This is a genomic window from Silanimonas lenta DSM 16282, from assembly GCF_000429065.1.
GTDB classification, from domain to species: domain Bacteria; phylum Pseudomonadota; class Gammaproteobacteria; order Xanthomonadales; family Xanthomonadaceae; genus Silanimonas; species Silanimonas lenta.
On record NZ_KE386844.1, the window covers coordinates 55,695 to 284,493 of the forward strand.

Consider the following 228,799-nt stretch of genomic DNA (forward strand, 5'->3'; position numbering starts at 1 on the left):
TGCGCTCGGCCAGCTGGCGCACGATGCCCATGCCGAGCCCGGTGCCGCCGTAGCGCCGGGCGGTGCCGGCATCGGCCTGCACGAAGGGATCGAAGATGGCCTGCTGGCGGTCCTTCGGGATCCCGATGCCGCTGTCCTCCACCTCGAGCCACAGCCCCCCGTCCTCGCGCCGGGCACGCAGGGTGACGTGGCCGCGCTCGGTGAACTTGATGGCATTGCCGAGCAGGTTGGTGAGGATCTGCCGTACCCGGTCACCATCGCCCTGCCAGCAGCGCGGACAGTCCTCCGCAAGCTCCAGCCTCAGGTCGATGCCCTTGGCCGAGGCCAGGGCGCCGAACTGCGAGACGAGGCCGTTGAGCAGGCGGTCGAGGCGGAACGGCGCCTCGACCAGGCTGAACTCGCCGCGCTCCAGCTTGGCGGCATCGAGCAGGTCGTTGAGGATGCGCAGCAGGGCGCGCGCGGCCTCGAGGATGGACTGCGCCTGGGCCCGCTTGTGCGGGTCGTTGAGGTCGTCACGCAGCAGCTCGGCAAAGCCCACCACCGCGTTCATCGGCGTGCGGATCTCGTGGCTCACATTGGCGAAGAAGGCGCTGCGGCTGGCCAGCGCCGCGCGCAGCTCGGCCTGGGTCTTGAGCAGGTCCTCCACCATCCGCGCCCGCTCGGTGACATCCACCACCAGCTTCAGCACGGCATAGATCTGGCCCTCGGTGTTGCGCAGCGGCTGGTACCAGCCCTGCAGCACGCGCTGGCTGCCGTCCTTCGCCACCCGCAGGAACTCGCCATGCTGGGCCTCGCCGGCGCGCAGGCCGCTCCAGAAGCGCTCCACCTCGCCGGCGGCGGCCTCCGGCCAGACCAGGCGGTGCGGCAGGCCCGGCATTTCCTCCGGCGCATAGCCCAGGGTCTGCGCGAGGCGGGCATTGACCTCCTGGAACACCCCCTGCGGCGTGAGCACGGCACGGCCGATCACCTGGTCGATCGACCACAGGAGCTGGCGCTCGCGGGCGCGGATCTCGTACTCCTCGGTCACGTCGCTGAGGTAGAGGTCGACCAGCGGCTCCTCGCCCGGCTCCACCGTCACCGCCTGCACGCGGACGTTGACCCAGCGCTGGGCACCATCGCCGCGCAGCAGGCGCACCGTGGCCTGCTCGCGGTCGCCGTCGGCCAGCGCCAGCTCGATGGCCCGCTGCAGGGCCGGGCGGTCCGATTCCAGCACCCGCTCGCCGAGCCGGCACTCCTGCCCCGGGTCGCCGAGCGCCTCGTCGCAGCCCACGAGTTCGGCGAGGGTGGGCGAGGCCAGCACCCGGCGGCGCGTCTGCCCCACCCCGATGCGCACCACGGCGCCGGGCAGGTTGCTCAGGATGTCGCTCAGCAGGCGCTCGCGCTCGCGCAGGCGGTTCGCGGTGCTGCGGTAGGCGGTGAGGGCCACCGTACCCCAGGCCACGCCGAACACGACGCAGGTCACCACTGCCACGGCCAGCGCCAGCTCCACCTGCCGGCTCGACCAGGGCACGTAGTCGGCGGAGATCTGGCCGACGAACAGCGCGGCCTGCATCGCCGTGTAGTGCATGCCCGAGACCGCAAGGCCGAGGATGGCCCCGGAGACCAGCGAGACCTGCGCCGGCGCCAGGCCCCAGCGCTGGCGCAGCAGCTCGCGGGCGCCAAGACCGGCGATCGCCAGCGAGATCGCCACCACCAGCGAGGCGGCGAACCACAGCGGGTCGTAGCGGATCAGGCTCTCCAGCTGCATCGCCGCCATGCCGCTGTAATGCATCACCCCGATGCCGGCGCCGAGCCAGACGCCGGCATGCACCACCTGCAGGGCACTCGCCTGCGGGCGCAGGAACAGGCGCAGACCCACCGCCGAGGCGGCGAGGCTGGGCAGGATCGAGAGCGCGGTGATGGTGGGGTCGTAGGTCACCGGCTGGCAGAGATCCACCGCCAGCATGCCGATGAAATGCATGCTCCAGACGCTGGCCCCCATCGCCAGCACGGCCGCCAGGTAGGCGGCGGTGGCTAGGCCACGGCCGAAGCGCGGAGCGTGGCGGGCCACGGCGACGAGCTGCATGGCCGCCACCCCGCCGAACATGGCGATGGCCACCGAGAGCAGCACCAGCCAGCCGCTGTACTCCACCGGGGCCAGCGGCACCGCCTCGCTGCGCCAGGCGAAGACATCACTCCACTGCATCGGGGCCTCCCGCGAAGGGCTGGCACCAGCCTAGCCGCTCCCGCAGCGCCCCGCAGCGCCCGGGAAGCCGGGCTTCACCGGCTTTCACCGCCGTGAAGGCCGGGTCTGGGGTTCGCGTGGCCCGGGATGAAGGTGGCGTGGAGTGGTAGGCCCAGCAGGACTCGAACCTGCAACCAAGGGATTATGAGTCCCGTGCTCTGACCATTGAGCTATGGGCCCGCACCGGGCTTACTCGAGGTCGAGGAAGCTGCGCAGCTGCTCGCTGCGGGTGGGGTGGCGCAGCTTGCGCAGGGCCTTGGCCTCGATCTGGCGGATGCGCTCGCGGGTCACGTCGAACTGCTTGCCCACTTCCTCGAGGGTGTGGTCGGTGTTCATGTCGATGCCGAAGCGCATCCGCAGCACCTTCGCCTCGCGCGGGGTGAGCCCGGCCAGCACGTTGCGCACCGTCTCCTGCAGGCCGGTGGTGGTGGCGTTCTCCAGCGGCGATTCGGCGTTGGTGTCCTCGATGAAGTCGCCGAGGTGGGAGTCCTCGTCGTCGCCGATCGGCGTCTCCATCGAGATCGGTTCCTTGGCGATCTTCAGGACCTTGCGGATCTTGTCCTCCGGCATGTCCATCTCCTTCGCCAGTTCCTCCGGCGTCGGCTCGCGGCCGAACTGCTGCAGCATCTGCCGGCTGATGCGGTTCAGCTTGTTGATCGTCTCGATCATGTGCACCGGGATGCGGATGGTGCGGGCCTGGTCGGCGATCGAGCGGGTGATGGCCTGGCGGATCCACCAGGTGGCGTAGGTCGAGAACTTGTAGCCGCGGCGGTACTCGAACTTGTCCACCGCCTTCATCAGGCCGATGTTGCCTTCCTGGATGAGGTCGAGGAACTGCAGGCCGCGGTTGGTGTACTTCTTGGCGATGGAGATCACGAGGCGCAGGTTGGCCTCCACCATCTCGCGCTTGGCCTTGCGTGCCTTGGCCTCGCCATAGGCCATGGCGCGGGCGGTCTCCTTGATCTCCGGAAGCGGCAGGCACAGCGCCTTCTCGAGCGCGATCAGCGCCTGCTGCTGGGCGAGGATGGCCTCGCGGTGCTCGCGCATGCCGGAGGACCACTTCTGCTTGCGGCGGATGATCTCGTCCACCCACTCGAGGTTGGTCTCGTTGCCCGGCCAGGCCTTGATGAAGTCCTTGCGCGGCATCTTGGCGAGCCGGGTGGCGATGTCGAGCACCTTGCGCTCGTGCTCCTTGGTCTCGGCCACCACGTCGCGCACCTTGCGCACCAGGGCGTCGATCAGGGAGAGCGGCAGCTTGAGCTTCATGAACTCGCCGGCCATCTCCTCGCGGGCCTTGACCGTCTTCTTGTCGGTCGGGCCGTACTTGGCGTGGGTCTTCTCGAACTTGGCGTAATGGGCCTTGAGAAGCTCCATGCGCCGGGCCACTTCCACCGGATCGGGGCCGCTGCTCGCCTCGGCGTCCTCGCCGGCGCCCTCCACCTCGTCCTCGTCCTCGTCCACCTCGTCGGCCGCGGCCTCGATCGGCACGCCGCCGAACAGCTCCGGGGTCTCGAGGTCGGCGAAGCCGGTGACGATCTCGTTGAGGCGCTTCTTGCCCTCCTGGTGCTGGGCGTAGTCGTCGAGGATGAGCTGGATGGTCCAGGGGAAGGCGGCGAGCGAGCTCTGCACCTGGTGCAGGCCCTCCTCGATGCGCTTGGCGATCGCGATCTCGCCCTCGCGGGTGAGCAGTTCCACCGTGCCCATCTCGCGCATGTACATGCGCACCGGGTCGGTGGTGCGCCCGCCCTCGGCGTCCAGCGCCGAGAGCGCCGCGGCGGCTTCCTCGGCCGCGGTATCGTCGGCGTCGCGGGTGCTGGTGGCGTCGGTCAGCAGCAGGGTCTCGGCATCCGGCGCCACTTCGTGCACCTCGATGCCCATGCTGTTGATCATGCCGATGATGTCCTCGATCTGCTCCGGATCGACGACGTCGTCGGGGAGGTGGTCGTTGACTTCGGCGTAGGTCAGATAGCCCTGTTCCAGACCCTTGCTGATCAGCTTCTTGATTTCGGACTGCTGCTCCGGACGCGGAGTTGCCATGGAGGGGGTACCGAGGAGGAGAGAGCGGGAACCGCGTATTATACCCACGCCCCGGAATGGGCCGCCAAGTGATTGAAAGAAAACGGGTTTCCGTTCAGGTCTCGAGCCAGAAGGTGACCGGGCCGTCGTTGATGAGGGCCACCTGCATGTCGGCGCCGAAGCGACCCGTCTCGACCACCGGCAGCCGCGCCCGGCAGGCCGCCAGCAGGGCCTCGAAGCCGGCCCGGGCCTCGTCGGGCGGCGCGGCGCGGGAGAAGCTCGGGCGCAGCCCGGAGCGGGTATCGGCGCCGAGGGTGAACTGGCTAACCAGCAGCAGGCCGCCGCCGGCCTCGCGCAGGCCGAGGTTCATGCGCCCCGCGGCATCGGGGAACACCCGGTAGGCGGCGAGCCGCTCGGCCATGCGCTCGATGCGCGCCGGCGTATCGCCCGGCTGCACGCAGGCGAAGGCGAGCAGGCCAGGACCGATGGCACCGAGGACTTCCTGGCCGACCTCGACCGAGGCCGAGCGCACGCGCTGGATGAGGGCGATCATGGCGGCGATGCTCCGGGCCGGGCATACCGGCGTCAATGCGCGCATTCGCTAGACTGCCGGCATGTCGATGCCTTTCCCGGCCCCCCTGCTGCGCGGCCTCGCCTGGCTGCTCGGCCTGCCCGGCCGCGGCCTGCGGCGGCGCCTGGCGCGCCGTTTCGCCGCCCGCGAGCTGCGCCGGAACAGCAAGCGCGCGCGCATCGTCGCCACCAACCTGGCCCTGATCGGCGCCGACCCGGCGCTGCGCGCCGAGGTGCTGGAACACACCGCCCTCACCGTGCTGGAAAGCCTGCGGCTGTGGACGCGGCCGCCTGCACGCAACCTGCGCGAGGTGGTGGCCGTGGAGGGCGAGGCCGTGCTGCGCGAGGCCGAGGCCGCCGGCCGCGGCGTGCTGCTGGTGGCCCCGCACCATGGCAACTGGGAACTCCTGGTGCAGTGGATGGCCGCCCGCGGCCCCTTCTCGCTGCTCTACACCCGCGGCGCCTCGCCGGCCCTCGACGCCTTCCTGCGCCGCTCGCGCGAGCGCGGCGGCGTCACTGCGGTGGCCGCCGACGCCCATGGCATGAAGCCGCTGCTGCGCGCCCTGCAGCGCGGCGAGACGGTGGGCATCACGCCCGACCAGGTGCCGGAAGGCCCCGGAGCCCTGTGGTCCACCTTCTTCGGCCAGCCGGCGCTCACCATGACCCTGATCCACCGCCTGGCCGGGCACAGCGGCGCCCGGCTGGTGCTCGGCGCCGCCGAACGCCGCGCGGACGGCCGCTTCACCGTCCGCCTGCAGGCACTGCCGGAGGCGGTCACCGCGCCGCCCCTCGAGGCCGGGGTCGATGCCCTCAACCGCGCGGTGGAAGCCTTCGTGCGCCCGGCCCTGGCCCAGTACCAGTGGACCTACAAGCGCTTCATGGCACGCCGCCCCGGCGAGCCTGCCGTCAACCCTTACTGGCCGCACTGCTACTGAACCCGCATGAGCCCGGACACGCCCCCGCCCCTGCCCGATTTCGGCGCCGACTGGCCCGGCGGCCCGCCCTGGCGCCCCCTGCCCCCGGAGGCCCTGTCGAGCTTCCGCCTGGCCTCGCTGCTGGGCGCCGGGCTGCTCGGCCTCGCGGCAGGCACCGGCGCGGCCCTGCTCGCCGCCACCACGCTGTCCTGGGCCGCGGCGGCGATCGCCGGGCCCGGCACCCTGCTGCTGGCCCTGGGCCTCGGCTGGTGGCGGGCGGGCCTGGCCTGGCGCCATACCCGCTGGTGGCTGGACGGCGATGGCCTGCGGGTGCGCCGCGGCCGGTTCTGGCGCCGCGAAGTGCTGGTGCCGCGGGCGCGGGTGCAGCACCTCGACATCGAACGCGGCCCGATCGAGCGCCACCTCGGCCTCGCCACCCTGGTGGTGCACACCGCCGGCACCCGCCTGAACGCCCTGCGCCAGCCTGGGCTTGCCGAAGCCGATGCCGAGGCCCTGCGCGATGCCCTGGTGCCCGGCGAGCGCGAGCACGACGATGAGCCTGCCCGCTGAGCCGCCCTCGCGCGCCGCCCTGCAGGCCGCGGCCAGCCAGCGCCTGCATCCGCTGTCCTGGCTGTTCTTGCTGCTGGCGCAGCTGCGGGCCTTTGCCCTGCCGCTCCTGGTGCTGCTGTTCGGCGGCGGGCGGCGCGAGGACGGGATCGCCGATCTCATCGGCCTGCTGGCCGCCGGCCTGCTGGCCCTCACGGCGGTGTGGCGCTACTTCACCTACCACTACGGCTTCCTTGGCCAGGCCCTGGTGATCCGCAGCGGCCTTTTGCAGCGCAACCTGCGGCTCGTGCCCTTCGACCGGGTGCAGAACGTCACCGTGCACCAGAACCTGCTGCACCGCCTGTTCGGCGTGGCCTCGGTGCGGCTGGAATCGGCCGGCGGCCTCGGCCAGGCCGAGGCGCAGATGGACGTGCTCCGGCTCGATCAGGCCCGGGCCCTCGAGGCCCTGGTGCGGCAGGGCGCGCAGCGCGCGCGGGCTGCCGCCGCGGCCAGTGGCGAGGGGCCCGAGGCAGCCACGCCCGCCGAGCCCGCGCCCGTGCTCTGGCTGCACCTGCCCATGCGCGAGCTCGTGCGCCTCGGCCTGATCTCCAACCGCGGCATGCTGGTGGTGGCGGCCCTCTTCGCCGCGCTCTCGCAGGCCGGCGATGCGGTGATGAAGCCGCTCGGCAACCAGCTCTACGCCGGCCTCAAGGAAGGCGAGAGCTGGGCCGCCAGCCTGCACCTGGGGCCGCTGGCCTATGGCCTTGCCAGCCTGCTGTTGCTGCTCGGCCTGCTGGCCCTGGTGCGGGCGCTCTCGGTGGCGCTCGCCATCGTGCAGTTCCACGATTTCCGCCTGCTGGCCGGAGAACGCGAGCTGAGCGTGGAGCGCGGCCTGCTGAGCCGGGTGCGCGCCCACCTGCCGAAGCGCCGCGTCCAGGCCTACACCCTGCACGAGAGCCTGCTGCACCGCTGGTTCGGACGCCGCAGCCTGAGCGTGGACCGCGCCGCCCTGGAGACCGGCAACGAGGCCGCCGCCCTGCGCGAGCTGGTGCCGCTCGCCACGCCCGAGGCCATGGACGGCATGCTGCAACGGCTGCTGCCCGAGGGCAGCTGGCCGCCCCGGCACTGGCAGCCGCTGCATCCGCGGGCCTGGCGCCGGGTGGCCTTTCCCGGGCTGCTGGCCACGCTCGCCGCCAGCGGGCTGCTGGTGGCCTGGAAGGGCCTTCCCGGACTCTGGCTGCTGCTGCTCCTGCCGCTCGTGGTGCTGCGGGCCCGGATCTGGGCCCGCTACTCGGCCTGGTCGCTCGAGGGCGGCGTCATCAGCGTCCGCCAGGGCTGGCTCGACCGCCACTGGCGCTTCGCCGAGGTGCGCAAGCTGCATGCCCTGGAGCTGCGGCAGTCACCCTTCGACCGCCGCCACGGCATGGCCAGCCTGCACCTGGACAGCCTGGGGGCGCACCCGATGGCCCCGCCGCTGCGCATTCCCTACCTGCCGGTGGCAGAGGCGGTGCGCCTCGCCGCCGCCCTGCGCGCCGGCATGCCGCGCGATGCCGGCGTCAGTCGCGCCAGAACTGCGGCGTGAGCAGCACCAGCAGGGTGAAGACCTCGAGGCGGCCCGCCACCATGGCGAAGCTGGCCAGCCAGAGCTGCAGCCCATCGAAGGCCTGGAAGGTGGTCGCCACCTCGCCGAGGCCGGGGCCGAGGTTGTTGAGGGTGGCAGTGGTGGCGCCGAAGGCGGTGAGGATGTCCACGCCGGTGGCGGTGAGCGCCAGCATGATGGCCACGAAGACCAGCACGTAGAGCGTGCAGAAGCCCGCCACGGTGATCACCACGCTCTCCGAGACCCGCTTGCCGCCCACCTTCACCAGGAACTGGCCCTTGGGGTGCACCAGCTGCTTTAGCTCGCGCAGGCCCTGGCGGACGATCATCTGTACCCGCGCCAGCTTCATGCCGCCGGTGGTGGAGCCAGCGCAGCCGCCGATGAAGGACAGCACCATGAGCCCCAGCGGCGCCAGGCCCGGCCAGTCGGCGAAACCGGTGGTGCCAAAGCCGGTGGTGGTGAGGTTCGAGACCACGTGGAAGGCGGAATGCCGCAGCGCCTCGCCGCCATGCTCGAAGCGCCCGCCCCACCAGGCGGAGAGCGCCACCACCAGGCTGGCCGCCACCACGATGCGCAGGAACTGCCGCACCTCGGAATCGGCGAGGTAGTGCCCGAGGGTGGCGCGGCGCCAGGCGTACCAGTGCAGGCCGAAGTTGAGGCCGCCCAGGATCATGAAGACGATGGCGATGGCCTCGAGCAGGGCGCTGTCGAAATGGCCGAAGCTGGCGTCGTAGTTGGAAAAGCCGCCGGTGGCCACGGTGGCCATGGCATGGCAGGCGGCATCGAAGAAATCCATGCCGCCCACCCAGTAGGCAAGGGCACAGAGCACCACGAGGCCGGTGTAGACCAGCCACAGGGCCTTGGCGGTATCGGCGATGCGCGGGGTGAGCTTGCTGTCCTTCTGCGGGCCGGTGGCCTCGGCGCGGAACAGCTGCATGCCGCCGATGCGCAGCATCGGCAGGATGGCCACGGCGAGGATCACGATGCCCATGCCGCCGAAGTAGTGCAGCACCATGCGGTAGAGCTGCACGCTGCGCGGCAGCTGCTCGATGCCGGTGATCACCGTGGCCCCGGTGGTGGTGAGCCCGGAGGCCGATTCGAACACCGCGTCGGCGAGGCCGAGCCGCGGCTCGGCGAGCATGAAGGGCAGGGCCGCCACCAGCACCGCGATCACCCAGACGCCGGAGACGATCAGGAAGCCGTCGCGCAGGCGCAGCTCGTAGCGGGCATGGCGCACCGGGTACCAGAGCACGAAACCCACCGCGCCGGAGAGCAGCATGGCCTCGAGGAAGGCCACCGCCGTGGCCTCGCCATTGGCGAGAGCGTAGAGCAGGGAGGGCAGCGACATCAGGGCCGAGAGCCCGACGATGGCGCCGAAGATCCGCAGCAGGGTGCGGCCACGCTCGCCGAGCAGCACGCCCTCGCTCACAGCCAGGTGGCTCCGGCCTGGAACAGCGCCGTCACCTGCGGCATCTCGCGCTTGTCCATCACGAAGACGATCAGGTGGTCCTCGGGCTCGACCACCACGTCGTGGTGGGCGATCAGGAGCTTGTCGCCGCGCACGATGCCGCCGATGGTGGCCGAGGGCGGCAGCTCCAGTTCCTCCAGCCCGCGGCCGATCACCTGCGAGCTGCGGCGGTCGCCGCGCGCCACCACCTCCACCGCCTCGGCCACGCCGCGGCGCAGGGAATAGACCTTGGCCGGCGCGCCTTCGCGGATGTGCGCCAGGAGGGCGCCAAGGGTGATCTGCTGCGGACTGACCGCGATGTCGATGCTGCCGCCCTCCACCAGCTCGGCATAGGAGGGGCGGTTGATCAGGGCCAGTACCCGCGGGCAGCCGAGGCGCTTGGCCAGCATGGCCGAGAGGATGTTGGCCTCGTCGTCGTTGGTGAGCGCGCAGTAGATGTCGGTCTGGTCGATGTTCTCCTCGCGCAGCAGCTCCTCGTCGGCGCAGTCGCCCACCAGCACGATGGAGTTCAGCAGATCCTCGGCGATGCGCCGGGCGCGCTCGCGCGAGCGTTCCATCACCTTCACCGAGTAGCGGTTCTCGAGGCTGCGGGCGAGCGTGCGGCCGATGTTGCCGCCGCCGGCGATCAGCACCCGGCGCGTCGGCTTCTTCTCCACCCGCCGCAGCTCGGCCATCACCACCGGGATGTGCCGGCGCTCGGCGAGGAAGAACACCTCGTCGTCGATCTCGATCACCGTGCCGGCCTCCGGCTTCACCGGCCGGCCGCGGCGGAAGATCGCCGCCACCCGCGCATCCACCCCCGGCGGCAGATGGCCGCGCAGCTCGCGGATCTGGTGTCCCACCAGGGCGCCGCCCTCGACGGCGCGCACCGCCACCAGCTGGGCATGGCCCTCGGCGAAGTCCAGCACCTGCAGGGCGCCGGGATAGGCGATCAGCCGCTCGACGTGCTGCACGACGAGGTGTTCGGGGCTGATGGCGGTGGTGACCGGCGAGCTGCGGGCGTCCTTCAGCACCGCAAGATCGAGGTATTCCGATTCGCGCAGGCGCGCCACCCGGGTCGGGGTGCGGAAACGGTGCTGGGCGATCTGGCAGGCCAGCAGGTTCACCTCGTCGCTCGAGGTCACCGCCACCAGCAGCTCGGCGTCCTCGGCGCCGGCCTGGGCCAGCACCGAGGGCAGCGAGGCATGCCCCACCACGGTGCGGATGTCGAGGCGCTCGGCCAGATCGCGCAGGCGCTGGTGGTCGGTATCGACGACGGTGATGTCGTTGTTCTCGGAGGCCAGCGCCGCCGCCACCGAGGACCCCACTTGGCCCGCACCGAGGATCAGGATGTTCACGCGCACTCCGCTGCCCGACGACGCGGGCGGATCATACGCCGGCCAGGGCCCGGCAGAGTGCGGCGTAGTCGCGGCACATGCGCTCGCGGCTGAACTCGGCCAGCGCCCGGGCGCGGCCGGCGGCGGCCAGCCGGGCGGCCGCGGCCGGCTCGCGCAGCAGGGTTTCCAGCACTCCGGCCAGGGCCTCGGGGTCGCCGGGCGGCACCAGGCGGCCATCGATGCCGTCCTGCAGCACCTCCCGCACCCCGGGCACGGCGCTGGCCACGGCCGCGCAGCCCGCCGCCATGCCCTCGATCAGGGCCAGCGGCATGCCCTCGTAATGGGTGGACAGGCAGGCGATGCGGTGGCCCATCAGCAGCTCGGGCACATTGCGCACCACCCCGAGGAAACGTACCTGCGACGCGATGCCGAGCGCCTGCGCCAGCCGCTCCAGGCGCGCCCGGTAACGGGCCTTGCCGCCGCCGGCGAACAGCACCGGCGGATGCAGGCCGCGCGCCGCCAGCCGGGCCACGGCGTGCAGCAGGGTGGCATGGTCTTTCTGCGCCGAAAACCGCGCCACCATCACGATGCCGGGCACGCGGGCGGCGAAGTCGCGGGTATCGGCAGCGGCAAAGGGCGCGAGGCGGATGCCGTTGGGAATGGCCAGGGTGCGCTCGGGCGGCATGCCCTGCGCCAGCAGCACCTGCCGCACCCCTTCCGAGCAGCCGACGATGCGCGCGGTGCGCCGGGCCAGCCAGCGCGACTGCGCCAGCCGCCAGCGGGTGTAGCGCTCTTTCGTGTTGTGCTCCACGTGCACGAGGTGCGGCACCCCGGCCAGCAGTCCGGCATAGCGGCCCCAGAGGTGCTCGCTGAAGCCGTGGGCGATCAGCACGTCGGGCCGGAATTCGCGGCACAGCCGCACCAGGGCCCAGATGGTGGCGGCATGCGACCAGCCCGGCACCACCCGCAGCGGCAGGCCGGCAGCCTCGAGCTCGCGCAGGCGCTGCGCCGGCGTGCGGCGCTTGCGCCGCAGCACCAGCAGGGGCTCGAGGTCGGGCTCGGCGCGCATCGCCTCGGTGAGGGCGATGGCCACCTGGGTGGCCCCGCCGGAAAAGCCGCCGGTGACGAAATGCAGCACCCGCAGACGCCGTCCGCCCGCCGCGGCCGGGCCCGGGGGGATGGGAAGCGGAGCGGCGGACGGCGGTTCGGCGGGCATCGGGCACCTGCGGCGAAATCAAGGGCGTCCGACGATGATCGCCGGACGCCGCCCGCTCCGGCCAGCAGCCCCTCAGTCGTCCCAGCGCTCGGCCTGGATCTCGCCGCTCAGCGGGTGGATGCGCAGATCGCGCTCGAAACCGCCGGCTACCCGCACCTCGGCCTTCCAGAAGCCGTCGTCGCGCTCCAGCTCTCGCACGTCGGTGTAGCCGGCCTCGGCCAGCTTCGCCATCACCTCGGCGGCCTCGAGCTGGCGCTGGCCGGGCTGGGCGGGCCAGAGGATCTCGCCGCTGCGGGCATCGACGTAGACCGTGAGCGGCCGGCCGTCGGCACGGCTCGCGGCCACCTCCCAGGCGCCGTCGTCACGCTCGGCACCGCGCACCGGGCCGTAGCCGGCCTGCTCGACGATGCGCGTGGCCTCGCGCAGATCGATGCCGGAACCGGCGACAGGCGTGGCGAGGGCCGCGCCTGCGACGGCCAGGGCGGCAAACAGGGCAGTGGCATTCAGGGTTCGCATGGCAATCCTCCTCGTTGCTTGGGGTGGGCACAGTCTTCCTCCCCCGTCTTCAACCGGGCTTGAGACCGCTTTTCACGAACGGTTTAAAGCCGGGCGCGGCACCATCCCGCCCATGCTTCCGCGCCCTGCCCTCGCCCTGCCGCTGCTCGCCCTGGCCCTGCTTGCCACCCCGCCCGCCGGGGCTCGCCAGGACGACCATGAGCGCGCCCGCGCCGCCGTGGCCCGTGGCGAGGCCCTGCCGCTCGAGCAGATCCTGCGCGGCCTGCCGCTGCGCCCGGGCGAGCGCCTGCTGGAAGTGGAGTTCGAGCGCGAGGACGGCCGCTGGGTGTACGAGATCGAGCTGATCGGCCCGGACGGACGGGTGCGCGAACTGGAGGTGGACGCGCTCACCGGCGAAGTGCTGGAGGAAGACTGATGCGCCTGCTGCTGGTGGAGGACGACGCGCCCCTGCGCGACAGTCTGGCCGGGGCCCTGCGCGCCGAGGGCTGGGTGGTGGACCCCTGCGGGGACGGCGAGGAGGCGCTCTGGCTCGGCACCGAGGAACCCTACGATGCTGCCGTGCTCGATCTCGGACTGCCGCGGCGCGATGGCATCTCGGTACTGCAGGGCTGGCGTGAGGCCGGCCGGCGCTTCCCGGTGCTGCTGCTCACCGCCCGCCAGCGCTGGAACGACAAGCTGGCCGGCTTCGGCGCCGGTGCCGACGACTACCTCACCAAACCCTTCGACACCGACGAACTGGTGCTGCGGCTGAAGGCCCTGATCCGCCGTGCCAGCGGCCATGCCACGCCGGTGATCGGCATCGGCCCGCTGGAACTCGACACCCTCGCCTGCCGCTTCCGCCTCGACGGCCGGCCGCTCGCGCTCACCGCCGGCGAATACCGCCTGCTCGCCTACCTCGCCCACCATGCCGGCCGCACCGTGCCCCGCGCCGAACTGGCCGAGCATCTCTACGAACGCGATTTCGACCTCGATTCCAACGTGATCGACGTACAGATCGGCCGCATCCGCCGCAAGCTCGCCCCCCACCGCCTGCTGCACACCGAACGCGGCCTCGGCTTCCGGCTGGGGCTGGAATGAGTGCCAGCCTGCAGGGACGCCTCTGGCGCGCCGCGGCATTGCCTACCCTGGCGCTGGCGGCCTGCGGCCTGCTGCTGCTGCAGCTCGCCTTCGCCCATGCGGTGGAGCGTGCCTTCGACGCCCGGCTCTCGCGCAGCCTCGATGCCGCGGTGGCCGGCCTGCGTGCCGACGCCGATGGCCGCCTCGTGCTGCGCCGCCGCCCGGCCGCCACGGAGTTCGAGCGCGTGCACTCGGGCTGGTACTGGCAGGTACGGGATGGCGAGGGCCGCATGCTGCGCTCGCGCTCGCTCTGGGATCTCGAACTGCCGCCCCTCGAGGGGCCGCCCGACGGCACGGTGCAGCACCGCGACCTCGAAGGCCTGCCCCCGGGACCGCTGCGCGTGGCCGTGCGCACGGTGGTGATGACCGGCGGCATCGCCCAGGCCACCGTGATCGTCGCCGGCCCACGGGCCGAGATCGACGAGGAGGTGGAGGCCTTCGCCCAGCTGCTGTGGCTGGGCGGGGCCGGCTTCGTCGGCCTTGCCCTGCTCGCCATCGGCGTGCAGCTGCGGCTCGGCCTGGCGCCGCTGCGCGCCTTCGGCCGCCAGCTGGTCGAGCTGGCCGCCGGCCAGCGCGAGCTGCCCGGACCGGTGGGGGTGCGCGAACTCGACGAGGTGGCGGGCGAGCTGCGCGAGGTGCTGGAGCAGAACCACCGGCTGGCCGAGGCTGGGCGCAAGCTGGCCGGCGATCTTGCACACGCCATCAAGACCCCGCTGGCCCTGCTGCGCAGCCGCATCCCCCGCGATGCCGGCGCGGAACGGGCGGCCCTCGACCGCATCGACGAGGTGGTCGACCGCCATCTCGCCCGCGCCTCGGCCGAGGCGCGACGCCGGCGCTCGCGCTGCGCCCCGCGCGCCGAGGCCGTGCAGCTGGCGGCCCTCCTGGGCCAGCTGCACCCGGGAAAGCAGCTGCGACTCGCACCCGGCGGCGGCGGGCTGGAGGCCGCCTGCGAGGCCAGCGATCTTCAGGAGATGCTCGGCAATCTGCTCGACAACGCCCTGCGCGCCGCCCGCGGCGAAGTCCATCTGGCCGTCGAGAGCGAGGACGGCGGGGTGCGGCTACGGATCGACGACGACGGCCCGGGCCTCGACGGGGAGGCCCTGCAGCGCCTGGGCGAACGCGGCCTGCGCTTCGACCAGCAGCAGCCCGGCACCGGCCTCGGGGTATCGATCAGCCGCGACATCGCCGAAAGCTATGGCGGCCGGCTCGAGTTCGGCCGCAGCCCGCTGGGCGGGCTGCAGGCGCGGCTGTGGCTGCCGGCACCGCCACTGCTGCCGGGCCGCAGGCCGGGCTGAAGTCCTCCGCCGGCGCCCCTCAGCGCCCCTTCGCGGGCTGGCCTTGGGCAAGTGACCCGAGTCGCTGCCCGATGCGCCAGGCCCGGAGCCAGGCGCCCTGGCGCCGCCAAGCCCGCAGCACCGCCGCCCCGCCGTCGGGGAAGCAGGCGGCCAGCACCTCGGCATGCAGGCGCTGCACCGGCGCCAGCGCCTCGGGCTCGGCCCGCCCGGAGAGCCGGCGCAGGCGCCGTGCCGCCGAGGCCAGGGTGCGCAGCACATAGGCATCGAGCGCGCCCCGGGCCGATGCCATCGCCGGCGTTGCCAGCCCGGCGTGCAGCTCGCGCAGGCCCAGCAGCAGGTCGCGCACCTTGGCCGGCGAGTCGCTGGCGAGGATGCTGCCGGCACGCTGCCGGTAGCCCACCCAGGGGCTGGCCACGTGGTGCCAGCGCCGCACCGCCCGCACCAGGGCCGGGATGGTGGGAATGTCCTCGAAATAGCGGCCTTCCGGGAACGGGGCCTGCTGCCAGACCGAGCGCCTGGCGATCTTCGACCAGGCATGCAGCTGGCCGCCGCCCAGCAGGCCGAAGGCGAGGCGCTCCGGGGCCGCCTCGCCGTCCACCGGGCCGCGGAAGGACGGAGTGTGGCGCTCGCGGCGGCGCAGCCGGTGGTGCAGGCGCGGGCGCTCGCGCAGCAGGGCGAAATCGCACATCACGAGGTCCGGGGCGGAATGCCGGACCACCGCCGCCAGCCCGGCGATGGCGCCGGGCAGCAGCACGTCGTCGGAATCGAGGAACCACACATAGTCGCCCCGGGCCGCCGCCAGCAGGGTGTTGCGCGCGGCGGCAAGGCCGCGGTTCTGCCCGTGGGCCAGCACCCGCAGCCCCCCGGGGTGGCGCGCCGCGTACTCCCGGGCGATGGCGCCACTGGCATCGGGCGAGGCATCGTCCAGCACCAGCACCTCGATCCCGGGCTGGTACTGCGAGAGCACCGAGTCGAGGCAGGCGGGCAGCCAGGCCTCGACCCGGTAGGCCGGCACGAGCACGCTGAGCCAGGGCGAAGCGGGCGCCTGGGCGGGCGATTCGGGGCTCGGGAGCATCTCGGATGAGGATCGGCAGCCGGGGGGCGGCATCATTCCGGAGGCGCCTGCGGCACCGCAAGCACCGCCTCGTCGAGCGGGCAGGCGGCCACGCCCTCGGCCCGCACCAGCACCCAGGCCCGGCGGTTGCCACGGCCCACCGGCTCGCGCGCCGCCTCCGGCACGCAGGCGGGCACCGAGGCCGCCTCGGCGAACACCCGGCGTTCCGCCGGAGCCTCGCGCAGCCAGGCAATCGCCCGCAGCCACTGCCGCTCCCAGGGCGCGCGGAAGCCGAACTCGGCCACCGGCCCGCTGGCCTGCAGCAGGTTCTGCTCGCGCCAGGCCACCAGGCCCAGCGTGGTCTCGGGCCCGGCGCGCTCGCGCGCCGCCTGCATCACCGCCCGCGCCGAGTTCTCGTCGTCGAGCACCGGATGCACCACGAAGCCCCAGCCCAGCCACAGGCCGCCGAGCAGCACCGCCGGCGCCGCGAGCGGCGCCCGCCGCCTCGCTAGCAGCAGGGTGGCGAGGGTGAGCAGGCCCACCGCCACCAGCATGCCCCAGAGCCAGAGGGCCTCCGCCCCGAGGCCACGTTCGGCCAGCAGCCGGGCCTCGAAGCGCGGCTCGCCCAACAGCGCCCAGCCGCCGGCCAGGAGCAGCAGGACCGCGAGGCCCACGGCATAGGCGAGCAGCGCGCGGCGCGGCCCCGGGCGGCGCAGCAGGCCCTCGAGGAAGGGCGCGGCAGCCAGCGCGAAGGCCGGCAGGGCCGGCAGGATGTACATGTCGCGCTTGCCGGTGCTACCGGTGAAGAACAGCAGCACCAGCAGGCCCCAGGCCAGCGGCAGCCAGACCCGGGCCTCGCGCCCGCGCCAGGCGTCGCGCCAGGGCGCGAGCAGCCAGGGCCAGAGCAGGGCGAAGGGCGCCCAGAACAGCGCGATCACATAGGCGTAGTACCAGACCGGCTCGTGGTGGTGCCAGGCATCGACGTAGCGCGTCACGGTCTGCCGGAACAGCAGCTCGTCGAGGTAGGCGCGGTGCGCCGGGTCGCCGTCGGTGAGGGCGAGCAAAAGCATCGGCAGGAACCAGAGCAGGATGGCGGCGAGGAAGCTGCCGGCCAGCGCCGCCCAGCGCCAGGCATCGCCCGGCGCCGCAGGCCGCAGGCCGCCCCAGCCGGCGCGGCGCATCAGGGCGAAGGGCAGCAGGGCGAAGAGCGGCAGGAAGCCCACGCCCTTCGCCACCACGCCAAGCCCGGCGGCGAAGCCGCCGAGCCAGGCCCAGCGCCAGGCCGGGCCGAGCAGCAGGTGGCGCAGCAGGCCATAGAGCGCCAGCGTGGTGAGCCCGACCAGCACGGGATCGATCTGCGCCCGCTTGGCCTGGTAGACGAAGGCCGGCGCCACCAGCACCGCCGTGGCCGCGAGCAGGCCGGCGCGCGGGTTCCACAGGCGACGCCCGAGGTCGTAGGTCAGGCCCAGGGTGGCCATGGCGGCGAGCAGCGAGGGCAGCAGGAAGCTCCAGCGGATCGAGCCGGTGAGGGCCTGCCCCAGGGCGAGCAGCCAGAGGAAGAGCGGCGGCTTGTCGGGGTAGAGCTCGGCGCCGCGGCGCGGGAACCACCAGTCGCCGCTCTCCAGCATCTGCCGCGCCACCAGCACGAAGCGCGGCTCGTCGGCCGGCCAGGGATCGCGCAGGCCGAAGCCGGCCGCGATCACCAGGAAGGCGAGCGCGAAGAAGACCCAGGCCTCGCGGCGGTCTTGCGGCGAGAGGGCCGGGGAAGCGGGAAACGCCGGGGTCATGCGCGGGCCTCGCGTTCGATCAGGGCATAGAAGAAGCCATCGCCATCGTCCTCGCCGGGAAAGCGCTGGTGGCCGTGGCCGGTATCGAGGCCGAAGCGCGGCGGCAGCGGCCGCAGGCGCGCCGCGGGCGTGCGGGCGAGGAAGGCGGCCACCTGGCGGTCGTTCTCGTCGCGGAACACCGAGCAGGTGGCGTAGAGCAGGCGCCCGCCCGGGCGCAGCAGCGGGAACAGGGCATCGAGCAGGCGGGCCTGGGTGTCCCCCAGAGCCTCGAGATCGGTGGCGCGGCGGTGCAGGCGGATGTCCGGCTGGCGGCGCAGGATGCCGCTGGCCGAACAGGGGGCATCGAGCAGGATGGCATCGAAGGCGCGGCCGTCGTGCCAGGCCTCGGGCCGGGTGGCATCGGCGGTCCTCGCGGTGAAGCGCGCCGGCGAGGGCGCAAGGAAGTCCACCAGCGCGCGCACCCGCGCCAGCCGCGCCGCATCGACATCGAGGGCCAGCACCTCGCCCGCCGCGCCCACCGCGGAAAGCAGGCCCACGGTCTTGCCACCCGGCGCAGCGCAGGCATCCAGCACGCGGCTGCCCGGCGCGGGCGCCAGGGCCTCCACCGCCAGCTGGGCGGCGAGGTCCTGCACATGGAAGGCGCCCTCGGCATGGCCGGGCAGGCTGGCCGGATTGGCGCGCTCGCACAGGCGCAGGCTGTGCGCCGCGATGCCGGGCCGGGTGGCGATGCCGGCGGCGGCGAGGCGGGCCGCGAGCGCCTCGCGCGCCACCCGCGGGGCATTGGCGCGCAGCCACAGCGGTGCTGGTCCCTCGCCCGCCGCCAGCAGGGCCTCCAGCCGCTCCGGCCAGTCGCGCTCCAGCCGGGCCAGCCACCACGCGGGGTAGCCGGCATCGGCGCGCGGATCGGCCGGCGGGGGCCAGGGCTCGCGGCTGGCGCGGCGCAGCAGGGCATTGAACAGGCCGGCGAGGCCCGGGCGGCCGAGCAGCTTCACCGCATCCACCGTGGCGCCCACCGCGGCATGCGCCGGCAGGCCGAGCGGATCGAGCTGGGCGAGGCCGAGGGCGAGCAGGCGCGCCGCCTCGCGGTCCTTCGCCGTGCGCATCGGCAGGGGCTTCGCCAGCCAGGCCGCGAGCACCCGGGCGTGCCGGGCCTGCTGGCGCAGGGCGGCGAACAGCATCGCCTCCAGCAGGGCGCGGTCGCGGGCATCGGCGATGCTCGGCAACACCTCGGCCAGCACCGCCTTCAGCGAGCGGCCCTCGTCGAGCACGGCGCACAGGGCCCGCGCCGCCGTCACGCGCAGCCGGGCGCCGGCCGGCGCCACGCTCATGCCGTCCTCAGCTGCGGGCGGGCATTGAGATAGTCGGCGGCCGCCATCGGCCGGCCGCCCTCGCGCTGCACCGTGGTCAGGCGCAGGGCGCCCTCGCCACAGCGCAGCACGAGGCCCTCGCGGTCTGCCGAGAGCAGGCTGCCCGGCGGCCTCCCCGTCCCGCCCAGGGCCGCCACCGCGGCCTCGTCCAGCGGGACGGCGGCATGCACCCGCAGGCGCTCGCCGGCCAGCTCGCACTCGGCCACCGGCCAGGGCTGGAAGGCCCGCAGCTTGCGCCAGAGCACCAGCGCCGGCTGGGTGAAATCGAGGCGCGCCTCGGCCTTCTCCAGCTTGCGCGCATAGGTCACGCCCTCGGCCGGCTGCGGCATGGGCGGCAGCGGCTCGCCGCGGGCGAGGCGTTCCAAGCCGTCGGCTAACACCTCGCCGCCCAGCCGCGAGAGCCGGTCGTGCAGGCTGCCGCCGGTGTCGCCGTCCTCGATCGGGGTGCGCCGCCGGAGCAGCACCGGCCCGGTATCGAGGCCCTTCTCCATCTGCATCAAATCGACCCCGGTCTCGGCGTCGCCGGCCTCCAGCGCGCGCTGGATCGGCGCCGCGCCGCGCCAACGCGGCAGCAGCGAGGCATGCACGTTCCAGCAGCCATGGCGCGGGATGTCGAGCACCGCCTGCGGCAGGATCAGGCCATAGGCCACCACCACCAGCAGATCGGGCGCCAGCGCCCGCAGGGCCTCCTGCTCGGCGGCATCGCGCAGGCTCGCCGGCTGCCGCACGGCAAGGCCGAGGGCGCGGGCGCGCTGCTTCACCGGCGATTCGGCGAGCCCGCGGCCGCGCCCCGCCGGGCGGTCGGGCTGGGTGTACACCGCCAGCACCTCGGCCCGCGCAACGAGCGCCTCGAGGCAGGGCAGGCCGAACTCGGGCGTGCCCGCGAACACCGCGCGCAAGGCCATCAGCCCTGCTCGACCTTCGCCAGCTTGGCCAGCTTCTTCATCGCCATCTCGCGCTTGAGCGGCGTGAGGTAATCGACGAAGACCTTGCCGTCGAGATGGTCCATCTCGTGCTGCACGCACACCGCCTCGAGTCCCTCGGCGGTGAACTCGTAGGGCGCGCCGTCGCGGTCGAGGGCGCGCACCGTCACACGCTCGGCGCGCTTCACCTCGGCGAACACCGTGGGCACCGAGAGGCAGCCCTCCTTGCACACCTGGGTGCCGCTCGAGGCCACGATCTCCGGATTGATCAGCACCTTCTGCCGCGATTTGTCGTCTGACACGTCCATCACGATCAGGCGCAGGTGGCGGTCCACCTGGGTGGCGGCAAGCCCGATGCCCGGCTCGTGGTACATGGTCTCGAACATGTCGTCGATCAGGGCGCGGAGCTCGTCGTCCACCCGCTCGACGGGCTTGGCGACGGTGCGCAGGCGGGGGTCGGGGAAACGCAGGATGGGCAGCAGGGCCATGGACACTCGCTTGGCAGAGCGCGGCCTCGCGGCCGCCACCGCGACAGTGTAGCGGCCTGCCCCCGGGGCGCTGGCTGAATTGCCCGGCCGGCGGGATGGCGCGGCCCTTCCCGCGCGCCCGGACGGCCCCCGTTGCGCCGGCGTGAATGTTCTGGTCTATAGTGACAAGTGTTAACCTTGCGGAAAATCAGGGGGATAGCGGCCATGTTTAAACGGCTTTGTGCGGTGACCGCCGCCGCGCTGCTGACGATCGGAACGTACGCCGCCGCGGTCGAGATGCGGGAAGGGCATCCATCGACCTACGTCGTGCAGCGCGGAGACACGCTCTGGGGCATCGCCGGCCGCTTCCTCTCGAAGCCCTGGCTGTGGCCGGAGATCTGGCAGGCCAACCCGCAGATCGAGAATCCGCACCGCATCTTCCCCGGCGACGTGATCAGCCTTGCCTACCTCGATGGCAAGCCGGTGCTGAGCACCCAGCCCGGCCCGCGCAGCGAGCCTGCCATCACCACCATCCCGCTCTCCGACATCGAGCCCTTCCTGCGCCAGAGCCAGGTGGTCTCGAGCCTCGAGGGCCTGCCGCACGTGGTCAGCCTGGAGAGCGAGCGGCTGCGCGGCGCCGAGGGCCAGATGGCCTATGTGCGCGGCCTCTCCGGAGTGTCGGTGGGCGATACGGTGATGCTGGTGCGCCCCACCCATCACTTCCGCCTGCCGGCCGAGCGCCGCCGTCTCAACACCATCCCCACCGAGCTCGACTTCCGCGGCGACGAGACCTACCGCGACGTGCGCAGCGCCTGGGGCCGCGACCTCGCCCGCGGCGAGAGCCTGGGCTATGAGCTCACCCGCCAGGGCCTGGGCCGGGTGACCCAGGTGCAGGGCGACGTCACCCTGGTGCTGCTGGTCGACAGCACCGCCGATGTGCGCGTGGGCGACCGCGTGGTGCCCGCCGAAGCCCAGCCCTACGACGACAGCTTCCTGCCGCAGGCGCCGGCCTCGGTGCCCGGGCATGCGGCGGTGCTGGCCATCGCCGATGCCGCGCTCGCCGGTGGTCCGAACAGCGTGGTGGCGCTCTCGGTGGGCAGCGCCGATGGCGTGCGCAACGGCACCGTGTTCTCCACCTGGCGGCCCGGCAGCGCCGTGCCGGACGATGCCCGGCACCGCAACCGCCTGCGCGCCGATGCCGACAAGGTGCAGCTGCCCGACGAGTTCACCGGCCGGCTGATGGTGTTCCGCACCTTCGAGCGCGTGAGCTACGCGCTGGTGATGGAGGGCATCCGCCCCATCACCGTGGGCGACCGGCTCAAGCATCCCGACGCGGTGCAGTAAGACCCCCGCGCGCAGGGATTTCCGATGCAGGGCGCCTTCGGGCGCCCTCATCGTTTCTGCGGCATGGACGCCCTCGACGCCTTCCTCCAGCTCCAGCATGCCGCCGGCAACGCCGCCTGGCTGCGCCAGGCCATCGACACCGCGGGCGGGCCGCTCGCTCTCGCCAGGCATCTCATGGGCGGCACGGCGGCCGACTGGCAGGCCGCCGGCGCTCCTGCCGCGCTGCGTGCCGCCGCGCTGGGCGCCGGGGCCCGGCAGGCCGCCGCCCTCGCCCGCGCCTGGCAGGCCGGCGGACCGGAGCGCCATCTCATCCCCTGGGGCGATGCTGCCTACCCCGGCCTGCTGCGCGAAGCGCCCTCGCCGCCCAGCCTGCTCTACGTCGAAGGGCAGGCAGAACGGCTCTGGTGGCCGCAGATCGCCGTGGTGGGCAGCCGCGCCCCGAGCCCGGCGGGCCGCGAGCGCGCGCAGCGCTGGGCCCGGGCCTTCGCCGAAGCGGGCTTCGTCGTCACCAGCGGGCTGGCCAACGGCATCGACGCCGCTGCGCACACCGCCTGCCTCGGGGCCCCGGGCAGCATCGCCGTCATCGGCACCGGGCCCGACCTCGCCTACCCGGCCGCGCACCGGCCGCTGCAGGCGGAGGTGGCCCGCGAGGGCTGCGTGGTGAGCGAACACCCGCCCGGCACGCGGGCGCGGGCCGCGCACTTCCCCTCGCGCAACCGGATCATCGCCGGGCTCTCGCTGGCCACCGTGGTGGTGGAGGCGGCGCTGCGCTCCGGCTCCCTGATCACCGCCCGGCTCGCCGCCGAGGCCGGGCGCGAGGTCTTCGCCCTGCCCGGCGCCCCGGAGAACCCCAAGGCCCGCGGCTGCCACCGCCTGATCCGTGAAGGCGCCACCCTGGCCGACGATCCCGCACAGGTGGTCGAGGCCCTGGCCGGCGCGGCGTGCCAGCTCGCCCCGGCCCTGGCCGCCCGGCTGGAGGCAGGAGACGGCCGCTCCCCGCCCCCGGCGGCCCTGCCCGCGGCGCAGGCGCCTGCCGGGTCGGCACTAGTCAGCGCAGAGGCCGGGCGGGTGCTGGCCGCACTGGACGGCGCCGGCGCCAGCCTCGAGGTCCTCGCCGCCCGCGCGGGATTGACGCCGGCCGCCCTCGCCCCCATCCTGCTCGACATGGAGTTGGAAGGTCGTCTCACGCAGCAGCACGGGGTGTACCTCCCCTGCGGCTCCGCCCCTCCCACACGCGCTGGGTCCCAGCGCAGGCGCTAGGGTGTGATGAAAGAATCGATCCTCGACGTACTGCTCTATCTCTTCGAACACTACTTCAACGACGAGGCCGACCTCGTCCGCGACCGCGACTCCCTCCAGGCCAGCCTGCTCGAGGCCGGCTTCAGCCCCGCCGAGATCCACAAGGCCTTCGAATGGCTCGACGAACTGGCCGAACAGCGGCCGGCGGTGGCCAATGCGCGCGTCGATGGTCCGGTGCGGCTCTACACCGCGCCCGAGTACGCCAAGCTCGACGCCGAGGGCATCGGCTTCCTGATGTTCCTCGAGCAGAACGGCGTGCTCGGCCCCGAGCAGCGCGAGCTGGTGGTCGACCGGGCGATGGCGCTCGACCAGGACGAGATCGACCTCGATGACCTCAAGTGGGTGGTGCTGATGGTGCTCTTCAACCAGCCGGGGGCCGAGGCCGCCTATGCCTGGATGGAGAACCTGATGTTCGGCGAGGCGCCGCTGCCGACCCACTGAAGGACGGCGCCGCACCCCGTCGCCTCCCGCCCCCCGCGGCCCCTCCCGCGCTTCCCCCCTTCCTGCCAAGGATTCCAGGCATGTCCAACACCCTGTGGTACTACGTCAGTGCCGACCGCCAGCGCCATGGCCCGGTAGGGGCCGACGTGCTTCGCGCACTCGCCGCCGATGGCAGCCTCACCGCCACCAGCCTGGTCTGGCGCGAGGGCCTGTCGGAATGGCAGCCGCTTTCCACCCTCGCCGCCGAGCTCGGCCTCGCCCCCGGAAGCACGCCGCCGCCGCTTCCCGCCGGCGATGGCAACGGCGATGGCGCCGCGACCGGCCACGGCCCCGGTGCCGCCCCCGTGCCAGCCGGTGCCGATGCCGTGGTGGACGCCGGCTTCCTGCGCCGTCTCGCGGCCCATCTGATCGATACCGTCCTGCTCGCCGGTGCCGGCTACGCGCTTCTCTTCCTGCTGCTCCTGGGCTCCGGCATCGGTCTGGCCGGCATGGTGGCACTCTTCGATCCCGAGGCCCTGCCCCCGGACGACGGCCTGCTGGCCCTCCTCCTCGTCGGCCTCTACGGGCTGCCGATCCTGATGCAGGGCGCCTACCACATCCTGTTCACCGCCTCGGCCTGGCAGGCCACGCCGGGCAAGCGCGCCGTGGGCATCAAGGTGGTCGATGCCGAAGGCCGGCGCCTCGGCCTCGGGCGCTCGGCCGGGCGCTGGTTCGCCGCTGCCCTGTCCTATCTCACGCTCTACCTCGGCTTCCTGATGGCGGCCTTCACCCGGCGCAAGCTGGCCCTGCACGACATGCTGGCCGGCACCCGCGTGGTCGACCAGTGGGCCTACACCGCGCATCCCGAGCGCCAGCAGCGCGGGCTTGGCGGCTGCGCCATCGCCACGCTGGCGGCAGGCGGGCTGTTCTTCGCCCTGGTCTTCCTCGCCACCCTGGCCGCCATCGCCCTGCCCGCCTACCAGGAGTACACCCAGCGCTCGCACATCAGCGAACTCATGGGGCAGGCCGCGCCCTACCAGACGGCGATGGACGACTTCCTTGCCAATACCGACCGCTGCCCCGACGACTTCGGCGAAATCGGACTTGCGCCATTTGCGCACGCCCTGGTGGCAGAGGCCGAACTCGGCGAGAACGGCCTCGGGGAATGCGTGCTGCAACTGGTGCTGGAGCAGGACCAGGCGCTCGGCGCGCTGGCCGGCGAATACGTCTGGTTCAGCGTGGGCAGCCGCGATGGATTCCGCTGCCGCAGCAGTGCGGCAGACGAACTGCTGCCGCCGGCCTGCCGCGGTTGAGCTTGACACCGCCACCACGGCGGTGCCCCTAATGAAAAAAGGAAGGCCCGCCGCATGGCGGGCCTTCGCCCCTTCGCGCGACCCGCCGCGCGCGGCCCTCACGGACCTCCGGACATGGCGAAGAACCTCCTCATCGTCGAATCGCCCGCGAAGGCGAAAACCATCAACAAGTACCTGGGCAAGGACTTCCAGGTGCTGGCCAGCTACGGCCATGTGCGCGATCTCGTGCCCAAGGAGGGCGCGGTCGATCCCGAGCATGGCTTCGCCATGCGCTACGAGCTGATCGACAAGAACGAGAAGCACGTCGATGCCATCGCCCGGGCGGCGAAGGACGCCGATGCCATCTACCTTGCCACCGACCCGGACCGCGAAGGCGAGGCGATCAGCTGGCACATCGCCGAGATCCTGAAGGAGCGCAGGCTGCTGAAGGACAAGCCGCTGCACCGGGTGGTGTTCACCGAGATCACGCCGCGCGCCATCCGCGAGGCGGTGGAACACCCGCGCACGGTGAGCGATGCCCTGGTGAATGCCCAGCAGGCGCGCCGCGCGCTCGACTATCTCGTCGGCTTCAATCTCTCGCCTCTGCTCTGGCGCAAGGTGCAGCGCGGCCTCTCGGCCGGACGCGTGCAGTCGCCGGCGCTGCGCATGATCGTCGAGCGTGAGGAGGAGATCGAGGCCTTCGTGCCGCGCGAGTACTGGTCGATCGCCGCCGAGGCCGCGCATCCGAAGCAGGCCTTCAGCGCCAAGCTGACCCGGCTCGATGGCGCCAGGGTCGAGCAGTTCACGATCACCGACGGCGAGACGGCCGAGGCCGCGCGCGCGCGGATCATCCGCGACGCGCAAGGCCTGCTGGTGGTCACCGATGTCGAGAGCAAGCAGCGCAAGCGCCGGCCGGCGCCGCCCTTCATCACGTCCACCCTGCAGCAGGAGGCGGCGCGCAAGCTCGGCTTCTCCACCAGCCGCACCATGCGCGTGGCGCAGAAGCTCTACGAGGGCGTGGCGCTGGGCGAGGAAGGCACGGTGGGCCTGATCAGCTACATGCGTACCGACTCGGTGAACCTGAGCGCCGAGGCCCTGGCCGAGATCCGCGACGTGATCGCCCGCGACTTCGGCACCCAGGCCCTGCCGGACCGGCCGAACTTCTACCAGACCAAGTCGAAGAACGCGCAGGAGGCCCACGAGGCGATCCGCCCGACCTCGGCCCTGCGCACCCCGGCCTCGGTGGCGCGCTTCCTCGCCGATGACGAGCGCCGGCTGTACGAGCTGATCTGGAAGCGCACGGTGGCCTCGCAGATGGTGCCGGCCACTCTCAACACCGTCTCGGTGGATCTCGCCGCCGGCAGCCAGCACGCCTTCCGCGTGAGCGGCACCACGGTGGTGGAACCCGGCTTCCTCGCCGTCTACGAGGAGGGCAAGGACGCCAGGGGCGAGGAAGACGACGAGGAGGGCCGCAAACTGCCGGAGATGAAACCCGGCGACCGCGTGCCACTGGCCGCCGTCACCGCCACCCAGCACTTCACCGAGCCGCCGCCGCGCTATTCGGAGGCCTCGCTGGTGAAGGCGCTCGAGGAGTACGGCATCGGCCGCCCCTCCACCTACGCCAGCATCATCCAGACCCTGCTCAACCGCGAGTACGTCTACCTCGACGCACGCCGCTTCCGCCCCACCGACGTGGGCCGCGCGGTGGCGAAGTTCCTCTCGGCGCACTTCACCCAGTACGTGGATTACGACTTCACCGCCCGCCTGGAGGACGAGCTCGACGAGGTCTCGCGCGGCGAGACCGACTGGATTCCGCTGCTCGAGCGCTTCTGGAAGCCGTTCTCGAAGACCGTGGAGGAGAAGGGCGAGAGCGTGGAGCGCAGCGAGGCCTCGGGCGCGCGCCTGCTGGGCGTGGATCCGGCGAGCGGCAAGCCGGTGAGCGTGCGCCTCGGCCGCTACGGGCCCTTCGCCCAGATCGGCAGCGCCGAGGACGAGGAGAAGCCGCGCTTCGCCTCGCTGCGTGGCGGCCAGAGCATGCACACCATCACCCTCGAAGAGGCCCTGAAGCTGTTCGAGCTGCCGCGCACGCTCGGCACCTCGAACGGCGAGCCGGTGACGGTGGCAGTGGGCCGCTTCGGCCCCTTCGCCAAGCGCGGCAGCACCTATGCCTCGCTGGGCAAGGACGACGACCCCTACACCATCGACCTTGCGCGCGCGCTGGAACTGATCGAGGCCAAGGAGCAGGCGATCGCCAACCGCACCATCAAGCGCTGGGACGAGGCCGGCATCGAGGTGCTGAACGGCCGCTTCGGCCCCTACATCACCGATGGCAGCAAGAACGGCAAGGTGCCCAAGGACCGCGACCCGGCCTCGCTGACGCTCGAGGAATGCCAGGCCATCCTCGAGGCCGCGCCGGAGGCCAGGGGCCGCTTCGCCCGCAAGGCGGCCGCGAAGAAGGCCCCGGCCAGGAAGGCCGCCGCGAAGAAGACGGCCAAGGCCACCGACGCCGCCCCTGCGATGAAGAAGACCGCCGCGAAGAAGCGCGCGACGAAGCAGGCCGCGGCCGGAAAGGCCGGTGCGAAGACCGCGGCGAAGAAGGCCGTCGGGAAGTCTCCGGCAACGAAGGCCCCGGCGAAGAAGGCCGCCACGCGCAAGGCCGCGGCCGGCGCCTGAGCCCGGCGCCCGGACAGCGGGCATTCACCCGGGCCGCGTTCCCGGCGGCGGCCGGCGGGGGTAGGATCGGAGGTCTACCCCCCCCCCCTCGAACTCGAGGCCATGGACGGCCCGCGTCACGGAGTCCTGCCATGTCCATCCGCTCGATCGCCGCCGCCGGCCTGATCGCCCTGCTGCCCCTGCCCCTGCTGGCCCAGAGCGTGGCCGGCGAACCGCTGCGGCCGGAGAATGCCAAGCGCGCCCAGGCCGAAGCCTTCCGCTCGCCGGCCGCCAGCGCCGCCCCCGCCCTGCACTTCCAGGCCCTGCCCGCCGGGCGCCTGGCCGCCCTGCAGCGCCACAACGCCGAGCAGGGCAAGCGCCTGCAGATCGGCCTGGTGCGCCGGGTGGCGGACGAGGCCGCAGCTAGCCCGCCGGAGCCCCTGTGGCTGCCGGTGCCGGGCGGCCGGGTGGCCCGCCTCGACGTGGTCTCGCCGGGGGCCGCCGCGCTGCGCGTGGCCCTTGATCCGCGCGGCCTGCCGCCGGGAGCCGAGATCCGCGTCGCCAGCCCGGAACTGCCGGTGGTGGAACTGGTCCGCGCCAGCGAGGCCCGCTCCCAGCTCGACGGCGCCGGCCTGTTCTGGAGCCCGGTGACCGAAGGCGAGCGCCAGCAGATCGAGGTCTTCGTGCCGGGCACCACCGAACCGGCCGGCACCGTGCTGCGGGTGGCCGCCCTCTCGCACCTCGTAGCCTCGCCCTTCCGTCCGCTCGCCCTGGCCAAGAGCCTCGGCAGCTCGGGCAGCTGCAACATCGACGTGGCCTGCCGCACCGGCAGCCTGGGCCAGGCCTTCATCAACGCCAAGAACGCCGTGGCGCGGATGGTGTTCAGCACCAGCGACGGCACGTTCACCTGCACCGGCACCCTGCTCAACGACACCGTCGCCGCCACCCAGGTGCCCTACTTCTACTCCGCGGCGCACTGCATCAGCCTGCAGAGCGAGGCCAATACCCTCACCACCTTCTGGAACTACGAAACCCCCACCTGCGGGGTGGCCAGCGCCGGGGCCAATACCCAGCTCACCGGCGGCGCCGACCTGCTGTTCGCCCAGCTCTCCTCCGATGCCCTGCTGCTGCGCCTGCGCAGCACGCCGCCGGCGGGAGCCTTCTTCGCCGGCTGGGACGCCGCCACGCTCAGTCCCTCGACCCAGGTCATCGGCATCCACCATCCGAGCGGCGACAACAAGAAATACAGCCGCGGCAACCACAGCGGCTTTAGTTCCAACGTCGACATCGGCGGCCAGAACGTGACCAGCGTGGCCCGCGCGAGCTGGGCCGAGGGCACCACCGAGGGCGGCAGCTCCGGCTCCGGCCTGTTCACCCTGAACTCGGGCGAGTACCGGCTGCGCGGCGGCCTGGCCGGCGGCGCGGCCTCCTGCGCCAACAGCGGCCAGAGCGAGGCGGCGGGCAATGTCGACTACTACTCGCGCTTCGACCAGGTCTTCCCCTCGATCCGCCAGTGGCTCGACCCGACCGTGGGCCCGACCCGCAACTACAGCGGCAACTGGTTCCTGCCGAGCGAGTCGGGCTGGGGCATCCAGGTGTTCGACTTCCCCGGCCAGCTCTTCGTGCTGTTCTTCGTCTACGACAGCGCCGGGCGCCCGGCCTGGTACCGCATGCAGGGCCCCTGGACCGGCGTGGACACCATCACCGCGACGCTGGAACGGCCGAGCGGCCCGCCCTGGGCCGCGCCCTACAACGCCGGCGGCATCGTCTTCACCTCGGTGGGCAGCGCCACCCTCACCTTCCTCTCGGAGAGCCAGGCCACGCTCAGCTTCAACGACGGCATCGTGAACCGTACGCTGACGCTGACCAAGATCTGAGGCCCGGGATGGCCCCCGCCCCGACACTGCGCCGCCGCTGGCCGGCGCGGCTGCTGGCCCCGCTCCTTGCCTGCGTGCTGCCCGCCGCAGCCGCGGAGCGCGCACCCGGGGTGGTCTACCGCTGCACCTCGCCGCAGGGCGCGGTGGCCCTGCAGGACGCCCCCTGCCCTGCCGGGCACCGCAGCGAGCGGCGCGAGATCGCCGCCTTCGCCCCACCCGCGGCACCGGCAGAGGCGCCGGCAGCGGCCCCGACGCAGGGCGGAACCGGTGCGGGCGCAGCGGAGCCCCCGGCCAGCGCAGCCAGTCCCACCGCGCCCCCCTCCACCACCGCCGCCGACGCCGGGGGCAGCCCCCCGCGCATCGAGTTCGGCCCCGCCGAACCCGCCGCGCCCCGGCCCCTGTCGATGCCGCCGCCGCTGTGGCGCTGCACCGATCTCAACGGCAAGGACCGCCTCGTCGATGCCTACGACCCGCAGCCGCGCTGCGTGCCGCTCTCGGTGCTCGGGGTGGACCTCTCGCGCGCCCCGCCCGCCGCGGCCACGCTGTGCCGCTGGGTGGAGGACCCCTGCGTGGAGCTGAGCGGCGAGGCGGCCTGCGCGGCCTGGAAGGAACGCCTGGACGTGGCGGAATCGGCCCTGCGCCAGGCCTTCAGCGATACGGCCGCCGAGCGGCGGCGCGAGCGCGACCGCGCCCGCGCGGTGCTCGAATCCGACTGCGGGGGCTGAGCCCGCGGAGGCACGAGGCAGGGGCAGGCCGCTGCCCGGACGCCCTCTCCCCGGGCTCAGAAGCCGTAGTGAAGGAAGCCGCCGTCCACTGCGAGGCACTGCCCGGTGACGTAGCTCGCGGCCGGCAGGCAGAGGAAGGCGATGGCCGCAGCCACTTCCTCCGGCTCGCCGATGCGCCCCATGGGCGTGCGCTCCAGCACCGCCTCGAGGTAGTCGGGGTCGGCGAGCGTGGGCGAGGTGCGGCGGGTGCGGATGTACCAGGGCAGCACGGCGTTCACGCGGATGCCCTCGGCGGCCCACTCGGCGGCGAGATTGCGGGTGAGCTGGTGCAGGGCCGCCTTGCTGGCGCCGTAGGGCGAGCCGGTGCGCACGTGGGTGGCGCCGGAGACCGAGCCGACGTTGACGATGGACGCGCTGGCGTGCTGCCGCAGCAGCGGGTAGGCGCCGCGGCAGAGCTCGAAGGCCGAGAACAGGTTGGTCTCGAAGATGGCGCGCCACTCGGCCTCGTCGTAATCGATGGTGGCGCGGCGCTGGTTGGTGCCGACGTTGTTGACGAGGATCGAAAGCCCGAGGCCGAGGCCCTCGATCCAGTCGAACAGGCGCTCGCGCCCGGCAGGATCGGCCACGTCGCAGGCCAGCACGTGCACCTCGGCGCCGGGCTGGTCCTCGCGCCATTCGGCGGCCGCGGCCTCGAGGGGGCCGGGGTCGCGGGCACAGGCCAGCACGGTGGCGCCGAGGCCGAGCAGCTCGGCGGCGGTGGCGCGGCCGATGCCGGCGCTGGCGCCGGTGACCAGGGCCACCTGGCCGTCGAGACGCCAGCGCAGGGGCGTCGCCATCGTGCTCAAAGGCCGCAGAAGCAGTGGGCCACGGCGCGCAGCGGACGGCCTCGGGCGTCGAGCAGGAAGCGGAGTTCGTCCTGCACCTGCGCCGCCTGGCGCTCGCCGAGCAGACCCAGCGCAGGGCCGGCAAGACCGAGCAGGGCGCGGCCGGCGGCATTGCGGTTCAGGTTGGCGATGGCCTGTTCGAAGGGCGAGAGCTCGCGCTCGACGTAGGTCACGGCCGGGGCCTCGAGCTTGGCGAGTTCGCCGGCCCGGGCGATGGCCTCGCGCAGGCCGCCGAGCTCGTCCACCAGGCCGAATTCCTTCGCCTGCGCGCCGCTCCACACCCGGCCGCGGGCCACCCGGTCGATGGCCTCCACCTCGGCCTCGCGGGCCTCGGCCACCTTGCCGATGAACTGGCGGTAGCCGCGGTCGATCACCGCCTGGATGAGCTCGCCCACTTCCGGCGCCAGCGGCCGGGTCGGGTCGAAGGCGCCGGCGAGCGGCGTGGTGCCCACGCCGTCGGTGCGCACGCCGATCTTCTCCAGCGCCCGCGGGCCGTTGAGGAAGAGGCCGAAGATGCCGATCGAGCCGGTGATGGTGGACGGGTCGGCATAGATCGCGTCGGCGTCCATCGAGATCCAGTAGCCGCCCGAGGCCGCCACATTGGCCATCGAGACCACCACCGGCTTGCCGGCCTCGCGCAGGGCCACCACTTCGCGGCGGATCTGCTCGGAGGGGAAGACGCCGCCGCCGGGGGAATCGACGCGCAGCACCACGGCCTTGATCGCCTCGTCCTCGCGGGCCTTGCGCAGCAGGGCCGAGGTGCTCTCGCCACCGATGGTGCCGGGCGGCTGCTCGCCGAAGGTGATCGGGCCCTGGGCCACCACCACGCCGATGCCGGGCGCGGCGGCGCTGGGGGCCTTGGCCGGGCCGAGGCGGGCAAGGTAGCCGTCGAGATCGACCTGGCGGAAGCCGGCTTCGTCATCGGCGGCGCCGCGCTCGGCGAGCAGGGTCTCGAGCGCCTCCTCGGTCAGGGTGCCGTCGATCAGCTTCTCCTCGAGGGCCAGCCTGGCAAAATCGCCGCCCACGGCCTTCAGCCGCGCGCCGATGCCATTGACGAGGGCGGCGAGCTGGCCTTCGGCAAGGCCGCGGGCACGGCTCACGTCCTCGAGGTAGCGCTGCCACAGATCGCCCATCCAGTAGAGGTCGGCCTCCTTGGCCTCCTTCGAGCTGCCGTCGAGGATGTAGGGCTCGGCGGCACTCTTGTACTCGCCCACGCGGAACAGGTGCACGTCGATGCCGAGCTTGTCCTGCAGAAGCTCGCGGTAGTAGGGGCGGTAGCGGCCGAGGCCCTCGATCAGCACCAGGCCCTCCTCGTCCATGTAGACCTCGTCGGCCTGGGCGGCGAGGTAGTAGCTCACCTGGTCGAAGCCGGTGCCCCAGGCCACCACCTGCTTGCCGCTCTCGCGGAACTGGCGGATCGCCGCGGCCAGCTCGCGCAGGGCGGCAAGGCCGCTGGCGGAGAAGCCGTCGGTGCGCAGCACGATGCGCTCGATGCGCTTGTCGTCCCGGGCCGCCTCGATGGCACGCAGCAGGTCGCGCAGCTGCACCTCGGTGCCGGGGCCGTCGCCGGTGAGCTGGCCGGTGAGGCGGTCGAGCGGCGAGCCGGTGCGCTGCTCGACGAGGCGGGCGTCGAGGTCGAGCACCAGGGCGGTCTTCTCTTCCAGCGGCTTTAGCTTCGGCCCACCCAGGATGGCCGCCAGCACGAACAGCAGCAGGGCGAGGAAGAGCAGGTTGAAGACGAGGCGGCGGCTGAAATCGAGGGCCGCCCACAGGCCGCCGAAGAGGCGGCGCAGGGGGCCGGGGCGCGGGGTCTGGGCCATGGGGGGTCTCCGAAAGACGAGGCCCTGACCTTACCCGCTCGGCGTGGCCGCGGTCACCGCCCGAAGGTCACGGGAAGAACGCGTGAGGAAGCGCCAGGTGAGCAGCACGGCGGCCGCCGAGAGGCCGACGATCAGCCCGGTCCAGTAGCCGGTGGGGCCCCAGCCGAGGCCGAACACGATGCGCGCGCCGCCCTCGGCGCCGATGCCGCCCAGACCGATCGCCACCGGCAGGCCGAGGCCCCAGTAGCTCAGCACAGTGATCCAGGCCGGGATGCGGGTGTCCTTCAGGCCGCGCAGGGCGCCGGCCGAGATCGCCTGCAGGCCGTCGGTGTACTGGAACACCGCAGCGAACAGCATCAGGGTGGCGGCCAGCGCCACCACCGCAGGATCGCGGGTGAACAGCGCGGCGATCCAGGCCCCGCCTAAGGCCAGCAGCAGGGCGGAGAGGGTCTGGGTGGCCACGCCCACCGTCCAGCCGGCGCGCGCCGCCCAGCGCACGCCCTCGGGGTCGCCGGCGCCCTTGGCCTGCCCCACCCGCACGGTGGTGCCCATGGCCACGCCGAGCGGCACCATGAAGGTGGCCGAGGCGGCGAGGATGGCCACCTGGTGGGCGGCAATCGCGGTGGTGCCGAGGGTGGCGATCAGCAGGGCGGTGGCCACGAACAGGCTGCCCTCCATGAAGATGGCGATGCCCATCGGCACGCCAAGGCGCAGGAGCGCCCCGATGGCCCGCGGGTCCGGACGCTCGAAGCGGGCGAACAGGGCGAGATCGGCGCAGCGCCGCGAGCGGGCGAGCACGAGGACGAAGCAGGCTACCTGGGTCCAGAGCACGAGGGCGGTGGCGAGGCCGAGGCCGTAGGCGCCGAGGCCGGGCACCGGCCCCCAGCCCTCCATCAGCCCCCATCCCACCGGCAGCAGCAGGGCAAGGCCGCCGGCGCCGATCGCCATGGTCGGCACGGTCCAGGCCACGCCCTCGGCGAGGTAGCGCAGGCAGAAATAGAAGGCGAGCGCCGGCGCGCCCCAGCCGATGCCGGTGAGGAAGCCGGCCACCCCGGGCATCACCTCCGGGGCGATGAAGCCGGCCAGCACCCGCGGGGCCGTGCGGATCACCAGGAACAGCGCGAGGCCGAGGGCCAGGGCCAGCCACAGGGCCTGGCGGAACAGCGGGCCGATCTCGGCGCGGCGCCCGGCGCCGTCGAGCTGGGCCACCGAGGGCGGCACTGCCATCAGCACGCCGATGCAGAGCAGGATCACCACCGACCAGGCCGGGGCGCCGACGCCGATCGCCGCCAGGGTCTGGGTGCCGTGCCGGCCGGCGAGCCAGGTATCGACCACGTTCATGCCCATCGAGCTCAGCTGCCCTACCACCAGCGGGGCGGAAAGCAGGGTGGTCGCCCGCACCTCGCGCCAGAGGCGCGCGCGGGGCGATTCGGCATGGGGCATGGCAGGGCACCGGAAGAGCGGGCGCCTACTATAGTCGCGAGGTCGCCCACCGGAGCCTGCCATGGCCATCCCTCCCGCCACTCCCATGGCCGGTCGCCGCGACGCCTTCTGCCGCAACTGCGGCGTGCCCCTGCTGGGCGAGCACTGCCATGCCTGCGGCCAGGCGGCGCAGGGCCTGGTGCGTCCCATGGCCCGCCTGCTCGGCGATGCCCTCGATAGCCTGTTCGAACTGGACAGCCGGCTCCTGCGCACCCTGCCCGCCCTGCTGTTCCGGCCCGGATGGCTCAGCACCGAATACCTTGCCGGGCGCCGGGCACGCTACGTCTCGCCGGTGCGCCTGTTCGTGTTCCTGTGCATCGCCACCTTCTTCGCCGCCGGCCTCGCCACGCCGGCCTTCGACATCGGCAGCGGCGACGGCGAGGTGCAGATCGCCGACACCACCCGCGACGCCTACGCGGCCCTCGACACCGAGGCGGCGGTGATCGCGCGGCACGACGCCAAGCTGGCCGGGATCGCCAAGGGCCGCGCCGAGACCGCGCGGATGCCCGGCATGGACGCGGTGATGGACATGGCCGAATCGCAGGCGCGGCCCGGACACAGCGCGCCGGGCCTCGGGCTCACGCTGCCCGAGGACGACGACGAGCCGGTCATCAACTTCAACGGCCAGCCCTGGCACGCCACCGACAACCCGCTGGTGGTCGGCTGGCTGCCGGAGGTCGGGAACCGCTGGCTCAACGCACAGATCGGCCACCTGCCGAAGAACTGGAAGCGCATCCGCGAGGATCCCGGGCTGCTGAACAAGGCCTTCTACTCGGCCCTGCCGAGTGCGGTCTTCGTCCTCGTCCCGGTGTTCGCCCTGCTGCTGAAGGGCCTGTACCTGTTCACGCGCCGGCTCTACATGGAGCACCTCGTGGTCTCCCTGCATGGCCACGCCTTCCTCTGCGCCACCGGCCTGCTGCTGGTCGGACTCTCGGTGCTGGAGGGCCTGGCGGACGGACTGCTCTGGCTGGCGCGCCCGCTCGCCTGGCTGCAGGGCCTGCTCTGGCTGTGGATCCCGGCCTATCTGTGGCTGCTGCTGCAGCGGGTGTACCGCCAGGGCTGGCTCATGACCAGCGCCAAGTTCCTTCTGCTTGGCGCGGCCGAGGCGATCCTGCTGTCGCTGGTGGCCGGCGCCGCCCTGCTCGTAGCCCTCGTCTGGCTTTGAGGCCCAGGCGGGTCCTCAGGGGCCCGCCGCCTCGGCCAGCAGGGCCGCCCGCGCCTCCGGCTCGGCCGCCAGCACCCGGCCGCGCAGGGCCGCGCGCTCGGCCACGCCCATCGCCGCCACCCGGGCACCGAGCCGCTGCCGCTGCGCCTCGTCGAGGGCATCCAGGGCCTCGAGCAGGGCCGCCTGCTCACCGGCCGGCAGGAAGGCGAACAGCGGCCTTAGGGCCGGCAGCTGGGCGCCGAGACGCGGCCCCAGCGCCCAGTCGCTCCGCGCCGCCTCGTCGAGGGCGGTAAAGCGCTCGCGCAGGGCCTGGCGCTCCGCCTCGGGCAGGGCGGCAAAGCGCGCCGCGGCGGCCGTGAGAGCGTCGCGCTCCACCGCATCGAGGCTGCGCCAGCGGGCGTAGGCCGCCCGGCGCTGCGAGCGCTCCTGGGCCGGCAGGGCCAGCCACTCGGCATAGGCCGCCACCCAGGCCGTGCGCTGCCCGGCCTCGGCCCCCTGCCAGCGCTCGACATTCGCCAGCAGGCCCGCCCGCGCCTCCGGCTCGAGCGCCGGCCAGGCGGCCTGCAGGGGGGCCAGGAGGCGGCGGGCCTCGGCCGGCAGGCCGCTCCAGTCGGCCGGGGGCGGCGCAGCGGACGGCGGGGGCGGCGGCAGGCGGCCCTGCTGGGCCACCCACCAGGCGAGGAAACCGAGGTCCTCGCGCCAGGGCGAGGCCGCGGGTTCGGCGAGCAGGGCGAAATCCGGATCCAGCGGCAGTTCGGCATCGAGCTGGCGACGTGGCGCAGCCGGGGCCGCGGGGGCCAGGGCGGCCGGCGCGGCCTCCGGGCTGGCGGCAGGGGACGCCGGCGCCATCGGGCCGGGCGGCCAGACGAAGGTGGCCACCAGCACGGCCAGCAGCAGCAGGGCCACGAGACCGAGGCCGACCTGCAGGGGCCCCGGCCGCCAGCCGCGCCAGCCGCCGGACAGGCCAGGCAGGCGGCGCGCGCCGGGTGGGCGGGCGGGCGGCGGCACGGGCCCGGCCGACGGGGCCGGAGCGGCCGCCTCCCGCACCGCGGCCTGGAACTCCTCCTGCCAGCGCAGCAGCACCGCTGGCCCCACGCCGGCCACGGCCAGCTTCTCCTCGGCATCGGCAAGCAGGGTGGAGAAGGCTTCGGCCGAAAGCCCCATCACCCGGGCCGCGCCGGCCGGCTCGAGGCCGACCACCAGACGCAGCAGCAGGGCGAGGCGCCGGGTGGGGGAGAGCAGGTAGAGCGGATGATCGAGGCGGCCGGCAGGCGGATCCATCAGCGCCTCGCGGGCCAGCAGCAGGCCCCAGTAACGCAGGGGCCACTCGGCCAGCGGCAGCCGGGGCGCCCGTTCGCCGAAGGCCTGCCTGAGCTCCGCCAGCAGGGCCTCGACCTCGAGCGCCGGGCCGGCCTGCGCCAGCGCCAGTACCCGGGCCCGGGGCTCGATGCTGCGGAGGAAGGCGGCGAGGGCCGTGGGGCGGGAAGGGCTCACGGCCGGCAGTCTAGGCAGACAGGCCGCCGGCGTCACGTTTTGCCGCCCACCGCAAGGCCGTGACGGGCACCACGGATCGCCCCGGGCAGACGGTTGACAGCGCCGGCAGGCGAGGCTCCCCCGCGTCTTTTCTGGGCTCCCGGCGGCTGCACTTGTGCACACCCCGCCCGAGGCCGCGTTGCACTGCGGTTCAGCCGCGCGACACCACCGCCCCCGCCCCGGTTGACAAAGGCAAGTGATTGATTCTGAAGGCCTATTTCAGTTTGACTAAAAAATCATCAAGGCATGAAGAAGCCGCGTGGGACGCGGCCTGCGCAGTTCCCGCCCAAAGCCCTTCCACAGTCTTATCCACAGGAGATGTGGATAAGGCCCCCGGGCATTGGGAATCAGGCGCTTGGGGCGCATTCCTGCCGGCGGGGCGAACTCCATGCCGCAAGCCCGCGGTGGCAGGCCCCGGGGCCGGGGCAGGCGCGGCTACACTGCGGGAATGCCCGAGCTCACCCTGCAGGTGGCCCTGCCCCGCCCCCTGCCCCGGCCCTTCGACTACCTGCCCCCGCCCGGGCAGGTGGCCGATGCCGGCTGGATCGGCTGCCGGGTCCGGGTACCCCTGGGCCGCGGGAGCGAGGTGGCGCCGGTGGTGGGCCTGGGCGAGGCCGGCGCGGCCGACGCCCCCCGCCGGCTGCGGCCGGTGCTGGAGCGCCTGGATGCCGCGCCCCTGCTCACCCCGGAGCTGGAGGCCTGCCTGCGCTTCGCCAGCCGCTACTACCACGCCCCGTTCGGCGAGGTCTGGGCCACCGCCCTGCCCGGCCCGCTGCGCGCGGGCGAGCCCCTGCCCGAGCCCCGGCACCGCGGCTGGCGCCTGACCGAGGCCGGCCGGCAGGCGCTCGGTACCCTGCGCGAAGGGCGGCCGCGCGCGCTGGCCTTGGTGCTGGCCGAGGCCGGCGGTCTGGCCGAGGCCGCGCTCGACGCCCGCCTGCCCGGCTGGCGCGAGGCCGCCCGCCGCCTCGCCGCCCGTGGCTTGGCCGAACGGACCGAGGCCGCCCTGGCGCCGCTGCCGGTGGCCGGCACGCCCCCGCTCAATGCCGCGCAGCAGGCGGTGGTGGAGGCGGTGCGCGCCCAGCCCGGTTTCACCGCCCACCTGCTCGACGGCGTGACCGGTTCGGGCAAGACCGAGGTCTATCTCGAACTGATTCGCCGCTGCCTGGCCGAGGGCCGCCAGGCCCTGCTGCTGGTGCCCGAGATCGGCCTCACCGCCCAGACCATCGCCCGCCTGCAGCGCGGCCTGCCGGTGCCGGTGCAGGCCCTGCACTCCGGGCTCGCCGACGGCGAGCGGGCCCGCGCCTGGACGGCGATGCGCCGTGGCGAAGGCCGGGTGCTGGTGGGCACCCGCTCGGCGGTGTTCACCCCCCTGCCCGAGGCCGGGCTGATCGTGGTCGACGAGGAACACGACACCAGCTACAAGCAGCAGGACGGCATCCGCTACCACGCCCGCGACCTCGCCCTGTTCCGCGGCCGGCAGCTCGGGGTGCCGGTGCTGCTCGGCAGCGCCACCCCGTCCCTGGAGAGCCTGCGCGGGGTGCAGACCGGCCGGCTGCAGCGCCACGGGCTGCCGCAACGTGCCCGGCCCGGGGCCAGCGCGCCGACGGTGCGGGTGCTCGACCTGCGCAAGCGGCGGCTCGAGGCCGGGCTCTCGGGCGAGCTGCTGGATGCGATCGAGGCCACCCTGGCGCGCGGTGAGCAGGCCCTGGTGTTCCGCAACCGCCGCGGCTATGCCCCGGTGCTGCTCTGCCACGACTGCGGCTGGAGCACGCCCTGCCCGCGCTGCGACGCCCCGCTCACCGTGCATGCCGGCGGCCGCCGCCTCGTCTGCCACCACTGCGGGCACCGGGCAGCGCGGCCGCTGGCCTGCCCGGACTGCGGCAGCCTCGCCCTGCAGCCGCAGGGCCAGGGCACCGAACGCCTCGAGGAGGCGCTGGCCGCGCGTTTCCCCGAGGCCCGCATCGTGCGCGTGGACCGCGACACCACGGCAGTGAAGAACGGGCTGGCGAAGAAGCTCGCCGAGCTCGGCGGAGGTCCTGGCATCTATGTCGGCACCCAGATGCTGGCCAAGGGCCACGACCTGCCGCGGCTCACCCTGGCCGCGGTGGTCTCGCTGGACGAGAGCCTGTTCTCCGCCGACTTCCGTGCCGGCGAGCGCCTGGGCCAGCTGCTGGTGCAGGTGGCCGGGCGCGCGGGACGCGCCGACCGCCCAGGGCAGCTGCTGCTGCAGACCCATCACCCGGAGCACCCCTGGCTCGCCCTGCTGCTCTCCGGCGGCTATGCGGCCCTGGCCGCCACCCTGCTGGCCGAGCGCGAGGCCGCCGCCCTACCGCCCTTCGCCCACTGGGCCCTGCTGCGCGCCGAGGCACGCGAGGCCAGCGCCGCCTCGGCCTTCCTCGAGGCGGCCCGGGACCATCTGCGGGCCGTGGCCGGCAGCGAGACGCCGGACGGCCTCGGCTGGGCCGGCCCGCTGCCGGCGCCGATGGCGCGCCGCGCCGGCCTGGCGCGGATGCAGCTGCTGCTGCGCGCCGGCCGCCGCGAGGCGCTGCAGGCCGCCCTCGCCCGCGCCATGCCGGGCTGGTACGCGCTGCCGGAGGCGCGGCGGGTGCGCTGGTCGATCGATATCGACCCGATCGACCTCTACTGACGCCGACGCCCGGCCTCAGCCGGGCGGCAGGCCGCCGCCCTGCAGGGCCTTGAGCTGCTCCAGGGTGCGCTGGTCGAGCTCGTGCACCTCGCCGTTCGGCAGGGTGAGGGTGGCCGAGCGGAACTCGCCGCTCGCCGGATCGGTGGTGATCACGAGGCGGCCTTCGCCCTTCTCGCCGCGCAGGCGGAACACCATGGCCTGCTGCCCGGCCTGGCCGGCCTCCACGATGCCGCCGAAATCCATGCCGACATCCTCCACCCGGCCGAAGTGTTCCTGCACCAGCGGCACCTCGGCCACGGCCTGGCGGGTCGTCTCGCCCACCATCTTCATGCCGAACCAGCCCAGGGCCACCAGGGCGGCCACGGCCAGCAGCACCAGCACGAGGCAGCCGCCAAGGACCCAGGGCCAGAGCCTGCGCGGCCTGGCGGCAGTCGGGGCGGGAGTGTTCATCGGCAGCTCCTTGATAGGCGAGGGGGGAAGGCCCGCATGCTAGCAGCGCCGGCGGCGGAAACGGCGACGGCGCCCCCAGGGGCGCCGTCGGTGGTGGGCGGGCGGCGAGAGACCCTCGCTCAGGCCAGCAGCAGGCCGCGCATCTTCTTCAGGGCATTGGCCTCGATCTGGCGCACGCGCTCGGCCGACACGCCGTACTCGGCGGCCAGCTCCTGCAGGGTGGCCTTCTCCTCGGCGAGGAAGCGGCGCTCGAGGATGGCGCGCGAACGCGCGTCGAGGCGCTCCAGGCCCTCGGCCAGGGCGTCGAGCTGCTTTTCCTCGTGGTTCTCGCGCTCGAAACGGGCCGCCGGATCGGCATCGGCCTGCTCGAGATAGGCGATCGGCGCCGGCGGCCCGTGCTCCTCGTCCTCGTCGGCCGGGGCGTCGAAGCCGATGTCGCGGCCGGCCAGCCGCGATTCCATCTCCAGCACCTCGCGCTCCGAGACGTTGAGGTCCCGCGCCACCGCGGCCACCTCGGCGGCATTCATCCAGCCCAGCCGGGTCTTGGCCTTGCGCAGGTTGAAGAACAGCTTGCGCTGCGCCTTGGTGGTGGCCACCTTGACGATGCGCCAGTTCTTGAGGATGAACTCGTGGATCTCGGCGCGGATCCAGTGCACGGCGAAGCTGACGAGGCGCACCCCCATGTCGGGGTCGAAGCGCTTCACCGCCTTCATCAGGCCGATGTTGCCTTCCTGCACCAGATCGCCCATGCCAAGGCCATAGCCCTGGTAGCCGCGGGCGACATGGACGACGAAGCGCAGATGGGAGAGCACGAGGGCCTTGGCGGCTTCGAGGTCGCCCTCGTCGCGCAGGCGGCGCGCCAGCGTCTGCTCTTCCTCGGCGCTGAGCACGGGGATCTGGTGCACGGCCGCCACATAGGCCTCCAGCGAGCCGAGCGCGCTGGGCACGGGGAAATTGGCAGTGGTCAGGGCAGTGGTCATTCCGGGCTCCCTCGGAAGGGTCATGGGGTGAATTTAGCACTCGGCCACTGAGAGTGCTAAAGCCCGGAAAAGTTCCGCTGTGTTCCAGCCGGGCAACGGCCGGGGCCCGAAGGCGTCTCCCAGGCCGGAGAGACGCCCGGCGAAGCCCTCAGCCAGCGGCGGGCAGGGACCAGTCGATCGGCGCCAGGCCCCGGCCCTGCAGCCAGCGGTTCGCCTTGCCGAAGTGCCCGCAGCCGAAGAACCCGCGGTGGGCCGAGAGCGGCGAGGGATGCGGGGCCTTCAGCACGCAGTGGCGCTGGCGGTCGATCAGCTCGCCCTTCTTCTGCGCGTAGCTGCCCCAGAGCAGGAACACGAGGCCCTCGCGCTCGCGGGAGAGCGCCTCGATCACGGCGTCGGTGAAGCCCTCCCAGCCGCGGCCGGCATGGCTGCCCGCCTTCCCGGCCTCGACGCTGAGCACGGCGTTGAGCAGCAGCACGCCCTGCGCCGCCCAGTGGGCAAGGCAGCCATGGCGCGGCACCGGCAGGCCGAGGTCGCGTTCGATCTCCTTGAAGATGTTGAGCAGCGAGGGCGGGATCGGTACGCCCGGGGGCACCGAGAAGCTGAGCCCGTGGGCCTGGCCCGGGCCGTGGTAGGGGTCCTGGCCGAGGATCACCACCTTCACCGCCTCGAAGGGCACGGCGTCGAGGGCGGCGAACATCTGCCGGCCCGGCGGGTAGATGGCCTTGCCGGCGGCCTTCTCGGCGCGCAGGAAAGCAGCCAGCGCGCGCATGTCCTCGCGCAGGAGGTAATCGCCGACACGGGCGCGCCAGGAGGCCTCGAGCTGGATGCCGGGAGCGCCCGGCGCGGTGGCCGCGACGCCGCGTGCGGCCTCAGCCATGCCCGTGGCGCTCGCGCAGCATCCGCCCCACGCGCAGCTGGAACAGCAGCTTGGTCACGAGGAGCCGCTCCTCGATCGGTTTCAGCACGAGGTCGTTGGCGCCGGCACGCAGCAGCTCGGTCTGGTTCGCGGGGTTGGCGTCGCCGGTCATCACCAGCACCGGCAGCTGGCCCTTGGGATAGCCGAAGTCGTTGCGGATGGCCTTGACCAGGTCCTTCCCGGTCAGTTCGCCCTTCAGATAGACATCGGTGAGCACCACATCGACGCCCGGTACCCGGCCCTGGGTGAGGGCGGACTCCAGCCAGGCGATAGCGTCCTCCACGCCGCTGCAGTGCGCCACCTTGAGGCCATGCTTCTCCAGCATGCGGCGGGTGGCCACCGCCACCACCTTGCTGTCCTCGACGTAGAGCACCTCGCCACCCGGCGCGCCCTCGGGGGCCACATAGCCCTTGATGAAGGCAGCGAGCGCGGTGAAGCCGAGCGACTTGTCGAAATAGTCGGTGACATCGTCGGTGATGGCGCGGGTCTCGAGCCGGTCCTGCACGTCACCGGAGACGACGATGATCGGGATGTAGGCCTGCGGGGTGTGCTCGCGCAGATAGCGGGCGAGCTCGAGGCCATCCATGTCGGGCAGGCGCAGGGCGGTGCTGACGAGGTTGATGGCCCCCTGCTGCAGCGCCTCCTGGGCCTCGGCCCCGGTCTCGCAGAGGATGACCTCGGCCTGCGGCAGCTGCTGCTTTAGCACGCCCTCGATCATCTTGCGCACGACCTTGGAGCCGTCCACCACGAGGATGCGCGGTGACTGGCTGTCGAAGGTACGGAAGGCGGGACTGCTCATCATGCGGGGGGCGGACGCGAGGTTCGCAGATAATGGCCCGCCGCCACTCGCGCGCCAAGCCAGCCCAGCGCCGCGGCGGCGGCCAGCACGCCGGCCACGCCGGCAAGCCCCGGGCCGGCCGGGGCAAAGCCGCCGGCATAGGTGGCGGCGAGTCCGGCGATGACCGGCCACAGCACGGCCCCCACCGCCAGCGCTCCCGTCAGGGCCAGCGCCCCGGAGAGCAGGCCGAGCAACAGGCCGAACCAGAGCATGGGGCGGCGGATATCGGCGTCCTCGGCACCAAGCAGTTGCATCAGTTCGATCTCGTCGCGGCGCGCGGCAAGGTCGAGGCGCACCGTGTTGCCCACCACCAGCAGGGCGCCGGCGGCGAGCAGCAGGGCCAGCACCGCGACCAGCCGGCGGCCGAGGCCGAGCCAGGCCTCGAGCCGGGCCCGCCAGGCGGCATCGTGATGCACGCCCTCCACGCCCGGCTCGGTGGCCAGGGCCGCGACGAGCGAGTCCGCCTCGCCCGCGGGCGAGAGCAGCAGCACGAAAGGCAACGGATTGCCCTCGAGCAGCTCGAGCGCGCCGGCAAGATCACTCATCTGGCGGAACTCGGCCAGTCCCTCCTCCGGCGTGCGGACCTGCACCGCCACCACGTCGCCGCGCTCGCGCAGCCGCCGAGCCAGGGCCTCCGCCTCATCGGCCGTGGTACCGGGCGCGAGAAAAACCGCAATCTCGCCGGAGGCGGCGAGGTGGCCGGCGAAACGCAGGGCGTTAGCCAGCCCCAGCCCGAACAGCAAAGGCAGCAGCAGGGCGAGCGCCACCGCGGAGAGGGTGGCGAGGCTGGCGAGCGGCGCGGCGCGCAGCCGCGCCCGGGCATCGGCGAAAGCCCGGCGGTGGCTGCGCAGGCGCGCGCCCCAGCCGCTGCCGGCATATACCGCACGACGATCAGCGCTCATGCGGCGAGGTCCTGCGCGGCGATGTCGTCGATGAGACGGCCACGGTCGAGGACGAGGGTACGGCGCCGGGTACGCTTGATGAGCGCCAGGTCGTGGCTGGCGATCAGCACCGTGGTGCCCTGCTCGGGCAGTTCGAGGAACAGCTGCATGACCTCGGCGGCAAGCTGTGGATCGAGGTTGCCGGTGGGCTCGTCGGCGATCAGCAGCACCGGCGCAGCGACGATGGCACGGGCGATGCCGACGCGCTGCTGCTCGCCGGTGGAGAGCTGGGGCGGTTTCGCCGAAAGCCGGTCGCCCAGCCCCACCCGCTCCAGCACCGCGCCCACCCGGGCGGCGATCTCGGCCTCCGGACGGCCGGCGAGGCGCAGCGGCAGGCCGACGTTCTCGGCAATGCTCCAGTGCGGCAGCAGCCGGTGGTCCTGGAACACCATGCCGAGGCGACGGCGGTAACGCGCCACGTCGCGGCCGCGCACCGCGGCGAGATTGCGCTCCTCCACCAGCACCGCGCCGCGGTCGGGCCGCTCGGCAAGCTGCAACAGGCGCAGCAGGGTGGTCTTGCCCGCCCCGCTATGGCCGGTGAGGAACAGCATCTCGCCGGCCTCGACGCGGAAACTCACGTCCTCCAGCGCGGTGCGCCCGCCCGGATACCGTTTGTGCACGCCTTCGACGCGCAGCAGGGACATGGGCGTCAGCCGCCGAACCAGCCCTTCACTCGGGCCGCCATGCGGGCGAAGAAGCTCTCTTTCGATACCCCGACCGGGGCCGGCGGCGCAGCGGTGGCCGGCGCGCTGGCCGTCTCGGCCCGCTCGGCGCGCGGCTTGCGGCGGCGGCGGCGACGACGGCGCTCGCCCTCGGCCACGGTCTCGCCCGCCGGCGCAGACACCGGAGCCTTCGTCGCCGACAGCGCCTCCGGCGCGGACTCACGGCCAGGAGGTGCTGGCGCATCTGCGGGCGCCGGGCGGGCGCCCCGCTCGGACCGCGGCCCCCGCTCGCCCTCGCGCCGCGGACCGCGTCCGTCCCGACCTTCACCCCGCCCCTCGCCGCGGCCCCCGCGCCCGCCGCGGCCACGCCGGGCGTCCTTCTCCGCCATCTCGGCGCGGGCCTCGCGGAAGATGTCGCTGATCCGCTCCACCGGCTCGGCCCCTTCGGGCAGGGGCGCGCGCTCCGGACGCGGCAGCGGGGTGAGCAGGTCGGTGGTCACCGGCTCGACCGGGATCTTCTGGCCGATGTAGGCCTCCACCGCCGGCAGGTGCTCGGCGTAGAGCTCGCAGGCGAAGGTGATGGCATCGCCCTCGGCGCCGAGGCGGGCGGTGCGGCCGATGCGGTGCACGTAATCCTCGGCCTCGAAGGGCAGATCGAAGTTGTAGACATGGCTCACCCCGTCGATGTGCAGACCTCGGGCGGCCACGTCGGTGGCCACCAGGATCTCGAGCTCGCCGCGCTGGAACTTGCCGAGCAGGCTCTGGCGCTTTTTCTGCGGCACGTCGCCGGAGAGCACGCCGACGAGGTAGCCGGCGCGCTCGAGGGCGCGGGCCACGCGCTCCACCATGGCCTTGGTATTGACGAACACCATGGTGCGGTTGCCCGGGCTGCGTGAGAGCAGGCCGAGCAGCAGCGGGATCTTCTCCTCGTTGGCCGGGAAGTACATGCGCTGGCGCACACGGGCGGCGGTGACGGTCTCGGCCTCCACCACCAGCTTCTCCGGCTCGTTCATGTGTTCGTAAGCGAGCTCCAGCACGCGGTGGCTGAGCGTGGCCGAGAACAGCAGGGTCTGGCGCTCCTCGCGGGCCGGCAGGCGGCGCATCAGGAAGCGCAGGTCCTTGATGAAGCCGAGGTCGAACATGCGGTCGGCCTCGTCGAGGATGCAGACCTCGCAGGCATGCAGGCTGACCACGTGCTGCTTCACGTAGTCGATCAGGCGGCCCGGGGTGGCGATGATCACGTCGGTACCGGCCTGCAGCAGCTCGCGCTGGCGCTCGTAGTCGACGCCGCCGTACACCAGGGTGTAGCGCAGGCCGAGCTGGCTGCCGAACTTCAGCGCATCCTTGTGGATCTGGATCGCGAGCTCGCGGGTCGGGGCGAGGATCAGGGCGCGAGGATCGCTGTCCTTGCGGTTGGCCAGCGCCGGGCGGGTGAGCAGGCGGTTCACCATGCTCACCAGGAAGGCGAGGGTCTTGCCGGTGCCGGTCTGGGCCTGGCCGGCGACGTCGCGGCCGGCCAGGGCCACCGGGAAGGTCAGGGCCTGGATCGGGGTGCAGCGGGTGAAGCCGGCCGCCTCGAGCCCGGCCATCAGGGCCGGATGGAGGTCGAAGCTGGACAGCGGGATGTCGGTCAGCGGTTTGTCGCTCATGGAATCCTTGGCGTGGAACGGCGGCGCGGCGCGCCGGCGGGGAACCTCACGGGGTCTGGTCTTGCGCCCGCTTCGCACGCGGCCGCACACTCAACGGCCGATTGCGGCCGGCACCCCGGGGTTGCGTACCGCTCCGAGGGCCCCCAAGTGTAACAGCCATGGCCGCGGTGACCGCCGCGCCCTTCCGAGGACTTCCCATGAGCGATTCGATCTCCCACGTCGGCGACGCCGACTTCGCCACCGCCGTGCTCGGCAGCGAGCTGCCGGTGCTGGTGGACTTCTGGGCCGAGTGGTGCGGCCCCTGCAAGGCCATCGCCCCGCTGCTCGACGACGTCGCCAAGACCTACGCCGGCAAGGTGAAGGTGGTGAAGCTCAACATCGACGAGAACCCGCAGACCCCGCGCCAGTACGCGGTGCGCGGCATCCCCACCCTGATGCTGTTCAAGGGCGGCAAGGTGGCCGGCACCCATGTCGGCCTAGCGGGCAAGCCGCAGCTCAGCGCCTTCCTCGACAAGAGCCTGTAAGCCCCCCGGGGCCGGCCCCGGCCGGCCTGAACCGCGCCCGCGCCGGGGCTTGCCCCGGCGCCGGCCCGGGTGTAGTGTCGAAGCGACCCTGATGCGGCCGCGGCGCGACCGGCGACGCCTCCCGCCCCCCTTCCCGCTCATCCCCTGAGTGTGCCCACTCGCAATCGCGAGACCTTCCCTGTGTCTGAAAACGAGATCGAAGGCGCCGACGCGCCTGCCGAAGCCGCGGAAAAGCGTCCGCGCCGCCCCCGCAGCCGTACGGCTGCCGATGTCAGCCCCGATGCCGCCCCGCCCGACGATGTCCCCGCCGGCCCCGCGGACGAGGCATCCACCAGCCCGCCGCCCGCCGCCCAGCAGGAGGCCGTACGCGAAGCGATCGCCGATGCCATGAGCGAGGACGAGGGCGGCGACGAGGCTCCGCGCGGCGACGAGACTCCGCGCGGCGGCGAGGCCCCCTCCGCGAGCGCCGCCCCCGCCGGTGGCGAGCCGCGCCTGTCGCGCCGTGAACGCTTCAAGCAGCGCATGAAGGAGCGCCGTGAGCGCCAGCGCGAGCTGCGCCGCGCCGCCCAGGGCTTCCCGGTCGAGGGCGGCGAGGGCGAGGAGCCCGGCCCGGGCGGCCACGAGCCGCCGCGCCCCGCCATCCAGTTCCCCGAAGGCTTCGTGGTGCCCTCGCTCACCGAAATGAAGCGGATGCCGGCCTGGAAGCTGCTGGAGCTGGCCGAGAAGCTGAACCTGCATGAGGGCGTGGCCCGCATGCGCAAGCAGGACGTGATCTTCCAGTTGCTGAAGGTGCTCTCGCGCCATCCGCAGGGCGTGGCCGCCGATGGCGTGCTGGAGATCCTGCCCGACGGCTACGGCTTCCTGCGCGGCGCCGAGGCGAGCTACCTCGCCGGCCCGGACGACGTCTACATCTCCCCTTCCCAGATCCGCCGCTTCAACCTGCGCACCGGCGACTACATCGCCGGCCGCATCCGCAACCCGAAGGACGGCGAGCGTTACGTTGCCCTCAACCAGCTCGACACCATCAACGGCGAGCCGCTGGAGGCCAGCAAGGGCAAGGTGCTGTTCGAGAACCTCACACCGCTGTTCCCGCGCGAGCGCTTCCGCCTCGAGCGCGGCAACGGCAGCTCGGAGGACATCACCGGCCGCGTGCTCGACCTGATCGCCCCCCAGGGCAAGGGCCAACGCTCGCTGATCGTCTCGCCGCCGAAGGCCGGCAAGACGATGATGCTGCAACAGATCGCCACCGCCATCACCACCAATCACCCGGACGTGCACCTGATCGTGCTGCTCATCGACGAGCGCCCGGAAGAGGTGACCGAGATGCAGCGCACCGTGCGCGGCGAGGTGATCAGCTCGACTTTCGACGAACCCGCCGCACGCCACGTGCAGGTGGCCGAGATGGTGATCGAACGCGCCAAGCGCCTCGTCGAGCACAAGCGCGACGTGGTGATCCTGCTCGATTCGATCACCCGCCTCGCCCGCGCCTACAACACCGTGGTGCCGAGCTCTGGCAAGGTGCTGACCGGCGGCGTGGACGCCAACGCCCTGCACCGCCCGAAGCGCTTCTTCGGCGCCGCGCGCAAGGTGGAGGAAGGCGGCTCGCTGACCATCATCGCCACCGCGCTGATCGACACTGGCAGCAAGATGGACGAGGTGATCTACGAGGAGTTCAAGGGCACCGGCAACTCCGAGGTGCACCTCGACCGCCGCATCACCGAGAAGCGCGTCTATCCTGCCATCAACATCAACCGCTCCGGCACCCGCCGCGAAGAGCTGCTGATCGAGCCGGACACGCTGCAGAAGATCTGGATCCTGCGCAAGCTTCTGCACCCGATGGACGAGCTCGCCGCGATGGAGTTCCTGCTCGACAAGATGAAGAACACCAAGTCGAACGACGAGTTCTTCAATTTCATGAAGCGCTGAAGCTCGCCAGGACGGGGGCTAGGCGCCCGCCGACGGGCTTCGCCCGGCCATTCTCACGCACCGAGGCCCCGCATCGCGGGGCCTCGGCGTTTCCGCCGCCCTGCGCCGGCGTCAGGGGTCGCGCGGCCTGAGCAGGCGGGCCAGCGAGGGCGGGCGCGTAGCGGCCTCGCCTGCCGGGGGCGGTGGCCGGGCGGCTTCGGAACCCGCCCGCCCTCCCACCGGCCACGGCATGGACGGGCGCGAGGGGAACAGTGCGGCGATATCGACGAAGCCGCGGATCAGGGCGAGGTCCTGCGGGGTGCGGCCGAGGCGGTCGCGGGCCGCCGGGTCGGCACCCTCGCGCAAGAGGCGCTCGACGATGCGCCCCATGCCGTGCAGGGCGGCGAGGTGCAGGGCGGTCAGGCCGCGGTGCTCGGCCTGGGCGAGCGAGACGCCCTCGGCCAGCAGTCGGTCGAGGCCGGCCAGCAGCACCGTCTCGTCGTAGCCGGCGCCGGGCTCGGCGCGAGCGCCGAGCAGCAGCAGCAGCGGGGTCTGCTCGGCGTTGCTGCTGAGCTCCGGGTCGGCATCGGCGAGCAGCAGGGTGTCGAACAGGGCCAGCACACGGGCGTGGTCGCGCGAGGCGAAACCGAACAGGGCGGCGCAGTGCAACGGGGTGAGTCCTTGGGCATCGCGGGCCTCGACCCTGGCGCCGGCGCGCAACAGGCGCGCGGCGAGATCGGGCAGGCCGAGGGCGGCGGCCAGCATCAGCGGGGTGATGCCGCCGGGCATGGCCTGTTCCGGGTCGGCACCGGCGACGAGCAGGCGGTCGACCACCGCTGCATGGCGCATGCTGATCGCCGCCGAGAGCGGGGTGGCGCCGGTCCGCGCCGCCCGCGCCGGGTCGGCGCCCAGGCCCAGCAGGTGCTCCACCAGGGCGAGGTGGCCGCCGCCGGCCGCCCGCAGCAGGGCGGTGCAGCCCTGGGCATCGGTGCCGTCCACCGGCAGCCCGAGGGCGATGAGCCGCACCACGGCGGCGAAATCGCCGGCCATGGCCGCGGCGGGAAGATCGCCGGGGCGCAAAGGCCGCCCTGGCAGGGGCCAGGGGCCCCAGTCCAGCCATTCGGCGAGGTCGCGCCGGCCCCGGGCCAGGGCCGCGCCCTTCGGCGTCTGGCCATCGGCGGCACGGGCCTCGGCCGAGGCGCCATGGGCCACCAGCCGGCGGATGGCCGCCTCGTCGCCGCGCGCCACGGCATGGTGCAGGGGCGTGGTGCCGCGGGCATCGCGGGCATTGGGGTCGAGACCACGGGCGAGCAAAGCCTCCAGCAGGCGCGTCTGCCCGGTTTCGACGGCGAGGCCGAGGGCGGTCTCGCCGGCGGGGCCGGCACCGAAGGGATCGACCCCCCGCTCGAGCAGGGCGAGGGCGAGTTCGCCGGCCAGGCGCGGCTCGCGGGCGGTGGCAGCGAGCCAGCGCGCGAGGGCGCCGGCGCCCTGCGGGCACTGCCCGTGCTCCAAGGCAAGACGCAGGGCCGGGGCCGCCTCGAGGCCGCGGTCGAGCAGCAGAAGGCCGACGCTGTCCATCCCGGCCGGGCGGTGGTCGAGGCTGGCACCGAAGGTGAGCAGCCAGGCGAAGGCCGCCTCGCCCCCGGGTTCGGCGAAATCGAGCAGCAGCATCGACAGGGCCAGGGGCGAAGGGGCGTCCTCGGCCCCGAGCACGGCCAGCGCGGCATCGAACTCCTGCCGGACGAGCGCCTCGCGCAGGCGCTCGCGGGCAGGCCGCAAGGCGCCGGGCCCGCCCGCCCCGGCAAGGCCGGCGGGCAGCGGGTAATCGGGGTCGAGTACGGCCACCAGCGGCCAGCGGCCGGCGCCGATGGCATGGTCGAGCGGCCGGCGGCCGGCGGCGTCGCGGGCCTGGGGATCGACCCCGTAATCGATCAGTGCCCGCAGGCGGGCCGGCTCCACCCCGGCCTCACAGGCCAGGGCGAGGGCATTGCGGCCGCCGAGGTCGGTGCTGGCGGGGTCGGGCCGGCGGGCCAGCACCAGGGGCAACAGGGCCGGATTGGGCGAGGCGGCGGCTTCGAGCAGGGCATTCCGGCCCTCGCCATCGGCCAGGGTCACCGAGGCCCCGGCATCCAGCAGGGCCTCGGCGATCGCGGCATGGCCGGCGGCGATGGCCTCGAGCAGGGCCGTGCGGCCGCGAGCATCACGGGCATCCACCTTCGCCCGGTGCCTGAGCAGGAGCTGCACGCCCGCCGGATCGTCGTCCTCGCCGGAGGCCGCGGCCAGCAGGGCCGGCGGGGCCTCCGGCAGCTCCGGCCGCGCCCCGCGCTCCAGCAGGAAACGGGCCACCCGCCAGTTGCCCGAGGCCAGGGCCAGGGCGAGCGGCGGCTGGCCCTCGTGGTTGAGCGCAGCAAGATCGGCCCCGGCATCGAGCAGCTGGGCGGCCACCGCCGGGTCGGTGCTGCGGGCGGCATGGTGCAGCGGGGTGTTGCCGTCGCGGTCGGCAATCCTGGGATCGGCGCCGTTGGCGAGCAGCATGGCCACGGCATCGAAGCGGCCATGCCAGGAATCGCGGGTGGCGGCGAGCAGTGGGGTGAGGCCGGCATGCGCCCGGTTGAGGTCGACGCCGCGGGCGATCAGGGCGCGCAGCAGGCGCAGGTCGGGCAGCAGGGCGGCCAGCATGGGCAGGCTGCGCTGGTCCGGGGCACCAGGCTCGGGCAGGGCCTCGGGGTCGGCACCGGCCTCGAGGGCGGCCAGGGCGGCCTCGACCCGGCCGGCCCGGGCATGGGCATAGAGATCGGCCTCGGGATCGGCGGGCTCGAAGGCCGGCAGCTCCGCCCCGGCCACCACCGGCGCCGGCTCGGCAGGCAGCGGCGGCGGTGCCGGCGGCTCGCCTTTCCACTGCAGGGCGGCGTGACAGGCCAGCGCGCCCAGGGCATAGGGCACGGCCAGCCATCCGGGCGAGAGGCCGGCAGGGGGCCAGACCAGCAGCCAAGCGCCAAGGCCGGCGAACAGCACCGCGAGGCCCAGCAGCAGGCCACGCAGCGGCGCCCAGGTGCCCGGCGGCGCCGCAGCCAGGGCCGAAAGCCCGCCGCCCTGCCGACCGGCCTGGGCAAACAGGGGCCATTGCCGCCACAGCACCACCCAGGCCAGCCCAACCACCGCGCCAAGCCCAAGGGCCGCCCTCAGGCTGCCGGTCTGGGCAAGCCCGCTGTAGGGCCAGGCGAAGCCGAGGCCCAGAAGGCCGAGGGTCAGCCCCCAGAGCATGAGCAGGGCCAGGCCATCGCGCCACCACAGGCGCCGCCCCGGCGCCTCCGGTGCCGGGGCGAGGAGGGCAAGACCGAGGGCGAACAAGGGCTGGGCGAGCCAGGGCCCGGCGATCGCCGCCAGGCCAAGCGGCCAGGCCGCAGGCAGGACGGCTAGCCCGAGGCCGGCGAACAGCAGAAGGAGGGCCAGACCGCGGCGCAGGGGCGAGGGCGGCTCAGGCATCCACGGGCCCCTCCGCCGGAGGCGGGGGCAACTGCAGATGGAAGCCGGCGCTGGCCAGGTTGCGCCGCACGGTCGCTGCATCCTCGCGGGCCAGCCGCCGCTCCGGCGTCAGCGCCACCTCGAGCACGAACTGCAGCCCCCCGAGCTGCGCCCGCAGGGCCGGCGGCAGGAGCTCGAAGGCCTCGCGCTCGCGCAGGTAGACGTAGGTCTCGGCCTTGCGGGTCGACTTGTAGACGTAGGCCTGCATCGCCGGCGGCAGCTTCCATGGCAGCGGGAGAGAGCCCGATTGTCGCCGCTCCCGCCCCGGCCGGGAAGCGTCCGGCCAGGCCCTCGCAAGGCCTTGCCGCGGCCCTGCTAGGCTTCGCCGCCTCGATCCTGCCGATGGAGCCCTCCGTGCCCGCCACTCCGCTGCGCCGACTGGCGCTCGCCCTCGCCCTGCTCGCGCCGGTGGCCGGCGCCGAAACCGCGCCGCCGCTCAGCCTCGATCTCGCCATGTCGCACCCCGACTGGATCGGCCCGCCGGTGGAGCGCCTGTGGTGGAGCGCGGATTCCGCGCAGGTGGCCTACGCCCTGAAGCGCGAGGGCTCGCCGGTGCGCGACACCTGGCTGCAGCCGGCCGACGGCAGCGCCCCGGGCCGCCGCCTCGGTCCCGAGGCACAGGCCCTGGCCGACGCCGCGAACCCGGTGTACGACCCAGCGCGGCAGCGCATGGCCTATGTGCGCAACGGCGATGTCTTCGTGGTCGAGCTCGCCCGCGGCGAGCGCCGCCAGCTCACCCAGAGCAGCGAGACCGAGAGCGACCTGCGCTTCAGCCGCGATGGCGCCGAGCTGTTCTTCCGCGTCGGCCAGGAATGGCGCGCCGCCGACCTCATGAGCGGCCGCGTGCGCAGCGTGGCGCTGCTGCGTGCCGAGAAGGACCCGCAGGAGGCGCCGAAGCCCGACCTGCTGCGCGAGACGGAACTGCGGCTGATCGCCACCCTCGCCCGCCAGCGCGGCGAACGCGAGGCCCTGGCCGCCGAGGCGAAGGTGCAGCGCGAAGCCGACCCCGGCAGCGTGCCGGCGCCGGTCTTCCTCGGCGACGACGTCAGCATCGCCTCGAGCGGCCTCTCGCCGGATGGCCGCCACCTCGTGGTGGCGCTGGAGCCGAAGAACGCCGATGCCGGCCGCGGCGGCAAGATGCCGCGCTTCATCAACGAGAGCGGCTACGAGGAGGCCGAAGACGTGCGCACCCGCGTCGGCCGCAACCCGCCGGTGGGCCAGAGCCTGCGCCTCGTGGACCTGGCCGAAGGCCAGATGCGGGCGCTCGACCTCACTGCCCTGCCCGGCATCGACGTCGATCCGCTGGCGGCCCTGAAGCGCGAGCACGGCCAGCCGGCGCTCAACGGGCCGCGTCCGGTGCGCCTGATCGGCCTTCAGTTCGCCGATGACGGCACCCCGCTCGCCATGCTGCGCAGCGTCGACAACAAGGACCGCTGGATCGTCCGCATCGACCGCGCCCAGGCCCGCCTCGCCACCGTGCACCGGCTCAGCGACCCGGCCTGGATCAACTGGAACTTCAACGACTTCGGCGCCCTGCCCGACGGCCGCGCCTGGTGGCTGTCGGAGGAGAGCGGCCATTCGCACCTCTATGTCGAGGACGGCCGCCGCCCCCGCGCTCTGACCACCGGCCGCTGGGAGGCCTCGCAGCCGATGCTGGATGCCGCGCGCCGCCACTTCTTGTTCCTCTGCAACCGCGCCTGGCCCGGCGACTACGAGGTCTGCCAGGTACCGGTGGCCGGCGGCGAGGTGCGCGAGCTCACCGCGCTGGACGGCGTGGAGGACTTCACCCTCTCCCCCGATGGCCGGCGCCTCGCCCTGCGCTGGTCGGCGCCCTTCATCCCGCCGCAGGCGGCGGTGGTGGGCGTGGACGGTGGCGAGGCGGTGAAGCTCACCGACACCCGCAGCCCCGCCTTCCGCGCCATGCCCTGGCGCGAGCCGCGCTTCGTGCAGGTGCCGAGCAGCGATGGTGCTGGCACGATCTGGGGCAAGCTCTACACGCCGCCGCGCCTGGAGCCCGGCAGGACGTATCCGGTGGTGATGTTCGTGCATGGTGCCGGCTACCTGCAGAACGTGCACCAGCGCTGGCCGGTGTACTTCCGCGAGCAGATGTTCCACCAGCTGCTCACCGACCGCGGCTACCTCGTGCTGGATCTCGACTTCCGCGCCTCCGAGGGCTATGGCCGCGACTGGCGCACGGCGATCTACCGCCGCATGGGCAGTCCGGAACTGCAGGACTACAAGGACGGGATCGACTGGCTGGTGGAGCACTACCAGGCCGACCGCGCCCGCGTCGGCATCTACGGCGGCAGCTACGGCGGCTTCATGACCCTGATGGCGATGTTCAAGGCCCCGGGCGTGTTCCAGGCCGGCGCCGCGCTGCGCCCGGTCACTGACTGGCGCCACTACAACCACCCCTACACCAGCAACATCCTCGATACGCCGGAGCTCGGCCCCGAGGTCTATGCCGAGAGCTCGCCGATCGAGCACGCCGAGCATCTGCAGGGCCGCCTGCTGATCGCCCACGGCATGATCGACGACAACGTGTTCTTCCAGGATTCGGTGCGCCTCGCCCAGCGCCTGATCGAGCTGAAGAAACCCGGCTGGGAGCTGGCCAGCTACCCGCTGGAGCGCCACGCCTACGTGCAGCCGGAGAGCTGGTACGACCAGTACCGGCGCATCCTCGAACTGATGGACGCCACCCTCAAGCCCGACGCCCCATGATTCTCACCCTGCTCACCCTCCTCGCCGGCCTCGCCCTGCTCATCTGGGGCGCCGACCTGCTGGTCAAGGGCGCCGCCCGCCTCGCCACCAGCTTCGGCCTCTCCCCACTGGTAGTCGGCCTCACCGTGGTCGCCTTCGGCACCAGCTCGCCCGAGCTCGCCATCTCGGTGAGCTCGGCCTTCCGCGGCGAGGCCGAGATTGCGGTCGGCAACGTCATCGGCAGCAATATCTTCAACGTGCTGGTGATCCTCGGCCTCTCGGCGCTCATCACGCCGATGCTGGTGAGCAAGCAGCTGGTGAAGCTCGACGTGCCGATCATGATCGGCGTCTCGGTGCTGAGCTTCCTGCTCTCGCTCGACGGCCGGCTCTCGGTGCTCGAAGGCGGCGTGCTGGCCGCCCTGCTGGCGGCCTACATCGTGCTTCTGGTGCGGCTTGGCAAGGCCAGCGGCGAGACCGGTGAGGCCATCGAGGGCAGCCACCACTGGGGCATCAATCTCGGCCTCATCGTGGTCGGCCTCGCCCTGCTCGTGCTCGGCTCACGCTGGCTGGTCTCGGCCTCCATCGAGATCGCCACCGCACTGGGGGTGAGCGAGCTCGTCATCGGCCTGACCATCGTCGCCGCCGGCACCTCGATGCCGGAGGTGGCGACCTCGGTGGTGGCCGCCATCCGCGGCCAGCGCGACATCGCCGTGGGCAACGTGGTGGGCAGCAATATCTTCAACCTCCTCTGCGTGCTCGGCCTGACGGCACTGGTGGCACCCGGCGGTCTGCCGGTGCCCGATGCCGCCCTGCGCTTCGACTACCCGGTGATGCTGGCGGTGGCCGTGGCCTGCCTGCCGATCTTCTTCGTCGGCTACTCGATCAACCGCTGGGAGGGCGCGCTCTTCCTCGGCTACTACGTGGCCTACACCGCCTACCTGATCCTCGACAGCACCGGGCACGCCGTGCTGCCGGTGTACAGCAGCGTGATGCTGCACTTCGTGGTGCCGATCACCGTGCTCACCCTCGGGGTGGTGCTGTACCGCGAGATCCGCGCCCGCCGGGCGCGGCGGGCGGGCTGAGATGAACCGCGCACGACATCTGCTTCCCGCACTGCTTGTCGTCTTGGGTGGCATCCTCGCGGGCCACTTTTTCTGGAACAGGGCCGCGGCTGATCAAGCCGCGGATTCTTCGCCATCCCCCGCCCCGGCAGGCACGCCGGAAGAACGAGCCAGCACTTCCGCCAACAGTCCCGCCACGCCGCTCGTCGAACGCACCACCCTCGATCTCGATGCATCCGTCGATTACGGCGCCCTCAGGGAAGCATTGCGCCTCTTGGAATCGCAGGGCGATGCCGTTGCCCTCCGCATGATCGCAGAGATCTACGAGTACTGTTTCATCTATTCACTCGATCCGGCCAAGGCAAGGCGCCAAGCCGAATTCCTGGCAACACTCCGACCCGAGAATGCGAGTCGCCTTGCCGAGATCGCCAAGCTCCAGGACGCCCGTTGCAAGACGCTGGATGGTGGCGTTCCCATCGTTCCCGAACTCGTGGGGCTCTATCGTGATCGCGCACGGGAAAGAGGCGATAGGGTCTCCGAGCTGGCGAACTTCGAAGCACTCCAGGACGCCAATCCCGAAGGAGCGGAACGCCTCCTCGAGTCCATCGTGCACGCGGCACGGCCGGATGAACTGATGGCCTTGTCCCAGCTTGCGGCGCAGCGAACCCTCCCGGGCGGACTCTCAATGCTCTCCGGATCGGAGCGGTACGGCCACGCTTGGGCGATCGCCGCTTGCCGGAGAGCGGGCAGCCAAACATGCGGCCCCTCCGGCCGGCTGATGACGCACACCTGCCTCGCGGCCGGGCTCTGTAATTACTCCTCTTACGAGGATCTTGTGCGCCGAGGGCTGACACCCCCCTCCTCGCTGCACGAGCTTGATCGTGCGATTGCCCAAGTGGAAAGCCGCTTGGGGCAGTAGGAGCGATCACGCCCGAGCCCCCCGGAGCGCGACTGCGGCGCTGCAGTCGCGTTACCGGTCCTCGCCGAACACGCCCTCGAGCTCGATGTCGAGCTCGCGGCGGCAGATGTCGCCGTGCAGGAAGGCGATGCGCGGCAGGGGCCAGCCGCGGGCGGCTAGGCGCGCTGCCACCGCCGGCATGGCCGCCGGATCGCGCAGGTAGACGCGCAGGGCCTGCAGCGTGCCCGGATGGAAGTCGGCGCCGGCGCGGCGCCGGCCCTCCTCCAGCAGCACCTCGAGGTTGGCGAGGCTCTCGTCGAGCTGGGCGAGCACGTCGCCGGGATGCAGGGAGACATGGCCGACGATGCTGGCCGTGCCCGAGGCCAGCAGCACCGCCGTGTCGCCATCGCGCAGCACCGCCCCGCGCGAGAAGCCGGGCGGCACCGGGCCGTACTCGCGCGGGTACTGCCAGGCCGGGGTCTGGCGCGGGTTCTCCAGCGCGATGCCGGGCCCGGCGCTGCACAGGGCCAGCAGCGAGAGCGGTGCATCCGCCTTCGGCGCACCGATAGCGGTGGCGGCCGGCGGCGGGTCGCGGAACATGGCGTCCACCGCAGCATCGCGGCCGACGCAGAAGCGGCGGTAGCGCTCGGCATCGCCCTCGCCGGCATTGATCGCGCCGAGGTAGTTCCACACCCGGATCAGGTAGGGACGCGGGCCCGGCCGCGCGGCGGCGAGCAGGCTGCGGTAGGCATGTTCGGTGGCGCCGGCCGGATCGGCGCTGGCCGGAAGCGGCAGGCGCAGGGCCAGCACCCCGAGCGCCCCCGCCTCGCGCCGCCATAGCCCGGCGTCCGCCTGCCAGTCGCCGGCCGGAAGGGCCGCCTGCCAGACCTCGCGCCGCGCTCCACCGAGCCAGAGACAGCCGCTGCCGAGCCGGCCCGCCGCATCGGCGAAATCGATGTCGAGCAGGGCATCGGGACTGGAGCGGTCGCTGACGCGCACGGCAGGCGGGCTGGAGGCAGGGCCGCGAAGTATAGCGACGGGGCCTGCGGTTGACGCCGCGCAAGGCAGCGGGCGGCGCGGCGGCTAGACTGCGCGGCATCGCATTCCCTGCACGCTGCCCCGCCGTGACCGAGCCCACCCCGAACTTCGATACCGTCCGCGACTGGCTGCGCGGCCTGCAGGACCGCATCTGCCGAGGCCTCGAGGAGGAGGATGGCCAGGGCCGCTTCGCCGAGGATGCCTGGACCCGCGCCGAGGGCGGCGGAGGCCGCTCGCGGGTGATGAAGGAGGGCGCGGTGTTCGAACAGGCCGGCGTGGGCTTCTCCGAGGTGAGCGGCCAGACCCTGCCCGCCTCGGCCACCGCCCACCGCCCGGAGCTGGCCGGCGCCCCGTGGCGCGCGGTGGGCGTATCGCTGGTGATCCACCCGCGCAATCCCTACGTGCCCACCTCGCATGCCAACGTGCGCTACTTCGAGGCCCGCCCGGAAGGCCGCGAGCCGATCTGGTGGTTCGGCGGCGGCTTCGACCTCACGCCCTTCTATCCCTTCGACGAGGACGTGCGGCACTGGCACGGCGTGGCGCGGGACCTCTGCGCGCCCTTCGGCGCCACCCGCTACGCCGAGCACAAAGCCTGGTGCGACCGCTACTTCTTCCTCAAGCACCGCAACGAATGCCGCGGCGTGGGCGGGCTGTTCTTCGACGACCTCCATGCCGACGGCTTCGAGCGCAGCTTCGCCTACCTGCGCGCCGTGGGCGAAGGCTATCTCGCGGCCTACCGGCCGATCGTGGCGAGGCGGAAGGCCATGCCCTACGGCGAGCGCGAGCGCGAGTTCCAGCTCTACCGCCGCGGCCGCTACGTCGAGTTCAACCTGGTCTGGGACCGCGGCACCCTGTTCGGCCTGCAAAGCGGCGGCCGCACCGAGAGCATCCTGATGAGCCTGCCGCCGCGGGTGCGCTTCGAGTATGGCTACGTGCCCGAGCCGGGCAGCGCGGAGGCGCGGCTTTCGGAGTACCTGGTGCCGCGCGACTGGCTGGCGGAGGGCTGAGGCCGCACGCGGCATTTCATCGGAGAGCGCCTGCCTTCGCGGTGAGTGCGCGGGCGCGGCGCTCCGGCGCGGCTGCGGCGAGCCTTGCTTTTCCTGACATCACCGCGACGAACTTCCCACGCCGCGCCCGTGCGGATGGCGGTCAGCGGGAGCAGGCCAGGGATGGCCTGCGGCGCCGAATATGGAGCCGGACGCGGAATCTGAGGCGCCCGCGACCGCCGTCCACACGAGGCAGGCGCACTCGGGATCGCACTCAAGATGGAATCGCACGCGGCAGGCAGGCTCGCGCCATGCCGCACCGGGTGAACCGTCACCGCGAGCTCAGGCGCTCGCCCTCCCGCCAGCCCCGCACCGCCGCCAGCGCCTGCTGCCGCAGCTCCGGCACCGCCGTGGTTTCGATGCGCTCGCCGAACAACGCCGCGCCCAGCACGGCCAGCGTGGGATCGGCCGGCGTGCGCACGCCGGTGCCGAGGGCGTTGGCCTCGAGCACGCCCTCGCGCACCAGCCTGGCGAGCAGGGCATCGCCGGCAAGGGCTCGGCGGAAACCGGGCCCCCGGCAATCGATCACCAGGGCGGCCGTCACCGCGGTATCCACGCCTCCCGTACGCCTCCATATCCGGCCGGCGGTATCGATATGGATGCGACCGCGCCCGAGCACGAGGGCCGGATCGCCCTGCAGGGCGGCGAGCACATCGGGGGCCATGCGGTGGCGGTGCCGCGTCCACTGCCCGAAGGCATGGCGCAGCAGGCGCCGGCGCTCCGGCAGCGGCAGTCCGGCCCAGAGGCGGTTGCTGCCGCCGCGCAGGGCGTCGACGACCGCGCGCCAGGGCTGCCGGGCACAGGCCGTGCGCAGCAGGCGTACCAGGCCGCGGGCATCCGCCACCGCGTCGAGACGGGTCTCCAGCCACTCGCGGGTCTCCGGGTCCAGTGGCGGGGTATCGGCATGCGCCTCGGGCCAGGCGCCCTCGATCGACACCGCCTCGATCCGGCCACGGAAGCCGCGCTCGCGCAGGCCGAGCACCATGTCCACGGCCGTGAGACCACTGCCCACCAGCAGCACGCGCCCGTCCGCATCGAGCGGGAGGCCGCGTTCTGGCAAGGAACGCCACCAGGCCCAGGCATCGGCGATCCAGTGCGGCGGCGCGAAGGGCGGAGGAACCGTGGCGGGCAGTCCAAGGCAGAGCGCCACCCGGCGCGTCACCACGGCCCCGCCCGCCGCCAGCGCGAGATGCCAGAGACCGCCCTCGCGGTGGAGCGCCACCACCGGCTGACGGTGTTCGACATCGGCCTGCCCTTCGGCGCAGGCGGCGAGGTACTCGCCGAACCAGTGCCGCGGCACGAACTGCCCGGGCCGCACGGCCCGCGCCGGATGCCTGCGCTGCAGCCACTCGAGGAAATCCAGCGGCGCCTCGGCATCGAGCCCCATGCGCTCCACCGGCACGTTGAGGCGATGAAGATCGCTGTTGCCGCCGTAGGCGGGCAGGAAGGCGGTGTCGGGGCCGCGGCACCAGGCGATACGCCAGCCGGGCAGGAGGCGGCGCGCGGCGCGCAGCAGGGCAACGGCTGCCGGGCCGCCGCCGACGATGGCGAGATCGTATGGGGAGGACATGGCGCGGCTTATGCCATGCCGGAGAGGGGGCCGGGAATGCCGGGCAAAGAAAAAGCCCCGCGAACCAGGGGAGGAGTTCGCGGGGCCGGTGAGGCGGCCAGCAGGGGAGGGCTTTCCGCCTCGGTGTGGGTCGACCAGGGGAGGGATCGAGTCCACGGCAACGGACGTTGCATCCGTTGCGTGCCATCTGACCACTCGGGGACTGAGGAGTTCGTGAATCCCGGGCCCTCCAAAGGTCCGGATTCAGGCTCGATTCACGGCTTCGTGTCGAAAGCGTGACGGAATCGCTATTCGCGCGTGAATCTTCTGCACGCCCGGCCCTGGCCGCCGCACTCAGTGCGCCTCGTCCCAGCTCCGGCCCACGCCGGCCTCCACCACCAGCGGCACCCGCAGCGTGGCCGCCTGCTGCATCAGGCCGCGGATGGCCTCCCGCGCCTCGTCCACGAAATCGGCGTCGACCTCGAACACCAGTTCGTCATGCACCTGCATCAGCATGGCGAGGCGTGCGGCCTGCGGCCGGATCCAGGCATCCACCGCCACCATCGCCCGCTTGATGATGTCGGCGGCCGTGCCCTGCATCGGCGCATTGATCGCCGCACGTTCGGCGCCGGCGCGCTGGGCCGGGTTTCGCGAGCGGATCTCGGAAAGATGCAGGCGGCGGCCGAACACCGTCTCGACATAGCCCTTCTCGCGGGCCTGCTCGCGGGTGCGCTCCATGTAGGCGCGCACGCCGGGGTAGCGGGCGAAGTAGACGCCGATGTAGTCCTGCGCCTGCCCACGCTCGATGCCGAGCTGGCGGGCGAGGCCGAAGGCGCTCATGCCGTAGATGAGGCCGAAGTTGATGGCCTTGGCGGCGCGGCGCTGCTCGCTACTGACCTCGGAGAGCGGCACGCCGAAGACTTCCGCCGCGGTGGCGCGGTGCACGTCCAGCCCCTCGGCGAAGGCGCGCAGCAGGCCCGGGTCTTCCGAGAGATGGGCCATGATGCGCAGCTCGATCTGCGAGTAGTCGCAGGCGAGGATCACCCGGCCTTCCGGGGCGATGAAGGCCTCGCGGATGCGCCGCCCCTCGGCGGTGCGGATCGGGATGTTCTGCAGGTTCGGGTCGTTCGAGGACAGGCGCCCGGTGGCGGCCCCGGCCTGGTTGTAGCGGGTGTGCACGCGGCCGGTCTGCGGATTGACGCTCTCCGGCAGCCTGTCGGTGTAGGTGCCCTTGAGCTTGGCGAGGCTGCGGTGCTCGAGGATCAGGCGCGGCAGGGCATGCTGGTCGGCGATGGCCTCGAGCGCCTCCTCGTTGGTGCTGGGCTGGCCGGTGGGCGTCTTCACCAGCGCCGGCAGCCCCAGCTCATCGAACAGCAGGGCCTGCAGCTGCTTTGGGGAATCGAGGTTGAAGGCGCGGCCGGCGATGGCGTGCGCCTCCTGCTCGATGGCGTGCAGGCGCCTGGCGTGGTCGGCGCTCTGCCGCCGGAGCGCCTCGACGTCGATGAGCACGCCGGTGCGCTCCATCCGTGCCAGCACCGGCACCAGGGGCATCTCGATGTCGCGGTAGACCGCGGCCAGCGCCGGCTCGGCCGCCAGCCGCGGCGCCAGCACTGCATGCAGGCGCAGGGTGATGTCGGCGTCCTCGGCGGCGTAGGCGGTGGCGCGCTCGAGATCGACCTGGTCGAAGGTGATCTGCTTCGCCCCCTTGCCGCAGACCTCCTCGTACTTGAGGGTGGTGTAGCCGAGGTGGCGTTCGGCCAGGGCATCCATGTCGTGGCGGTTGAGCCCGGCATCGAGCACGAAGCTCATCAGCAGGGTGTCCTCGGCATAGCCCTGCACTTCGATACCGTGGCGGGCCAGCACCTCGAGGTCGAACTTGCCGTTCTGGCCGAGCTTGGGCCGGGCGGCGTCCTCGAGGATCGGCCGCAGGGCCTCGCGCACGGTGGCCCAAGGCAGCTGCGCCGGAGCCCCGGGATAGGCATGCATGAGCGGGATGTAGCAGGCGCGGCCCGGCTCGACGCAGAGGCTCAGGCCAACGAGCGTGCACTGCTGCGGATCGAGGCCATCGGTCTCGGTGTCGAAGGCGATCAGCGGCGCCTCGCGCAGCACCGCCACCCAGTGCGCGAGCCGGGCCTCGTCGAGCACGCACTCCCCCTCGCTCCGGGCGGAAAGGGCGGGATCGACCGGCATGGCTGGGGCCGCAGCGCGTCCGGCGGCCTGCCCCGCCGCTGCTTTCGACGGGGCATCGCCCGCCGCCCCCCCGTCCAGCTCGCGCAGGGCGGCGGCAAAGCCGAAGCGCTGGTAGAGCGCGCGCAGGACCCCGGTCTCGGGGGGCCGCAGCCGCAGCTCGGCCGGCCCCTGCTCCAGCGGCACGTCGGTCTTGATGGTGACGAGCATACGGTTGAGCGGCAGGCGCGGCAGGGCGGCGCGCAGGTGCTCGCCGAGCTTGCCCGCGACCTTGTCCGCATTGGCGATGACGGCATCCAGGCTGCCGTATTCCGCCAGCCATTTGGCCGCGGTCTTCGGCCCGCATTTCTCCACGCCGGGCACGTTGTCCACGCTATCGCCCATCAGGGCGAGGTAGTCGACGATCTGGCCGGCGCGCACACCGAACTTGGCCATCACGTCCTCGTCGCTCGCCAGCCTCGACTGGGTCATGGTGTTGACGAGGACGATGCCGGGGCGGACCAGCTGGGCGAAGTCCTTGTCCGAGGTCGAGATCGTGACTTCCATGCCCTGCGCCGCGCCCTGCACCGCCAGGGTGCCGATCACGTCGTCGGCCTCGACCCCCGGCACGCGCAGGATCGGGAAGCCGAGCGCCTCGACGATGGCGAGCAGCGGCTCGACCTGCGCCCGCAGCTCTTCCGGCATCGGCGGGCGGTTGGCCTTGTACTGCGGATCGAGCGCCTCGCGGAAGCCCGGCCCCGGGGCATCGAGCACGAAGGCGGCATGCTCCGGCGCCTCCTTGCGGATGGCGCGCAGCATGTTGACCACGCCGAACAGGGCGCCGGTGGGCGTGCCGTCCGGCGCGGTGAGCGGCGGCAGGGCGTGGAAGGCGCGGTAGAGGTAGGAGGAGCCGTCGATGAGGACGAGGCGCGGCATGGCAGCGGCCGGGAACGGTGGGGCGGGCAGTGTAGCGCCGGGGCGCTTGAGGCCGGCCGCGGCGCGGTGCCATCCTCGCCCGTCGCCTCGCCACGCGCCGCACGACGCCCATGACCGATGCCCCGCCCCCGCTGCCCCTGCGTCTCGCCGATGCGCTTTCCGAGGCGGCGGGGGGGCTGGCCGCGCTCTGCGCCCTGCTCGTGGTGCTGCTGATGCTGGCCCTGGTGCTCGGGCGGCTCGTCGGCATCGGCTCGGTGAAGCTGCAGGACGCCGTGCTCTGGCTCAATGCGGCGATGGTGATGCTCGGCCTCGGCTACGCGCTGAAGCACGGCCGCCACGTGCGCATCGATGCCTTCGCCGCCCGCTGGTCGGCGCGCACCCAGGCGCGGGTGGAGCTGTTCGGGCTGGCGCTGTTCCTGCTGCCCTTCTGCGCCGCGCTCTTCTGGCTCAGCCTCGACTACGTGGCCCTGGGCTGGAGCATCCGCGAGCGCTCGGCCAGCACCGGCGGCCTGCCCGGCCTCTACCTCGCCAAGAGCCTGCTGCCGCTCGGCAGCCTGCTGCTGGCCCTGCAGGGGCTGGCCGAGCTGCTGCGCCGCTGGCCCGTGGCCTTCGGGGGCCGGGCATGAGCCTCGAAGTCCTGCATGCCCTGCTGCTCGGCCTGCTGCTGCTCGGGCTGTGCGCGGCCATGGCCGGCGGCATCCCGGTGGCCTTCGCGCTCGGCGGCAGCGCCCTGATGGTGGCTCTGCTCGGCATGGGGCTCGGCGCCTTCGACGCCGCCTTCCTCGCCGCCCTGCCCGGCCGGCTGTTCGACACCCTGACCAGCGCCACCCTGCTCGCGGTGCCGCTGTTCGTCTTCATGGGCGTGATGCTGGAACGCAGCCGGCTGGCCGAAGACCTGCTGACCCGCGTGGCCGGCCTGTTCGGCCCGCGCCGCGGCGGCCTCGCGGTGGCGGTGGTGCTGGTGGGCGGCCTGCTCGCCGCCAGCACCGGCATCGTCGGCGCCACCGTGGTCACCATGGGCCTGATCGCCCTGCCGGTGATGCTGCGCGCCGGCTACGATCCGCGCCTCGCCACCGGCGCCATCGCCGCCTCCGGCACCCTGGGCCAGATCATCCCGCCCTCGATCGTGCTGGTGCTGCTCGGCGACCAGCTCGGCAGCGCCTACCAGCGCGCCCAGCTCGCCGCCGGCAACTTCGCCCCGGAAACGCTCTCGGTGGGCGACCTGTTCGCCGGCGCCCTGCTGCCCGGCCTCGGCCTGGTGCTGCTCTACCTCGGCTGGGTGCTGTGGGTGGCCTGGCGCCGGCCGGCACAGGCCCCCGCCCTGCCCGCGACCCAGCACCCAGGCCTGCTGCCGCTGCTGCGCGACGTGCTGCCCGCGGTGGGCCTCGTGCTGCTGGTGCTGGGCTCGATCCTCGCCGGCATCGCCACGCCCACCGAGGCCGCGGCGGTGGGCGCGGTGGGCGCCTGCGTGTTCGCCGCCCTGCGCGGCCAGTTCTCGCTTTCCCGGCTGCTCGACGTGGCGCGGGAGACGGTGAAGGTGAGCGCCATGGTCTTCGCCATCCTGTTCGGCGCCGCGCTGTTCTCGCTGGTGTTCCGAGGCCTTGGCGGCGACGAGCTGGTGCATGCCGCGCTCTCCGGCCTGCCCGGAGGCCGCGGCACCGCGGTGTTCGCGGTGATGCTGCTGATGTTCTTGCTCGGCTTCGTGCTCGACTTCATCGAGATCACCTTCATCGTGGTGCCGATCGTCGCGCCGGTGCTGTTCGCGCTCGGCGTCGATCCGGTCTGGCTGGGGGTGATGATGGCGATCAACCTGCAGACCAGCTTCCTCACCCCGCCCTTCGGCTTCGCCCTGTTCTACCTGCGCGGGGTGGCGCCGCCGGACCTGCCGATGCTGGCCATGTACCGCGGCGTGCTGCCCTTCATCGCCCTCCAGCTCAGCATGCTGGGCCTGCTGGCCCTGTGGCCCGGGCTCGCCACCTGGCTGCCAGGCCTGCTGTACCGCTGAAGCCCCGGTGCCGGCCTTCAGCCGCGCTGCGCCCGGATCATCGCCAGCACCTCGTCGAAGGGCACCGGGCGGCCGAGCAGATAGCCCTGCAGCTCGCCGCAGCCGTGCTCGGCGAGCCAGTCACGCTGGGCCTCGGTTTCCACGCCTTCGGCCACGGTATCGAGGCCGAGGCTGCTCGCCAGCAGGATCACCGAGGCGCAGATCGCCTCGTCGTCCGGATCGCTGCCGAGGCCGCGCACGAAGCTGCGGTCGATCTTCAGGCGCTGGATCGGCAGGCGCTTGAGGTAGGACAGCGAGGAGTAGCCGGTGCCGAAGTCGTCCACCGCGATGCCCACGCCCAGCCGCGCCACGCGCCGCATCTGCTCGATGGTGCTCTCGGCATTCACCATCAGCACGCTTTCGGTGAGCTCGAGCTCGAGGGCACCAGGCGGCAGCTGGAAATCGCGCACCACGGCTTCCACGTCCTCGAGCAGGTGATGGTGCAGCTGGGTGGCGGAGACGTTCACCGAGAGACGCACATCGGCGAGTCCGGCGGCCACCAGCTCGGCATGGCGGCGGGCGGCGTCGCGCAGCACCCAGCGGCCCACTTCCACCATCAGGCCGCTCTCCTCGAGCGCGTCGATGAAGTGGCCCGGGGCGAGCAGGCCGCGCGAGGGATGGCGCCAGCGGATCAGCGCTTCCATGCCCTGGGCGCGGCCATCCCAGCGGAACTGCGGCTGGTAGTGCAGCTCGAACTCCTGGCGCTCCACTGCCTCGCGCAGCTGCGAGATCAGGAACAGGCGCTCGGTGGCGCCCTGGTCGAAGGCCGGTTCGTAGCCCACGGCGCAATTCCGCCCGCGGGCCTTGGCCTGGTACATGGCGATGTCGGCGCGCTGCAGCAGCACCCCGGCCTCGTCGCCGTCCACCGGGCAGCGGGCATAGCCGATGCTGGCGGTGACGTAGTGCATGGACCCGGCCAGCTCCACCGGCCGGCGCAGGGCCTCGGTGATGCGGTCGACCACCCGCAGCACGTCGGTCTCCACCTCGCCGAGCAGCAGCACCACGAACTCGTCGCCGCCGAAGCGGGCCACGGTATCGGTCTGGCGCAGGCAACCCTGCAGGCGCCGCGCCACGGTACGCAGCAGCTCATCGCCGGCGGCATGGCCGAGCGAGTCGTTCACCAGCTTGAAGTTGTCGAGATCGACGAACAGCACCACGAGGTTCAGGCCGAAGCGCTTGCTCTCGCGCAGGGCCTGGGCGAGGCGATCGCGGAACAGCTGGCGGTTCGGCAGGGTGGTGAGCTCGTCGTGGGTGGCGCGGTGGGCCAGCGCCTGCTCGGTGGCCACCCGCTCGCTCACGTCGATCTGCGAGCCGACATAGTGGGTGAGCCTCCCCTCGGCATCACGCACCGGGGAGACCACGAGGTCGATCCAGTACGGGGTGCCGTCCTTGCGGTAGTTGCGCAGCATCACCTGGGCATCGCGGCCCTCGCGCAGGGCATGGCGCAGGGTCTCGATGCCGGGCTGTTCGCGCTCGTTGCCCTGCAGGAAGCCGAGGTTGCGCCCGATCAGCTCGGCGGCGGAATAGCCGCTCAGGGCCTCCAGCGCGGCATTGACATAGACCGTGGGCCAGCCCTCGGCACGGGCATCGACGATGGCCACGCCGGTGCTGGTGGCATCCAGCGCCCGCTTGAGCAGGGCATGGCTCTCCAGCGCCTCCTGCTCGTCGCTGACGTCGGTGACCCCGCCGATGGCCCGCACCGGATGGCCGGCGGCATCGCGCAGGATCAGCAGGCGGTCGCGGGCATGGCCCACCGAGCCGTCGGGGCGCAGGAAGCGGTAGGCGATGTTCCACTCCGTGAGCCCGGTATCGAGGGCGCGGGCATAGCCGAGCCGCACCCGCTCGCGGTCCTCGGGATGGATCTTCGCCAGCCAGTCGGCCACCTCGTGGGCGGCGGCGTCGGCCGGCAGGCCGAACATGCGGCAGAAGGCCTCGCTGCGCCAGAGGGTGTTGTGCACCAGGTCGGCATCGTAGATGCCGTCGCTGGTGGCACGGGCGATCAGGGCGAAACGCTCCTTCTCGCGCGCCTCGCGGCGGCGCGAGCGCCACAGCGCCACCAGCACCACGCCCATCAGGGCGAGCAGGCCGAGGATGAGGACGGCGGCCGGGCCGGAAACGACGGCGGCAAGGCTCGGCATCGGCGCGGCGCTGGGCGGCATGGGCTCTCCCGGGGAATGCCGCCAGCCTACGGGCCGGCGGCACGGGCATCAATCCACGCGCCGCACCCCGGGCAAGGTGAGCACGTAATCGGCCCCCATCAGCAGCGAGGGCGTCTTGAAGCCGGGCTCGGCCGGACCGGCGAGCAGGCGGGAGACGATGCCGAGGGCCGCGCTCACGGTGAGATCGTAGCCGTTCGGGGTGCGCAGCTGGCGCTTCACCTCCTGGCCGGCGGCATTGCGCACCTCGCCCCAGACCAGGGTGTCGGTCTTGCCGCGCCTGGCCTCGGAGGGGCCCTGCACGGTCTTCTCGATGCGTGCCTTCATGAAGCGTTGCACCGGGCCGAGGCCGAGCAGCGGGCGGATGAGGCGCAGCCGGCGCACCCGGCCGATCACCGCCGGCGGCACCGCCATGTAGACCTCGATGTCGGGGATGCCAGTGCTGAGGTAGGCGGTATAGACATCGCCCCAGGGGATGGTCATGGCGCTGCGCGGCTCGCCGTCGCGGTCGAAGGTGCGGCTCTTCCAGGCCAGCGGCACGGTGGTCATCTTCCCGCCGATGCGCGCCCGCCCGCCCTTGCCGAGGCCCTCCACGCTGGTCTTGGCAGTGCCCGGGCTGGGACCGCCGCCGGCCTCGAAGGCCAGCACCAGCGAGGTGGCATCGGGCAGCTCGCGCTTGAGCTGGGCGGCAAGGCAATCGGTGGGCACCACGTCGAAGCCGGCGCCCGGCAGCACCACGATGCCCGCCGCCTTCGCCCGCGCGTCCTGCTGGTGGCAGTGGGCGAAGACGTCGATCTCGCCGGTGATGTCGAGGTAGTGCGCCTTCGCGCGCAGGCAGGCCTCCAGCATCGGCGCGCAGGTGGCCGAGAACGGCCCGGCGCAGTGCAGCACCAGGCCCACGCCGCGCAGACCGAGGTCGAGGGCCGCCGGTTCGAGCTCGAATGCCCGCACCTCGAGACCGAGCTCGCGCCCCAGGGCTTCCAGGGCCTCGCGCCGGCGGCCGGCGAGGATGGGCTTGAGGCCGCGGGCCGCGGCCTCCTTCGCCATCAGCCGGCCGGTATAGCCGTTCGCGCCATAGATCATCCACTGCATCGCCAGTACTCCGTCCGTTCAGCCGCGCCGCGAAAGCGCAGCACCCTGCACCAGTTTCCTGAAGTACCACTCCGGGAACCAGCGCTTGAGACGCCAGCGCATCGGTTCCCTGCGGGTCGGCAGCACGAGGAAGGTGCGCGCCTTCAGGGCGGCGTAGGCACGGTCGGCCACCGAGTCGAGGGTGTCGGGGCTGCGCTCCATCATCCGCTCTGCCATGCCGCGCACCTTCGTATCGCCGTGGAAGTTCTCCAGCAGCCGAGTGCGGAAGAAGGCCGGGCAGAGCACCGAGACCGCGACACCGCTGCCATGCAACTCGGCACGCAGCTGCTCTGCAAAGGCCACCACGCCGGCCTTGGCCACGCCGTAGCTCATGATGCCCGGCGCACCGGCGAGGCCGGCGAAGCTGGCGGTGCTGACCACGTGGCCGCGGCCGCGCTCCACCATGCCGGGCAGGAAATGCAGGGTGCCGCGCACCACGCTCAGCAGGTCCACCTCCAGCAGGCGCCGCCATTCGGCCATATCGGTGCCGAGCAGCGGACCGCCGCTGGCGATGCCGGCGTTGTTCACCAGCACGTCCACCCCGCCCACGGCCGCCTCGACCGCCTGCTTCAGGGCCAGCATCGAGGCATCGTCGCCAACATCGGCAGCGAAGGCGAGATGGCCCTCGCCGGGCAGCCCGGCCCGCGCCGCCTCGGCGCGGACGGGATCGATGTCGACCACCAGCACCTGCGCTCCGTCGGCGGCATAGCGCTGCGCCAGCGCGAGACCAAGCCCGCTGCCGCCGCCGGTGATGAGGACGCGCTCGCGCTTCGGGGGACTGGTTCCGCTGGCCATCGGGTCCGTACGCCGGGGTGTGGTAGGTTCGCGAGCCTAACGCAACGCCGCCCTGCGATGGAGTGACCATGAGCGATTCCCCCACCCGGCTGTTCTCCCTGCACGGTCGCACCGCCCTCGTCACCGGCGCCTCGCGCGGCATCGGCGAGGCCATCGCCCACCTGCTCGCAGCGCAGGGCGCGCACGTCGTCTGCAGCAGCCGAAAGCTCGAGGCCTGCGAGGCGGTGGCCGGGGCCATCCGCGCCGCCGGCGGCAGCGCCGAGGCGCGGGCGGCGCATATCGGCGACCCGGCCGCCATCGAGGCCCTGTTCGCGGCACTCGACGCCGAGGGCAGGACGGTCTCGCGGCTGGTGAACAACGCCGCCGCCAACCCCTACTTCGGGCCGATGCTGGACATGGACCTCGCGGCCTACGAGAAGACGGTGGAGGTGAACCTGCGCGGCTACTTCTGGACCACGGTGCAGGCGGCGAAGCGCATGGCGAAGGCCGGTGGCGGCGCCATCGTCAACGTGGCCTCGGTGAACGCGAAGCGCCCCGCCTTCGGCCAGGGTATCTACTCGATGACCAAGGCCGGCATCGTCAATATGACCGAAGGCTTCGCCAAGGAACTCGCCGCCCAGGGCATCCGCGTGAATGCCGTGCTGCCAGGCCTGACCGACACCAGGTTCGCCAGCGCCATCACCGGCAACCCGAAGCTGATGGACCTGATGCGCCAGCTCATCCCCCTGGGCCGGGCCGCAGAGCCCGCCGAGATCGCCCCGGCGGTGCTGTTCCTGCTCTCTGACGCGGCGAGCTACGTGACTGGCACGACGCTCACCGTGGATGGCGGCTATCTCGCCTGAGGCCCCTCACTTCAGGCAGCGGGCGAAGAAGGCTTCGGTCATGCGGTAGCGGTGCAGCAGGTCGGCGCCGCGCAGGCCGTGCTTGGCGCCGGGGTAGGTCATCAGCTCGAAGGGCATTCCGCGCTGCTGCAGCGCCGACATCAGGGCGGTGGCGTTGGAGAACAGCACGTTGTCGTCGGCCATGCCGTGGATCAGCAGCAGGGGCTCGGTGAGTCCGGCCACGTGGGTCATCACACTGGCCTGGCGGTAGCCCTCGGGGTTGGCCTGCGGCAGGTCCATGTAGCGCTCGGTGTAGTGGGTGTCGTAGAGCGCCCAGTCGGTGACCGGGGCGCCGGCCACGCCGCAGGCATAGGCGTCGCGACTGCGGGCCAGCAGCATGAGGGTCATGTAGCCGCCATTGCTCCAGCCGAACACGCCGATGCGCTTCGCATCCACCCAGGGCTGGGCGCGCAGCCAGGCGATGCCGTTGAGCTGGTCCTCCACCTCCACGGTGCCCTGCCGGCGGTGCAGGGCCGAGAGGAAGGCCTGGCCGCGGCGCGGGGTGCCGCGGTTGTCGAGCGAGAACACCACGTAGCCCTGCTGGGCGAGGTAGCGGCTGAAGAAGTGGTCGCCGCGGCCGGGCCAGCTGTTGGTCACGGTCTGCGCCGCCGGGCCGCCATAGACATAGACCACCACCGGGTACTTCCGGCGCGCATCGAAGCTGGGCGGCTTGATCAGGCTGTAGTGCAGGGGCGTCGCGCCATCGGCGGCGGTGAGGGTGCCGAACTCCACCGGGCGGTGGATGGCGCGGTAGGGGAAGTAGGGATGACCCTCGACCAGGGCATTGTCGACGAGATCGGCGAGCTTCCTGCCCTCGCGGTCGAAGAGCTGGGTCTGCGGCGGGGTGCCGGCGTTCGACCACAGCGAGACGAAGCGCTCGGCCTGGCGGTCGAAGCGGGCCGCATGCATGCCGGCATCGCGGGTCAGGCGCTCGGGCTCGCCGCCCGTGAGCGGCACGCGGTAGACGTGGCGTTCCAGCGCACCGTCCCTGGTGCCGCTCACGTAGACGGACCCGCGGGCCTCGTCCACCGCCAGCAGCTCCTCCACCATCCACTCGCCGCGAGTCAGCGGGCTGGCGTCCCCGCTCGCGGGATCGACGAGGTAGAGGTGCATGAAACCACTACGCTCGCTGCCCCAGAGCAGACGGCCATCGGCGAGCACGTGCAGCAGGTCGTGCAGGTTGATCCAGCTGTCGCTGCGCTCGCCAAGCAGGGTGCGCTGGGTGCCGGCGGCGAGGTCGGCCTCGATGAGGTCGAGCCGGCGCTGGTCGCGGCTCTGGCGCTGGAACAGCAGGCGGGTGGGCGAGGCCCAGTCCACGCGGGCGAGGTAGATGTCGGGGTTGGCGCCGAGGTCCAGCCAGCGCGGCTCCGCCCCGGCCTTCGGGGCGATCACCCCGAGCCGCACGAGGACGTTGGGCTCGCCGGCCGCCGGGTAGCGCTGGCGCACCACCTCGGTGCGGTCGGGATAGATCTCGAAGCGCTCGCGCACCGGCACCGGCGACTCGTCGATGCGGGCAAAGGCGATCGCGCTGTCGTCGGGCGCCCACCAGTAGCCGGTGTGGCGGCCCATCTCCTCGTCGGCCACGAACTCGGCCACGCCATTGCCGATCACCTCGCTGCCGTCGTGGGTGAGCTGCAGCTCGCGGCCGCTCGCCACCTCCACCACCCAGAGGTTGCGGCCGCGGATGAAGCTGACGAAGGCGCCCTGCGGCGAGACCTTGGGATCGGTGGCGAAGCCCTTGCCGGAGGTGAGCTGGCGGGCGCCGGCCTCGGGGGTGGCCAGATCGAACAGATAGAGCTCGCCGCCCAGCGGAAAGAGCAGGCGGCGCGAATCCGGGAACCAGGCGTATTCGACGATGCCGGAGAGCGCGGCGGTGCGCTGGCGCTCACGCCTCGCCTTCTCCTCGTCGGAGAGCTCGCCCTCGCCGTCGGGCCGCAGGGCCCGCGAATCGACCAGCAGACCGGCGCGGCCGGCGGCCACGTCGTAGGCCCAGAGGTCGAGCTGGTTGCGGTTCTCCGCCTTGCCGCGCAGGAAGCTGATGCGGGCGCCGTCCGGCGAGAACCGGGGCTGCACCAGGGTGGGGCCGGAGAGCGGCGTGTCGCCGGTGATGGCCTCGAGCGTGAGGCGCTCGACAGTCGCAGCAGGCACGGGGGAGCTCATGGCGGCAGGCGCGTGGCAGGCAAGGGTGAGGGCGAGGAGCAGGGGCGAAAGGCGCATTCGGGGCGTCCGTGGGGCGTCGGTGACTCAGGGCGTGGGCGGCGCGCCGAACAGGACGCGGCGCTGGGCCTCGTCGAGTTCGGCGGGGCGGGCAAACCGCGGGTCCGCCGCCCGCGCATACGCGCGCTGGGTGGCCGGGCGCGCGGCGATGGCGGCGTGCCAGCGCCGCACATTGGCATGCGGTGCGAGGTCGAGCGGTGCCTTGGCATAGGGCGAAATCCACGGATAGCAGGCCATGTCGGCGATGGTGTACTCGTCGCCGGCGAGGAAGGCCCGGCCCTCGAGCCGGCGATCGAGCACGCCGAGCAGGCGCTGCGCCTCGCGGGCATAGCGCTCCTGCGCGTAGGGGATGGCCTCCGGGGCATAGACATGGAAATGCCCGTACTGGCCCGTCATCGGACCTAAGCCCGCCATCTGCCAGAACAGCCATTCCAGCGCCACCGTCCGGCCGCGCAGGTCGGCAGGCAGGAAGCGGCCGGTTTTTTCCGCAAGGTAGAGCAGGATGGCCCCGGACTCGAACACGCTGAGCGGCGGACCGCCGTCCATGGGCTGCGAATCCACGATCGCCGGGATGCGGTTGTTCGGGGCGATGGCGAGGAAGTCCGGGTGGAACTGCTCGCCGCTGCCGATGTTCACCGGCCTCAGGGTATAGGGTAGGCCGGCCTCCTCGAGGAACAGGGTGATCTTGTGCCCGTTCGGCGTGGGCCAGTAGTACAGATCGATCATGGACAGGCGCCTGATGGTCGTCCGGGCGAGCTTACCGGCGACGGCATCGCTTGCAGAGTGCCGTGCCCACGGGACGGCCGGCAGGACCATGCGCAGCCCGGCCGGTAGAATCCGCGCATGGACGTCTCCCATCTGCTCGACGGGCTGAACGCGGCCCAGCGCGAGGCCGTTTCCGCGCCGCCCGGCCACTACCTCGTGCTGGCCGGCGCCGGCTCGGGCAAGACCCGCGTGCTCACCCATCGCATCGGCTGGCTGCATGCGGTGGAGGGCGTGCCGCTGCACGGCATCCTCGCCGTCACCTTCACCAACAAGGCGGCGCACGAGATGCGCCAGCGCATCGCCGCCACCCTGAGCATCGAGCCCCGGGGCCTGTGGGTGGGCACCTTCCACGGCATCGCCCACCGCCTGCTGCGTCTGCACTGGCAGGAAGCCGGCCTGCCCGAAGGCTTCCAGATCCTCGATGCCGACGACCAGCTGCGCCTCGTCAAGCGCGTCATCCATGACCTCGACCTCGACGATTCGCGATTCCCGCCGCGCCAGGTGGCCTGGTGGATCAATGCCCAGAAGGACGAAGGCCGGCGCCCCGAGCACATCCAGATCGGTATTGGCGATCCTTTCGGCCGCGAAATGCTACGCGCCTACGCCGAATACGAACTGCGCTGCCGCCGCGCCGGCCTCGTCGATTTCGCCGAGATCCTGCTCAGGGCCCACGAGACCCTGCGCGACCGCCCTGCCCTGCTCGGCCACTACCAGCGGCGCTTCCGCCAGCTGCTGATCGACGAGTTCCAGGACACCAATGCCATCCAGTACGCCTTCGTGCGCCTGCTGGCCGGCGAGACCGGGCAGGTGTTCATCGTCGGCGACGACGACCAGGCCATCTACGGCTGGCGCGGCGCGCGCGTCGAGAACGTGCAGCGGGTGCTGGCCGACTACCCCGGCGTTCGGACCCTGAAGCTGGAACAGAACTACCGCAGCACCGGCACCATCCTCGCCGCCGCCAATGCGGTGATCGCGCACAACTCCGACCGGCTCGGCAAGAAGCTCTGGACCGAGGCCGGCGAGGGCAGCGCCATCGATGTCTATGCGGCCTACAACGAGATGGACGAGGCGCGCTACATCGTCGAGCGCATCCGCCAGCACGCGGCGGCCGGCGGCCGGCTCGGGCAGTGCGCGGTGCTCTACCGCAACAACGCCCAGTCGCGGGCCATCGAAGAAGAGCTGCTGAAGCTCCAGCTGCCCTACCGCGTCTACGGCGGCCTGCGCTTCTTCGAGCGCATGGAGGTGAAGGATGCGCTGGCCTACCTGCGCCTGTTCGCCTCGCGCAGCGACGATGCCGCCTTCGAGCGCGCGGTGAACACCCCGGCCCGCGGCATCGGCGAGAAGACCTTGGACGAGGTGCGACGCGCCGCCCGCGAGGGCGCCGAACCGCTATGGACGGCGGCACGGCGGCTTGCCGCGGGCACCACCCTCGCCGCCCGCGCCCGCAACGCGCTCACGGGCTTTCTCGACCTCGTCGACCGGCTCGCCGCCGAAGTCTCGGACCTTGCGCTGCCGGCGCAGGTGGAAAAAGCGATCACCGATACCGGCCTGCGCGAACACTACGCGAAGGAAGGCAAGCACCCGCTCGATTCGCGCATCGACAACCTCGACGAACTGGTCTCGGTGGCCAGCCGCTTTCTCCGCAGCGAGGACATCGACCCCGAGCTGCCGGAACTGGTGGCCTTCCTCGGCTATGCGGCGCTGGAGGCTGGAGAGGCGCAGGCCGAGGCCGGCAGCGATGCCGTGCAGCTGATGACCCTGCACTCGGCCAAGGGCCTCGAGTTCCCCTTCGTGGCCCTGGCCGGCGTCGAGGAAGGCCTGTTCCCCTCGCAGCGCTCCAGCGAGGGCGACCGCCTCGCCGAGGAGCGCCGTCTGGCCTATGTCGGCATCACCCGCGCCCGCGAACAGCTGCTCATCACCTGGGCGGAATCCCGGCGCCTGCACGGCCAGGAGCACTACGGCGCGCCCTCGCGCTTCCTGCGCGAGATCCCGGCCCGGCTGCTGCGCGAGGTGCGGCCGAAGGTGGCGGTCTCACGCCCCATGGGCAGCGGCGGCTGGGCCGGCGAGCGCGACCTCCAGTACGCCGAAACCACGCCACTGAAGGGCTTCCGGCTGGGCCAGCGGGTGCGCCACCCCAACTTCGGCGTCGGCGTGCTCAAGGACGCCGAGGGCAGCGGCAACCACTTGCGGGTGCAGGTGGAGTTCGAGACTGGCGGAGCGAAATGGCTGGTGCTGGCCTACGCTCCGCTCTCGGCGGCCTGACGCCGGGTACCGCAAGAAAAGCGGCCCCGAAGGGCCGCGTAGGAACTCACATTCCGGTGAGGCGATTCAGCGCCGCTGTTGCTGGCTCTCGAGGGTTCGGCGCAGGACATTCCGAGGGTTCTCCGAACTGCCCGCGGCGATGATGCCGCCTTGGTGCAACACGAACTGGCTGCAGGTCGTGGCACTGCAGGTATTGACGCCAACGGGGCCGTCGACGGCGATACCGGAGTCCACGGGATGGGAGCTCAACAGCGTGCTTCGTGGCGCACTCCCGGAGAGCAGGCCGGACTTCTGCTGCTCCTGCGGCCTGGTGAAGCTCGTAGCGAAATTACAACGGCCGTTCGAACAGTAAGACATGGTGCAAACGTTGCCTTGGCAGGTGACGATGTAGCAGCCGTTCGTGCACTCGTGAACCGGAGGGGAGCTGCCTGAGTTCTGCGCAGCAGCGCCGGATGCCGTGAGGCCAGCGATCAGGAGCAGCAGGCAACATTGAATGGTTCGAAACATGGTCAATTCCTTCTGTGGGTCGGGGGGAGCCCGCGAGCCTGCGGGCAGGTTGCACATTACCCCCCCCCCCGAAGAACGTTTCAAGACCCCCCGCATTGCCAGAAAGTGGCCCGACGGCATTGCCCGATCTCAGCGCCCCGGCGCCCCGACCACGGCCTCGACCTGACTGCCCTGCAGGGCGGCCTGCACCTTGGCGTCGGCGGTCATTGGCGTGTACTCGATGCGCGAACGCAGGCCCGCGCCCAGTGCCGCCCCGCCCTGGCCGAAGGCACGCACGCTGAGCTGGCCGATCACCATCTCGCTGCTGCGGCCGTAGTACTGCAGCTGCTGGGTGCCGGTCTGCTCGAAGTTCACGCGGATCACGCGGTCGGCGCGGCTGGCATTGCCCACCAGCTGCCAGCCGGCGGCCACGGCACGCTCCTCGATGGCCTGCACCGCAGGCCCGATGATGGCCGGATCGCCGCTGCCCACCACGGCCACGGTGGTGGGCACGCGCGGCGCCGCGGGACGCGGGGCGGGCGCCGCCGCCACCGGAGCAGCGGCCGCCGCCGTGGACGAGCCGGCCGGTGCCACCGACGCAAGCTCAGAAGGCGCGGCAGGCGGACCGCCGGACTCCGGGGACGAGGCCGCGGCAGCGCCGCTGGCCGCGGCGCCCGCGACCAGCGCAGTGGTCGCCGCCAGGTCTCCGGCACCACCCGCCTGCGTCGCCCCCTCGCCGGCGGGTCCCGACGATGCCTCCCCGCCTCCCGCCGGGCCACCGCCCTCGCCCCCGGTGGGCGGTACCGCGGCCACGGTCGTCGCCGCGGGCGCGGGGTCCGTGCCGGCGGCGCCGGGGCCGAAGACCCGCCATGCGCCGAAGGCCGCCGCGCCCACCACGCCCAGCGCCAGCACGCCGGCCACCAGCATCGGGGCCTTCGAGGCCGGGCGGGCGGGGGGTGCGGGCGGCGCCGGAGCGGGCGCCCCCCCGGCCGCGGTCGGCATCCCGGCCGCGGGCACGGTGGGTGGGCTGGCACTCGCGCTGCCGTCCACCACCGGCGGCGGCGTGGGCCGGCGCGGCGCCGTGGGCGCGGTGGCCGGGGCGGTGTAGAGCGTGGCCGCTGCCCCGACCGGCCTGCGCACCTGCAGCGCAAGCTGGGTGCCCTGGCCGGCGAGCAGGGGGTGCTTCTCGAGGTCGGCGGCGAGCAGGGCGGCGCTGGCGTAGCGGTCGGCCGGTTCCTTGGCCACCAGCTTCGCGAGGATGCGGGCGGTGTCCTCGTCCACTTCGCGGTTGAGCTCGCGGATGTCCGGGATCTCGGCCTGCACCACGTCGAGCATCAGCTTCAGCGGCGACTCGTCGGAGAAGGGCAGGCGGCCGGTGAGCGCCTCGAACATCACGATGCCGAGGGCGAACAGGTCGGAGCGGGCATCCACCGGCCGGCCGAGGCAGATCTCCGGTGAGAGGTAGCCCGGGGTGCCGACGAACTCGCCGGTGCCGGTGAGCTTGGCATCGAACTCCTGGCGCGCCAGGGCGATGCCGAAGTCGGCGATCTTCACCCGCCCGCGCAGGTCGAGCATCAGGTTGGCCGGCTTGATGTCGCGGTGGATCACCCCGCGTTCGTGGGCGGTCTGCAGGCCGCGCGCGGTCTGCAGCAGGATCTTCAGCACGTCGGCAATCGGCAGGCGGCCTTCGCGCTTGATCAGCTGCGAGAGGCTCTCGCCCTCCACGAACTCCATGGCGAAGAAGGGCTGCCCCTCGGCCTGGCCGATGAAATAGACCTGGATGATGTGCGGGTCGTTGAGCGCCGCCATCGAGCGCGCCTCGCGCAGGAAGCGCTCGACCAGGTTGTGGTCGTGGGCCAGGGCCGGCGACAGCTCCTTGATGGCGACATAGCGCGCCAGTGCCGGCTCGTAGCCCTTGTAGACCACGCCCATGCCGCCGCGGCCGAGCTCGGCCACGATCTCGTAATGCCCGAGGGAGGTCTTCATGGCGGTGCGTCCGCGAGGGGGGATGGGCAAATCCTACGCCGCCCGTGCGGCGGTGCAACGCAGGCCGTCCCGGAGGCCATGCCGCCCGTTGTTACACTCCGGGGCCAGGTCTTCGGTGAGGAGGAGCCATGAAGCGACGGGATGTGCTGCGGGGCATGGGGCTGGCGACGGCAGCGGCCGGGCTGGCGGCCTGCGCGCCCGGCGGTAACGGTGCGGCAGGCGGCGCCAGCGAGGTGCGCCTGCAGTGGAAGATGGTGACCAGCTGGCCCACCAACTTCCCCGGCCTCGGCACCGGCGCGGCGAAGCTCGCCGAGCGCATCACCCAGGCCACCGGCGGGCGCATCACGGTGAAGGTGTTCGGCTCCGGCGAGCTGGTGCCGCCCTTCGAGGTCTTCGACGCGGTGAGCCGCGGCACCGCCGAGATCGGCCACAGCGCCGCCTACTACTGGCGCGGCAAGGCCGCCGCCGCGCCCTTCTTCTGCGCCGTGCCCTTCGGCCTCAATGCCCAGGAGATGACCGCCTGGCTGCGCTTCGGCGGCGGGCTGGAGCTGTGGCGGGAGCTGTACGCGCCCTTCAACCTCGTGCCCTTCCCTGCCGGCAACACCGGGGTGCAGCTGGCCGGCTGGTTCCGCAAACCCATCGAGGGGGTGGCCGACCTCCGAGGTCTTAAGATGCGCATCCCCGGCCTCGGCGGCGACGTGATGCAGGCCTTGGGCGCGGTGCCGGTGAACCTGCCGGGGGCCGAGATCTTCACCAGCCTGCAGAGCGGTGCCATCGACGCCGCGGAATGGGTGGGCCCGTACAACGACCTCGCCTTCGGCCTGCACCGGGTGGCGAAGTACGCCTACTACCCGGGCTGGCAGGAGCCCGGCCCCACGCTCGAGGCGATGTTCCACAAGCCGGCTTTCGATGCCCTGCCGGACGACCTCAAGGCGATCGTCGAGGCCTGCTGCGCGGCGGTGAACGATGAGATGCTGGCCGAGTACACCGCCCGCAACCAGCAGGCCCTCGATCTCCTGGTGCGCGAGCATGGCACGCAGCTGCGGCGCCTGCCCGAGGACGTGCTGGTGGCGCTCAAGCGCGCCGCCGACGAGGTGCTGGAGGCGCTGGCCGGCGCCGATCCCTTCGCCCGCCGGGTCTACGACTCGATGCGCGCCTTCCGCGCCCAGGCCCAGGCCTGGCACTCGGTTTCCGAAGAGGCCTTCTACCAGGCGCGGCGCTGAAGCCGCGGCGCCGGCCGGCTAGGGCTGGAGGTTCACCATCACCGGGGCATGGTCGCTGGGCCGCTCCCAGGTGCGCGGCTCGCGGTCGATCATGGCCTCGGTGCAGCGCGGCAGCAGGCCTTGGGAAAGCAGCACGAGGTCGATGCGCAGGCCGAGGTTGCGGCGGAAGCCGGCGGCCCGGTAGTCCCACCAGCTGAACTCCGCGCCCTCCGGCTGCAGGGCGCGGTAGCTGTCGACGAGGCCGAGCGCGAACAGGCGGCGCAGGGCCGCGCGCTCGGCCGTCGAGGTCAGGATGCTGTCCTCGTTCCAGACCGCGGGATCGTGCACGTCGCGCTCGTCCGGGGCGATGTTGAAGTCGCCCAGCACCACCAGCGCCGGGTGGCGGCGGAGCTCTTCGGCCAGCCAGCCGTGCAGGGCCTCGAGGAATCGCAGCTTGTAGTCGTATTTCTCGCTGCCCACGGCCTGGCCGTTCACCACGTAGAGATTGACGATGCGGACCCCGCCGACCGTCGCCGCGATCACCCGCTTCTGCTCGTCTTCGAAGCCCGGGATGCCCACCTGCACCGCCTCCGGCACCAGGCCGGCCTCGCTACGGGCGAGCAGGGCCACGCCGTTGTAGGTCTTCTGCCCGGCGAACACCGAGCGGTAGCCGGCGGCGGCGAGTTCGGCGTCGGGGAAGCGGTGGTCCTCGAGCTTGGTCTCCTGCAGGGCCACCACGTCGGGGCGACGCGAGCCGAGCCAGGCCAGCAGATGCGCCTGCCGGGCATTGAGGGAATTGACGTTCCAGCTGGCGATCTTCATGGCGGGAAGTGTAGCCACTGTGCTGCACCGGCCGCCGCCCCGGGGTAGGCTTGGGCCACGCCCCACGGACCGGCCATGCCTCCCTTCATTGCTTCCCTGCTGTTCCGGCTGCGACAGGACTTCCGCCTGAGCATCGTCTCGGTGTTCGGTGCCATCGGCGTGGTGGCGATCCTTCCCTTCGGCCTGCTCCGCTTCGCCCAGGGCAACTGGGCCGCGGGCACGGTCGATTTCCTGGTGGCGCTCGGCATCATGCTGCCCGCCGTCTATGCCTGGCGTGGCGGCAGCCTCGATCTCGCCGGCCTGTGGATCGCCATCAACAATACGGCGGGCAGCCTCGCCATCACCGCCCTGCTCGGCAAGACCGGCCTGTACTGGCTGTTTCCCGCCCTGCTCTCGAACTTCTTCATCGTCCGCCCGGCGATCGCCGTCGGCCTGGCCTCGGCCGGCATCGTCGGCGCCCAGTTCCATCCGGGCATCTTCGATTCCCCGGGGCAGCGGGCCACGGTGCTGACCACGCAGTTCCTGGTGGCCCTGTTCGCCTACATCTTCGCCAAACGCACGGCCCTGCAGCGGCGCATGCTGGAGGAGATCGCCACCCTCGACCCGCTCACCGGCGCCCGCAACCGCCGTGCCATGGAGGAGGAAGTGGCGGTCGCGCTCACGGCGCATGCCCGCAGCGGCCGGCCGGTGACGCTGATGGTGCTCGACCTCGACCACTTCAAGCGCATCAACGACCGCTTCGGCCACGAGGAGGGCGACCGCGTGCTGCGCCGCTTCGTCGATCTCGTCAAGCGCAGCACCCGCGCCACCGACCGCCTGTTCCGCTATGGCGGCGAGGAATTCGTGCTGCTCATGGAACACACCGACGAGATCGCCGTGGAACGGGCCTTCGCCAACCTGAGGCGGCGCGTGCATGCCGAGCTGCGGGCCCGCGGCGAGGCGGTCACGGTCTCGGCCGGGGCGGCCGTGCTGCGCCATGGCGAGACGCGCGAGGCCTGGTTCGCGCGCGCCGATGCCGCCCTGTACCGGGCCAAGCAGGCGGGCCGCGACCGGCTGGTGCTGGACGCCCCGCCCCCGGCTTGACCGGCGGCAAACGGCTGCCACCGGGCTGCGCTATCGTCGGCCCATGGCCTGGATGCCCTGCCGCCGATGACCCGCCTGCTCGCCGGCCTGCGGCGACGGGCCCGCGCCGATTTCCGGCTCGGGCTCTACCTGGTGTTCGGCCTGCTGGCGGTGCTGGTACTGGCCCCGCTCGGCCTGGTGCGCCTGCTGCAGGGCAACCTGCCGCTCGCCCTGATCGATTTCGGGGTGAGCCTCGTCATCCTCGCCGCCATGGCCCATGCCTGGCGGGGCGGCAACCTCGACCGCATCGGGCTTTCCATCACCCTGCTGGTGAATGCACTGGGCCTGCTCGCCAGCCATTTCAGCCCCGGCGGGCTGTACTGGCTGTTCCCCATCCTCATGGCCTCGGCCTTCATGGTGGGGCCGCGGCTCGCCCTGCTGCTCTGCGCTGGCGTGCTCGTCTACCTGCTGCTGGACGGCCGGGCGCTGGCACGCAGCGGCCAGCCGCTCGCCGTGCTCAGCGCGCTCGCGGTGAACGGCGTATTCGCCGCGATCTTCGCCGGCCAGTCGGGCCGCCGGCGCCAGCAGCTCGAACGCCTGGCCACCTGCGATGCACTCACCGGCGCCGAGAACCGGCGCGCCCTCGAGGCCGAGCTGGAACGGGCCATTGCCGCCTTCCGCCGCGATGGCCGGCCGGTGGCCCTGGCCCTCGTCGATCTCGACCACTTCAAGCGCATCAACGACGAGCTCGGCCATGACGAGGGCGACCGCGTGCTGCAGGCCTTCACCCGGCTGGTGCAGGGCTCGGTGCGCCGCACCGACCGCCTGTTCCGCTATGGCGGCGAGGAGTTCGTGCTGCTGATGCCGGGCACCGACGAGCTGGGCCTCGAACTCGCCATGAGCCATCTGCGCAGCCGGCTGCGCGAGGGCCTCAGGGCCGGCGGGCGCGAGGTGACGGTGTCGATCGGCGGCGCCGTGCTGCGCCCCGGCGAAGACCGCGACCACTGGTTCGGTCGCGCCGACGAGGCGCTCTACCGGGCCAAGGAACTGGGCCGCAACCGGGTGGAGATCGATCTGCCGGAGGGCTGAGCCGGCGCTCAGGCCGGCAGCCGCGCCAGCAGTTCGGCCACGTCGCGCGAGCGCTCGCCCTGCCGCAGCGGCGCCAGCGCTGCCCGCGCCCGCCCGGCGAAGGCCGGCGCCCAGCGCGGCAGGCCCTCGAAGGCACCGAGCAGCCGCGCCGCCACCTGCGGATTGATTGCATCGAGCAGGGCCACCTGCTCGGCCACCAGGCGGTAGCCGGCGCCGTCGGCGCGGTGGAAGGCCGCCGGGTTCGAGCGCGCGAAGCCACCCAGCAGGGCGCGCACCCGGTTGGGGTTCGCCGGCAGCCAGAGCGGGGTGGCCATCAGGGCCTGCACGGCCTCCAGGGCCTCCGGCCGGGGCCGGGTGGCCACGAGGCCGATCCACTTGTCGGTGACCAGCGGGTCATCGGCGAACTCGGCGGCGAACCGGACCCGCGCCGCCTCGGCTCCCTCCACCCCGGCATGCAGGAGGGCGCGCAGGGCGGCGAAGCGCTCGTCCATGCCGCGCGCGCCCGCGAACAGGGCGCGGGCCGCCGCCCCGCCATCGCGGCGGGTGATCAGCGGCAGCAGGGCATGGCGCAGGCGCCGTGCCGCCATCGCGGCATCCGCAAGACCGCCGCCCGCCGCGGCCTCGAGCGCGGCGAACCGTGCCGCCAGCGCCTCGGCATGGGTCTCCGCCAGCCGCTCCAGCAGGGCCTCGCGCGCCGCCACCAGGGCCAGCGGATCGGCCACGGGCACGGCATCGGCAAGGGTGTCGATGTCGGGCAGCACGAAGCATTCGGCAACGAAGGCCGGATGCGCCGCGGCATCCCCGAGCAGAGCGCCCAAGGCAGCGAAGAGCGCGGCCTCGGCCTCCGCCGGCGCCGGGGCGGGCCTGGCGCCGGCCCGGTCCAGCAGCACCTCGAGGGCCAGGGCCTGCAGGGCATCCCAGCGGGCGAAACCATCGCGGGCCTCGCGGACGAGGCGCCCGCGCTCGAGGGCGGTATAGGCCAGTTCCAGCCGCACCGGGGCGGAAAAGCCGAGGTTCAGCACCGGCAGCGGCTCGGCGGCCAGCCCCTCCCAGCGCAGCACATGGCGCGCATGGCGCAGCAGCAGGCCGCCGCCGGGCATGGCCTCGGCATCGTGCACGGCAGGTGGCGGCAACGCATGTCCGAAGGCATCGAGCAGGGCGAAGCGCAAGGGGATGGGCAGCGGCCCGGCCCCCGGCACGTTCGCCGGCGGCCGCTGCTCGATCCGCAGCTCGAAGCGGCCATGTTCCGCATCGAAATGCCGCTCGACGGCGAGCACCGGCGTGCCGGCCTGGGCGTACCAGGCCAGCATGTCCCTGCAGTCCACGCCGGAGGCCGCGCTGTGGGCGGCATAGAAGTCCTCCAGCGTCGCCGCACGGCCATCGTGCTCGGAGAAGTAGCGGTCCATGCCGGCCCGGAAAGCCGCCTCGCCGAGCCGGGTGTGCAGCATGCGGATGATCTCCGCACCCTTCTCGTAGACGGTGAGGGTGTAGAAGTTGTTGATCTCGCGGTATTCGGCGGGCCGCACCGGGTGCGCGAGCGCGCCTGCGTCCTCGGCGAACTGCCGGCCGCGCAGCAGGCGCACGTCCTCGATGCGTTTGAGGTCGCGGGAGTGCAGGTCGGCGGTGAACTCCTGGTCGCGGAACACCGTGAGCCCTTCCTTCAGCGAGAGCTGGAACCAGTCGCGCAGGGTGACGCGGTTGCCGGACCAGTTGTGGAAGTACTCGTGCCCCACCACCGATTCGATGGCGAGGAAATCGGCATCGGTGGCGCTGCGTTCGTCGGCGAGGATGTAGCGGGCATTGAAGATGTTGAGGCCCTTGTTCTCCATCGCCCCCATGGTGAAGTCCTGCGCCGCCACCACGTTGAACACGCCAAGGTCATAGCAGCGGCCGAAGCGCTGCTCGTCCCAGCGCAGCGCCCGCTCCACCGCGCCGAGGGCGTAACGGCAGGGCTCCGGGTCCTCGCCCTCGACCCAGACATTGAGTTCGATCTCCCGGCTATCGGCGCCGGTGAGCCGCTTCGAGACCCGCGCCATCGGCCCCGCGGCCAGGGCGAACAGGTAGCAGGGCGTGGGATGCGGGTTCTCCCACACCGCCTCGTGGCGGCCGTCCTCGAGTACGCGCTCACTGATGCGGTTGCCGCCGGCCAGCAGCACCGGATAGCGCGCGCGCTCGGCGCGCAGGGTGGTGCGCCAGCGCGCCAGCACGTCCGGGCGGTCGATGAAGAAGCTGATGCGGCGGAAGCCCTCGGCCTCGCACTGGGTGAGCAGCAGGCGGCCACTGGCATACAGGCCCTCGAGCCGGGTATTGGCCGCGGGTCGCAGCCCCACCCGGCTGCGCAGGCGGCAGCGCGCAAGCCCCTGCGCGGGGAAGACTTCGAGGCCTTCGTTCGTGAGGTGGAACTCGTCCACCGCGAGGCGGCGGCCATCCAGCTCCAGCCAGCGCAGCGCGAGCGCCTCGCCATCGAGGCGCAGGGGCGCGCCCGGCACGTCGCAGCGCAGCGCCAGCACCGCCTCGACCTCGCTTTCCTCACGGTCGAGCTCGAACACGAGGTCCACGGCCTCCACCGTCCAGGCCGGCGGGCGGTAGTCGGCAAGGCGGACCGGGGCGGCGTCGGGATCGCGCATGGTTTCGTCGGTGTGTGCGAAGGACTCCGCAAGGATAGCGCCCGGCCATGCCGCATACTGCGCGCCATGCATGATCCCGCCTGCCACGTCCCGCGCTTTTCCGACCTCCTCGATGCCGCCGCCCGCCTGCGCGGCCTCGCCCATGTGACCTCGGTGCTGCGCTCGCGCTCGCTCGATGCGCTGGCCGGCTGCGAGCTCTACTTCAAGGCCGAGAACCTGCAGCGCGCCGGAGCCTTCAAGTTCCGCGGCGCGGCCAATGCGGTGTTCTCGCTCACGCCGGAACAGGCGGCGCGCGGCGTGGTGACCCAGAGTTCCGGCAACCATGGCGCCGCCGTAGCCCTCGCCTGCCGCCTGCGCGGCATTCCCTGCACCGTGGTGGTGCCGCACAGCGCCCCGCGCATCAAGCGCGAGGCCATCGCCCGCAACGGCGCGCGCATCGTCGACTGCGAGGTCGGGCAATCGGCGCGCGACGAGGCCACCCGGGCCGTGCTCGAAGAGACCGGCGGCGAGCTCATCCACCCCTTCAACGATGCGCGGGTGATCGCCGGCCAGGGCACTGCCACCCTCGAGCTGCTCGGCCAGGTCGAGCGGCGCGCCCGCGCCCGGGCAGGCGATGGCGACGAGCCCCGCCCCGTGCTCGACCTGGTGCTGGCCCCGCTCTCGGGCGGCGGGCTGATGAGCGGCACGGCGCTCGCCGCCCACGGCATCGACCCGCGCATCCGCGCGCTCGCCGCCGAGCCGGAGGGCGCCTGCGACGGCCATGATTCGCTGAAATCCGGCACCCGCATCACCGGCCGCAGCGCGAACACGATCAGCGACGGGCTGCGCGCCGAGCTCGGACCGCTCACCTTCGCCATCCTGCGCGAGCACTGCGAGGACGTGCTGCTCGCCAGCGATGCCGAGACGGTGGCGGCGATGCGCCTCCTCTGGGAGCGCCTGAAGCTGGTGGTCGAACCGAGCGGCGCGGTGCCGCTCGCCGCCCTGCTCCGCCAGCGCGAACGCTTTGCCGGGCTGCGCGTCGGCATCATTCTCTCCGGCGGCAACGTCGATCTCGATGCCCTGCCCGGCCTGCTGGCCCTCGCCCCCTGATCCCTCACCCAGCCACCCGCCTCCATGTCCCTCGACCTGATCCAGCGCTACTACGCCGCCTTCAATGCCGGCGACCGTGAGGCCATGCTCGACTGCCTCGCCGACGACGTGATCCACGACCTCAACCAGGGCCCACGCGAATGCGGCAAGCCGGCCTTCCGCGCCTTCCTGCAGCGCATGGACCGCTGCTACCGCGAGCGCCTCGAGGACCTGCGCTTCCTCGTCTCGGCCGATGGCCGCCATGCCGCCGCGGAGTACGTGGTGCACGGCGAGTACCTGGCCGACGACGAGGGCCTGCCCCCGGCCCGCGGCCAGCGCTACGTGCTGCCGGGTGGCGCCTTCTTCGAGGTGCGCGAGGGCCGCATCACCCGCGTCACCAACTACTACAACCTCGAGGACTGGATCGCGCAGGTCTCGCGCTGACCGCCCTCACCCGGCGCCGTCGGCGCCGCGCCGCCGCACCCTGAGCTTCTCGACCGGGAAGTGGGCGATGTCCGCCCCGCCCTCGCGGCGGGCGGTGCCCGGCGGCGGCGCCCAGGCCATGGCGCTGATCACCTCCCAGGTGCTGGGCAGCCGGCCCTCGTGGCGCAGGGGCTCGTAGGCCGCGGCCACCGCGCGGTGGCGGCCGCGCCCTCCAAGGCCGCGGGGACGGTCGACGCGGGCATCGGTGGCGCCGATCGCCTTGAGGTCGCGCATCAGGGCCGTGGTGTCCGGGTAGGTGAGGGTGAAGCGGTCGCGTTCGAGCACCGGGTTCTTGAAGCCCTGCGCCACCAGCGCATCGCCCACCTGCTGGATCGCCGCGAAGGGCGAGAGCGGCGGGGGGATGCCGGCCCGGGCATAGGCCTCGCGCAGTTCGATGAGGGTGTCCGGGCCGAAGGTGCTGAAGACCAGCAGCCCGCCCTCGCGCAGCACCCGGCGCAGCTCGGAAAGCGCCCGCGGCAGATCATCCACCCACTGCAGGCAGAGGTTGGAGAACACGAGATCGAGACTGCCATCGGCGAGGGGCAGGGCGCGGGCATCGGCCTGCACGGCATGGATCGGCCGCCAGAAGCGCGATTTCGCCTGCACCTCGCGCAGCATCGGCAGGGCGAGGTCGAGCGCCAGCACCCGGCACTTCCGCCCCCAGCGCGCCTTGAGCGCGGCACTGGCGCTGCCAGGACCGCTGCCGAGGTCGAGCACCGTGGCCGGCACGCGATCGTCGAGGTACTGCAGTTGCTCCAGCAGCCGCGATTCCACCTCGCGCTGCAGCACCGCGGCCTGGGAATAGCCGCGGGCGGCGCGGCCGAAGGCGCGGCGCACGGCGCGGGGGTCGAACACGCTCATGACGGGCAGGCTCCGGAAAACTCGATGAGGGCCCTGGCCACGGCCTCGGGTTCGGTGAGGAAGGGGGCATGCCCGGCGCGCTCGAACAGCCGGAAGCGGCTGGCCGGCGCCAGCGCCGCCGCGGCCTGCATCGCCGCCGGGCTCACCAGCCGGTCGCGGCGGCCGGCCAGCCACAGGCTCGGCATGACGAGCCCGGGCAGCAGACCGCGCAGGTCGCCGTCATGCAGCAGGGAAAGGCCCTCGCGCAGGGCGCGCGGGGCCGGTTCGCCCCGCGCATAAACGGCATCGCGCAGGAAACGCAGTTCCTCGCGCAGTTGCGCCGAGCCTTGCGCTTCCAGCATCAGGAAGCGGTCGAGGGTGCCGCGGTAATCGCGTTCCAGCTCCTCGCCGAAGGCCTCGAAGACCCGCGGGTCCATGCCCGCCGGCCAGTCGGGCGCGGCCACGAAGCGCGGGCTGGCGGCCAGCATCACGAGGCCCCGCACCCGCGCCGGGTGGCGCGCGGCCAGGGCCGTGGCCACGAGGCCGCCCAATGACCAGCCGGCCACCAGGGCGGGCGCGGCGCCCTGCGCGGCAAGGCCTTCGGCAAGCGCATCGACCAGCCGCCCGAGGTCCAGCGGCAGGGCGCTGTCGCGGCTGTGGCCATGCCCCGGCAGATCGACGCGCAGCACGGTGAAGCCTTCGGTGAGCGCCGGCAGCAGCGGGGCGAAGATGCCGCCGTGCATGGCCCATCCATGCAGCAGCAGCAGCGCCGGGCCCTGCCCGGCGATCTCGAGATGCAGCGCGCTCATGCCTCGACGCCCGCGTCTTCCAGGCAGGCCGCCAGCGCATCCAGCAGGGCATCCACCTCGGCCTCGGTATGGGCGGCGCTCAGGGTGATGCGCAGCCTCGCCTTGCCATCGGGCACCGTGGGCGGGCGGATCGCTGGCACCCAGAAGCCGCGCTGCTCGAGGCTGCGCGCCACGGCGAGGGCGAGGCTGTTGCTGCCGAGCAGCAAGGGCTGGATGGGGGTGCTGGAATCCAGCACCGGCAGGCCGTGGCGCAGGGCGCCGCGGCGGAAGCGCGCCACCAGCGAGGCCAGCTTGGCGCGCCGCCAGGCGTCGTGGCGCAGGCGGTGCAGATTGGCCGACATCGCGGCCGCCAGTGCCGGCGCGACGGCGGTGCTGAAGACATAGGGCCGGGCGCTCTGCAGCAGGTGTTCGATGAGCGAGGCGGCGCCGAACACCAGCGCCCCCTGCCCGCCGAAGGCCTTGCCGAGCGGCGCCACCAGCACCGGTACGTCGCGCGCCGAGAGCCCCGCGGCCGCCCAGGCGCCTCGGCCCTCCGGCCCGAGCACGCCCACGCCATGCGCCTCGTCCACCATGAACAGGGCATGCTCGCCGGTGGCGGCGAGCGCCAGTTCGCGCAGCGGCGCGACATCGCCGTCCATGCTGAACACACTGTCGGTGGCCAGCACGGCGGCGGCTTCCGGCAGCGACTGCAGCTGGCGCAGGGCGGCGGCATAGTCGCGGTGCGGGTAGCGCCTCAGCTCGGCGCCGGCCAGCCGCGCGCCATCGAGCAGGCAGGCATGGTTGAGCTTGTCCTGCACGCAAAGATCGCCGGGCTCCAGCAGGGCCTGCAGCACGGCGAGATTGGCCTGGTAGCCGCTGGGGAAGTACAGGGCCCGCTCATGGCCCATCCACTCCGCCGCCTCGCGCTCGAAGCGGGCATGCAGGGCATGGTGGCCGCTCACCAGGGCCGAGGCGCCACTGCCCAGGCCATGCCGGGCCGCGGCCTCCTGCAGCGCGGCCACGGCGTCCAGCGAGGTGGCAAGGCCGAGGTAGTCGTTGCTGCAGAAGCTGAGCAGCGACTGCCCGTCCACCCGCACATGCATGCCTTCGGCCTGCTCCACCACCCGGCGCCGGCGCAGCGCGTCGCTGCGGGCGCGGCTCGTCTGGGCGACGGCGAGGCGGTCTGGCCAGCGCGGGCGCGGCATCGGGCTTACGCGGCTTCCGGCTTGGCGCAGGCAATGTCGGCGTGCACCGTGCGGCTCTCCTCGACCACCGGCATCGGCCGCAGGCCGAGGCGGGCGAACAGGGCCTGGTCGGCCTCGACATCGGGGTTGCCGGTGGTCAGCAGCTTCTCGCCGTAGAAGATCGAGTTGGCGCCGGCAAGGAAGCACAGGGCCTGCAGCTCTTCGCTCATCTCGTTGCGGCCGGCCGAGAGCCGCACCATCGAGGCCGGCATCAGCAGGCGGGCCACGGCGATGGTGCGCACGAACTCGAAGGGATCGAGCAGGGCCGTGCCATGCAGCGGCGTGCCTTCCACCTGCACCAGGCGGTTGATCGGCACCGAGTCGGGGTGTTCCGGCAGGTTGGCCAGGGTCTGCAGCAGGCCGGCGCGCTGTTCGCGGCTCTCGCCCATACCGACGATGCCGCCACAGCAGGTCTTGAGGCCGGCCGCGCGCACCGCCTCGAGGGTATCGAGGCGGTCCTGGTATTCGCGGGTCTTGATGATGTCGGCGTAGAACTCCGGCGCCGTGTCGAGATTGTGGTTGTAGTAATCGAGCCCGGCCTCCTTCAGGGCGCGGGCCTGCTCGGGCTTGAGCATGCCGAGCGTGGCGCAGGTCTCGAGGCCCATCGCCTTCACGGCGCCGACCATCTTCGCCACCTCGGCCACGTCGCGGTCCTTGGGCGAGCGCCAGGCCGCACCCATGCAGAAACGGGTGGCGCCCGCGGCCTTGGCGGCGGCGGCGCGCGCCACCACCTCGTCCACGGCCATCAGCTTCTGCGCTTTCAGGCCGGTGTCGTAGCGCGCGCTCTGCGGGCAGTAGGCGCAGTCTTCGGGGCAGCCGCCGGTCTTGATCGAGAGCAGGGTGCTGACCTGCACCTCGGTGGGGTCGAAGCGCTCGCGGTGCACGCTGGCGGCGCGGTGCAGCAATTCGGGGAAGGGCAGGTCGAAGAGCGCGAGCACTTCCTCGCGCGTCCAGTCGTGGCGGATGACGGCAGGCATGGAGGGTTTTCCGACGGCGGCAAGGCCGCGAGCCCCGGCAGTCTGGAAACCGCCCCCTCCCCTGTCAACCGCGAGGCCTGCCTGTTCCCCCACATGCTCACCCGCCTGTGCCGCTGGCTCGAGGCCGGGTTGCTCGCCCCCTGCTGCCTGCACTGCCACGGAGCGGTGCCCAGCGCATTGCCGATCTGCGCCGACTGCGCCGCCGGCCTGCGCCCCGCCCCCGCCCTGCCGGAGGCGCCGGCGCCCTGCGGCGGCGTGCGCCTCGCCGCCTTCCGCTACGAAGGCACGGCAGCAGCGCTGATCACCGCCTACAAGTTCGGCGAGGACCTCGCCGCCGGGCGGGTACTGGCCCGGCTCGCCCTGCCCGCCCTGCGCGAGGCCGACCGCCCCGAGGCCCTGGTGCCGGTACCCCTGCACCGCCAGCGCCTGCGGCAGCGCGGGCACGACCAAGCCCTCGGCCTCGCCCGCGACTGGGGCCGCGCCCTCGGTCTGCCGGTTCGAGCCGGGCTGCTTCGGCGGCAGCGCGCCACCCTGCCCCAGACCACGCTGGATGCCCGGGGCCGCGCCGGCAACGTGGCGGGGGCCTTCGAGGCCCACGGTCCCTGCCCGGCCCACGTGGCCCTGGTGGACGATGTGCTCACCACCGGCAGCACGGTGGCCGCGGCCGCCGAGGCCCTGTTCGCCGCCGGGGCACGGCGGGTAGATGCCTGGGTGCTGGCCTGGGCCGCGCCGCCCGGGGGCGGGGCTCAGCCCGCGGCGATGAAGTAGTGCAGTGCCACGCCGCCGAACAGGGCCGCGCCCACGGCGTTGTTGCCGAGGAAGGCGGCGAAGCAGTCTTCCGGGTGGCGCGAGCGGCCGCGCTGGAACTGCCGGACGACGAAGGCGGCGGCCACCGCGAGGCCCAGCCAGTAGGCGGTGCCCAGCTGGAGGCGCTGGCCGAGCAGCACGAGGCAGAGCCCGAACAGGGCGTAAAGGGCGGCGAGGATGGGGATGTCGAGGTCGCCGAACAGCAGGGCGGTGCTCTTCGCCCCGGCCCGGCGGTCGTCCTCGCGGTCCACCATCGCGTACCAGGTGTCGTAGGCCGTGGTCCAGAGCAGGTTGGCGATCAAGAGCAGCCAGGCCTCCTGCGGCGGCCAGACATCGCGCACCGCCGTGTAGGCCATCGGGATGCCCCAGGAGAAGGCAAGGCCCAGCCAGACCTGCGGCAGCCAGGTATGCCGCTTCATGTAGGGGTAGGCGGCGGCCAGCAGCAGGGCCACGCCGCTCAGCAGCACGGTCTTCGCATTGGTGAGCAGCACGAGGCCGAAGGCGGCCAGCATGAGGGCGGCGAACAGGCCAAGGGCGAAGCGCCCCGAGAGCTCGCCGGCCACCAGCGGCCGCGCCTTCGTGCGCCGCACCTGGCCGTCCAGCCAGCGGTCGGCGTAGTCGTTGATGACGCAGCCGGCGGATCGGGTGAGCCAGACCCCGGCCACGAAGACCAGCAGCGGCCCCACGGGCGGCCAGCCCTCCGCCGCCAGCCAGAGGGCCATCAGGGTGGGCCAGAGCAGCAGCAGCCAGCCGATCGGCCGGTCGGCGCGCATCAGCCGCCAGGCGGCGTCGTAGCGGGCGCGCCAGGCGGCGGGCAGCCAACGCGCGCCCGGGGCCCGGAAGGGCTCAGTCGTCATTGCGGATCAGGTTGCCGAAGTTGATGGACCAGGTGTCGTCGCCGCGGTCGGTGCGGCCGAAGCCGAACAGGATCGGGCCGAAGGGGCTCGACATGCCGACGAAGGCGCTGCCGGCGATCACGGTGCGCGAGCGGTCGAAGGCCTGACCGGTGTTCCACACCTGCCCGCCCTCGAGACTGAAGCCGAGGTAGGTGGGCACGGCGAACAGGGCATTGGTATCGCCCAGCCGCCGGTAGTACACGGCCCGCCCATAGCCCAGCCGGTCGCCGATGAAGCCGCGCTCCAGCACGCCGGAAAGATTGAGGAAGCCGCCGAGGCTGGAGAAGGTGGCAAGCCGGGGCGGCGCGCCCGCGGTGCTGGCCCAGCGCGTGCCGAGCAGCAGGTGGTGGTTGCCGCGGCTGAACACGGTATCGGCGCGCAGGCGGGCGGCCCAGCCCTCGTCCTCCGCGCCCAGCCAGTCCTCGTAGCGCTCGAGGGCGAGCACCGCGCGGGTGCCATCGGAGGGGAAGCTCAGCCGGTCCAGGGTGTCCCACACGGCGCGGCCGCCGAAGGCCATGGCCTGCTGGTCGATGCGGCGCGGGGCGAAGGTGCCCACCACCTCGCGGGCATCGAGGTCGGCGCGGCGCACGGTGGCCTCGAGCAGCCAGCGCGGATCGGTCTGCAGGCCGAGGCGCAGGCCCAGGGCCCGACGCGACACCCGGTACTCGCCGGCCTGCTGGGTGAAGGCGGTGAGCGGCACGTTGAAGGCGCGGTAGCCGAGATCGGCGCCGAAGAAGAAGCGCCGGTCGAGGTCGAGCGGCGCGAACCAGTCGAGCGAGAGTTCGGTGGTGCGGCCGAGCCGCAGCAGGCCGCGCAGCTCGTCGCCATCGCCGCTCACCCCGGTCTTCAGCAGTTCGGCGGTGAGCTGGTAGTCGCTGCGGCCGGCGAAGTCGTCGGAGAGCTGCAGGCCGATGTTGAAGAACATCGGCCCCCAGCCCTTGTCCACCGGACTCAGCTCCACCCCATATGCATCGCCGCGGCGTACCGGCCGCCAGCCGATCTGCTGGTAGCTGCCCTCGGCATAGGCCGAGGCCACGGCGCGCTCGATGCGCTCCGGCTCCATCGGCTCGCCCACCAGCCCCTGCGCCCGGTTGGCCACCAGGCGCGCGGTGCGCGAGCGCCCTTCCACCACCTCGACGAAAGCAATCGTCGGCACTTCGCTGGCCGGGGCGCGGGCCCGGGCCTTCCGCCACCCGGCGAACTCGGCCTCGGACAGGGCATAGCGGCGCAGGCGTGGCAGTTCCGCCTCGGCGGCGGCCTCGCCGCGCGGGATGACGCTCACCGCTTCGTTGAAGGCGGCGCTGGAGAAGTTCCCAAGCGGCGGCACGATCAGCACGTCCCGCTCGCCCAGGGTGGCGAGAGTGCGCTGGGTCTTCTCCTGCATCAGCACCGAGACCATCTGGTAGGCGATGGTCGCCGGCGAGCGCAGCTCCTCCCGATCGAGCAGCGGGCTGCCGACATCGACGGCGATCACCACGTCGGCGCCCATGTCGCGCACCACGTCCACCGGCACGTTGTCGACGATGCCGCCGTCCACCAGCAGGCGATCGCCGATCTCGGCCGGGGCGAACACCGCCGGCACCGCCATCGAGGCGCGCACCGCCAGCGGCAGGTCGCCCTCCGCGAGCACCACCCGCTCGCCGCGCACGATGTCGGTGGCCACCGCGCGGAAGGGGATGGGCAGGTCGTCGAAGCGGGTGATGCCCGAGGCATCCAGCATCAGCCTTCGCAGCAGCAGGCCGAGCTTCTGCCCCTGCACCGCGCCAGTGGGCAGGACCACGCCGCCGTCGCGCCAGCCAGCCTCGAGCTCGAGCCGGTAGTTGAGCTGGGCCTCCTTGCGCCGCATCGGCAGGGCGGCGCGCTCGGGGTCGTCGCGGAACAGGGCCTGCCAGTCCACCGCCGCCAGCGCGGCTTCGATTTCCTCCGGGCGCATGCCGCTGGCGTACAGGGCGCCGACGATGGCGCCCATGCTGGTGCCGGCGATGGCGCAGACCGGGATGCGCTCGCGCTCCAGCACCTTGAGCACGCCGACGTGCGCCGCGCCGCGCGCTCCGCCGCCGCCGAGCACGAGGCCGATGCAGGGCCGGCGCCCGGCATCGGTGGCCGCGGCCAGAGTGGCAGCACGCGTACCCGGCTCTCCTGCCGCATGGGCGGATGGCGGAGCGCCGCCTGCTGCAACGCAGCACCAGAGCAGCAGGGCGGGTAGGGCGTTCCAGCGCATCCTCGGGCGCTCCTCGAGGGGAAATCAGGGCCCTGCATGATGCCGGATGGGCAACGCACGGCGCCGTATGGCACGCCCCGTAACTTTGTTTTAATGTCGGCCGGGTCGCGGTCGGGCGCCCCCCGCCGCGTGATCCTCCCTGTCGAACCACCGCCGTCCAGGCCCGATCCAGGAGTTCCGCATGCCCCGCACCCGTCTCATCGTCGGCGCCGTCGCGCTGGCCCTCGCCGCCTCCTCGGCGCACGCCCAGCGCTTCAGCGGCGTCATCAGCTTCGGCGACAGCCTCTCCGACGCCGGCAACGTCGGCCTCGCCACCAATCCGGCCGGCGGCCCGAGCCAGAGCTTCACCACCAATCCCGATCCGGTGATGGTGGAACTGCTGGCGCGCTACTTCGGCTTCACCCAGGCGCCCTCGCTGGCTGGCGGCAGCAACTTCGCCTTCGGCGGCGCCTGCGCCCGTACCGCCACCGGCCCGACCTCGCCGCCCTGCAGCTCCTACACCGTGCCGCGGCTGAACCAGCAGATCGACCTCGCGCTGGCCGGCGGCGCCGCCAACCCGAATGCGCTCTACACCGTGTGGATGGGCGCCAACGACCTGTTCGGCGACATCCCGGTCTGGGCCGCCAACCCGGCCACCGCCTCGGCGAATGCCCAGGTGGGCGGCATTCCGGTGGCCACGGCGGTGGTGCAGCAGGTGGCGCGGCTGCAGGCCGCCGGCGCCCGCAACATCGTGGTGCTGAACCTGCCCGATCTCGGCGTGACCCCGCAGTTCTCCTCCGGCCCTCTGGCCGCAGCCGGTCCGCTCGCCACCCTGGCCACGGTGAGCTTCAACGGCGCGCTGAGCCAGGGCCTCGCCCAGCTCGGCACCGGCATCATCCCGATCAACGTCTTCGGCCTCGTCAACGAGGTGCGGGCCAATCCCGCCGCCTTCGGCTTCACCAACGTGACCGGCGTGGCCTGCACCGTGCCCTCCTCGCTGCTCTGCACCCAGAACACGCTGGTGGCGCCGGGTGCCAACAACACCTACCTGTTCGCCGACGGCGTGCACCCCACGGGCGCGGCGCACCGCCTGCTCACGAACGTCACCATCGCCACCATCAACGCGCCGACCATCGTCGCGCTGGCCCCCGAGGCCTCGATCGCCGCCTACGAGGAGCACGGCGGCGCCATCCGCAACGCCCTGTTCGACGAGCACTTCGGCGAGCGCGAGGACGGCAGCGTGCGCACCTGGGCCGTGCTCGGCGGCGGCAGCGGCAGCCTGGCCGGCAGCGCCTTCTCGCCCGAGGCCGACACCAGTGCCTTCAATGCCAGCTTCGGCGCCAACTACCGCCTGAGCGAGGCCTTCACCTTCGGCCTTGCGGCCAGCTTCGGCAACCAGAACCTGAAGCCGGTGGGCGGCGACATCAAGAGCAACACGGTGCTGCTCTCGGGCTATGGCGTGCTGAACTTCGGCGGCTTCTCGGCTACCGCCATCCTCAGCGGCGGCTCCACCAACCTCGACATCCGCCGCGACATCCCGCTCGGCCCCGGCGTGCGCTCCGACAAGGGCGAGACCGACGGCGACCATGTCGGCGCCGAGCTGATGCTGGCCTACACCTTCAAGGGCGACGGCTATGCCCACGGCCCCTTCGCCGGCGTCACCTGGCAGGAGGTCGAGGTGGCCGCCTACGCCGAGGACGGCGTGAACAGCACCAGCATGAACTTCCGCGACTTCACCCGCGAGTCGATGGTGAGCTTCGCCGGCTACCAGCTGAAGGCCGACTTCGACGCCCTGCAGCCCTTCGTCCGCGCGGCCTGGAACCGCGAGGACAAGACCGGCCGCACGGTGGTGAACGCCGGCTCGAACAGCATGGGCGGCCGCTTCGCCCTCGAGGGCTTCGCCCCGGCGAAGGACTGGACCAGCGTCGAGCTGGGCCTCGGCTTCACCTTCTCCGAGAACCTCGGCGGCCACGTGGTGTACTCGGGCCGCTTCGGCGACGACGTGGTGGACCGCGACCGCCTCGGCCTCGGCCTCAGCTACCGCTTCTGACCGCCACCGGCATGGAGCACGGGAAGGCCGCCGCAGGGCGGCCTTCTCTTTTTCCGGCCGCCGGCGCATCGTAGGCGGCAACGCCCCCCCTGCGCCGACGATGCCGCGACCGCCGCCCCGCCCTGCGCATCTCGCCTGTGCCCTGCTGCCGGCCCTGGCCATGCCGGTTCCGGCGCAGGACACCCGCGCGCTGCTCGACCTGGAACTGGAGGCCCTGCTGGAGCTGCGGGTCTCGGTGGCCAGCGGCCGCAGCGAGGCGCTGCGCGAGACCCCGGTGCTGGTATCGCGTCTCGATGCCGCGGAAGCCCGCGCCTACGGCCTGCAGACCCTGGCCGAATGGCTGTCGCTGCTGCCGGGCGTAGTGGTGCAGGAGAGCGCCATCGGCACCCAGGCGGTGATGGTCCGCGGACTGGTCGAGGGCTTCAACCAGAAGGTGCTGTTCCTGCTCGACGGCGTGCCCTACTGGCAGCCGAGCCACGGCGATTCGCCGCTGCCGGCGATCCCGCTCGCGGCCATCGAGCGCATCGAACTGGTACGCGGGCCGGGTGGGGTGCTGTTCGGCACCAATGCCACCGGCGGGGTGATCAACATCGTGACCCGCCGCGACGAGGGGGGCGAGGCCTGGCTGCAGGGCGGCGGGCGCGGGCGCTGGCGTGCCGAGGGGCACTGGCGGCAGGCGCTGGGCACGGGCCAGTCCCTGCAGCTCGCCGTCTCGGCCAGCGAGGACCCGCGCTACGCCGGCCTGTTCACTGCCCGCCCCCGTCCTCCCGGCTTCCCGCCGGATACCCCGGAAGATGGCCGGGTGCCACGCGGCGGTGGCCAGCGCTCGGCCCTCGTCGCCTGGCAGGCGCCCGGTTTCACCCTGCGCTGGCATGGCTTCGAACGCGAGGCCCGGGGGCTGGCGGCGGCCGCCAGCCTGCTCAACCGCTCCACCCTGCACTACGAGGGCCAGCAGCTGGCCGCCAGCCACGAACGCACTTTCGGCGAACGGCACATGCTGGCGCTGCATGCCGACTGGACCCGCTTCACCCTCGCCATCCCCACGGCCCGCCAGCTCGGCGGTACCATCGACGGCCTGCAAACCTTCGCCGACGATGGCCGCGGCAATACCCGGCTGCGCAGCGGCCTTGCCTGGCAATGGCAGCTGGGGGAGGCGCACTTCCTGCAGGCCGGGCTGGAACGCGAGCGCCGCAATACTGCCGAGTACCAGCTGCGCGATGCCGCGAGCGGCGCCCTGCTGGCCGTGCAGCTGCCGGCGGAATCACGGTACGAAACCGCGGGCTGGCTGCAGTTCGACGGCCGCTTCGGTGACTGGCGCGCGGTGCTCGGCCTGCGCCATGTCGACAGCGAGGTGTTCGGCCAGCGCTGGCTGCCGCGCGGCTCGCTGCTCTGGCAGGCCAGCGAGCGGCAGAGCTGGCGCCTGGTGTTCTCGGAGGGCTACAACGCGCCCACGCCGCTGCAGCGCAACGTGGCCATCCCGCCCGATGCCCTGCGCGGCAACCCGGAGCTCCGGCCGGAGGCCGTGCGCAATCTCGAGCTGGCCTGGAGCTGGCAGGGAGAGGGCCAGGCCCTGGTGCTCTCGGCCTACCGCCTGCGCATCGACCAGGCGATCCAGCGCCAGCGCCTCGGCGGTGGCAGCACCGTCGGCTTTGCCAACCTGCCGGCCTTCGAGCGCCATGGCATCGAAGGCGAATGGCGCCGGCGCCGGGCCGGCTGGCAGCAGTACGCCAGCCTGCACTGGCAGCGCGAAGGCGACTCCGGGGCCGATGCCTTCGCCCGGGTGGCGCCGCGCTGGCAGGCGAGCCTGGGGCTTGCCTACCGGCAGGGGCCGCACCACTGGGGCGGCGCGCTGCGTTACGTGGGGCGCCGCGCCGCCGCCGGCCCGATGGCCCTGCTCTCCCTGCAGTACCGCTTCGAGCGCCCGGCGTTCTGGCTCGAGCTCGGCATCGACAATGCCCTCGGCGATGCCGGCCGCCACCCCGACGTGCTCGACCTCGATCCGCGCCGCGAAGTGGCCGGCCTGCCACCCAGCCCCGGCACCCTGTTCGGCCTTGGCTGGCGTTTCTAGGGCCGGCCGGGATTCGCCCCCGGCAGCAGCCCGCCCCGCCCTTCCTCAGTCGCGGTCGAAGCGGGCCTCGAGCAGCAGGCGCTGCTCCTCGCTGCTCTCCAGCTGCAGGGAAAGCCAGCGCCGCAGGGCGTAGGTGGCGCCGAACACCTGGCCGGCGCCGCTGAGCGACATGCCGTAGCTGACGTAGAGCTTCGGCGTGATGCGCTTGCCCACGGTGAGGGCGGTGCCACCGAGGGCACGCGACTGGCCGACGCTGGCGACATCGAGGCCCACGGCCCCGGCGAAGGCCTGGGCCACGGCATTGCCGCCGAGAGCCAGCGCCGCCTGCTCGAGCTGCGCGGCATCCTGTCCGTCGGCGGTGGAGAGCGGGCGGCCGAACATCAGCAGCGAGAGGGCCTCGGCCTGCGGCAGCGGCGGCTGCGACCAGACCTCGGCGCGCAGCCGGTCCGGGGTGCCGGCCAGCGCCACGCCGACCTCGGGCGAGGTGTCCGGGCGCTCGGCGCGCACGTCCACCACCGGCTGGTCGAGCGGGGCATTGGCCCAGCGCAGGCTGCCGCGGGTGAGCCGCAGCGCCTGCCCGTAGGCGCGCACCCCGCCGGAAAGCTCGAGGGTGCCGGTGGCACGCGGCTCGCGGTCGATGCGGTCACGCACCCGCAGCTCGCCGGCCACCCGGCCATCGAAGCCATAGCCCACGAGCCGCACGTCCTCGCCGAGCACCAGCCGCAGGTCGGCATCCAGCGCCGGGCCGGGCGCGGCCTCCGGTGCGCCGGCATCGACCACCACCACATCGGCCGAGACCGGCACGCTCTGCGTGCCCTGCTCCACCTGCAGCAGGGCGCGCGGCACCGCCACCCGGCCGCGCACCCGGGCCACGCCGCCCTGCACCTCGACCTCGAGTTCCGGCGAGATCCAGGCCCGGGCCTCGGGCGTGTCCAGCACGCGCACCGCCTCGCCGCGCACGCCAAGGCGGATCGGCGAGACGCCGGGCTGCCAGTCGCCGGCCAGGGCCAGCGCGCCATCGCCAGTGGGCAGGCGGCCCTCGAGGCGCAGGCGCCCCCCCTCGTCGCCGCTGGCCCGCAGCTCGCCCGCCTCCACGGCGATGCCGAGCGCCGGCAGCTCGACATGGAAGGGCGCCAGCGCGAGTTCGCCGCTCCAGCGCGGGGCCTCCAGCGTGCCGGCGACCCGCAGTTCGCCGCGCAGTTCCCCGCGCGGTTCAGCAAGGTCGGCAACGAAGGCCTCGACGATGCCGAGATCGTTCGCCTCCAGGGTGAGCCGGCCATCGAGCGCGCCCGCGGCATCGGCGCGCAGCGTGGCGATGAGCCGTCCCTCGGGCGGCAGCCCGGCGCTGGCTTCGAGGCGCAGGCCGTCCGCGCCGCGGGCCGCGTCGATGCGCAGGGCCTCCCAGCGCAGCGCGGCCTCGCTGGCGCCGCCGAGGCTGCGCAGGCGGCCGCGCGGCGATGCCAGCCGCAGCTCGCCCCGCAGCGCCGGCGCCGAGGGTTCCAGCCGCGCCTCGAGGCTCAGCCGGCCCACCGGCCGCAGCTGGCCCTCGCCCTCCGGCAGGAAGGGGCCGAGCCAGCTCAGCAAAAGATCGCTGCCATCGAGCCGCAGTTCGCGGGCATCGCCCTCGGCGCAGAGCCGGCTACTTCGGCCAAGACCGAGGCAGGCCGGACTTGCGAGCCGCCAGCCGCGTGGCTCGAAGCGGACATCCACCGGCTCGGCCAGGGTGGCGGCGGGCAGGCGCGGCAGGCGGGCATCGAGGCGGGAGAGCGTGAGCCGCGAGGCACCTCCCGGCAGGCGCTGCCAGCCGCCCTCGGCCTCGATCCGCCCCGCCGGCCCCTCGCGCGGGGCGAAGCCCTCGCCCGCCAGCCCCTCGATGACGAGGCGATGGCGCAGCCGGGAAAGCCGCCCCTCGGCCTCGGCCTCGAGGCCCTCGGCCGTCCAGCCGGCATAGGCCGGCGCCAGCACCGAGAGCCTGGCCTCGAGCCGTGGATCCTCGTGGCGGCCGGCGAGGCGCAGGTCGAGCGCCGCGATGCCCTCCGCCCCCTCCAGCCAGGGCGCCAACGGCAGGCGGCGCAGTGAGGCGTCGAGATCGAACTCGGGCGCGAGCCGGCCGCGGGCCCTGAGCCGGCCCTCGCCCAGCGCCAGCTCGGCCTCGCCGCGGCTGCGGCCGGCTTCGCTGTCGAGGGCAAGCCGGCCCGACAGCGGCTGGCCGCGCAGCTGCCCTGTCAGTCCCTCCAGCCGGGCGGCGAGCGCCGGGGCGCCCTTGGCGGGCCAGGTGCCGTTCACCGAGAGCCGGCCGTCCAGCCGCCCCGGCCAGCCGGGCAGCAGCCAGGACGGGTCGAGGGCGCGCAGCCGGGCCTCGAGCGCGAGCGGGCGATCACCGGCCAGCCCGAGCCGCGCCTCGCCCTCGAGGCCGCCGCCCGGCGAGTCGAAGCGCAGGCGCGGCAGGTGCAGGGCCTCGCCTTCGCGGCGCGCCTCGGCCTCGATCCGGGCCTGCTGCGCGCCGCGCCGCAGCTCGCCGCGCAGCGCGGCCTGCCAGTCCTCCAGCCTGCCCTCGACCTGCGCCGTGGCATCGGCCCGGACCCGGGCCTCGCCCTCGCCCCAGATGAGGCCGCGCCCCTCGGCCTCCAGCCGCGCGCGGGCCTCGTCAAGCGCGATCTCGCCACGCAGGGTGAGGCGGCCGTCCAGCAGGCCGAGCACGAGGGCGTCGAGATACAGGCGCTCGCCGTCGAGGCGCAGCTGCGAGGGCGCGATGTCGATGGCGAGCCCCTCGCGCACGAGCCGGCCTTCCAGCGCCACGGCATGGCCCGGCGCCGCGGCGGCACGGCCCCCCGCGAGGCGCAGGCCGAGATCGAGCGGCGCGGCCTCGGCAAGGGTCAGCGCCTCGCCGCTCGCCTCCAGCGTCCAGGCCAGGGTGTCCAGCGATCCTGCGTCACGCCATCCGCCGCGCAGGGCCAGCGGCCCGCCGGCCCGGGCCTGCAGCTGCAATTCGCCCGCGGCCAGCCTGCCTTCGAGGCGCAGGGCGAGCGCTTCCAGACCGGCAGCCTCGCCCTCGAGCTGCAGGGCCGTGGCGAAGTCCCGCGCCGGGGCATAGGCGAGCCTCCCTGCCAGGGCGAGCCCGGGGCCTCGCAGGGCCAGCGCCTCCAGGGCGAGCTCGCCGCGGCGCAGGCGCAGGCGCGCGCCCGCCTCGTCGAGCTGCAGGCGCGGCGGAACCTCGGTGGACGGCGCCTCGCCCACCGGCAGGCTCCAGACCCGCAGCCCGCGCAGCGCCAGTGCCTCGATATCGAGGCCGAGCGGCAGCGCGAGCGTGGGCAGCGCCTCGGGCCAGGGCGGCGAGGGCGGCGCCTCCCCGTCTTCGCGCTGCCAGACCCGGACGCCTTCGGCCCGCAGCGAGCGCAGGGCAAGACCGCCGATCCGCGGCCGCAGCGGGCCGAGCTCGAGGCGCTCGATCTCGATGCGCTGGCGGCCATCGTCGAAGACGAGGCCGCGCAGGCGCAGGCCGCCGGCCAGGCTGCCCTCGCGCTCCCCGAGCGCGAGCTGGCCCTCCGGCAGGGCGGCGAGCGCCCGGCCCAGCAGCAGCTCGCGGCCACCGCCGCTGCCGAGCAGCCACCACAGCCCTCCCGCAGCGAGCAGCAGGCCCGCCAGCAGCAGCATCGCCAGCGCCTTCATCGCACGCATCAGAAGCTGATCCCGAAGCTGATGTGCAGGCGCGTGCCGCCGCCCGCCTCGCGGTCGAGGCCCTGCGCCACGTCCACGCCCAGCAGGCCCACCGGCGAACGCCAGCGCGCGCCCACCCCGACGCCGAGCTTGGGATCGAGCCCGCGCCGGGTGTTGGCGGCATCGCCGGCATCGGCGAACAGGGCCACGCCCCACTGATCGTCGAGGAAGTGCTGCAGCTCGACGCTGGCCACCGCCATGTGCAGGCCGCCGATGACCTGGCCCTCGAAACGCGGCCCGACCTCGCGGTAGCCGTAGCCGCGGATGCTGCGGTCGCCGCCGACGAAGAAGCGCAGCGAGGTGGGATAGGCGAGCACCGCGTCCTCGCCGTCGAGGCGGGTGGTGCCGAACTCGCCGCGCAGCACCAGGCGCTGGCGTTCGCCGATCGGCCACACCCAGAGCGCGCCGAGCTGCACCTGCAGGAAATCGCGCCGCCCGGCTTCGCTGTCGAACAGGCCGCCGCGCAGCAGGGCACGCCCATGCCAGCCGGACTCGGGCGAGAGCGGGTCGTCCATGCGCCGGTACTGCAGGCTGAGCTCCGGATAGGCGAGGTTGGCGGCGCGGCTGGCGATGCGCGAGCGGGTGACGGCGCGCTCGCGGGCGGCCACGAGGTCGGCGCCCAGGGTCCAGGGCTCGCGCTGGCCGCGCCAGCCGGCGCGCAGCGAGGCGCGCTCGAAGCCGAGCGCAGCGGTCGGGTCCTCGCGCACGAGGCCGCCCTCGGCGGCATACCAGCCCTGCCAGACGCGGAAGGCCGGCACGCGGTACTGGGTGGAGAGCGAGGTGCGCAGCTCGCTCCACTCGGCCTCGGCCAGCCACTTGTGCCCGCGCGCGTTCACCCAGCGGCGGTTGAGGCCGCCGCGCAGGCCAAGCCCGGTGTCGGTGCCGAAGCTCAGGGCCGCGGTGTAGGTGGTGCGCTTCGCCGGCGTGGTGCGCACGTCCACCGGCACCCGCAGGTCTTCGTCGATGCCTTCCTCGTCCGGCGCCACCTCGACCAGGGCGAAGTAGTCGAGCGCCGCCAGCCGCTGCTGCAGACGCGAGAGCTTGCCGCGCTCGTACGGGTCGCCGGGCGACCATTCGACGAAGGGATCGAACAGGCCCTCGCGGAAGCCGGTCTCGGCAAAGCGCGCCTCGCCCAGCCGGTGCCGCGGGCCGGAGTTCCAGAAGAGCGCGATATCCGCCGAATGCGCGGCCCGCCGCACCTCCACCCGGTGCCGCTCGAGGCGGGCATCGAAGTAGCCACGCTCGGCCAGCAGGCGGTCCACGCGCTGCTTGCCGGCCTCGTACTCGGCATGCACCAGCACCTCGCCCGGTTTCGGCCCCAGCGTGGCGAGCGCCGCCGCCACCGCGGCATCGCCCTCGGCCTCGCCGGCCATGCGCGCATCGAGGCGGGCCACCCGCACCGGCTCGCCGGCCTCGACCTGCACCACGATGCGTACCCCGTCCGCTTCCGCCACCCGCCGCACCTCGACGCGCGGCGCGTAATAGCCGAAGGGCTCGAGCGCGGCGGCCGCCTCGGCCTCGGCCCGGCGGGAAAGGAAGCGCAGCCTCGCCTCGCCCATGCGCGCCCGCTGCGCCGGCGTCAGCCGGGTGAAGCCCAGGGCCAGGCGCACGTTCTCGCGCTCCGCCTCCGGCAGGCCTTCCACCTCCACGCCGAGCAGGCGAACCGGCGGGGCCGGGGCCCAGCGGCGCGGCCGCTCAGCGCGGGGCGCCGCGGCGGCCGGCGGCTCCGTCACAGGTGCCACCTCGGATTCCGGGGCCGGCACCGCCTGCGCCACCGGCGGCCCCGCGAGCAGGGCCAGGACGAGCAGGGCGGCGGCGGGCCGTACCGGCACGAACCTCAGCCGGCCAGCTGCTCGATCGCCGCCACCGCGGCGAAACGGTCGGCCAGCACCTTCAGCAGGGCCAGGCGGTTGTCGCGGATGACGGGATCCTCGGCCATGACCATCACGGTGTCGAAGAAGGCGTCGACGGGCTGTCGAAGCGCGGCCAGCCGTGTCAGCACCGCCTCGTAGTCGCGGGCGGCGAGCGCCGCATCGGTCTCGGCCAGCGCCGCGAGCAGGGCCGCGTGCAGCTCGCGCTCGGCCGGCTCGACGAGGGTGGCCGCATCGATGCGCTCGGGCAGCGCGCCCTCCACCTTCTTCAGGAGGTTGCGCGCGCGCTTGTTGGCCGCGGCCAGGGCCGCGGCCTCCGGGCGCTCGGCGAAGCGCTGCAGGGCCCAGAGGCGCTGGGCGAAATCGGCCAGCGAGACCGGCCGCACCGCCGCCACCGCATCGAACAGCGCCGGAGCGATGCCGCGCTCGGAAAAATAGCCGCGCAGGCGCTCGAGGATGAATTCGTACAGGTCGAGGCGCAGGGTTTCCTTGTCGCGGTCGGCATGCGGCGCCACCGCCTCCGGCAGCAGGGCCACCGCCGCATCGATCATGCCGACGAGGTTCAGGTCGAGCCCGCCCTCGATCAGGGTGCGGGCAAGGCCCAGCGCATTGCGGCGCAGGGCGAAGGGGTCCTTGTTCCCCGAAGGCTTCAGGCCGGCGGCGAAGCCACCGGCGAGAGTGTCGAGGCGTTCGGCGATCGCCAGCACCTGGCCCAGCCGCGTCGAGGCGATGGCATCGCCCGAGAACCGCGGCGCATAGACCTCGTCCAGAGCCACGGCCACGGCGGCGCGGGCTTCGGCCGGCAGTTCGGCGAGGCTGGCATCGTTCATCGCGTAGTAGCGGCCGGCAATGCCCTGCAGCTCGGGGAACTCGCCCACCAGGCGGCTTTGCAGGTCGGCCTTGCACAGCCGGGCCGCGACCTGGGCGAGATCGGCGTCGTCGTCCAGCGCCATCGCGATGGCACGGGAAAGCTGGGCGATGCGCGCCACCTTGTCGGCATAGCTGCCGAGCTTCTGCTGGTAGGTGACGCTGGCAAGCCCCTCGTTCATCGCCGCGAGGCCCTGCTTGAGGTCCTCGTCGAAGAAGAAGGCGGCATCGGCGAAGCGCGGGCGGATCACCCGCTCGTAGCCCTTGCGCACCTCCGCCTCGTTCGTGGAAACGATGTTGGCGATGCCAATGAAGGCCTCGGTGAGACGGCCCTGCGCATCCAGCACCGGGAAGAACTTCTGGTTCGCTTCCATGGTCGAGATCAGCGCCTCCTGCGGCACGCGCAGGAAGGCGCTCTCGAAGCTGCAGAGCACGGCCTTCGGCCATTCCACGAGGCCGTTCACCTGCTCGAGGTTGTCCTCGGTGATGCGCGCCGTGCCGCCGGCCTGCGCAGCCGCGGCTTCCACCTCGCGGACGATGGCCGCGCGGCGCTCGTCGGCATCCACCAGCACCTTGGCGCCGCGCAGGGCCTCGACATAGGCCTCGGCATCGCTCACCCACACCGCCCTGTCGTGCAGGAAGCGGTGACCCCGGCTCATGCGGTCGGCCATCTTGCCGAAGGCGGAAATCGGCAACACCTCGGCGCCATACAGCGCCACCAGCCACAGCACCGGGCGGGCGAAGGCATGCTCGTGCGCCCCCCAGCGCATCGGCTTCGGGATCGGCATGGCCTTCAGGGCCTCATCCAGCACTGCCTGCAGCAGATCCACGGTGCGCGCGCCGGGCTTCACCGCGCGGTAGACGAAGCGCTCGCCCTTGGCATCCGTGATGCGCTCGAGCTCGGTCCACGCCACCCCGGCCCTGGCCGCGAAGCCCTCCAGCGCCCTGGTCGGGGCACCATTCGCGTCGAGACCGACGTTGAGGTAGGGACCCAGCACTTCCGAGCGCTGCTCGGGCTGCTCGGGCGCCACGCCCTCGATCAGCACCGCGAGGCGACGCGGCGAGTACAGCCTGCGGGCAGCACCCATCGCGACGCCGCGCCGGGCAAGCCCTTCGGCGATCCCGTCTGCGAACGTGGCCGCCAGTTCCGGCAGGGCCTTGACCGGCAGCTCCTCGGTGCCGAGCTCGATCAGCAGGGAGGCGCTCATGCCGCCACCTCCGGCGCATCGAGGCCGAGCCGGGCGCGTTCTGCCGCATCCTTCACGCCGGGGAAGCCGAGCTTCTGGCGCTGGGCGAAATAGGCCTCGGCCACCGAGCGCGCCAGGGTGCGCACGCGCAGGATGTAGCGCTGGCGCTCGGTGACCGAGATCGCGCGACGCGCATCGAGCAGGTTGAAGCTGTGCGAGGCCTTGCAGACCTGGTCGTAGGCCGGCAGCGGCAGGCCGAGCCCGACCAGCTTCAGCGCTTCTGCCTCGCAGGCATCGAAGCGGTGGAAGAGTTCGGCCACGTCGGCATGCTCGAAGTTGTAGGCGCTCTGCTCGCGCTCGTTCTGCAGGAAGACATCGCCATAGGTCACCGGCCCCTGCGGCCCTACCGTCCACACGAGGTCGTAGACGTTGTCGCAGGCCTGCAGGTACATGCACAGGCGCTCGAGGCCGTAGGTGATCTCGCCGGTCACCGGCCTGCACTCGAGGCCACCGGCCTGCTGGAAATAGGTGAACTGCGTCACCTCCATGCCGTTCAGCCATACCTCCCAGCCCAAGCCCCAGGCGCCGAGGGTCGGCGATTCCCAGTTGTCCTCGACGAGGCGCAGGTCGTGCACCGAAGGATCGATGCCGAGCGCCTTCAGGGAGCCGAAATAGCGCTCGACGATGTCGTCGGGGTTCGGCTTCATCACCACCTGGTACTGGTAGTAGTGCTGCAGGCGGTTCGGGTTCTCGCCGTAGCGCCCGTCGCCGGGTCGGCGCGAGGGCTGCACGTAGGCGGCGTTCCAGGGCTCGGGGCCGAGGGCGCGGAGGAAGGTGGCGGGGTGGAAGGTGCCGGCACCGACCTCGAGGTCGAGCGGCTGGATGAGCACACAGCCCTGCTCCGCCCAGTAGGCGTTCAGGCGTGTGATCAGTTCCTGGAAGGTGGGGGCGGGCATCGGACTCGACGCAGGAAAAACAAGCCCGCAGTATAGCGGGGTGCCTTCTCCCGCCCCCCAGAACCGCCGCTTCCTGATCCTCGAGACCGGCCGCCCGCTGCCCAGCCTGCGGCGGCATGGCGACTTCACCCACTGGATCCGCACGGCAGCCGGCCTCGGGCGCCACGAGGTCGAGGTGGTGCCGGTGCTGGAGGGCCGGCAGCCGCCCGATCCCGGCCCCTTCGCCGGAGTGCTGGTCACCGGCTCGGCGGCCATGGTCACCCATCGCGAGCCCTGGTCCGAGGCCACCGCCGGCTGGCTGCGCGAGGCCGCCCACGCCGGCCTGCCGATGCTCGGCATCTGCTACGGCCACCAGCTGATCGCCCATGCCCTCGGCGGCACCGTGGCCGACAACCCGCGCGGCCGCGAGATGGGCACGGTCGCCGTGGAGCTGCACGACAGCGCCCGCGAGGACCCGCTGTTCCGCGGCCTGCCCTCACGCTTCCCGGCCCAGGCCACCCATCTGCAGACCGTGCTCGCCCCGCCGGAGGGCGCCGTGGTGCTGGCGCGCTCGGCGCTCGACGACTGCCAGGCCTACCGCTGGCGTGAACACGCCTGGGGCCTGCAGTTCCACCCGGAGTTCAGCACCGCCCATATGCACGGCTATGTCGCCGCCCGGCGCGAGGCCCTGCAGCGCGAGGGCCACTGCCACCACCGCATCGCCGCCGGCATCCGTCCGGCGCCGCTGGCACGGCGGGTGCTGCAACGCTTCGTGCGCCACGCCCGGGCGCAGCGCCACCGCTGACATCCCACCCGGCCTACACTTCGCCGGCGTTCTCCCTACAGGCTTCCTCGCATCATGGACATCCGCTGGGCCGGTTTCATCGCTCCCTTCCGCTGGCTGCTCGCCGCCATCGACGTCGGCCGCCACCAGCCCGCCGTCGTGCTGGGCGCCATCGCCACCACCGTCTTCGTCGGCTTCCTGCCCTCGCTGCCGCAGTCGCTGGTGGGCCTCTTCGGTGGCCAGCCGGGCATGGCGCTCGGCCTGCTCACCCAGGCCCTGGCCTTCGTGGTGGCCCTGCTGGTCTCGCCGGTGCTGCGGGCCGGGGTATTCCGCATCATGGACCGCGCCGAGCGCGGCCAGCCGGTGGCGCAGCCGATGCTGCTCGAAGGCTTCCGCGACGGCAGCTTCCGGCCGCTGGTGCTGCTCACCGCCATGGGTTTCGGCCTTTATGCCCTGCTGTTCGTGGCCATGGTGCTGGTGGCGGCCGCCGTCACCGACGCCGGCAGCCTCGAGGCCCTGCGCGTCTGGGCCGAGCAGCTCATGGCCCTGCAGGCGCAGGCCGAAGCAGGAAAGCCCATCCCGCCCGAGCAGTTCCCCGCCCCGCCGGAAGGCCTCGCCTCGCTAGTGGCCGTGCTGTTCGCCTTCGCCCCGCTCTGGGGCTTCGTCATGCTCGGCACGCTCTGGGGACTGATCGGCGTGGCCCTGCGCGGCCATGCGCCAGTGGCCGCCCTACTGCAGGGCCTGCGCGCCGTGTTTCTCAACGCCCTGCCCCTGCTGGCGCTGGTAACCGTGCTATTCCTGCCCGCGATGCTGCTCTTCTTCCTGCTCGGCCTGCTGTTCGGCGGCCTCATGGCCCTGTTCATGCTGCTCGGCCCGGTGCTGGGGCAACTGCTCGCGCTGGCGCTGATGCTGGCCATCGCCGTGGTGCTGACGGCGATCTTCTACGGCTTCGTGCTGGCCGGCTGGCGCGCCACCTGCGATGGCGGCGAGCTGCCGCCCGCGGACGCGGAGGAAGGCCGCTTCGTGGCCTGAGGCGCATCACCCCGCGAGAACCATCGCCATCGCGCCAAGATTGCTGATGGCGTGGGCAAGGACACAAAGCCCCAGCGAACCGCTCCTGCGACGCACCCAAGTCAGCGCCAGGGAAATGCAGAACACGCCCGCAGCCTGAACCACCGCGACCACGGCAGAGGCTCCGCCGCTGAACATGGCCGCCACCAGCCCGAGGTGCAGCAGGAGGAACAGTTCCGCAATCACGAGGTACGCAAGCCAGGCTGGAAGGCGCTTGAACAGGCGTTCGTGAAGCCAGCCCCGGAACATTGCCTCCTCGGGCAGCGCGGCGACGAGCGGCATCAGGTAGAACAGCGGTACGCCCGCCATCGAGCCTGCCATGCCGCCCGCCAACGGCGCGGCGTGGCCCGGTGCCGGGCCAAGCCACAGGCTGCCGACGAAGACCACCACAACCGCACTCAAGAACGGCGCCAGCAGGAGCGGGACAACCCGCCAGCGGAGGCGGGCAAGGCTGCCCCACCCCCATCCTTCCGAGCTTGCCCGGACGAGCACGAGCGCTAGCAGAACGAACGCCGAGATCGACAGGAGCACCCAACCGGCGCTGGCCCTGCGCTGCATATCCATCTCGATGCCGCTAGAAGCCGTGTCCCAGCCGGAACGCTTCAAACCGACTTCGAGGCGACGAAGTCCTTGACCGTCCGCATCGACGGTAATGCAGCGAACGTCGTAGGCGCTCGGATTTGCGTTCCTCGCCAAGGGCTGGTTTTGAACACCAGACCACTGGCACTCGAAACCTTGGCCTTCAAGCTCGAAGTACGACGGGGCCGTCTGCGGGGCATCGCTCCCGGCATACGCGGTGAAACGATAGGCCACGTCGTACTGGTCCGAGAGGACGACGGGAAGAAGGCCGATTGCCTGCAGCACCAGGGAAACAACCACGGCGGCAGCGATGCTGCCGCCCGTGGTCAAGACAGATCGAGAGCGCACCACGGCGACTACTCGGGGCTCTTCGCCATACAGGGGAATCCAGGATCACCTAGAGCCCGAGAACCAACAGCGCCTGCAGGAACACCCAGGCCACCCATGAAAGCAGGGCGCACACGGCAAGGCCCTGCAGCCCGAGCCAGAGCCCGGCCCAGCGCGGCCAGTGCCCCCCGTCCACGCGGGTGCCGGCCACGAGGTCGTGGAGGGCACGGCCATCGGCGCGGAACAGCACCAGGGCATGGCCGAGGTGCAGTAGGAGCCAGCTCGGGGCGGCGGCCAGGAAGCGCAGCAGCAGGCGCAACAGCGGCACCCGCCCGCCGTCGGCCCCCACCACCCGCAGGCCGAAGGCCCGCTTGCCCGGGCTGGCCTGCCAGGGCGAGGCCTCGAAGCCGACGAACCACAGCGCGAACACGGCGACGGCGGCGAGTACCGCACCCAGCACGCCGGCGGCGATGCCCGCCGTTCCCGTGGCGAGAGCCTCGCGGAACACCGCGTCCTCGCGCAGGGCGGCGGTCAGCGAGAGCAAGGCGAAATGGCCTTGCAGGAAGGCCCGTTCGATCGCTGCCTCGACGGCGCCCTGCAGTTCGGCATGCGCCGCCACGGCACGCATCGCTGGTCGCCACGCCGCCAGCGCGAGCAGCGGCGAGAGCAGCAGGAGGTCGAGGCTGTAGGCGGCGTAGCGCACGCGGAAGGCCTGCGCGCTCACCCGGCGGCCTCCTCCGCGCGTGGGCGCACCAAGAGTCGCCCGACCACCAATCCTGCCTCGTAGAGCAGCCACATCGGCAGCATCAGCAAGACCATCGAGAGGCCGTCGGGCGGGGTGAGCAGGGCGGCGAGGATGGCGATGGCGACGATGACGTAGCCGCGCCACTCGGAGAGCTGCGCCGGCGTGACCCAGCCCAGCATCATCGCCACCAGCACCGCTACCGGCACCTCGAAGGCGATGCCGGAGGCCAGGCCCATGACCAGCACGAAGCTGAGGTAGGCGCTGATGTCGGTGGTCATCACCACGCCCTCGGGCACGGTGGTGGTGAGGAAGGCGAACATCGCCGGCAGCAGCACGAAGTAGGCGAAGGCAAGCCCGAGGTAGAACAGCAGCACCGAGGCCAGCAGCAGGGGCAGCGCGAGCCGCTTCTCGTGGCGGTAGAGCCCGGGGGCGACGAAGGCCCAGGCCTGATAGAGCATGACCGGCGCGGCGAGCAGCAGGGCGACGAAGAGAGCCAGCTTCATCGGCGCGAAGAAGGGCGAGGCAACATCGATGGCGACCAGGCTTCCGCCTTCCGGCAGGTAGCGCAGCAAGGGCGCGGCAAGCTTTGCGTAGAGCGTGTTGGCGAAGGGCAAGAGGCCGAGGAAGGCCAGGGCCAGGGCCAGCAGCGCCCGCATCAGGCGCAGGCGCAGCTCCAGCAGGTGAGCCATCAGGCCCTCGCCAGGCGGCGGGCTCTCCTCGCTCATGGCGCGGAGCTGCCGGGCGGATCGCGCGGCGGCACGGCCGGGGGCACGGCTCTGGTCGCCTCAGCGGAAGGCGCGGAGAGCGGGGGCGCCGCTTCCGGGTCCCCGGTGCCACGGGCTGCCTGCATGGCCTCCCGGGCCTCGGCCTCGAGAGCGGCAGCGGCCTCGCGGATGGCGCGGCGCTCGGCCTCCAGCGTGGCCTTCAGTTCCTCGGCGGCGATCTCGCGCTCGAACTCGGCCTTCACTGCGTACCACTGGGCGCGGCCCTTGCGCACCCAGAGGCCGGCGAAGCGGGCCACCTTGGGCAGGCGCTCGGGCCCGAGCACCACCAGCGCGATCACGCCGATCAGCCCGATCTCGACCCAGCCCAGCTCGAACATGGCGGCGGCCCGCCGCTCAGCGGTCCTGGCGCTCGCGGTCGGCGGCGCCCTCGCCCTCGCGCGACTGCGCCGGCGGGTCGAGCCTGGCCGGCTCGTCGGCGGCCTCGCGCATGCCCTTCTTGAAGCTCTGGATGGCCTTGCCAAGATCGCCGCCGGCGCTGATCAGGCGCTTGGTGCCGAACACGATCAGCACGATCAGCAGGATGATGACGAGTTCGCGGAAACCCAACATGGCCGTGCTCCGAAATCGGGCGCCAAGGATAGCAGGCGGAACGCCACCCGCCCGCCGCGCGGGCGGCGGCGCAGCGGGCGGCGACCTTCAGCGCGCCGCCTGGGCGGCCGCCTCCTCGAGGCGGTCGCGGAAGGCCACCACCGCGTCCACCTGCGGCCGGGCGCGGTTCTCGAGAATCATCCGGGCGGTCACGTCGCGGCCATACACGCGGCGGTTGGCGCGGTTGTCGATGGCGATCACCGCGCCGTCGAGGGCGATGCCGGCGAACAGGCCGCGGGCGCGCGAGTAGCTGTAGATCTCGGCCTGCAGGCGACCATCGGTGCTGGCCTGGGCATTGCGGCCCACCGGGCCGGCGGCCACCGCGGCATCGGCGCCGAGAGTGAACTTGCCATTCACGATGTTCTCCACGCCGCGGCGGGTGCGGAAGACCAGCACCACGTCGGCCGACTGCACGCCGGCCTGGAAACCGATGCTGCCGCCGCCGAGGGTGATGAAGCTGGGGTTCGACCAGGTGCCGTCGCGGCCGCGCACGGCCAGCAGGCCCTTGCCGCCGCGGCCGCCGAAGCCGAGGCCGGCCTTGATCACGTCGGGCAGCACGGCGATCGCCTCGGCCTCGCGCAGCAGGCGCTCGGGGATGGATTCCTCGGGGATGCGCAGGATCTCGGCCAGCACGCGCGAGGCATTCTCGGCGCGCTCGGCCTCGCGCTGCTGGGCCTGGGCGGCGAAGGGAAGCAGGAGGGCGAGCAGGGCGGTGAGGGCGAGTCGCATGGGGCGCTCCTTCGTCTGGGATCGTTCGGAGTGTCGGCGCCGGCGTTTGAGCGCCGGATGAATCTGCCGTGACACGGGCCCCATGATAATGCCCGGCCTTCCCACGCCGGTCCCGCGCATGCACACCGCTTTCCATCCGCCCGCCGCCACCGACCGAAGCCGCACCGGCGTGCTGCTGGTCAACCTCGGCACCCCCGACGCGCCCACCCGCGGCGCGGTGCGGCGCTACCTGGCCGAGTTCCTGCACGACCACCGGGTGGTCGATCTCACGCGCTGGATCTGGTGCCCGGTGCTGCACTTCCTCATCCTGCCGCTGCGCTCGGGCAAGGTGGCGCATGCCTATGCCAGCATCTGGGGCGAGGACGGCTCGCCCCTGCTGGCCCTCTCGCGGCAGCTCGCCGAGGGCGTGGCCTCGGCCCTGCCGGAGGTGGAGCTGCGGCTGGCCATGCGCTACGGCAATCCCTCCGTGCCGGCCATGCTGCGCGAACTGGAGGCCGCAGGCTGCGGCCGCATCGTGGTGCTGCCGCTCTACCCGCAGTACTCGGCCAGTACCACCGCCTCCAGCCACGATGCGGTGATGCGCGAGCTGCTGCGCTGGCGTTGCCAGCCCGAGCTGGTGCTGCTGCAGGACTACCACCGGGACCCCGCCTGGGTGGCGGCGGTGGCGGAGAGCGTGCGCGCACACTGGGCCGCGCAGGGCCGGGGCGACCGCCTGCTGATGAGCTTCCACGGCCTGCCGCAGCGCTTCGTGGCGAAGGGCGACCCCTACGCCGCGCAGTGCCGCGCCAGCGCCGAGGCGATTGCCGCGGCGCTGGACCTGCGCGAGGGCGAGTGGGCGATGAGCTACCAGTCGCGCTTCGGCCGCGAGCCCTGGCTGCAGCCCTATACCGACCAGACCCTCGAGGCCTGGGGCCGCGAGCGGGCCGGGGTGGTGGACGTGCTCTGCCCCGGCTTCGCCGTGGACTGCCTGGAGACCCTGGAGGAGATCGCGGTGCAGAACCGGAAGGCCTACCAGGCCGCCGGCGGCACCGCCCTACGCTACATCCCGGCCCTGAACGCGCAGCCGGCCCACGTGGCGGCCCTGGCCGGCCTGCTGCGGCCGCATCTCGCCCGGCCGGGCGGCGGCGGATGAGCGGGGCGCGCGAGATCCGGCTCCCCGGCGGTCGCGGCCCGCTGGCGGCGCTGCGTGCCGGCGATCCCGCAGGCCCGAAGCTGCTCGCCCTGCACGGCTGGCTGGACAATGCCGCCAGCTTCGAGCCGCTGTTCCCGGAGCTCGACGGCTTCGATCTCGTGGCCCTCGACCTGCCCGGCCACGGCGCCTCGGCGCACCGCGCCCCGGGCCACGACTACGCCTACGTAGACTGGCTGCACGATGTGCTCGACGCCCTCGATGCGCTCGGCTGGGAGCGTGCCCACCTGCTCGGCCACTCGATGGGCGCCACCATCGCCAGCACCCTCGCCTCGGCCTGCCCGGCGCGGGTGGAACGGCTGGCCCTCATCGAAGGCCTGGGGCCGCTCGGGGCGCCCGCCGAAAGCGCCGGCGCCCGGCTGCGCGAGGCGGTGGCGGCCCGGCGGGACCTGCAGAGCAGGAACGGGGCGCCGCCGCGGGTGATCCCGGACCTCGCCACCGCAGTGCAGGCGCGCCTGCTGGCCACGCCGATGCGATACGCGGATGCCGAGCGCATCGTGCGGCGCAACCTGCGCCCGGTGGAGGGCGGCTTCGCCTGGCGCTCCGACCCGCGGCTGCGCCTGCCTTCCGCCCTGCGGCTCACCGAGGAAGGCATCCGGGCGGTACTCGCCGGCATCGAGGCCCCTACCCTGCTGATCGCCGCCACGCCGGCCCCACCCTATTTCAGCCCGGCCCAGCGCGCCGCCCGAGCGGCCTGCGTGCCCCGGATCGAAGTGCAGGCACTGGAGGGCGGCCACCACCTGCACATGGAGCGCGCTGCCGAGGTCGGGGCGCGGCTGCGGGCCTTCCTCGCCGGCTGAGGCTCAGCGGTCCTTGGCCTGCACGAAGTGGCCGAGGTTCACCAGCACATGGCCGTCGGCATGGTCCTCGAACAGGTAGTTGGCATGCCGCCCGTCCTTCTTCCACACCAGCATGGTGCTGCCGTCCTGGCGGGTATCGAGTTCCCGGCTCCAGCCCTCGGCCCCCATCCGGCGCTCGATGGCGGCCACGAGCTCGGCGGCGCGGCGTGCCGGCACCCGGCCAGCGATCGAGGTGCTGCCTTCGACGGTGAGCACCATGTCGAGCGCCAGGCCCTCGGGCAGGGCGACATCGGCGGGGAAATCGGCCGGCAGGCGGGCCTGCCCGCCCTGCTGCAGGGAGAAGGCCCGGCCGTCCTCGCCCACGCCGCGGATGCCGGCGCCCCCCTCGTCCACCTCGACATCGCGGGCGCCGGTGGCAGCCTCGATGGCCGCGGCCGTGGCCGTCTCGGCGGCCCGGTCCTCGGTCTTGCCGCAGGCGGCGGTGAACAGCAGGGAAGCGGCGGTGATCAGCAGCAGGCGGGTGGCAGCGGGAGTGAGCAGTCGGGGCATGGGGGCTTCCTCGGGGCAGGAGGGACGAGCGTAGCCGGGGCGGATGAACCTTCAGCCACCGAGCAGATGGCGCCAGCGGGCCTTCAATGCAAGGCCAGCATCGCTGCGCAGGTACTGGCGCTGCCCGCGCCAGCCCGGAAAGCGGGCCTGCACCTCGGCCCAGAAGGCCGGCGAGTGGTCGGCCCGCAGCAGGTGGCAGAGCTCGTGCACCAGCACGTAGTCGAAAGCCTCGGGCGGCCCCAGCACCAGGGCGAGGTCCAGCGAGACCCGGCCATCGGCCGAAAGGCTGCCCCAGAGCGAGGACAGCGGACGCAGGCGGAACTCGCGCGGCGGCCGCGGCAGGCCGGGCAGGAAACGCGGCAGGAGGCGGCCGATACGCGCCCGGGCCTCGGCTGCATAGGCCTCGCGCAGGGCCTGCCGCAGGGCGGCCTCGCCGGCCGCTTCCGGGGCATGGAAGCGCAGCAGCCCGGCCCCGGCATCGACCTGCAGCCGGGCTGCCCGCGCCGGCTGCCAGGCCACCGGCCAGTCATGGCCCCAGAGCGGCAGGGCGCCGATGCCGGCGAAGCGCCACGCCGGGGCCGTGCCGGCCACGGCATAGCGCCGCCACTGCGCCTCGATCCAGGCCGCCTGCTCGCGGAGGAAGGCCTCGGCCGCGGCGGCATCGAGGCGCCAGGGAATCGACAGGCGCAGGCCATGCTCGCGCAGGGTGAGGCGCAGGCGGCGCGCCCGGCGGTCGCGCACCCGCAGCAGGGGCAGCACGGTGCCATCGGCCAGCCGCCATTCGCCCGGCACCTGCACCCGCGAGGGCGGGGCGGGGCGGGCAGGACGCAGGGCGCGGAACAGGCTCACGCGCCGATGCTAGCGCGGGCCGTGCTCAATCGACCCGGCTCAGTTTCAGCGCCTTTTCCAGCACGCCGAACACCCGGTGCACTTCGGCGCTGAACAGCGCGTAGCGGGCATCCAGTTCGGCGGCCAGGGAATCGCGCTCGGTGTTCTCCAGTGACTCCACCGCGCCGTCGAGCAGCCTGAACTTGCGCAGCACGAGGTCTTCGCCGAGCACGAAACTCACCTGCTCGTCGAGCACCAGGGCAAGCCGGGTCACCTGCTTGCCGCCCTCGAGGTGCTTCACCATCTCCTCGGCGGTGAGCTCCTGGCGCTGCGCCTTCACCACCGCCCCCCCGTCCACCGGGTCCTTCAGCTCGCACTCGTCGCCGAGCGCGAGGCCTTCGGGCAGCGGCTCGCCGGTGAGCCAGCCGGTCATCAGGGCGCGCACCGAGACCTCGGCATTCACCGGCACCGCCGGGAAGCTGCCGAGGGCGTGGCGCAGCTCGGAGACGAAGGCCTCGGCCGATTTCTTCGAGGCCGCATCGATGGCGATGATGCCGTGCCGGGCATCGATCGAGGCCGAGAGACGCGAGCCCTTCACGAAGGCCTTGGGCAGCATCTCGTGCACCAGGTCTTCCTTGAGCTGCCGGCGCGCCTTGCCGCCGAGGCGGCGGCCTTCCTTCGCCTCGATCTCGGCCAGCTTCTTCGCCAGTGCCTCGTTCACCACGGCGCCGGGCAGCAGGCGGTCCTCGCGCCCCAGGGTGAGCCAGGCGCAGTCGCCCACCCGGTGCACCAGCGCCGGCTCGTCGCGGCCGAAGGGTGAGACGAAGCCGCGGCTGGAGAGCTCCAGCGGCCCTACGGGCTTGAGCGGATGCTCGGCAAGGCGCTCCTCGAGCTGCCCGAGCGCGGCATTGGTGGAGGCGGGATAGCGGAAGAAGCTGAGATTCTTGAAGAACATCAAGGGTTCCAGATCGGGTCGAAGGTCCTGGCACGAAGTGGCGCCAAGGCATCAGGATTCGGTGGCGACGGCGCGGCGCCATCGTCGGCCTCGTCCGTCGCATCGCCTGCGATCGTGGCCGACGAGCCCGCCATCCACGCCTGCAGGTCGGGCAGCGGCCCCTCGCCACGGCGGCCAAGGGCGAGGAAATCGAACAGGCGGCGGTCGGAGAGCTGCGAGGGGCGGATGTCGCCGAGCGCGCGGCTGATGGTCTCGAGGCGGCCCGGCGATTCCTTCTCCCAGGCCTCCAGCATGCGCCGCACCACCTTGCGCTGCAGGTTCTCCTGCGAGCCGCAGAGCGTGCAGGGGATGATCGGGAAGGCCATGGCCTCAGCGTAGGCGGCGATGTCGGCCTCCTTCACGTAGGCCAGGGGGCGGATCACCACGTGGCGGCCGTCGTCGCTCTGCAGCTTCGGCGGCATGCCGCTCAGCTTGGCGTGGAAGAACAGGTTGAGGAAGAAGGTGGCGAGCAGGTCGTCGCGGTGGTGGCCGAGCGCGATCTTGGTGATGCCGTTCTCCGCCGCCCAGGTGTAGAGCGCGCCGCGGCGCAGCCGCGAGCAGAGCGAGCACATCGTCTTGCCCTCGGGCACCACGCGCTTCACCACCGAGTAGGTGTCCTGCTCGATGATGTGGAAGGGCTGGCCGATCGAGCGCAGGTAGTCGGGCAGCACGTGCTCCGGGAACCCCGGCTGCTTCTGGTCGAGATTCACGGCGATGAGCTCGAAGCGCACCGGCGCCTTCTGCTGCAGCTGGCGCAGGATGTCGAGCAGGGTGTAGCTGTCCTTGCCGCCCGAGAGGCAGACCATGATGCGGTCGCCGTCCTCGATCATGCCGAAGTCGGCGATGGCCTGCCCCACCTGGCGGCGCAGGCGCTTCCTCAGTTTGTTGAACTCATGCGCGTCGGCCGCATTCGGGGCGGGGCGCGTCTCGGCGGAGGCCATGGCGTGGGGGTGGAGCGGACGGGGCCGGCATTGTACCCCCTGCCCTGCCGGCGGCCGTGACCGCTCCGGCGGGCACGGGTGTAAGCTCGACGCCCGGAGGCCCGAATGCACCCCCTCGACCCCGGACAGCTGGCGATGCGCCTCGTGGAGCTCAAGAGCGAGCACCGCGACCTCGATGCCGCCATCGCCGCCCTGGCCGCCCGCCCGGACTGCGACGAGCTGCAGCTCAGGCGGATGAAGAAGCGCAAGCTGGCGGTGAAGGACCAGATCGCCTGGATCGAGGACAAGCTGATCCCGGACCTGGACGCCTGACGACCGGCACACTCCCGTGGACCAGCCTGCCTGCTGCGCGGTTTCGGGGCACGAGTGCCGCGCCTGCGGGGATTGCGCCCCCCAGAGCCGACCGCGACTCCATGGACTACGCCAGCAGGCGCTCGACACCCGGGGCCCGCGCCTCAGCCCCCGTAGGCCGGCTGCTCCCCGCTGCTGCGCCCGGCAGGTGCCGCGGGCTCGCTGGTGATGTGGGTGATGGTCTGCCTGAGCTCGCGGCCGAGGACGATCTTGGCGTCCTTGTCCCAAGCGCGCAGGGCATCGTCGAAGTCGAGCTTGCCGTCCGGGCAGGGCCAGACCAGCTTCAGCTCGCGCAGCCTGGCGATGAAGCCACGGAACAGGCTCTTGTCGAAGAACTCCGGGGCCGCCGGGGCGTAGAGCAGGGAGAGCCGCTGCGCGGCGAGCTGGCAGAAGTTCTCGAGCTCCGAGGCGCTGATGCTGCGCGGCCCGCGCCGTACCAGGGTGGCCACGGCGATGAAGTAGCGCTCGAAGGCCTGCTGCAGCGAGTGGGCGATGGCGCGCAGGCGGAAGACCTCGTCGGTCTGCCCGGGGCCGCGGGTGAGGATGCCGCCCTCGTCCTCGCTGGCGAGCGAGAGCAGGCCCTCGGCGATGAAAAGATCGATGGTGGCGTCCAGCCGCTCGGCGAACTCCGCCTCGCTCCAGGGCAGGAACAGCTCGCCCTTGACGAAAGGATAGATGGTGCGGCCCAGCCGCAGCACGCCGGCGCGGCTGATGCGGCGGTTGTTCTGGAAGCACAGGGCGATCCAGGCCGGGGCGGCGAACAGGTGCAGCACGTTGTTGCGGAAGTAGCTCTGCAGTACCGCGGTGTCGCCTTCCATCGCCAGCACGTCGCCCAGGGGGTGCCGGATGCGGCGGATCACGCCCATGGCCTCGCCGTAGGCCACCACCTGCTCGGGCGACATCGGCGTCACGGTCACGCGGTCGCTGTAGGGCAGGGCCGAGAGCAGCTTCTTCGAGAGCGCGAGCTGCGCCAGCAGGTCGGCCTCGTCCATCGAGTGCTTGGGCGTGGCGAGCAGCACCACGGCGAGGAGGTTGATGGGATTGACGTCGGCGGCGCGGTTGATGTTGACGTTGATGCGCTCGGCGAGCTCGTCCACCACGGCACCGAACCAGGCCGGCTTCTCCTCGGGGTCGATGGCGCCGCCATCCCAGCCCTCGGCATGTTTCGCCAGCACCTCCTCGAGGTGGATCGGCTCGCCGAAGCTCACCGCCACCTGGCCGTAGCGGCGGCGCAGCACGCCCATCGCCGCCACCACGAGGGCGCCGATGCTCTCCTTCTGCTTCGGCCGGCCGGTGAGTTCGTCGAGGTAGGAATCGCCCTCGATCAGTTTCTCGTAGCCGATGTACACCGGCTGGAACACCACCGGGCGGCGCGGCGAGCGCAGGAAGGCGCGCAGGGTCATGGCGATCATGCCGCCCTTGGGCTGCAGCAGCCGGCCGGTGCGTGAACGCCCGCCCTCGATGAAGTACTCGATGGAAAAGCCCTCGGCCACCAGCTGGGCCACGTACTCGCCGAGCACGGCGGCGTAGAGCGCATTGCCCTTGATGCTGCGGCGGATGAAAAAAGCGCCGCCGCGGCGCAGGATCGGACCGATCACCGGCATGTTGAGGTTGATGCCGGCCACGATGTGCGGCGGGACGATGCCGTTCCGGTAGAGCAGGTAGCTCAACAGGAGGTAGTCCATGTGGCTGCGGTGGCTGGGCACGTAGATCACCTCGCGCCCCGGGGCCACGGCCTTGAGGCTGTCGAGATGGTGCACCTGCACGCCGTCGTAGATGCGGTTCCAGAACGCGGTGAGGCCGAAGCTCAGCGAACGCACCACCGGATGCGAGTAGTCGGCGGCGATCTCCCAGGCGTACTTGTAGGCCTTCTTCCAGGCCTCGGCCGGGCTGATGTTCTCGCGCCGCGCGGTATCGGCGATGGCGCGGCGCACCGGCTCGGCATCCACCACCCGGTCGACCAGCAGGCGGCGGGTCGAGAGATCGGGGCCGATCACCGCCTCGCGCACGCGGCGGAAATGGCCGCGCAGCACGCGCGCGGTCTTGCGCACCGCGCGCTCGTGCGGCAGGTCCTCGCCGACGATCTCGCGCACCGGGAAGGCCGGCGAGAAGCGCACCAGGGTGTCGCGACCGTTCAACAGGATGGCGAGCAGGCGGCGGAAGCGGCCCACCAGCGCCCAGTTCTCGGAGAACAGTACCGAGAACCAGCCGCTCTGGCGGTCGGGAGCGCGGCCGACGAGGATCGACACCGGCACCAGCTGCACGTCGAGCGCCGGATTCAGGCGGTGCGCCATCAGCAGGCGCGCCAGGGCATCGGAATGGGTGCGGTTGGCCGGGCGGCCCATGCCGCCCTTGCGGCGCCGCGACAGCGCCACGTAGGCACGGCCCCGGCCCAGCGGGTCGCCCGGCAGCGGCGCCAGCGGCGAGGGCAGGCCGGCCTCGCGGCAGGCACGATCGAGGATCAGCATGTTGGAGATGCCGTAGTGCTCGAGCACGTAGCACACCGGACGGTCGAGGGTGACCGGCGGCACCTCGGGATCGCGCACGATCTCGATCCAGGGCTTGAGCAGGGCCTCGAACAGGCGGGCCCACCAGGGCGGGCGCACGTAGCCGGTCAGCGTCGCATCGGCCATGGCAGACAGCCTCAGGGCGTGGCGCCGGCAGGTGCCGGTGCCGGACTGGCGATGGCCGGAGCCGCCCCGTCAGCGGGGGCGGAGAGAGCCTGCACCGCCTCCTCGCGATACCAGCCATCATCGATCCGCACCATGACCTGTTCGAAGCTCACGGTCTCGCCGAGCAGCGGATAGCGCACCCGCAGCACGGCCCGGTCCTCGCCTTCGAGGCGGATCACTTCGGCCTGCAGCGCCGAGAGCGAGGCATCGAGGTCGATGCCATAGGCGAGCGCCACGTCCTTGGCGCCGCGCAGGGCGATGCCGCCCTTGGCGAGCAGGGTCTCGTAATCGAGGGCCTGCACCGCCTCCAGGCGGGGCAGGTCGAGTGCGCGGGCGGTGCGCACCATGGCGGCGATGGCGGCGCGGGCCCGCTCGCGGTCGGTGAAGGCGGCCTGCTCGCCGGCCCATTTCGCCAGCGCCTCCACCACGCCGCGGGCATGGGCCTTGTCCGGCTCGCTCAACTCCTCGCTGGCGGCGATGGCGGCCTGGGCGAAACTCGCCAGCATGGCCACCCCCACCGTCCAGCGCGGTCCCAGCTCGCGCTCGAGCTGGGCAAGCCGCGGCTCGGCGCGGGCCATCAGCGCCGTCTCGGCATCCTCGGCGGTGAGCTCGGCCATCCACTCGGCATAGCGCGCGGCCCGCTCCGCGCCCTCCTCGTCCGCCGCCTGCCAGTGCGCGCGCCAGGCCGCTTCCTGCGCGGCCTGCAGCGCGGGCGGCACATTGAGGCGGGCATAGCGGGCAAGGTCGTCCTCGCGCAGGGCCTCGGCCAGGGCCAGCATCGCCGCCACCGGCTCGCCGGGCGCCCCGGGCAGGGGCTCGGGCTCGCGCCGGCAGGCCGCCAGCGCCAGCAGCACCAGGGCGAGCAGGGCCCCTCGCAGGCAGGCACGGGCCACGGCAGTCGAAGTCCAGCGGTTGGGCAAGGGAATCCCCGGCACGGTCGAAGGACGGCGGAGGGTAGCAGATCGCCGCTTAAGTCCCCGTTGCCCGCCGCGGCAGCCGTTCAGTACTGCAGGGCGGCCCGCTTGGCGGCGCGCTGGGCCTCGGGCGAGAGGCTGCGGTCATTGCCGTAGAGCGCCGGCTCCCAGCTGCCGTAGGTGGGGTTGGCGATCATGAACCAGCGCTCGCCCACCCAGGCATCGAAGCGCTGCAGCCCGGCGGCCCGGCCCTCGGGGCTGTTGTCGGCAATGCTGAAGAAATCGCCGAGCTGGTCGCCGAACTGCATCAGCACGCGGTAGCGCTGCGAGACCCACTGCCGCCGGCAACCCTTGTCGCTGCCCTTGGGCTCGCAGCCCGGGGTCGCCATGCCAAGCCCGAGGATCTGCCCCTCGCCCACCGGCGGGAAACCCAGGGCCTCGAGGTTGGCGCGGCTATCGGCATTGAGCGCGTGCTCGCGGTTCGTGAGGTAGATCATGGTGATGCCGCGTCGCGCCGCCTCGCGGGCGAACTCCGGCGCCCCGGAGACGGCGCGAGCACGGCGCTCGGCCACCCAGGCATTCCAGGTGGCGTCGTCGAAGCGGGCATCGTCGCGGATCAGCCGGGCCTGGTAGGGGCTGTTGTCCAGCACCGTCTCGTCCATGTCGACGATGATCGCCGGCGGCAGGCCGGCGAGCGGGGCGATCCGGTCCTCCGGGGTCAGCGCGTCCCAGGCCGGGTCGGCGAGCGCCGCATCCAGCAGCCGGGCCGCGCTGCGCCAGGTCTGGCGGTGCGACATCGCAGCCTCGGCCGACTGCTGCAGCCAGGCCGTGGCATTGAGATTGTCGTGGGCCGGCACCGCCGCCGGCGCACCCGGGGCCGCGGCCGGCGCCTCGGCCACGGTCTGGCAGCCGGCCAGGGCAAGCGAGAAGCCGAGGGCAAGGGCGAGCGGACGCAGCAGGGACATGGCGGGCACCGGCATGGAGACTTGGAAACGGCCCGCGAGTCTAGCCGGAACGCCGTCACGGATCCGTTCCGGCGCGCGCATCGCGCCCCGCCGCTACTTGCTCTCCTCGAACAGGGCCGCCATGGCCGCGAGATGGGCGCGGCCGCGGGCCTTCCTCGATGCGGCCTCGGCCTCCGGATCGGCGCCATCGCGCAGAAGATCGCCCTGTGGCAGCTCGTCGAGGAAACGGCTGGGAGTGAGCCGCACCGTCTCGCCCCAGCGCCTGGTCTCCAGCGAATGCGAGAGCACGAGGTGCTCCTTGGCGCGGGTGATGCCGACATAGAGCAGGCGGCGCTCCTCCTCCAGCCGCCCCTCCTCGAGGCTGGCCTCGTGCGGCAGGGTGCCGTCCTCGAGACCGACCAGGAACACGGCGCGGAACTCCAGGCCCTTGCTGGCATGCAGGCTCATCAGGCGCACGGCGTTGCCCGGCTCGCCGCGGTCGGCGTGGCTGAGCAGCATCATCTGCGCGGCAAGATCGCCGACGCTCGATTTCGGGCCGTCGAACCACCCGGCCAGCTCCTCCAGGTTGGCCTTCCGCCGCTCGTAGCCTGCTTTGTCCTTGCTCGTCGCACGGAAGGCCTCGAGCATGCCGCTGCGCTCGGCCAGGGCCATGACGAGGTCCTTGGCCGGCAGGCGCTCGGCGTCGTCGCGCAGCCGGTCGATGATGCCGGCAAACTCGCCCAGCGCCGCCGCGATGCGCGGCTGCAGCTGCTTTAGGACCGACATCTGCCGCGCCGCGCCGTCGAGCGACAGCTGGTGCTGCCGCGCCAGCTCCGCGAGCCTGGCCAGCGAGGTGCCGCCGATGCCCCGGGCCGGCGAAGCCACCGCCCGCAAAAAGGCCGCGTCGTCGTCGGGGTTGGCCACGAGGCGCAGCCAGGCCAGCGCATCCTTCACCTCGGCGCGTTCGAGGAAGGCGGTGCCGCCCGTCAGATGGTAGGGAATACGCAGCAGCTGCAGGGCCTTCTCCAGCGGCCGGCTCTGGTGGTTGCCACGGAACAGCACGGCGAACTCGCCGTAGGGGATGTCCTTCGCCTTCGACAGATAATCGATCTCGGCCGCGACCCGGTCGGCCTCGTGCTCGCTGTTCTCGCAGCGCCATACCCGGATCCTGTCGCCCTCGCGCTGGTCACTCCAGAGCGTCTTCAGGTGCTCGTGCGGATTGTGGGCGATCAGGGTGTTGGCGAGCCGGAGGATGCGCTGCCCGCAGCGGTAGTTCTGCTCCAGCTTGATGATCCGGAGTTCCGGATAGTCGCGGGCCAGCAGGTTCAGGTTCTCCGGTTGTGCCCCGCGCCAGGCGTAGATGCTCTGATCGTCGTCGCCCACGCAGGTGAAGCTGCCCCTGGGCCCGGCCAGGGCCTTGAGCAGCCGGTACTGCGCGCCATTGGTGTCCTGGCACTCGTCCACCAGCAGGTAGCGGATGCGCTCGCGCCAGCCGGCGGCGAAGTCCGGGTCGGCCTCCAGCAGCTGCACCGGCAGGCGGATGAGGTCGTCGAAATCCACTGCATTGAAGGCGGCGAGACGCTGCTGGTACTTCGCATAGAGGTTCGCCGCCTCGCGCTCGACCGCCGACATCGCCCGTTCCATCGCCTGCTCGGGCGTCAGCGCCTCGTTCTTGGCACGCGAGACCAGGCCGCGCAGGCGCTCCAGCACGTCCGGCCGGGTGCCGGCGGGCATCAGATCCTTCACGATCGCCATCTGGTCGTCGGGATCGAACACCGAGAAACCGCGCTTGAGGCCGGCGCGGCCCGCCTCCTGCTGCAAAAAGCGCAGTCCCAGCGCATGGAAGGTGCTGATGGTGAGCCCCTCCGCGGCATCGCCCTTCACGCGCCTGGCCACGCGTTCCTTCATCTCCTTCGCCGACTTGTTGGTGAAGGTGATGGCCGCGATGTGCCGCGCCTCGCGCTGGCCGCTCGCGATGAGGTGGGCGATCTTCTCGGTGATGACGCGGGTCTTGCCCGAGCCGGCGCCGGCGAGCACGAGCAGGGGACCCTGCGTGTACAGCACGGCCTCGCGCTGCGGGGCGTTCAGGGAATGCATGGCGGGATGGGCACGAGCGGCCTAGGGGCATGCCATTGTCGCAACCTGATACGGCACCCGCCATCCAGGCCGGGATGACTTCTGGTCCACGCCATCACCATCGGTACCATGGCAGCCTCCACATCATCCCCCGGCATGCCACGTCCGAATCGAATGGAACTCCCCGCCAAGGCCCTGCTCTTCGCTGCCCTGCTCGCCACTCCGGCCCTGGCCTCGATGCCGAAAGCAGGTGGCCCCGCATTGCCAGAGACCAAGACCAGCGCCGGCGACCTCGCCGCCGACGCCGCAGCGCTCCGCACCGATGCCGCAAAGAAGCACAAGGACGCAGTGGATCCCTGGGTCATCGCCTCAAGCGTGTTCCTCGACGGGCACCCGGATATCCGGTACCGGCGCTACGGCATGGATGCCATGCGCGATGGCGCCCATGCCGATGCCTTCAGGCACTTCCAGCGAGCGGCCCGCTTTGCCGACAAACCCTCTCAGGCCATGGTCGCGGAACTGCTGTGGGAGGGGAGGGGTGTCGAACGCGACCGGGCGCTGGCCTATGCCTGGATGGAGGTGGCCGCGGAACGCGACTATCCGGCTTTCGCCCTGTTCCGCGAGATGTACTGGCAGGAACTGACGCCAGAGGAACGTCGCCGGGCAATCGAACTGAATGGACCACTCTGGGCAGAGTACGGCGATGCCATGGCCAAGCCGCGCCTGGAGCGCCGCATGCGCACTGCCCGGCGCCAGGTCACTGGAAGCCGGGTGGGATTCGTGGGGTACCTCAGCATCGAAGTGGCCACGCCCTATGGCAGCCGGAGCATCGACGGCTCCAAGGTCTACGACGAGGTCTACTGGGACCCCCGACGCTACTGGGCATGGCAGGACGAGGACTGGAAGCGGCTCGGCTCCGGAACGGTGGAGGTCGGGACGGTGCGCCAAACCACCGCGACCGAGGGTAATGCGACCAGGGACCCGTAGAATGCCGCGATGGCCAAGCTTTACTTCTACTACTCGGCGATGAACGCCGGGAAGACCACCACCCTGCTGCAGAGCGCGCACAACTACCACGAGCGCGGGATGCGCACGCTGCTGCTCACCCCGCGGCTCGACACCCGCGCCGGCGAGGGCGTGGTCGCCTCGCGCATCGGCCTCTCCGCCAGGGGGACGGTCTTCGGCCGCGACGACGACCTCGAGGCCATCACCCGCGCCGACATCGCGGCCAAGGGCCCGCTGGGCTGCGTGCTGGTGGACGAGGCGCAGTTCCTCACCAGGCCACAGGTCTGGCAGCTCACCGAGATCGTCGACGCGCTCGGCGTGCCGGTGCTGGCCTACGGACTGCGCACCGATTTCCGCGGCGAACTGTTCGAAGGCAGCCAGTACCTGCTGGCCTGGGCCGACAGCCTCGTCGAGATCAAGACCATCTGCCATACCGGCCGCAAGGCCACCATGGTGGTGCGCGTCGATGCGTCCGGCCGGGCCGTGAAGGACGGCCCGCAGGTCGAGATCGGCGGCAACGACCGCTACGTCTCCGTCTCGCGCGGCGAGTTCAAGAAGATCATGGCCGGCGAAGGCCAGATCGAGCCTGCGCAGGCGCCCCTTCCCTTCTGATCCTGCATGCCGGCGTGGAACCCGGTTCAGCGCTGGCAGCGCGGGCACCAGACGGTGGCGCGCTGCCCCAGCCGCTGGCCCTTGAGCCGGGTGCCGCAGGCCCGGCAGGCCTCGCCCTCGCGGCCGTACACCATGAGCTCCTGCTCGAAGTAGCCGGGCAGGCCGTCGGGGGCGAGGAAGTCGCGCAGGGTGGTGCCGCCGCGTTCGATGGCATGCCCGAGGATGCGCTTCACCGCAGCGGCGAGGCGCTCGTAGCGCGCCCGCGACACGCTCCCGGCCGGCACGGTGGGGCGGATGCCGGCCTCGAACAGGGCCTCGGCGGCATAGATGTTGCCCACGCCCACCACCACCGACTGGTCCATCAGGAAGGCTTTCACCGGGCCGCGGCGGCCGCGCGAGGCGGAAAACAGCGTCTCGCCACGGAAGGCTTCCGACAGCGGTTCGGGGCCGAGCCCGGCCAGCAGCGGATGGACTTCGCCCGGTGCCTGCCAGAGCAGGCAGCCGAAGCGGCGCGGGTCGGTGAAGCGCAGCACGCGGCCGTCCTCGAGCCCGACATCGACATGATCGTGCGGCCCCGGGGGCGTAGCACCGGGCAGGACGCGCATCACTCCGCTCATGCCGAGGTGCCAGAGCGCGCTGCCGGCGGTGGTATGCATCAGCAGGTACTTCGCCCGCCGCTCGATCGCCTCGATGCGCTGCCCCGGCAGGCGCTCGCGCACGGCCGCCGGGATCGGCCAGCGCAGGTCCGGGCGGCGCAGGGTGAGCGTGGTGATCCGCCGCCCCTCGAGGTGCGGGGCGAGGCCGCGGCGGGTGGTTTCGACTTCGGGCAGTTCCGGCATGGCGGCGATGGCGCGATGGGCAGGGCAGTGTAGGGCCGCGTTGCGGCCGTGGCAGGCCGCGCTTACGCTGGCTGCCTGTCCCAGGACCCCCCGCATGGCTGCGACATCCGACGCCCGCCACCGAAGGATCGCCTTGCGCATCGGCCGCCTGCGTTTCCTGCTGCTGGGGCTCGGCCTGCTGCCGGTGCTGGTGCTGCTGCAGGAACGGGAAGCGCCGGCGGTGGCCTGGGGACTGGCCGTGGCGAACGCCCTGCTCTGGCCCTGGGCGGCCCGGCGCCTGGCCTCGCAGCATCCCGAACCGCTCGCCGTCGAGCGCCGCAATCTCGGTATCGACGCCCTGTTCGCCGGCATCTGGGTGGCCCTGCTGCAGTTCAGCCTGGTGCCCTCGGCCGCGCTGGCCTCGACCCTGCTCGCCTCGCTGGCCGCCGTCGGCGGCGGTGGGCTGGCCTGGCGCGGGCTGGGCCTGTTCCTCGGCGCCGCCCTGCTGCTCTCGGCGCTGAATGGCTTCGCCTTCGAGCCCGGAAGCTCGCTGCCAGCCACCGTGGCCAGCCTCCCCCTGCTGCTGGGCTTCCCACTGCTGCTGGCCAGCCACCTCGGGCGGATGGACCGCCGTCTGGCAGGCCAGGACCAGCGGCTCTCGGCCCTGGAGCGCCAGGATCCCCTGACCGGGCTGGCCAACCGCCGCGCCCTGCTGGAGGCGGCCGAGCACGAGTTCCGCCGCTTCCGCCGCAGCGGCCACCGCGCCAGCTTCATGGTGGTGGACATCGACCGTTTCCGCGAGCTCGGCGGGCCTCCGGGCGAGACCGCCGGCGAGGCGGCCCTGCACCAGGTGGCGGCGATACTGAAGCGCAGCCTGCGCGACACCGACACCTGCGGCCGGCTGGAAGGCGGCTGCTTCGGCGTGGTGCTCACCGATGCCAGCGGCAGCGGCGTGGGAGAACTGGCCGAGCGCCTGCGCCATGCCATCGCCACGGCGGCCGCGGGCGGCGGGGCCGGGCCACACCCGACGGTGAGCATCGGCTATGCCCAGGTCGAGGCGGCAATGGCGAGCAGCGGCCAGTGGATCGCCGCCGCGCAGGCGGCCCTGCAGGGCGCCAGGGCGCTGGGGCGGAACCGCAGCCTTGCCGCTCCGGCGCTCGGCGCCTACCCCCCATGAACCCGGCCCGGGCCATGGCCCGCCACGCCGGCCTGCTGGGGCTCGTGCTGCTGGCCGGGGCGCCCCAGGGGGCTGCCGCATGGCCAGCCCCCGCCGGCACGGCCTCACCCGCGCCGGCCGCGAAGGCAGACTGGGCGACCCTCGACGAAGCCCGGGCGCGGATGGAGAGCGGCGACTTCGACGAGGCCCTGGCCCGGCTCGGCCCGCTGGCCGGGGCGGAAGACCCGGCCCTGCGCCGGCACGCCGGCGTGGCACTGGTGATGGCCCAGGCCGCGACCCGTGATCTGGTGGCCGGCCATGCCCGGCTGCATGCCCTGATGGCGGAGGAAGGCGTCCGGGACGACCCGGCCCTGGCCCGGCAGCTCGATCTGGCCGCCGCCAGGCTCTACAACGCCAGCGGCCAGTTCGACCTCGCCCTGCGCCACGCCCATGCCCTGCTCGAAGGCCGCCCCGATGCCGCCGACCGCTGCCGCGGCGGGCTGGAATCGCTGCTGGCCCGGCTGGGCGGCGGCACCCTGCCGGTGAACGCCGGCGAATTCCAGGCCACGGGCTCGGCCTGCGACCTCGCCGGCCTGCCGCGCGAGGCCGCCCGCACCCGGCTGGCCCGGGCCCGCTGGGAACGGCAGTCCGGCCGCGTGGCCGAGGCCGAGGCCGAACTGCGGCGCTGGCTGCCAGACATGCTCGCCCTGAATGACACCGGCCTCGCCGCCGAGCTCCGGGCCGAGCAGGCCGAGGCCCTGCTGGCCCTGGGCCGCCCTGCCGAAGCCCGCCGCAGCGCCCGGGCCGCGCTGGCCGACAGCGCCAGCCTGCCGAGCGGCCGTGCCCTGCTGGCGGCGCGGCGGGTGCTCTACCAGGCCGCCCTGGCCGAGGGCGATGCCCGCGATGCCGCCCGCCAGCTGCAGGCCCTGATGGCGGCCGAGCACGCCTATGCCGGCGAGACCCATGCCGCGCAGATGGCCTACCAGGCCGGCCGCCACGAGGCCCTGCTGCGGCAGCAGGCGCAGGCGCTGCTCGAGGCCGAGACCGAAACCGCGGCCCTCGAGGCCGCCGAAGCCGGGAGCCGCGCCCTGCGCAACCGCCTGCTGCTGGTGCCTGCCGGCCTGGTCGTGGCCGGGCTGCTGCTCTATGCGGCGCAGCGCCGCCGCCACCGCCAGCGCTACCAGCAGCTCGCCCGGCACGATGCACTCACCGGCCTGTGGACGCGCAGCCACTTCACCGAAACCGCGAACCACGCACTGGCGCGACACCAGCGCGAATCGCGGCCGATGGCCCTGCTGCTGTTCGATCTCGACCACTTCTCCCGGCTCAATGCCACCCACGGCCACCTCTCCGGCGACCGGGTGCTGGCCGCGGTCGGCGTGGTGCTGCCGATTTTTGCCGCGCTGCTGGCGGCGGTATGGGCGTTCGTGACGCTGGGCTGGCAGCGGCAGGAGCCGCATGCCGGCCTCGACGAGGGCCTCGGTTTCGCCGAGCGCTGCCGTGAAGCCATCGCCGCCCTGCACGTGCCGGCCTACGAAAGCGGCGAGCCGATCACCGTCACCGCCAGCTTCGGCGTCGCCTCCACCGCCACCGTGGGCTACCGCCTGCGCGACCTGCTCTCGAACGCCGATGCCGCGCTCTACCGCGCCAAGTCGGCAGGACGAAACCGGGTGGCGGCCGCCATCGTCGCTCCCGTCCAGGACCTCGGCCTCGCATGATCCGCCCCTTCCTCCTGCCCTGGCTGCCGCTGCTGGCCGCCGCCACCGCGGCCGCCAGCCCGCCCGCCGATTTCGCCCAGGCCCCCGCCGAGCTCGTGGCCCGCTTCGATCTCGATGGCGATGGCCAGGTGGACGAGGCGGAATATCTCGCCTATCTCATGCGCGGCTTCCATGCCCGCGACCGCGACGGCAACGGTGTGCTCGAGGGCGAGGAACTGCCCCCGGGGGCCCGGCCGCTCGGCGCGGCGGAGAACGAGGCGCGGCTGCGCCGCCAGTTCCGGCGCCAGGACGCCGATGGCAATGGCTGGCTCGATGCCCGCGAACTGCTGGCGCCGCCCCGCGGCTGAGCCCGGGGCTCAGGCCGGGGCGCGCAGCAGGCCGGCCTCGCGCAGGCTGGCGAGGGTGGCGTCCACCAGGTCCGGCAGCGGGGTCTCGCGGTAGCCCAGCACGGCCTTGGCCTTCGTCGAATCGACCCGCAGGTGATGGCAGGCAAAGACCGCCGCCTCCGGGGTGATGTCGGGCATGCGGCCGCTGAGGCGTGAAACGGCGTCCTTCGCATGGGCCACCGCCTTCAGCACCCAGGCCGGGGTCGGGCGGCGGGGCACCCGGCGCCCGAGGCGCTGGCCGATGAGGCCGATCAGTTCGACGAAGCTGGCATGCGCCCCGCCGAGCAGGAAGGCCTCGCGCTCGAGCCCGAGGGCGAAGGCCCGGACCTGCGCCCGGGCGATCTCGCGCACGTCGGCGAAGGCGCCGGAGCCGGGCGGGGCGCCGGGCAGCTTCCCCTGGTCCACCAGCAGCACCAGCCGCGCCCAGTTGCGGGTGTCGCCCGGCCCCAGCACGTGCGAGGGATTGAACACCACCCAGGGCAGGGCGGCGGCACGCACCGCCTGCTCGGAGAGGAATTTGCTGCGCTCGTAGTTCACCCAGCTCTCGCCGCCGCGCTGCGGCCGGTCCTCGCGCAGCGTGCCCTCGACGAGGTGCGACCAGGCCGAGACCGAGCTGGTATGCAGGAAGCGGCGCACCCCGGCCGCCTCGGCGGCACGCAGCAAGGCCTCGGTGCCCTGCACATTGGTGCGCGTCTGCACCGGGTTGTGGGGCCGCCACTGGGTGGTGTCGGCGGCGGTGTGGAACACCGCCTCGCAACCCTCCAGCGCCCGCATGAGGGCATCGCGGGCCGCAGGCGAGGCCTCGCCCAGCGCGCCGCGCACCGGCTCACCGCCCCGCGCGAGGATCGCGGCATCGCCGGCCTCGCTGCGCGAGAGCGCGCGCACGCGGTGCCCGGCGGCCCGCAGTTCACGCAACAGATGGCCACCGACGAAGCCGGTGGCGCCGGTGAGCAGGACCTCGGCCATGCGGGTCTCCAGAGCATCGGATGCCCGAAGCCTGCCTGCGGCGCAGTGAAGGCGGAAGCGCGGCTTTCGGCGACAATGCGCCCATGCCCCTGCCACCCGACATCGCCGGCCTGCGCCCCGAACTCGAGGCCGGGCTGCTCGCCCTCGGCCTCGACCCCCAGGCCACGGTCGAACGTACGCCGCCGACCGAAGCCGGGGAGGACCGGCTCGCCGGCGCCCTGCTCGCCTACCTCGCCCTGCTGCAGCGCTGGAACGCCACCTACAACCTCACCGCCATCCGCGGGCCGCGCGAGATGCTGGTAAAGCACCTGCTCGACTCGCTGGCCATGCAGCCCCATGTGCGCGGCCTCGTCTCCCTCGCCGATCTCGGCACCGGCCCTGGCCTGCCCGGCCTGCCGCTGGCCCTGGCGACCCCGGGGCTGGCCGTGGCCCTGGTGGAGAGCAATGGGAAGAAGGCCCGATTCCTGCGCGAATGCGTGCGCCAGCTCGGCCTCGCCCCGCGGGTGCGGGTGCTGGAATCGCGGGCCGAGGCGGTGGCCGAGCCGGGCGCCTTCGCGGCCATCACCGCCCGCGCCCTCGACCGCCTCGCCGGCATCCTCGCCGTGGGCGGGCACCTGCTCGCCCCCGGAGGCCGGCTGCTGGCGATGAAGGGCCAGCATCCCGCCGAGGAGATCGCCGAGCTGCCGGCCGGCTGGCGCGTGGTGGGCAGCCATCCCCTCGCGGTGCCCGGCCTCGCCGGCGAGCGCCATCTGGTGGAAGTGGCACGGGCCTGAGCCCGGGGCTGCCGGCGCGGCCCGAGCCGGGGCTCCGGGGGGCTTGTGGCATCATCGGCGGCCTTGCCGGCCGGGAGCGCCGGCGCCGGACCCCTTCCCTCGCATGGCCCGCATCCTCGCAATCGCCAACCAGAAAGGCGGCGTCGGCAAGACCACGACGGCCGTGAACCTCGCCGCCGCCCTCGCCGCCACCCCGCGCCGCGTGCTGCTGGTCGACCTCGACCCGCAGGGCAATGCCACCATGGCCTCCGGCGTGGACAAGCGCGAGCTGGAAGCCTCGATGTGCGAGGTGCTGCTGGGCGAGAGCAGCGCCGCGGCGGCCATCGTGCCGACGCAGGAAGGCTATGACCTGCTGCCCACCAACATCGATCTTACGGCGGCCGAGATCCGCCTGATGGACGCGCCGCAGCGCGAGCAGCGGCTGAAGAACGCCCTCGCCGAGGTGCGCGGCCGCTACGACTACGTGCTGGTCGACTGCCCGCCCTCGCTCTCCCTGCTCACCCTGAACGCCCTGGCGGCCGCCGATGGCGTGATCGTGCCGATGCAGTGCGAGTACTTCGCGCTGGAGGGCCTCTCGGCCCTGCTCGAGACCATCGAGGCCCTGAAGCAGACGCTCAACCCGGCGCTCGAGATCGCCGGCATCGTCCGCACCATGTACGACGTGCGCAACAACCTCGCCAGCGCGGTGTCGAACGAGCTCACCCAGCACTTCGGCGACAAGGTCTTCCGCTCCATCGTGCCGCGCAACGTGCGGCTGGCCGAGGCGCCCTCGCACGGCCGCAGCATCATCGGCTACGACCGTTCCTCGCGGGGCGGCATCGCCTACCTCGGCCTTGCCGGCGAGATCGTCCGCGGCGAGAAGAAACTGGCGAAGGAGGGGGCGCGATGAGCGGCAAGACGCGCGGCCTGGGCCGCGGCCTCGATGCCCTGCTGGGCACCGGCAACAAGGGGGCGAAGATCGAGGAGCCGGCCCCCGGCGATGTGCTGAAGACCCTGCCCATCGACCAGCTGCAGGCCGGTAAGTACCAGCCGCGCCAGCACTTCGACGGCGCCGCCCTCGACGAGCTGGCCGAGTCGATCAAGGCGCAGGGCGTGATCCAGCCCATCCTGGTGCGTGCCATCGCCAAGGACCGCTACGAGATCATTGCCGGCGAACGCCGCTGGCGTGCCGCCTCCCGTGCCGGCCTCGCCGAGGTACCGGTGGTGCTGCGCAAGGTCGACGACCGCGCGGTGATCGCCATGGCCCTGATCGAGAACATCCAGCGCGAGGACCTGAACCCGCTGGAGGAGGCACAGGCCCTGGCGCGGCTGATCGACGAGTTCGCGCTCACCCACCAGCAGGCCGCCGAGGCCGTGGGGCGCTCGCGCGCCGCGGTCTCCAACCTACTGCGGCTGATGGAGCTGCCCGAGCCGGTGCGCACCCTGCTGGAGAACCGCCAGCTGGAGATGGGCCATGCCCGCGCCCTGCTCACCCTGGCGCCGCAGGCCGCGGTGGCCCTGGCCCAGCAGGCCGCGGCCGAGGGCTGGTCGGTACGCGAGGTGGAACGCCGGGCGCAGGAACTGGCCGCCGGCAAGCTGCCCGTCACGCCCGTGGCGGCGAAGCCCGCCCGGGCCCGCGACGCCGACGTGGCGCGGCTGGAGCGCGAGCTTGGCGAGCTGCTCGGCACCCGGGTGGAAATCCAGGCCGGACGCGGCGGCAAGGGCAAGCTGGTGCTGCACTACCACGGCCATGACACCCTCGATGGCCTGCTCGAGCGCCTGCGCGGCCCATCCGCGCACTGATCCATCCATCTTCACTCAACCACGCCCGCGCCAGGCCGCGCGCCGTCCCGAGTCCACGCCTCATGCTCCCCGCGCTTTCCGTCGTCGTGCCCGCCTTCAACGAAGAGGGCAATGTCGGCCGCCTGGTCGACGAGATCGCCACCGTGCTGCGCGGCCGCCTGCCCTTCGAGATGGTGTTCGTCGATGACGCCTCGAAGGACGGCACCCTGGCCGAGCTGCGCGAGGCGCAGCGCCGCCACCCGGAGCTGCGCGTGCTCTCGCACCGGCAGCAGGGCGGCCAGAGCCTGGCCCTGCGCACCGGGGTGAAGGCCGCCCGCGCGCCCTGGGTGGCCACCCTGGACGGCGACGGCCAGAACGATCCCGCCGACATCCCGAAACTGCTCGCCGAACGCGAGCGTGCCGCCGCCGACGTGAAATGCCTCGCCGGCTGGCGCACCACCCGCCGCGACGATGCCGGCAAGCGCATCAGCTCGAAGATCGCCAATGCCGTGCGCTCGCGCCTGCTGCGCGATGCCACCCCGGACACCGGCTGCGGGCTCAAGCTGTTCGAGCGCGAGGCCTTCCTCGAGCTGCCCTGGTTCGACCACATGCACCGCTACATTCCGGCGCTGATGCAACGCGCCGGCTGGAAGACCGTGAGCGTGCCGGTGAACCACCGCCCGCGTGGCGCCGGCGCCTCGAAGTACACCAATCTCGGGCGCCTGCTGGTGGCCTTCGCCGACCTGCGCGGCGTGGCCTGGCTGATCCGCCGCAACCGCAGAAGCCCCGTGGTCGAGTACCCGCGGGAGGACTGATCCGATGATGAACCAGGAGATCGTCTGGCTCGGCTTCACCGGCCTGCACGTCACGCCCTGGAAGCTGATCGGCTACACCGGCGCGCTGCTGTTCGGCGGCCGCTGGCTGGTGCAGTTCATCGCCAGCCGCCGCGCCGGCCGGCCGGTGATTCCGCGCCTGTTCTGGTACATGAGCATCCTCGGCAGCTTCATGACCCTGAGCTACTTCCTGTTCTCGGCCAAGCAGGACTCGGTGGGCGTGCTGCAGAACCTGTTCCCCGCCTTCACCGCCTGCTACAGCCTCTGGCTCGACATCCGCCACCGCGGCTGGCACCGCGACCGCGCCGGGCATGGCGAGGCGCCGCCCACCCCCGGGCCGCGCGACGGAAAAGCCTAGACGAAGCCGCCGGCCAGCCGGCCCGTCCGCCCCGGTGCCATTCGCGGTGATGCGCCCTCACCGCGGCCGCATCCAGGGCGCCATCCGCGGCAGGGTGTCGTCACGCCGCAGGTAATGGTGGAGCAGCGCCGCCAGCACGTGCACGCCGATCAGCAGGTAGCCGAGGCTGGCCCCGGCCTCGTGCCACTCCTCGAGTGCATGGGCGAGCGCGGGTGAAGGGGCCACCAGCGGCGGCACGACGAGTCCCCAGAACCGGATCGTCGCCCCTTCCGCGCTCAGCAGCAGCCAGCCCAGCAGGGGCATGACGAGCAGGAAGCCGTAGAGGGCGAGGTGCCCGGCCGCCGCCGAGAGCCGCATCCACAGGGCGGGGGCTGGGGTGATCGGCGGGACCGGCGCGCGCAGCCGCACCAGGACCCGCACGGCGAGCAGCAGGAGCAGGCTGAGCCCGGCAGAGACATGCAGGGCCTTGGCGAAGCTGCGCTCGGCGCTGCCGCGCGGCAGGAAGCCACGCAGCTCCATGGCGAGGTAGACGACGAGCAGGAGGACGGCCATGCCCCAGTGCAGGGCGACCAGGCTGCGGGAGAAGCGGTTCGGGGCGGACATGGGCCCTCCTCGGGCGGCGTGACGGGAACCACGGTTCCCGACCTTCCGCGATACGGATTTGGGCGAGCTCAAGGCAAATGTGAAAACATTTCAACATCCGATCATTTCCGGCAGCCCCCCATGCCCCGCCCGTTCCTGACCGCCGCCCTGCTCGGCCTCGCCGCCCTCTCTCCCGCCCTGGCCACGACGACCCGCAACTTCAGCCCCGCCCTCGCGCCGGTGCTGGAGAACAGCCGCGACTACGTGCGCGTCGACGAACTGCCGGCAAAGTCGCTGGGGAAATCGATCACCGACGCCGGCTGCAATCCCTGCTGGGGCCAGGTGGTGCGCTACACCACCTTCAGCACCCCGCAGCAGACCTATGAGGCCCGGCGTTACGACGGCAAGGAGGTGGTGCTGCTGGTGCCGGTCGACCATCCGCGTGCGGCGCGCGCCACCCCCGAGCGCATCCGCACCCTGGTCGACCAGTACGACCTGCTCTATGCGGTATACGAGGAACTGCTGGGCTGGCGCCCCAACCGCAGCCGCGACCCGCTGGGCAGGCAGATCGCCGCCATCCTGCCCAATGACCGCAGCGACTGGTACGGCCTGGCCTTCGTGCCGGGCGACAGCGCCGAGTACGTGAATGCCGTGCTCGACGAGCCAATGCCCGACGACGACCTGATCGGCAACGTCTGGGTGCACGAGCTGGCGCACAACTTCGACCCGATCGGCCACTGGGACTACGGCCCCGACCCGGCGCACGACTGGACCACTTTCATGCAGGTCTGGACGGCGCGGCGGATGGCACGCATGGACGACAACGGCCGCAGCCGCTGGGACCGCTCCGAAGCCAGCCAGACCACCCAGCGCTGGGCCAACTGGTTTGCCAACCCGGCGCTGACCTGGCAGCGCTGCGCGGTGGAGAACCCGCGGCCGCAGGACTGCCGGGACGAGGTGAACACCCTCACCGGCGTGCTGATGGCCACACTGGCGCGGCACGTGGACGATCCGGCCACCATCCGGCAGTGGCTGCGCACGGTGCGCACCGACCCCACCCGGCCGAGCGGCGCCGAGGCGCGCAGCGACTACCTCTTGCGCACCCTGGCCGACGCCACCCGCACCGATACCCGCTGCGCGGCCGACCATTTCCGCTGGTACCGCGGTCCCGGCCTCGATGCCGCCGGGCAGTACCCCACGCCCTTCCCGGGCTGCCGCGACGGCGACGGCGACGGATTCCGCCGCTTCGACGACTGCGAGGATACCCGCGCCGACGTACGGCCCGGAGCGCCGGAACTCGCCGATGGCCGCGACAACGACTGCAACGGAATCGTCGACGAGCGCCTGGTGCGCGAAGCGGATTTCGGCGGCGACTTCTCCAACAACGGCTTCGCCGGCACCCCGATCGGTCGCCAGCCGGTGGCAGTGGAAGGGGCCATGCCCACCACCAGCGACCAGGACGCGATCCGCTTCGACAACCCGCTGCCGGTGGGGCGGGCGCAGGTGCGGCTCTGCGCCACCGGCGACCGCATGCGCCTGGCCGGCCTCGCCATCGACAACGTGCTCTGGGCGCCGCTCGCCACTGCCGAGCCGGGGCGCTGCGCCAGCCTGGGCAGCAATGACCGCGCCTACCGCGGCTTCCGCGTGGAGCGCACCGGTACCACCTCGGGCAGTGCCTCGTGGCGGCTCGAGATCGGCGAAGCTGCCGAGGGCTGGCCGCGCCCGCGCCCGGTCACCCTTACCGCAGCCGGCGACAATGGCGTGCGTGCCGTGGTCGATGCCGCCCGCGTGCCCGGCGGCACGGCGGGGGTGGAGCTGCGCTGGACCGGCAGCGGTGCCGGCGTGCTGAAGGCCCTGCCGCTCAGCAATCCCGACAGCCTGGTCGCCCCGCCCCTGCCTGCCGCCCTGATGGACCGCAGCAGCACGGAGCGCCTGCAACTGCGCGCCCAGCTGTTCCGCAACGGCCTGCCGGTCGAGGCCCCCACCCGGCCCTTCAGCGTCAACACGGAGGGCTTCGCTCTCTCCCCCGGGGTGACCGTGGCGGCGCGCCTGCGCCCAGGCAGCAGCGAGGAGCGCTGGTACATCGACGTGCCGCCCGGCACCACCCGGCTCAGCATCACCACGAGCAGCGCCCAGAACATCGATCTTTATGCGGCGCGCATCGCCGCGCCGCAGCCGGCCGCCGCCCCGCCGCTGATCGCCGCCGCACCCGCGCGCAGCGAGGCGAATGCCCGGGCCACCACGGCCTCGGGCAACGAGACCCTGGTGGTGAACGCCCCCGCGCCGGGCCGCTGGTACCTCACGCCCGTGCACGCCGGCAGCGGCAGCGAGGCTGCCTACACCCTGCGCGCCAGCCTCGAGGGCACGATCGTCCCGCCGCGCCCCGGCAGCTACTTCAATCCCGGCCGGCCCGGCCACGGCCTGTTCGTGCACCCTGCCGGCGACGACTGGGCCGCGCTCTGGTACGCCTACGACGATGCCGGCCAGCCCACCTGGTACTACCTGCAGGGTCCGGCGCCGGGGGCCACGGCCCACTGGAACGGCACGCTCTACCGCGCCCGCTGGGATGGGCTCGCCGCCCAGCTGCATCCGGTAGGCAATGCCGTGCTCAGCCCCGATGGCCCGGACGGCCTGACCTTCAGCTACAACCTCGACGGGCTCGCCGGCAGTGAGGCCTTCCGCCCCCTCGGCCGGGGCTGCCCGCCGATCGGTGGCGGTGCGCCGGTGAACGCCAGCCAGCATTACTTCGATCCTGCGCGCGCCGGCAGCGGCTATAGCGTGCAGCTCATGAGCAGCCCCGCGGCCTACGAGTTCTATGCCGCCTTCGTCTACGACGCCCAGGGCCAACCGCGCTTCGTGGTCGCCGAACGCACTGGCGCGGGGGCCCGCGACGAGGCCGTGCCGCTGGAGCAGATCCGCGGCTTCTGCCCGCTCTGCGTCCACAGCCCGGTGGTACGGCGCTCGGCCGGCAGCCTGCGCCGTACCTACTCGGCTGCCGGCGTGCTGGAGACGATCCAGTTGCAGGCCAGCTTCAGCGACGGCCTGACAGGCAGCTGGACCGTGACGGATGCGGTGCGCATGCTCGATCCCCGGAACCGCCCGCAGGGCTGCCAGCCCTGAGCCCTGCCGCGGGCTTCAGGTCCAATCCACCACCCCGAAGGCATCGAGCAGCTCGTCGCAGACCACCGCCCACTCGTTCGCCACCGCGCTGTTGGCCACCGGCGCGCGCCATACCGGGCGCCGCGCCGCCAGCGCATCGGCCACGGCGATGGAGCGGCGCAGCCAGGGCGTGCGCACCGCGAACTGCTGCGAGAGCCGGGCCGCGGTCTGCGCATGCTGGCGGGCCCGCGGGTTCAGGGCGTTGATGACGAACTCGGCCGGGGCGAGGCCCGGGTTCATGTGCTCGCCGATCGACACCGCCTCGGCGAGCAAGGACGAAACGCCGTCGACGGCGTAGGCCTCGGGCTGCAGCGGCACCACGAGGCGCTGCGAGGCGGCGAGCGCGGCGGTGAGGCGCAGGCCGATCGCCGGCGCGGTGTCGATGACGATGAAGCCGAAGGCCCTGGACAGGGACTTCAGGTGCCCGATGGCATTGAAGGCCTGCGAGAGCTGGCCGCGATCGGTGGCATTGAGTGCCGGCGAGGCCGGCAGCACGGCGATGTTCGCCTCGAAGCCGGCCATCGGCACCGGCTCGCCCTCGGCGCCGAACAGACGCTCCGCGCCATCCGCCTTCAGCGCCCGCCCGCGGTCGGCCAGCGTGCCGGTGAGGTTGCCCTGGGCGTCGAGGTCCACCGCGAGCACCTTGTTGCCCCGTTCCGCGGCCCGGAAGGCGAGGTGCGCGGCCAGCGAGGTCTTGCCCACGCCGCCCTTGTGGTTGGCCACCGTCACGATCATGCGCTCCTCCTTACCCACCGGACCAGGAGCGCAGTGTCGGTGCCGGCCGGGAGCGAGGCAACCGGCCCCGGGCTCCGTACACTGTCGCCCCGCCCCTGCTCCGGTGATGCCATGGCCATCCGCCCCTTCCGCGACACCTTCCCCGTACTCGGCCAGCGCTGCTACGTCGACGAGGCGGCACAGCTGATCGGCGACGTGGTGCTGGGCGACGATGCCTCGCTCTGGCCCGGCGTGGTGGTGCGCGGCGATGTCAACCACATCCGCATCGGTGCCCGCACCAATGTGCAGGACGGCACGGTCATCCACGTGACCCACGAGGGCCCCTATACCCGTCCGGGCGGTTTCCCCACCCTGATCGGCGATGACGTGACCATCGGCCATGCGGCCTGCATCCATGCCTGCACCATCGAGGATGCCTGCCTGATCGGCATGAAGGCCCTGGTGCTCGACGGCGCGGTGGTGCGCCGGCACGGCTTCGTCGGCGCCGGCGCGGTGGTGCCGCCGGGCAAGGTGGTGGAAAGCGGCGAACTGTGGCTCGGCAATCCGGCGAAGCCGGTGCGGCGCTTGAGCGACCGCGAGATCGAGCAGCTCTACTACTCGGCGAAGCACTACGTGCGGCTCAAAGACCAGTACCTCGGCCTGCCGCCGGGCTGAACGGCCCGGGCTCAGCCAGCCGCGGTCAGCCGCTCCCAGGCCGCGAGCGTGGCGAGCGCCTCGGCCCGGCCACTACCGCACATCGCCGGCTCGGGCTTCAGCGAGCGGCAGACCGCCGGGCGCGCCGGGTCGCCGAAGAGCCGGCAGCGGTTCCCGGCATCCAGCTGCACGCAGCGCACCCCGGCCGGCTTGCCGCCGGGCATGCCGGGAATCGGCGAGCTGATCGACGGCGCGATGCAGCAGGCCCCGCAGCCCGCCCGGCAGTCCATCGGCGCGGCCTACTCGGCGCTGTGCAGGGCCGGCCCCCGGGCACGCAGCTCGGCATAGACCGGGTCGGTGTCGGGGCGCTGGCCATGCCAGAGGCGGAAGGCCTCGGCGGCCTGCTCCACCAGCATGCCGAGGCCGTCCAGCACGGTCTCGCAGCCCTGCGCCCGGGCCCAGCTCAGGAAGGCGATGGCCGCCTCGCCGTAGCTCAGGTCCACCGCCAGGGTGCGCGCCGAGACCAGGCTGGAGGGCAGATCCATGCGGTCGCTGCCGCGGCCGGCCGAGGTGGCGTTCACCACCATGTCGAAGACGCCGAGTTCCGGCAGGTCCTTCCAGTAGCGGGTATGCACCCGCCCCGGCTCGCCGAGCCGGTCGGAGAGCGCATCGGCGCGCTCCGGCGTGCGGTTGACGATCCACAGGCTGTCGATGCCGGCATCCAGCAGGGCCGGGGCCACGCCATGCGCGGCGCCGCCGGCGCCCAGCAGCAGCACCTTGCGCGCCCGCAGGTCGAGGCGGTGGCGCTCGGTGAGGTCGTGCACGAGGCCGGTGCCGTCGGTGTTGTCGCCATGCCAGCCGCCGGCGCCGCGGATCAGGGTGTTCACCGCCCCGCAGCGCCGCGCCCGCGCCGAGAGCGTGGCGCAGAGCGCCCGCGCCGCCGCCTTGTGCGGCAGGGTGATGTTGAGCCCCTCGCCGCCCTCGCGCTCGAAGGCCGCCACCGCCGCCGCGAAGCCCTCGGGCGGCACGTCGATCAGCTCGTAGCGCAGGGGAATGCCGCACTGCTCGCCAAAGGCGGCATGGATGCGCGGCGAGAGCGAATGGGCGACGGGATGGCCGATCAGGGCATAGCGGGCGGTCATGGGCGCTCTCCTTCTCAGGCGTGGGCCTCGCGCAGCCAGCGCGCGGCGTCGAGGGCGAAGTAGGTGAGGATGCCGTCGGCCCCGGCGCGCTTGAAGGCGAGCAGGGATTCGAGCACACAGGCGCGCTCGTCGAGCCAGCCGTTCATCGCCGCCGCCTTCAGCATGGCGTACTCGCCGCTCACCTGGTAGGCGAAGGTGGGGGCGCCGAAGCGCTCCTTCACCCGGCGCACGATGTCGAGGTAGGGCAGGCCGGGCTTCACCATCACCATGTCGGCGCCCTCCTCGAGGTCCAGCGCCACTTCGCGCAGGGCCTCGTCGGTATTGGCCGGGTCCATCTGGTAGGTGTGCTTGCCGCCCTTGCCGAGGTTGGCGGCCGAGCCCACGGCATCGCGGAAGGGGCCGTAGAAGCTGCTGGCGTACTTGGCGCTGTAGGCGAGGATGCGGGTGTTGACATGGCCGGCGGCCTCCAGCGCATCGCGCAGGGCGCCCACCCGGCCGTCCATCATGTCGGAAGGGGCCACCACGTCGGCCCCGGCCTCGGCATGCGAGAGCGCCTGGCGCACCAGGGCCTCGACGGTGGCGTCGTTGGCCACATACCCCGAGGCATCGAGCAGGCCGTCCTGGCCATGGGTGGTGAAGGGGTCCAGCGCCACGTCGGTGATGACGCCAAGCTCCGGGAAGCGCGCCTTCAGCGCCCGCACTGCGCGCTGGGCCAGCCCGTCCGGATTCCAGGCCTCACGGGCATCCTCGCTCTTCGCCTCCGGCGGCGTCACTGGGAACAGGGCCAGTGCCGGGATGCCGAGCGCCTGCGCCTCGCCGGCCACCTCGAGCAGCGCCTCGATCGACAGCCGCTCCACGCCCGGCATCGAGGGCACCGGGGCCCGGCCCGGTTGCCCGTGGACGAAGACGGGGTAGATGAAGTCCTCCGGCGCCAGCCGGTGCTCGCGTACCAGACGGCGGGAGAAGGCGTCGCGACGCAGGCGGCGGGGGCGGTGGCGGAGCTGGGTCATGGGTGGATGGTGAGCGGTCTTCGGGAGCCGGAATGTTACGCCCGCCACGCTCTTCGCCGCTCTTCGACGGGCATCACGCTTCTGCCTGCGCAGGCTCTTGACGCAGGGCTACACTCGGGCGGATGGACGCCCCTCCGCCCGCCCCCGGCAGGATGCCGCCAAACCCGCCCACGCCGGACCCGCTCGTCGCCCTGCGGGAGGAGAACGCGCGGCTACAGGCCGAGCTGGAACGCCACTCGCGGGCGCTGCGCGTGCAAGAGGCGCTGTTCGCCATTTCCGAGGTGGCGAACTCCGGTCGCCCCACCCGCGAGGTGCTCTCCGAGCTGCACCGCATCGTCGGCACCCTGATGTATGCCGAGAACTTCTTCATCACCCGCTGGAATCCGGCCGGGCGCCGGCTACGCTTCGTCTACTTTGCCGACAGCGCCGCCCCGGACAGCATCGAGACCGGGGTCGAGTTCGAGGAGGCCGAGCTGCCGGGCAGCCTCACCCTCGAAGTGATCCGCCGCGGCCGGCCGCTGCGCGGCCCCTCGCGGGCGCTGGCCCGATCCCTCGGGATCGAGGCTACCGCCGGACCGGAGAGCCACGATTGGCTCGGCGTGCCGATCTCCGGGCCGGACGGCCCGAGCGGCGCGGTGGTGGTACAGAGCTACGATCCGGCAATCGGTTACGGGCCGGAGGAAGAGCAGCTGCTGGTGTACGTGGCCGAGCACATCGGCACCGCCCTGGAGCGCCACGAGGGCAAGCGGGCGCTGGAGGAGCGGGTGCAGCAGCGCACCGAGGCCCTGCGCGCCGAGGTGCTGGAGCGCCAGCGCGCCGAGCGCCTGCAGGCCGCGCTCTACCGCATCACCGCTCTCGCGAGCCGACACGAGCGCGAGGAGGACGAGCCGCGCTTCTATGCCGAGGTGCATGGCATCGTCGGCGAGCTGATCGACGCCCGCAATTTCTACATCGCGCTATGGGACGAGGAGCGCGACGAGATCAGCTTTCCTTACTCGGTGGACGAGAAGAACCCGGCGCGCCCCCCGCGCCATGCCGGCCGGGGGCTCACCGAGCACGTCATCCATACCGGTGAGCCCCTCCTGGTGAGCGATGCCACCGCCCGCGGCCTGCAGGCTGCGGGGGTGATCCAGCGCAGCGGTACGCCGGCGATGTGGTGGATGGGCGCGCCGATGAAGATCGACGACCAGCCGGTGGGCGTGATCGCGGTGCAGAGCTACCGCCACGACGTCGGCTATACCCCGCGCGACCTCGAGCTGCTGGGCTTCGTCGCCACCCACATTGCCACCGCCATCGGCCGCCGGCGCGCCGCCCTGGCCCTGCGCACCGCCTATCTCGAGCTGGAGCGCCGGGTGGCCGAACGCACCCGCGAGCTGGCGCTCGCCAACGAGAGCCTGCGCCAGCAGATCAGCGCCCGTGAAGGCGTGGAGCGGCAGCTCAAGCACCAGGCCCTGCACGACAGCCTGACCGGGCTGCCGAACCGGCAGTACCTGCTCGACCGTCTGGTGGCGGCGATGTCGCAGCATGCCGCGCAGCCCGAACGCCTGTTCGCGGTGCTATTCCTCGACCTCGACCGCTTCAAGGTCATCAACGATTCGGAAGGCCATCTGGTGGGCGATGCCCTGCTGCGCGAAGCGGCGCGGCGCATCGGCGAGTGCGTGCGCAGCCCCGACACCCTGGCCCGCCTCGGCGGCGACGAGTTCGCCGTGCTGCTGGAGCGCATCCGCAACATCGAGGACGCGATCCATGTCGCCGAACGCATCATGCAGGTGCTGGACCGCCCCTTCTTCGTCGAGGGCCGCGAGCTGCACAGCTCGGCCAGCGTGGGCATCGCCATGGTGCAGCCGCACTATCACTCGGCCGAGGAGATCCTGCGCGATGCCGACGCCGCGATGTACCGGGCCAAGGCCGATGGCCGCAAGCGCTTCGCCCTGTTCGACGAGAACCTGCGGCAGGTGGCGCAGCAGCGCCTGGAGCTGGAACGCGAGCTGCGGCACGGCCTTGTAGACGCCCAGTTCATTCCCTACTACCAGCCGATCGTCAGCCTCGGCAATGGCGCCGTGCTCGGCTACGAGACCCTGCTGCGCTGGCGCCGCGCCGATGGCGAGGTACTGGCGCCGGGCGCCTTCCTCGGCCTTGCCGAGGAAACCGGCCTGATCGAGGAGATCGACTGGCGCATGTATGCCTGCGCCCTCCACGACCTGACCCGCATCGTCCCCCGCCATGCCTATGTCACGGTGAACCTCTCGCCACGGCATCTACTGGCCCCCGACTTCGCCGGGCGCTTCCTCGAGCTCGTCGAGGCCCAGCGCGCGCTGCCCTCGCGGATCTGCGTGGAGGTGACGGAGGGCGCGCTGATCGACCGCAAGGACGTGGCCCGGGCGGCCTTGGAAACCCTGCACCGGGCAGGCGTGCGGATCGTGCTCGACGATTTCGGCACCGGCTACTCGGCGCTCTCCTACCTGCAGCACTTCCCGCTGCACGGGCTGAAGATCGACCGCAGCTTCGCCTCAACCTTGGAGGGCGGGGGCCGGGGCGGCTCGCGCCCGATCATCCGCGCCATCGTCGCCATGGCGAACTCGCTCGAGCTCGAGGTGGTGGGCGAGGGCATCGAGACCGAGGAACAGCGCCAGGCCCTCTGGACCCTCGGCGTGCGCCAGGGCCAGGGCTACCACTTCGGCCGCCCGGCACCGCTCGAGCACTGGCTGGCGCAATCCACCGCGGACGCCACCTGAGCACGGCGGCCGCCGGCATCCGCACGGCGCAGGCCCTCAGCCCGCCGGCGGGGGCGGAAAAGGCGAAGCCTCGCCCGCCGTTGCGGCGGACGGGGCTTCGGAGCGGGGAATCACTCGAGATCGAAGCGGTCGTTCTCCATCACCTTGACCCAGGCGGCCACGAAGTCGTCGACGAACTTCCGCTCGGCGCCGGCCTCGGCATAGACCTCGGCAATGGCCCGCAGCTGCGAGTTCGAGCCAAAGACGAGATCCACCAGGGTGCCGGTCCACTTCAGCGCGCCAGTCTTGCGGTCATGGCCCTCCAGCACGTTCGGGTTGGCCGCCGAGCGCGTCCACTTCGTCGACATGTCGAGCAGGTTGACGAAGAAGTCGTTGGAGAGCGTGCCCGGACGGTGGGTGAACACGCCGTGCTTCGAGTCGCGGTAGGTGGCGCCGAGGGCGCGCAGGCCGCCCACCAGCACCGTCATCTGCGGCGCAGTGAGGCCGAGCAAATGCGCCTTGTCGATCAGCCACTCCGGACCATCGGCCTCGGTCTCCTTGCTGGCGTAGTTGCGGAAGCCGTCGGCCTTGGGTTCCAGCCACTGGAAGGAATCGATCTCGGTCTGCTCCTGGCTGGCATCGGTGCGGCCCGGACGGAAGGGCACGCTGATGTCGAAGCCGCCCTTCTTCGCCGCCGCCTCGATGGCGGCCCCGCCCGCCAGCACGATGAGATCGGCCAGCGAGATCTTCTTGCCGCCCGCGGCCGTGGCGTTGAAGTCCTTCTGGATGCCCTCCAGCACGCCCAGCACCGTCGAGAGCTCGGCCGGATCATTGGCCTCCCACTGGCGCTGCGGCTCGAGGCGGATGCGCGCGCCGTTGGCGCCACCCCGGAAATCGGTGCCGCGGAAGATCGAGGCAGACGCCCAGGCCACCCGCACCAGCTGGGCGGTGGAGAGGCCGGAGGCCAGCACCTTCGCCTTCAGCGCGGCGATGTCGTTCGCGTCCACCAGCGGGTGGTCCACGGCCGGCACCGGGTCCTGCCAGATCAGGTCTTCCTTCGGCACCAGCTTGCCGAGGTAGCGGCTCTTCGGCCCCATGTCGCGGTGGGTGAGCTTGTACCAGGCCTTGGCGAAGGCGTCGGCAAACTCGTCCGGGTTGGCGAGGAAGTGCCGGGCGATCTTCTCGTAGGCCGGGTCGAAGCGCAGGGCGAGGTCGGCCGTGGTCATCATCGGCTGGTGGAACTTGGTCGGATCGTGCGCATCGACCACGGTGCCGGCGCCGTCGTTGCCCTTGGGCTTCCACTGGTGCGCACCGGCCGGGCTCTTGGTCAGCTCCCACTCGTACTTGAAGAGGGTTTCGAGATAGCCCATGTCCCAGGTGGTGGGATTCGGCTTCCAGGCACCCTCGATGCCGCTGGTGGTGGTGTGCGGACCCTTGCCGCTGCCGAACTTGTTGATCCAGCCCAGGCCCTGCTCGGCGATGTCGGCGCCCTCCGGCTCCGGGCCCACCAGGGCGGCATCGCCCGCGCCATGCGCCTTGCCGAAGGTATGGCCGCCGGCCACCAGGGCCACGGTCTCGTAGTCGTTCATGGCCATCCGCCCGAAGGTGACACGGATGTCGTGCGCCGAGGCGAGCGGATCGGGCTTGCCGTCGGGGCCTTCCGGATTCACGTAGATCAGGCCCATCTGCACCGCCGCCAGCGGGTTGGCGAGATCGCGCTTGCCGCTGTAGCGGCTGTTCGGCTTGTCGCTGGTGGCGAGCCACTCGCTTTCCGGGCCCCAGTTGATGTCGCCCTCCGGCTCCCAGATGTCAGGGCGACCGCCACCGAAGCCGAAGGTCTTGAAGCCCATGGTCTCCATCGCCACGTTGCCGGCGAGGATCAGCAGATCGGCCCACGAAAGCTTCTCGCCGTACTTCTGCTTGATCGGCCAGAGCAGGCGGCGGGCTTTGTCGAGATTGCCGTTGTCGGGCCAGGAATTCAGCGGGGCGAAGCGCTGGGCGCCGGTGCCGCCGCCGCCGCGGCCGTCCTGCACCCGGTAGGTACCGGCGGCATGCCAGGTCATACGGATGAACAGCGGGCCGTAGTGCCCGTAGTCGGCCGGCCACCAGTCTTGCGAGTCGGTCATCAGCTTCTTCAGGTCCTCGACCACGGCATCGAGGTCGAGGGTCTTGAAGGCCTCGCGGTAGTTGAAGGCACCGCGCGGGTTCGACTTGGTGTCGTGCTGGTGGAGGATCTTGAGGTTCAGCTGGTTCGGCCACCAGTCACTGTTCGAGGGACCGCCGGCCTTGGTGTGGGCCGGGGCACTGGCGTGGAAGGGGCATTTCGCTTCGACGGACATGGGGGCTCTCCTCTTGCGATGAGCTTGGGGGCATGCGGCCGGACTGCCGCAGGCCCCCTACCGTACGCCCGTCATGTTGCAGGGGGAAATGGATTGTTCTTCTCGATTCAATAGCCGGAGACTATCGAAGCCCCCCCCCCTCACCGGCCTCTTACCCGCCACGCCTCCCTCACGGAGGGCTGCGGCTCGAAAGGGGCGCCACGGCGCCAGATTCAGGCGGCGTCGCGCAGCTCGCCGGGCCCGAGGGCGACGATGCGGTTGCGGCCCTCGTGCTTGGCCCGGTACAGGGCGCGGTCGGCGGCGGCCAGCAGGCCCTCCAGCCCGGCCTCCCCGGCGGCGAGCGTGGCCACGCCGAAGCTGGCGCTGATCCGCACCTCGCCGCCGCCGTCGAGCGGGATGGCAAGGCCGGCGATGGCGCGGCGGCAGGCCTCGGCATGCTCCAACGCCGCCTCGCGGCTGCAGCCCTCCAGCAGCACCGCGAACTCCTCGCCGCCGAGGCGGCCCACGGTGCGCCGCCGCGCCGCGGCCGGCAGGGTGCGGACGGCATCGCTCACGGCACGCAGCACCGCGTCGCCGTTGAGGTGGCCGTGCTCATCGTTGATGCGCTTGAAGTGGTCGAGATCGAAGCTGACCAGGGCGATGCCCTCGCCGCGCCTGGCGCCCCCCAGCAGGGCCTCGCCGACGAGGCGGGTGAAGTGGGCGCGGTTGGCGAAGCCGGTGAGGCGGTCGCTTTCCGAGAGGGCGCGGTAGCGCCGCTCGTCGCGGCGCAGCGACCAGGCCCAGGCCGCGGCCCCGGCCAGCAGGCCGAGCACCGAGAGCAGGGCGAGCAGGGTGTTGCGGGCCTCGGCCCGGGCCAGGCGGGCTTTCAGGATGGCGGCCTGATGGCGGGCCTCGGCCAGGCGGAAGGCCTGCTCGCGCTGCAGCATCTCGTGCTGCACCAGCTGCACGGCGCGGTCCTTGATCCGCGCCTCGTCGGCGAGCGCTCGCTCGGCCGTCACATAGGCCTGCAGATGCGAGAGGGCGGCGCGGTCGTCGCCACGCTGCCGGGCCACCTCGAACAGCACTTTCTCGGCCATCGCGGCCGACAGGCTGGTCGGCGCGTTCGCGGCCCGGGACAGAGCCGCACGGGCCTGGGCCTCGGCACGGGCGAGATCGCCCAGCGCCAGCAGGAGTTCGGCATCGAGGGCGTGGAGTTCGGCCGCGAGCAGGGGGTAGCCGACCGCATCGGCCACCGCGAGGCGCGCCTCGAGATGGCGCTGGGCTTCGTCGAGGCGGCCCAGGCGACGCAGATGGCGCGCCTCCAGCCCATCGATGAAGCCCTGCCAGACCCCGTTCTCCCCGGCAGCATCGCAGGTGCCCCGCAGCACACCGATGTCCGGCTCGCGCGCCACTTCCGCCAGTTCGTCGGCGCGCGCCTTGAGGTAGCCGGCGAGGCAGGCCTGGCGCGGAGACGGCTGCCCTTCCAGCACCCGCTCGGCGTAATGCCGGGTGAGCTCGGCCTTGCCCATCTCCTGGTAGAGGATCGCCGCGGTCACCCAGAGGCTGCGCAGCGCATCCCGCAACTCCGCGGGCGCCGCGTCGTACTCCAGCAGGAGGCGGTGCAGGCGGCGCAGCGCCTCCTCGAACTGGCGGATGTTGGACAGCATGTTGACGGCGAGACTGCCGGCGGCAAGGCGCAGCGCCGGTGCCTCCGCGCGATCCGACAGGGCCTGGGCCACCGCGGCCGCCTCGCCCGGCCGCCCCTCGAGGCTCAGGCGGTAGGCCCGAAGGAGCTGGAGTTCCTCGCGCTGGGCGCGGGTGACGGGAGGCGGTCGCGCCTCCAGCGACCGGACACCGGCAAGGAACACGGGCACGTCCTGCGTGCGCAGGGCGAGCAAACGCTCCATCTCGGCCTGCAGGGCCGGATCCGTGCCGTCCCCGGGCGCAGCGCTCCCCGCGCCGGGCGAGGCCAGCAGCAGGGCCAGCAGCAGGGCGGCCCGGCAGCGCATCGCTCAACGTCCGGGCGCGCGCTCCGGCGCCTCGTCGGGCGATTCCTCGTCCGGCGCGTCGTCGGGCAGGTCTTCCACCGGCCTCGGCTCGTCTTCCGGGGCATTCACCAGGCACCACAGCGGCGCCTGCACGCCGAAGGCCCGGGCGAGGGCGTGCGGATCGCGGGCCCGCAGGGCCTCACGGGCGGGCAGGTCGAGCGACGGATCGGCGAGCAGGGCGTCGAGGTCGGCGCCGGGCTGGCGGCCCAGGGTGTCGAGCAGGGCGATCAGCGGGTGCATGGCGCAGGCATCCCTATCCAGCCGGAGTGGCTGAACGGATGCTGACAGCAGGCTCCGCGCCATGCAAGGGCTCGGGCTCGAGCGGCCGCGCCGGGGGCAGCACGAGGGTGCTGTGCATGTGCAGCCGGGCGCCGGCGAGCCCTGCGAGCGGCAGGGTCTCGATGCGCGGCCGGCCGACCGGCAGGGTGGCGGCCTCGTAGACGATGGCCGGGTGCTCCGGGGGGTAGTCCCGGAGCAGGCGCTCCACCAGTTGCTGGCGCTGCGCCGCGCTGCTTTCGCGAACGGCATAGGTACGGTCGCCGGCCAGCCCGACCTGCCACAGCACCAGCCAGGCGCTGGTGTCGATCAGGCGCCGGTAGAACAGCAGCTGGCTTGCCTCGTAATGGGCGCAACCGACATGCCCGGGGTCGATGCCGAGATCGGCGTAGAGGCAGTCCGCGGCCGAGATGCCGGGTTCCATCACCGCCTCGAAGCCCTCGGCCCGGGCCCGGGCCACGGCCACGTGCGGCACCTGGGCGAACACCCCGGGATGGCCGTAGAAGGCCCCCGCCACGCGGCGCCCGGCCCGCAGCCCGGCCAGCAGGGTCTCCACCATCTCGCGGTAGGTGTGCTGGCGCGGCCTGCCCTCGGCGTACAGGCCCTGGAGGCTGCGGCTGTTCGGGTTGAGGGCCAGCGCCCAGGCCTCGACGAGGGGGTCGCTGGCCGCCACCCACACCACGTCGGCACCCTCCAGCCAGCCGCGGGCCCGCGGGGTGAGGTGGGCGCCGAGCATCATGCCAAGGCCTACGCAGGCGAGGTGCGGACGGGGCGGCGAGGGCGGGGCGGCGTCGGTCATGGCGCGGGTCGCGGGAGGCCGGCACGCAGCCTACCCGGCGGCCATGGCCTCCGGAGCCCGGCACTCCCAGCCGCAGGGCACCGCGACATCGGGCCGCGGCGGCACCGGCCGGAAGCCCAGGCGCCGCATCAGGGCCGCCATCGCCGCGTGCCCGGCGGCATGGTGGCAGGTCAGGGCGGCGAGGCCCACCGCCGCGAAGGCCCAGGGCCGCAGGGCGCCGATCGCGGCACTGGCCGCGCCGCGCCCCTGCCAGGCCGGGAAGAGCAGTACCCCGACCTCGCCCTCGTCGCCGGCCGCATAGGGCCGGAGCAGGAAGGGCGGGGCCGGCAGGGGCGGCGCATCGGGCATTGGCGTCAGCCTGCCATGCTGAACGGCCGGGCGGGGCCAACTTGTCCACAGCCCCGGCGGCTGGCATGATGCGCGGCTCCCTCGGGCTTCCGCGGCACGTCCGCCGGACCCGCCCGCAGGGCGTTTTCCGTCCAGCCCTGCTTCGCCGGGGCCCGGCCCGCGGCCGGGGGACGGGCCGAAGCCACCCGGGCAACGGGGGGCACCCACGCAGCACCCAGGAGGGCCAGATGGGCCGCAAGTGTCAGCTGACCGGCAAGGGCGTGATGTCGGGCAACAATGTTTCCCACGCCAACAACAAGACCCGCCGCCGTTTCTCGGCGAACATCCATGAGCGCCGTTTCTGGGTGGCCAGCGAGAACCGCTGGGTGAAGCTGCGCATCTCGACGAACGCGCTGCGCACCATCGACAAGAACGGCATCGACGCCGTGCTCGCCGAGCTGCGTGCCTCGGGCGTCAAGGTCTAAGGGAGAACGCACATGGCCTCGAAGCGCGACAAGATCCGCCTGGTGTCCTCGGCCGGTACCGGCCACTTCTACACCACGGACAAGAACAAGAAGACGATGACCGGCAAGTTCGAGATCAAGAAGTACGATCCGACCATCCGCAAGCACGTCATCTACAAGGAAGCGAAGATCAAGTAAGCCGCGCGCTGCCTCGATCCGCTCTGCGAAAACCCGCCCGCGAGGGCGGGTTTTTTGTTTCCGGCGGCCATCGCACACTGGGGCCCCGCACCGTGCGACCCGCCCACCATGTCCGACACCCCGCCCGCCCCCGCGACCCTGCCCCTGCCCGCCGGTTTCGCCGAACGCGCCCACTACGACGCGGCCCGCCTCGCCGAGGCCCATGCCGCCGTGGCCCGCGACCCCGAAGGCTGGTGGCGCGGGCTTGCCGCGCGCCTCGACTGGCGCCGGCCGCCCACCCAGGTCAAGGACGTGAGCTTCGATGCCGCCGACTTCCGCATCCGCTGGTACGCCGACGGCCTGCTGAACGCGGCCGAGAACTGCCTCGACCGCCACCTCGCCACCCGCGGCGACAAGACGGCGCTCCTCTGGGAACCGGACGAGCCCGCCGAGGCCGCGCAGCGCATCAGCTACCGCGAGCTCCATGCCCGCACCTGCCGCCTCGCCCGGGTGCTGCAGAACCTCGGGGTGCGGCGCGGCGACCGGGTGACGATCTACCTGCCGATGATCCCGGAGGCCGTGGTGGCGATGCTGGCCTGCGCCCGCATCGGCGCCATCCACTCGGTGGTGTTCGCCGGCTTCGCCCCGCAGGCGGTGGCCGACCGCATCGCCGACTGCGGCGCAAAGCTGGTGATCACCGCCGACGAGGGCCGGCGCGGCGGCCGGCGCATCCCGCTGAAGGCGATGGTGGACGAGGCCCTGCGCCTGCCCGGCACCACCAGCGTGGAGACCGTGCTGGTGGTGCGCCATACCGGCGCCGCGGTGCCGATGCAGATGCCACGCGACCGCTGGCTGGAAGCGCTGCTGGAAGGCCAGCCCGCGGTGCACGAGGCCGAGGCCATGGGCGCCGAGGACCCGCTGTTCATCCTCTACACCTCGGGCTCCACCGGAAAACCGAAGGGCGTGCTGCATACCAGCGGTGGTTATCTCGCGTGGGCGAGCTGGACCTTCCACGCGGTGTTCGATCACCGCGAGGACGACGTGTACTTCTGCACCGCCGATATCGGCTGGATCACCGGCCACAGCTATCTTGTCTATGGCCCGCTCGCCAACGGCGCCACCTGCGTGCTGTTCGAGGGCGTGCCCACCTGGCCGGACGCCGGGCGGCTGTGGGACATCGTCGATCGCCACGGCGTCACCACGCTCTACACCGCGCCCACCGCCATCCGCGCCCTGATGCGCGAGGGCGAGGCCCCGGTGCGCGCCCGCTCGCGCCGCAGCCTGCGCCTGCTCGGCACGGTGGGCGAGCCGATCAACCCCGAGGCCTGGCGCTGGTACCACCGCGTGGTGGGCGAGGAACGCTGCCCGGTGGTGGACACCTGGTGGCAGACCGAGACCGGCGGCATCCTCATCGCCCCGCTGCCCGGCGCCGGGCCGATGAAACCCGGCTCGGCGACGAAGCCGCTGCCCGGCATCCGTGTTGCCCTGGTCGATGCCGAGGGCCGCGAGCTCGAGGGCGAGGCGAGCGGCAACCTGGTGCTGCTGGACTCCTGGCCGGGGCAGATGCGCGGCGTGTTCGGCGACCAGAAGCGCTTCATCGACACCTACTTCCGCACCTATCCCGGGCGCTACTTCACCGGCGATGGCGCCCGCCGCGATGCCGGGGGCGATCTGTGGATCACCGGGCGGGTGGACGACGTGATCAATGTCTCCGGCCACCGCATCGGCACCGCCGAGGTGGAGAGCGCGCTGGTAGCCCATCCGGCGGTGGCCGAGGCGGCGGTGGTGGGCTTCCCTCACCCGCTCAAGGGACAGGGCATCTATGCTTTCGTGACGCCGAAGGCCGGCATCAGCGCCGACGAGGCGCTGCTCGCCGCCCTGAAGCAGCAGGTGCGCCAGGCCATCGGCGCCATCGCCCAGCCCGACCACATCCAGTGGGCGCCCGGCCTGCCCAAGACCCGCAGCGGCAAGATCATGCGCCGCATCCTGCGCAAGATCGCCGAGGCCGGCCCCGAGCCGCCCAGCGCCGAGAGCCTGGGCGATACCAGCACCCTGGCCGACCCCGGCGTGGTGCAGCACCTGGTGGAACACCGGCGGCGCTGAGGTCAAGATCGCGCCATGCCCGCTGCGCGCTCCCCTCGCGGCCTGATCCTGCTGCTCCTGCTGGCGGCCACCGGCGGCGGCCTGCTGCTGTTCGGCTGGGCGCGGGCGCCGCATCCGCCGGACGTGCTGCGGATCGGCCTCGGCCCCTGGATCGGCTATGAGCCGCTGGTGCTGGCCCGCGAGACCGGGCAGCTGCCGCCCGGAGTGGAACTGGTGGAACTGGGCTCGACCACCGAAGTGCTGGAGGCCCTGCGCGAGGGCCGCATCGATGGCGCCGGCCTGACCCTCGACGAGAGCCTGCGGCTCGCCGACAGCGGCACCCCGCATGCCATCGTGGCGGTGCTCTCCGACTCGCGCGGCGGCGACGCCCTACTCGGCCGCCCGGGCACCGGCAGCCTCGCCGCCCTCGCCGGCCAGACCGTGCTGGTGGAGGACACCGCAGTGGGCCAGCTGGTGCTGGCCGCTGCCTTCGAGATCGCCGGCGTGCCGCTCTCCTCGGTGACGGTGCGGCGCGTGCAGTCCTCGCGCCTGCCGATCGCCTGGGCCCGCGGCGAGGCGGCCGGCGTGGTGGCCTTCGCCCCCATCCTGCAGACCCTCGAGGCGCAGGGCGCCGAGGTGCTGTTCTCCACCCGCGAGCACCCCGGCCTGGTGCTCGACGTGCTGGTGCTGCGCGAACCGGAGCGGCAGCCGCCAGGCCGGCTGAACGCCCTGATGGCGGCCTGGGATGCCGGCGTGGCCGGCCTTGCCCGCGCCGACGAGGCCACGGTGGCCATGCTGGCCCGCGGCATGGCCGTCTCTCCGGAGGAGTACCGGGCAGCACTCGCCCTGGTGGACCTGCACGACAGCCGCCGCGGCCGGGCCTGGCTGGAAGGGCACCCGGCACCGATCGAGGGGGTCGAGGACCGCATCGTCCGCCATCTCGGCCCCGGGGCCATCGGTCCTGCCCGCCCCAGGCGGTATCCCGTCGCCGCGGAGCCGCCCCGGTGATCCGCTGGTTCGCCCGCTGGCCGGCGCAGACGGTGCTGACCCTGGCCCTGGCCCTGCTGGCCCTGCTCACCGGCGCGGCGGCGCTCTGGGCGCACCGCGAATCGGCCCGGCGCGATGCCGTGGACGACACCCGCACCCTGCTCGCGGAGCTGGCCCAGATGCAGGCCGCCCGGCTCAGCGCTCTTGCCGGTCTGGACGAGGGCGTGGGCCTGCAGCGCCTGATCACCACGCTCGCCCTGCATCCAGCCGTGGAGGAGGCCTGGTGGGTGGATGCCGAGGGCCGGGTGCGCGGCAGCCTGTGGCGGCAGGACCTCGGCCAGCCGCTGGCGGCGGCACTCGCCCGCGCCGGGCTCGATCCTGCCGTGCTGGAGCGCCCGCCCGAGGCCCTGCCCCCCCGGCAGCTCGCTCCGCTGCCGGCGAGCCGCCCGCTGGACCTGCGCCCGGAACTGGGCGGACGCGGGCAGCTGCTGATCCTCGGCACGGCCCGCGGCGCCTTCACCGAGCGCCTGCACGATGCCTACCAGAACTTCGGCCTGGAACTGGTGCGCATCGGCCTGATCGCCGCGGGCCTGTGGTGGCTGCTCGGCGAACTGTGGGTGCGCCGCGGCCAGGCCCTGCGCGACTACGCCCGCCAGCTCAGGCTGCGCGAACTGCCGCCGCCTGCCGAACTCGCGGGCGGCGACGAGCTCGCCGCCGTGGCGCAGGTGCTGGGCGAGGTGGGCCATGCCTGGCACCGCGATGCCCGCCTGCTGCGGGCGCTGGGCGAATGCAGCCGGCTCGCCCTGCACCACCCGGAGGCCGATGCCCTGCTGCCCGCGGTCTGCGCCGTGCTGGTGGAGGAAGGCGGCTTCGCCGCGGCCGCGGCCTGGCGGCTGGAGGCCGGAGGGCGGCGCCTGCAGCGCCTCTGCCTGAAGGGCGAGGCCGCGCGCCTGCCCGGGCCGGAAGCGCTCGACCTCGACACCCCGGCAGACGCCACCCACCCGCTCGCCCTCGCCCTGCGCGAACGCCGGGCGGTGGCTGCCACGCTCGAAGGGCAGGACCTCGCCCTGCTGCCCATCGTTGGCCCGGAGCAGGGCTTCGGCCTGCTGGCGCTGGCCCCGCCGGTGGGGCGCCCGCTCCCGCCCGCCACCCTCGATGCCCTGGGCACGGTGGCCGCCGACCTCAGCCTCAGCCTCGGCCACCAGGAGAGCCTGCGCCGCGCCCACGAGGCCGACCGCCGGCTGGCGGCCGCCCTCACCGCCGCCCATCTCGCTGCCTGGGAGCAGGACCTCGCCGAGGGCCGCCTGCAGGCCAGCGAGCGCTGGTTCGCCATGCTCGGGCGCCCGCCGCAGCCGGCGGTGGCACGGACGGAATGGCAGTCCTGGGTGCACCACGAGGATCTCGCCCGGCTGCTCGAGGCCGAGGCCTGCATCACCCGTGGCGAACGCACACATTGCGAGGTCGATCTCCGGCTGCGCCATGCCGAAGGCCACTGGGTCTGGGTGCACCTGATCGGCAACGCTCTTGCGCGCGATGCCACGGGCCGGGCCCTGCGCATAGGCGGTGTGGTCATGGACATCAGTGCCCGGCGCGAAACCGAAGCCGCGCAGCGCCTAGCCAAGGCGATCGTCGACAACACCCGCGAGGGTATCCTGGTCTGCGATGCCGACGGCCGTATCCTCTCGGTGAACCCGGCTTTCGAACGGCTCACCGGCTATGCCGCCAGCGAGGTGCTGGGCCGCAAACCCTCGGTGCTGTCCTCCGGCCTGCACGACGAGGCCTTCTACGCCGCGATGTGGGACGCGCTGCTCCGCCACGGCCGCTGGGAGGGCGAGATCTGGAACCGCCGCCGCAACGGCGAGCTCTACCCGGAGCACCTCTCGATCATCCGCGTCCCCGAGGGCGAGCCTTCCGGCGCCTGCTACGTCGGCCAGTTCACCGACATGAGCGAGCGCCAGGCCATCCTGAAACGCCTCGACCTGCTGAGCCGCACCGACCCGCTCACCGGCCTGCCCAACCGCCGCAGCTTCCTCGGCGAGGTGGAGGCGGCGCTGGCCCGCGACCCGGTGCTGGCCCTGCTCTGCCTCAATCTCGACGGCTTCCGCCAGGTGAACCAGAGCCTCGGCATGCAGGCCGGCGACGAGGTGCTGCGCACCGTGGCCGGGCGGCTGCGCGAGGTGCTGGGCGAAGCGGCCCTGCTCGCCCGGCTGGAAGGCGACCTGTTCGCCGCCGCCCTGCCCGGCCTGGATGCCGGCGAGGCGCAGGCGCGAGCCGCCGCCATCCATGCCGCCTTCCGCCACCCGCTCACGGTGCATGACACGCCGGTGGCCATCGGCCTCAGCATCGGCCTTGCCTTGGCACCTCAGCATGGCAGCGACCCGGAGATGCTGCTGGTGGCCGCCACCTCGGCGATCCAGATCGCCCGCGAGGGCGGCCGCAACAGCCTCGGCGTCTATACCCCGGGCCGCGGCCGGGCCAGCCGCGAGCGGCTCACCCTCGAATCGGAACTGCGGCTGGCGCTGGAGAACGGAGAGCTGTTCCTGCGCTTCCAGCCCCAGGTCTCGCTGGAAGACGGCCATCTGGTGGGCATCGAGGCCCTGGTGCGCTGGCAGCACCCGCTGCGCGGCGAGCTCTCGCCCGGCCTGTTCATCGGACTTGCCGAGGACACCGGCCTCATCGTGCCGCTCGGCGACTTCGTGCTGCGCGAGGCCTGCGCCGCCAACATGCGCCTGCAGGCCGCCGGCCTGCCGCCGGTGCCGGTCTCGGTGAATGTCTCGGCCCTGCAGTTCCGCCGCGACCGCTTCCTCTCCGACGTGATGGCCGCCCTGCGCGAGAGCGGCCTCCCTGCCAGCCTGCTGGAGCTGGAGCTGACAGAATCACTGCTGATGCGCGACACCGAGGACGCGCTCGCCCGCCTGCGCCTGGTGCGTGAACGCGGCATCCGCCTCGCCATCGACGACTTCGGCACCGGCTTCTCCTCGCTCTCCTACCTCTCGCGCATGGCCATCGACCGGCTGAAGATCGACCAGGCCTTCGTGCGCGACATGCGCCGCTCCGCGGGCGCCGAGGGCATCGTCAAGACCATCATCGCGCTCGCCCACCACCTCGGCCTCACGGTGGTGGCCGAGGGCGTGGAGCACCCCGAGGACGCCCGCCACCTGCGCGCCCTCGGCTGCGACGATGCCCAGGGCTACCTCTACGGCCAGCCGATGGACGAGGCAGCCCTGCTCGCCTTCGCCCGCCACCTGCCCGCCATGCCGCGCGCCCTGCAGCCCTCCTGAGCCGGCACGCCGCCGCCGGCACCGCGGCGTACACTGCATGGGTTCTCCTGCCGAGGGCGCCCGATGGACAGCCGCGAACCCGCCACGCCCACGCCCGACACGCTCGCCGCCACCCTCGCCCGCCTGCGCGCGGCTTGGAACCGCCAGCGCCCGGACTACCCCCAGCGCATGGCCGACCTCGAGCGCCTGGACAAAGCCATCCGCCGGCGGCGCGAGGCGATCGTGGCCGCCATCGATGCCGACTTCGGCCGCCGCGCGGCGGTGGAGACCCTGGCCGCCGACGTGATGGTGACGCTGGAGGAGATCAAGCACGTCCGCCGCCACCTGAAGCGCTGGATGCGCCCGCGCCGCGCCGCAGTCAATCCGCTGTTCCTGCCGGCACGCGGCGAGATCCGCTACCAGCCGCTCGGCGTGGTGGGCATCGTCGCGCCCTGGAACTACCCCTTCCAGCTCGCCCTGATCCCGCTGGTGGACGCGATCGCCGCCGGCAACCACGTCATGGTGAAACCGAGCGAGTTCACCCCGCGCACCAGCGCCCTCATCCGCGAGCTCTGCGCCGAGGTGTTCCCGGACGAGCGGGTGGCCGTGGTCGAGGGCGATGCCGGCGTGGGCGCGGCCTTCACCGCCCTGCCCTTCGACCATTTGCTGTTCACCGGCTCCACTGCCGTGGGCCGCAAGGTGATGGCCGCCGCCGCCCCGAACCTCACCCCGGTCACGCTGGAGCTCGGCGGCAAGTCGCCGGCCCTCGTCGCCCCCGGCTTCGACATCGTGCGCGCCGCCGAACGCATCGCCACCGGCAAGCTGTTCAATGCCGGCCAGACCTGCGTGGCGCCGGACTACGTGCTGGTGCCGGCCGGGCTGCGCGATGCCTTCGTCGATGCCTTCTTCGCCGCGGTGGCGAAGCGCCACCCCAGCCTCGCCGGCAGCCCCGACCTCACCTGCATCATCAATCCACGCCAGGCCGGCCGCCTGCGCGAGTGGATCGAGGATGCGCGGGCGCGCGGCGTGGCCATCCGCCAGCACGCCCCGGACGAGGGCAGCGCCGCGCCCGGCGAGCTGGTGCCGCCCACCGTGCTGCTCGACCCCCCGGACGAGGCACGGGTGATGCAGGAGGAGATCTTCGGCCCGCTGCTGCCGGTGAAGGGCTATACCCGCCACGACGAGGCCCTTGCCTACATCCTCGGCCGCGAGCGGCCGCTCGCCTTCTACCCCTTCGACGAGGACCGCAGGCGTCTTGCGCGCACCCTCGAGACGGTGGTGGCCGGCAGCGTCTGCGTGAACGACACCCTGATCCAGTTCGGCCAGCACGAACTGCCGATCGGCGGCGTCGGCGCCTCCGGCATGGGGCACTACCACGGCCATGCCGGCTTCCTCACCTTCAGCAAGGCCATGCCGGTGCTGTACCAGGCACGCTGGAACGGCATGGGCCTGTTCGATCCGCCCTACTCCGGCCTGATCAGGCGGCTGCTGGACTTCCTCACGCGCTGAGGCGCCCTGCGCTTGTCGCGCGGGGCGGCCATCCCCATCCTGTGGTGATGGACACCACGCGCAATCCCCTGCTTTCCCCCGGCCCCCTGCCGGACTTCCCCGCCATCCGCCCGGAGCACGTACTGCCGGCCGTGGAGGCCGTGCTGGCCGAGTACCGCGAGGCGGTCGAGCGCCTCGTGGCCGACCCCGCGGCCCGCGACTTCGATTCGCTCGCCGCGCCGCTGGAAGCCCTCGACGAGAAACTCTCGCGCGTCTGGTCGCCGGTCTCGCACCTGCACGGCGTGATGGATTCGCCCGAGCTGCGCGCGGTGTATGCCGAGGCCGACGAGCGCATCACCGGCTTTACCACCGAACTCGGTCAGCACCGCGGTCTTTATGAGGCGATGAAGGCGGTGCGCGAAGGCGCGGGCTTTGCCGCGCTCGACCGCGCCCAGCGCACCCTCGTCGAGGACAGCCTGCGCGGCTTCCGCCTCTCCGGCGTGGCCCTGGAAGAACCGGCGCGCAGCCGCTTCCGCGAGATCCAGACCGAACTTTCACGCCTCGACACCGCCTTCGAGGAGGCCGTGCTGGATGCCACCGAGGCCTGGTCGCTGCCGGTGGAGGGGGCGCAGCTCGCCGGCCTGCCGCCTTCGGCCCGCGAGCTGCTGGCCGGGCAGGCGCGGGCGAAGGGGCGGGAGGGCTTCCTCGCCACGCTGAAAGGCCCGGTGGTGCAGGCCATCCTCACCCATGCCGACGATCGCGCCCTGCGCGAGGCGGTGTACACCGCCTACCACACCCGCGCCTCCGACCAGGGCCCGCATGCCGGGCGCTTCGACAATGGCGAACGCATCGCCCGCATCCTCGCCCTGCGCCACGAGGCGGCACGGCTGCTGGGCTTTCCCAGCGCCGCGCACGAATCGCTGGAGGACAAGATGGCCGGCACGCCGGAGCGCGTGCTCGGCTTCCTGCGCGAGCTGGCGGCCCGGGCGAAGCCGCTGGCCGAGCGCGAACTGGCCGAGCTGCGCGCCTTCGCCGCCGAGGCGCTCGGCCTTGCCACGCTCGAGCCCTGGGACATCGCCTGGGCCAGCGAGAAGCTGCGGGTGCAGCGCTTCGCCTTCGAGGAAGAACAGCTGAAGCCCTGGTTCGCCCTGCCGAAGGTGCTGGACGGCCTGCTGGAACTGGCCGGCGAACTCTTCGGTGTCGCGTTCCGCGAGCGCCGCGACGTGCCCGTCTGGCACCCCGACGTGCAGTACTTCGAGGTGCTGGACCCCGACGGCACGCTGCGTGCCGGCGTCTATTTCGACCACTATGCCCGCGAGGGCAAGCGCGGCGGGGCCTGGATGGACGTCTGCCGCTCGCGCTTCGCCGCGACGGGCCAGATCCCGGTGGCCTATCTCACCTGCAATGCCGCGCCGCCGGCCGAGGGCCGGCCCAGCCTGCTCACCCACGACGACGTGGTCACGCTGTTCCACGAGTTCGGCCACGGCCTGCACCACCTGCTCACCGAGATCGGCTGGCCGGCGGTCTCCGGCATCCACGGCGTGGAATGGGATGCCGTGGAGCTGCCCAGCCAGTTCATGGAGAACTTCGCCTGGAAGCGCGAGGCGCTGGACCGCTTCGCCCGCCACTGGCAGACCGGCGAACCGCTGCCCGAGGCGCTGTTCGCGAAGCTGAGCGCCGCCCGGCATTTCCATGCCGGCCTGTTCCTGGTGCGGCAGCTGGAATACGCGCTGTTCGATTTCCGCCTGCACCTCGAGTACGACCCGGCCCGCGGGCCGCGCACCCTGGAGCTGCTGGAGGAGGTGCGGCGCGAGGTGGCGGTGGTGCGGCCGCCGGCCTGGCAGCGCTTCCCGCATGCCTTCACCCACATCTTCGCCGGTGGCTATGCCGCGGGCTACTACAGCTATCTTTGGGCCGAGGTGCTGAGCGCCGATGCCTTTGCCGCCTTCGAGGAGGCGGAGAAGACCCGCGGCCGCCTGATCGACGCCGAGACCGGGGCGCGGCTGCGCCGCGAGGTGCTGGCGGTGGGCGGCTCGCGCCCGGCGCTGGAGAGCTTCGTCGCCTTCCGCGGCCGCGAGCCGGACCCCGGCGCCCTGCTGCGCAGCTACGGCCTCGCGGCCTGAGGCGGGCGCACTTTCAGACCCGATTCACCCAGACGGGCTTGGAATGCTCCGAAGCCTCCCACGAGCCCGCCGCCATGCGCCGCGCCGCCCTGCTTGCCGCCCTCGCCCTGCCGCTCGCCGGCTGCGTCACCTACGAGGTGGTCGACCGCGACACCTACTACCGGCGCAGCGATGGCGCCATCGTCTACCGCGGCGAGGTCTATTACCCCGAGACGCGGGGGCTCGACCCCTACGACGCCTGGTTCTATGGCTGGCGCGGCCCGGTGGTGGTGCTCGACCGCTGGCATGACCCGTGGTACGACCCGTGGCTCGATCCCTGGTTCGGCTCGCGGGTTTCCGTGAGCCGCTGGAGCAGCGGCTGGTACTGGAGCGTCGGCCTCGGCTGGTGGAGCCCTTGGCCTCATGGCTGGGGCTACGGCTGGGGCCATGGCTGGCAGGGCAGCGGCTGGAGCCGCCCGCCCGGCGGGGGGCAGCGCCCGCCGCCCGCCGAGGCCGTCGAACGGCCGATGCCAAAGCCGGTGGTGCTGGGCAGCGGGCCGGCGGTGAACCTGCCGCCCCGCGACGGCCCGCGGGCCGATGGCGAGGCGGTCTGGCCGCGGGCCGGCGGCCGCCAGCAGCCCGAGCCCTGGCAAGGGGCGGCAAATCCGCGCTGGCAGGAGGCCCGGCCCATGCCGCGCCGCCCGGTCGAGGTTCCGGCGGAAGTCGGCGCAGACCGGCTGCGCCGCATGCCGGAGGCCCCCGTGCGGATCGAGCGGCCGATGCAGCGGGAAGCCCCCATCCAGGCCGGACGCCCGCTCTACCGCGAGCCTTCGGTGCCGGTGGAGCGCCCGATGCCGATCGAACGCCCGGTGATGGCGGAGCGCCCGATGCCGATCGAGCGGCCGGTGATGGCAGAACGCCCGCCCGCCTTCGAGCGGCCGGTGATGGCAGAACGCCCGCCCGCCTTCGAGCGGCCGCTGCCCGCCGAACGCCCCGCGCCGGCCTGGACGCCCTCGCCACGCGAGGAACGCTCGCCAGAGGCGGAAGAGCGCATCGAGTGATCCTGCCTGCCACGCCCCGCTGCTAGGCTGCTGCAGGCAGGCCGGCGGGGGATGGCGGGGTGACGGCGGAAACGGGCGAGGGCGCAGGCACGGGGACGGTGGACTGGCGGGGACGGCTGCTCGTCCTCCTCGAATTCACCCTGCTTGCCTGCATTGCCAACTCGCTGGCCCTGCAACTGCCCGGCAGTACGCCCTTTCTCGTCGGCAACATGGCCGGGGTGGCCGTGGCCCTGCGCTTCGGATTCGCCCCGAGCCTGCCGGTGGCCCTGGCCGCCACCGCCATCACCGCCGAACCCGCCTGGTGCGGGCTGGCGGTGTTGGAATGCTTGCTGGTGGCTCGGCAGCGCCAGGCCCGCCTCGGGCTGTTCGCGCGCTGGTGGCGGGTGTGGCTGCCGCTGCTGCCGGTGGCGCTCTGGGCCACCATCCCGCCCGCAGGGCCCGAGCCGTTGGCCTGGGGCCTCGGCCTCGCGGTGGTGCTGGCCACCGGCGCCACCTCGCTGGCCGGCGCCATGCTGCTGGCGCGGGTGACGCGCTCGCGCCGGCAACGGGCCGGGCAGTCGCTCGACCAGCAGCTCTCGGTGCAGCTCGCCACCCTGATGGCCGCGCCGGCCACCTTCCTGGTCTGCGGCCTGCTGCAGTGGGGGCACCAGCTCGACCTGCGGCAGTCGGCCCTGCTGCTGGAGGGCCGGGCCATGCAGCTCTCCGCCCTCGTGGTGGCCGAACTCGAAGCGCACCGCGATGCCGTGGCCCAAGCCGCCCTGCACCTGCCGGCGCTGGGCGAGGAGGCGAGCCTCCGGGGCCTGCTCGAGACCCACCCGGCCTTCCTCTCCCTGCTGGTGGCCGACGGCCAAGGCACGGTGCAGCTGGCCCTGCGCGCCGGGGAGGTGCCGCGACGGGGCGGCGGGAACGTAGCCGACCGGCGGTATTTCCGCGACACCCTGATCGCCCGCGCGCCTACCGTCTCGCCCGTGTTCCGTGGCCGTGGACTCGGCAATGACATCATCGTCGCCGTGGCAGCCCCGCGTTTCGACGGCGAGGGGCGCTTCGCCGGCGTGCTGCAGGGGGCCATCTCGCCCAACCATCTCGCCCGCCGCTACCGACTCTTGCTCGATGGCGATGGCCTACATCATCTAGTCATCGACAGCGATGGTCAGGTGGCCTTGAGCTCGCTGCCGACGGTTCTTCCACTCAGCGACTTTGGCAACGCTCTCGATGGCGCGCTCGGATCCCAGGTCCAGCCCTGGTGGGCACAGCGGCTGCTGCCAGCCCCCAAGCTGCGCTTCGGCTCGGATGGTCGCTCGCTCGGCGTGATGCATGAAGATTCATCTCTGCATTGGCGCAGCGTGGTGTTACAGCCCTTGTCGCCACTGGAGCTTCGGCAGAGTCTGCGCTCGCTGGCTGCCGCGCTTTCGGTGCTTAGCCTGATCCTCGGCCTGCAATGGATCACTCGCACCTTCGCCCGGAGACACACGCGGGATCTTGTACATATCGTCGATCGCTTGCACCGCCTGGGAGTCGAGCCGGTATCCGACAGCTCCTCATCCCAGTCCCCTGCCATGGGCAGCCGCGAACTCGCCTCCCTGCTCGCCGACATCGAGCGCACCGAGGCCCGGCTTGCCGAGCTGCACGAGGCCCTGCGCGCCGCCGCCGAGGAGCAGTCGGCGCTCAACCGCGTGCTGGAGGGCCGGGTGGCGGAGCGCACCGAGGAACTGCGCCAGGCCCTGGCCCGGGCCGAAGGCCTCGCCCGGGCCAAGTCGGCCTTCCTCGCCAACATGAGCCACGAGCTGCGCACCCCGCTCGCCGCCATCCTCGGCTATTCCGAGCAGGCCCTGCGCCCCGGCACGCCACCCGAAGAGCAGCGCCGCTGCCTCGAGACGGTGCTGCGGCACGGCCAGCACCTGCTCGAGATCGTCAACGACGTGCTCGATGCCAGCAAGATCGAGGCCGGACAGGTACGCATCCGCCGCGAGCCGGTGGACCCGCGGCGGCTTGCCGCCGAGGCGCTGGAACTGCTGCGCCCACGGGCTGCGGAGAAGGGCCTCGGGCTGCGGCTGGAAGCGGATGTGCCCCTGCCCGCCGAGGTGCTGGCCGACCCGCTGCGGCTGCGGCAGATCCTGCTCAACCTGCTCAGCAACGCGGTGAAGTTCACCGAGCGCGGCGAGGTGGTGCTGCGCCTCGGCGGCGAGGAAACCCGGGGCGAGTGGTGGGCCGAGGTGGAAGACACCGGCATCGGCATGGATGCCGCGCAGTGCGAGCGCGTGTTCCAGCGCTTCGAACAGGCCGACGATTCCACCACCCGGCGCTTCGGCGGCACCGGGCTCGGGCTCTACATCTCCCGCGAGCTGGCCCGCGGCATGGGCGGCGAGCTCTCGGTGGAAAGCCAGCCGGGCCGCGGCAGCCGCTTCCGTCTGCGCCTGCCGGTGGGCCTCGAAGGCCCCTGGCAGCTCGCCGCCCCGGCCGCCCCCGACACCGCCCCCCCGGCGGCGGAGGCCCCGCCCGCGCTGCGCGGCCGGGTGCTGGTGGTGGATGACGTGGCCGACCTGCGGCGCCTGCTGCGCCTGCGCGTGGAGGCCACCGGGGCCCACGTGGTCGAGGCCGGCGATGGCGAAACCGCCCTGGCCCGCCTGCGCGAGGGCGGCATCGACCTCGTGCTGCTGGACATGCACATGCCCGGCATGGATGGCCGGGAGACGGTGCGCCGCCTGCGCGCGGCGGGCGGGCGCCTGCCGGTGTATGCCTGCAGCGCCGACGTGCTGCCCGAGGACGTGGCCGCCTTCCTTGCCGAGGGCTGCGATGGCGCGCTCTCGAAGCCGGTCGAGACTGCGGCCCTGCATGCCGTGCTGGCGCGGCATCTCGCCGCCGCAGACCCCGGCGCGCCGCCCGCCAGCCCGGCCACGGCGCCCCCGGCAGTCACGGCGGCGCCGGCCAGCGGCGGCACCGGCCCCGCCGCCGACCCCCTGGCCCAGGCCCTGGCCGCCATCCGCGCCCGCTTCGTGGCCGGCGCGGCCGGTGAACGCGCCCGGCTTGCCGAGGCCTTCCGCCAGCAGGATTTCGACGCCCTGCGCCAGCAGGCGCACCGGCTCAAGGGCAGCGCCGGCACCTTCGGCTTTGCCGGCGTGAGTAAGGCCGCCGCGGCCCTCGAGACCGCCGTCACCAATCCCGGCGCCGTGACCCATGCTGACCTCACGGCCCGGGTCGCCGCGCTGGATTCACAGCTTGCCGCCCTAGACTGCCCGGATCCGGCCAGCACACCGGCCCCCGCCCCGCCCCAGCCTCCGCCCCGCCCATGAACGCCCGCCCGCTGCGCCACATTCTCTGCGCCGACGACGACCCCGACATGCGGATGATCCTCGAGGTGGCCCTCGGCACCATCGGCGGCTGGGAGGTGAGCCTGGCCGCCGATGGCGAGGAGGCCCTGGCGGCGGCCCGCGCCCAGCGCCCGGACCTGATCCTGCTGGATGCCGCGATGGCCGGCATCGACGGCCCCGGGGCCCTGCAGCAGCTGAAGGCCGATCCGGCCCTGGCCGACATCCCGGTGGCCTTCGTCACCGGCCACGCCGACCCGGCCGCCCAGGCCGCGCTCAGGGCCCACGGCGCCGCAGACGTGATCAGCAAGCCCTTCGACCCCACCGCCCTGCCGGCGCGCATCCGCGCCCTCTGGGCCGCGCTGGGCGGCACGGCGGCCTGAGCCGCCCTTGCCGAAGCGCAGGCATAAAAAAAGCCAGGAGCTCCCCCCGGAACTCCTGGCCGGTGTTCCTGCCCTCCTGACAGCGGCGCTCACGCGCGGCCGTCACGCCCCCCGGCGCTGGATGAGGCGGGAACCGGGCTATTTTGCACCACGCCGCCCGCGGCAGTGTGACCAAATCGTCAAACGGCGTCAAAACGTGCGCCGATGCTCACTGCCCCTGCACCGCCCGGCGCAGCTCGCCGATGGCCGCGATGGTGGTCTCGCTCGCTTCCGCGAACTGCCCCTCCAGCAGGGCCTCGGCCTCGGCCTTCCGCCCGGCCAGATGGGCCCGCACCACCCCCGCCGCGCAGCGGTGGAAGTGCGCATGGCGCTCGCGCAGCGCCCCGTAGGCCGGGAGGTGCTGGGTGGCCGCGCCGGGCCCATACAGCCACTGCCCGAGGGCGCAGACATGGTCCTTCTCGATCGTGGCCGGGTCGAGATTCTCCTCCGAACGGCCGTCGAGCAGGCTGCGCAGCCGCGCCTTCCAGGCCTGGTGCGCCTTCACCATGGCCGGGAAGCCGCTGATGTCGGTGCCCTCGTCGCCGGGCAGCACGAAGCGGGCCGCGATCTCGGCGAGCTGCTGGGCCTGGTCGCTCATCGACTGCGCCGAGGCCGCCATCTCCTCCACCAGGGCCGAGTTGGCCTGGGTGTTCTGGTCCATCTGGGTCACGGCCTGGTTCACCTCGTTGAGGCCGCGCGCCTGCTCCGCCGCCGCCGCACTGATCTCGCCCATGATGTCGGCCACCCGCTGCGAGGAGCCCACGATCTCCTGCATGGTCTCGCCGGCGCGCTGCGCCACCCCGGCGCCGGCCGAGATCTTGGCCACCGATTCATTGATGAGCTGGGCGATCTCTTTCGCCGCCTGCGCCGAACGCTGCGCCAACGCCCGCACCTCGGCCGCCACCACGGCAAAGCCGCGGCCCTGCTCGCCGGCGCGCGCCGCCTCCACCGCCGCATTGAGAGCCAGGATGTTGGTCTGGAAGGCGATGCCATCGATGGTGGTGGTGATGTCGGCCATGCGCCGCGAGCTCTCCTCGATCTCGCGCATCATCGCCACCACCTCCTCCACCGTGCGCCCGCCCTCGGTGGCGACTCCGGCCGCCCGGCTGGCCAGCTGCTTGGCCTGCAGGGCGTGCTCGGCGCTCTGCCGCACCGAGGCCGTCATCTCCTCCATCGCCGCCGCGGTCTCCTCGATGCTGGCCGCCGCCTGCTCGGTGCGCCTGGAAAGATCCATGTTGCCGGACGCGATCTCGGCCGCCGCATCGCTGATCGCCCCTACCGCCTGCTGCACCTCGCGGATGGCCCGGGCCAAGGCATCGGCGGTGGCATTGGCATTGCCATTGAGCTCGCCGAAGCTGCCCATCAGCTGGGCGTGCGAGCGCACCGTAAGATCGCCGCGGGCCAGGGCCGCCATCGTGCGCTGCACCTCGCTGATGGCCGTGGCAGTGAGATCCATCAGCGAGTTGAAGATGCGCGCCAGCTCCTGATAGCGCTCATCGCCTTCATGAGCGCTGACGCGGGACGTGAGGATGCCGGCCGCGGCCTTCTGCGCCACGTTCCGCAGCTCATGAAGGAAGTTGGTATCGCCGGTGCGGTCCTGCCACTCCAAGGCAGTACCGATCCGATTGCCCGCGGCATCGAAGATCGGGGTGGCGGCCAGATCGAAATGCATGCCTCCCACCGAGAGCCTGGCCTTGTGAACTTTCTTGAGCCCGGAAACCAGCGCCCGCTGGTGCGCGGGATCCCGGTGGAAGCTATCGAAGTTCGAGCCAAGCACGTCCTTGGCACGGAAGTTCGGCAGGCGCTCGCGCAACACCTCCTCCGCATTCGTCAACACCTCGATGACCGCGGAGTTCATATATACGATCTTCCCATCGGGGTCGGCGATCATCATGCCACTGGTCGCAACATCGAGCGCGCTGCGAACCCGGGCATTCTCCGCCGCGATCTCACGCTCCCGGCCGATGCGCTCGGCAAGCTTTTGCTGCATCTCGGCCAGCGCGCGCAGCAGGCGGGAGAACTCGTCATGGGTTTCGATCTCGATCCGGTTGTCGAGCTTCAGGTCGGCGATACGGTCGGCCAGCTCAGCCGAGACGCCCACCGCGCGCGTGACGCTCCGGGCAATCGCAAACATGATGGCCAGCATGAGGGCGAAAAGCAGAACAAACCCGAGCACGCTCACCCAAAGGCTGTGCTGCGCCGCTGCCAGATTGGCCGCGGACATCGCCGCGAGGTCATCGTAAGCGCGATCCATGAAGGTGGACTGCGCTGCCATGGCGGCATCAAACAGCCCAAAGTAGGCGGCAAGATCCGAGGGCGGGTCCGCCCCCTCCAGCTGGGCCTGCAACGCACTTCTGAAACGCTCACGCGCCGCCTCGGCCGCTGCGAAGTCTTTTTTTTCCAGATCGGGCCGGATGGCCAGCACCTTGACCAGCTCGCGGTCGTTGACCGACATCGCCACGGCCTCCTCGTCCAGCAACGCCGCGAGCAGGCCGGCCAGCTTGGCATCGGTGTTGCCGCTTCGCGCATACCGCGCGGCATACATCTGAAGTTGGCTTTGCAGTTCCAGAACCCGGGGCAACGTTACCGCAAGGATATTCTGCAGGTGATAGACATCGACAAAGGGCGAGTAGGTGTAAGCCGACGCATCATGGATCTGATCGAGAACCCCGAAGTAGCCCTGAATCAGGACGCCGATCTGATCAAAGGTGGCATCGGCATCCAGCGACCCTGAGGCCAGCGCCTCACGAAGGGCCTTCTGCTCATCATCGAGAGACGTCAGCGCTTGCAGCGGCGAAGAAAAGCGTTCTCCACTGTCTGATAGATCCTTCTGGAGCAGGGCCTGCTTCTCGTCGAACGTGGCCCAGGCCTCATCCAGGGCCGCTTTCTGGTCAGACTGCCCGGAAAGCAGCAGGGTGTAGCGACTGCGAACCTGCTGTAGGGAAGTGATGAGATCGATGATATCGGCCAGGGGCTTGCCACCCTCCAGCTCGGCACGCCCCACCTCCACCGCGCTGGCCACGCTGCGCAGATGGAAGACTGCCGGGATGATCGCTGCCAGCAGGGCCAACGCAGCGATCACCTGAAACTTCCGCGCCACGGAAAGCCGCCCCACCCACATCGAGATTAGCTCTTTCATCGCCCCCCTCCAGACCAAAGGCGCGAGCATCAATCTACATCGGGCCAGGATGGGCTCTACACCATCGAAGCCCCTCCCGGAGCCGATTCTTACTCAGAACTCCGTCCACTCGCCCTCTGCCTCATTGCCACGGGAAGCGGGCTTGGGCGCGGGCTTGGGCGCGGGCTTGGGCGCGGGCTTGGGCGCGAGCTTGGGCGCGGGCGCCGCAGTTTCAGCGGCCGGCTTTGCGGTCGGCGCCGGTGCCTTGGCCGGCGCCACGGACCGCGCGGCCTTGCCTACCGCCGCCGGCATGGCGCTTGCTGGCTTGCGCAGCACCGGCGAAGCCGCCTCACCGATGCGGAAGCGGGCCACCGCCTCGGCCAGCTGCTGGGCCTGGTCTTCCAGCGAGCGCGCGGCGGCGGTGGCCTCCTCCACCAACGCCGCGTTCTGCTGGGTGGTCTCGTCCATCTGGGTGATGGTCTGGTTCACCTGCTCGATGCCGGCGCTCTGCTCGGCCGAGGCGGCGCTGATCTCGGCCATGATGTCGGTGACGCGCTTCACCGACCCCACGATCTCGGCCATGGTGCTGCCGGCCTGATTCACCAGCACCGAGCCTTCACCCACCTTCGAGACCGAGGCCTCGATCAGGTCCTTGATCTCCTTCGCCGCCTGCGCCGAGCGCTGGGCCAGGCTGCGCACCTCGCTCGCCACCACGGCAAAGCCGCGGCCCTGCTCGCCGGCGCGCGCCGCCTCCACCGCGGCATTGAGGGCAAGGATGTTGGTCTGGAAGGCGATGCCGTCGATGGTGCTGATGATGTCGGCCACGCGCTTCGAGGAGGCCTCGATCTCGGCCATGGTGCTGACCACCCGGCCCACCACCTCGCCGCCCTGTTCGGCCACGCCGGCGGCACCGGTGGCGAGCTGGTTGGCCTGGCGCGCCGAATCGGCGTTCTGCTTCACCGTGGCGGTGAGCTCCTCCATCGAGGCGGCGGTCTCCTCGAGATTGGCCGCCTGCTGCTCGGTGCGGGCCGAAAGATCGGTGTTGCCGGCGGCAATCTCGCTGGCCGCAGTGTTGATCTGCGCCACTGCCTGCTGGATCTGGCCGATCAGGGAGCGCAGCTGGCTCACGCTGCCTTCGATGCTGTCGCGGATCTCGGCGAACTGGCCCTGGTACTGGCCCTCCATCTTCGCCGTGAGGTCGCCTTTGGCCACGAGGCCCATCACCCGGCCGATCTCGGCCAGGGTGGCGCGGGTGTTGGCATAGCCGGCATTGAGGTTCTTCGCCAGGTTGAGGAAGAAGCCCTGCTTGCCGGCCTCGGCGATGGTCTGGCCGAAATCGCCGCGGGCGGTGGCTTCGACCACACCCTGCACTTCGCGCTCGACCTCCAGCTCTTGAGTGCGGTCGCGCCAGTCCACCATGGTGCCAAGACGCTCGCCTTCGGCATTGCGGATCGGGGTGGCGGTGATCTGGAACACCCGCCCGGCGAAGGGCCGCTCGAACACCCGGCCGCCCTCCAAGGCCGCCAGCTCGGCGGCCGCCAGTTCGGCAATGCCGGTCAGCTCGGCGAGGGAGGCGCCGACGAGCTTGCCGGGATCGAAGCCGGGCAGGGGCTGGGCCGGGTCTTGAACGATCTCGGCCACTTTCTGCTGCATCGAGCCGTTGGCATAGATCACCTGTCCGCCACCATCGACGATCAGCACCGCGGCACTGGCGCTGTCCAGCGCATTCTTGATCCGCAGATTGGCCTCGGCCACCAGGCGCTCGGCCTCGATGCGGGCATTGAGGTCGGCCTGCATCCTGTCCAGGGCCTTCAGAAGCTCGCCGATCTCGTCGCCGCGCGAGGTATCGATGTGGTTGTCGAGCTTGCCCCCGGCCACGGCATTGGCTACCTCCACGGCGCTCTGCACACCGCGGGCGATGGTGCGGGCGATCAGCAGGGCCAGCACCGCGGCGAGCAGGATGCTGACGACGAGGGTGGTGACGATGACGCCACGGGCTGCAGTGTAGGCCTTGGCGGCCGTTTCACGGGCGGCGGTGGAGCCGGTGAGGCCGGCATTCACCATGCCGGCAATGTCCTCGGCCACGGCCTCGTACTTCTGCCGGGTTTCGGCGAGGAACATGTCCAGCGCCTCGTCGGTGAAGCCCATCTCGTAGGCAGAAACCGCCTCCTCGGTGTTCTTGAGATAGTCCGCCCACTCCTTGCGCATCTCGGCCAAGGCTTCGCGGGTCCGATCACCTTCAGCCGTGGCCTCGGCCGTGGCCAGCAGGTCCTCGAAGCTGAGCCGGGCATCCTCGAGACGCTGCTTGGCCAACTGCCGCGCCTCCTCGGAGGTGCGCAGCACCAGGCGGAAAGCCTGCAGCCGGTGTTCGGCCAGCGTGGCCTTAAGGTCCTGGGCGGTGGAGAGCTCCACCATCCAGCGCTGGCTGATCTCGGTGGTGGCCTCGTTGAGGGAGCCAAGCCCCCGGAAGGCGCTGAAGGCCAGCACCAGGATGAGCAGGATCACGGCCCCGAAGGCCAGGAACAGCTTGGGGGCGATCTTGAGATGACGGAACCAGTCCATGCGGGGTCCTTCGCAGCGGGAGGAGGGGCGAGGGGAGTGAACCGTTATTTCACGGCCAGGTTGCGCTTGTTGCGCACCACGATCTCGGGGCGGCCGTTGGCGGTGCGGATCTCGCCGGTCACGCAGATGGTCTTGCCGACGAGCTGGTCGGGCGGCGGGTCGAACTCGGCGCGGTCGCGGCCCCAGATGCGGGCCGAGAACTGGTGCGCGGGGAAGTTGCCGGCCATGAACAGGAAGGTGGGCTGGCCTTCGGCATTCTCGGCGAAGCGGGTGCCATCGACGACCCCGCAGACGGTGGCCTCCTTGCCGACGAACTCCTTGGCCTGGATGGCGGGAATCTCGCCGCGCACCCGGTTGCCGCCGGCCTGGGCGGCAAGCAGGGGAGGCAGGCAGGCCGCGGCAAGGGCGGCAAGGCAAACGACGAACGGACGGACGTTCATGGCATCCCTCGGGTCGATGCTGCCGGGCAGCCTCCCGGCCGGTCTGCCGATCATGAACCCAGTCGGCCGGCGGTGGCAGCCCCCTGCCGGCCTCCCGGGACCCGTTTTGACGTTTCTTCGACGGCGGCCGGGCCCGGGCCGCCGCGCGCCTCTCAGCCGATGCGCAGGTTGCGGGCGCCGCGCACCACGATCTCGGGGCGGTTGTTGGCGCGACCGATCTCGCCGGTGACGCACACCGTCTTGCCGGCCAGGCTGGTCAGGTCGACCTCGAACTTGTCGCGGTCACGGCCCCAGATGCGGGCCGAGAAGGGGTGGTTGGGGAAGGCGCCGCCGATGAACAGGTAGGTGGGCTGGCCTTCGGCGGTCTCGGCGAAGCGGGCCGAGGAGACCTCGCCGCACACCGTGGCCTCGCGGCCGATGAACTCGGCGGCCTGGACGGCGGGCACCTCGCCACGCACCGTGGCGCGGCCGGCCTGGGCATTCAGCAGGGCCGGGGCGACGAGGGCGGCGAGGGCGAGGCTGGCGATGAGGCGGTGACGCATGGGGGAGCTCCTTGCTGAGATGGTCGAAACGGGCGGCATTGCCGCAGTGCGGGAATGCTCGGCCGCGCCCCTGCCGCAGGCCAGCAGAGGATTGTCAAAGCGTGACGGGCTTGGCTCGGGCGGTGTTCATTCCGTGATCCGTTCCCGGCTTTAAGCTCGCCGTCATGCGCACCGTCCCCCGCGCCGCCCTGCAGGCGGCCCTGCTTCTGTTCGCCCTCCTGCTCGCGGCCTGCGCCGGCCGGCAGGGGCCCGACCTGGCGCGCCTCTACGCCCGGGCGGCGGAGAATCCGGCGCAGCCGCCGGTGGTGTTCATCCCCGGGCTGATGGGCTCGACCCTGCTCGATGCCGAGACCGGCGAGGAAGTCTGGCCCGGGCCGCTCTCGCGGCTCGCCTTCTCCGACTATGCGCGGCTGGCACGCATCGGCGAGGCGGCGGATGGGCGCCTGGTGCCCGGCGGGCTGATCCTCGAACTGGGCGGCGTCGATGTCTACGGCCGGCTGCTGCAGGCCCTGGAGCAGGCCGGGCGCTACCGCCGCGGCCGGGCGGGCGAGCCGCCCGGCCTCGAGGACCGCCGCCGCTACTACGTGCTGGCCTACGACTGGCGGCTGCCGAACATCGTGGCGGTGCGCCAGCTGCATGCGCTGATCGACCGCATCCGCGAGGACTACGGCGATCCTGCGCTGAAGGTGGACATCATCGCCCACAGCAATGGCGGGCTGATCGTGAACTACTACCTGCGGCACGGGCCGAACGACGTGCTCGGCGCGCCCCAGGAACCGCTGTGGAACGAGGGCCCCTCGCGGGTACGCCGGGTGGCCATGCTGGGCACCCCCAACCTCGGCTCGGTGGCCAGCCTGCAGCGCCTGCACCAGGGCTTCCGCTTCAACGTGCGCACCGTGCCGGTGGAGGCGCTGGCCACCTTCCCCACGGTGTTCGAGACCCTGCCGCATCCGCACACCCAGGTGGTGTACGACCGCGAGGGCAATACGCTGCCGATCGATCTGTTCGACCCCACCCTGTGGCGCGACAACCAGTGGTCGGTGTACTCGCCCGCGGTGGAAGCGAGGCTGCGCGCCACCTGGGGGGCGAACGGCGAGGGCGAAGCAGTGGTGGCGAAGGTGCAGGCCAGCTTCGAGCGCCACCTGCGCCGCGCCTGGCGCTTCAACCAGGCGCTGGCCGTGCCCCTGCCGCCCGGCACGGTGCAGATGGCGGCCTTCGGCGGCGACTGCCATCGCACCCGTGCCGGGGTGGTGCTGGAGGTGGTGGAGGGCAGGGCCGTGCTGGCCTTCAGCCCCGGCGAAGTGCGCCAGCCGGTGAAAGGAGTGGACTACGCCCAGCTGATGGAAGCCGCCGGCGACGGCCTCGTCACCCGCGAGTCGCAGGACGCGGCGCAGCATGGCTTCGTGCCCTGGCAGCAGACCTTCTTCCTCTGCGAAAGCCATGGCCGCCTGCTCGCCAACCGCTACTTCCAGAACAACCTGCTCAACTTCCTGCTCGCCCCCGACCGCTGAGCGCGGCCCCGGAGCGCGCCCGGCTAGAATCCGGCGATGACTTCCTCCCCTTTCCCGCTCGATGCCCTCAAGCCGCTGGCCGGCCGCCTGCTGGAAGGCCTGCTCAACCGGGCGCTGGCGCTCGACCCCGAGACCCGCGCGGCGCTGGCCGACCTCGACGGGCAGCGGGTGCAGCTCCAGCTCGAGGCCCCGCCGCTGGCGCTGGAGATCTCGGTGGCCGGCGAAGGCCTCCGGGTGGGGCCGCTGCGCGAAGGCGAACCGGACCTCGCGGTGAAGGCGAGCCTGGGGTCCCTGCTCGGTCAGCTGCCCTTCCTGAAGGCCAGCGGCGCGGCGCCGGTGGGCAAGGTGCGGATCAGCGGTGACGCTGAACTGGCGCGGCGCCTGCAGCGGCTCGCCGAGGGCTTCGATCCCGATACGACGAAACCCTTCGTCGAGGCCTTCGGCCCGGTGATAGGACCGCAGATCGCCGGCCTGTTGCGCGAGGGCCTGCGCACGGCGCGCGCGCAGGCCGGCACGCTCGCCCGCAGCGGCGCCGAGTACCTCACCGAGGAGGGCCGCGAGGTGGTGGGGCGCGAGGAACTGCGCGCCTTCCTCGATGAAGTGGATGGCCTGCGCGACGACGTCGAACGCCTGGCCGCCCGCGTCGCCCGGCTCACCGCGGCCCGCGGGGGCGGGGCATGATCGCAGCGCCGCTGCGCGCCCTGCGCATCGCCCGGGTGCTGTTCAGGCACCGCCTGGACGCCCTGCTGGAGGGCACGCCCTTCGCCAGCCTGCGCTGGGTGCTGCGGCCGCTGGGCCGCGGCCGCTCCGATACCCCGCGCGGCGAGCGCCTGCGCGCCGCGCTGGAGGAACTGGGCCCGATCTTCGTGAAGTTCGGGCAGATCCTCTCCACCCGCCGCGACCTCTTGCCGCCCGACATCGCCGACGCGCTCGCCCTGCTGCGCGACCGGGTGGCGCCCTTCGATGGCCGCGAGGCCCGGCGCATCATCGAAGAACAGCTCGGCCAGCCGATCGGGGCGCTCTACGCCGAGTTCGACGAGACCCCGCTGGCCTCGGCCTCGATCGCCCAGGTGCATGCGGCGCGGCTGCGCGAGGCCGATGGCAGCGCCGGCCGCGCCGTGGTGGTGAAGGTGGTGCGCCCGGGCATCGAGCGGCAGATCGCCGCCGACCTCGAGCTTCTGAAGGCGCTGGCCGAGGTGGTGGCCCGCACCCACCCGCGGGCCGACAAGATCCGTCCGCACGAGGTGGTGGCCGAGATCGAGACCACGCTGCGCGGCGAGCTCGACCTGCAGCGCGAGGGCGCCAATGCCTCGGTGCTGCGCCGCTTCTGGCAGGGCAGCGAGGACCTCTACGTGCCCGAGGTGTTCTGGAGCCACAGCCACGAGCGGGTGCTGACCCTGGAGCGGGTGAGCGGCATCCCTGCCGACGACATCGCCGCGCTCGAGGCCGCCGGCATCTCGCGCAAGACGCTCGCCGCCAAGGGCGTGCGGGTGTTCTACCAGCAGGTGTTCCGCGACAACTTCTTCCACGCCGACGCCCATGCCGGGAACATCTGGGTGGACGACGACCCGGCGCGGCGCGAGAACCCGCGCTTCATCGCGCTCGATTTCGGGATCATGGGCCAGCTCTCGGCCACCGACCAGTACTACCTGGCCGAGAACTTCATGGCGATCTTCCAGCGCGACTACCGGCGCATCGCCGAGCTGCACGTGGAGGCCGGCTGGATGCCCGCGCACCTGCGCCTCGACGACCTCGAGGCCGCCACGCGGGCGGTGTGCGAGCCCTATTTCACCCGGCCGCTCGCCGAGATTTCGCTGGGCGAGGTGCTGGTGAAGCTGTTCCGCACCGCCCAGCAGTACGAGCTCACCCTGCAGCCGCAGCTGATCCTGCTGCAGAAGACCCTGCTCAACATCGAGGGCGTGGCCCGCCACCTCGATCCGAAGCTCGACATCTGGGCGGTGGCCGAGCCGGTGCTCGCCGAGATCCTGAAGAAGCGCTACAGCCCGGGCTGGCTCATCGAGGAGTTCAGGAAGCGGCTGCCGGAGCTCATCACCCGCGCCCCGGACTTCCCGCGCCTGGTGCACGGCTTCCTCGCCCAGCAGGTGGAGGCGAGGCACCGGATCCACGTCGAATCGGTCGACATCGCCGCCCTGGCGCGGATCTCCGCCGCCAACCAGCGGGCCAGCGTCTACGCCATCCTCGGCGCGGGCCTGATGATCACCGCCGCCGTGCTGTTCGCCCTCGAAGCCGGCGGCCCGCGCTGGGCCGGGGCGCCGCTCGCCACCTGGCTCACCGGCGCCAGCGCGCTGGCCTGCTTCATCGCCGCCTGGCCGCGGCGCTGACGGCCCGCCCTCTCCCGCGGCATGCACGCGCTGGCCCCCGACCTGCACATCCCGGTGCTGTACCGCGATGCGCGGCTCGCCGTGGTGGACAAGCCGGCGCGGCTGATGGCCCACGACAGCGGCCTTGCCCGCGGCGAGCAGGACTTCCTCGCCGACCGGCTGCGCGCGCAGTTCGGCCAGCCCGTGCATCTCGTCCACCGGCTGGACCGCGCGACCTCGGGCTGCCTGCTCCTCGCCTTCGACAAGGACACGGCGCGGGCGCTGGGCGAACAGTTCATGGGCCGCGCCGTGGAGAAGACCTACCTCGCGGTCTGCCGCGGCTGGCCGGCGCCGGCCGAAGCCCTGATCGACCACCCGCTGGACGGCGGCCCGGGCAAGCCGGAGAAGAAGCCGGCCCAGACCGCCTACCGCGTGCTCGCCACCGGGACCATGCCCTGGCCCTACCGTGAGCACGCCGAATCGCGCTTCGCCCTGCTGGAATGCAGGCCGCACACCGGGCGCTTCCGGCAGATCCGCCGTCACCTGAAGCACCGCCACCACCACCTGATCGGTGATACCAGCCACGGCGACGGCGCGCGCAACCGGATGTTCCGCCAGCATCTTGGCGTGCACCGCATGCTGCTGCATGCCTGGCGGCTCGTCTTCACACACCCCGAGACGGGCGGACGAATAGCGGTGGAGGCCGCGCCGGATGAGGCGTTCGGGCGGGTGCTCGCGGCCTTCGGCTGGCAGCTGCCCGGGCTTGACTGATCGTTCAGCCGGGGCGGGCTAGGGTCGGTGCGTGCGTTTCCCCACCGCGCTCCTGCTGTGCTTCCTCCTCGTGGCCGCGGTCGATGTCCGGGCCCAGCGGACGCCTGATCCTGTGCGTTTCCCCGGCCTCACCCATGCCGAGGACCAGCGGATGCGCTTTGCCAGCGAGCTTCTGGCGCTCTGTCTCGAGGCCAGCGGCGAGCCGCTGCGGCTGCAGCCGGTGCAGGCGATGAACCAGCAGCGCGGGCGCGAGGCCGCCCTGCGCGGCGAGATAGACGTGACCCTGCTGCCGAACACCGCCCGCGAGACCGGCGCCCTGCGGCCGGTGAAGCTGCCGCTGCGCCGCGGGCTGCTCGGCGTGCGCCTGCTGGTGGCGCGGCCGGAAACCGCCGAGGCCCTGATGCACGTCGAGACCAGCGGCGAGCTGATCCGCGGCTTCCGCATGGGCTACGACCGCGCCTGGCTCGATGCCTGGACCTTCGAGGCCATGGGGTTTGCCATCGTCTACGGCAACAACTACAGCGGTCTTTTCGACATGCTGCGCGCCGACCGTTTCGATTACCTCAGCCGCGGGGTGAACGAGCTGCCTGCCGAGCTCGCCGAGCCGCGGCTGGCCGGGCGCGGCCTGGTGGTGGTGCCGGGCATCGCCCTGTACTACCCGCTCGACGACTATTTCTGGGTCTCGCCCCGGCGCCCGGAGCTGCATGCGGCGATCGAGCGCGGCTTCCTGCGGGTGCTCGAGGACGGCCGCTACGCCGCGCTGTTCAACCGGCACTACGGCCGGGCGATGCGCGAGGCCCGGCTGGGTGAGCGCAGCGTGCTGCACCTGCCCGGCTACCCGGTGCCCCCGGGCACGCCGCTGGAACACTTCGACGTGCTGCAGCCGGAGGTCTCGCGGGCGCGGCTGGTGCCGCCCACGCCGCCCGCCACGCCAGCGGAGGCGGCGGGCGGCTGAAGGCCGGGGCCGGCGGCGGCGCCCGGCATGCGCCCTCAGCGCTCGAGGATGGCCGCGACACCCATGCCGCCGGCAGTGCACACCGAGATCAGGGCGCGGCCCGAGCCCTTCTGCTTCAGCAGCTTGGCCGCAGTGGCCACGATGCGCGCGCCGGTGGCGGCGAAGGGATGGCCGAGCGCCAGCGAGCTGCCGACCACGTTGAGCTTGCCACGGTCGATGGCACCGAGCGGCGCGTCGAGGCCGAGCTTGTCCCGGCAGAACTCCGCCGACTCCCAGGCCTTCAGGGTGCACAGCACCTGCGCGGCGAAGGCCTCGTGGATCTCGTAGAAATCGAAGTCCTGCAGGGTGAGGTTGTTGCGCGCCAGCAGCTGCGCCACCGCCCAGGCCGGGGCCATCAAAAGCCCGTCGCCATGCACGAAATCCACCGCCGCGACCTGGGCATCACGCAGGTAGGCCTGCACCTCGAGGCCGCGCGCCGCCGCCCAGTCCTCCGAGGCCAGCAGGCAGGCCGCGGCGCCATCGGTGAGCGGGGTGGAGTTGCCGGCGGTGAGCGTGCCCTTGCCCGAGCTCTTGTCGAAGGCCGGCTTCAGGGTGCCAAGCTTCTCCACCGAGGTCTCGGGGCGCAGGATGTTGTCGCGCTCCACCCCGCGGAAGGGCACCACGAGATCGGCATAGAAACCCTCGGCATAGGCCTTGGCCGCCTTCATGTGCGACTGGTAGGCGAGCTCATCCTGCTCGACACGGGTGATGCCCCATTCCTTGGCCATGATCTCGCAACTCTCGCCCATGCTCTTGCCGGTACGCGGCTCGGCCACGCCGGGGAACTCGGGTTTCAGCTCGGCGAAGGAGAAGCCCTTCAGTAGGGCCTTGATGCGGTCGCCTGCGGTCTTCGCCATGTTCATGTCGAGCAGGCGGCGGCGGAAGGCGCGGCTGTGCACGATGGGCACGTCGGAAGTGGTATCCGAACCGCCGCCGATGCCGGCCTCGATCTGGCCCAGCGCAATCTTGTTGGCCACCGCGATGATGGTGTCGAGCGAGGTGCCGCAGGCCCGCTGCAGGGTGATGCCCGGGGTGTAGGGCGAGAGACCGGAGCTGAGCACCACCTCGCGTCCGAGGTTCCAGTCGCTGCTGTGCTTGAGCACCGCGCCCATCGCCACTTCGCCGAGGCGGACGCCGTGCAGCCCGAACTTCTCGACCACGGCTCCCACCGCCTTGATCGACATGCCGAGGTTGCCGACGTCGAAGTAAGCGGTGTTGTTGCGGCAGAAGGGAATGCGCTGGCCACCGAGGATGGCGACGCGACGGGCGGGGCGGGGGCTCATGGTGCGGGAAACTCCGGTGGAAGCGTCAGGCCGCCGCGGGCGGCCAGAGATGGGGATTGTGCCGCCAGACCGCCTCGAGCCAGGCGATGAAGAGCGGGATTTCCGGCACCGGCTCGGCCTCGCGCCGCCACTCGTCGAGCAGCAGGGTGGGGTGGCGGCCGCCGATCAGCACCTCGCAGCTCTGGGCGAAACAGCGCGTCCAGGCCGGGGTGAAGCCGATCTCGGCGCGCGCCGCGGCAAGCCTGGCGGCTTCCACGGCCGCGCCGGCGCTGAGCGCGGCAGGCTCGATGGGCACTGGCGAGGGCGCAGCGCGCGGCAGCGGGTGCTCGGGCTTGCGCGCCACCGCCTGGATCCAGGGGGAATCGGTGTGCTCGAACACCAGCTCGAGGCCGGCGGCGCGGACGTAGAGCCGCACCTCCTCGGGGGTACAGAACTGGTTGCGGGCCACGTCCTTGCGCTGCGCAGGATCGCTGCGGCCGACCTCGTCGACCTCGTAGGTGAAGCGCTGCCAGCCCACCGGGTGGGCAAGGTTCCAGTGGTCGAAGTAGAACAGGCCGCCGGGCCGCAGCACCCGCGCCACCTCGCGCAGGTAGAGGTTCATGTCCTCCTTGTCCATGTGGATGAACACGGCCACGCAGTAGCCCTTGTCCATCGAGGCATCGGCGAGCGGCGAAAGCCTGGGTCCGGCAAGCGCACTGGCACGGGCGCCGGGGTGTGCGGCCACCCGGGCGTGGGCCAGGGCGGCCATGTTCTCGGCGATGTCGAGGCCATGCCATTCGGCCACGTGGCCGGCGAGCTGGGCGCCGATACGGCCCACACCGCAGCCGATCTCGAACACCCGGTCGGCAGGGGCAAGGTCGAGGGCGGCATGCACCTGGCGCGCGGTGTAGGCGCCAGTGAGCGCCAACACCTCCTCGCTGGCGCTGCCATCCACCGCCAGCATGGCGGCGGCGAGGCTGGAAGACCGCGCGTTCCACGCAGCCTTGTAGGTGTCGGGTGAAGTGGACAAGGTCCGGGCCGTGAAGATGGACCACAATAGGGTAGTCCCTCGCCGCCGAGCACCCAAGCCCATGCGCCATGAGACTTCCGACGACGTGCTGTGCACCTTGGCGGCGGTGGCCGTCGAGCGCCCGCCCGGCACGCCGCTCGCCCGCCTCGCCCTGCCGCAGGCCGAGGCCGGTGACTGGGCCACGGCCGTGGCCGCCGACCTCGCCCGCCTGGTGCCCGAGGCCGCCGCCCTCGATCTCGTGTTCGCCAGCGCGCTCTACGACCCGGCCGAGCTGTTGCGCCCACATTTCCCGCTGCATGCAGCGCTGGAGCGCTACGCGGCGCGCGCCCCGGGCCCCGACGGCGGCCGGGTGATCGCCTTCGGCGCCGGCCCCGGGGGCATGGTGCCGGACCTCGCCCCCGATCCCGGGCTGGCCGATGGCCCGCTCAAGGTGCTGCCCTTCCTGCTGCGCGGCCCCGCAACCGAAGTGCGGCGGATCGGCGAGATCCTGGAATCCCGCTTGCTCGATACCGGCATGGCCGATGCCGGCACCGCACTCGCCACCCAGGCCGCCTTCGGCCTGCGCTGCGAGCACATGCGCTACCTGACCCTGCACGACCTGATGGCGATGACCGCCATGCAGTACGAGCATGCCGGCCTCGGCGCACTCTGGCCGATGGTGGAATCGGCGCTGTTCGGCGACGGCGACGAGATCCTGCTCGATGCTCCGCCCGAGCCGCTGGTGCGCTATGCCGGCGGCGCCGTGCGGATCGCCCTGCTCGATGCCGATGCCTGGGCCCTGGGCGGCTTTGCCCCGCCGGGCCTGGATGCCCAGGGCATGGAACGCGCCTTCGCCCGCTTCGAGGCCCGGCAGCGGCAGATCGCCGCGGTACTGGCCGGGCACGGCCTCGAGGTGACCTTCGACCACTGCCCGGTGGGCAAGGACGCCCGCGCCATCCTGCGCGCCTGAAGCACCGCAACATTCCTTTGCCGCCGCCCGGGGCTATAGTCCCCGCCGAGGGAGCTTGGCGGAGGGCACCAGCATGGCTGGAGCGGGAAGCAGGCAGGCGGGGCGGGAGGGAGTCCACATCGGCCGGCGGCATGCCCTGGCCGGCCTGGCGGGGCTGGCCACGGCGGCCCTGCTGGGCTGCGGGCGCGGCGGCAACGGCGCCCCGCCGCGGATCTTCACCCTCGCCTACGACATCTGGCCCGGCTACTACTCCGCCGCCCTGGCCGATGCCCTCGGCCTGCTGGCCGAGGCCGGGCTCGGCCTGCGCATGATCGCCCCGGGCACCACCGACCGCATGCTGGCCGAGTTCCACGCCGGCCGCCACGACCTCATCGCCTGCTCGATCGGCGACATCATCCCGATGGCCGGGCGCAGCCGCGACATCGCCATCGTGCTCTCCAGCGACGAATCGGCGGGCGGCGACCAGGTCTTCCAGCGCCGGGGCTTCGATCCCGGCTCGGCCGGGCTGATCCGCATCGGCACCGATTTCAGCGGCTTTGGCGAGCTGTTCATGCGCGACTACCTCGCCCAGGCCGGCCTGGCCGACCGCCCCCTGCAATGGCTGCACGTCGATGCCAGCGAGGTGCGCTACGCCCTCGATGCCGGCAGCATCGACATCGGCAACACCTGGGAGCCCTATGCCAGCGCCACCGCGCGGGCCGGGCACCGCCGGGTCTTCGACAGCTCGCAGACCCCGGCCCTGATCACCCAGGTGGTGGTGGCCAAGCGGCGGCTGATCGAGGCCGAGCGGCCGCGCCTTGCCGCCTTCTGCGCCGCCTGGCTCGAAGCCACCGAACGCTGGCTCGCCGATGTGCCGGCCGGACAGAAGACGATCGAGGCCCATCTCGGCCTGGAACCCGGCGCCGCCTCGCTGGCGGGCATCCGCCTGCATACCCTGGCCGACAACCGCCGCCTGCTCGATGGCGAGGCGCCGGCCCTGCTGCCGGTGCTGGAGCGCTTCCGCGCCTTCTTCGCCGAACGCGGCGAGGACCCGGGCGATCTTCGCTTCCTGCTCGAGGCGGACCTGCTGCCGTGAAGTACGCCACCCGGGTCACCCTGCTGATGCTCGCGGTGGCGGCCCTGCCGGCGAGCCTGCTGCACTGGCGCAGCTTCGAGGCCGAGCGCGAGGCCCGGGCCGCGGCCGCCGACCGCGTGCTCTCCGGCAATGCCGAGGAGGCGGCGGCCCTGCTGGATGCCGCCCGCCGGCGCTGGCTGGACGGCGTGCGCGCGGATGCCCGGCTGCCGGGCATGGATGCCCTCCTGCGCGCCCACGATCCGGCCCTGGATGGCACAGGCAGTGCCTTCTTCGCCGCCATCGCCGGCCGCGATCCGGTGAACGTGGGCGCGGTGGGCCTGCTCGACCTGGAGGGCCGGGTGGTGCTCGACTCGCGGGCGCTCAACCTCGGCCGCCGCGAGGGCGCCGAGCCCTATGTGCGCGCCGTGCTGGCCGATGGCCAGCCCCTGCTCTACGGCCCCTACCGCCCGGCCGGCGAACGGGTGGCCGGGCTGTTCGCCGTGGCCCTGGTGCGCGATGCCGAGGAACGCCCGGCCGGCCTGCTGAGGGTGCGCTACGAGCCCAGCGTGCTCGGCCAGGTGATGGCGGTGAGCCTCGGCAATACCGAAGGGCTCTCGGCCAGCCTGCTGGACGGCGAGGGCCGGCTGCTCTGGGGCGTGGGACCGGAAGGAGAAGACCCGTTGCCGCCGCTGCCGGCCCGGACCGGCGGCACGGCCGCGTTCGACCTCGGCCGCGAGCGGGTGGCCACGGCGCGGGTGCCGGCCAGCGACTGGCGGGTGGTGGTGCGTCAGCCGCTCACCACGTGGCAGGCCCCGCAGCGGGCGGCGATGCACACCTGGCTGCAGCAGTCGGTGCTGCTGCTGGCGCTGCTGCTCACCGCCTCGCTGCTCCTGGGGCGCTGGATCGCCCGGCCGCTGGCGGCCTTCAGCGAGGTGGCGCGACGCATGGCCGGGGGCGATTTCCAGCCGGTGCCGGCCTGGCGCGGCGCCGTCGAGGCGCGGGCGCTCGGCGAGGCCCTGGACCAGCTCGCCGCCCGCCTGCGCGAGACCATCGGCGCGCTCTCGGCGGAACTCGAGCAGCGCCGCGCCACCGAGCAGGCCCTACGCGAGAGCCGGGCCGAGTTCCGTGCCCTGGTCGAGCAGCTGCCCGGCGCCGTGTACCGCTGCGCCAAGGCCACCGACTGGCCGATGGACTACCTGAGCCCGCAGATCGAGGCCATCACCGGCTATGCGCCGGAGGCCCTGCTGGCCGGCGACGGCACGGGGTTCACCGCCCTCGTGCTGCCCGAATACCGCAAGGCCAACGAGGAAGCCGTGGAGCGCTCGCTGGCCAACGGCGGCCGCTTCGAGCTGCGCTACCGCCTGCGCCACCGCGATGGCGGCCTGCGCTGGATCTGGGAACTGGGCTGCGTGCACCTGGACGAGGCCGGCCAGCCCTCGCGGCTCACCGGCCTGCTGTTCGACATCACCGAAAAGGCAACCGCAGACCAGGCCATGGACCTGCTGCGCGGCGGGGTCGAAACACAGCTCGGCGGCGACTACTTCAAGGCCCTGGCCACCGGCCTGGTGAAGGTCCTGGACGTCGATTACGCGATGATCGGCCGCTTCCTCGACTGTCCGCCGACGCGGGCCGAAGTACTGGCCCTGGTCGATCGCCAGGGCGCGGTGCGGCAGTTCGAATTCGAACTCGATGGCACGCTCTGTCGGGAAGTACTGGCTCACGGCCATCTGGAAGTCCTCGAAAAAGCGAGCGAGCGCTTCCCCGCCGATACCGTCCTCGTCGAAATGGGCCTGCAAAGCTATATCGGCCGTCGGCTCGATGATCGCAAGGGGAATCCGATCGGGCTGGTCACGCTCATGCACACCCAGCCTCTGAGCAGGGGCAGCGCAGCCGCACGCCTGCTCGATCTATTCCAAGCCCGCGCTGCCGCCGAGCTGGAGCGACTGATGGCCGAGGAGGCGCTGCAGCGGCTGGCCGAGACCCTGGAGAACCGGGTGGCCGAACGCACTCGTGAGTTGCAGGAAGCCAATGCCACGCTCTCACAGGCCATGGACCAGCTGGTGCAGCGCGAGAAACTGGCCTCACTGGGCAGCCTGGTGGCGGGGCTGGCACATGAGCTCAACACCCCGATCGGCAATGCCCTCACCGTCTCCACCGCGCTGGGCGACCTGCACCGGCAGTTCACCGGCCTGCTCGCGAGCGGGCAGCTCAAGCGCTCGGCGCTCGAGCAGTTCCTCGCCGAGAACACCGAGGCGGCCAGCCTGATCGAACGCAATCTGGAACGCGCCGCCACCCTGATCAGCCACTTCAAGCAGGTGGCGGTGGACCAGGCCAGCATGCGGCGGCGGCGCTTCGAGCTCGGCGAGCTGGTGCAGGACGTGCTCTCCACCCTGAGCCCGCGACTGAAGCGCTCGCCGCACCGGGTGGAGGTGGCGGTGCCGAAAGGGCTTTCGCTCGACAGCTACCCAGGACCGCTGGAGCAGGTGCTCACCAACCTGCTCGAGAACAGCCTGGTGCACGCCTGGGATGAGGGCCAGGCAGGCTGCATCCACATCCATGCCGATGCTCTCGGAGAAGGCGAGGAGGCCGGCGTCCGCCTGGTCTATGAGGACGATGGCCGAGGCATCCCGAAAGAGTCTCGGCAGCGGGTGTTCGATCCCTTCTTCACCACCCGCCTCGGCCAGGGCGGTAGCGGCCTTGGGCTCTATCTCGTGTACAACCTGGTGCACGGGCGGCTGGGCGGCCGCATCCGCCTCCTCGACCGTGAGGGAGGAGGAGTACGCTTCCAGATCGACCTGCCGGCCAAGGCGCCGGCCGGGGCCACGGAGCCCGAAGCATGAGCGAGGAATGGATCCGTTTCGCCAGCGAGGCCCCGCCGCCGCAGGCGGAAGGCGGGCCGCGCCCCTGGTGCGTGGTGGTGGTGGACGACGACCCGGAGGTGCACGAGGCGACCCGCTTCGCCCTGCGCCATGTGCAAGTGCATGGCCGGCCGCTGGAACTGGCACATCTGCACTCCGCCGCCGAGGCGCGTGCCGCACTGCCCACGCTCGGCATCCCGGCGGTGATCCTGCTCGACGTGGTGATGGAGACCGAGGACGCCGGCCTCACCCTGGTGGATTTCATCCGCGGCGACTGCGGCCTGTCTGCCACCCGCATCGTGCTGCGCACCGGCCAGCCCGGCTACGCGCCGGAACTCAGCGTGTTCGCGCGCTACGACATCAACGACTACTTCACCAAGGCCGAGCTCTCGCGCACCCGGCTGATCACCGCCATCACCTCGGCGGTGAAGAGCCACGAGCAGATCCGTACCATCGAGGAGAGCCGCCGCGGCCTCGAGCTGATCGTGAAGAGCTCGGCCGAGCTGCTGCAGCCCCAAGCGCTGGCGAGCTTCGCCCAGGGCGTGCTGACCCAGGCCAAAGCCCTGCTCGGCGGTCCGATCGATGGCATCGTCTGTGCCCAGCGCGGCTCGCCGCTCGATCCCTCCGACGAACGCCTGTACGTGGTGGGAGCGGCCGGCGCGCTGGCCCATGAGGTCTGGCACCCGCTCTCGGAAGTGCATGCCGAGCCGGTAGTGACGGCGATCTCGCAGGCTCTGCGCGAACACCGCAATCTGCACGGCGAGCGCCACAGCGTGCTCTACCTCTCCACCCTGGAGCGCGAGGCGGCGATCTACGTCGCCACCTCGGCGCCGCTCGGGGTGGTGGAGCGGCAGCTGCTGGAAGTCTTCGCCGCCAACCTCGCCGCCTGCTTCAGCAACCTGCAGCACTTCGAGGAAGTGCACCGGCTGGCCTTCCGCGACCCGCTCACCGGACTCGTCAATCGCGCCGGGTTGCTGCGCGAGCTGGACGGCGTGGCCGGCCGCACCGACCTGCGCCTGGTGCTGGCCGACATCGACCACTTCACCGATTTCAATGATGGACTTGGGCAGGAAGCCGGCGATCTCTTGCTCTCTGCCGTCGGTGCGCGCCTGCGCGAGCGCCTCGGCGGCCAGGCCACGCTGGGCCGGCTCGGCGCCGATGTCTTCGCCCTGATCGGCGACCGCGAGGCACTGGCACCGGAGGCGGTGCTGGCGGTGTTCGACGAACCCTTCTCCTTCGGCGAGCACCACACCCCGGCCAGGGTCTCGCTGGGCCTGTGCGATCTCGGCGACTGCGGCGACGGCGTCTCCGCCCTGCGCCACGCCAACATCGCGCTCAAGCGCGCCAAGCGCGGTGCCGGCGGCGAGCCCTGGGTGGCCTATGCCCCGGCCATGGCCGAGCACACCCGGGCACGGCTCGACATGCTGGGGCAACTGCGCCGCGACCTCGAGCAGGAGCGCCTGCTGCCCTGGTTCCAGCCGCAGGTCGATCTCGCCGACGGCCGCGTGGTGGCCGCCGAGGCCCTGCTGCGCTGGCCCGATGGCGCCGGCGGCTGGGTGCAGCCGCCGGATGTCTTCATTCCGCTCGCCGAATACTCCGGGCTCATCGTGCCGATGGGCGAGTTCGTGCTGGACCGCGCCTGCGCCTTCCTGAAGTCGCTGGAAGGCCGGCCGGGCGCACCCGCCTCCATCGCCGTGAACGTGGCCATGCCGCAACTGCGCGAGCGCGGCTTCGTGCCGATGGTGGAGGGCACCCTGCGGCGACACGGGCTGCAGGGCCGCCAGCTGGAGCTGGAGATCACCGAATCGATCGCCATGGACGAGGCGCAGGGCCTCAGGCGGCGGCTCGAACACCTGCGCGGAAGTGGCGTGCGCATCGCCATCGACGATTTCGGTACCGGCTATTCCTCGCTGGCGCAGCTGCGCGAGCTGCCGGTGGATGCGCTGAAGATCGACCGCCGCTTCGTCTCCGAGTTCAGCGCGGGACCGGACGAGGCTTTCGTCGAATGCATCCTGATGCTGGCGCAGCGCCTTGGCCTCGTCACCGTCGCCGAGGGCATCGAGGACGAGGCGCAGGCGGCGCTGATGCAGCGCCATGGCTGCGCGCTCGGCCAGGGCTGGTGGTTCGCCCGGCCCATGGCTCCGGCCGCCTTCGCCGACTGGCTCGGCACGCGGCTCAGCCGCGGCTGAAGCCGGCCTCGAACACCCGGTAACGGGCATCCTCCATGCCAAGCGCGGCATAGGTGGCCTGGGCGCGGCGGTTGTCGTTCTCGACATAGAGCCGCAGGCCACAGACCCCGGGCGTGGCCCGGGCCAGCCGCTCGGCCTCGGCGTAGAGGGCGCGGAACACGCCGCCGCGGCGCGCCGCCGGCGCCACGTAGACGCTCTGGATCCACCACCACCAGGCATTGCGCCAGTCGCTCCATTCGGTGGTGAGCATCAAGGTGCCCACGGGTTCGCCGGCGCGTTCGGCGACGAAGTAGCGGGCCTTGGCCGGATCGGCGAGGCCGGCCGCGATGCCGGCGCGCACGGTGACGGGATCGAGGCGCTTGCCCTCGGTCTCGAAGGCCATGGCCTCGGCCCAGCGGGCGAGCGTGTCGAGCTCGTCGGCGCGGGCGGGGCGGACGGTGATCGGGGTGGGGCTCATCGCGGCGGGACTCGTTCCGGTGTCGTCGAAAAAAGGGGGGGGGCTCAGCCCGGCTTGCGGCCGCGGCGGCCGGGGCCGAGCTTGCGTGCCACGGTATTGCGGCCGATGCCGAGCTGGGCGGCGGCGAGCTGGCGGTGCCCGCAGTGATAGTCCAATGCGGTTTCCAGCAAGGTGGCCTCGAAGGCCTCGCGCAGCGGCGCGGCAATGCCCTGCTCGCCCGCCACGAGGCGTTGCCGCAGCGCCTCGGCAAGCGCCGCACGCCAGGCCGCGTCCCGGCCTTCGCCGGGCGCCGATAGGGCGCCGGCCTCACGCAAGGCGGCCTCTACCGCCGCTGCCGGGATGCGCTCGCCGGCGGCCAGCGCCACCAGACGTAGGCACAGGTTGCGCAGCTCGCGCACATTGCCCGGGAAGGCATGCCGCTCGAGGCGCTCCAACGCCGCCGGAGCGAGCCGCCGCGGTCCAAGGCCCATGGCCTTGGCCGCCTCGGCCACGAAGCGGCTGGCGAGCAGCGGAATATCGCCCTGGCGCTCGCGCAGCGGTGGCAGGCTGAGCCGCAGCACGTCGAGGCGGTGCAGCAGGTCCTCGCGGAAGCGGCCCTCACGCACCCGAGCGGCGAGGTCCTGGTGGGTGGCGGCGATCACCCGCACGTCCACCCGGATCAGCTCGCGCCCGCCCACGCGGAAGAACTCGCCCTCGGCCAGCACCCGCAGCAGGCGGGTCTGCAGGCCGGCTGGCATGTCGCCGATCTCGTCGAGGAACAGGGTGCCGCCATCGGCCTGCTCGAAGCGCCCGATGTGGCGCTTGCTGGCGCCGGTGAAGGCCCCGGCCTCGTGGCCGAACAGCTCGCTCTCCAGCAGCTCGGCGGGAATGGCAGCGGTATTGAGGGCGACGAAGGGACGCTCGGCGCGCGGCGATTCGGCATGCAGGGCGCGGGCGACGAGTTCCTTGCCGGTGCCGGTCTCGCCGGTGATCAACACCGCGAGCGGTAGCTGGGCATAGCGGCCGATGGCACGGAACAGGGCGCGCATCGGCGGGCTCTCGCCGAGCAGGACGGACGAGCCCTCGGGCATCACCGCGGCCTCCGCCGTAGCGCGGGACTGGGCGGCGTCCAGCCGGTCCTTCAGGAGCTCGCGGGCCAGCTGCACCGCGGCATCGAGGTCGAAGGGCTTGGGCAGGTAGTCGCGCGCGCCGCCGCGGAAGGCTCCGGCAGTGGTGGCGACATCGGTGTAGGCGCTCATCACCACCACCGGCAAGCCGGGCTCGCGGGCACGCAGGGCCTCGAGGAAACCGAGGCCATCGGTACCCGGCATGCGCACATCGGTGAACACCAGCGCGGCCCGCTCGCCGCCTGCCAGCGCCGCGAGCGCGGCGTCGGCGCTGTCGAAGCCCTGCACCACGAAGCCGGCCTCGCGCAGGGCCTCGGCCAGCACGAAGCGCACGGCGCGGTCGTCGTCGACGACGAAGATGCGCGCGCTCATGGGCGGCCCTCCACCGCCGTGCCCGGCCCGCCCTCGACCGGATCGGGCAGGGGCAGCAGCAGGGTGAATACGGTATGGCCCGGCCGCGAGCGGTAGGCCAGCGAGCCGCCATGTTCGCGGGCGATCTGCTGCGCCAGCGGCAGGCCAAGCCCGGTGCCCTCGGCCCGCCCCGAGACCAGCGGCAGGAACAGGCGCTCGACGAGGTCCTCCGGCACGCCGCGGCCATCGTCGGCCACTTCCACCCGCACCGCCAGGCGGTGGCTGCGCTCACCGATCAGCACCTGGTGCTCGGCGCGGGTGCGCAGGCCCACCTGGGAGGCGCCGCTCTCCAGCGCGTTGCGCACCAGGTTCCACACCGCCTGGGTCAGGCGGTCGGCATCGCCCTGCAGGTCGGGCAGGCTGGGGTCATAGTCGCGCACCAGCTTCACCGCCCAGCCGGCCTCGGCCTCGGCCAGCTGGCGCACCCGCTCCAGCACGGCATGGATGTTGACGGCCTCGAAGGGCCGCGGCGGCGCCGGGGTGAGGATGCGCTCGACCAGCCCGTTCAAGCGCTCCACCTCGCTGGCGATCAAGGCCACCAGCTCGCGGCTCTCCGGGTCGGCCGGGCGGCGCGAGAGCAGCTGCGCCGCGCCCTTCAGCCCGGCCAGCGGATTGCGCAGCTCGTGCGCCAGGCCGCGCAGCGAGGCACTCAAGGCCTGTGGCAGGGCAGTGACCGGGTCGTCGCCCGGGAACTCCTCCACCGGATGCAGTTCCAGGCGCAGCCCGGCCTCCTCGCGCAGGCAAAGCACATCGGCGAACTGCACCGGCCCGCTGCCGAAGCCCAGACCCACCCGCTGCAGGCGCAAGGGCTGGCCATCGGCCGGCACCCGCGGCAGCGCCGCCGCCAGCCGCTCGCCGCCCTCCAGCTCGGAAAGGCCGAGGCCCAGCAGGCGGCGCGCGCTCACCCCGAGCCAGGCGGCGAAGGCGGTGTTCAGGGCCTCGAGCCGCCCCCCGGCATCCAGCCAGGCAAGCGGCGTGGCAAGGCGGTCGAAGGCGGCGAGGTCGCGGGGCATGGCGGCAGTATCGCACCATGCGCGGGCATTTTTGCCGGGCGGGTTACTGCGCCGCCGCCCCGAAAATGCCGACGGCCCGCTCCCGCGGGCCGCGGCGTCGACGCCTGGCGCCAAAAACCGCGCCACCGCTCCCCCGGCGGCGCGGGCGCGATCCTCAGATCGCGTAGTACAGCTGATACTCGAGCGGATGGGTGGCCGCGCGGAACCTGGTCACCTCCTGCATCTTGAGCTCGATGTAGCCGTCGATGAAGTCGTCGGAGAACACACCGCCGGCCTTGAGGAACTCGCGGTCCTTGTCGAGGGCCTCGAGCGCCATGTCCAGCGAGTGGCAGACCTTCGGGATGTTCTTCTCCTCCTCCGGCGGCAGGTCGTAGAGGTCCTTGTCGGAGGGCGCGCCCGGGTCGATCTGGTTCTTGATGCCGTCGAGGCCGGCCATCATCAGCGCGGCGAAGGTGAGGTAGCCGCTCTGCATCGGATCGGGGAAGCGCATCTCGATGCGGCGCGCCTTCGGGTTGCTCACGTACGGGATGCGGCAGCTCGCCGAGCGGTTGCGCGCCGAGTAGGCCAGCATCACCGGGGCCTCGAAGCCCGGCACCAGGCGCTTGTAGCTGTTGGTGGTGGAATTGGTGAAGGCATTGATGGCGCGGGCGTGCTTGAAGATGCCGCCGATGTACCAGAGCGCGATCTGCGACAGGCCGCCGTAGCCGTCGCCCGAGAACAGGTTCACCCCGCCCTTGCTGAGCGACTGGTGCACGTGCATGCCGCTGCCGTTGTCGCCGACGATGGGCTTGGGCATGAAGGTGGCGGTCTTGCCGTTGCGGTGCGCCACGTTCTTGACGATGTACTTCAGCGTGGTCAGCTCGTCGGCCTTCTTCACCAGCGAGTTGAACTTGACGCCGATCTCGCACTGGCCGGCGTTCGCCACCTCGTGGTGGTGCACTTCCACTTCCTGGCCCACCGAGGCCAGCACCTTGCACATCTCGGCGCGCAGGTCGTGCAGCGAGTCGGTGGGCGGCACCGGGAAGTAGCCGCCCTTCACGGTCGGGCGGTAGCCATGGTTGTTGCCGTCCTGCTTCTGGTTGGTGGCCCAGGCGGCTTCGTCGGAGAAGATCTCGTAGCCGACCTTGCCCATGTCATTGCTGAAGCGCACGCCGTCGAAGATGAAGAACTCGGGCTCCGGGCCGAAGAAGGCCTGGTCGGCGATGCCGCTGGCCTTGAGGAAGGCCTCGGCGCGCTTGGCCACGCCGCGCGGGCAGCGCGAGTAGCCCTGCATGGTGGCCGGATCGAGCACGTCGCAGATCAGCACCAGGGTCGGGTCGGCGTAGAACGGATCGACGAAGGCGGTGGCGGGATCCGGCAGCAGGATCATGTCGCTCTCGTTGATGCCCTTCCAGCCGGGAATGGAGCTGCCGTCGAACATCTTGCCGTCCTCGAACAGGGCGGGCTCGACGATGCTCGCCGGGAAGGTGACGTGGTGCTGGGTGCCACGCATGTCGACGAAGCGCAGGTCGACGAACTCGATGGCGTGGTCCTTGATCAGCTTGTTGACGGTCTCGATGCTCACGGAAAGGCTCCGGCTGGGGTGGGAAACGCCAGGGAAGAGAGCAAGCGCCATGCCAAGCCTTCCCTGCGCGCAAGCCATTGATCCTGAAAGGGCAGGGCGGGGTTCCCGGTGGCAGATTGCGCCAGACGGAGGCGCTCATGGAGCAACTGGGTGCATTTCTGAAGCACGCCGCCCGGATGGAGACCCCCTGCCCCGCCCGCTACCGGGGCGGACCACCCACCCGGCACGCCCCTGCCCGCCCGGCCCACGCCGGGACCGGCCTGCCGCTAGACTCCGGCCTTTCCGCCGCGGTCCTGCGCCTTGAACGACCTGCTCATCGCCCTCTTGCTCGGCATCCTCGAGGGCATCACCGAGTTCCTGCCGATCTCCTCCACCGGCCACCTGCTGATCGCCCAGCACTGGCTGGGCCCGCAGTCCGACCTGTTCAACATCGTGGTGCAGAGCGGGGCCATCCTCGCCGTGCTGCTGGTGTTCCGCGCCCGCCTGCTGGCCCTGGCCGCAGGCTGGCGGCAGCCGGCGCAGTTCGACTACCTCTTGAAGCTGGGCGCGGCCTTCGCGGTGACGGCGGTGGTCGGCCTCGTGGTGCGCAAGCTCGGCTGGAGCCTGCCGGAGACGGTCTGGCCCGTGGCCACGGCCCTGGTGCTGGGGGGGCTGCTGATGCTCGCCATCGAACGGAGTGTGGCCAGGCGGCCGGCGGCGCCGGAGCCGGCGCTGCCTGCCATCGGCTGGAACGTGGCAGTGTGGGTGGGGCTGGCGCAGGTGCTGGCCGGCGTGTTCCCGGGCACCTCGCGCTCGGCGGCGGCGATCTTCGCCGCCCTGCTGGCGGGTGCCCTCTCGCGCCCGGCGGCGGCCGAGTTCGCCTTTCTCGTCGGCATCCCCACCATGTTCGCCGCCAGCGCCTACGCCCTGCTGGAGTATGCGGGCAACCCGGCGGCCCCGCGCGAGGACTGGGCGGCGCTGGCCGTGGCCTTCGCCGCGGCGGCGGCCACCGGCTTCGTGGTGGTGCGCTGGCTGCTCGGCTACGTGAAGTCGCGGCCCTTCACCGTGTTCGCCTTCTACCGCATCGCCCTCGGCTTGGGGCTTTTGCTGTTCCTGCCGCGCGGGGCCTGAAGGCCCCGCGGGGAGGGACTGGCCTCACTCGGCGGGATAGCCGAGGCGCACCGCCAGGGGCGACAGGGTGGCGAAGGCCGGGGCCAGCACGCCGGCATAGGCGCGCCAGCTGCCGGCGGGCAGCTCGACCGGCACCGCCACCGGCGCCGGTACCACGGCCGGCGGCGGGGCGGGAAGGCCGCAGGCCGCGGCCAGGGCCTCGCCGAAGCCGGCAGGGTCGCTGGCAAGGCCATCGGCATCGAGACGGAACACCCGCGCCGGATCGGCGGCCTCGGCCTCCAGGTACTGGCCGAGCACGGCCGAGAGCCAGGCCGCGGCGGCCTCCACGCCGGGGAAGGGGTAGCCGCTCGCCGAGCCCTCGGCCAGCCAGGTGAGCAGGAGATCGCGCGGGTCGCGCAGCAGGGCCACGAGGCGGGTACCGTGCAGGGTGGCGTGGGTCCAGCCATCCCAGTGCGGCAGACCATCGATCATGGCTGCCGGATCGAGGCCATTGGCCTCCAGCGGCGCCCGCCAGCGCGCGGCCGTGCCGGCCGCGGCATGGTCCGGCGCCACCCGCAGGCGGTTGAAGCCATCGTCGCGCCGGGTGTCGGCGAAGCGGTCCAGCAGCACCCGCTCGGGCGCGGCGGCGGCGAGCAGGGTGTGGATGGGCTCGAGACGCACGCCGGGCGGGCCCCAGAGCAGGCAGCCGGCGCCGCCATCGGCAGCCGGGCGGGCGGCGCTCGCCGGCACCGGCTGCGGCAGGCGCGGCAGGAAGCCCTCGGCCCAGAACTGCTGCCAGGCCGCCGCGGCCTCGGCCACCCGGCCCACCCGGTGCAGGGCGGCGCCATACCAGGGCAGCAGGGCATGGCGCTGGCCGGGCGAGACCACGCCGTCGAGCAGGGCCTGGGTGGCGGCCATCGCCGCCTCGGCCGGCTGCCGGGCGGCGGCACGGGCGAGGATGCGCCGGGCCTCCATCAGCCGCGGCTCGAGGGCCAGGGCCTCGCGGGCGGCCGTCTCGGCCGCAGCCAGCTCGCCCTGATGCTCGCGCAGCGTGGCCTCGGCCTCGAGGGCGTCGCCGGAGGCAGGGGCCGCCGCCCGCCAGGCCGCGATGGTGGCCTCGGCCTGGGCAAGATCGCCGAGCCCGAGCAGCAGGCGCCAGCCCTGGGTGAGCCCGGGGCGCTCGGCCAGCCGGGCCTGCAGGCGGGCCACGGCCGCCTCGGGACCGCCGAGATGGTGGTTGAGCTGCAGTTCCAGGGCCAGCGCCGGGCCATGCTCGGGGGCCTCGGCCAGCACCGCCTCGACCCCGGCCGAGGCCTCCTCGAGACGGCCGGCCGCGGCGCAGAGCCGGGCATGGGTCCAGCGCGCCGCCACCGAGGCCGGCGCCGCCTCCACCCAGGCGATCGCCGCCTCGAAGGCCTCCGGCAGGCGGCCCTGGGCTTCGAGGCAGGCGACGAGGGCGCCGTGCAGATTGGGCGCGGCCCCGCTCAGGGCGAGGGCATTGCGCAGGGCCTGCTCGGCGAAGGCGAGGTGGTTGCGCTGCAGGTAGGCCAGACCGAGCGCGGCCTGGGCCAGCGGATCGCGCGGGGCGCGCTGCACCGCGGCGCTGAGCAGGGCCAGGGCGCGCTGGCCATCGCCGGAAAGCTCGGCGAGCTGGGCCTCGGCCAGCAGCAGGCGCGGGTGCTCGTCGTCGATCCGCTTGGCCAGCGCCACGAGGCGCTCGGCCTCGGCGCGGTCGCCGCGGCCGAGGGCGAGGTGGGCCAGGGCCACGTAGGCGGGCAGCTGGTTGGGGTCTTCGGCCACCGCGGCGCGGAAATCGGCGGTCGAGGCCTCGAGGTCGCCGCCCTGCAGGTGCAGGAAGGCGCGGGTGGTGATGAGCCCGGCATGGCCCGGGGCGAGGGCAAGGCCGCGGTCGATGGCGGCGGCGGCGGCGGCGGTGTCGCCGGCCGCGCCATGGGCCTGGGCCAGCCACTCGAAGGCCTCGGGATTGGCCGGCTCGGCGGCCACCCAGCGTTCGGCGGCGGCCAGCGCGGCCGTGGCATCACCGGCGCGCAGCGCCGTCATCACGTCATGCAGCATGGGAGTCCCTCGGAAAAGGCCCGGCCGGGAGCCCGGCCGCTTATCAGGAAACGCCCAGTGTAGCGGCATCGGCCGGCTGGCCCGCCGCCTGCCCGAGGGCGGCGAGGAAGCGGTCGCGGATCCAGCGCTCGGCGAAGCCCTCCAGCGCCGCGTTCAGAAGAAAGCCGCAGTGCCCGCCATAGGGGCTGATCTCCAGCCGGGCCGAGGGCGGCAGGCGCAGGGCGTGGAAATCGGCCACCGGGATCACCGGGTCGTCCGCCGCGGTGAGGATCGAGGCCGGCACCGCGAGGTCGGAGAGGCGGTCGCCGGCGATGGCATAGCCGTCGAGATAGGCCTCGAGGCTGGGAAACTCGGTGTACTGCGCAACGAGATAGCGGGTGAGGCTGCGCATGTCGCGCCCGAGCTCGGCCGGCGAAAAACGGTGCCGTTCGGGGAAGTGGCGCTGCTTGAGCACGAGCGAGCGCCGCCACTTCCTCATGAAATACCAGTGGTAGAGCGGCAGGCCGGTCTCGAGGGCGCGCAGGCCGGATTCGCCGTGCACCACCGGGCAGACCGCCGCCACATGGGCCAGCCGCAGCCCCGCCGCCGGGGCGGCGCGGGCCACCCGCAGGGCGAAGTTGCCGCCCAGCGAGAAGCCGGCCGCCATCCAGGGCCGGCCGGGCAGACGCGCCTGGGCCGCCTTCGCCGCCAGCACCACCTCCTCGAGGCGGCAGCTGTGGAAGGGCTCCGGATTGAGATGGTGGGTGTCGCCATGGTCGCGGAAGTTGAGCTGCACCACCTCGAAGCCGGCCTCCAGGAGCTGGCGGGTGGTGTGGCGCACATAGCTCGAGCGGTGGCTGCCCTCCCAGCCGTGGAAGAGCAGGGCCGTGGCCCGCGGCACGCGACCCGGCAGCGAGAGGTGGAAGGCCTGCAGCACCGCCTCGCCGGCCGGCAGCCGCCATTCCTCCACCTGCGGCGCCAGCCGTGCCAGGGCCCGCTCGCCGGCGATGCGCCGGGGCGGGGCGGCCGAGAGCAGGGACTGCAGGTGGCCGTTGCGCAGCCAGGCGGGCGGGCGGTAGTCGGCGGCGCTCAGCATCGGGGGCCTTCAGCGGGCGAGCACCGCGGCGATCCGCTCGCGGCAGGTCTCGGCCATGCGCCGGCGGCCGTCCTCGCTGGGGGGCACCGGGTCGAGGAAGTGCACCTCGGCCACCCGGCCCGGCTCGCCGAGCAGGCGTACGAAATTGCCCATGAAGCTCTCGCCCGGCGCGAAGGCAACGATGCGCTGGGCCTCCCCCCCCGCGCCATAGCGCAGGGCCACCGGCTGGGCCGGCACGTTCGCTACCACGGCGGGCTGGAAGATGCGGGCATGGAACACGCCCAACGCCTCGCCGCTGGTGGTGCGGCCTTCCGGGAACACCGCCACCGGGCGCCCCTCCTGCAGGCGCTGCACCATCTGGTGCATCACCCCGTGCAGCGAGTCCTGGTTGCCGCGGTGGTGGTAGATGGTGCCGCCCAGGCTGGCGAGCCAGCCCACCAGCGGCCATTTCTCGACCTCGGCCTTGGAGACGAAGCCGGCCCAGAGCTGGCTGTGGAACAGCTCGATGTCGATCCAGCTGACATGGTTGGCCACGAACAGCACGGCGCCGCGCAGCGGCGTGCCATAGCGGCGCACGCGCAGGCCGAAGACCCGCAGCAGGCCGCCGGACCAGGCGCGGATCAGCCGGGCATGCAGATCCTCGCCGCCCCAGGCGATGCGCCGGGTGCCGGGCAGCACCAGCAGCAGCACCACGAGCGGCAGGAACAGGCCGAGGTGCACGGCCAGGAACGGCAGGCGGGCAAGCAGGCGGAGCCAGCGCATGGCCTCAGCCCCGGCGGACGGCGAGGGTGAGCCGGCTGGCGCAGACCAGGCGGCCCTGCTCGTCCTCGATGCGGATGTCCCAGACCTGGGTGCTGCGGCCCACGTGCAGGGGCCGGGCAGTGCCCACCACCCAGCCCCCGGTCATGGCCCGCACATGGTTGCAGTTGAGCTCGAGGCCCACGGCCTGCCCGGCGCCGTCCTCGAGGCAGAGGTTGGCGGCGATGCTGGCCAGGGTCTCGGCGAGCAGGGCCGAGCTGCCGCCGTGCAGCAGGCCGTAGGGCTGCTTGGTCCGCGCATCCACCGGCATCCGCCCGCGCAGGTAGTCGGGGCCGAGCTCGGTGAGCTCGATGCCGAGATGGCCCACCGCGCAGCCTTCGCGCTGCGCGTTCAGCAGCTCGATCGGCGGGCGGCGGCGGAAGGGGCCTTCGGGATTCGCCTGCATCGGCCGCCCTTCAGCGCAGGTAGGTCGAGGGCCGCCAGACGTTGGCAAGGTAGCTGCGGCGGCCATAGCCCGAGCTGGCGCCATAGCCCACGCCGACATCGCGCTGGCGGCGCACGTGCATGCGCTCGAGCAGTTCGGCGCGGCGGCCCTCCAGCCAGTCGGCCACGCCCACCTGGGCCGGGTCGAGGCCGCGGCGCCGGGCCTCGGCGCTGCGGTATTCGCAGAAGTCGTCGTAGGCCTCGATCTCGTGGCGCAGGCCGCGGGTGGCGAGCTCGATGGCGATGGCATCGTCGAGGAAGCCGAGCACCGGCACGTGGTCGGGGATCAGGTCCTTCGGCTCGGCAAAGTAGGCAAGGGCGCCCAGGATGCGCTGCTGATCCTCCCCGGGCATCGCCCAGGCCGGGTCCTTGAGCATGGCGATCAGGGTGTCGAGCAGATCGAGCCGGTCGGCGATGAAATCGGGCACCGTGACGCCCCTGGCCTTGGCGAGCAGGGCGCCGGCGGCATCGGCCACCTGCGCCGGGGCCTTGCTGGCGGCGGCCTTGCGGGCCTCCTCCATCGCCTTCGTGAAATGCTCGAGGTCGCGATCGGAAAGCTCGATGGTGAGGGTCAGGGACATGGCAGGGCCCGGGGGATCCGAATGGAAGGCCCGGGCAGCCTAGGCCCGGCCCCCGATGGCGTCAAATGAAGAAGGTCATGTCCTCAGAGGATGGGCACGAGGCCGGCGCCGAAGCCGGTGAGGATGCGGGTGTAGATGCGCTTGCTGCCCACCCCCACCTCGGGAAAATCGCCCACGTCGCGCCAGCACTCATGGAACCGCGGGTCGCCCCAGGGCAGGGGCTCGCAGCCTTCCACGAGCTCGTAGCTGCGGGCGTAGGGAAAGGGCCAGGCCCAGAGATCGAACACCGGCAGGGCCTCGGAGAGCTTGCCAAGACCGTAGCTCAGGCCGGAGAACAGCGGCGGTTTTGCCCGCGGAGCGATCAACCAGGCGTTCTCCGGCGCCATGTCGCGCTCGATGATCCGCGCCAGCGCCGTAGCGAAGGCGGCGTCCTCGACGATCACCAGGTTCTCGGTATTCCAGTGGTCGGAGCGCGGGTCGAAGTTGTGGGTGCCGACCACCGCCACCCGCCGGTCCACCACCACCGACTTGGCATGCAGGCCGGTGCGCACCCCGGCCCGGCGCAGCGGCACTGGCCCGCCCTGGCGGCGCGCCGCCGAGCCGCTGCCGAACAGCGGGAAATCGGCCGCCGCCCGCTCGCCGAGCGCCCCGGTCGAGGCGGGGTCGAGCGGCGTGTCGGTGGGATAGGGCTTGTACTCGTGGATCAGGAAGCCAAGCTCGCGCAGGTAGGTGCGCTTGTACTTGTGGCTCATGGCATACACCGGGAAGGCGTCGGTGGCGGCCAGCGAGTTGGTGGAGATGCGCACCGCCGGCGGCGGGTCGCGGCGCTGCAGGTCCTGGAACAGGCGGCGCGCCGGCCGCGAGAGCACGAGGTAGGGCGTCTGCAGTACCACCTCCTCGCGGGCATCGGCGATCAGGCGGCGCATCGCCTCGCTCGCATCCTTGCGCGCGGCCGGCTCGCCCTCATGCTTGTCGGGCCAGTCGGCGATGAAACGCACCGCCCCCACCTCGAAGCTGGCCTCGGCGAGCCGCGCCAGCAGCGCATCGCCGTCGAGCGCGGCGCGGCGCATGCTGCCGAGCCGCCCCTCCTCGAGCGCCTCGCGCCAGTCCAGGCGCCCGGCCGGAGCCCCGCCATGGGAGATCCAGCGCTGCGCCACGTCGGCGAGCTGCTCGGCCGGCACGCTGCGCTCGGCCACCCAGAAACGGTCGAAGTCGGCTTGCATCTCGCGTACCGCCGGCCCGGCCACCACGAGATCGCGGTCGCGGTAGTTGAACGCCGGATCCCAGTCGAAGTAGCGGTCCTGCACGTTGCGGCCGCCAGTGATGCCCACCACGCCGTCCACCAGCAGCAGCTTGCCGTGCATGCGCTGGTTGAAGCGGCGGAAGCAGCAGACGATGCCGGCGGCGAACTGCAGCGGCTGGGTGCGGGCCTCCTCGAAGGTGGGGTTGTACAGGCGCAGCTCGAAGTTGGCGTGGTGGCTGGCCAGCGCCGCCTGCAGGTTGGGATCATCGAGGCCGTAGAGCTGGTCGAGCAGCACCCGCACCTTCACCCCGCGCTCGGCGGCCTCGAGCAGGGCATCCAGCACCAGCCGCCCGCCGTCGTCGAGCTGGAAGATGAAGCTCTTGAGCTCGATCCGCTCGCGGGCGGCGCGGATCAGGTGCAGGCGCATGGCCAGGGCATCGGCGCCGTTCTCGAGCAGTACCAGGCGGTGGCGCGGGGCTGCGGGGGTCGAATCCGCCACCCGCCGGTGCCCGGCCTCCAGCAGGGCCGAGGGCACGGCACAGCGGTCGGCGGCCGCGCAGTCCACCGCGGTGGCCCGCGCCGCCACCATGGCCCCAGCCGCCTCCAGGCGCTGCGCCTTGGGCAGTCCGGCGCAGGCCGCGAGGCCCGCGGCCAGGACGAGGACGAGGGCGGCACGCCAGCGGCAGGCAGGCAGGGGGGCAGCGCTCATCGCGCCTCCGCGAAGCGGATCCCGAACTCGAAACGCACCTCGTCCTTCACCGTGAAACGGTAGGCCTGCATGCCGAAATCACGCCGGCTGACGCTGCCCTGCACCCGGAGCAGGCAATCTTCGCCGGGACGCGGACAAGACGGGGTGAGCAGGAGGAAGTCCACCGGCCGCTCGCGGCCGCGCAGGCGCAGGCGGCCGCGCACCGGTCCGCCCTCGTGCAGCCTGGCCGGGGGGAAGGGCTGGGAGACGAAGCCCACCTCGGGATGCGCCCCGGCATCGAGGAAGGCCGGCGAGCGGGTGAGTTTCGCCATCCACTCCGGCCCTTCGTAATCCACGGTATCGGCGCGCAGCCGCACCTCCACCTCGCACAGCCCGCCATCGGCCGGGCGCAGTTCACCCGCCAGCTCGGTGAAGCGGCCCTCGGCGCGGATCGGCAGGCGCACATCCACCACGAACCGGGCCGACGAGGCGGCAGGATCGATGCGGGCGGCACAGCCCGCACCCAGCCCGATCCCGGGCAGCAGCGCGCAGGCCAGCGACAGACCGAGCGCCGGCAGGCTGCCGCACCCGGCACCGGGCGCCAGGGCCCGGCCGGGCATTCAGGGCCACCAGAAGCGGGTGAGGCGGCCGATCCCCGGCTCCACCGGTCCCTCGGCCGGCAGCGCGAGCACGGCGATGCCGGCGGTCGGCATGCCGCGAAAATCGCTGCTCTGGCCGCTGTGCAGCAGGGCCGCCACCTGCTCGAAACCGGGGTTGTGGCCCACCATCAGCAGCCGCCCGGCCTCGGCATGTTCCTCGACCAGGGCCATGAGCGTGCCCGGCACCGCCTCGTAGATGCGCGGCTCATAGCGCACGTCGACATAGCCGAGCACCGAGAGCACGCGCTCCAGGGTCTCGCGGGTGCGGCGGGCCGGCGAGCAGAGCACCCGCACCGGCCGCAGGCCCTCTCCGGCCAGCCAGCGGGCAGCGGCCTCGGCCTCGGCCTGGCCGCGCAGCGAGAGTGGCCGCTCGGCATCGGCCTGGCCGGGCTGGGCCGGTTCGGCATGGGCATGGCGCAGCAGGATGAGTTCGCGCATGGGGATGTTCAGGCGTGTTTCTTGAGCCAGCGGTAGATCGGGGCGAAGTCGTCCTGGTGGCCGCGCATCTGCTCCGAGCGGTAATCGTCCACACAACGGCCGAGTGCCGCCAGCAGCACATAGGCCTGGGAATCGCGGAGCTGGGCCACGAGCGGGTAGGGCCAGAGGCGCAGCTGCTCCAGTGCCTGCTGGCTCACCGAGGTCCAGGCCTTGATGCGGTTGGCCACCAGGCCCACCGGCAGCCGGCGCTTCTTCACCCGCGGCACCTGGGCCAGCGAGTTCAGGAAGGGCACGGTGGCCTCGAGGTCGATGGCCGAGGGCAGCACCGGCACCAGCACCGCGTCGGCCATCTCCAGGAAGGGCTCGAGCCCGGCCGCCATGGCCCCGGCCGGCGCGTCGATCACCACGCGCCCGGCGTCCTCGGGGAGGTGCCTGCGGAAGGCGCGGGCATGGCCGTCCACCGGCAGCACCGCAGCCTCCATGCCGGCGCGCCTCTCGCACCAGCGGGTGGCCGAGGCCTGCGGATCGGCATCGACCAGCACCGTGGCCTTGCCGGCCACGGCAAAGTGCCCGGCGAGCTGGGTGGCGAGGGTGGTCTTGCCGGCACCCCCCTTGGAGCTGGCCACGAGGATCGTCTGCATGCGCGCGCTTCCCTACCGAGCCTGCGCCGCACTCTAGCAAGCAGGCCGCGCGGGCGCACGAGCGGAAAATCAGAACCCCGCCGCCTGCCCGTCCTTGCGGCTCTCGCTGGCGCCGACCCAGCCGCCGTTCGGGTTCTTCATGATGGCCTGGTAGCCGCCGTAGGGGCCGTCGGCGAATTCGACACGATGGCCGCGGCGCATGAGCTCGCGGATGGTCCCGTAAGGAAAGCCGCTCTCCAGCTGCAGCACGCCGCCGTCGGCCATCGGCGTGACCGCGCCCACCGGCTCATCGCTGCCATCGTGGTGCCAGCGTGGGGCATCGCCGGCCTCCTGCAGGTTCATGCCGAAGTCGACGAGGTTCATCACGATCTGCACATGGCCCTGCGGCTGCATGGCCCCGCCCATCAGGCCGAAGCTGATCCAGGGCTCGCCCCCCTTGGTGATGAAGGCCGGGATGATGGTGTGGAAGGGCCGCTTGCCGGGCGCATACTCGTTGGGGTGGCCGGGCTTCAGCGAGAACTGCTCGCCGCGGTTCTGCAGGATGAAGCCGAGGCCCGGCGGCGCCATGCCGCTGCCCATGCCGCGGTAGTTGCTCTGGATCAGCGAGACCATCATGCCGCTGGCATCGGCGGTGGTGAGATAGATGGTGTCCCCCTCGTCGAGCGAAGGCGGCGTGCCGGGGGCTACCACGCGCTGGGCGCGTTCGCGGTCGATGCGTGCGCGCTGTGCCTCGGCATAGGGCTTGGAGATCAGCTCGGCCACCGGCGCCGGGTGGAAGGCCGGATCGGCGTAGTAGCGGGCGCGGTCGGCGAAGGCCAGCTTCTTCGCCTCGACCGCGAGATGCAGATGCTCGGGGCTGCCGAAGGGGATGCGGCCAAAATCGAAGCCCTCGAGCATGTTGAGCATCTGCAGGGCGGCGATGCCCTGCCCGTTCGGCGGTAGCTCCCAGACCTCCACGCCGCGGTAACTGACGCTCACCGGCTCCACCCACTCGCCGCGGTGGGCGGCGAAATCGGCTGCCGAAAGAAAGCCACCCTGCTCTCGCACATAGGCCTCGACGATGCGCGGCAACTCGCCCTCGTAAAAACCGGCGCGGCCTCGGCGGGCGATGCGCTCGTAGGTGCGGGCGAGGTTCTCGTTCTTCCACATCTCGCCGGTCCGCGGCGCGCGGCCGTCGATCGTGAACTGCTCGGTGAAGCCGGGGAACTGGCTCAGGCGCGGCACCGATCGCTCCCAGTAGTAGGCGATGGTCTCGTGCACCGGGTGGCCGCGGCGGGCGTAGTCGATGCTCGGCTTCAACAGCTCGGCCATGGGCAGCCTGCCGAAGCGGCCGTGCAGGGCGAACCAGCCATCGACCGCGCCGGGCACGGTGACCGGCAGGGCGCCGTGGGAGGGGATCAGGTGCATGCCCTGCGCGTCGAACCACTCGCGGCTGAGGCCCTGCGGGGACCGGCCGGAGCCGTTGTAGCCATGGAGCTTCCGCGTCTTCGGGTCCCAGACGATGGCGAACAGATCGCCGCCGATGCCGCAGCCGGTGGGTTCCATCAGGCCCAGCGCGGCATTGGCGGCGATGGCGGCATCCACCGCCGTACCGCCGCGGCGCATCACCTCGAGGGCGATCTGGGTGGCCAGCGGGTGCGAGGTGGCGGCCATGGCCTGCGGGGCATAGACCTCGGAGCGGGTGGCGAAAGGCTGGCCGGTGATCCGGTCGGCGGCGAAGCCGGGCCCAGGGGTCGCGATCAGGATCGTCGCGAGGCAGGACGCATGGGCAAGGGAGGCGAGGCGATACACTGGCAGCGTTTCCTTCACGTTCCGGAACGGTTTCAAGGATGGCGCAGATCACGCCGATGTTCGCGGTGCCCTTCGGGTTCGCGCAAATGCCCGCCAGCGAGGCCCTGAACGAGGCACTCCGGGCATTGTTCCTCGCCCGGGAGCAGGAAGGTACCCGCTGGGCCAATCCCAACCCCTATACCATCCGCAATTCGGCCCTGTTCGAGAGCCATTTCGACCTGTTCGACTGGCCGGAGGAGCCCGTGCAGCGGCTCGCCCAGTTCTGCCTCGGCGAACTGATGCAGCTCGTAGGACAGCTCTCGGGCTACGACCTCGTCGCCCTGCGCAAGCTGGAGGTGCAGACCGACGCCTGGTTCCACATCACCCGGCGCGGGGGGCATTTCGGCATGCACAATCACCCGATGGCCTCGTGGAGCGGGGTCTACTGCGTCAGTCCAGGGCGGCATGACGCCGACGCCACGGACTCCGGACGCCTGAGCTTCGTCAATCCGAACAGCCTGGCCGGCATGTACCTCGATCCGGCCAACAGCCGGCTGCGGCAGCCATTCGCCTTCTCCAACCACGGCTTCGACCTTGCCGCCGGCCAGCTCATCCTCTTCCCTTCTTGGGTGCAGCACTACGTGCTGCCCTTCCAGGGCGAGGGCGAGCGCATCACCGTGGCCTTCAACTGCATGTTCCGCTAGGGCATCCCCATCCCTGAGGCAGTGCTCCTCCGGCACGCCCCCAGCAGGTCCTGCGCTGGATCGAGCACCGCGCTCTCGACGTGCATCAGATCGAGCACGGTGCTGAAGACCGCATCGTGGCTGCGCGGCTTCGCCGCCTCGCGGCGCAGGCAGGCGAGATCGAGCCCCTCGGCCTCGCGCAGCGAGGGCGACAGCCAGAGCCACAGCGGTACCCGGGTCTGGGCCTCCGGGGCGACGATGCGCGGCACGCCGTGCAGGTAGAGCCCGGCCTCGCCCAGCGATTCGCCGTGGTCGGAGACATAGAGCAGGGCGGTGTCGCGGGTCGCGGAGAGCGTCTCGAGCAGGGCCACGGCGTCCGCCAGCACCGCGTCGGTGTAGAGGATGGCGTTGTCGTAGGCGTTGGTGATTTCCTCGCGGCTGCATTTGCCCAGTTCGTTGCGCTCGCAGGCCGGAGTGAAGCGGCGGAAAGCTTCGGGGTAGCGCGCGTGGTAGGCCGGGCCATGGTTGCCGAGCATGTGCAGCACCACCACCGCATCGCCCTCCATGGCCTCGATCCGGGATTTCAGCCCATGCAGCAGTACGCCGTCCAGACAGCGGCTGCCATCGCAGTACTCGGGCAGGTCGGCGTGCAGGAAGCTCTCGAAGGGCAGGCCGTCACACACGCCCTTGCAGCCGGTCTGGTTGTCGCGCCAGAGGATTTCGATGCCGAGCCGGTGCAGCAGGTGCAGCAGCGACTCGCTGCCCTTCACGAGGTTCCGGTCGTAGTGCCGCAGGCCCTGCTCCGAGAACAGGCAGGGCACCGAGACCTCGGTATTGGTGCCGCAGGCCTCGACCTCGGGATAGTTGATGCCCTCGAGCGCGGCGAGGCGCGGCGTGGTCTGCCTGGCATAGCCGTTGAGGCCCCAGTTGGCGGCGCGCACGGTCTCGCCCACCACCAGCAGCAGGACGCGCGGGCGGGCGCCCTCCGGCCGCTCGCGGCGGGCGTCGGGGGCGATCGGCGCGCGCACCGCCGGCCCCGTTCCGCCCTGGTGCAGGGCCTTGGCCAGGGCCACCATCCAGTTGCCCGGTGTGACGAGATGGCGCAGCGCCTTCTCGTTGCGCATCAACGAGGCCATGGACTGGAAGTTGAACCCGATCGCCGCGGCGGCAATGCCCAGGGCCAGGGCGATGCCGAGGGCATGGGCGACGAAACCGCGGCGCAGCGGGCGCGGGGCGGGCTGCCACCACCAGACGAGGAGGCTCGGCACGAGGCCATGCAGCAGCAGGGCCAGCAGCAGGCCGGGAGTGATGAGCTCCCCGGCCTCCTTGCGCTCGGTGGCCAGCACGTTCACCACCATGTCGGTATCGATGTAGACGTGGTAGCGCTGCATGTAGAAGGCCGCCGCCGCGGTGACGGACAGCAGCAGCGGCAGCACCACGTCCTTGCTCCAGCGATTGACCAGCACCAGCAGGAGGGCGGCATGCAGGGCGGCGATGGCGAGGAACAGGCCGAGACCCAGCGCCCAGGCCCCGGGCGCCCGGGCTGCCGCGCTGGCATGGAAAGCCGACCAGAAGGCCGCATTGGAGACCGCGGCGAAATACAGGCTGCACAGGAGCACCAGCCACTCCACGCCGGCCTGGGGCCGGTGGGCGCGCAGCCAGGCGGCGAGGCCCTTCATGCCACCCTCCGGCCGTTGAACAGGCGGTCGAAGGCGAAGGCGACGGTGAGGCAGAGCACCAGCGAGCTGAGGTCATGGGAGAGGAAATGCGCCCCGCGGAGTTCCTGGGCGGCAGCGAACAGGCCGCCCAGGCCCAGCCCGGCAGCCAGGCCCCAGGCCCGCCAGCGCGGCGCCACCCGGGCAAGGAAGGGGTAAAGCGCCACCCAGGCAAAGCCGGCGCTGGCGTGTGCCGCCGGGAAGCAGGCGTTGTGCGGGAAGCCGGCGGGGCGTAGCTCGAACAGGCCGGTGTAAGGCAGGGTGCCGCCATAGCGTTCGAGGCTCCACGGGCAGTCCATGGGCAGGCCGTACTTGATGGCGGCCACCAGGCCGACGCTGGCGAGCACGCTGGCGAGGAGTGCGAGGAGCGGCCGACGGACAGCCCGCCCCCGCGGATGCCAGCCCAGCCCTACGGTGCCGAGGGCGAGCAGGAGCCACAGCGCCAGCACCACGCGCTTCCCGCCATCGTGGATCCAGTCGCGGGTGAGCCAGTGCTCCTGCGGGCCCAGCGCCCGCCCTCGAGGGCATAGAGCGTATCGGCGACCAGGAAGTCCCCGCCCAGACCCTGCAGCAGGAGCATCAGGACGAGATACCCGGCAACCGCGAGAAGGATTCCCCGGGTTCCTCGGAACCGGTCGGCCAGACGGTGGGATGGCGACAGGGACTCCAGCGGCGAAGGCGTCATGGCTGAGGACCGGTTCGGTTACGGCGCGCCGACACTGCGCCCGCATGCCTGAGTCTTGCCGGAACGCGATGCAAAACCAGGAAAAGCGAATCGGTCGCCGCCGTTCCTCGCAGGCCCTTGACCCGGCCGCAAAACCGGGACGGGCTATAATCTCGAGTCTTTGCTCGAATGCCCGCGAGGGGCCTGCCGATGTCCGCCGTCCTGCCTACCGCCACGGACCGTTCCACCGCCATCGTCGATGGCGGCTACACGCTGGACCACAAGTACACCCGCACCGAAGGCCGCATCTACCTCTCCGGCGTGCAGGCCCTGGTGCGGCTGCCGCTGATGCAGCAGATGCGCGACCGTGCCGCGGGGCTCAATACCGCCGGCTTCATCTCCGGCTACCGCGGCTCGCCGCTGGGCGGCTTCGACCTCGAGCTGTGGAAGGCGCGCAAGCACCTCGCGGCCTCGGGCATCCACTTCCAGCCGGGCATCAACGAGGATCTCGGCGCCACCATGGTCTGGGGCAGCCAGCAGACCAACCTGTGGCCGGGCGCGAAGTACGACGGCGTATTCGGCATGTGGTACGGCAAGGGCCCGGGCGTGGACCGCTGCGGCGATGTGTTCAAGCATGGCAACGCCGCCGGCACCAGCAGGCACGGCGGCGTGCTGGTGCTGGCCGCCGACGACCATGCCTGCCGCAGCTCGACGCTGCCGCACGGCTCGGAAGGCGAGTTCGTCAGCGCGATGATGCCGGTGCTGAACCCGGCCGGCGTGCAGGACATCCTCGACATGGGCCTGCTCGGCTGGGCCATGAGCCGCTACACCGGCCGCTGGGTGGGCTTCAAGACCATCGCCGAGACGGTGGAGAGCTCGGCCTCGGTGAACGTCAATCCGCACCAGCTCGACATCGTCATCCCCACCGATCTCGAGCTGCCGCCCGGCGGCCTCAACATCCGCTGGCCGGACCCGCCGCTCGAGCAGGAGATGCGCCTGCACCAGTACGCGGTGAAGGCGGCGCATGCCTTCGCCCGCGCCAACAAGCTCGACAAGATCATCTACGACTCGCCCAAGGCCCGCCTCGGCATCGTCACCACGGGAAAAAGCTACCTCGACGTGCTGCAGGCCCTCGAGTACCTCGGCATCGACCACAAGGACGCTCAAGACATCGGCATCCGCGTCTACAAGGTGGGCATGACCTGGCCGCTGGAGCCGCAGGGCATCCGCGCCTTCGCCCGCGGCCTCGAGGACATCGTGGTGGTCGAGGAGAAGCACGCCTTCATCGAGGCGCAGATGAAGGAGCAGTTCTACAACTTCGACTTCGGTCTTGATAACGGCAGGCGCCCGAGCATCGTCGGCAAGTACGACGAGAACGGCGAATGGATCCTGCCCAGCACCAGCGAGCTCACGCCGGCACGCATCGCCCGGGTGATCGCCCGCCGCCTGCAGCGCTTCTTCACCAGCGAGGCGATCGAGGCGCGGCTGAAGTGGATCGCCGAGAAGGAGCAGGAACTGGCCCTGCCGCGCCCGCTGTTCCCGCGCGTGCCCACCTACTGCTCGGGCTGCCCGCACAACACCAGCACGCAAGTGCCGGAGGGCCACCGCGCGCTCGGCGGCATCGGCTGCCACTACATGGTCACCTGGATGGACCGCCGCACCGACACCTTCACCCAGATGGGTGGCGAAGGCGCCACCTGGTGCGGGCAGGCGCCCTTCGTGGAGACGCCGCACGTCTTCCAGAACCTCGGCGACGGCACCTACTTCCACTCCGGCTCGCTGGCGATCCGCCAGGCGGTGTCGGCCAGGGTCAACATCACCTACAAGATCCTCTACAACGATGCCGTGGCCATGACCGGCGGCCAGCCGGTGGACGGCACGCTCACCGTGCCGGACATCGCCCGGCAGATGCGCGCCGAGGGCATCCAGACGATCGTCGTGGTCTCCGACGACATCGAGAAGTGGTCGGATCCCTCGATCTTCCCGGACGGCGTGCAGTTCTTCGACCGCAGTGAGCTGGAATCGGTACAGAAGCGCCTGGCGCAGGTGAAGGGCGTTTCCATCCTCATCTACGACCAGACCTGCGCCGCCGAGAAGCGCCGCCGCCGCAAGCGCAAACTGATGGTCGACCCGCCGAAGCGCGTGGTCATCAACTCGCTGGTCTGCGAAGGCTGCGGCGACTGCTCGCTGAAGTCGGCCTGCGTCTCGGTGCTGCCGAAGGAAACCGAGTACGGCCGCAAGCGCGAGATCGACCAGAGCGGCTGCAACAAGGACTTCAGCTGCGTGAAGGGCTTCTGCCCGAGCTTCGTCACCGTGGTCGATGCGCCGCTGCGCAGGAAGAAGCCGAAGGCCGCCGTGGACTTCGATGCCCTGCCGATGCCGGCCTTCCGCTCCAGCCTCGAGCAGCCCTGGAACATCCTGATCACCGGCGTCGGCGGCACTGGCGTGGTCACCATCGGCGCCCTGCTCGGCATGGCCGCGCATCTCGAGGGCAAGGGCGCCTCGGTGCTCGACCAGACCGGCCTCGCCCAGAAGGGCGGCGCCGTCACCACCCATGTCCGCATCGGCAAGCGCCCGGCCGAGCTGCATGCGGTGCGCATCGCCGCCGGCGAGGCCGACCTGGTGCTCGGCTGCGACATGGTCGTCGTCAACGACTACTGGTCGCTGTCGAAGATCCGCGCCGACCGCACCGAGGTGGTGCTCAACACGTACGAGGCGATGCCCTCGTCCTTCCTGAAGCAGCCCGACCTGCAGTTCCCGGCGCAGGCCATCGTCGAGACGGTGCGCAAGAGCCTGGGCGGCCGCGCGCCCTTCACCGTGGATGCCACCCGCCTCGCCACCGCGCTCTGCGGCGATGCCATCGCCACCAATCTCTTCATGCTGGGCTATGCCTGGCAGCGCGGCCTGGTGCCGGTGTCGCTCGAGGCCCTGATGCGGGCGATCGAGCTCAACGGCGCTGCCGTGGAGATGAACCGCCAGGCCTTCGGCTGGGGCCGGCTCGCCGCCCTCGAGCCGGCCAGGGTGGTCGAGGCCGCCGGCGCGAAGACCGCGACGCGCGAAGGCATGGCCCCGCCGCTCGCCGACGAGGTGCTCTCGACCTCGCTCGAGGAGCGGGTGGCGCGCCGGGTGGCCTTCCTCACCGATTACCAGGACGCGGCCTACGCGCGGCGCTACAGCGATCTTGTGGCGGAGGTCCGGGCGGCCGAGGCGGCGAAGGTGCCGGGAAGCGAGGCCCTGACCGAGGCGGTGGCCCGCTATGCCTTCAAGCTGATGGCCTACAAGGACGAGTACGAGGTGGCGCGGCTCTACACCTCGGGCGAGTTCGAGGCGCGGCTCAAGGAGCAGTTCGAGGACGGCGGCCGCCTGCGCTTCCACCTGGCCCCGCCGCTGCTGGCGAAGAAGGATGCCCAAGGCCACCTCGTCAAGGCCGAATACGGCGCCTGGGTGTTCACCGCCTTCCGGCTGCTCAAGCGCCTCAAGTTCCTGCGTGGCACGGCGCTCGACGTCTTCGGCCATACCGCCGAGCGGAAGATGGAGCGCCGCCTGCGCGACGAGTACATCGAGACCATCCGCGGGCTCCTGCCCACGCTCTCGCCGGAGAACCACGCGCTGGCGGTCGAGATCGCCGAGGTGCCGGAGCAGATCCGCGGCTTTGGCCATGTCAAGGAGGCGCACGTGGCGAAGGCCGAGAAGCAGCGCGCCGAACTGCTGCGGCGCTGGGCCAGGCCGGGCATCGCCCTCAGCGTGACGGAGGCCTGAGGACCTCTGCCGGCGCCGCCTCTGGCGCGGCGCAGCGCGGGAAGTCCGGAGCCATCGGGCAGGGGAAATGGCGCTCCCAGAGCGCCTTCAGCGTGCCGTCGGCCAGCATCGCCTGAATGGCGGCATCGGCGGTGGGGATGCGGGCCGAGGCGCCGCTGGCGCGGCTGAAGGCGAAGTGCACCGGCTCGCTCGGCAGCGCCAGCACCGGCTTCAGCACGCCGGCCTCGACCAGGCCCTTCCTGACCGCCAGGGCCGCCGAGAATTCGTCGGCGATCAGGCCGTCCACCCGGCCCGCACCCGCCATCCGCCACATCGCCTCGCGGTTGGGGATGAAATGCAGGCGGCGCTGGACGCCCGGTTCGGCCAGGAGGCGCGCATAGGCATCGCCGAAACGGGCGCTCCCCAGCACGGCGATGCGCAACGGGCTATCGGCGAGCGCGGCGAGTCCGGCGGGGTACCGGGAGACCGGCACGTCGGCGCGGAGATAGAGCCAGTAGCGGGCCTGGCCGACCGGACGACCGAAGGCGGCGAAGGCCTCGCGCTCCGGAGTGCGCAGCATGGGGCCGGCCACGTCGAGCCGGCCGGCGCGCAGCTCCTCGACGGCCCGCGCCGGCGTCATCTCGATCCGCTGCAGGGTGCAGCCCATGCGCATGGCGATCGCCTGCAGAAGCTCGCGGTCATAGCCGCGAGGGGTGCCCGGCTCCGATTCCGGGGCCAGGGCGCGGTGCTCGGCATCGGCCCGCAGGACACAGGCGCCTCCTGCCGGCGCAGCGGCCGGCAGCAGGCCGGGCAGGAACAGGGGCAGGGCTCCCGCCATGCAGGCGAGGCGGGAGCGGCGCAGTCGGCGGCTCGGGGGCATGCCGGGCATCCTCACATGAAAACGCCGCCCCGTGGGGCGGCGCTGCGGCGGAGGCCTGGCATGCCCACTCAGAACAGCTCGATCTCGCCCTCGTTCATGCTGTTCTGGGTCACCGGCTTGTGCGGCGGCCGCTCCCACTCGCCGCGGAACTCGCGGATCCGCGCCGAGAGGCGGCGCAGGGCCATCAGCAGTTCTTCCTCGTTGCCCTCGCCGGCCTTGTTCAGCAGCTCCTGCAGGCCCATGGCCTCGCGGTTGATCGCCGAGAGCCGCTCCATGTGGGTCAGGGCCGAGCCGAGCGCCTGGGTGGCGATGTCCTCGAACTGCAGCGAGCGCACCGCCTCGCCGACGTGCTGCTCCATCGCCGAGCCGGCGCTCTGGATGTCGCGCATGCCCTCGCTCAGGGTGCGCTGGATCTGGTCGACCTGGCGCAGCATGTTGGCCGACTCCTCCTTGGCATGCCGCGAGCGGTCGAGGTCGCGGCTGGCCATGGTGCTCACCGTCTCGCGTACCTTGTGGATGGCTTCCTTGGAGCTGTAGGCCAGCTTGCGGATCTGTTCGTTGAAGGCCGTGCTGCGCTCGGAGAGGTTGCGCACCTCGTCGGCCACCACGGCAAAGCCGCGGCCCGCCTCGCCGGCGCGCGCCGCCTCGATGGCGGCGTTCAGGGCCAGCAGGTTGGTCTGGTCGGCGATCGACTTCACGTCTTCCAGCAGGGCGAAGATGCCGTCGAGATGCTGGGCCATGAGGTCGATCTGGGCCACGGTGGCGCTGCTCTGGCCGCTCACTTCCTCCAGGGCCTCCACGAGGGTGCTCATCTGCGAGGCCGCCTGGTGGGCGAAGCGCTGCACGTCGACGCCGCCGCCATCGCTGCGGTCGACGATGCGGGCCACGGCGCCGGCCTGCTCCTTGGAGCGGCGCATCATCGAATCGAAGCTCACGCCCAGCTTGGCCACGGCCTCGCGGATCAGCTCGCGGGTGCGGTTCACCTCGCCACGGGTGCCTTCGATCTCGTTGGAGACGAAGCTGCGCAGCTCGCCGAGCAGGGCGCGCTCCTCGGCGATCATCCGCGTGGCGTCCTTGCTGCGACCGCCGGTGGCGGCGAGCCAGCCCACCCCCGCCACCCAGGCCGCCAGCGTCACCAGCAGCAGCGCCCACTCCAGCGCAGGGGCGGCACCCGAGGCCTTCGCAAGGATCAGCAGGAGCGAGAGCACGAGGGGCGCGGCGACGAATTTGAGCAGGCGCTGGATCATGGCGGTTTCCTTCAACTCTCCCCGGCGGTATCGGCGCCTGGCCGGGGTTCTTTAACGTCTTTCTCAGGTGCGGAGAGGGGTATCGGGCCCCTGCAAGCGGCGTGCCGTCAGGCGTTGCGGGCCAGCTCCAGGAGCCGTGGCGCGATCCGCTCGAGCGGCAGCACCTCGTCGGCGGCACCGAGGCGGTAGGCGGTGCCGGGCATGCCCCAGACCACCGAGGTGGCCTCGTCCTGGACCACCGTGCGGATCCCGGCCTGGCGCAGGGCGAGCAGCTCGCGGCTGCCGTCGTCGCCCATGCCGGTGAGCAGGGCGGCCACGCAGTTGGTGCCGCAGGCCTTGAGCACGGAATCGAACATCACCCCCACCGAGGGCTTGTGGCGGTTCACCGGTTCGCCGTCGCTCACCCGGCAGCGCCAGCGGGCGCCATCGCGCACCACCTCGAGATGTTTCCCGCCCGGGGCCACATAGGCATGGCCGGCGAGGATCGGCGCGCCGTCCTCGGCCTGCATCACCACCATGGCCGAATGCCGGTTGAGGCGTTCGGCGAAGGGCCGGCTGAACTCGGCCGGGATGTGCTGGGTGATGACGGTGGCCGGGGCGTCCGGCGGCATCATCTCCAGCACCACGCGCAGGGCCTCGGTGCCACCGGCCGAGGCGCCGATGGCGATCAGCTTGTCGGTGGTGCGGAAGGCCATGGCAGTGGCCGGGGCCGCGGCCACCGGCCTGGGAACGGCCTGCGGCGGGCGGGTGATGATCCGCGCCTTGGCCGCCATCTTCACCTTCTCGCACAGGATCGGGCCGTAGGCGGTGAGGCCCTTGGCCACGTCGAGCTTGGGCTTGGTGACGAAATCGATGGCCCCGAGCTCGAGGGCCTTCAGGGTCACGTCGGCCCCGGCCTCGGTGAGGCTGGAGACCATCACCACCGGCAGCGGATGCAGGCGCATCAGGTTGGCGAGGAACTGCAGGCCGTCCATGCGCGGCATCTCGACGTCCAGCGTGAGCACGTCGGGCTTGAGCTGCTTGATCTTCTCGCGGGCGATCAGCGGGTCGGGCGCCACGCCCACCACCTCGATCTCGGGATCCTTCGACAGGATCTCGGTGAGCAGCTGCCGCACCAGGGCGGAGTCGTCGATGATCAGGACCTTGACGGGCATCAGAAGAGCTCCACGGAGCCGGCGATCGGCGTCTGCCGCAGCCGCTCCTTGTAGGCGGTTTCCTCGGCGGCCACGGCATCGTCGTGCGCGTGCGGCAGGAGCTTCACCATGGCCTTGCCGGTAGTGGGGAAGTAACAGATCTTGCGCGGGTGGATGCCGCCCAGGTCCTTGGCCACGACGTTGATCTTCTCCTCGCGCAGGAACTCGGAGACGAACTGGGCATTGCGCGTGCCCACCGGCGTGGAGGTGAAACTCTTGAGTACGTTGCCGCCGCCGAACACCTTGGCCTCGAAGCGCTCGCGCCGCGCCCCGGCCTTGATCAGTTCGTTGATCAGGAGCTCCATCGCGTGCAGGCCGTAGCGCGCCGGTGCGCCATCGCTGGTATCGCCATCGGGCAGCATGAAATGGTTGATGCCCCCTACCGCGACCACCGGATCGCGGATGCAGGCGGCCACGCAGGAGCCGAGCACGGTCATCAGCCCCACCGGCTGGTCGGTGACGAAGTACTCCGCCGGCAGGATCTTGATGACATCGGCATTGAGCTGGGCGTCGCGGTAGACGAGCGGCGAGGCGCGCGAACGCGCCGAGGCCTCGGCATCCAGAGCACGGGCGGCGCGGATCTTCATCCGGCAACTCCGGCACGGCGGTACAGCGAGCGGCCACAGGGCACCACGATGTCGGCGGCATGCATGTAGTTCTCGGAATGCCCGGTGTAGAGCAAGCTATCTGGGCCCATTTTCTGCACCAACCGAGCGAGGATCTCGCGCTGGGTGGGCTTGTCGAAATAGATCATCACATTGCGGCAGAAGATCGCCGCGAAGGTCGGGGTCTTGGGATAGCTCACATCCAGCAGGTTGAGCGGAGCGAACTCCACCAGCTCGCGCAGCGCCGGTTTCACCCGCACCAGGCCCTCGTTGGCCCCGGTGCCGCGCAGGAAGAAGCGCTTCTTGCGCTCCTCGGAAAGACTGGCCACGCGGTCGATGGGATAGATGCCGCGCGCGCCGGTCTCCAACACCTGGGTATCGACATCGGTGGCCCAGAGCCGTACCGGGGGCTTCATCGAACCCCAAACCTCGCAGGCGGTGATCAGGATGGAATAGGGCTCCTCGCCGGTGGAGGCGGCACAGCACCATAGATCGACCTGCCCACCGCGGGCCTTCAGCTTCGCAAGCTGCTCGGCCAGCACCTCGAAATGGTGGCTTTCGCGGAAGAAGCTGGTGAGGTTGGTGGTGAGCGCGTTGGTGAACTGCTGCCACTCCTCGTCTTCCTCGGGCCGGGACTCGAGGTAGGCGAGGTAATCGGCGAAGCGGGGCAGGCCCAGCGCCCGCAGCCGGCGGCTGAGCCGGCTGTAGACCATGTCGCGCTTGCTGTCGGTGAGCGCGATGCCGACGCGGCGGCGGATCAGCTCGCAGACCCGCCTGAAGTCGCGATCGGTGTAATCGAAGTCCCGCTGCACGAGGCCGGCCACGGCTCAGCCCCCATCGCCATCCTGTGCCAGGCGAAAGCGCGAAACCATACCGACCAAGGCCACGGCCTGATCCTCCATCGAGCGTGCGGCGGCGCTGGCTTCCTCCACCAGGGCGGCATTCTGCTGAGTGGATTCGTCGATGGCGAGCACGCTCTGGCTGACCTGCTCGATGCCCCGGCTCTGTTCCGCCGAGGCCGCCGAAATCTCGCCGATCAGGTCGGTGACACGGCGCACCGAGGCCACCACCTCACCCATGGTGCTGCCGGCCTTGCCGGCGACGGCAGCACCCCCGGCGATCCTGCGGTTCGATTCCTCGATGATGTGGCGGATCTGCTTGCTCGCCTCGGCCGTGCGCTGGGCCAGCGAGCGCACTTCGCCTGCCACCACCGAGAAGCCGCGGCCGGCCTCGCCGGCCCGTGCCGCCTCCACGGCCGCATTGATGGCGAGGATGTTGGTCTGGAAGGCGATGCCGTTGATGGTGCCGATGATGTCGCCGATCTGCCGGGCGCTGGCCTGGATCTGCTGCATGGTGGCCACCACCTCGTCGACAAGACGCCCGCCCTCGGTGGCCCGGGCGGCGGTGTCGGCCGAAAGCCCGGCCGCCTGGCGCGCGGCCTCGGCGTTCTGCTTGACCGAGGCAGTGAGTTCCTCCACCGAGGCCGCGGTGCGTTCCAGGCTGGCGGCCTGCTGCTCGGTGCGGTCGGAGAGGTCCTGGTTGCCGGCGGCGATCTCGCCCGAGGCGGTGGTGATCGATTCGGCGGCCTCGCGGATGGCGGCGATCACCTCGCAGAGACGCTCGGCGCTGGCATTGGCGTCGTCGCGCATGGCGGCGAACACGCCGCGCAGTTCGGCGGTGGAGCGGTAGGCGAGATCGCCCTCGGCCAGGGCATGCAGGATGCCCTGTACCTCGGCCACGCCGGCGCGGGTGGCGGCGAGCAGCTCGTTGATCGCCGATGCCAGTTCGCGCAGGAAGCCCTGCTTGCCCTCCAGCGCCAGCGACACCGAAAGATCGCCGGCGGCCGCGGCGGCGACGATGCGCTGCACTTCCTGCTGCACGGCGAGCTCGGCGGTGCGCTCGCGCCAGGTGACGACGCTGCCACGGTAACTGCCCTCCTCGTCGAACCAGGGGCTCAGCTCGAGCAGGAACTGGCGGTCGCCGAACCGCTTCTCCAGAGTCTCCGGGCGGTTCTTCAGCCCGACCATGGAATGGAAGCGGCCGAAGTCGTAGCCCAGTACCTCGGCGGCACGGAAGCCGGGCGCGGCGGCGGCCAGCGCCGGCTCGGCCTCGGCGAGCAGCCGGGCCATGGCGCGGTTGACGTAGCGGATGGCGTGCCCGCGGTCAGTCATCATCACCGCGCTGCTGGCGGCATCGAGGGCATTGGCGATGGCCGAGGTCTCGTCCGCCAGGCGCTTCATCTCCTCGGCGGCGCGGCGTTCCACGTCCTGGCGTTCGCGCAGCCGGCTCACCATGTCGGCAAGGGCGCGGTTGAGGGCACCGATCTCGGCACGGGCCCCGGCATCGGGCCGGGCCTCGAGATCGCCGGCCGCCACCGCGCCGGCAAAGGCCACCACCTGGCCCAGGGGCTGGGCCACCAGGCGGCGCGAAAGCCAGGCCACCGCCACCGCGATCGCCGCGGCGCCGAGCACCGAGAGCAGCACGATGCGCCAGCCCAGGGCGCGGGCATCGGCCAGCACCGCCGATTCCGGCACCTGCGCCATCAGCCGCCAGCCGAAGGGCTCGAAGGTGCGCAGCACCACGCGGTGCGGCAGCAGCGCCACACCGCCTTCCGCATCCCAGACCGGCAGGGAAACGCTATGCACCCCATCGGCAAGGGCGAGGGCCTGGGCGAGGGGGGCGGCCGCCGGATCGGCACCCTCGCCCTGCAGGGGCTGGCCGGCCAGCACCGGGTGCGCGGCGAAGCGTGCCTCGGCGCCGCTGCCCTGCACCACCACCAGCCGGCCGCCATCGCCGAGGTCGAGCTCGCCGAGCCTGACGGCCAGCGACTCGAGGGCACGGTCATAGCGGATGCCGACCATGATGGCGCCGATCACCGCGCCTTCGTCGTCGGTGGTGCCGCTGGCCGAGAACAGCGGCTCGTAATGGGTGATGTAGTCGGTGCCATGCAGGCGCTCGCCGCCGGTATGCGGTTCGGCCTCGAGCAGCTTCCGGTAGGCCGGGTGCCCGTGATCCAGCACCTCGCCGAGCGTGCGGTTGCCTTCGGCGTCCATCAGCGAGCTTGCGACCTGGACGAAATCCTCGCCGTCGAGCACGAAGATCACCGCCGCCGCCTCGGTATTGGTGGTGAAGTCGTCGACCACCGCGGTGTCGGTATTGATCAGGCGCTCGTCCATGCGCAGGGCCGGAGCATCGCGCTCGCCCGCGGGATGGCGTTCATCGGGATCGCGGGCGATCACGTTCTGCGGCAGGGTGCCGAGGAAGGCGCCGTACATGCGCACGGCATCCTCGTCGAGCACCTCGCGGTATACCGCAAGATTGGAGAGCACCGCATCGGTGGAACCGGCCAGGCCCTGTTCGGCCTTGCGCGCGAGCGCCCCGGCACTGGTCTGCGAGGCCACCACCGCGATCAGGCCGAGCACCAGCACCACCACCGCCCCGGCGAGCAGACTGAGCCGTCCGCCGAGACTCAGCCGGCCATCGGCGCCCTGGAAGGCCGCCATGCCGCGCCGCAGGCCCGCGCCAGCGCGGGCGAGCAGGGGCCGCAGCCGGGCCAGGGCCGGATGCCGGGCCAGCGCGCGGCTGCCGGCGGCGAGCCGCGCGCCCAGGGCGCCCAGGCGGGAACGCAGGCGGGCGAGCAACGCATCGCGGGCCCTGGGCGGCGTGGCGGGCATCGGCATCCTCCCCGCCCGGCCTCAGGCCGCCGCGGGCGCGATGCCCGTGATGTCGGCGCTCAGGATCAGCGATTCGATGTCGAGCAGGATCAGCATGCGCTCGCCGACGGTGGCGATGCCGGAGATGAAGCGGGTATCGATGATGCCGCCGAACTCCGGCGTCGGCCGGATCTGCTCGGCCTCGACCTGCACCACGTCGGAAACGCCGTCGACCACGGCGGCGATCACCTTGCCCTTGAGGTTGAGCACGATCATCACCGTGAACTCGTCGTAGGCCGCCTCGCCGAGCCGGAACTTCAGGCGCAGGTCCACCACCGGCACGATCACGCCGCGCAGGTTGATCACGCCCTTGATGTAGTCGGGCGCCTCGGGCACCCGGGTCACGGTGTCGTAACCGCGGATCTCCTGCACCGAGAGGATGTCGACGCCGTACTCCTCGTGCCCCAGCTTGAAGGCGAGGAACTCGTGGCTCGGGGCATTGCTGGTCGTGGTGCTCATGGTCGGGGTCCTTCGAGGAAGATCGGTGAGGCTCAGTCCACCAGGGCCGGCGGCCGCGCTGCCGCGTCGTCCCGCAGCACGAAACGGGCGGTGAGCCCGGCGAGCGCCGCGGCCTGGTCGGCCATGGCCTTGGCGGCGGCGGTGGCCTCCTCCACCAGGGCGGCGTTCTGCTGGGTGGCGGAGTCCATCTGGGTGATGGTCTGGCTGACCTGGGAAATGCCGGCAGCCTGTTCGGCCGAGGCTTCGGCGATCAGCTGCATCAGGCCATTGACCTTGCGGATCGCCGCCTCGGTGTCCTGCATGGTGCGGCCGGCGGCATCCACCACCTGCGCCCCCTCGTCGACACGCCGGTTGGACTGCTGGATCAGGGCCTTGATCTCGCGCGCCGAGGCCGCCGAGCGCTGGGCCAGGGCCCGTACCTCGCTCGCCACCACGGCAAAGCCGCGGCCCTGCTCGCCGGCGCGCGCCGCCTCCACCGCGGCATTGAGGGCGAGGATGTTGGTCTGGAAGGCGATGCCGTCGATGGTGGTGATGATGCTCTCGATCTGCCGCGCGCCCTCGGCAATGCCCTGCATCGAGGCGATCACCTGCTGGATCTCCTCGGCGCCGCGGCCGGCCACGTCGGCGGCCTGCGCCGCCACCTCGCGGCCGGTGCGGGCCGAGTCGGCGTTCTCGCGCACGCTGGCGGTGAGCTCCTCCACCGAGGCGGCGGTCTCCTCGAGGTTGGCCGCCTGCTGCTCGGTGCGCGCCGAGAGATCGGCATTGCCTGCCGCGATCTCGTCGGAGGCGGTATGGATCTGCTCGACCGCGACCTTGATCTGCGAGAGCACCTCCTCCAGCGCGTCGGCGGTGGCATTGGCATCGTCGCGCATCTGCGCGAACACGCCGTGCAGCGGGGCATTGGAGCGCACCGTGAGGTCGCCGGCGGCCAGCGCCGCCAGCACCCGCTGCACCTCGGCCACGCCGGTGGCGGTGGCATCGAGCAGGCGGTTGAGCGCCGTGCCGAGCTGGAGGAAGAAGCCCTGCTTGCCGGCAAGCGCGATGCGGCCATCGAGCCGGCCTTCCGAGGCGGCGCTCACCAGGGCGTTCACCTCCTGCTCGGTGCGCACCTCCTCGGTGCGGTCGGTCCAGTTGGCCACCAGGCCGGCCAGCCGGCCCTGCTCGTCGCGCAGGGCCGCCAGCGCCAGCTGCACGTGGTGGGGGCCGAAGCGCAGCTCGGCCACCCGCACCGCCGCATCGCCGGCGCTAGCCACGGCCTCGGCCTCGGGGTGGAGCCGGTACAGCGACTGACCTTCGGGCGCCAGGGGATCGAAGCCCGGAACACCGGCCTGGATGGCCGCGGCCATCTCACGCAGCGAACGCCGCGCCGCCTCGTTGGCATAGACCAGGGTGCCGCCGGCATCGGCGATCATCACCCCGGCGGCGGCACCATCGAGGGCGCGGCGCACCCGCAGGTTGATGGCCGCCACCCGGCGCTCCTCCTCGATCCGCGCCCCGAGGTCGCGCTGCATCTTGCGCAGGGCATTCGCCACCTGGCCCACCTCGTCCTCGCCGCTACCGGCGATCGGGTGGTCGAGCCGACCCTGAGCCAGAGCCGAGACATCCACCACCGTCTGCGCCAGCGGCCGCCGCACCAGGCGCACCAGGATGAAGCGCACGGCGAAGGCCAGGGCCAGGGCCGAGAGGAAGCCGATCAACAGCACCCGGTTGCGCACCTCGCGCACTCCGGCCAGCACCACCGCCTCGGGCGCCGAGACCATCAGCACCGCCGGCGGGCCCGTGTCTTGGCCGATACGGAAGGGGACGAAGACCTGCAGGGCAAGACCACCGGCCGCGGCATCTTCCTGCCGCGAGAAGAACACCTCTCCGCGGCCGGCGGCCGCGAGGATGGCCTCGCGCTCGGGATGGGCGAGTGCCTTGGTGATGTGATCGGTCTCCGGCCCAGCCAGCAGATTGCCGCCCTGGGAAACCAGCCGGATCACGCCGCTGCCATAAGGCCGGTTGGCGGCCAGGCGCTGCTGGATGGCGGTGAGCGAGACATCGGCGCCGGCCACGCCGATGAACCGGCCCTCACGCTTCACCGGCAGGCCGAGGCTGGTCATCAACACCTCCACCCCGTCCACCGGGTAGAGGTAGGGCTCGACCATCACCTCGCCGTCGCGGTCGCGCGGCGCGGTGTAGTACTCGGCTACCAGCACATCTTCGCCGTCGTTGGCGGGCTGCAGGCGCGCCACACCGTCGCTGCCGCGAGCAAAGTAGATGCTGATGCGACCCTTCGCGTCGGCATACCCGCCCTCGCGGCTGTCGAGGAACTCCCGGTCGCGGCCATCGAAGCCGTCGGGCGCCATCTCGAACCAATAGCCCAGGGCCTCGGCATCGCGAGCGATGTTACGCTCGACGATCTGCCGCAGGCGCTCGCGCGAGGGGCGCGGCGCCGTGGCTTCGACCTCGGCAGCGGCGGCCATGCCGCGCACCTGGGCCAGGTGGTTTTCGAGGCTGCGGGCCACCGCTTCCGCCTCACGGTGGGCGAGGGACGCCAGCTCGCGCTGGGCCGAAGCCTCCTGGACACTGCCCACGCTGCGAGTGATGAGCCAGGCGGCGAGCGCGAAGGCCAGGACGGCAAGGGCACCGATGGCGAAGGTGGTGCGAGCGGCGATCGACTGGAGTTTCATACAGGGCTCCTTCACCCCGGGGGCGTCACAGGTTCAGGCGGCCTTGCCCAGACTGCGCCCGCGCACCAGGCCGGGCACGTCGATGATCAACGCCACCCGGCCATCGCCGAGGATGGTGGCGCCGGAAATGCCATTGATGCGGCGGTAGTTGGCCTCGAGGCTCTTCACCACCACCTGCTGTTGCCCGATCAGCTCGTCGACTTCGAGCGCGAGCTTCTGGCCGTCGCCCTCGACGATCACGGTGATCTCCGGGCGCTCGGCCCCGCCCATGCCGAAGTGCTGGCCGAGATGGACCATCGGCAGGTATTCGCCGCGCACCTTGAGCACCCGCCCCTCGCCGCTCACCGAGCGCACGTTCTCGGGCAGGGGCTTCATCGATTCGATGACGTAGCCGAGCGGCAGTACGAATACCTCCTCACCCACCTTCACGGTCATGCCGTCGAGGATGGCGAGGGTGAGCGGCAGCTTGATGGTGACCTTCGTGCCCTTGCCCGGCGCGCTGTCCAGCACCACCTCGCCGCCCAGGCTCTGGATGTTCTTGCGCACCACGTCCATGCCCACGCCGCGGCCCGAGAGGTCGGTGACCTGGTCGGCAGTGGAGAAGCCGGGGGCGAAGATCAGGTTGAAGACCTCGGCATCACTGGGGTTGTCGGGCACCGGGATGCCTTTCTCGCGGGCTTTGGCGAGGATCTTGTCGCGGTTCAGGCCCTTTCCGTCGTCGCTGACCTCGATGACGATGTTGCCACCCTGGTGCGAGGCCGCAAGAACGATGGTGCCGGTGGGGTCCTTGCCGGCCCTGATGCGGTCCTCGGTGGTCTCGAGGCCATGGTCGATGGCGTTGCGCACCAGGTGCACCATCGGATCGCTGATCTTCTCGATCAGGCCCTTGTCGAGCTCGGTGGTCTCGCCGAAGGTCTTCAGCTGCACCTGCTTGCCGAGGCGGCTGGCGAGATCGCGCACCAGGCGCGGGAAGCGCCGGAACACCGCATCCACCGGCAGCATGCGCACGCTGATGACGGCTTCTTGCAGGTCACGGGTATTGCGCTCGAGCGTCTCCAGCCCGGCCATCAGGCGCTCGGCGAGCGGCCCTTCGATGCCGCTGCCCACCTGCTTCAGCATGGCCTGGGTGATGACCAGCTCGCCCACCAGGTTGATCAGCATGTCGACCTTGCTGGCCTGCACGCGGATCGAGGCATCCTCGCCCCCGCCGGCCGCCGCTCCCGTCGCCGCAGGCGGCGCGCCGGCGCCCGGCACTGCGGCGAGCGCGGGGGGCGGCGCGGAAGCTGGGGCAGGCACCGGTTCGGCTGCTGCCGGGGCGCTCGTCGGTGCCGGCGCGGCTTCCAACGGAGCCGCCGCGGCACCATCACCATTGATCGAGAGCTCGCACTCGTCCTCGACCCAGGAAAAGGCATCGCGGATCGCCGCCTCGCTGGCCGAGCCCGGCAAGGTGAGCGTCCACTTGAGATAGCTGGTGCTGGGATCCAGGGCCTCGAAATCCGGCAGGCCCGAGGCATCGCACTCGACCTTCATCTCGCCCAGTTCGGCCAGCTCGCGCAGGATGCGCAGCGGGTCGTTACCGCTCAGGTACATCGAGGGCTTGGGCGCGAAGGCGATGACGAAGCGGTCTGGCGCCTTCGGCTTGGGCGCCGCCGGCGCACTGCCCGCGCCGGCGGCCACGGCGATGGTGGCCTTGCCGGTGAGCACGGCATTGAGCCGGGCGACGATGCCGGCACCGTCGTCGACCGGGGGCACGCCGGCCTCGGCCGCGGCGAGCAGGCCGCGCAACACGTCCACCGAGGCCAGCATGGCGTCCATGGCATCGGTGGTGAGCGGGCGCTTGCCGGCGCGCAGCTCGTCGAGCAGGGTCTCGAGCACATGGGTGAGCTCGGCGACCTTGGTGAAACCGAAGGTCGCCGAACCGCCCTTGATCGAATGGGCGGCGCGGAACACCGAGTTGATGGTGTCGGCGCTGCCGCGCCCGGCCTCGAGGTCGAGCAGGCCGGTCTCCATGGCCTCCAGGCCTTCGCGGCTCTCCTCGAAGAAGGTGGCGTGGAATCGCTTGAGGTCGTTGCTCATCGGAAACCCCGGGGTGCCAACCGCGAATGTGTGGGGGCGCCGGCGCGCAGCCGGCCGCCCTGTCAGCCGAGCACTTTCTTGACCGTGGCGACGAGCTGGTCCGGATTGAAGGGCTTGACCAGCCAGCCGGTAGCGCCGGCCGCCTTGCCTTCCGCCTTCTTGTCGGCGCCGGCCTCGGTGGTGAGCATCAAGAGCGGCGTGAACTTGTAGTCCGGCAGCTCGCGCAGGTGCTTGATCAGGGTGATGCCGTCCATGTTCGGCATGTTCACGTCGGTGACCACCGCATTGAATTTGGCGTTCTTGGCCTTGTCGAGCGCGACCACGCCGTCCTCGGCCTCGGTGACGGTGAACCCGGCGCCCGTGAGGGTGAAGGCGACCATTTGCCGCATCGAAGCCGAGTCGTCGACGACCAGGATGTGCGCAGTCATGGGGGAATCCTCGATGGATGACGTGGGATTACGGTTGAGAAGGCGCGAGACCCAGTTCGGCGGCGATGCCGAGCTGCACGGCGGCATCGCGCAGGCCGTCGGCGCAGGGCTCGAGGCGGGTGGCGCGGCCCGCCGCGCGGCGGCTGCGGAAGAAGGCGGCGAGCACCTGCAGCGAGGCGCTGTGCACGCGGCTGGCGGCCGGGGCGGCGAGCACCACCTCGTCGGCATCCCCGAGGTGCGGGGCCAGGCGGGCCTTGAGGTCGGCGGCGGCCTCGATGCCCCATTCGGGACTGAGCTCGACGTTCGGCATGTGCTCCCCTCCGCGTGCAAGTACGCCCGGCTGCCAGCCGGCCAGCAGGCCGGTGGAGACGGCGTGAGTTTCAGCCTAACAGCCCCACCGCGTCGAGGAGTATCACAGGTTGTGAATTCAAGCGGGTGACCCCGCTCAACATCGCGCTTTCCGGGGCTGCCAGAGTGTGTTCCGCCGGCTCGATGTCGGCGTCGGCGATGGCATGCACGTCCAGCACCGCCGTGACCTTCAACGCCAGGCACTCGCCATTCTGCTCCAGCACCACGTAGCGCGTCTGTGGCGTGTCCTGCACTTCCTCGAGCCCGAGCCAGAGCCCGAGGTCGAGCACCGGCACCACCACCCCGCGCAGGTTCATCACCCCGAGGATGGCCGGGCTGGTGTCGCGCATGGGCAGCACCGGCACCGGCAGCAGCACCTCCTGCACCTTCAGGAGTTCGACCGCGTAGTCCTGCTGGTGCACGTGCAGGCGCAGCCAGCGCGAGCTGCGGCGGCTGGCGCGGCGCTCCTGGCCACGCCAGGCCCCTTCGTCCGCGGGCTCCGGATCGCCCGCGTCCCCGGCCCGTCGCCCGCCCTCGGACTGGCCGGCACGGGCAGCGGCCACGGCGACCGCCGCCGCGGCAGCGAGCGGCGAGGCCGGCGCCGGGGCGGGCGAGGACGCCCCCGGCGGCTTGTCGCCGTGCAGGGCATCCAGCAGGGCCTCGAACTCGTCCTCAGTGATCTCGTCCGGGTTCGCCGGCGCGGCCGGAGCAGCCGATGGCGCCGTCGCCGCCACCGGGGCGGGCGAGGACGCCCCCGGCGGCTTGTCGCCGTGCAGGGCATCCAGCAGGGCCTCGAACTCGTCCTCGGTGATCTCGTCCGGGTTCGCCGGCGCGGCCGGCACGGGGGCGGCGGGCGGTTTCGGCGTGGCCACGGAGGGCTCCTGCACGGGGGCGGGCGGGGAATCGGGCGCGGAGGGGCCGGCGGCCGGAGCCCCGGCGGCCGGCGCCGCCGGCCCGGAGGCCGCCCCCAGCAGCTGGGCGAGATAGTCGTCGACGAGTCCGCCGCTCATGCCGGCAGTCCCTCGGGTTGCGGGGCCTCGCGCAGCAGCCAGGCCAGGGCCCGCTGGTAGGCATCGTAGCCCCGGCTCTGCAGCACCTCGGCCGGCAGTTCGGCACGGGCGAGCTCGGCAGCATCGCGCAGCCGGGTATCGAGCGGCACTGCCTGCACCCAGGTGCGCTCCGGCTGCGCCTCTCGCAGACGGTCGAGGGTTTCGGTACAAGCGCGGGTGCGGCGGTCGAACAGGGTGGGCAGGATGCGCGCCGGCAGGGCGCGCTTGCGCGAGCGCTCGACCATCTGCGCGGTGCGCAGCATGCCCTCCATGCCATGTAGCGCCAGCGGCTCGGTCTGGGTGGGGATGACGAGCTGGTCGGCGGCGGCCAGGGCATTGACCATCAGCAGGCCCAGGGTGGGCGGGCAGTCGAGCAGGGCGTAGTCGTAGTCGGCGGCCGCGGCAGCGAGTCCCTGGCCCAGGGCGAGGCCGAGGCCGGGCGCGGTGGCGCTGCGCCGCTCCAGCGTGGCCATGCCGGCCTGGGCCGGCAGCAGCCGGAGGCCGGCGATGGGCGTGAGCCGCGAGACCTCGGCCACCGCCTTCGGCGGCTGCTCGAACAGGTCGAGGGTGCCCGCCGGTGGCGGCTCGCCGGGAATGCCAAAGGCGCGGGTGAGCGAGGCATGCGGGTCGAGATCGGCGAGCAGCACGCGCTGGCCACGGGAAGCCAGCAGCCGGCCGAGCAGCAGCGTGGTGGTGGTCTTGCCCACCCCACCTTTCTGGTTGGCGATCGCCCACACCTGCATCAGTCGTCCTCGGGAAGTACACGGGGCACCGAAACCGGCGCGGGCGGTCGCGCGGCCTCGGTGGCGGGAACGGTTTCGGCCGCCGCCCCGGATTGAACGGCCGACGCGGCGGAAACTTGACTGGCGCGCACTGCCTCGCGGCCGGTGCTGGCGAGGATCACCAGCACCACGCGGCGGTTGGCGGCCCGCCCATCGGGCGTGGCATTGCTGGCCGCCGGGCGCTTCTCACCATAGCCGATCGCGGCCAGGCGCCGCGGGTCGACGCCGCGGCTCTCCAGCAGGCGCACCACGCTGGCGGCGCGGGCGGTACTGAGCTCCCAGTTCGAGGGATAGAGCGCGCTGGCGATCGGCTGGTCGTCGGTATGGCCCTCCACACGGACCTCGTTCGGCAGCTCGCGCAGCACGCCGGAGAGCTGCTCGATGGCCTCGCGGGCTCCGGCCGAGAGTGCCGCCGAGCCGCTGGCGAACAGCACGTCGGAACGGATGTTCACCTCCACCCACAGGCCCTCGCGGGTCACGGTGACCTGGTCGGAGAGGATCATCGGGCCCAGCACGCGCTCGACCTGGCGCTGGATGGCATCGAGCTGCGCCCCGGCCTGCTCGGATTCCTCCTGCAATCGCTTCAGCTCGATCGGGCTGATGAGGGCATCGGCGCGCAGGCGCTCGGCGAGATTGATCATCTCCTCCTGCACGCCCTGCCCCGGCGGCGCCGGGGCGAGCTGGCTGGCGCGCACCGGATCGCCGACCTGGATCGGGGCGATGCGCCGCGCCTGGCCGTCGAAGGCGGCGCTGATCGACTCCGAGGCCACGCGGTACTTGCCTTCGTTGAGGGTAGAGATGGCGTACATCACCACGAAGAAGGCCAGCAGCAGGGTGATGAGGTCGCCGTAGGGAATGGCCCAGGCCTCGTGATTGACGTGTTCCTCGTGGCGGCCGTGGCGGGCCATGGCAGCGCCTCAGCCGTGCAGGAACCCGCCGAGGCGGAGTTCGATGTTGCGCGGATTCTCGCCATGGGCGATCGAGACCAGGCCTTCCAGCACCAGCTCGCGGTCGCCGGCGCGGCGGCGGATGATGGCCTTGAGCTTGCTGGCCGCCGGCAGGAACAGGCAGTTGGCCGAGGCGATGCCGTAGATGGTGGCGGTGAAGGCGGCGGCGATGCCGCTGCCGAGCTTGGAAGGATCGGCGAGGTTCTTCATCACCGACATCAGGCCGAGCACGGCGCCGACGATGCCGAGCGTGGGCGCGTACACGCCGGCGGCCTCGAAGACCTTGGCGGCCTGGGTGTCGGCATGCTCCTCGGCGGCGATCTCGATCTCCAGCATGTGCCGCAGGGTCTCCGGCTCCACGCCATCCACCAGCATCTGCAGGCCCTTGGCGATGAAGCGGTCGGACTGCCGCGCCACCTGCGACTCGAGGCCGAGCAGGCCCTGCTTGCGCGCGGTGCCGGCCCAGTCCACCACCTGGGCGATCAGCCGTTTGCGGTCGTCCGGCGGCGGCTGCACGATCCAGCGCGCCAGCTGCAGGGCGCGCTTGAAGGTGGGCAGGCCGCTCTGCAGCAGCACCGCGCCGGTGGTGCCGACGATGACGATCAGGAAAGCAGCGAAGTTCCACAGCGCCGACAGGCCCGCACCCTTGGCGAGGCTGCCGCCGACGATGGCGACGAGGGCGAGGACGAGGCCCGCGAGGCTGAGGATGTCCATGCCGCGCCGCCCCTTCAGGCCCGCCGCAGGCGGTCGCCGCTACGCATGCTGCGCAGGATGCCGTCCACGTCGAGGATCAGGGAGAGCGTGCCATCGCCGATCAGGGTGGCGCCGGCATAGCCGGGGATGCCGCGCACCCGCTTGGGCAGGGCCTTGATCACCACCTCCTCGCGGCCTCGCACCTGGTCGACGACCAGGCCGTAGCGGAAATCGCCGCTCTGCAGCACCACGATGACCTCGCCGTTGGCGCAGGGCTCGAGGCGCAGCCAGGCGCGCAGCCAGACGAGCGGTAGGGTGGTGGAACGCAGGTCGAGCACCGGCTGGCCATCGACGTAGTCGGGCTTCTGCTGCGGCATCGGCAGCACCTCGACCACACGCGAGAGCGGCAGGGCGTAGGTGGTACCAGAGACGCGCACCAGCAGGGTGGGAAGGATGGCCAGCGTGAGCGGCACACGGATGACGAAACGCGAGCCCTGGCCGAGCTCGGAGTGGATCTGGATCTGGCCGGAGAGCTCGCGGATCTTCGACTGCACCACGTCCATGCCGACGCCGCGGCCGGAGATGTCGGTCACCTCCTGCTTGGTCGAGAAGCCGGGCAGGAAGATCAGCTGGAAGCATTCCTCGGCGCCCAGCCGGGCCGCCGCCTCGGGGGTGAGCAGGCCCTTCTCCACCGCCTTGGCGCGTAGTCTCTCCGGGTCCATGCCGCCGCCGTCATCGCGGATCTCGATGGCGACGTTGTCGCCTTCCTGGCGCGCCGAGAGGAAGACCTGGCCGACCGGGTTCTTGCCGGCGGCGCGGCGCACCTCGGGCTTCTCGATGCCATGGTCGATGGCATTGCGCACGAGATGCACCAAGGGATCGGCGAGTGCCTCGACGAGATTGCGGTCGAGCTCGGTCTCGGCCCCCTCGAGCGTGAGCTCCACCTGCTTGTCGAGCTGGCGGGCGACGTCGCGGGCCATCTTCGGGAAACGCTGGAACACCCGGCTCACCGGCTGCATGCGGGTGCGCATCACCGAGCCCTGCAGGCGGGCGGTGGCATGGTCGAGG

At 72.3% G+C, this 228,799-nt stretch carries 181 protein-coding genes, 1 tRNA gene and 2 pseudogenes (2 of these 184 only partly in view); 73 read left to right on the plus strand and 111 right to left on the minus strand.

What is annotated here, in order from left to right; all coding sequences use genetic code 11:
• The 4 genes from G408_RS0109015 to dtd all read right to left on the minus strand — a co-directional run.
• Positions 1-2,185, minus strand: the 5' portion of a protein-coding gene (locus G408_RS0109015) for an MHYT domain-containing protein (protein WP_028770820.1). It extends 1,097 nt beyond the left edge of the window; the window shows 2,185 of its 3,282 coding nt (coding positions 1-2,185); the start codon lies at positions 2,183-2,185; its stop codon lies off the left edge, out of view.
• A 143-nt stretch (positions 2,186-2,328) separates the two neighbouring features.
• Positions 2,329-2,404, minus strand: a tRNA-Ile gene (locus G408_RS0109020).
• 9 nt (positions 2,405-2,413) lie between these two features.
• Entirely contained in the window at positions 2,414-4,261 is a 1,848-nt protein-coding gene (gene rpoD / locus G408_RS0109025) for an RNA polymerase sigma factor RpoD (RefSeq protein ID WP_028770821.1), read from the minus strand.
• Between the two features lie 94 nt (positions 4,262-4,355).
• Positions 4,356-4,793: a D-aminoacyl-tRNA deacylase gene (gene dtd / locus G408_RS0109030; protein WP_028770822.1), complete on the minus strand. Its 438-nt coding sequence runs from the start codon at positions 4,791-4,793 to the stop codon at positions 4,356-4,358.
• A gap of 61 nt (positions 4,794-4,854) precedes the next feature.
• Here dtd and G408_RS0109035 point away from each other — a divergent pair, with 61 nt between their 5' ends.
• From G408_RS0109035 to G408_RS13985, 3 genes are read left to right on the plus strand one after another with little or no spacing between them, the layout of a single operon-like run.
• Positions 4,855-5,745 carry a lysophospholipid acyltransferase family protein gene (locus G408_RS0109035; RefSeq protein ID WP_028770823.1) on the plus strand — a complete coding sequence of 297 codons (891 nt, stop codon included), beginning with the start codon at positions 4,855-4,857 and terminating at the stop codon, positions 5,743-5,745.
• Between the two features lie 6 nt (positions 5,746-5,751).
• Positions 5,752-6,294, plus strand: a complete 543-nt coding sequence (locus G408_RS0109040; protein WP_028770824.1) for a PH domain-containing protein — start codon at positions 5,752-5,754, stop codon at positions 6,292-6,294.
• The gene (locus G408_RS13985; protein ID WP_037412890.1) at positions 6,278-7,852 is read left to right on the plus strand and encodes a PH domain-containing protein; all 1,575 of its coding nucleotides are present in this window, start codon (positions 6,278-6,280) and stop codon (positions 7,850-7,852) included. Before G408_RS0109040 ends, G408_RS13985 begins: the two co-directional genes overlap by 17 nt.
• Here G408_RS13985 and G408_RS0109050 read toward each other — a convergent pair.
• The 4 genes from G408_RS0109050 to G408_RS13990 all read right to left on the minus strand — a co-directional run bounded on the left by G408_RS0109050 (position 7,827) and on the right by G408_RS13990 (position 12,386).
• Complete coding sequence (locus tag G408_RS0109050; protein ID WP_211226665.1) at positions 7,827-9,299, minus strand: TrkH family potassium uptake protein; 1,473 nt, start codon at positions 9,297-9,299, stop codon at positions 7,827-7,829. The genes G408_RS13985 and G408_RS0109050 overlap by 26 nt on opposite strands.
• A complete protein-coding gene (trkA, locus tag G408_RS0109055) occupies positions 9,296-10,675 on the minus strand; it encodes a Trk system potassium transporter TrkA (RefSeq protein ID WP_028770826.1) in 1,380 nt (459 codons plus the stop codon). Before trkA ends, G408_RS0109050 begins: the two co-directional genes overlap by 4 nt.
• Before the next feature lie 31 nt (positions 10,676-10,706).
• A complete protein-coding gene (locus G408_RS0109060; RefSeq protein ID WP_211226666.1) occupies positions 10,707-11,792 on the minus strand; it encodes a glycosyltransferase in 1,086 nt (361 codons plus the stop codon).
• A gap of 150 nt (positions 11,793-11,942) precedes the next feature.
• Positions 11,943-12,386 (minus strand): PepSY domain-containing protein, encoded by a 444-nt coding sequence (locus G408_RS13990; protein ID WP_051282825.1) that lies wholly within the window; start codon positions 12,384-12,386, stop codon positions 11,943-11,945.
• Positions 12,387-12,498: 112 nt separating this feature from the next.
• On the opposite strand from G408_RS13990, the gene G408_RS0109070 reads away from it, so the two are divergent.
• The 3 genes from G408_RS0109070 to G408_RS13995 are packed head-to-tail and all read left to right on the plus strand — an operon-like array spanning position 12,499 to position 14,797.
• Complete coding sequence (locus G408_RS0109070; protein ID WP_028770828.1) at positions 12,499-12,801, plus strand: PepSY domain-containing protein; 303 nt, start codon at positions 12,499-12,501, stop codon at positions 12,799-12,801.
• Positions 12,801-13,463, plus strand: a complete 663-nt coding sequence (locus G408_RS0109075) for a response regulator transcription factor (protein WP_028770829.1) — start codon at positions 12,801-12,803, stop codon at positions 13,461-13,463. Before G408_RS0109070 ends, G408_RS0109075 begins: the two co-directional genes overlap by 1 nt.
• The gene (locus tag G408_RS13995; RefSeq protein ID WP_051282826.1) at positions 13,460-14,797 is read left to right on the plus strand and encodes a sensor histidine kinase; all 1,338 of its coding nucleotides are present in this window, start codon (positions 13,460-13,462) and stop codon (positions 14,795-14,797) included. Before G408_RS0109075 ends, G408_RS13995 begins: the two co-directional genes overlap by 4 nt.
• A 19-nt stretch (positions 14,798-14,816) precedes the next feature.
• On the opposite strand, the gene G408_RS0109085 is transcribed toward G408_RS13995, so the two are convergent.
• The 5 genes from G408_RS0109085 to def are packed head-to-tail and all read right to left on the minus strand — an operon-like array spanning position 14,817 to position 20,416.
• Positions 14,817-15,872: a glycosyltransferase family 2 protein gene (locus G408_RS0109085; RefSeq protein ID WP_051282827.1), complete on the minus strand. Its 1,056-nt coding sequence runs from the start codon at positions 15,870-15,872 to the stop codon at positions 14,817-14,819.
• A gap of 32 nt (positions 15,873-15,904) precedes the next feature.
• Positions 15,905-17,638: an ArnT family glycosyltransferase gene (locus G408_RS14000; RefSeq protein ID WP_051282828.1), complete on the minus strand. Its 1,734-nt coding sequence runs from the start codon at positions 17,636-17,638 to the stop codon at positions 15,905-15,907.
• Positions 17,635-18,966 (minus strand): 16S rRNA (cytosine(967)-C(5))-methyltransferase RsmB, encoded by a 1,332-nt coding sequence (rsmB, locus tag G408_RS0109095; RefSeq protein ID WP_028770831.1) that lies wholly within the window; start codon positions 18,964-18,966, stop codon positions 17,635-17,637. Before rsmB ends, G408_RS14000 begins: the two co-directional genes overlap by 4 nt.
• Positions 18,963-19,910: a methionyl-tRNA formyltransferase gene (gene fmt, locus G408_RS0109100; protein WP_211226667.1), complete on the minus strand. Its 948-nt coding sequence runs from the start codon at positions 19,908-19,910 to the stop codon at positions 18,963-18,965. The genes rsmB and fmt overlap by 4 nt, the downstream gene beginning before the upstream one ends.
• Positions 19,910-20,416: a peptide deformylase gene (gene def / locus G408_RS0109105; RefSeq protein WP_028770833.1), complete on the minus strand. Its 507-nt coding sequence runs from the start codon at positions 20,414-20,416 to the stop codon at positions 19,910-19,912. Before def ends, fmt begins: the two co-directional genes overlap by 1 nt.
• Before the next feature lie 204 nt (positions 20,417-20,620).
• Between def and G408_RS0109110 the strand changes: the two genes are divergently transcribed.
• From G408_RS0109110 to G408_RS0109140, 7 genes are all read left to right on the plus strand, one after another.
• Complete coding sequence (locus tag G408_RS0109110; protein WP_028770834.1) at positions 20,621-21,739, plus strand: LysM peptidoglycan-binding domain-containing protein; 1,119 nt, start codon at positions 20,621-20,623, stop codon at positions 21,737-21,739.
• Between the two features lie 63 nt (positions 21,740-21,802).
• Positions 21,803-22,999: a DNA-processing protein DprA gene (dprA, locus tag G408_RS14005; protein ID WP_051282829.1), complete on the plus strand. Its 1,197-nt coding sequence runs from the start codon at positions 21,803-21,805 to the stop codon at positions 22,997-22,999.
• Between the two features lie 6 nt (positions 23,000-23,005).
• Positions 23,006-23,479: a DUF494 family protein gene (locus tag G408_RS0109120; RefSeq protein WP_028770835.1), complete on the plus strand. Its 474-nt coding sequence runs from the start codon at positions 23,006-23,008 to the stop codon at positions 23,477-23,479.
• An 80-nt stretch (positions 23,480-23,559) separates the two neighbouring features.
• A complete protein-coding gene (locus G408_RS14010) occupies positions 23,560-24,771 on the plus strand; it encodes an RDD family protein (protein WP_051282830.1) in 1,212 nt (403 codons plus the stop codon).
• A 114-nt stretch (positions 24,772-24,885) separates the two neighbouring features.
• A complete protein-coding gene (locus tag G408_RS0109130; protein WP_028770836.1) occupies positions 24,886-27,423 on the plus strand; it encodes a DNA topoisomerase I in 2,538 nt (845 codons plus the stop codon).
• A 131-nt stretch (positions 27,424-27,554) separates the two neighbouring features.
• The gene (locus tag G408_RS14015; RefSeq protein WP_051282831.1) at positions 27,555-29,279 is read left to right on the plus strand and encodes a trypsin-like serine peptidase; all 1,725 of its coding nucleotides are present in this window, start codon (positions 27,555-27,557) and stop codon (positions 29,277-29,279) included.
• An 8-nt stretch (positions 29,280-29,287) separates the two neighbouring features.
• Positions 29,288-30,004 carry a hypothetical protein gene (locus G408_RS0109140; RefSeq protein ID WP_028770837.1) on the plus strand — a complete coding sequence of 239 codons (717 nt, stop codon included), beginning with the start codon at positions 29,288-29,290 and terminating at the stop codon, positions 30,002-30,004.
• Positions 30,005-30,060: 56 nt separating this feature from the next.
• Here G408_RS0109140 and G408_RS0109145 read toward each other — a convergent pair whose 3' ends face one another.
• The 3 genes from G408_RS0109145 to G408_RS0109155 are packed head-to-tail and all read right to left on the minus strand — an operon-like array spanning position 30,061 to position 34,151.
• Complete coding sequence (locus G408_RS0109145) at positions 30,061-30,840, minus strand: SDR family oxidoreductase (RefSeq protein WP_037412893.1); 780 nt, start codon at positions 30,838-30,840, stop codon at positions 30,061-30,063.
• A 5-nt stretch (positions 30,841-30,845) separates the two neighbouring features.
• Complete coding sequence (gene sppA / locus G408_RS0109150) at positions 30,846-32,708, minus strand: signal peptide peptidase SppA (RefSeq protein WP_028770839.1); 1,863 nt, start codon at positions 32,706-32,708, stop codon at positions 30,846-30,848.
• Positions 32,709-32,738: 30 nt separating this feature from the next.
• Positions 32,739-34,151 carry an MATE family efflux transporter gene (locus G408_RS0109155; RefSeq protein WP_028770840.1) on the minus strand — a complete coding sequence of 471 codons (1,413 nt, stop codon included), beginning with the start codon at positions 34,149-34,151 and terminating at the stop codon, positions 32,739-32,741.
• A gap of 61 nt (positions 34,152-34,212) precedes the next feature.
• On the opposite strand from G408_RS0109155, the gene G408_RS0109160 reads away from it, so the two are divergent.
• On the plus strand, positions 34,213-35,355 hold the full coding sequence (locus tag G408_RS0109160; RefSeq protein ID WP_084628177.1) for a DUF3667 domain-containing protein: 1,143 nt from the start codon (positions 34,213-34,215) through the stop codon (positions 35,353-35,355).
• Between the two features lie 15 nt (positions 35,356-35,370).
• On the opposite strand, the gene G408_RS15685 is transcribed toward G408_RS0109160, so the two are convergent.
• Positions 35,371-36,849 (minus strand): DUF3106 domain-containing protein, encoded by a 1,479-nt coding sequence (locus G408_RS15685; RefSeq protein ID WP_051282832.1) that lies wholly within the window; start codon positions 36,847-36,849, stop codon positions 35,371-35,373.
• 487 nt (positions 36,850-37,336) lie between these two features.
• Between G408_RS15685 and G408_RS0109170 the strand changes: the two genes are divergently transcribed.
• Complete coding sequence (locus tag G408_RS0109170) at positions 37,337-39,535, plus strand: primosomal protein N' (protein WP_028770842.1); 2,199 nt, start codon at positions 37,337-37,339, stop codon at positions 39,533-39,535.
• A gap of 15 nt (positions 39,536-39,550) precedes the next feature.
• On the opposite strand, the gene G408_RS14025 is transcribed toward G408_RS0109170, so the two are convergent.
• The 7 genes from G408_RS14025 to rhlB all read right to left on the minus strand — a co-directional run bounded on the left by G408_RS14025 (position 39,551) and on the right by rhlB (position 45,971).
• Entirely contained in the window at positions 39,551-39,985 is a 435-nt protein-coding gene (locus G408_RS14025; RefSeq protein WP_037412895.1) for a hypothetical protein, read from the minus strand.
• A gap of 119 nt (positions 39,986-40,104) precedes the next feature.
• Positions 40,105-40,965, minus strand: a complete 861-nt coding sequence (gene rpoH, locus G408_RS0109180) for an RNA polymerase sigma factor RpoH (RefSeq protein WP_028770843.1) — start codon at positions 40,963-40,965, stop codon at positions 40,105-40,107.
• 148 nt (positions 40,966-41,113) lie between these two features.
• Positions 41,114-41,842, minus strand: a complete 729-nt coding sequence (ung, locus tag G408_RS0109185) for a uracil-DNA glycosylase (protein ID WP_051282833.1) — start codon at positions 41,840-41,842, stop codon at positions 41,114-41,116.
• Positions 41,835-42,680 (minus strand): response regulator, encoded by an 846-nt coding sequence (locus tag G408_RS0109190; protein WP_028770845.1) that lies wholly within the window; start codon positions 42,678-42,680, stop codon positions 41,835-41,837. Before G408_RS0109190 ends, ung begins: the two co-directional genes overlap by 8 nt.
• Positions 42,680-43,621 (minus strand): cell division protein FtsX, encoded by a 942-nt coding sequence (locus tag G408_RS0109195; RefSeq protein ID WP_028770846.1) that lies wholly within the window; start codon positions 43,619-43,621, stop codon positions 42,680-42,682. Before G408_RS0109195 ends, G408_RS0109190 begins: the two co-directional genes overlap by 1 nt.
• Complete coding sequence (gene ftsE, locus G408_RS0109200) at positions 43,618-44,304, minus strand: cell division ATP-binding protein FtsE (RefSeq protein ID WP_028770847.1); 687 nt, start codon at positions 44,302-44,304, stop codon at positions 43,618-43,620. Before ftsE ends, G408_RS0109195 begins: the two co-directional genes overlap by 4 nt.
• A 5-nt stretch (positions 44,305-44,309) precedes the next feature.
• Positions 44,310-45,971, minus strand: coding sequence for an ATP-dependent RNA helicase RhlB (gene rhlB, locus G408_RS14030; RefSeq protein ID WP_051282834.1), 1,662 nt, complete (start codon positions 45,969-45,971; stop codon positions 44,310-44,312).
• Between the two features lie 197 nt (positions 45,972-46,168).
• Here rhlB and trxA point away from each other — a divergent pair, with 197 nt between their 5' ends.
• Together trxA and rho are read left to right on the plus strand one after the other, a co-directional pair.
• On the plus strand, positions 46,169-46,495 hold the full coding sequence (gene trxA / locus G408_RS0109210; RefSeq protein WP_028770848.1) for a thioredoxin: 327 nt from the start codon (positions 46,169-46,171) through the stop codon (positions 46,493-46,495).
• A 180-nt stretch (positions 46,496-46,675) separates the two neighbouring features.
• Positions 46,676-48,421 (plus strand): transcription termination factor Rho, encoded by a 1,746-nt coding sequence (gene rho, locus G408_RS0109215; RefSeq protein ID WP_028770849.1) that lies wholly within the window; start codon positions 46,676-46,678, stop codon positions 48,419-48,421.
• A gap of 111 nt (positions 48,422-48,532) precedes the next feature.
• Here the strand turns inward: rho and G408_RS14035 are convergent, their stop codons facing one another.
• Both G408_RS14035 and G408_RS0109225 read right to left on the minus strand, forming a co-directional pair.
• Complete coding sequence (locus G408_RS14035) at positions 48,533-51,886, minus strand: ankyrin repeat domain-containing protein (protein WP_084628178.1); 3,354 nt, start codon at positions 51,884-51,886, stop codon at positions 48,533-48,535.
• Positions 51,879-52,133 carry a YcgL domain-containing protein gene (locus G408_RS0109225; protein WP_028770850.1) on the minus strand — a complete coding sequence of 85 codons (255 nt, stop codon included), beginning with the start codon at positions 52,131-52,133 and terminating at the stop codon, positions 51,879-51,881. Before G408_RS0109225 ends, G408_RS14035 begins: the two co-directional genes overlap by 8 nt.
• Before the next feature lie 134 nt (positions 52,134-52,267).
• Between G408_RS0109225 and G408_RS0109230 the strand changes: the two genes are divergently transcribed.
• Genes G408_RS0109230 through G408_RS15350 form a run of 3 tightly spaced genes read left to right on the plus strand, consistent with a single transcriptional unit; the run spans position 52,268 to position 56,605 of the window.
• Positions 52,268-54,646: a prolyl oligopeptidase family serine peptidase gene (locus tag G408_RS0109230; RefSeq protein ID WP_051282835.1), complete on the plus strand. Its 2,379-nt coding sequence runs from the start codon at positions 52,268-52,270 to the stop codon at positions 54,644-54,646.
• Complete coding sequence (locus G408_RS0109235) at positions 54,643-55,707, plus strand: calcium/sodium antiporter (RefSeq protein ID WP_028770852.1); 1,065 nt, start codon at positions 54,643-54,645, stop codon at positions 55,705-55,707. The genes G408_RS0109230 and G408_RS0109235 overlap by 4 nt, the downstream gene beginning before the upstream one ends.
• A gap of 1 nt (position 55,708) precedes the next feature.
• Positions 55,709-56,605, plus strand: coding sequence for a hypothetical protein (locus tag G408_RS15350; RefSeq protein WP_156890119.1), 897 nt, complete (start codon positions 55,709-55,711; stop codon positions 56,603-56,605).
• 51 nt (positions 56,606-56,656) lie between these two features.
• Here G408_RS15350 and G408_RS14040 read toward each other — a convergent pair whose 3' ends face one another.
• Positions 56,657-57,583 (minus strand): chorismate transformation FkbO/Hyg5 family protein, encoded by a 927-nt coding sequence (locus tag G408_RS14040; RefSeq protein ID WP_051282836.1) that lies wholly within the window; start codon positions 57,581-57,583, stop codon positions 56,657-56,659.
• 125 nt (positions 57,584-57,708) lie between these two features.
• Here G408_RS14040 and hemF point away from each other — a divergent pair, with 125 nt between their 5' ends.
• A complete protein-coding gene (hemF, locus tag G408_RS0109250) occupies positions 57,709-58,629 on the plus strand; it encodes an oxygen-dependent coproporphyrinogen oxidase (RefSeq protein WP_028770854.1) in 921 nt (306 codons plus the stop codon).
• A 310-nt stretch (positions 58,630-58,939) separates the two neighbouring features.
• Here hemF and G408_RS14045 read toward each other — a convergent pair whose 3' ends face one another.
• The gene (locus G408_RS14045; protein WP_028770855.1) at positions 58,940-60,238 is read right to left on the minus strand and encodes an FAD/NAD(P)-binding protein; all 1,299 of its coding nucleotides are present in this window, start codon (positions 60,236-60,238) and stop codon (positions 58,940-58,942) included.
• A 333-nt stretch (positions 60,239-60,571) separates the two neighbouring features.
• Positions 60,572-63,319: a DNA polymerase I gene (gene polA, locus G408_RS0109260; RefSeq protein ID WP_028770856.1), complete on the minus strand. Its 2,748-nt coding sequence runs from the start codon at positions 63,317-63,319 to the stop codon at positions 60,572-60,574.
• A gap of 110 nt (positions 63,320-63,429) precedes the next feature.
• On the opposite strand from polA, the gene G408_RS0109265 reads away from it, so the two are divergent.
• Together G408_RS0109265 and G408_RS0109270 are read left to right on the plus strand one after the other, a co-directional pair.
• A complete protein-coding gene (locus tag G408_RS0109265; RefSeq protein ID WP_028770857.1) occupies positions 63,430-63,945 on the plus strand; it encodes a TRAP transporter small permease subunit in 516 nt (171 codons plus the stop codon).
• Positions 63,942-65,324, plus strand: coding sequence for a TRAP transporter large permease (locus tag G408_RS0109270; RefSeq protein WP_037412897.1), 1,383 nt, complete (start codon positions 63,942-63,944; stop codon positions 65,322-65,324). Before G408_RS0109265 ends, G408_RS0109270 begins: the two co-directional genes overlap by 4 nt.
• 17 nt (positions 65,325-65,341) lie before the next feature.
• Here G408_RS0109270 and G408_RS14050 read toward each other — a convergent pair whose 3' ends face one another.
• From G408_RS14050 to G408_RS0109285, 3 genes are read right to left on the minus strand one after another with little or no spacing between them, the layout of a single operon-like run.
• Positions 65,342-67,522: a putative bifunctional diguanylate cyclase/phosphodiesterase gene (locus G408_RS14050; RefSeq protein WP_051282837.1), complete on the minus strand. Its 2,181-nt coding sequence runs from the start codon at positions 67,520-67,522 to the stop codon at positions 65,342-65,344.
• A gap of 48 nt (positions 67,523-67,570) precedes the next feature.
• Entirely contained in the window at positions 67,571-68,611 is a 1,041-nt protein-coding gene (locus G408_RS0109280; protein ID WP_037412899.1) for a saccharopine dehydrogenase family protein, read from the minus strand.
• 18 nt (positions 68,612-68,629) lie between these two features.
• Positions 68,630-69,445, minus strand: coding sequence for an SDR family NAD(P)-dependent oxidoreductase (locus G408_RS0109285; RefSeq protein WP_028770860.1), 816 nt, complete (start codon positions 69,443-69,445; stop codon positions 68,630-68,632).
• Between the two features lie 68 nt (positions 69,446-69,513).
• Here G408_RS0109285 and G408_RS0109290 point away from each other — a divergent pair, with 68 nt between their 5' ends.
• Positions 69,514-70,287, plus strand: a complete 774-nt coding sequence (locus tag G408_RS0109290; RefSeq protein ID WP_028770861.1) for a glucose 1-dehydrogenase — start codon at positions 69,514-69,516, stop codon at positions 70,285-70,287.
• 6 nt (positions 70,288-70,293) lie between these two features.
• Here G408_RS0109290 and G408_RS0109295 read toward each other — a convergent pair whose 3' ends face one another.
• Positions 70,294-72,543: a S9 family peptidase gene (locus G408_RS0109295; RefSeq protein ID WP_084628179.1), complete on the minus strand. Its 2,250-nt coding sequence runs from the start codon at positions 72,541-72,543 to the stop codon at positions 70,294-70,296.
• 27 nt (positions 72,544-72,570) lie between these two features.
• Entirely contained in the window at positions 72,571-73,269 is a 699-nt protein-coding gene (locus G408_RS0109300; protein WP_028770863.1) for a glutathione binding-like protein, read from the minus strand.
• Between the two features lie 117 nt (positions 73,270-73,386).
• On the opposite strand from G408_RS0109300, the gene uvrD reads away from it, so the two are divergent.
• The gene (gene uvrD, locus G408_RS0109305) at positions 73,387-75,570 is read left to right on the plus strand and encodes a DNA helicase II (protein ID WP_028770864.1); all 2,184 of its coding nucleotides are present in this window, start codon (positions 73,387-73,389) and stop codon (positions 75,568-75,570) included.
• Between the two features lie 636 nt (positions 75,571-76,206).
• Here uvrD and G408_RS14835 read toward each other — a convergent pair.
• Positions 76,207-78,042, minus strand: coding sequence for a serine/threonine-protein kinase (locus G408_RS14835; RefSeq protein WP_051282838.1), 1,836 nt, complete (start codon positions 78,040-78,042; stop codon positions 76,207-76,209).
• Between the two features lie 128 nt (positions 78,043-78,170).
• On the opposite strand from G408_RS14835, the gene G408_RS0109315 reads away from it, so the two are divergent.
• Positions 78,171-79,265 (plus strand): TRAP transporter substrate-binding protein, encoded by a 1,095-nt coding sequence (locus tag G408_RS0109315; protein WP_028770865.1) that lies wholly within the window; start codon positions 78,171-78,173, stop codon positions 79,263-79,265.
• Positions 79,266-79,283: 18 nt separating this feature from the next.
• Here the strand turns inward: G408_RS0109315 and xth are convergent, their stop codons facing one another.
• Positions 79,284-80,066 (minus strand): exodeoxyribonuclease III, encoded by a 783-nt coding sequence (gene xth, locus G408_RS0109320; protein ID WP_028770866.1) that lies wholly within the window; start codon positions 80,064-80,066, stop codon positions 79,284-79,286.
• Positions 80,067-80,141: 75 nt separating this feature from the next.
• Here xth and G408_RS0109325 point away from each other — a divergent pair, with 75 nt between their 5' ends.
• Positions 80,142-81,149 (plus strand): GGDEF domain-containing protein, encoded by a 1,008-nt coding sequence (locus G408_RS0109325; protein WP_028770867.1) that lies wholly within the window; start codon positions 80,142-80,144, stop codon positions 81,147-81,149.
• Positions 81,150-81,215: 66 nt separating this feature from the next.
• Entirely contained in the window at positions 81,216-82,217 is a 1,002-nt protein-coding gene (locus G408_RS0109330) for a GGDEF domain-containing protein (RefSeq protein WP_028770868.1), read from the plus strand.
• Positions 82,218-82,225: 8 nt separating this feature from the next.
• Here G408_RS0109330 and pepN read toward each other — a convergent pair whose 3' ends face one another.
• Entirely contained in the window at positions 82,226-84,844 is a 2,619-nt protein-coding gene (gene pepN / locus G408_RS0109335; RefSeq protein WP_028770869.1) for an aminopeptidase N, read from the minus strand.
• 66 nt (positions 84,845-84,910) lie between these two features.
• On the opposite strand from pepN, the gene G408_RS0109340 reads away from it, so the two are divergent.
• Positions 84,911-85,933 carry a pyridoxal-phosphate dependent enzyme gene (locus G408_RS0109340; protein ID WP_028770870.1) on the plus strand — a complete coding sequence of 341 codons (1,023 nt, stop codon included), beginning with the start codon at positions 84,911-84,913 and terminating at the stop codon, positions 85,931-85,933.
• Positions 85,934-85,957: 24 nt separating this feature from the next.
• A complete protein-coding gene (locus G408_RS0109345) occupies positions 85,958-86,356 on the plus strand; it encodes a ketosteroid isomerase-related protein (RefSeq protein WP_028770871.1) in 399 nt (132 codons plus the stop codon).
• Between the two features lie 6 nt (positions 86,357-86,362).
• Here G408_RS0109345 and bioC read toward each other — a convergent pair whose 3' ends face one another.
• From bioC to bioB, 4 genes are read right to left on the minus strand one after another with little or no spacing between them, the layout of a single operon-like run.
• Positions 86,363-87,256 carry a malonyl-ACP O-methyltransferase BioC gene (gene bioC / locus G408_RS0109350; RefSeq protein ID WP_037412901.1) on the minus strand — a complete coding sequence of 298 codons (894 nt, stop codon included), beginning with the start codon at positions 87,254-87,256 and terminating at the stop codon, positions 86,363-86,365.
• Positions 87,253-88,035, minus strand: coding sequence for a pimeloyl-ACP methyl ester esterase BioH (gene bioH / locus G408_RS0109355; protein ID WP_028770873.1), 783 nt, complete (start codon positions 88,033-88,035; stop codon positions 87,253-87,255). The genes bioC and bioH overlap by 4 nt, the downstream gene beginning before the upstream one ends.
• A gap of 5 nt (positions 88,036-88,040) precedes the next feature.
• Positions 88,041-89,228, minus strand: coding sequence for an 8-amino-7-oxononanoate synthase (gene bioF, locus G408_RS0109360; RefSeq protein WP_028770874.1), 1,188 nt, complete (start codon positions 89,226-89,228; stop codon positions 88,041-88,043).
• 5 nt (positions 89,229-89,233) lie between these two features.
• Entirely contained in the window at positions 89,234-90,244 is a 1,011-nt protein-coding gene (bioB, locus tag G408_RS0109365) for a biotin synthase BioB (RefSeq protein ID WP_028770875.1), read from the minus strand.
• A 93-nt stretch (positions 90,245-90,337) separates the two neighbouring features.
• On the opposite strand from bioB, the gene G408_RS14840 reads away from it, so the two are divergent.
• Positions 90,338-91,012 carry a ComF family protein gene (locus G408_RS14840; protein WP_051282839.1) on the plus strand — a complete coding sequence of 225 codons (675 nt, stop codon included), beginning with the start codon at positions 90,338-90,340 and terminating at the stop codon, positions 91,010-91,012.
• Here the strand turns inward: G408_RS14840 and ubiA are convergent.
• Positions 90,991-91,908 carry a 4-hydroxybenzoate octaprenyltransferase gene (gene ubiA, locus G408_RS0109375; RefSeq protein ID WP_028770876.1) on the minus strand — a complete coding sequence of 306 codons (918 nt, stop codon included), beginning with the start codon at positions 91,906-91,908 and terminating at the stop codon, positions 90,991-90,993. The genes G408_RS14840 and ubiA overlap by 22 nt on opposite strands.
• Positions 91,898-94,168 carry a patatin-like phospholipase family protein gene (locus G408_RS14065; protein WP_084628180.1) on the minus strand — a complete coding sequence of 757 codons (2,271 nt, stop codon included), beginning with the start codon at positions 94,166-94,168 and terminating at the stop codon, positions 91,898-91,900. The genes ubiA and G408_RS14065 overlap by 11 nt, the downstream gene beginning before the upstream one ends.
• A 181-nt stretch (positions 94,169-94,349) precedes the next feature.
• Here G408_RS14065 and G408_RS0109385 point away from each other — a divergent pair, with 181 nt between their 5' ends.
• Together G408_RS0109385 and G408_RS0109390 are read left to right on the plus strand one after the other, a co-directional pair.
• A complete protein-coding gene (locus tag G408_RS0109385; RefSeq protein WP_028770877.1) occupies positions 94,350-96,197 on the plus strand; it encodes an autotransporter domain-containing protein in 1,848 nt (615 codons plus the stop codon).
• 100 nt (positions 96,198-96,297) lie between these two features.
• The gene (locus G408_RS0109390; RefSeq protein ID WP_028770878.1) at positions 96,298-98,265 is read left to right on the plus strand and encodes a TonB-dependent receptor; all 1,968 of its coding nucleotides are present in this window, start codon (positions 96,298-96,300) and stop codon (positions 98,263-98,265) included.
• A 45-nt stretch (positions 98,266-98,310) separates the two neighbouring features.
• Here the strand turns inward: G408_RS0109390 and G408_RS0109395 are convergent, their stop codons facing one another.
• From G408_RS0109395 to glyQ, 4 genes are read right to left on the minus strand one after another with little or no spacing between them, the layout of a single operon-like run.
• A complete protein-coding gene (locus G408_RS0109395) occupies positions 98,311-101,943 on the minus strand; it encodes a translocation/assembly module TamB domain-containing protein (protein WP_028770879.1) in 3,633 nt (1,210 codons plus the stop codon).
• Complete coding sequence (locus tag G408_RS14070; RefSeq protein ID WP_051282841.1) at positions 101,943-103,814, minus strand: autotransporter assembly complex protein TamA; 1,872 nt, start codon at positions 103,812-103,814, stop codon at positions 101,943-101,945. The genes G408_RS0109395 and G408_RS14070 overlap by 1 nt, the downstream gene beginning before the upstream one ends.
• A 5-nt stretch (positions 103,815-103,819) precedes the next feature.
• Positions 103,820-105,928 carry a glycine--tRNA ligase subunit beta gene (gene glyS / locus G408_RS0109405; protein ID WP_028770880.1) on the minus strand — a complete coding sequence of 703 codons (2,109 nt, stop codon included), beginning with the start codon at positions 105,926-105,928 and terminating at the stop codon, positions 103,820-103,822.
• Complete coding sequence (gene glyQ, locus G408_RS0109410) at positions 105,925-106,863, minus strand: glycine--tRNA ligase subunit alpha (RefSeq protein ID WP_028770881.1); 939 nt, start codon at positions 106,861-106,863, stop codon at positions 105,925-105,927. Before glyQ ends, glyS begins: the two co-directional genes overlap by 4 nt.
• A gap of 40 nt (positions 106,864-106,903) precedes the next feature.
• Between glyQ and G408_RS0109415 the strand changes: the two genes are divergently transcribed.
• Both G408_RS0109415 and G408_RS0109420 read left to right on the plus strand, forming a co-directional pair.
• Positions 106,904-107,647 carry a glutamine amidotransferase gene (locus G408_RS0109415; protein ID WP_028770882.1) on the plus strand — a complete coding sequence of 248 codons (744 nt, stop codon included), beginning with the start codon at positions 106,904-106,906 and terminating at the stop codon, positions 107,645-107,647.
• Positions 107,648-107,701: 54 nt separating this feature from the next.
• The gene (locus G408_RS0109420) at positions 107,702-108,658 is read left to right on the plus strand and encodes a hypothetical protein (RefSeq protein ID WP_028770883.1); all 957 of its coding nucleotides are present in this window, start codon (positions 107,702-107,704) and stop codon (positions 108,656-108,658) included.
• 6 nt (positions 108,659-108,664) lie between these two features.
• On the opposite strand, the gene G408_RS0109425 is transcribed toward G408_RS0109420, so the two are convergent.
• The 6 genes and pseudogenes from G408_RS0109425 to G408_RS0109450 all read right to left on the minus strand — a co-directional run.
• On the minus strand, positions 108,665-109,576 hold the full coding sequence (locus tag G408_RS0109425; protein WP_156890120.1) for a CPBP family intramembrane glutamic endopeptidase: 912 nt from the start codon (positions 109,574-109,576) through the stop codon (positions 108,665-108,667).
• Between the two features lie 97 nt (positions 109,577-109,673).
• Complete coding sequence (locus G408_RS14845) at positions 109,674-110,327, minus strand: RDD family protein (protein WP_051282842.1); 654 nt, start codon at positions 110,325-110,327, stop codon at positions 109,674-109,676.
• Complete coding sequence (tatC, locus tag G408_RS0109435; protein ID WP_028770885.1) at positions 110,324-111,073, minus strand: twin-arginine translocase subunit TatC; 750 nt, start codon at positions 111,071-111,073, stop codon at positions 110,324-110,326. Before tatC ends, G408_RS14845 begins: the two co-directional genes overlap by 4 nt.
• Positions 111,070-111,450 carry a Sec-independent protein translocase protein TatB gene (tatB, locus tag G408_RS14850; RefSeq protein ID WP_051282843.1) on the minus strand — a complete coding sequence of 127 codons (381 nt, stop codon included), beginning with the start codon at positions 111,448-111,450 and terminating at the stop codon, positions 111,070-111,072. The genes tatC and tatB overlap by 4 nt, the downstream gene beginning before the upstream one ends.
• A gap of 16 nt (positions 111,451-111,466) precedes the next feature.
• Positions 111,467-111,682, minus strand: a complete 216-nt coding sequence (gene tatA / locus G408_RS0109445; protein WP_028770886.1) for a twin-arginine translocase TatA/TatE family subunit — start codon at positions 111,680-111,682, stop codon at positions 111,467-111,469.
• Positions 111,683-111,778: 96 nt separating this feature from the next.
• A pseudogene (locus G408_RS0109450) lies at positions 111,779-112,450 on the minus strand (lipid-binding SYLF domain-containing protein); the annotation flags it as partial.
• Between the two features lie 118 nt (positions 112,451-112,568).
• Here G408_RS0109450 and hemH point away from each other — a divergent pair.
• Both hemH and G408_RS0109460 read left to right on the plus strand, forming a co-directional pair.
• Positions 112,569-113,582: a ferrochelatase gene (gene hemH / locus G408_RS0109455; RefSeq protein ID WP_028770888.1), complete on the plus strand. Its 1,014-nt coding sequence runs from the start codon at positions 112,569-112,571 to the stop codon at positions 113,580-113,582.
• Positions 113,579-114,439: an alpha/beta fold hydrolase gene (locus tag G408_RS0109460; RefSeq protein ID WP_051282844.1), complete on the plus strand. Its 861-nt coding sequence runs from the start codon at positions 113,579-113,581 to the stop codon at positions 114,437-114,439. Before hemH ends, G408_RS0109460 begins: the two co-directional genes overlap by 4 nt.
• Before the next feature lie 3 nt (positions 114,440-114,442).
• On the opposite strand, the gene G408_RS0109465 is transcribed toward G408_RS0109460, so the two are convergent.
• From G408_RS0109465 to ttcA, 4 genes are read right to left on the minus strand one after another with little or no spacing between them, the layout of a single operon-like run.
• Positions 114,443-114,988, minus strand: coding sequence for a hypothetical protein (locus G408_RS0109465; protein ID WP_028770890.1), 546 nt, complete (start codon positions 114,986-114,988; stop codon positions 114,443-114,445).
• 51 nt (positions 114,989-115,039) lie between these two features.
• A complete protein-coding gene (locus G408_RS0109470; RefSeq protein WP_051282845.1) occupies positions 115,040-115,837 on the minus strand; it encodes a YgjP family zinc-dependent metalloprotease in 798 nt (265 codons plus the stop codon).
• Between the two features lie 25 nt (positions 115,838-115,862).
• The gene (locus tag G408_RS0109475) at positions 115,863-116,771 is read right to left on the minus strand and encodes a recombination-associated protein RdgC (protein ID WP_028770892.1); all 909 of its coding nucleotides are present in this window, start codon (positions 116,769-116,771) and stop codon (positions 115,863-115,865) included.
• The gene (ttcA, locus tag G408_RS14085; protein ID WP_084628182.1) at positions 116,771-117,751 is read right to left on the minus strand and encodes a tRNA 2-thiocytidine(32) synthetase TtcA; all 981 of its coding nucleotides are present in this window, start codon (positions 117,749-117,751) and stop codon (positions 116,771-116,773) included. Before ttcA ends, G408_RS0109475 begins: the two co-directional genes overlap by 1 nt.
• Before the next feature lie 105 nt (positions 117,752-117,856).
• Between ttcA and G408_RS0109485 the strand changes: the two genes are divergently transcribed.
• Entirely contained in the window at positions 117,857-118,063 is a 207-nt protein-coding gene (locus G408_RS0109485) for a YdcH family protein (protein ID WP_028770893.1), read from the plus strand.
• 143 nt (positions 118,064-118,206) lie between these two features.
• Here G408_RS0109485 and plsB read toward each other — a convergent pair.
• The 4 genes and pseudogenes from plsB to G408_RS0109500 all read right to left on the minus strand — a co-directional run.
• A pseudogene (plsB, locus tag G408_RS14090) lies at positions 118,207-120,699 on the minus strand (glycerol-3-phosphate 1-O-acyltransferase PlsB); the annotation flags it as partial.
• 47 nt (positions 120,700-120,746) lie between these two features.
• Entirely contained in the window at positions 120,747-121,667 is a 921-nt protein-coding gene (locus G408_RS14095; RefSeq protein WP_037412904.1) for a hypothetical protein, read from the minus strand.
• A gap of 107 nt (positions 121,668-121,774) precedes the next feature.
• Positions 121,775-122,668, minus strand: a complete 894-nt coding sequence (locus tag G408_RS0109495; RefSeq protein WP_425423350.1) for a 5'-nucleotidase, lipoprotein e(P4) family — start codon at positions 122,666-122,668, stop codon at positions 121,775-121,777.
• A 78-nt stretch (positions 122,669-122,746) separates the two neighbouring features.
• Positions 122,747-124,729 (minus strand): UvrD-helicase domain-containing protein, encoded by a 1,983-nt coding sequence (locus G408_RS0109500; RefSeq protein ID WP_028770895.1) that lies wholly within the window; start codon positions 124,727-124,729, stop codon positions 122,747-122,749.
• Positions 124,730-124,882: 153 nt separating this feature from the next.
• Here G408_RS0109500 and G408_RS0109505 point away from each other — a divergent pair, with 153 nt between their 5' ends.
• Both G408_RS0109505 and G408_RS0109510 read left to right on the plus strand, forming a co-directional pair.
• Positions 124,883-125,695: an SEL1-like repeat protein gene (locus tag G408_RS0109505; RefSeq protein WP_051282847.1), complete on the plus strand. Its 813-nt coding sequence runs from the start codon at positions 124,883-124,885 to the stop codon at positions 125,693-125,695.
• A 9-nt stretch (positions 125,696-125,704) separates the two neighbouring features.
• On the plus strand, positions 125,705-126,325 hold the full coding sequence (locus G408_RS0109510) for a thymidine kinase (protein WP_028770897.1): 621 nt from the start codon (positions 125,705-125,707) through the stop codon (positions 126,323-126,325).
• A 26-nt stretch (positions 126,326-126,351) separates the two neighbouring features.
• Here the strand turns inward: G408_RS0109510 and mutM are convergent, their stop codons facing one another.
• Positions 126,352-127,164 (minus strand): bifunctional DNA-formamidopyrimidine glycosylase/DNA-(apurinic or apyrimidinic site) lyase, encoded by an 813-nt coding sequence (gene mutM / locus G408_RS0109515; RefSeq protein ID WP_028770898.1) that lies wholly within the window; start codon positions 127,162-127,164, stop codon positions 126,352-126,354.
• Between the two features lie 94 nt (positions 127,165-127,258).
• Here mutM and G408_RS0109520 point away from each other — a divergent pair, with 94 nt between their 5' ends.
• Genes G408_RS0109520 through G408_RS0109530 form a run of 3 tightly spaced genes read left to right on the plus strand, consistent with a single transcriptional unit; the run spans position 127,259 to position 130,364 of the window.
• On the plus strand, positions 127,259-128,320 hold the full coding sequence (locus G408_RS0109520; RefSeq protein WP_169719222.1) for a sensor domain-containing diguanylate cyclase: 1,062 nt from the start codon (positions 127,259-127,261) through the stop codon (positions 128,318-128,320).
• On the plus strand, positions 128,317-130,017 hold the full coding sequence (locus G408_RS14100) for a GGDEF domain-containing protein (protein WP_037412905.1): 1,701 nt from the start codon (positions 128,317-128,319) through the stop codon (positions 130,015-130,017). The genes G408_RS0109520 and G408_RS14100 overlap by 4 nt, the downstream gene beginning before the upstream one ends.
• Positions 130,014-130,364, plus strand: a complete 351-nt coding sequence (locus G408_RS0109530; RefSeq protein WP_028770900.1) for an EF-hand domain-containing protein — start codon at positions 130,014-130,016, stop codon at positions 130,362-130,364. Before G408_RS14100 ends, G408_RS0109530 begins: the two co-directional genes overlap by 4 nt.
• A gap of 9 nt (positions 130,365-130,373) precedes the next feature.
• Here G408_RS0109530 and G408_RS0109535 read toward each other — a convergent pair whose 3' ends face one another.
• Positions 130,374-131,369: an NAD-dependent epimerase/dehydratase family protein gene (locus G408_RS0109535; protein ID WP_028770901.1), complete on the minus strand. Its 996-nt coding sequence runs from the start codon at positions 131,367-131,369 to the stop codon at positions 130,374-130,376.
• An 83-nt stretch (positions 131,370-131,452) separates the two neighbouring features.
• On the opposite strand from G408_RS0109535, the gene rsmG reads away from it, so the two are divergent.
• The 5 genes from rsmG to G408_RS14105 all read left to right on the plus strand — a co-directional run bounded on the left by rsmG (position 131,453) and on the right by G408_RS14105 (position 135,094).
• Positions 131,453-132,142: a 16S rRNA (guanine(527)-N(7))-methyltransferase RsmG gene (rsmG, locus tag G408_RS0109540; RefSeq protein WP_051282914.1), complete on the plus strand. Its 690-nt coding sequence runs from the start codon at positions 131,453-131,455 to the stop codon at positions 132,140-132,142.
• A gap of 103 nt (positions 132,143-132,245) precedes the next feature.
• On the plus strand, positions 132,246-133,031 hold the full coding sequence (locus tag G408_RS0109545; protein ID WP_028770903.1) for a ParA family protein: 786 nt from the start codon (positions 132,246-132,248) through the stop codon (positions 133,029-133,031).
• Positions 133,028-133,924 carry a ParB/RepB/Spo0J family partition protein gene (locus tag G408_RS0109550; RefSeq protein WP_028770904.1) on the plus strand — a complete coding sequence of 299 codons (897 nt, stop codon included), beginning with the start codon at positions 133,028-133,030 and terminating at the stop codon, positions 133,922-133,924. Before G408_RS0109545 ends, G408_RS0109550 begins: the two co-directional genes overlap by 4 nt.
• Positions 133,925-133,986: 62 nt before the next feature.
• The gene (locus G408_RS0109555) at positions 133,987-134,718 is read left to right on the plus strand and encodes a glycosyltransferase family 2 protein (protein ID WP_028770905.1); all 732 of its coding nucleotides are present in this window, start codon (positions 133,987-133,989) and stop codon (positions 134,716-134,718) included.
• 7 nt (positions 134,719-134,725) lie between these two features.
• Positions 134,726-135,094: a lipid-A-disaccharide synthase N-terminal domain-containing protein gene (locus G408_RS14105; protein ID WP_425423351.1), complete on the plus strand. Its 369-nt coding sequence runs from the start codon at positions 134,726-134,728 to the stop codon at positions 135,092-135,094.
• Between the two features lie 57 nt (positions 135,095-135,151).
• Here the strand turns inward: G408_RS14105 and G408_RS0109565 are convergent, their stop codons facing one another.
• Entirely contained in the window at positions 135,152-135,697 is a 546-nt protein-coding gene (locus G408_RS0109565) for a cytochrome b (protein WP_028770906.1), read from the minus strand.
• Positions 135,698-135,817: 120 nt separating this feature from the next.
• Between G408_RS0109565 and G408_RS15485 the strand changes: the two genes are divergently transcribed.
• Positions 135,818-138,796 (plus strand): putative metal-binding motif-containing protein, encoded by a 2,979-nt coding sequence (locus G408_RS15485; RefSeq protein WP_028770907.1) that lies wholly within the window; start codon positions 135,818-135,820, stop codon positions 138,794-138,796.
• 15 nt (positions 138,797-138,811) lie between these two features.
• Here the strand turns inward: G408_RS15485 and G408_RS14110 are convergent, their stop codons facing one another.
• Complete coding sequence (locus G408_RS14110) at positions 138,812-139,570, minus strand: ParA family protein (protein ID WP_051282849.1); 759 nt, start codon at positions 139,568-139,570, stop codon at positions 138,812-138,814.
• Between the two features lie 111 nt (positions 139,571-139,681).
• Here G408_RS14110 and G408_RS0109580 point away from each other — a divergent pair, with 111 nt between their 5' ends.
• On the plus strand, positions 139,682-140,224 hold the full coding sequence (locus G408_RS0109580) for a gamma carbonic anhydrase family protein (RefSeq protein ID WP_028770908.1): 543 nt from the start codon (positions 139,682-139,684) through the stop codon (positions 140,222-140,224).
• Positions 140,225-140,235: 11 nt separating this feature from the next.
• Here G408_RS0109580 and G408_RS14115 read toward each other — a convergent pair whose 3' ends face one another.
• Genes G408_RS14115 through hemB form a run of 3 tightly spaced genes read right to left on the minus strand, consistent with a single transcriptional unit; the run spans position 140,236 to position 142,355 of the window.
• Entirely contained in the window at positions 140,236-140,493 is a 258-nt protein-coding gene (locus G408_RS14115) for a YkgJ family cysteine cluster protein (RefSeq protein WP_037412906.1), read from the minus strand.
• Positions 140,494-140,502: 9 nt separating this feature from the next.
• Positions 140,503-141,345: a shikimate dehydrogenase gene (aroE, locus tag G408_RS0109590; RefSeq protein ID WP_028770910.1), complete on the minus strand. Its 843-nt coding sequence runs from the start codon at positions 141,343-141,345 to the stop codon at positions 140,503-140,505.
• Between the two features lie 14 nt (positions 141,346-141,359).
• Positions 141,360-142,355 carry a porphobilinogen synthase gene (gene hemB / locus G408_RS0109595; protein WP_028770911.1) on the minus strand — a complete coding sequence of 332 codons (996 nt, stop codon included), beginning with the start codon at positions 142,353-142,355 and terminating at the stop codon, positions 141,360-141,362.
• Between the two features lie 122 nt (positions 142,356-142,477).
• Here hemB and G408_RS14120 point away from each other — a divergent pair, with 122 nt between their 5' ends.
• Entirely contained in the window at positions 142,478-145,090 is a 2,613-nt protein-coding gene (locus G408_RS14120) for an EAL domain-containing protein (protein ID WP_051282850.1), read from the plus strand.
• Positions 145,091-145,200: 110 nt separating this feature from the next.
• On the opposite strand, the gene katG is transcribed toward G408_RS14120, so the two are convergent.
• The 5 genes from katG to G408_RS14855 all read right to left on the minus strand — a co-directional run bounded on the left by katG (position 145,201) and on the right by G408_RS14855 (position 150,858).
• Entirely contained in the window at positions 145,201-147,408 is a 2,208-nt protein-coding gene (gene katG, locus G408_RS0109610; RefSeq protein WP_028770912.1) for a catalase/peroxidase HPI, read from the minus strand.
• Between the two features lie 212 nt (positions 147,409-147,620).
• On the minus strand, positions 147,621-149,396 hold the full coding sequence (locus G408_RS0109615; protein WP_028770913.1) for a GGDEF domain-containing protein: 1,776 nt from the start codon (positions 149,394-149,396) through the stop codon (positions 147,621-147,623).
• 3 nt (positions 149,397-149,399) lie between these two features.
• The gene (locus tag G408_RS0109620; protein ID WP_028770914.1) at positions 149,400-149,675 is read right to left on the minus strand and encodes a hypothetical protein; all 276 of its coding nucleotides are present in this window, start codon (positions 149,673-149,675) and stop codon (positions 149,400-149,402) included.
• A 13-nt stretch (positions 149,676-149,688) separates the two neighbouring features.
• Complete coding sequence (locus tag G408_RS0109625; protein ID WP_084628184.1) at positions 149,689-150,510, minus strand: SAM-dependent methyltransferase; 822 nt, start codon at positions 150,508-150,510, stop codon at positions 149,689-149,691.
• Positions 150,511-150,540: 30 nt separating this feature from the next.
• A complete protein-coding gene (locus G408_RS14855) occupies positions 150,541-150,858 on the minus strand; it encodes a GNAT family N-acetyltransferase (RefSeq protein WP_051282851.1) in 318 nt (105 codons plus the stop codon).
• A 227-nt stretch (positions 150,859-151,085) separates the two neighbouring features.
• Between G408_RS14855 and rpmB the strand changes: the two genes are divergently transcribed.
• The 10 genes from rpmB to G408_RS0109680 all read left to right on the plus strand — a co-directional run bounded on the left by rpmB (position 151,086) and on the right by G408_RS0109680 (position 166,146).
• Positions 151,086-151,322, plus strand: a complete 237-nt coding sequence (gene rpmB / locus G408_RS0109635) for a 50S ribosomal protein L28 (protein WP_028770916.1) — start codon at positions 151,086-151,088, stop codon at positions 151,320-151,322.
• A 12-nt stretch (positions 151,323-151,334) separates the two neighbouring features.
• Entirely contained in the window at positions 151,335-151,499 is a 165-nt protein-coding gene (rpmG, locus tag G408_RS0109640) for a 50S ribosomal protein L33 (protein ID WP_028770917.1), read from the plus strand.
• A gap of 108 nt (positions 151,500-151,607) precedes the next feature.
• A complete protein-coding gene (acs, locus tag G408_RS0109645; protein ID WP_028770918.1) occupies positions 151,608-153,581 on the plus strand; it encodes an acetate--CoA ligase in 1,974 nt (657 codons plus the stop codon).
• A 15-nt stretch (positions 153,582-153,596) separates the two neighbouring features.
• Positions 153,597-154,568, plus strand: coding sequence for an ABC transporter substrate-binding protein (locus G408_RS14130; RefSeq protein WP_051282852.1), 972 nt, complete (start codon positions 153,597-153,599; stop codon positions 154,566-154,568).
• Positions 154,565-157,828 (plus strand): EAL domain-containing protein, encoded by a 3,264-nt coding sequence (locus tag G408_RS14135; protein WP_051282853.1) that lies wholly within the window; start codon positions 154,565-154,567, stop codon positions 157,826-157,828. Before G408_RS14130 ends, G408_RS14135 begins: the two co-directional genes overlap by 4 nt.
• A gap of 63 nt (positions 157,829-157,891) precedes the next feature.
• Complete coding sequence (locus tag G408_RS0109660; RefSeq protein ID WP_028770919.1) at positions 157,892-159,316, plus strand: coniferyl aldehyde dehydrogenase; 1,425 nt, start codon at positions 157,892-157,894, stop codon at positions 159,314-159,316.
• 47 nt (positions 159,317-159,363) lie between these two features.
• Entirely contained in the window at positions 159,364-161,418 is a 2,055-nt protein-coding gene (locus G408_RS0109665) for a M3 family metallopeptidase (RefSeq protein ID WP_037412908.1), read from the plus strand.
• Between the two features lie 74 nt (positions 161,419-161,492).
• Positions 161,493-162,458, plus strand: a complete 966-nt coding sequence (locus G408_RS0109670) for a hypothetical protein (protein ID WP_028770921.1) — start codon at positions 161,493-161,495, stop codon at positions 162,456-162,458.
• A 98-nt stretch (positions 162,459-162,556) separates the two neighbouring features.
• On the plus strand, positions 162,557-165,748 hold the full coding sequence (locus G408_RS14860; protein ID WP_156890121.1) for a hybrid sensor histidine kinase/response regulator: 3,192 nt from the start codon (positions 162,557-162,559) through the stop codon (positions 165,746-165,748).
• Complete coding sequence (locus G408_RS0109680) at positions 165,745-166,146, plus strand: response regulator (RefSeq protein ID WP_028770922.1); 402 nt, start codon at positions 165,745-165,747, stop codon at positions 166,144-166,146. Before G408_RS14860 ends, G408_RS0109680 begins: the two co-directional genes overlap by 4 nt.
• Positions 166,147-166,354: 208 nt before the next feature.
• Here G408_RS0109680 and G408_RS15690 read toward each other — a convergent pair whose 3' ends face one another.
• From G408_RS15690 to G408_RS0109700, 4 genes are all read right to left on the minus strand, one after another.
• Positions 166,355-169,324 (minus strand): methyl-accepting chemotaxis protein, encoded by a 2,970-nt coding sequence (locus G408_RS15690; protein WP_169719223.1) that lies wholly within the window; start codon positions 169,322-169,324, stop codon positions 166,355-166,357.
• Positions 169,325-169,417: 93 nt separating this feature from the next.
• Positions 169,418-171,865 carry a methyl-accepting chemotaxis protein gene (locus tag G408_RS15695; RefSeq protein ID WP_051282856.1) on the minus strand — a complete coding sequence of 816 codons (2,448 nt, stop codon included), beginning with the start codon at positions 171,863-171,865 and terminating at the stop codon, positions 169,418-169,420.
• Between the two features lie 44 nt (positions 171,866-171,909).
• Positions 171,910-172,305 (minus strand): hypothetical protein, encoded by a 396-nt coding sequence (locus G408_RS0109695; RefSeq protein WP_028770923.1) that lies wholly within the window; start codon positions 172,303-172,305, stop codon positions 171,910-171,912.
• A gap of 152 nt (positions 172,306-172,457) precedes the next feature.
• Positions 172,458-172,847: a hypothetical protein gene (locus tag G408_RS0109700; RefSeq protein ID WP_037412910.1), complete on the minus strand. Its 390-nt coding sequence runs from the start codon at positions 172,845-172,847 to the stop codon at positions 172,458-172,460.
• Between the two features lie 164 nt (positions 172,848-173,011).
• On the opposite strand from G408_RS0109700, the gene G408_RS0109705 reads away from it, so the two are divergent.
• The 5 genes from G408_RS0109705 to G408_RS0109725 are packed head-to-tail and all read left to right on the plus strand — an operon-like array spanning position 173,012 to position 178,405.
• Positions 173,012-174,358 (plus strand): esterase/lipase family protein, encoded by a 1,347-nt coding sequence (locus tag G408_RS0109705; RefSeq protein WP_028770925.1) that lies wholly within the window; start codon positions 173,012-173,014, stop codon positions 174,356-174,358.
• A gap of 36 nt (positions 174,359-174,394) precedes the next feature.
• Positions 174,395-175,039, plus strand: a complete 645-nt coding sequence (locus tag G408_RS0109710) for a ubiquinone biosynthesis accessory factor UbiJ (protein ID WP_028770926.1) — start codon at positions 174,395-174,397, stop codon at positions 175,037-175,039.
• Positions 175,039-176,700, plus strand: a complete 1,662-nt coding sequence (gene ubiB, locus G408_RS0109715; protein ID WP_028770927.1) for a ubiquinone biosynthesis regulatory protein kinase UbiB — start codon at positions 175,039-175,041, stop codon at positions 176,698-176,700. Before G408_RS0109710 ends, ubiB begins: the two co-directional genes overlap by 1 nt.
• A 21-nt stretch (positions 176,701-176,721) precedes the next feature.
• Complete coding sequence (locus G408_RS0109720) at positions 176,722-177,450, plus strand: pseudouridine synthase (protein ID WP_028770928.1); 729 nt, start codon at positions 176,722-176,724, stop codon at positions 177,448-177,450.
• 31 nt (positions 177,451-177,481) lie between these two features.
• Positions 177,482-178,405 carry a type 2 periplasmic-binding domain-containing protein gene (locus G408_RS0109725; protein WP_028770929.1) on the plus strand — a complete coding sequence of 308 codons (924 nt, stop codon included), beginning with the start codon at positions 177,482-177,484 and terminating at the stop codon, positions 178,403-178,405.
• A 35-nt stretch (positions 178,406-178,440) separates the two neighbouring features.
• Here the strand turns inward: G408_RS0109725 and G408_RS0109730 are convergent, their stop codons facing one another.
• Positions 178,441-179,727 carry an acetyl-CoA C-acetyltransferase gene (locus G408_RS0109730; RefSeq protein ID WP_028770930.1) on the minus strand — a complete coding sequence of 429 codons (1,287 nt, stop codon included), beginning with the start codon at positions 179,725-179,727 and terminating at the stop codon, positions 178,441-178,443.
• Positions 179,728-179,752: 25 nt separating this feature from the next.
• Positions 179,753-180,736 carry a class I SAM-dependent methyltransferase gene (locus G408_RS14870; RefSeq protein WP_169719224.1) on the minus strand — a complete coding sequence of 328 codons (984 nt, stop codon included), beginning with the start codon at positions 180,734-180,736 and terminating at the stop codon, positions 179,753-179,755.
• Between the two features lie 61 nt (positions 180,737-180,797).
• On the opposite strand from G408_RS14870, the gene G408_RS0109740 reads away from it, so the two are divergent.
• From G408_RS0109740 to G408_RS14170, 4 genes are all read left to right on the plus strand, one after another.
• Positions 180,798-181,685 carry a hypothetical protein gene (locus G408_RS0109740; protein WP_051282858.1) on the plus strand — a complete coding sequence of 296 codons (888 nt, stop codon included), beginning with the start codon at positions 180,798-180,800 and terminating at the stop codon, positions 181,683-181,685.
• A 73-nt stretch (positions 181,686-181,758) separates the two neighbouring features.
• Positions 181,759-182,760 carry an ABC transporter substrate-binding protein gene (locus G408_RS14875; protein WP_028770932.1) on the plus strand — a complete coding sequence of 334 codons (1,002 nt, stop codon included), beginning with the start codon at positions 181,759-181,761 and terminating at the stop codon, positions 182,758-182,760.
• Complete coding sequence (locus G408_RS14880; protein WP_051282859.1) at positions 182,757-185,579, plus strand: ATP-binding protein; 2,823 nt, start codon at positions 182,757-182,759, stop codon at positions 185,577-185,579. The genes G408_RS14875 and G408_RS14880 overlap by 4 nt, the downstream gene beginning before the upstream one ends.
• Positions 185,576-187,786: a putative bifunctional diguanylate cyclase/phosphodiesterase gene (locus G408_RS14170; RefSeq protein WP_051282860.1), complete on the plus strand. Its 2,211-nt coding sequence runs from the start codon at positions 185,576-185,578 to the stop codon at positions 187,784-187,786. The genes G408_RS14880 and G408_RS14170 overlap by 4 nt, the downstream gene beginning before the upstream one ends.
• Here G408_RS14170 and G408_RS0109760 read toward each other — a convergent pair.
• From G408_RS0109760 to glnA, 4 genes are all read right to left on the minus strand, one after another.
• Positions 187,773-188,243: a GNAT family N-acetyltransferase gene (locus G408_RS0109760; protein ID WP_028770933.1), complete on the minus strand. Its 471-nt coding sequence runs from the start codon at positions 188,241-188,243 to the stop codon at positions 187,773-187,775. The genes G408_RS14170 and G408_RS0109760 overlap by 14 nt on opposite strands.
• 44 nt (positions 188,244-188,287) lie before the next feature.
• Positions 188,288-189,721, minus strand: a complete 1,434-nt coding sequence (gene ntrC, locus G408_RS0109765; RefSeq protein WP_028770934.1) for a nitrogen regulation protein NR(I) — start codon at positions 189,719-189,721, stop codon at positions 188,288-188,290.
• Positions 189,718-190,773, minus strand: a complete 1,056-nt coding sequence (locus G408_RS14175) for a two-component system sensor histidine kinase NtrB (protein WP_051282861.1) — start codon at positions 190,771-190,773, stop codon at positions 189,718-189,720. The genes ntrC and G408_RS14175 overlap by 4 nt, the downstream gene beginning before the upstream one ends.
• Positions 190,774-190,927: 154 nt before the next feature.
• The gene (glnA, locus tag G408_RS0109775; RefSeq protein WP_028770935.1) at positions 190,928-192,337 is read right to left on the minus strand and encodes a type I glutamate--ammonia ligase; all 1,410 of its coding nucleotides are present in this window, start codon (positions 192,335-192,337) and stop codon (positions 190,928-190,930) included.
• Between the two features lie 300 nt (positions 192,338-192,637).
• On the opposite strand from glnA, the gene G408_RS0109780 reads away from it, so the two are divergent.
• Entirely contained in the window at positions 192,638-193,447 is an 810-nt protein-coding gene (locus G408_RS0109780) for an undecaprenyl-diphosphate phosphatase (RefSeq protein WP_028770936.1), read from the plus strand.
• Positions 193,448-193,471: 24 nt separating this feature from the next.
• On the opposite strand, the gene G408_RS0109785 is transcribed toward G408_RS0109780, so the two are convergent.
• The 10 genes from G408_RS0109785 to ggt all read right to left on the minus strand — a co-directional run bounded on the left by G408_RS0109785 (position 193,472) and on the right by ggt (position 203,815).
• Positions 193,472-195,502: a tetratricopeptide repeat protein gene (locus G408_RS0109785; RefSeq protein ID WP_028770937.1), complete on the minus strand. Its 2,031-nt coding sequence runs from the start codon at positions 195,500-195,502 to the stop codon at positions 193,472-193,474.
• A 43-nt stretch (positions 195,503-195,545) separates the two neighbouring features.
• Complete coding sequence (locus tag G408_RS14180) at positions 195,546-196,574, minus strand: YheT family hydrolase (RefSeq protein ID WP_051282915.1); 1,029 nt, start codon at positions 196,572-196,574, stop codon at positions 195,546-195,548.
• 12 nt (positions 196,575-196,586) lie between these two features.
• Positions 196,587-197,339: a lysophospholipid acyltransferase family protein gene (locus G408_RS14185; RefSeq protein WP_037412912.1), complete on the minus strand. Its 753-nt coding sequence runs from the start codon at positions 197,337-197,339 to the stop codon at positions 196,587-196,589.
• A 4-nt stretch (positions 197,340-197,343) separates the two neighbouring features.
• On the minus strand, positions 197,344-197,781 hold the full coding sequence (locus tag G408_RS0109800) for a hotdog fold thioesterase (RefSeq protein WP_051282862.1): 438 nt from the start codon (positions 197,779-197,781) through the stop codon (positions 197,344-197,346).
• Positions 197,782-197,791: 10 nt separating this feature from the next.
• Positions 197,792-198,400, minus strand: coding sequence for a YkvA family protein (locus tag G408_RS14190; RefSeq protein ID WP_051282863.1), 609 nt, complete (start codon positions 198,398-198,400; stop codon positions 197,792-197,794).
• Between the two features lie 83 nt (positions 198,401-198,483).
• Complete coding sequence (locus G408_RS0109810) at positions 198,484-200,352, minus strand: phospholipase D family protein (RefSeq protein WP_051282864.1); 1,869 nt, start codon at positions 200,350-200,352, stop codon at positions 198,484-198,486.
• Positions 200,349-200,951 carry a YceI family protein gene (locus tag G408_RS14885; protein ID WP_051282865.1) on the minus strand — a complete coding sequence of 201 codons (603 nt, stop codon included), beginning with the start codon at positions 200,949-200,951 and terminating at the stop codon, positions 200,349-200,351. The genes G408_RS0109810 and G408_RS14885 overlap by 4 nt, the downstream gene beginning before the upstream one ends.
• The gene (locus tag G408_RS0109820) at positions 200,952-201,428 is read right to left on the minus strand and encodes a SixA phosphatase family protein (protein WP_028770940.1); all 477 of its coding nucleotides are present in this window, start codon (positions 201,426-201,428) and stop codon (positions 200,952-200,954) included.
• Between the two features lie 8 nt (positions 201,429-201,436).
• A complete protein-coding gene (locus G408_RS0109825) occupies positions 201,437-202,069 on the minus strand; it encodes a ParA family protein (protein ID WP_028770941.1) in 633 nt (210 codons plus the stop codon).
• A 69-nt stretch (positions 202,070-202,138) separates the two neighbouring features.
• Complete coding sequence (gene ggt, locus G408_RS0109830) at positions 202,139-203,815, minus strand: gamma-glutamyltransferase (RefSeq protein ID WP_245584307.1); 1,677 nt, start codon at positions 203,813-203,815, stop codon at positions 202,139-202,141.
• A gap of 83 nt (positions 203,816-203,898) precedes the next feature.
• Here ggt and G408_RS0109835 point away from each other — a divergent pair, with 83 nt between their 5' ends.
• The gene (locus G408_RS0109835) at positions 203,899-204,543 is read left to right on the plus strand and encodes a putative 2OG-Fe(II) oxygenase (RefSeq protein ID WP_028770943.1); all 645 of its coding nucleotides are present in this window, start codon (positions 203,899-203,901) and stop codon (positions 204,541-204,543) included.
• Here the strand turns inward: G408_RS0109835 and G408_RS0109840 are convergent.
• Together G408_RS0109840 and G408_RS15430 are read right to left on the minus strand one after the other, a co-directional pair.
• Positions 204,540-206,201 (minus strand): phosphoethanolamine transferase, encoded by a 1,662-nt coding sequence (locus G408_RS0109840; RefSeq protein ID WP_051282867.1) that lies wholly within the window; start codon positions 206,199-206,201, stop codon positions 204,540-204,542. The two genes, G408_RS0109835 and G408_RS0109840, sit on opposite strands and share 4 nt — an antisense overlap.
• Positions 206,198-206,686: a phosphatase PAP2 family protein gene (locus G408_RS15430; protein WP_169719225.1), complete on the minus strand. Its 489-nt coding sequence runs from the start codon at positions 206,684-206,686 to the stop codon at positions 206,198-206,200. The genes G408_RS0109840 and G408_RS15430 overlap by 4 nt, the downstream gene beginning before the upstream one ends.
• Positions 206,687-207,111: 425 nt before the next feature.
• Here G408_RS15430 and G408_RS0109850 point away from each other — a divergent pair, with 425 nt between their 5' ends.
• Positions 207,112-210,660: an indolepyruvate ferredoxin oxidoreductase family protein gene (locus tag G408_RS0109850; RefSeq protein WP_037413019.1), complete on the plus strand. Its 3,549-nt coding sequence runs from the start codon at positions 207,112-207,114 to the stop codon at positions 210,658-210,660.
• Here G408_RS0109850 and G408_RS0109855 read toward each other — a convergent pair.
• The 16 genes from G408_RS0109855 to G408_RS0109930 form a co-directional block, all read right to left on the minus strand.
• Positions 210,641-211,519, minus strand: a complete 879-nt coding sequence (locus G408_RS0109855) for a substrate-binding periplasmic protein (protein WP_156890122.1) — start codon at positions 211,517-211,519, stop codon at positions 210,641-210,643. The two genes, G408_RS0109850 and G408_RS0109855, sit on opposite strands and share 20 nt — an antisense overlap.
• Positions 211,520-211,587: 68 nt before the next feature.
• Positions 211,588-212,766 carry a methyl-accepting chemotaxis protein gene (locus G408_RS0109860; protein ID WP_028770947.1) on the minus strand — a complete coding sequence of 393 codons (1,179 nt, stop codon included), beginning with the start codon at positions 212,764-212,766 and terminating at the stop codon, positions 211,588-211,590.
• Between the two features lie 107 nt (positions 212,767-212,873).
• On the minus strand, positions 212,874-213,920 hold the full coding sequence (locus G408_RS0109865) for a protein-glutamate methylesterase/protein-glutamine glutaminase (RefSeq protein WP_028770948.1): 1,047 nt from the start codon (positions 213,918-213,920) through the stop codon (positions 212,874-212,876).
• On the minus strand, positions 213,920-214,546 hold the full coding sequence (gene cheD / locus G408_RS0109870) for a chemoreceptor glutamine deamidase CheD (protein ID WP_084628189.1): 627 nt from the start codon (positions 214,544-214,546) through the stop codon (positions 213,920-213,922). Before cheD ends, G408_RS0109865 begins: the two co-directional genes overlap by 1 nt.
• Complete coding sequence (locus tag G408_RS0109875; RefSeq protein ID WP_028770950.1) at positions 214,543-215,388, minus strand: CheR family methyltransferase; 846 nt, start codon at positions 215,386-215,388, stop codon at positions 214,543-214,545. Before G408_RS0109875 ends, cheD begins: the two co-directional genes overlap by 4 nt.
• A gap of 3 nt (positions 215,389-215,391) precedes the next feature.
• Positions 215,392-218,238, minus strand: coding sequence for a methyl-accepting chemotaxis protein (locus tag G408_RS0109880; protein WP_051282869.1), 2,847 nt, complete (start codon positions 218,236-218,238; stop codon positions 215,392-215,394).
• Between the two features lie 21 nt (positions 218,239-218,259).
• The gene (locus tag G408_RS0109885; RefSeq protein ID WP_028770952.1) at positions 218,260-218,736 is read right to left on the minus strand and encodes a chemotaxis protein CheW; all 477 of its coding nucleotides are present in this window, start codon (positions 218,734-218,736) and stop codon (positions 218,260-218,262) included.
• Between the two features lie 32 nt (positions 218,737-218,768).
• On the minus strand, positions 218,769-221,408 hold the full coding sequence (locus tag G408_RS14205) for a methyl-accepting chemotaxis protein (protein ID WP_051282870.1): 2,640 nt from the start codon (positions 221,406-221,408) through the stop codon (positions 218,769-218,771).
• 33 nt (positions 221,409-221,441) lie between these two features.
• Positions 221,442-223,484, minus strand: coding sequence for a chemotaxis protein CheA (locus G408_RS0109895; RefSeq protein WP_028770953.1), 2,043 nt, complete (start codon positions 223,482-223,484; stop codon positions 221,442-221,444).
• 62 nt (positions 223,485-223,546) lie between these two features.
• A complete protein-coding gene (locus G408_RS0109900) occupies positions 223,547-223,912 on the minus strand; it encodes a response regulator (protein ID WP_028770954.1) in 366 nt (121 codons plus the stop codon).
• Positions 223,913-223,940: 28 nt separating this feature from the next.
• A complete protein-coding gene (locus G408_RS0109905; RefSeq protein ID WP_028770955.1) occupies positions 223,941-224,222 on the minus strand; it encodes an STAS domain-containing protein in 282 nt (93 codons plus the stop codon).
• A gap of 70 nt (positions 224,223-224,292) precedes the next feature.
• Positions 224,293-225,270 carry a chemotaxis protein CheW gene (locus G408_RS0109910; RefSeq protein WP_028770956.1) on the minus strand — a complete coding sequence of 326 codons (978 nt, stop codon included), beginning with the start codon at positions 225,268-225,270 and terminating at the stop codon, positions 224,293-224,295.
• Positions 225,267-226,052: a ParA family protein gene (locus G408_RS0109915; protein ID WP_028770957.1), complete on the minus strand. Its 786-nt coding sequence runs from the start codon at positions 226,050-226,052 to the stop codon at positions 225,267-225,269. The genes G408_RS0109910 and G408_RS0109915 overlap by 4 nt, the downstream gene beginning before the upstream one ends.
• The gene (gene motD, locus G408_RS14210) at positions 226,052-226,999 is read right to left on the minus strand and encodes a flagellar motor protein MotD (RefSeq protein WP_037412914.1); all 948 of its coding nucleotides are present in this window, start codon (positions 226,997-226,999) and stop codon (positions 226,052-226,054) included. The genes G408_RS0109915 and motD overlap by 1 nt, the downstream gene beginning before the upstream one ends.
• Before the next feature lie 9 nt (positions 227,000-227,008).
• Entirely contained in the window at positions 227,009-227,752 is a 744-nt protein-coding gene (locus G408_RS0109925) for a flagellar motor protein (RefSeq protein ID WP_028770958.1), read from the minus strand.
• 14 nt (positions 227,753-227,766) lie between these two features.
• Positions 227,767-228,799 carry the 3' portion of a chemotaxis protein CheA gene (locus G408_RS0109930; protein ID WP_028770959.1) on the minus strand. The gene runs 623 nt beyond the window's last position, so only the last 1,033 of its 1,656 coding nucleotides appear in the window; the start codon falls outside the window, past its right edge; the stop codon is at positions 227,767-227,769.

What these genes read in the sequence shown, in the direction of transcription:
- pepN (WP_028770869.1), bottom strand. Translation starts at nt 84,844, where the DNA reads ATGCGCGATCCCGACGCCGCCCCGGTCCGCCTTGCCGACTACCGCCCG.
- G408_RS0109700 (WP_037412910.1), bottom strand. Translation starts at nt 172,847, where the DNA reads ATGCGTCACCGCCTCATCGCCAGCCTCGCCCTCGCCGCCCTCGTCGCC.
- rpoH (WP_028770843.1), bottom strand. Translation starts at nt 40,965, where the DNA reads ATGACCACTGCCCTGACCACTGCCAATTTCCCCGTGCCCAGCGCGCTC.
- def (WP_028770833.1), bottom strand. Translation starts at nt 20,416, where the DNA reads ATGGCCCTGCTGCCCATCCTGCGTTTCCCCGACCCCCGCCTGCGCACC.
- G408_RS14100 (WP_037412905.1), top strand. Translation starts at nt 128,317, where the DNA reads ATGAACCCGGCCCGGGCCATGGCCCGCCACGCCGGCCTGCTGGGGCTC.
- G408_RS0109925 (WP_028770958.1), bottom strand. Translation starts at nt 227,752, where the DNA reads ATGGACATCCTCAGCCTCGCGGGCCTCGTCCTCGCCCTCGTCGCCATC.
- G408_RS0109110 (WP_028770834.1), top strand. Translation starts at nt 20,621, where the DNA reads ATGTTTAAACGGCTTTGTGCGGTGACCGCCGCCGCGCTGCTGACGATC.
- G408_RS0109075 (WP_028770829.1), top strand. Translation starts at nt 12,801, where the DNA reads ATGCGCCTGCTGCTGGTGGAGGACGACGCGCCCCTGCGCGACAGTCTG.
- G408_RS0109905 (WP_028770955.1), bottom strand. Translation starts at nt 224,222, where the DNA reads ATGCCGAACGTCGAGCTCAGTCCCGAATGGGGCATCGAGGCCGCCGCC.
- G408_RS0109500 (WP_028770895.1), bottom strand. Translation starts at nt 124,729, where the DNA reads ATGCATTCCCTGAACGCCCCGCAGCGCGAGGCCGTGCTGTACACGCAG.
- G408_RS0109620 (WP_028770914.1), bottom strand. Translation starts at nt 149,675, where the DNA reads ATGCACCCGCTGATCGCCCTGCTCGACACCCTGGGCCGCCAGCCCGGC.
- G408_RS0109535 (WP_028770901.1), bottom strand. Translation starts at nt 131,369, where the DNA reads ATGGCCGAGGTCCTGCTCACCGGCGCCACCGGCTTCGTCGGTGGCCAT.
- G408_RS14130 (WP_051282852.1), top strand. Translation starts at nt 153,597, where the DNA reads ATGCCCGCTGCGCGCTCCCCTCGCGGCCTGATCCTGCTGCTCCTGCTG.
- rpmG (WP_028770917.1), top strand. Translation starts at nt 151,335, where the DNA reads ATGGCCTCGAAGCGCGACAAGATCCGCCTGGTGTCCTCGGCCGGTACC.
- glyQ (WP_028770881.1), bottom strand. Translation starts at nt 106,863, where the DNA reads ATGCCCGCCCCCACCTTCCAGGAACTGATCACACGCCTGAACGCCTAC.
- G408_RS0109825 (WP_028770941.1), bottom strand. Translation starts at nt 202,069, where the DNA reads ATGCAGACGATCCTCGTGGCCAGCTCCAAGGGGGGTGCCGGCAAGACC.
- G408_RS0109420 (WP_028770883.1), top strand. Translation starts at nt 107,702, where the DNA reads ATGGACATCCGCTGGGCCGGTTTCATCGCTCCCTTCCGCTGGCTGCTC.
- G408_RS0109505 (WP_051282847.1), top strand. Translation starts at nt 124,883, where the DNA reads ATGGAACTCCCCGCCAAGGCCCTGCTCTTCGCTGCCCTGCTCGCCACT.
- G408_RS0109285 (WP_028770860.1), bottom strand. Translation starts at nt 69,445, where the DNA reads ATGGCCAGCGGAACCAGTCCCCCGAAGCGCGAGCGCGTCCTCATCACC.
- rsmB (WP_028770831.1), bottom strand. Translation starts at nt 18,966, where the DNA reads ATGAGCGTGGCGCCGGCCGGCGCCCGGCTGCGCGTGACGGCGGCGCGG.
- G408_RS14835 (WP_051282838.1), bottom strand. Translation starts at nt 78,042, where the DNA reads ATGAAGACCTCCCTCGGGCATTACGAGATCGTGGCCGAGCTCGGCCGC.
- G408_RS0109670 (WP_028770921.1), top strand. Translation starts at nt 161,493, where the DNA reads ATGCGCCGCGCCGCCCTGCTTGCCGCCCTCGCCCTGCCGCTCGCCGGC.
- G408_RS14050 (WP_051282837.1), bottom strand. Translation starts at nt 67,522, where the DNA reads ATGCCGCCCAGCGCCGCGCCGATGCCGAGCCTTGCCGCCGTCGTTTCC.
- G408_RS0109280 (WP_037412899.1), bottom strand. Translation starts at nt 68,611, where the DNA reads ATGCAGTGGATGATCTATGGCGCGAACGGCTATACCGGCCGGCTGATG.
- G408_RS14875 (WP_028770932.1), top strand. Translation starts at nt 181,759, where the DNA reads ATGGCTGGAGCGGGAAGCAGGCAGGCGGGGCGGGAGGGAGTCCACATC.
- rhlB (WP_051282834.1), bottom strand. Translation starts at nt 45,971, where the DNA reads ATGAGCGACAAACCGCTGACCGACATCCCGCTGTCCAGCTTCGACCTC.
- G408_RS0109695 (WP_028770923.1), bottom strand. Translation starts at nt 172,305, where the DNA reads ATGAACGTCCGTCCGTTCGTCGTTTGCCTTGCCGCCCTTGCCGCGGCC.
- G408_RS0109555 (WP_028770905.1), top strand. Translation starts at nt 133,987, where the DNA reads ATGCTCCCCGCGCTTTCCGTCGTCGTGCCCGCCTTCAACGAAGAGGGC.
- G408_RS0109475 (WP_028770892.1), bottom strand. Translation starts at nt 116,771, where the DNA reads ATGTTCTTCAAGAATCTCAGCTTCTTCCGCTATCCCGCCTCCACCAAT.
- cheD (WP_084628189.1), bottom strand. Translation starts at nt 214,546, where the DNA reads ATGAAGATCCGCGCCGCCCGTGCTCTGGATGCCGAGGCCTCGGCGCGT.
- G408_RS0109465 (WP_028770890.1), bottom strand. Translation starts at nt 114,988, where the DNA reads ATGCCCCGACTGCTCACTCCCGCTGCCACCCGCCTGCTGCTGATCACC.
- G408_RS0109270 (WP_037412897.1), top strand. Translation starts at nt 63,942, where the DNA reads ATGAGCCTCGAAGTCCTGCATGCCCTGCTGCTCGGCCTGCTGCTGCTC.
- G408_RS0109810 (WP_051282864.1), bottom strand. Translation starts at nt 200,352, where the DNA reads ATGAGCGCTGCCCCCCTGCCTGCCTGCCGCTGGCGTGCCGCCCTCGTC.
- G408_RS0109160 (WP_084628177.1), top strand. Translation starts at nt 34,213, where the DNA reads ATGGCCATCCCTCCCGCCACTCCCATGGCCGGTCGCCGCGACGCCTTC.
- hemB (WP_028770911.1), bottom strand. Translation starts at nt 142,355, where the DNA reads ATGACCCAGCTCCGCCACCGCCCCCGCCGCCTGCGTCGCGACGCCTTC.
- G408_RS0109340 (WP_028770870.1), top strand. Translation starts at nt 84,911, where the DNA reads ATGCATGATCCCGCCTGCCACGTCCCGCGCTTTTCCGACCTCCTCGAT.
- G408_RS0109145 (WP_037412893.1), bottom strand. Translation starts at nt 30,840, where the DNA reads ATGGCGACGCCCCTGCGCTGGCGTCTCGACGGCCAGGTGGCCCTGGTC.
- ttcA (WP_084628182.1), bottom strand. Translation starts at nt 117,751, where the DNA reads ATGGCCTCCGCCGAGACGCGCCCCGCCCCGAATGCGGCCGACGCGCAT.
- hemH (WP_028770888.1), top strand. Translation starts at nt 112,569, where the DNA reads ATGCACACCGCTTTCCATCCGCCCGCCGCCACCGACCGAAGCCGCACC.
- G408_RS0109120 (WP_028770835.1), top strand. Translation starts at nt 23,006, where the DNA reads ATGAAAGAATCGATCCTCGACGTACTGCTCTATCTCTTCGAACACTAC.
- G408_RS0109195 (WP_028770846.1), bottom strand. Translation starts at nt 43,621, where the DNA reads ATGAGCGCTGATCGTCGTGCGGTATATGCCGGCAGCGGCTGGGGCGCG.
- G408_RS0109625 (WP_084628184.1), bottom strand. Translation starts at nt 150,510, where the DNA reads ATGACCGACGCCGCCCCGCCCTCGCCGCCCCGTCCGCACCTCGCCTGC.
- bioB (WP_028770875.1), bottom strand. Translation starts at nt 90,244, where the DNA reads ATGCCTGCCGTCATCCGCCACGACTGGACGCGCGAGGAAGTGCTCGCG.
- G408_RS14120 (WP_051282850.1), top strand. Translation starts at nt 142,478, where the DNA reads ATGGACGCCCCTCCGCCCGCCCCCGGCAGGATGCCGCCAAACCCGCCC.
- G408_RS0109190 (WP_028770845.1), bottom strand. Translation starts at nt 42,680, where the DNA reads ATGAGCAGTCCCGCCTTCCGTACCTTCGACAGCCAGTCACCGCGCATC.
- G408_RS14185 (WP_037412912.1), bottom strand. Translation starts at nt 197,339, where the DNA reads ATGCGCTGGCTCCGCCTGCTTGCCCGCCTGCCGTTCCTGGCCGTGCAC.
- G408_RS14045 (WP_028770855.1), bottom strand. Translation starts at nt 60,238, where the DNA reads ATGTCCTCCCCATACGATCTCGCCATCGTCGGCGGCGGCCCGGCAGCC.
- G408_RS0109265 (WP_028770857.1), top strand. Translation starts at nt 63,430, where the DNA reads ATGACCGATGCCCCGCCCCCGCTGCCCCTGCGTCTCGCCGATGCGCTT.
- ubiA (WP_028770876.1), bottom strand. Translation starts at nt 91,908, where the DNA reads ATGACGACTGAGCCCTTCCGGGCCCCGGGCGCGCGTTGGCTGCCCGCC.
- G408_RS0109720 (WP_028770928.1), top strand. Translation starts at nt 176,722, where the DNA reads ATGCACGCGCTGGCCCCCGACCTGCACATCCCGGTGCTGTACCGCGAT.
- G408_RS0109330 (WP_028770868.1), top strand. Translation starts at nt 81,216, where the DNA reads ATGACCCGCCTGCTCGCCGGCCTGCGGCGACGGGCCCGCGCCGATTTC.
- G408_RS0109295 (WP_084628179.1), bottom strand. Translation starts at nt 72,543, where the DNA reads ATGCGCCTTTCGCCCCTGCTCCTCGCCCTCACCCTTGCCTGCCACGCG.
- G408_RS0109390 (WP_028770878.1), top strand. Translation starts at nt 96,298, where the DNA reads ATGCCGCGACCGCCGCCCCGCCCTGCGCATCTCGCCTGTGCCCTGCTG.
- rsmG (WP_051282914.1), top strand. Translation starts at nt 131,453, where the DNA reads ATGCCCCTGCCACCCGACATCGCCGGCCTGCGCCCCGAACTCGAGGCC.
- ntrC (WP_028770934.1), bottom strand. Translation starts at nt 189,721, where the DNA reads ATGAGCGCGCGCATCTTCGTCGTCGACGACGACCGCGCCGTGCGCTTC.
- ung (WP_051282833.1), bottom strand. Translation starts at nt 41,842, where the DNA reads ATGGCTGAGGCCGCACGCGGCGTCGCGGCCACCGCGCCGGGCGCTCCC.
- G408_RS0109485 (WP_028770893.1), top strand. Translation starts at nt 117,857, where the DNA reads ATGCACCCCCTCGACCCCGGACAGCTGGCGATGCGCCTCGTGGAGCTC.
- G408_RS0109910 (WP_028770956.1), bottom strand. Translation starts at nt 225,270, where the DNA reads ATGAGCGGCGGACTCGTCGACGACTATCTCGCCCAGCTGCTGGGGGCG.
- G408_RS14885 (WP_051282865.1), bottom strand. Translation starts at nt 200,951, where the DNA reads ATGCCCGGCCGGGCCCTGGCGCCCGGTGCCGGGTGCGGCAGCCTGCCG.
- G408_RS15690 (WP_169719223.1), bottom strand. Translation starts at nt 169,324, where the DNA reads ATGAAAGAGCTAATCTCGATGTGGGTGGGGCGGCTTTCCGTGGCGCGG.
- G408_RS0109225 (WP_028770850.1), bottom strand. Translation starts at nt 52,133, where the DNA reads ATGCAGGCCTACGTCTACAAGTCGACCCGCAAGGCCGAGACCTACGTC.
- dtd (WP_028770822.1), bottom strand. Translation starts at nt 4,793, where the DNA reads ATGATCGCCCTCATCCAGCGCGTGCGCTCGGCCTCGGTCGAGGTCGGC.
- G408_RS14115 (WP_037412906.1), bottom strand. Translation starts at nt 140,493, where the DNA reads ATGGACTGCCGGGCGGGCTGCGGGGCCTGCTGCATCGCGCCGTCGATC.
- G408_RS14110 (WP_051282849.1), bottom strand. Translation starts at nt 139,570, where the DNA reads ATGATCGTGACGGTGGCCAACCACAAGGGCGGCGTGGGCAAGACCTCG.
- G408_RS14840 (WP_051282839.1), top strand. Translation starts at nt 90,338, where the DNA reads ATGCTCACCCGCCTGTGCCGCTGGCTCGAGGCCGGGTTGCTCGCCCCC.
- G408_RS0109070 (WP_028770828.1), top strand. Translation starts at nt 12,499, where the DNA reads ATGCTTCCGCGCCCTGCCCTCGCCCTGCCGCTGCTCGCCCTGGCCCTG.
- G408_RS0109460 (WP_051282844.1), top strand. Translation starts at nt 113,579, where the DNA reads ATGAGCGGGGCGCGCGAGATCCGGCTCCCCGGCGGTCGCGGCCCGCTG.
- G408_RS0109530 (WP_028770900.1), top strand. Translation starts at nt 130,014, where the DNA reads ATGATCCGCCCCTTCCTCCTGCCCTGGCTGCCGCTGCTGGCCGCCGCC.
- G408_RS0109130 (WP_028770836.1), top strand. Translation starts at nt 24,886, where the DNA reads ATGGCGAAGAACCTCCTCATCGTCGAATCGCCCGCGAAGGCGAAAACC.
- G408_RS14190 (WP_051282863.1), bottom strand. Translation starts at nt 198,400, where the DNA reads ATGTCCCTGACCCTCACCATCGAGCTTTCCGATCGCGACCTCGAGCAT.
- G408_RS0109510 (WP_028770897.1), top strand. Translation starts at nt 125,705, where the DNA reads ATGGCCAAGCTTTACTTCTACTACTCGGCGATGAACGCCGGGAAGACC.
- G408_RS0109085 (WP_051282827.1), bottom strand. Translation starts at nt 15,872, where the DNA reads ATGCTCCCGAGCCCCGAATCGCCCGCCCAGGCGCCCGCTTCGCCCTGG.
- G408_RS0109860 (WP_028770947.1), bottom strand. Translation starts at nt 212,766, where the DNA reads ATGATCCAGCGCCTGCTCAAATTCGTCGCCGCGCCCCTCGTGCTCTCG.
- motD (WP_037412914.1), bottom strand. Translation starts at nt 226,999, where the DNA reads ATGGCCCGCCACGGCCGCCACGAGGAACACGTCAATCACGAGGCCTGG.
- G408_RS14105 (WP_425423351.1), top strand. Translation starts at nt 134,726, where the DNA reads ATGAACCAGGAGATCGTCTGGCTCGGCTTCACCGGCCTGCACGTCACG.
- G408_RS0109155 (WP_028770840.1), bottom strand. Translation starts at nt 34,151, where the DNA reads ATGCCCCATGCCGAATCGCCCCGCGCGCGCCTCTGGCGCGAGGTGCGG.
- G408_RS0109140 (WP_028770837.1), top strand. Translation starts at nt 29,288, where the DNA reads ATGGCCCCCGCCCCGACACTGCGCCGCCGCTGGCCGGCGCGGCTGCTG.
- G408_RS0109840 (WP_051282867.1), bottom strand. Translation starts at nt 206,201, where the DNA reads ATGAAGGGCCTCGCCGCCTGGCTGCGCGCCCACCGGCCCCAGGCCGGC.
- G408_RS0109740 (WP_051282858.1), top strand. Translation starts at nt 180,798, where the DNA reads ATGCGCCATGAGACTTCCGACGACGTGCTGTGCACCTTGGCGGCGGTG.
- bioC (WP_037412901.1), bottom strand. Translation starts at nt 87,256, where the DNA reads ATGAGCGTGTTCGACCCCCGCGCCGTGCGCCGCGCCTTCGGCCGCGCC.
- G408_RS0109760 (WP_028770933.1), bottom strand. Translation starts at nt 188,243, where the DNA reads ATGAGCCCCACCCCGATCACCGTCCGCCCCGCCCGCGCCGACGAGCTC.
- rpoD (WP_028770821.1), bottom strand. Translation starts at nt 4,261, where the DNA reads ATGGCAACTCCGCGTCCGGAGCAGCAGTCCGAAATCAAGAAGCTGATC.
- G408_RS0109710 (WP_028770926.1), top strand. Translation starts at nt 174,395, where the DNA reads ATGACTTCCTCCCCTTTCCCGCTCGATGCCCTCAAGCCGCTGGCCGGC.
- dprA (WP_051282829.1), top strand. Translation starts at nt 21,803, where the DNA reads ATGGACGCCCTCGACGCCTTCCTCCAGCTCCAGCATGCCGCCGGCAAC.
- G408_RS0109580 (WP_028770908.1), top strand. Translation starts at nt 139,682, where the DNA reads ATGGCCATCCGCCCCTTCCGCGACACCTTCCCCGTACTCGGCCAGCGC.
- sppA (WP_028770839.1), bottom strand. Translation starts at nt 32,708, where the DNA reads ATGGCCCAGACCCCGCGCCCCGGCCCCCTGCGCCGCCTCTTCGGCGGC.
- G408_RS0109300 (WP_028770863.1), bottom strand. Translation starts at nt 73,269, where the DNA reads ATGATCGATCTGTACTACTGGCCCACGCCGAACGGGCACAAGATCACC.
- G408_RS0109550 (WP_028770904.1), top strand. Translation starts at nt 133,028, where the DNA reads ATGAGCGGCAAGACGCGCGGCCTGGGCCGCGGCCTCGATGCCCTGCTG.
- G408_RS0109395 (WP_028770879.1), bottom strand. Translation starts at nt 101,943, where the DNA reads ATGCGTGCGATGAAGGCGCTGGCGATGCTGCTGCTGGCGGGCCTGCTG.
- G408_RS14035 (WP_084628178.1), bottom strand. Translation starts at nt 51,886, where the DNA reads ATGCCTGAGCCGCCCTCGCCCCTGCGCCGCGGTCTGGCCCTCCTTCTG.
- G408_RS0109800 (WP_051282862.1), bottom strand. Translation starts at nt 197,781, where the DNA reads ATGCAGGCGAATCCCGAAGGCCCCTTCCGCCGCCGCCCGCCGATCGAG.
- G408_RS0109385 (WP_028770877.1), top strand. Translation starts at nt 94,350, where the DNA reads ATGCCCCGCACCCGTCTCATCGTCGGCGCCGTCGCGCTGGCCCTCGCC.
- G408_RS0109855 (WP_156890122.1), bottom strand. Translation starts at nt 211,519, where the DNA reads ATGCCCCCGAGCCGCCGACTGCGCCGCTCCCGCCTCGCCTGCATGGCG.
- G408_RS13985 (WP_037412890.1), top strand. Translation starts at nt 6,278, where the DNA reads ATGAGCCTGCCCGCTGAGCCGCCCTCGCGCGCCGCCCTGCAGGCCGCG.
- G408_RS0109615 (WP_028770913.1), bottom strand. Translation starts at nt 149,396, where the DNA reads ATGCGCTGCCGGGCCGCCCTGCTGCTGGCCCTGCTGCTGGCCTCGCCC.
- G408_RS0109040 (WP_028770824.1), top strand. Translation starts at nt 5,752, where the DNA reads ATGAGCCCGGACACGCCCCCGCCCCTGCCCGATTTCGGCGCCGACTGG.
- G408_RS14855 (WP_051282851.1), bottom strand. Translation starts at nt 150,858, where the DNA reads ATGCCCGATGCGCCGCCCCTGCCGGCCCCGCCCTTCCTGCTCCGGCCC.
- G408_RS0109895 (WP_028770953.1), bottom strand. Translation starts at nt 223,484, where the DNA reads ATGAGCAACGACCTCAAGCGATTCCACGCCACCTTCTTCGAGGAGAGC.
- G408_RS14175 (WP_051282861.1), bottom strand. Translation starts at nt 190,773, where the DNA reads ATGCCCCGCGACCTCGCCGCCTTCGACCGCCTTGCCACGCCGCTTGCC.
- G408_RS0109565 (WP_028770906.1), bottom strand. Translation starts at nt 135,697, where the DNA reads ATGTCCGCCCCGAACCGCTTCTCCCGCAGCCTGGTCGCCCTGCACTGG.
- G408_RS0109545 (WP_028770903.1), top strand. Translation starts at nt 132,246, where the DNA reads ATGGCCCGCATCCTCGCAATCGCCAACCAGAAAGGCGGCGTCGGCAAG.
- G408_RS0109170 (WP_028770842.1), top strand. Translation starts at nt 37,337, where the DNA reads ATGCCCGAGCTCACCCTGCAGGTGGCCCTGCCCCGCCCCCTGCCCCGG.
- ftsE (WP_028770847.1), bottom strand. Translation starts at nt 44,304, where the DNA reads ATGTCCCTGCTGCGCGTCGAAGGCGTGCACAAACGGTATCCGGGCGGG.
- G408_RS15350 (WP_156890119.1), top strand. Translation starts at nt 55,709, where the DNA reads ATGAACCGCGCACGACATCTGCTTCCCGCACTGCTTGTCGTCTTGGGT.
- trxA (WP_028770848.1), top strand. Translation starts at nt 46,169, where the DNA reads ATGAGCGATTCGATCTCCCACGTCGGCGACGCCGACTTCGCCACCGCC.
- tatA (WP_028770886.1), bottom strand. Translation starts at nt 111,682, where the DNA reads ATGTTGGGTTTCCGCGAACTCGTCATCATCCTGCTGATCGTGCTGATC.
- tatB (WP_051282843.1), bottom strand. Translation starts at nt 111,450, where the DNA reads ATGTTCGAGCTGGGCTGGGTCGAGATCGGGCTGATCGGCGTGATCGCG.
- acs (WP_028770918.1), top strand. Translation starts at nt 151,608, where the DNA reads ATGTCCGACACCCCGCCCGCCCCCGCGACCCTGCCCCTGCCCGCCGGT.
- mutM (WP_028770898.1), bottom strand. Translation starts at nt 127,164, where the DNA reads ATGCCGGAACTGCCCGAAGTCGAAACCACCCGCCGCGGCCTCGCCCCG.
- G408_RS0109035 (WP_028770823.1), top strand. Translation starts at nt 4,855, where the DNA reads ATGTCGATGCCTTTCCCGGCCCCCCTGCTGCGCGGCCTCGCCTGGCTG.
- G408_RS14015 (WP_051282831.1), top strand. Translation starts at nt 27,555, where the DNA reads ATGTCCATCCGCTCGATCGCCGCCGCCGGCCTGATCGCCCTGCTGCCC.
- G408_RS0109835 (WP_028770943.1), top strand. Translation starts at nt 203,899, where the DNA reads ATGGCGCAGATCACGCCGATGTTCGCGGTGCCCTTCGGGTTCGCGCAA.
- G408_RS15695 (WP_051282856.1), bottom strand. Translation starts at nt 171,865, where the DNA reads ATGGACTGGTTCCGTCATCTCAAGATCGCCCCCAAGCTGTTCCTGGCC.
- G408_RS0109235 (WP_028770852.1), top strand. Translation starts at nt 54,643, where the DNA reads ATGATTCTCACCCTGCTCACCCTCCTCGCCGGCCTCGCCCTGCTCATC.
- aroE (WP_028770910.1), bottom strand. Translation starts at nt 141,345, where the DNA reads ATGACCGCCCGCTATGCCCTGATCGGCCATCCCGTCGCCCATTCGCTC.
- G408_RS0109345 (WP_028770871.1), top strand. Translation starts at nt 85,958, where the DNA reads ATGTCCCTCGACCTGATCCAGCGCTACTACGCCGCCTTCAATGCCGGC.
- G408_RS0109865 (WP_028770948.1), bottom strand. Translation starts at nt 213,920, where the DNA reads ATGCCCGTCAAGGTCCTGATCATCGACGACTCCGCCCTGGTGCGGCAG.
- G408_RS14000 (WP_051282828.1), bottom strand. Translation starts at nt 17,638, where the DNA reads ATGACCCCGGCGTTTCCCGCTTCCCCGGCCCTCTCGCCGCAAGACCGC.
- bioF (WP_028770874.1), bottom strand. Translation starts at nt 89,228, where the DNA reads ATGCCGCGCCCGCGCTGGCCAGACCGCCTCGCCGTCGCCCAGACGAGC.
- G408_RS0109290 (WP_028770861.1), top strand. Translation starts at nt 69,514, where the DNA reads ATGAGCGATTCCCCCACCCGGCTGTTCTCCCTGCACGGTCGCACCGCC.
- polA (WP_028770856.1), bottom strand. Translation starts at nt 63,319, where the DNA reads ATGCCGCGCCTCGTCCTCATCGACGGCTCCTCCTACCTCTACCGCGCC.
- G408_RS0109665 (WP_037412908.1), top strand. Translation starts at nt 159,364, where the DNA reads ATGGACACCACGCGCAATCCCCTGCTTTCCCCCGGCCCCCTGCCGGAC.
- fmt (WP_211226667.1), bottom strand. Translation starts at nt 19,910, where the DNA reads ATGGCCTTGCGCGCGGTGTTCGCGGGCACGCCCGAGTTCGGCCTGCCC.
- G408_RS14010 (WP_051282830.1), top strand. Translation starts at nt 23,560, where the DNA reads ATGTCCAACACCCTGTGGTACTACGTCAGTGCCGACCGCCAGCGCCAT.
- G408_RS0109660 (WP_028770919.1), top strand. Translation starts at nt 157,892, where the DNA reads ATGGACAGCCGCGAACCCGCCACGCCCACGCCCGACACGCTCGCCGCC.
- uvrD (WP_028770864.1), top strand. Translation starts at nt 73,387, where the DNA reads ATGGACGTCTCCCATCTGCTCGACGGGCTGAACGCGGCCCAGCGCGAG.
- katG (WP_028770912.1), bottom strand. Translation starts at nt 147,408, where the DNA reads ATGTCCGTCGAAGCGAAATGCCCCTTCCACGCCAGTGCCCCGGCCCAC.
- G408_RS0109915 (WP_028770957.1), bottom strand. Translation starts at nt 226,052, where the DNA reads ATGCAGGTGTGGGCGATCGCCAACCAGAAAGGTGGGGTGGGCAAGACC.
- G408_RS0109325 (WP_028770867.1), top strand. Translation starts at nt 80,142, where the DNA reads ATGCCTCCCTTCATTGCTTCCCTGCTGTTCCGGCTGCGACAGGACTTC.
- G408_RS0109730 (WP_028770930.1), bottom strand. Translation starts at nt 179,727, where the DNA reads ATGAGCCCCCGCCCCGCCCGTCGCGTCGCCATCCTCGGTGGCCAGCGC.
- G408_RS14025 (WP_037412895.1), bottom strand. Translation starts at nt 39,985, where the DNA reads ATGAACACTCCCGCCCCGACTGCCGCCAGGCCGCGCAGGCTCTGGCCC.
- G408_RS0109900 (WP_028770954.1), bottom strand. Translation starts at nt 223,912, where the DNA reads ATGACTGCGCACATCCTGGTCGTCGACGACTCGGCTTCGATGCGGCAA.
- G408_RS0109705 (WP_028770925.1), top strand. Translation starts at nt 173,012, where the DNA reads ATGCGCACCGTCCCCCGCGCCGCCCTGCAGGCGGCCCTGCTTCTGTTC.
- G408_RS0109680 (WP_028770922.1), top strand. Translation starts at nt 165,745, where the DNA reads ATGAACGCCCGCCCGCTGCGCCACATTCTCTGCGCCGACGACGACCCC.
- G408_RS0109520 (WP_169719222.1), top strand. Translation starts at nt 127,259, where the DNA reads ATGGCTGCGACATCCGACGCCCGCCACCGAAGGATCGCCTTGCGCATC.
- glyS (WP_028770880.1), bottom strand. Translation starts at nt 105,928, where the DNA reads ATGAGCGCCTCCCTGCTGATCGAGCTCGGCACCGAGGAGCTGCCGGTC.
- G408_RS0109850 (WP_037413019.1), top strand. Translation starts at nt 207,112, where the DNA reads ATGTCCGCCGTCCTGCCTACCGCCACGGACCGTTCCACCGCCATCGTC.
- G408_RS14205 (WP_051282870.1), bottom strand. Translation starts at nt 221,408, where the DNA reads ATGAAACTCCAGTCGATCGCCGCTCGCACCACCTTCGCCATCGGTGCC.
- G408_RS0109315 (WP_028770865.1), top strand. Translation starts at nt 78,171, where the DNA reads ATGAAGCGACGGGATGTGCTGCGGGGCATGGGGCTGGCGACGGCAGCG.
- G408_RS15485 (WP_028770907.1), top strand. Translation starts at nt 135,818, where the DNA reads ATGCCCCGCCCGTTCCTGACCGCCGCCCTGCTCGGCCTCGCCGCCCTC.
- G408_RS0109230 (WP_051282835.1), top strand. Translation starts at nt 52,268, where the DNA reads ATGGAGCCCTCCGTGCCCGCCACTCCGCTGCGCCGACTGGCGCTCGCC.
- rpmB (WP_028770916.1), top strand. Translation starts at nt 151,086, where the DNA reads ATGGGCCGCAAGTGTCAGCTGACCGGCAAGGGCGTGATGTCGGGCAAC.
- G408_RS0109785 (WP_028770937.1), bottom strand. Translation starts at nt 195,502, where the DNA reads ATGCTGCATGACGTGATGACGGCGCTGCGCGCCGGTGATGCCACGGCC.
- G408_RS0109820 (WP_028770940.1), bottom strand. Translation starts at nt 201,428, where the DNA reads ATGCGCGAACTCATCCTGCTGCGCCATGCCCATGCCGAACCGGCCCAG.
- G408_RS14065 (WP_084628180.1), bottom strand. Translation starts at nt 94,168, where the DNA reads ATGCGCTGGAACGCCCTACCCGCCCTGCTGCTCTGGTGCTGCGTTGCA.
- G408_RS13995 (WP_051282826.1), top strand. Translation starts at nt 13,460, where the DNA reads ATGAGTGCCAGCCTGCAGGGACGCCTCTGGCGCGCCGCGGCATTGCCT.
- tatC (WP_028770885.1), bottom strand. Translation starts at nt 111,073, where the DNA reads ATGAGCGAGGAGAGCCCGCCGCCTGGCGAGGGCCTGATGGCTCACCTG.
- G408_RS0109885 (WP_028770952.1), bottom strand. Translation starts at nt 218,736, where the DNA reads ATGAGCACCACGACCAGCAATGCCCCGAGCCACGAGTTCCTCGCCTTC.
- G408_RS0109880 (WP_051282869.1), bottom strand. Translation starts at nt 218,238, where the DNA reads ATGCCCGCCACGCCGCCCAGGGCCCGCGATGCGTTGCTCGCCCGCCTG.
- G408_RS0109495 (WP_425423350.1), bottom strand. Translation starts at nt 122,668, where the DNA reads ATGCCGGTGCCCGCCATGTCCCTGCTGCGTCCGCTCGCCCTTGCCCTC.
- G408_RS14170 (WP_051282860.1), top strand. Translation starts at nt 185,576, where the DNA reads ATGAGCGAGGAATGGATCCGTTTCGCCAGCGAGGCCCCGCCGCCGCAG.
- xth (WP_028770866.1), bottom strand. Translation starts at nt 80,066, where the DNA reads ATGAAGATCGCCAGCTGGAACGTCAATTCCCTCAATGCCCGGCAGGCG.
- G408_RS13990 (WP_051282825.1), bottom strand. Translation starts at nt 12,386, where the DNA reads ATGCGAACCCTGAATGCCACTGCCCTGTTTGCCGCCCTGGCCGTCGCA.